Raw genomic sequence first — 230686 nt, 5'->3', positions numbered from 1 at the left:
GGCGGTGGTTACGTTCGTCAGGCCGTTAAACAGCGCATTGGTTGCCCCGGAGCGGGTATCTTTAGCGCCATACGTAAACTGCGCCGACAGGGTCGTGGCTTTGTCGGTCTGTAGCCGAATCCATTCGCCGGGAGCGTTGGCCGGAAAAACCACCTGCGTGGCGCTATGAGCACCCAGCGATACGGTTTGTAGGCGGCTCCAGTTGCCCGATCCGGTTTTGTCTACCTCAAACGTGAGCGTTACGGCGTCGTCGCCGTTGTTCTGCACCCAGGCCGAGCGGTTGGTCCAGCCCGCAAACAGGAAGGGGTCAGAGGGTTGGTTGGCCTTGACGCCTTCGTTTAGCCAAACGGCTCCCTCGGCGGTGTTGGGCCCGAGCTGGTCAGGTACGTTGAGCGGGGCAAACCACAGGTTCGAATTCGACTGGCCGGGGCCTTCAATCGCGCCTTTGGTGTTCCGCTTATTCAGGAATTCTTTCTGGGCCGAATCGTCGCAGCCGAAGACGAGTTGATTATCCCAGCGCGTGAAATCGCCAATTACTTTCAAATAGGCCGTCCGGGGTCGAATACCCGCTGTATTGGTCGCTGTGAACGTACCTGGAAACCGCCAGAACAAACCGTGCATCGTCATCAGGTAGTCGGCTTTCTGCTCGGTGCCGATGTCGCGGATACGGGGCCATTCGGTGTTCCAGCCGTGCGCACCGTCGTAGCTGTGGCTGGCTCTGGGTAGCCTGAAAAAATGCCAGCCCGTGGCCTTTTCGCGCACGCCCAGCAACACCGATTTGTGGTCCCAGCCGGTTGCCCATATCGGATCGGTGTCGGGGTTTTTGTTGCCGTAAAGGCCACCCGGCCCGGTCACTTCCACAAACTGATTCCGCCGCACGACGGTCCAGTCTCTCCCGTTCCATTCCGACAGGGAGCCCGCGTCGATATCGAACTGAACAAGCGCTTTTGGCCCTGGCTCTCCGTTGTTGGAATACACCATCACACCCTGCCCCGAGTAGAGCCCCTTGCCGTGGGCACCGGGCAGCAGCGCATTTTGCTGGTTATTCGATACGTCAGATTCTTTGTGCGTTTTCCGGTTGCCGTCTTCATAGAGCGTGGTAGGCGCCAGCGTGGCCACGTCAACTTCGTAAAATCCTTCCTCCATGGTTCCATACAGGATTTTGCCTTTCGGGTCGGTGAGGTGGCGGGCGTTGCCGGTGTGGCGGCCCGGCATGGTTTTGTAGGGAATCGTCCGCACGTGGGCGTTGGCATCGATGGCGTACGGCCCAATAAACAGCTGGTTGCTCTCCGGATGAATCATCCGGTTGGCGGGGGTGCCGCCGATGCTTTCAGAGCGGACGATCTGCTGTAAATCCGGGGTTATTTCGTACAGTTTATCTGACGATCCCTGCGGCAGGTGCGGTCCGTAGGTAATGACCCAGAGTCTGTTGGCCCAGGGCACTACGGCGCCGGTGCCGCACTCGCCTTCGTTGTTGTACATGGCCAAGTGCGGGTAAATACCGCTGTAGGATGGCCGTTTTTTAGACTGGGCAGTACTGAATGGGCTCTGGCTCAGGGTCCACGCCAGCAGGCAGGCCGAAAGAATGTATCGCTTCATTAGATGGAGTTAATCGCCGGTCTGGCCGGGCAACCAGCGCCGCAGCCAGACCGGGTATGGTTTAATAGCCTTGGTTTTGCGTCATGTTGGGGTTTACCCGGCGTTCGATGGCCGGAATGGGCCACAGATATTGCCGCGTTTTGTCGAAGCTGCGCTGGGCCACCACTTTGACATCAGCACCAAAGCCCGAGTAATCGGCAATATCGTCGTCGTCGAGGGGCGTTACGCCGGGGAACGGCCATTTCGAACGGTTCTGCACCGCCGGGTCGGGCAGGCCGATTACCGGGCGAGTCAGGGCTTTTTCGGCCAGCCGCCAGCGGATAAGGTCCATATACCGGAGCCCTTCTTTGGCAAACTCAACGCGCCGCTCGCGCCGCACAACCTGCCGAAGCTCGGCTACGCTCGTCGACGTAACGGCGGGGTAGGCCGACGTTTGCCCAACCGCCACGCCATACGCGCGAGCACGTACCTGATTGATGGCGTTCAGCACGCTGGCGTCGATCTCGTTCAGCTCAATTTTGGCTTCGGCGTAGGTGAGCAGTATTTCGGCGTACCGGACGATGATGGCGTCGCTGTCTTCGCTGCGTTTGTCGGCCCACGTCTGGTCGATGCCTTTTTTCCAGAGAAAGCCCGTAAAGCTGGCAAACGCCGCCACGGCGCGCGTGTCGAGATTCGACACGCGCCGGTTATCCTTGCTGCTGAAGGTGGTGATGCTGTCGGGGTGAGGCTGGTAATTGTAGCCGAGCCACTGCGTGCCAAACTCCACGATGGAGGCTGTCAGGCGCGGGTCGCGGTTTCTGAACGGCGCTTTGGGGTCATACAGGGGCGATTCGTCGATGGGTTTGCCGTCGCGGCATTCATACGCATCCACCATTTCGCGGGTCGGAATCTGCGCCCCGAAGCCACCCGTCAGGCGGGGGAGCTGATCCTGCACGTTGGTGCCCTGGGTAAACACTTTCTGGGCTTCGTCGCGCGGAATGCTGATGATGAGCTCGGGGCTGGTTTCGCCGGCCTTCAGAAAAAGCTGGCTGTAGTTGCTGTGGAGCGAGTAGGCCCCCGCCCCCGTAAACTGCATGATCGCCTGCGCAGCATCGCGGGCAACGGCCCAATTGCCTGCATACAAGGCCGTTCGGGCCTTCACGGCGAGCGCGGCTCCTTTCGTGAGCCGTTTGACGGCCGAGGCGGCGTAGGCCTGCGGCAGGTTGGCGATGGCAAAGTCGAGTTCGTCGAAGACAAATTTCAGCACCTCGGCCTGCGGGGTCCGGGTTACGCCATACGACTCCTCCAGCACGATGGGCTTGGTCAGCAGGGGTACGTCGCCAAAGTGCGAAATGAGCCGTGCGTATTCATAGGCCCGAATCAGGCGCATCTCGGCTTCCAGTTGCTTCAGCGTGGCGGCGGGTGTGCTGGCAGCGGCCCGGTCTTTATTGGCCAGAAAGGTATTGGCCCGGGCAATAGCCTTATAGCAGGCGGTCCAGAAGGCCTGAACGGTGGCGTCTTCGGCGTTCATAGTGCCGAACGTGACCGCGTTGCCCAGCTGCCCCCGGTGCCAGTAGTTGTCGGTAAATTGCTCGTTGTCGTTCCCCCAGAAATCGAGCCGGTACAAGTCATTGACAGCCAGTTCAAGCTCGGTCTGGTTGGCGTAAAACGTAGCCGTCGACGGTTCGGAGAGTGGGTTCAGGTCCAGGCTGTTACAGGCCGATAAGCCCGCCGCCAGTAGCAGAACAAAGATTGATTTTTTCATGATCAGCAAGATTTTATCAGTGCAGGAATCAGCGGTCGGTTAAAACTTCAGCGTGGCGCCTGCCATCAGGGTCGTGACGATGGGGTACGACGAACCACCGACTTCCGGATCCCAGTATTTAGGGAAGTTGTGAACGGCAAACACATCGTTGGCCGAGACATACACCCGCGTCGATTGCAGCCCGATTTTCTTCAGGAAATTGTTGCGGAGCGTGTAGCCCAGTGTGATGTTTTTCACCCGGAAGTAGGCCCCGCTGATGAGCCAGAAATCTGACATTTCGTAGTTGGCGGCTAGCGAGCGGGTCGACAGGCGGGGGTAGCGGGCCGCCAGATTCTGCTCGGCGGAGTTGGTTTTGCTCCAGAATCTGCCCACCATCTCTTCAGGTACGTTGCCGAAGGCCTCGGCAAAGGGCCGCACGATGTCGTCGGGCAGGCGGCTGTTTTTCTTGGCCACGCCCTGCATGACCAGCCCGACATCAAAGCCAGCGTAATCGAGCCGGATGGTGCTGCCATACAGGTAGCGGGGTAACGAACCACCCAGCAGCACTTTATCGTCGGGCGTAATCTTGCCGTCGTTGTTCAGGTCAAGGTAGCGCACGTCGCCAGCCGAGACGTTGGTGTTGAGGCGGGGCGAGTTGGCGGCTTCGTCCTGCGTCTGATACAGCCCGGCGGAGCGATAGCCAAACCATTCGTTGAACTCGCTACCCTTGAAGGTCGACTGCGCCCCCAGCACCTGCGTGCCTTTCAGGTCGACGACCGTCGATTTGGCATCCGACAGGTTGAAGGCCACCGAGTAGTTGAGTTTACCCAGCCGGTCGCGCCAGGCCGTTTCCAGTTCCCAGCCTTTCACGTCCAGAATACCTGCGTTTTGCTGCGGCCGTTCGTAGCCCAGATAAAGCGGAATATCGAGTGCCAGCAGGATGTCGTAGGTACGTTTCTGGTAATAATCTGCCGAGACGGTGAGCCGGTTTTTCAGGAAGGCCGCATCGATACCTGCGTCGACGGTGCGGGTGGTTTCCCACGAAATATTCTGCACCGCATAGTCGACCTGACCACCGCCGTTGAGCGGCACTACCACGCCATTCTGGTAGAAGAGCGCATTGCTGAAGCTGATGGTGGCCTGGTAGGGGTAGTTGCCAATCCGTTCGTTGCCCACCTCGCCATACGAGCCGCGCAGTTTCAGGAACGAAACCCAATTGCTGTTCCGCAGAAAGGCCTCTTCCGACAGGGTCCAGCCTGCCGACACCGACGGGAAGAGCGCGCCCCGGTACTGTTTGTCGAACCGCGACGATTTGTCGTAGCGCAGGTTGCCCTGGAGGTAGTATTTGTTTTTGTAGTCGTATTTCACCCGTCCGAATACCGACTGAAGCGCCACCTCGTTGGCACTGCCGGAGTTGTCGCGCAGTTCCTGCGAACCGGCGTTCAGATACGGGAAATCGGTCAGGGCAAACCCGCTGCGCGACGCGCCCAGCGATTCAAACGAGTTGTAGATTTCTTCGTAACCGCCCAGAATGTCGATGTTGTGCCCACCAGCCAGGTCTTTGTTGTAATTGGCAAGCAGTTGGCCCGTGATGGCCAGACTTTCCGTGCGGCCCTCGGTGAGGGTGGTGCGGGCCTGATTGCTGAACGAACTGGGCGTGCCATCGGGGTTGGTGAAGGCAATCCGCTTGGCAAAGGCCTTGGTTTTGTCGAGATCGATGGTGGGCGACACCAGAGCCGTCAGCGTGAGGCCGTCGACAGGTTTGTAGTTGAAGGCCAGCCGCCCCAGGAACTGGTTGAACGTACCGTTGCTGGTGCCGCCTTCGTTGAGCTGGGCAATGGGGTTGCGCCCGTCTTTAGCCAGCGCATAGCGACCATCCGTGTAAAAGTTGTCGTAGATGGGGGGCATTATCCGCGCCTCGTAGATCGGGTTGACCACCGGTGTAATCGTGTTGGTCCGTTTGTAGGCCACGTCGAGGCTGGCGCTCAGTTTTGGGTTGATTTGCAGGTCGTTGTTGACCCGAAACAGGTACCGTTCGTAGGAATAGTTGGTGTAGAAAGCGTCCTGCTTAACGTACCCAAGCGACGCTTTGGTTTTGATTTTGCCCGTTCCCATCGTGAAAACCAGGTCGTGCCGGTAGCGGGGAGCGTAAGTCTTTGTCATCACCGTTTTCTGCCAGTCGGTGTTGGCAAACGGGAAGAGATCGGGCGTATCGCGGTTGTACTTCCCGAAATTGGTGATGAAGTCCTGCGAGTAGGGGCCGGTGGCCGAGCCGTCGTTAGTGGCCTGCTCGTTAAACAGGCGCATGTAGGTCGGCGAGTCGACGTAGGCAGGCAGGGCGGTGGCTTTCTGAACGCCATATTCGCCTGTGTACTCAAAGCTGCTGAAGCCTTCTTTGGCGCGTTTGGTGGTCACGAGTACAACCCCCGCCGCCCCGCGTGAACCGTAAATGGCGGCCGACGCAGCATCTTTCAGCACCGTCACGTTCTCGACATCGCCCGGATTGACGTTGTCGATGCTGCTGACTGGCACGCCATCCACAATAATGAGCGGGCTGTTGGTGCCCAGCGTGGTGATGCCCCGAATCAGGATGCTCGAACTAGCTCCCGGCGCCCCGCTACCCCGGGTTACCGAAACGCCCGCAATGCTGCCTTGCAGCGCTTCCGAAATCTGGGTGGTCTGCCGCCCCGCCACGTCTTTGGCTTCGATGGTCGACAGCGCGCCGGTCAGGTCTTTTTTCTTCTGCGTACCGTAGCCCACAACCACCACTTCTTCAAGCGAATTGTCGTCGGGTTTAAGGCTGATGTTTAGACTGGCCTGATCCGTCACGTTGACTTCCTTACTTTGGTAGCCCACAAACGAAAAAATGAGCGTGACCGGGCCGCTATCGGGCAGGTTGAGTTTGTACTGGCCATTGGCGTCGCTGACCGTACCGCGCTGTGTGCCTTTCAGGACAATACTGACGCCGGGTAGCTCCTTGGTGCTTTCGTCGGTGACCCGGCCGCTGATGCTTCGGTTCTGCGCGAGCAGCGGAGCAAGCCAGCCCAGAAACAATGCACAACTTAGTAGAAGTTTTTGTCGCATATTTTTATCGATATTTATTGAATCATAGCCGTTGAAAGCCAGTGGTCTGTGATTCAAAAATTTGACTGTGCGAATATAAAATTGTACTATGTGGTGCATGGCGGCTCGTCCTGCCCATTTACTTGTTCAAAATTTTGGACAAGCTAACCGATTGATAGAGAGTATATTGCAAAGCGATGGTCGCGGAGAATGGACAAGAGAAAGCCACCCATTACTATCACCTGGACCGTTGTTGTCTGCTGGTGAGTGAGGCGTTTGGGAAACCAAAATGGGAAGACTGGACCAACAGCGACTTTGTCAGGCTTAGTCACACGTTGTACCGGCAGACGGGCGTGCAGATCAGCCCCAATACACTGAAGCGAATCTTCGGGAAAATCAGAACAGGGTCTCGCTATTACCCGCAAAAAGCAACCCGCGACGCGCTGGCGAAGTACAGCGGCTATACCGATTGGGAAGACCTGGTCAGCGCACCGAATCCGGTAGAACACACGCCCGAACCGATGCCAGATACCACAGGTCACCCGGTCGTTGCCGTTGCTGTTTCCCCGGAGTTGGTCAGCTTACCAGCCGAGAAGCGGTCGGTTGGCTGGCGTTGGCTGGTTGGGGTCGCCATAGTGGCGCTGCTGGTTGGGGGAGTGCTGGTATACCGGCATGTGCTTGCCCCACCGATGTCGACAGAGGCCGTTCAACTCATCTGTACGAATCCAATCGGCGAGAATCCGCACTCGGCCAATTTCCAGATCCGTGGCCTGGCCGGGCTGGCCGACGACCCGGTGCCGTATGTGATTGATTTTGGCGACGGACGCCGCAAGCACATCGAGGCCGATGATCCCACGGCTCTGTACAACCATTATTACGAAAAGCCGGGGCGTTATTTCGCCGTGCTAAAGCATGGGACGTACCTGATCGATACCGCCACCATCTACTTGCCGACGAAAGGCTGGGTAGCCACGGCCCATATGCCCCACGACACCACGCGCGTGTACCCGATCGACGTACCTGGGCTGTTTGTGGGTGGTCGGCGAAGCGTTGGTACGGTGGCCGCCGCGCGGGCAGGGATCGATACCAGCCGCACGTTTTTTATTGGATTCACAAATACGCAGGTCACCGATATCAACGCCGATAACTTTGAGCTGACAACCCAGGTCGCAACCTCACCCGACCGGGCCGGGGTGCGCTGTTCACAAGTGAGCGTTACGGTGTATGGCGAGTCGTCGCAACACACGTTTTATATTATCAAGCCGGGCTGCGTTTATTGGGCGGAGATGCAGTTTTCCGATGAACGCAAAAGTGGTTTGCGGGATGATGTCCGCTTTCTGGGCGCCGATCTGCGTTCGGGCGGCACCTTGCAGTTACGGGTAGTCGAGCAGCGGGTGCAGTTGTTCATCAACGGGCGTCGGGTATACGAAACCCGCTATAAGGCCCCGCTGAAACGCGTTTATGGGGTCACCGTCGAATTTGCAGGCGTCGGCACGGTCAATTCGGTTTCGCTCAGAGACCTGAAAACAGGGAAAGCCTTCGACGGTAATTTTTAGGTCAGACGCACCCGTTCGCGCAGTAACTGAGTCAGGCTGATGGTCATCAGAAGGCTCAATATGCCCAACACCGTCAGACCTACCACGACCAGTGGTGTCAGTGTGTAGACTTCCATCCTGTAGAAGCTGTTGAGTAGGTAGAGCAGTGCTATGGGCCACCTTCCCATTGCGTTTATGTACGACCAGGTCAGTTTTTGGCGGCTATCTCGTCGCCAGTAGTAATGGAAGGCGCTGATTAGTAAGATGATGAGAGGCGACAGGATCAGCCCACCGATCAGCCAGCATGCGGACCGATTAGGCAACTCAAGCAGCAGGCACGTTAACATGGCACCAACCAGCCCTGTTGTCAGTACGGTAGGCCACTTGAAAAATGAACAGACGATTGCCCAATGCTGCGCCTCCAGGTGTTTTTGGGTGTCCATTACGTAGCGCGTCTGTATTTTTTGAATGCCTTTTCCATCGCCCAAGGCCAGCCAGGCCATCGTGCTGGCCTCGTCAAACGAGTACCCTTCGGCCATTTTTTCGTCGGTTAAGAGGGCGTAATGATCCAGAATCTCGTTACGGAGGTGCGCGTAGTCGATCTTGACTAGGGTGTGCAGGTCGTGGCGAAGCGCGTCGAGTTGGTGGGAGGTGAGCGCCATCGGTCAGTATGTTTTTAGGCTTTGGTAGCGGCTTTTCGTTGTTGCATAACGGCTTGCAAAAAGCCGCCGATAGCCAGCTCATAAAGTACCACCGTGACAATAACCAGGACCGATAACAGCCAGTTAGCTGTTTCTGATTCGTCTTTGAGGAAAAAACGAGGCCAGATGGCTACCCAGCAAACCAGCCCATAATGGCTATACAGCATGGATAAGGTATGATTGGTCAGGCGGGGCGATAGCTTCTTCCAGCGGCGATACCACGTACCCAGCAGCAGAATGAGAAAATGCCCAACGGCCACTGCCACGGCAAAATTGGCTGCATACGCAACCTTCGAGGCCAGGATATTGGTCGAAGACAAATACACCAGCGTGGCTACCAATGCTATTGTGTAAGCAGCACGCGGCCATTGTAGGTAACTCAGTAAAATGTTGCGCATCAGGCGGCGTGGATGGCGTGCCTGCTCGCGTTCAAATTGCTCCTCCAAAGCGAGCAGTCCTTTTCGCCCGCCGAAACTGCCGTGAATGGCCCGTAGGGCGTCGTCGAACGACTCGCCAGCTGCCACACGGTCGCTGATACCCACCACGTAATGGTCGGTTAGTTCGGCGATGAGTTCCTTATTTAGCAGCCAGTTGTCGGCGCGCAGGTGCCTGTCGATCTGTTGTTGTTGGTGCGGTGTCATGGGGTCGGTGTGAGATGAAACTGCTGCTGAATGTGCCGGATATGCAGGCAGGTACGTATCATTAACGCCATACAGATCAGCCAAACCAAGCAGCAGGTAATAGACGTTGGCGAAAGATGAGGATCGGTCCATGTGGGCAGATTGCAGCATAGGGCGGCCAGGTTCTCGACATTTATTAGTTTGAGCACTAAGCTATGGGGCGTCTTAGCGCGATCACGCCAGTAGTGCCAATACTGCCGACCAGCCAGCCAGAGCATGTAGCTCCACGTGGCAACGAACAGGCTGGTAAACGTACCTAGCACAAACTGAATACGCCCAGGCCCCGGTGCTGTGGCGAGTATTTGCCACAGTAAATAGCCCAATAGAGCAACCACACTCACTACAAGTGGGTTACGCAGCCCCAATCTGAACTGCCCCCATACCCAGCGTTGGTACTGTTTTTTGATGGATTTTTTTCGATCAGCCTGTATTTGTTGCACATGCTGCGGGCCACCCAGTGCAGCGGTGGTTTGGTCGAAAGCAGTCGCAAACGAAACTCCTTGCTCCATCTGAGCCTCAATGCTACAGAGGAGGTGGTCGTAGAGTTCGTCGAAGACTTCCTGGTACACGATCCCGTTCTGTTGCAGGTATGTTACCAGTTGCTGCCGTTGGTGCGGTGTCATGGACTCAGATCGCTGGTTTTAGGTTCAGGATGGTGTTGAGGTGTTCCATAAATGCCCGCAGTTCCGATACACGCCCAACGGCCTGCTGATGTCCGTCGCGGGTGAGGGAATAATACTTGCGGGCGCGCCCATCCACTAGCTCCGTAGTGGCGGTCAGTAAGCCCTCGGCTTCGAGCTTGTGCAACGCCGGGTAGAGGGCGCCTTCCGTAATCATCATCTCCCCGGCGGTGAGGGCTTTCACCTGCTGCGTGATCTCATAGCCGTACATCCGGTCGCGCTCTTCCAGTAACCTAAGGATAATTACCGAGAGACTTCCTTTTAGTACATGTTGCGTGGTGCTATTCATGCTCGCAAATAAGTAACGAAGTTATATACCTCCAAATCTTAGGTATGCAATTTCAAGACCTTCCGTAATTTCGCGGCGTTCTGACTTTACGGCTCACTTAATTCTTCATTTATAAATTTTCATTCATACGAATGGCTTCAGCACAGTATTTGGGTATCGACGTGGGTGGCACCAACGTCAAAATGGGCGTTGTTGACGCGAAAACGGGCCAAATCACCAATTTCTACAGCCACGACACGGCCAGCTGGCGCGAATCGGGCCATTTTATGGAACGCTTCGCCGATGCCATCGCTGTCGAGCTGTATGCCAATAAGGACGTAAAAAAGGTAGGCATCGGGTTGCCGGGCATGATCAACCGCGACCGCACGGTGCCGCTCGAAATCACGGCCATTCCCGAACTGGATGGTGTGCCGATGGTCGATATTCTGGTCAAGCGCTTCCCCGACGTCGAATTTTTCCTGGAAAATGACGCCAACGCGGCCGCACTGGGTGAATTTTACTTTGTGGAGGACATGAACGATGAGAACTACATCTTCATCACGCTCGGTACGGGTGTAGGTGGGGCGGCCATCATCAACAAAAAAGTGTTTGTGGGCGGCGATGGTAACGCCATGGAGCCGGGCCACATTCCGTCGCGCAACGGAAAGGTGCTGGAGCGCAACATCGGAAAAAAAGAACTGCTCGAACTGGCCACGCTTCGCCGCTCAGAATTCAGAGGCAAAACGGTACTGTCCGACGACGGGACTATTTCAACGACGGGCTTGGTGGCCGCTGCCGCAGAAGGCGACGCGCTGGCCCTGGCGATCTGGGCCGAAGTGGGCGAGATGCTGGGCGATGCGCTTGTAACGATGGTTCGGATTCTGGATATCAAGCAGATCCTGATTGGCGGTGGCCTCTCGGCGTCGTTCGACTACATCATGCCGGCCGTCAACAAACAACTCGACTACTGGCTCACGCCCTACTACAAAAAGAGCCTGACCGTCACCAAAGCCACGCTGGGCAACGACGCCGGTCTGCTAGGTGCCGCGTCGCTCTGCTTTTAACGCCTCGTAGAGACGCATTCCCATGCGTCTCATCTGTGTGGTTTAATGATACGATACAGATGAGACGCATGGGAATGCGTCTCTACGGGACTAAATGATATTGACTTCCGGATTGATCTCGATCCCGAATGTTTCCAGCACCGATGCCCGAACTCGGTACGCCAGATCAAGAATCTCTTGGCCCGTGGCGTTACCGTAATTGACCAGTACCAGCGCCTGTTTGGCATGAACGCCCGCATCGCCGGTGCGGTAGCCTTTCCAGCCAGCCTGCTCAATAAGCCAACCCGCCGGGACTTTCACACGGCCGGAGGCCAGCGGGTAACCGGGTAAGACTGGGTACGTTGTCTTCAACTGATCGAACTGCGCCTGATCGATCTCGGGGTTTTTGAAAAAACTGCCCGCGTTGCCGATTTCGGCCGGGTCGGGGAGCTTGCTGCGACGAATCCGGATGACGGCCTCGCTGATGGCCCGGATCGTCAGTTTATCGTCGGTGATGCCCATCTCGGCCAGCGTTTCACTGATAGCCCCGTAGCCCGTATGAAATGTGGGCACCTTGTCGAGCCGGAACGTAACCGAGGCAATGATGTATTGCCCCTTCAGGGCATGTTTGAACACACTTTCGCGGTAGCCAAACTGGCAGTCAGCATGTTCGAAGCGGCGTTTTTCGCCCGTTTCGATGTGTACGGCTTCGAGGTGGTCGAACACCTGCTCGATCTCGACGCCATAGGCCCCGATGTTCTGCATCGGGGCGGCCCCCACGGTACCGGGAATGAGCGAGAGATTTTCGAGCCCGGCGTAGTTGTTGGCGACGCAGTACATCACCAGGTCATGCCAGATTACCCCGCCACCGGCTCGCACGTAGATATGGTGTTCGTCCTGGCGAATGACCTCGATGCCGCCGAGCGATAATTTCAGCACCAGCCCGTTGACATTCTGCGTAAACAGAAGATTGCTACCACCGCCCAGAATCAGCTTCGGTAAGTCGGTAAGTTCGTTGAGTTGGCGGAGGGTCTCAAAATCAGCTTCGGAGGTAAGATCAGCGAAATAATTGGCCTGAGCTTCAATGCCAAAGGTGGTATAGGGCCGCAACGAAACGCCGCGTTGCACAGTCAGCATGTATAGATGTACGATTTACAGTCGGTCCGCCGGAGCGGTACGATTTGCGAGGGAGGCCCCGCCGCTACGATCAGCCGCACGGCTTGTCGATCGGGACGGCGGCGGACCGCTCACAAATCGTAATTTATACTCGGTGGCAAAAGTAGTAAGTTTGTAGGCAGGCTGGCTCGTGTGAGTCAGCGAAATGCCAATTACGTATGAATGGTTTTAGGAAGTATGGGTTTGCGTTGAGCGGAATCTGGTTGTTGATCCAGGCTTGCGCACCCAGCCCCGCCACCACCAGTAGCCGCACCACCACCAGCAACTACAACGATTATTCGGAGGATTTATCGGCCGCCCGCCCCGTTTATACGCCACCCCGCCGCGAAGTTGTCGTGACCACATCGACGCCCCCGCCCGTGACGCGTTCCGCCGAAACCCCCAGAAAAACAAATACCCCGTCTGCTCCGGCCGAAGCGCTGCACGTAAACAAACGGCTCGATGCCCTGTTGGATACCATTGCCCTGCAAAACCGCCGGGTACGTTATGCACCGGGTTACCGGGTTCAGATTTACGTGGGCAACGAGCGGGCCGCGGCCGATGCAGCGAAACTTGAGGTGTATAAACAGTTTCCGGAACTGAGTGCCTACACTAGTTATCAACAGCCCACATACCGGCTGAAAGTAGGCGATTTTATGCGAAAAATGGATGCTGAACGCTATTTCGCCCGCTTAAAAACGCTATTTGTCGGTGCCCAAATGCAGCCTGACAAAGTGGATGTGCGCCGTAGCATTTTAATAAAATAATGCAACGATGTGGCTGTTATCTTGTAGTTTTACGGCTTGATACACAAAATCTTACAAATTCAATTTGTTCAGCGAATTATCTAATTGTTGCTTACAAATAACGTTACTTTCGTTGCGTTAGGCGTCTCAACAAATAGAAAAGTGCGCTGGGCTAAATGCAAACTTTTCTGATACACTTATGAAAAAAGCGTTGATCACTGGCATCACCGGGCAGGATGGAGCTTACCTAGCTGAATTGCTGCTCGAAAAAGGGTACGAGGTACATGGTGTCAAGCGTCGGAGTTCGTTGTTCAACACGCAGCGGATCGACCACATGTATGAAGACCCGCATGAACAGCACGTTCGCTTCAAACTGCACTACGGCGACCTGTCGGACTCAACGAACATCATCCGGTTGATTCAGGAGGTGCAACCCGACGAGATCTATAACCTCGGTGCCATGTCGCACGTGCGGGTGAGCTTCGACGAGCCTGAATACACGGCGCAGGTCGATGGTATCGGTACGCTTCGGATTCTGGAGGCCGTGCGCCTGCTGGGCCTGACCGAGAAGACGCGTATTTACCAGGCATCGACATCGGAACTGTATGGCGGGGTGCAAGGCCACGCTCAGTCAGAAACGACGCCGTTCTACCCGCGTTCGCCGTACGCCGTTGCCAAACTGTATGGTTACTGGATCACGGTCAACTACCGGGAGGCCTACAACATGTTTGCCTGCAACGGGATTCTGTTCAACCACGAATCACCCCTGCGCGGCGAGACCTTCGTAACGCGCAAGATCACCCGTGCTGTAGCCCGGATCGGTCTTGGCTTGCAGGATAAAGTGTTCATGGGCAACATCGACTCGCTGCGCGACTGGGGCCACGCCAAAGACTACGTTGAGGCGATGTACCTGATTCTGCAACAGGATACCCCCGAAGATTTCGTGATCGCTACCGGCGTAACCACGACTGTGCGTGATTTCATCAAAATGGCTTTCCAAGAGATCGGTGTCGAGCTGGAATTCCGCGGCGAAGGTGTTGAGGAGAAAGCCTACGTTGTCAGCGCCAGCAACCCCGAGTTCCCGGTTGAGGTTGGCAAAGAAGTGATGGCCATCGATCCCCGCTATTTCCGCCCGACGGAAGTAGACCTGCTGCTGGGTGATCCTACCAAAGCCATGACCAAGCTGAACTGGACACCGAAATACGACCTGCCCGCCTTGGTAAAAGACATGATGCAGGCCGATATCACCCTCTTCCAGCGCGATCAACTCCTAGCGAAGAGCGGCCATCAGGTGCTGAATTACTACGAATAGGCCTTTCTCAATAGCTTGGAAAGTCGCATAAAGAAAGAGTCCCGAGTCTGGAAAGTCATGTTATAGCAACGACTTTCTAGACTCGGGACTCTTTCTTTATGCGACTTTCCAGACTACTGAAAGCCTTACATCGGCACCGCGTAGTAGATCATGCGTGAGCTGTTGGGGTACATCCCGATCAGCAACAAGCCTTCACCTTCTTTCACGCCGCCTACGATGGTCTCGAGGTCTTTTACCGTTTTCACGTTCTTGCCATTGGCCTTCACGATGATGAAGCCTTCTTCAACGTCGGTCTCCGCCATTTTGCCATCCAGAATCTTCGTGACACGTACCCCGCCGTTGACGCCCAGTTGCTGACGTTCACGGTCGGTAAGGTTCGAGAATTCGGCGCCCAGCGACTTCATACCCGCTACGGCCATTTCTTCTTTCTTGATCACGTCGCGACCACCGTTCCGGTTACGGAGTTCAAGCTTCAGCTCTTTTTCCGTACCGCCCCGGTTAACGGTGACGTTAACGACATCGCCCGGACGACGACGACCCACGATTTCGCGCATCTGTGCGTCTGAATCGAGCGGTTGGCCTTCCATCTTCACGATCACGTCGCCTTTCTGGATACCGGCTGCTTTAGCGGCACCGTTCTCCGTTACGCTTTCAACGTAGATACCGCGACCCACTTTCGTGCCCAGTTCGGTAGCGGTTTTGCTGTCCAGCTCGCGGGGCAGAATCCCGATGTAGCCGCGTTGTACGTTGCCATATTTCAGCAGGTCGGCCGTTACTTTTTTCACCAGTGATACCGGTACAGCGAAACCATAACCGCTGTAGTAGCCTGTTGCTGAAGCAATAGCCGAGTTGATGCCGATCAACTCACCGCGCAGGTTAACCAGCGCACCGCCTGAGTTACCAGGGTTGATGGCGGCATCGGTCTGGATGAACGACTCAATCGGCGTATCCACGGCTTTGCCACCCGGCTGCTGTTGCTGCTGATTGCGGCTCAGGATACCGATACCGCGGCCTTTGGCGCTCACGATACCAGCCGTGACCGTCGATTCGAGATCGAGCGGATAACCCACCGCCAGTACCCATTCGCCCAGTTTCAAACCGTCTGAGTCACCCAGTGTAATGAAGGGCAGGTTGTTAGCCTCTACTTTCACTACGGCGAGGTCGGTGAGAGGATCGGTGCCCACCACTTTAGCTTTAAAGCTGCGTTTGTCGGTCATCACAACTTCTACTTCGTCGGCGTCCTGCACTACGTGGTTGTTCGTCACGATGTAGCCGTCTTTCGAGATGATTACCCCAGAACCTGAGGCTTGTCCCTGCTCACGGCGCGGACGGCCTTGCTGTCCCTGACCGGGGAAACCCTCGTCGCCGAAGAAATCACGGAAGATATCGGGCATCTGTTGCTGACGTACAGTACGGGTGATAGTCGTGCGTATATGCACAACCGTCGGGGTGACGGCTTCGGCGGCGTACGAGAAATCGCCGGGGGCACCCGAGGGGGCGTTGCCTGTCAGCGAAGCCAGTCGGCTCATCGGCGAGCCTGCCGACTCGGTGAAGATTACATCCCGCTTGTTAAAGCCCAGCAGGTTGTAAGCGGCCAGCGTAACGCCACTCGAAAGCAGCGCAATCAACACTAAAACTTTCCAGTTGCTTTTCATGATTATTAGGTACTAAAAACTGTTTTGTGTAGAACTAAAATGGCGGCCAAAAGGTCTGAGTTTCGCGGAATAATTGAGTTGCTCAGGGTGCCGCTTCTGTCAACATAACGATGAGCGAAGGCCCAAAAATTCGTTGTCTAACGGCCGCTTAACAACTTTTAACAGCAGCGGGCGCGTGGCCTGAGGTAGGGGGCATAGGGCCGATAAAAACGTTGTTAAACTAACCCTTCGCCCCCGGGCCCTAAGCCCCAAGGTACAAATCCCAATAAGCTTTGCCGGTTTGTTGCCAGCTAAAGCGGTTGGCCTGCCAGGTAAGCCGCTGGGCTTTGAGCGGGTCGTCGTAATAAGCCTGCATACCCGCTCGGAAGGTCTCGACGATGGCTTCGGGCTCAAACGAGTCGAAATAAAATGCCTCTTTACCGCCCACTTCAGGCAGACTGGTCAGGCGCGACAGAAAAACCGGTTTGCCATAGTGCATGGCTTCCACAACCGGGAGGCCAAATCCCTCACTCAACGACGGAAACAGAAAGGCCTCACAATGCGCATACAGCCAGGCTTTCGTGGTTTCATCTACCGGTCCTGTAAATAGCACGTTGTCGGCAATGCCCAGTTGTTCGGCCTGCTGCCGGAGATGCTGTGCGTAAGGGTGATTGTCGCGCCCGGCTAGTACCAGCGCGTAATCGGGGAACGCCTGCGCGAGGGCCAGCAGCACGTGAATGTTTTTCTTGGGGTGGATGACGCCCAGAAACAAAAAAAACGGCTTCGACAACGTACCCAGCGAGGCGGGTTGGGCAGTTGGTACGGCTGGTAATTCAGACACACCGATATACACCGTTTGCAGGGGTTTGCTGTCGGGTACGTTCAGGTGCTGCCGCACAACCTCCGCCGTGTAGTTCGAGATCGTGGTGAGCACCTGTGCCCGGTCGATGCGGCGCTGAACGGCCGCCAGCTTACGCTGCTTCTTCTCATCGGAATAATCGGGGCGCTCCAGGAAATTCAAATCGTTGATGGTCAGAATCAGCCGGTCGGGCCGGTGCGAAGGCCAATAGGCGGCGTCCTGATGCAGGTTGTGCCAGACATCGAACCGATCGGAGCCGGTTGCGCCCCCCGTTGGGCCAGGTCCGTAGAACCGTTGCCACCAACTGGCCTCCCGATACTGCAACGTACCTGACGCCTCCCCAAAAACGCCCGATTGCCCCGGCGGTACCAGAAAGGTCAGCGACGTACCTGAGGGCTGCTGCCTGACTAACTCCTGACCCACGCGCAGGCAGGTTTGCCCCAGTCCGCTGTTCAGGTCGCGCATGCGCTCGGTATCGACGAAAATATGTTTCATAAATGTCTCTCAACCAAAAACGTCCAAAGCTCAATGACTCCGCTTTTGCGCAAATAGCCATTGGACTTTGGACGTTGATAGTAAGCCGTATGGCCTGATTACTCTTCCAGTCGTTTGAACAGCACCGTGGCGTTGTGGCCGCCGAAGCCGAACGTGTTGCTCATAACCGTATTGACCTGCTTGGCCTGCGCGACATTGGGCGTCAGGTTGAGGCCCGCCGGTACGTTCTCGTCGCGGTTTTCGAGGTTGATCGTCGGCGGAATCAGGTTGTGCTGCATGGCCAGAATACCCGCTACGCCTTCAATCGCACCCGCCGCACCCAGCAGGTGACCCGTCATCGACTTGGTCGCGCTGATGTTCAGATTCGTCGGGTTTTCGCCGAATACTTTCACGATCGCTTTGGCTTCCGATACGTCGCCGATGGGCGTCGAGGTAGCGTGTACGTTCAGGTAGTCGATGTCGGCGGGTTGCAGACCGGCCTCACGCAGGGCTTCGCGCATTGCGTTGGCCGCGCCCAGACCTTCGGGGTGCGTACCCGTCATGTGGTAGGCGTCGGCCGTAGCCCCAGTGCCTACCAGTTCGCAATAGATCTTCGCACCGCGGGCTTTGGCGTGGTCGTAGTCTTCCAGGATGATACCGCCACCGCCTTCGCCCAGTACAAACCCATCGCGGTCGGCGTCGAAGGGGCGTGAGGCCCGCTGCGGTTCGTCGTTCCGTTCCGATAGGGCTTTCATATTGCTGAAACCGCCCAGCGCCGAATCGGTGATGACGTATTCAGACCCACCCGTTACGATGGCGTCGGCTTTGCCCAGCCGGATGTAGTTGAAGGCGTCAATGAGGGCGTGGGTGCTCGATGCGCAGGCCGATACAGGCGCAAAATTGACGCCCATGAACCCATGCCGGATCGAGATCAGGCCGGCGCCCATATCGGCAATCATTTTCGGAATGAAGAAGGGGCTGAAGCGGGGCACTTTGTTACCAGCTCCGTAGGCGAGTACCTCTTCCTGAAAACTATGAAGACCACCGATCCCCGATGCCCAGATGACGCCGACTCGCTCTTTGTTGATGCCTTCGCTGAGCAGCCCGGCGTCTTCGATGGCCTGGTCGGCCGTGACGATGGCGTAATGAACGTACCCGTCCATCTTGCGGGCCTCTTTCCGGTCGAAATAATTGAGCGGGTCGAAGCCTTTGACTTCACAGGCGAACCGGGTTTTAAATAACGTCGCGTCGAATTTCGTGATGGGCGCGGCTCCGCTGGTGCCCGTGCTGAGACCCTGCCAGAAATCGGCAACGGTGTTTCCGATGGGCGTAAGGGCACCTAAGCCCGTCACAACGACTCGTTTTAACTCCATAATTGCGGTATGCTTTCTATGCCCGCAAAGATGGTTGGATTCGGGGAATTAGAAAAATGATACGCTTTATCGGCGGTATGAAAGGGCGTATATGGACCAACAGACGATGTAGGCTGTTGCGCCGAAGCAATTAATTGTATTTTTACCGGTATGGGAATTCGTACAATTGTAACTGGCGCTACCGGTATGGTAGGGGAAGGCGTGCTCCACGAGTGTTTGCAACGGCCTTCGGTCGAGCGGGTACTGGTGGTAGGGCGGCGTAGCTGCGGCGTAACGCACCCTAAGCTCGATGAATTGGTGGTACCTGCTTTCGATCAGCTCGATGCCCATGCCGAAACCTTAACCGGTTATAATGCCTGCTTTTTTTGCCTGGGCGTATCGTCGGTGGGCATGAGCGAAGCCGATTATTACAAAGCTACCTACACACTGACGCTCAATACGGCAACGCTGCTGAGTCAGTTGAATCCCGATATGACGTTCTGTTATGTGTCGGGGGCGGGTACCGACAGTTCCGAAAAAGGGCGGAGCATGTGGGCACGCGTAAAAGGCAAAACCGAAAACGACCTGATGGCCCTGCCCTTCAAGCGGGTATTTAATTTCCGACCGGGTTATATCCACCCTACGCCCAGCCTGAAGAATACCTTGGGCGCCTACAAATACATTAGTTGGCTGTATCCGGTATTGCGCAAGGTGGCTACCAATTATGTGATTACCCTGGCCGAACTGGGTCAGGCTATGCTCAACGCCGTGGGCGACAGCACCCGGCGGCAGGTGCTGGAAGTACAGGATATCCGTGCGCTGGCGGCTCAGTCGGCCAGTTAGTTACGCATCCATTCGTCAGGTACGTTATCAGGAGCAGTCCCACGCGTCCGGCCTGTCTGATGCAGCCTCATCGCCGGGTGTACAGCGTTTTCTGGCCGGTTTTCTGGTCGGTCAGGAGCATGCGGCCATTTTCGACGTAATACTTCGATGTGGGTACGTCCTGCTGCTGCCCATTAACACGTACCCGCACGTAGATAACATTGCCTTTGGTGTACCAGCGCGCCCCCATGGCATTGAGCTTTGCTATGGCGCTGTTGGGATTGGAACCACCCGACGACTGCACCGATACGCCCGACCCGCTGGCATACCCCGACGACCCACCGTCGCCAAACGACCCGTCGGCGTTGAGTATCATGGCTGATGACGTGCTTCCGTAGAAACCCCCATCGGTTAGGCCACCCCCGTAGTTCGATGTCGTTTGCCACGTACCCACAAGGGCTGGGTCGCGATAAAGACCATCGGGCTTGGCAGCGGTAGCCGGGCGAGGCGCTGTGGCCACCGCTTGCCCCGACTTGGCGGTGCTTCTGACCAGTTGCCCGCTCATGAGCACCTTACCGGTCTGACCGATGGCTAACAGCAACTGCCCGTTCTGAATGGCCGCCTCAAACTGAAACACGCTACCATCGGCTGGGTACGTTGCCGTACCGGCCGCCTGACTACCCTGCACCCGTCCCTGAAGTGTATAGTTATCCGTGGTGCCATTCGCCTGTGCGGTCAGGCTACCCGTGAGAGTTGAGCCCGTCACCTGCCATACAACCGTACACTGAACAGCCTGAACTGGGTTGGCGGGCGGTGCCATTGGGCCCTGCCACGTACCGCTGAGCGATTGCCCAACGGCCTGATAGGTCAGCATGAAACACAGGCTATATATAAGACAGACGCAAAGGCGCATGGGGGTGATTGGGTGGCGTTGACATAATTATAACGGATGGGTAAGATCGGTAACAGCCGTGTGTGCCGCCTAAATCAGTTGATTCAAAGGTCTTTTTTTACAAAAACGGACTCGGACTTCTGAAAAACAAAATCTCTTCCTTTCTTTACAGCGCGATTACGCATTCAGCGAAATTTCGCTACTAGTAAAAATGACAACAGAGACGACCCCTACCGCACTGAACCGGTTTAGCCAGACGCTGACGCAAAAAATGGATAACCCTGCCGCCAAAGCCATGCTCTATGGCGTTGGGCTGACAACCGACGATATGCAGAAACCGCAGATCGGTATTGCCAGCACAGGCTACGAAGGGAATACCTGCAACATGCACCTCAACGGGCTATCGGTCTACGTAAAGCAGGGTATCCAGGCTAACGGACTGGTCGGGCTCATTTTCAATACGATCGGCGTATCCGACGGGATGACCAACGGCAACGATGGCATGCGCTATTCGCTCCCAAGCCGTGACCTGATCGCCGACAGCATTGAATCGGTGGTGATGGCGCAGTGGTACGATGGCGTCGTGACAGTGGTGGGTTGTGATAAAAATATGCCCGGCGCTATCATGGCGATGGCGCGCATAAACCGGCCCGGCATCATGGTGTACGGTGGGACGATCCGGTCGGGGCATTATAAAGGACAGAAACTCGACATCGTGTCGGCGTTTGAGGCGCTAGGTAGAAAATATGCCGGTACCATTTCCGACGAAGATTACGAAGGCGTCATTCAGAATGCCATTCCCGGCGCTGGTGCCTGCGGCGGCATGTATACCGCCAATACCATGGCGAGCAGCATCGAAGCCATGGGCCTGAGCCTGCCGTTCAGCAGCAGCTACCCGGCCACTCACGAGGGTAAGCAGGAAGAATGTAAGAAGATTGGGGCGGCCATGCGGGTATTGCTGGAACGAAACATCACGCCCGCCGACATCATCAGCCGCCAGTCGCTGGAAAATGCATTGACGGTAACCGTGGCGCTGGGGGGGTCAACCAACGCCGTGTTGCACTATCTCGCCATTGCCCGCGCCGCCGGGATCAACCTGACGCTCGACGAGATTCAGGCCATCAGCGACCGCACGCCCCTGCTGGCCGACCTGAAACCCAGTGGCAAGTATTATATGGAAGACATGCTGGCCATTGGTGGCGTGCCGGCGGTGATGAAATACCTCTATCAAAATGGGATGATTCACGGCGACTGCCTCACCGTAACGGGCAAAACCGTTGCCGAGAACCTCGCCGATGCCCCCGACCTCGATTTCGAAACGCAGAAGATCGTGTTTCCCCTCTCGCAGCCAATCAAGAAAACCGGTCACCTACAGGTGCTCTATGGCAATCTGGCCCCCACGGGCTCGGTCGCTAAGATTACGGGTAAAGAAGGCGAGCGTTTTGAAGGCGTCGCTAAAGTGTGTGAACACGAAAGCGAAGTGATCGACGCTCTGTCAAAAGGCGAAATTCTGCCCGGTCAGGTGCTCGTGATTCGCAATAGTGGTCCCAAAGGTGGGCCGGGCATGAGCGAAATGCTTAAACCTACCTCGGCCATTATGGGTGCGGGCCTGGGCGACAAAGTGGCGCTCATCACGGATGGCCGTTTTTCGGGTGGCACCCACGGCTTTGTGGTTGGCCACGTGACCCCCGAAGCTTTCGAGGGTGGCCCCATCGCTCTGGTGAAGGATGGCGACCGGATCACGCTTGATGCCGTTGGGCGCGAACTGACCCTGCACGTATCTGACGACGAATTAGCCCAACGCCGGGCGCAGTGGGTGCAGCCCGCTCCGCCGTTTACCAAAGGCGTGCTGGGTAAATACATCCGCAACGTAAAAAGCGCCAGCGAAGGCTGCGTAACCGACGAGGTATAGCCACTATGTTCAACGACAACGTCCATAACGTACCCAGCGGCTTTACCGAGATTCAGCGAGCTAGTGAGGCGATGGGTTTCTCGATGCCTTCCGACCTGCAAACCGGGGCTTTGCTCCAAACGCTGGTCGCTGCAAAACCGGGTGCCCGGGTGCTGGAAATCGGGACGGGCACGGGGCTGGCTACGGCCTGGCTGCTGGCCGGCATGGACGCCGAGTCGTCGCTGGTATCGATTGATACCGAAGCCGATTATCAGGCCGTAGCAGCGCGTGTGCTGGGGCATGACGCCCGCCTCGAACTGCACTGCGACGATGCCGGAACGTACCTGAACCACTACGATGCCGACCCATTCGACCTGATTTTTGCGGATGCGTGGCCGGGTAAATACAGTCATCTCGACACCGCGCTGGGTACGTTGGCAACGGGCGGTATGTACGTGATCGACGACATGCTTCCGCAGCCAAACTGGCCCGATGGACACGGCGACAATGTGGACCGACTGGTGGCCGACCTGGAAAGCCGCCCCGACCTGCACCTTATCCGGCTGGCCTGGTCGACGGGTATTTTGATTGCCGTTAAGAAAAAACGGTCTGAGTAAACAACACGAACCAACTGTAAACGCCCCTACGCCATGCAAGCGATCAGCGTCTTACCCGAATTAGAACCTTCTTCGATGCCAGTGGCCGAGGTGCAACCCGTTGCGTCGCTACTGAACGGCTCACAGGCGCTGATGAATGCCCTTGTGGCCGAAGGGGTCGATACCATTTTTGGCTATCCCGGCGGCGCCATCATGCCCGTATACGATGCGCTCTACGATTTTCAGGATCGGATCAACCACATTCTGGTGCGGCACGAGCAGGGGGCGGGCCATGCCGCTCAGGGCTACGCCCGCATGCAGGGCCGGGCCGGGGTGTGCCTCGTTACGTCGGGGCCGGGCGCTACCAACCTCGTTACGGCCATTGCCGATGCTCTCATCGACTCCACTCCGTTGGTCTGTGTGGTGGGGCAAGTGGGCAAAAAACTCCTTGGTACAGACGCCTTTCAGGAAGCCGACGTGATGGGCGTAACCATGCCCATTACCAAATGGAATTACCAGATTACCAGCGCCGATGAGGTGCCGGAGGTGCTGGCCAAAGCCTTCTACATTGCGCAGTCGGGGCGGCCCGGTCCCGTGCTGATCGACATCACCAAATCGGCGCAGCTGGAGATGATGACCCGGCCGTTTGTCTACGAAAAATGCCAGTCGATCATCAGCTATCGGCCACGGTTGGTGCCCAAGGCGGAGCAGATCGAAGCGGCCGCGAAGCTTATCAATGCGGCCAAGCGGCCCTATATTCTGGCGGGGCATGGCGTGCAGATTGCCAAGGCTGAAGCCGAATTACTGGCTTTCACCGAAAAAACGGGTATTCCCGTCGCCACGACGCTGCTCGGGCAATCGACCATTCCAACCGATCACCCCAACCATGTTGGCTGGCTGGGTATGCACGGCAACTACGGCCCCAACGTGCTGACCGATCAGGCCGATGTGATCATCGCCATTGGTATGCGTTTCGACGACCGCGTTACGGGCGATGCCAGCAAGTACATTAAGCAGGCGAAGGTGATTCATATTGAAATCGACCCCGCCGAAATCGACAAGATTGTGAAAGCCCACGCGCCGGTGGTTGGCGATGCCAAAGAGGCGCTGACGGCCCTGCTGCCGCTGGTTAACGCCAACGACCACACCGTGTGGCGCAACGAGTTCAGGAAATACGCCGCCATCGAACACGAAAAAATCACGGCGCCTGAACTGAACGGCGATAGCGAAAAGATCCGGATGGCCGAGGTGATCGATCTGTTGTCGCGCAAGACCAACGGAGAGGCCGTGCTCGTCACCGACGTAGGGCAGCATCAGATGATGGCCTCGCGCTATTACCAGTTCCGGCGTAAAAACAGCCTCGTTACGTCGGGCGGGATGGGCACCATGGGTTTTGCGTTGCCCGCCGCGTTTGGTGCGGCTACCGGCGCCCCCGACCGGCAGGTGGTCGCCATCATCGGCGACGGCTGCTTCCAGATGACCTTGCAGGAACTGGGGACCATCGTGCAAAACAAAGTGCCCGTCAAGATCATCATCCTGAACAACAACTTTCTGGGGATGGTCCGGCAGTGGCAGCAACTCTTCCATGAGCGACGCTACTCGTTCGTTGAGCTGCAAAATCCTGATTTCGTGACGATTGCCAAAGGATTTGGTATGGCGGGCCACACCTGCGCCGCGCGCGAAGCCTTGACCGAATCGCTCGATACACTGCTGAACTACGACGGCCCCTACCTGCTCGAAGTGATGGTCGAAAAAGAAGAGAACGTATTCCCGATGGTGCCGGCCGGTGCCGCCGTGGCCCAAATCCGATTAAGTTAAAATGTCTACCGTTGACTGTCCTCAGTTACTGGCCTGTCGGGGGGACGTACCTTAAGAGAGCAACAGAAGACAGTCAGCAGAATATATGGCTACTATTCATCGCTTTGAGGATCTTAACGCCTGGAAGAAGGCCCGGCAATTAGTTCAGGCTTTATTTGAGGTGACACAGCAGAAGCCATTTGCTGGCGATTATGATCTGGTGAGGCAGATACGGCGAGCGAGCGGCTCCGTGATGGATAATATAGCAGAAGGATTTGGTCGTGGAGGGCGCGGAGAGTTTGTGCAATTTCTTTCCATTGCTAAAGGCTCGGTCACGGAGGTGAAGTCCCAGCTATATCGTGCAAAAGACTATGGTTATCTGAATGAAGAAGACTTCGGCAAGCTATATGAGCAAGCAGATGAAACCGCAAAAATTACTGACGGCTTACTTATGTACCTGAAGGAATCGACAATGAAGGGACGTAAATACGCTAAGGAGCCTGAAGTGATTTATCAATCCTCTCCTTATCAAACAGAAGACAGCCAACAGTAAACAGTGAACAGATCATGACCACCTACACCATTTGCGTGTTCACGTCGAACACCATCGGGTTGCTCAACCGCATCACGATTATTTTCACGCGGCGACGCATCAACATTGAAAGCCTCACCGTGTCGGAAACGGAGCGTACGGGCGTGTCGCGTTTCACAATTGTGATCAAACACGAATCGCGTGAGGAAGTCGAGAAACTGGTTCGGCAGATTCGCAAGATCGTGGAAGTACTGGCCGTATTTGGCTACCTGAACGACGAAATCGTGTTTAACGAAATCGCCCTGTTCAAACTGTCGACGCCACTGGGTGCCCCACCGCTCGACGTCGAAACGATCAATAAGCAGTTTAAAGCCTGGGTTGTTTACTGGGGCCTCGACTACGTCGTGATCGAGAAAACGGGTAACGAACAGGAGATTTTTGCCTTCTTCACGTACCTGCGGCAATACGAAATACTGGAGTTCGTGCGGTCGGGGCGCGTGGCCGTCGGCAAGACGGAGAAAGGTCTGGTTGAGTACCTGCCCGAGGCCGAATGGGCCTATTACCTCTGAGCGCCACTGCGCTCGCTTACGCAAACAGCACAGTAACCACTCATTTTTTTACACCTAAATACAGTACCCTAATGGCACAGATTAACTTCGGCGGAACCGTCGAGAACGTAGTAACCCGCGAAGAGTTTCCGCTGGAAAAAGCCTTAGACACCCTCAAAAACGAAACCATCGCTGTCATCGGCTACGGTGTGCAGGGCCCCGGTCAGTCGCTCAACATGCGCGACAATGGGTTCAATGTGATTGTAGGGCAGCGCCCCGGCAAAACCTACGACAAAGCCGTTGCAGACGGTTGGGTACCGGGCGAAACGCTGTTTGAGATTGAAGAAGCCCTCGAAAAAGGCACGATCATCTGCTTCCTGCTGTCGGATGCCGCGCAGATCGAACTGTGGCCGACCGTAAAGAAATACCTCACGGCGGGTAAGTCGCTGTATTTCTCGCATGGTTTCGGCGTAACATATAAAGAGAAAACGGGCATCGTTCCGCCCGCCGATGTGGATGTGTTCCTTGTAGCACCGAAAGGCTCAGGTACGTCGCTGCGTCGGTTGTTCGTGGAAGGGAAAGGCCTGAACTCGAGCTTCGCCATTTACCAGGATGCCAGCGGTAACGCCCGCACGAAAGCCATCGCGATGGGGATCGGTGTTGGTTCTGGCTACCTGTTCGAGACCGATTTCTATAAAGAAGTAACCTCCGATCTGACCGGTGAGCGGGGTACGTTGATGGGCGCGATTCAGGGCATTTTTGCCGCGCAATACGAGGTGCTGCGGGCCAACGGCCACAGCCCGTCGGAAGCCTTCAACGAGACGGTGGAAGAACTCACCCAATCGCTGATGCCGCTGGTTGCCGAAAACGGCATGGACTGGATGTATGCCAACTGCTCGACGACCGCGCAACGCGGCGCCCTCGACTGGTGGAAACCGTTCCGCGACGCCACGAAGCCCGTTTTCGAGCAACTGTACAACTCAGTGAAAACGCAGAACGAAGCGCAGATCAGCATCACGCGCAACTCGCAGCCTGATTACCGCGAGAAACTGGAAGTTGAACTGGCTGAACTCCGTGACTCGGAAATGTGGCAGGCGGGCAACGCCGTGCGCAGCCTGCGTCCCGAGCGGAATTAGGAAACGGATTAACGTACCTGAGCAAGTAGCCACCGATCGTCTGTCAGGTCGGTGGCTACTTGGCTTCTAAGGCGTCGTATGAAGGTGTCCATCAAGTCAATACGTCACTACTTGTTGTTTCATCCAGCGCACCTGTTTTTGCTGGATGGCGTAGGGGCGCTTATCACGGGAGGGACGCTGTTCTGCGTGGCTCGTTGGTATCCGACGGCCTTGGGTCTGCCGCCCAACTTGCTGGCTATTTTGGGCCGGGTTGCGTTTGTGTACGCGGTTTACTCAATGACTTGCTATCTGGTGAGGCCCCGCAACACAAGGTTATTTCTCAGATTCATAGCGGTGGCTAATCTGGTCTATTGCCTGCTAATGTTGCTCGCCGTGATTTATCATTTTCAGCGCATGACCATTCCTGGGCTGGTCTATTTTTTTGTTGAGGATGTAGTGGTCGTCTGTCTCGTATATGTTGAACTGACGATATCTCCGATGCAGAAAAACTAGGCGTTCTGCCATTATAAAATGGATGGCCTTTTTGACCGGCCGCTCCTGGCGGCCATTAGCTGGCCGGGGCAATACCCATCCGCTTCTCGTAGTTTTATTTTTAACCCTCATCAGCAGCCGTGGTAAATACCGACCAGCACTTCGTCACCCCCGATCTTGACAACATCTACCTGGCCGCCAATCGGCTCCGGGGTGTTGCCGCTCACACGCCCTTGCAGGAAAACCTCAACCTGTCGGACCGCTACGGGGCCACCATTTTCCTGAAACGCGAAGATTTGCAGGTCGTGCGGTCGTATAAGATTCGGGGCGCTTACAACAAGATGGCCGCGCTGCCTGCCGAAGCACTGGCGAAAGGGGTGGTTTGCGCCAGCGCAGGCAACCACGCGCAGGGTGTGGCCTATGCCTGCCGCAAAATGGGGGTGAAAGGCACCATTTTCATGCCTACCACCACGCCCAACCAGAAGGTGAAACAGGTAAAGCTGTTTGGCAAAGAGTATGTCGACGTGGTGCTGACGGGCGACACCTACGACGATGCTTATTTTGCTGCTGACCAGTACGTACAAACACACGACAGCACCTTTGTGCACCCCTTCGACGACGTGCTGGTAATGGAGGGACAAGGCACCGTTGGGCTGGAAATCTTCAAAGACGCCAACTTCAAAATCGATTACCTGCTCATGGCTATTGGGGGCGGCGGGCTGGCTTCCGGCGTGTCGACGGTCTTCAAACAACTCAGCCCCAAAACGAAACTGATCGGCGTCGAACCATTGGGGTCGCCTTCCATGAAGGTGTCAATCGAAGCCGGCCACGTGGTGCCGCTCGACCATATCGATAAGTTTGTCGATGGCGCAGCCGTGAAGCGGGTGGGCGATACCACGTTTGCGATTTGCCGCCAAAACCTCGACCGGGTGGTGCTGGTGCCTGAAGGCAAGGTGTGCACGACCATCCTGCAACTCTACAACGAAGAGGCTATCGTGGCCGAACCTGCCGGGGCGCTGACCATCGCTGCCCTCGATTTTCTGAAAGACGAAATCAAAGGCAAGAATGTGGTGTGCCTGGTAGGCGGCGGCAACAACGACATCACCCGCACCGAAGAAATCAAGGAGCGGTCGTTGCTCTACGAAGGGCTCAAACACTACTTCATTATCCGATTTCCGCAACGGTCGGGTGCTTTCCGCGATTTTCTGAATGTGCTCGGCCCTAACGATGACATTACGCGTTTCGAGTATGTCAAGAAAACCAACCGCGAAACGGGCCCGGCGCTGGTGGGGATCGAACTGAAACACCGCGACGATTTCGAACCGCTCATCGACCGGATGAAGGCGCAGGGCATTGTTTTCGAACTCGTCAACGACAAACCCGACCTCTTCCAGTTTCTGATTTAAGTGATTAGTTTGCGCTATGGTAACGGCGGTTCAGAATAAACAGCAAGCGTTTGATCGTATCCGGTCGCATCAGGCCGAGCTAAAACAGTTTGGGGCGATCAAAGTAGGCTTATTCGGTTCGTTTGTTCGGGATGAACAGACTGCCGACAGCGATGTGGATCTTGTTGTCGAATTTCTACCTGGCCGGAAGAAGCTTCACAGCTTTTTGGATATAGCTGACTACCTGGAAGAATTGATGGGCCGGAAAACAGACGTGCTGACTTGGGAAGGCATGGCTGATTTTGTTCGCAAACACGTTGTCAATGAAGTGGAATTCATCCCCCTTGCTGATTGATTTTCTAAAGCATATTCAACAGGAATTAATTTTCATCATCGATGTAAGTGCGGGACTCGATCAGGAGACCCTGATGAGCGATCCGGTGAAAAGCCGGGCTGTCACGCATAGTCTGCTGATTGTCGGGGAAGCTTGTAAAAAAGTCCCGGACGACTTTCGATTAGAACATCCTGAATTTGATTGGCGTGGATTTGCTGGTTTGCGAGATCGCCTTATTCATCAATACTGGGGCATCGACCAGGCACTCTTTTGGGAAGCCGTTTCGATTGACGTACCCACCAACAAAGAATGGATCGATAGCATCATCGTCCATTTACTAAACGGGCAGTCGTCCGATTAAACGCAGTGTGTCAAGTTAGGTTGCACACCGACTAACAGCGATACATACTCACGTTATTGAAATGACCAGATACAGAGTCGACAAACTCGCCTGGCTGGGCCTTGCGTTGGCTGTGAGCGCCTACACCCTTGTTATGGCATCGTATAGATACCTGCATCGCTGGGCTGGTTGGCCCGCTTTCTTTTGGGTTCTCATTGGTACCGTCACCGTTGGCTTTGGGGTGTGTCTGGTGGCTGTAGCGAGAGGGCTACCTCTGTTGAAAACCACCGATCAGCAGCAGAGACTGCACGCCTGGACAGCTATTCTCGTCGGGACGACCGTCGTGCTTATATATGGGTTGCATGTGTATCTGGCGTGGCGTATGAGCAAAGGTGGCGGTTATTGAACCCCGTCTTTACACAAAAAGGGCCAGATACGTACCCAGCCCTTTTTGTGTGAAACGAGTACCGATTATTTTTCCTCGGCCGAAGCTTTAAACACGCCCACCTCAGCCAGTTCGACCGGACCTTTGGCGTTGGTGATCGTGATACGTACCTGGCTCGCTTTAACGGCCGGGAAACGAAGCAACCGCTTGTGACCCACCGTGGTGAATGAGCTGATCGCTGTCCAGTCGGTGCCGGTCCAGTATTCTACTTTGCCGTCGATGATCTGCTGCCCGTTGGCGATGTTTTCCTGAATCGAGATTCGGTCAAACTCGGGTTCGCCATTGAGCTTAACCACGAGTGGCTGATTGGGCTTAACCGCCAGGAACGTACCCAGCTTTTTGTCGGTCAACCGAGGCGCACCCGCTACCAGATTCGTCTTGAAGGTGTCGTTCAGAATGCGGCGAAAGGCCTTGAGGCTGGCTACGTCGGCATCCGAGAGCAGCCCATTGCGGTTGGGCGGCACGTTGAGCAGCAGCAGGCTGTTGCGCCCCACCGACTGGTAATACAGGTTGACCAGATTCGATGGCGTGCGCACCTTACTGTCTTCGGCCGGATGATAAAACCAGCCCGGCCGGATGCTCACGTCGGTTTCGGCGGGTACCCAGCTTTTGCCGTTGGCGTCGCCCCGGTTCAGATAGCCCTCGTCGGCTTTACCGGGGGCAAGGCCGTCGGTGTTGATCGTCGACCAGCAGGTTTCGCCCGCGTTGCCCGCTTCGTTACCTACCCAGCGCACGTCGGGACCGGCATCTGAAAACATGACGGCGTTGGGTTGCAACTGCCGCACCAGAGCCCAGTAACCGGCAAAATCGTAGACCATGTCTTTGGCATTTTCGCCCTTGGCCCCGTCGAACCACACCTCGGCCAGCGGGCCATAGTTGGTGAGTAGTTCGCGCAGTTGACTCTTATAAAAGTTGTTGTAAGCCGGTGTCCCATAGAGCGATTCGTGCCGGTCCCAGGGTGAGAGATAGACGCCGAATTTCAGGCCGTATTCGTGGCAGGCGTCGGCTACTTCGCGCACGACATCGCCCTTTCCGTTTTTCCAGGGGCTGTTTTTGACCGAATGCTCCGTGGTGCGGGTGGGCCAGAGACAAAAACCGTCGTGGTGTTTGGCCGTCAGGATCGCCATTTTGAAACCAGCCTCTTTCAGCGACCGAATCCATTGCCGGGCGTCAAGCTTCGTCGGGTTAAACACCGCCGGGCTCTCGGTACCGTCGCCCCACTCTTTATCGGTAAACGTATTAACGGTGAAATGCAGAAAGGCCGTGGTTTCGAGCTGTTGCCAGTTGAGCTGGCGGGGCGCCGGGCGGGGTTGGGCCAACGTGGCTGTGGCCGTAGCCAGCACCGCCAGTAGGGTATTTTTGACGGAAATGCGCATGGGAGAGAAGAACATATGGCGCAAAGATGGTCTTTCGGGCGTGTTGGTGCAATGGCTTATCTTTGAGCGAAGCCCAGAAAACGACGTATGCTGCGCATTCCCTCTTCTATCCAACCCGATCAGTTTGCGATGCTGCGTATCCGACGCTCATCGACGGATGAATCGCGGTCCGACGGCTCGGAGATGACGTTTGTCGCCTACCGAAGCGACGTTTACCCCGAACGAAACGAAGTGTTTTTTGAAGAACATGCGGTGGTGGTGGTGCTGGAAGGGGAGAAGAAGTTTACGTCGCCCACGCAGGATCTGCACGTGCACAAAGGCCAGATCCTGTTTTTTCAGCGGGGGTGTTACTCCATGAACGAGTCGATCGATGCCAACTACCGCAGCCTAGTGTTTTTCGTGAATGAGAAACTGCTGAAGGAGTTTGTGGGGCAGCACCTCGATCTGTTTGCCGACACCCATGAACCCATTCCCGAATCGCTCATTTTGTCGCTCGACTCGTCAGGTACGTTCCAGACGTTCATTCAGTCGCTGCTGCCGTATTTTGGGGAACGTACCCCGTTTCTGAATGAACTGCTACGCCTGAAATACCAGGAACTGTTGTTGCACCTGCTCGAGATCGACAGCCGGAGCAACGCACCGGGGCAACTGCGCACCTTGCTCTGGTCGATTTACCAGGGCCAGAAAACCGACCTCGATTACCTGATGAGCACGTACCTGCTCAAGCCGTTGTCGATGAACGAGTTGGCGCGGTTGTCGGGACGTAGCCTGTCGGCATTCAAGCGCGATTTTGAAAGCCATTTTCACACCTCACCCGGCCACTGGATTCGCCGAAAACGCCTCGAACACGCCCATTTCCTGCTGCGCAACACGGGCAAAAACGTGTCGGAAGTAAGCATGGAAATTGGCTATGAAAGCGTGTCGCACTTTATCAAAGCTTATAAACAGCAATACGGCGCCACGCCCAAACGGGCATAAAAACGGCCCGAGCAGCGCAGCTATCGGCATAAAACAGCCTTACCTAAAATAGCGTTTGACTGCGCCGGTGTAATGCGGGATAGCCTGCTCGGGATCGGCGATCTCGGGGTGCCAAAGTTTCTCCCACTCAAAGCTGTAATAGCCCTGATAGCCGCCCTTTTGCAGCGCGCTGAGGGCTTCCTGCAACGGCGCCTGCCCCTGTCCCAGCAATACATAGTCGTGTTTGTCGCCCGTGATCCGCGCATCTTTCACGTGCACATGCCGGATGTACGGCTTTAGGGCCTGGTACGCCGCTTTGGGTGACTCGTGCGCATCGACCCACATATTGAAAATATCCCAGATCAGCCCCACGTTCGGGTGGTTGGCTGCCTTCATGATGGGCACCAGCAGATCGGTATGCGTGAGTTCGCCGTGCGATTCGAGCAGCACCGTTACCGACGCCGCTTTGGCATACGTACCCAGATCAAGCAGGCCGTCGCTGATGAGCCGAAGCGTTTGGTCGCGGGGCTGATCGGGCGGAAGCTGATCGGGGAAAACCCGCACGAAGGGGCAGCCGAGTTCATGCGCCAGATCGATAAACCGGCGGGCGTGGTCGAGTTGCTGGGTACGTTTGGTCGGGTCGGCGTGGTGCAGTTGGGTCGAAGAACCCAGGTTGCAGATGCGCACCCCCGCATCGGCAAACCGGCGGCGGGTGTCGGCCAGTTGTGTGCTGAACTCGGGCCGTTTGGGCAAATCCAGCTCACCCAGCAGCCCCCGGAACTCGACACCCTGATACCCCGACGATACGGCCGTTTTCAAAATGGTATCCAGATCCCACTTGGGGCAACCGAGGGTCGAGAACGCCAGCTTGGGCGTCGGTTTGGCAAAGCCGGAAATGGGTAACAACGTAGCAGCTGTAAGGCCAGAGAGGACTGTGCTAACGGCTGTGCGGCGGGATATACGCTTCATGGTTATAGGGCTTTGCCTGTCATCGTTAAGTATAATCTGGTAAGGCAATTCACGTCCGGTTCTAATTAGTTGCTCAGCACCTGTATGGTCCACAAAATCGTATAGGTTTGTGCTATGAAAACACCTTTCCTTAGCCTGGCTGTCGCCATCACCGTGCTGGCCTGCCATAATGAACAGCCTAGTCAGTCAACTTCCGCGCAGCCGGCGCTGGTGGGTACGTGGCAACTGCTGCGTGGAACGCTCATCGAAAAAGGTGATACCACCGAGACAGACTATACGAATAAGCTGTCATTCATCAAGATTATCAACGACACCCATTTCGCCTTCATACAGCATGATCTGAGCAAAGGAAAAGACTCGGCGGCTGTTTTTGCGGCTGGTGGCGGCCGCTACGAACTGAATAAAGACCAGTACACCGAGCATCTAGAATACTGTAACGATCGGCAATGGGAAGGCCATGACTTCAACTTTACGGTCACCTTGAAAGGCGATACGCTGATCCAGCAGGGTGTCGAAAAAGTGGAAAGTGCGGGCATCGACCGGCTCAACATCGAAGAATACGTACGGGTGAAGCCATAAAAACCGATCAGGTCTCGAAGGGCCTTATCGGTATAGAGAAATGAACCGACTGGAAGTTGACACCGAGCGCCTGACGTTGCGTTCGCTGACGTATGCCGACAGCCCGTTTTTGATTGAATTGCTCAATTCGGAAGGCTGGCTCACCTTTATTGGCGACCGCAACGCCCGCACCGAGGCCGGAGCAATCACGTACTTGGATAACGGCCCGCTGAAAAGCTATGCCCAACATGGTTTTGGCCTAGCCCGCGTTTCGCTCAAAGCCACGAACCAACCCATCGGCTTATGCGGCCTGTTGCAACGAGACTACCTGCCGCATCCCGACATCGGCTACGCCCTGTTGCCACAATTTGCCGGGAAAGGGTATGCCCTTGAAGCCGCCCGTCATACGCTCGACGTCGCGTTCCGGCAATTGGGCCTTCCGAAAATCATGGCCACCGTGATGCCCGCCAACACCGCCTCGATTCAGGTGCTGACCCGGCTGGGTATGACCCAGGAAGGAACGATCAGACCCGACGGTGTCCCGGTAGACTTGCTGCTATTCGGCAAATCGGCGCCGGATTTGTAACGCTGCTGGTTACTACATACTTTCCCCGACTACCATCGCCCTATGTTGATCGAAACCCTCAAAAGCCTCTTCCTGCGCGACCTGAACCGTCTGAAAATCGAGTTGGAAAGTTACCAACATGAAGCCACCATCTGGACAACCGACGGGCAGATTGCCAACTCGGCGGGTAATCTGTGCCTGCACTTAGTGGGCAACCTGAATACGTATATCGGCGGCGAACTGGGCCAATCGGGCTATGTGCGCGACCGCCCCGCCGAGTTTTCACGCAAGGACGTACCCAGAGCCGAACTCATCGAGTTAGTCGAAGACACCGCGACGATGATCGAACAGACGCTCAGCAACGTACCTGAACAGCAACTGGTCGAGGAGTACCCGCTGCTGGTATTCGCCGAAAAAACATCCACTAGCTACTTTCTCGTCCACCTGACTACGCATCTGGCCTACCATTTGGGCCAAATTAACTACCACCGTCGCCTGCTCGACCAATGACCCTCCTTAACCAACTCACCGCTACCCACGCGCAGACCCTGCCGCTTTTCGACCTGCCCGCCGCCGATCTGGAACGTACCTACGCCCCCGGCAAATGGACCGTGCGGCAACTGCTGGTGCACCTGGCCGATGCCGAGAGCGTATTGCACGAGCGCATCAAACGCGTCATCGCCGAGCCTAAGCCCGTCATCTGGGCGTTCGATCAGGACCGCTGGAATACGTACCTGAACTACAGCACCTTTCCGCTACCAATCAGCAAGGCGATGTACGACGCCAACCGGCAGTCTGTCATTTATCTGGTGCAGCAGCATTACGCTACGCGGGGCACTACGCCGTTTGTGCACAGCGAAACCGGCCTGCGAACGCTGAAAGACGAAATGGACAAAGTTGCCTGGCACAACGAGCACCACCTCAACCAGATTCGGCAGGCGCTGGCGCACTAATCTGCTGTTTGGAACAGCTGCTCAGGCGACAACCTTAAAGATTGAGGTTCAACACGTCGCTAAGCCCCTGTTGGCCTGCATGGGTTAGAACCAACTCGCGCGAAAACTGCACCTTTCGAAACCATTGCCTTGCCATCATTCGATCCAGCAGAACGGCACCAAGCTGTCCCGCCAAATGCGGACGACGCTCACTCCAGTCAAGGCAGGGGCGGGCCAAAGGACGTCGGCTGGGACTGAAGTCTTCTTGATAGATTGCCAGTTTTTCAAACCATTCCCAGCCGTTCTCAGTCACCAGAAAGGCGGTGTCTGTTCGATCGATGCACTGTCTTTGTAACAGAGCGTCTACGATACGTACACTCACGTGACCCGCCAGATGATCGTAACAGGTTCGGCAGAACCTAAGACCGCTGGATGCAGAAACGGCCTGTTTTTTAGCGGGCCAGGGGCCACCTGCCAGATTCGCCAGCGATTCAATAGCATAGGCAACCTCTGGCCCTGAGAACGAATAATAACGGTGGCGCCCCTGCACCTCAACCTTGACGAGGTCTGCCTCGAGCAGTTTGGCCAGATGGTTACTGGCCGAGGTGGCCGACGTGTTGGCCGATGCCGACAACTCGGTGGCCGTATATGCCCGGCCATCGAGTAAGCTCCATAACATTCTGGCCCGCGTTGGCTCGCAGATTAAGCCGGTGATCGATACAAAGCGGTCATCTACATCCATAGTTCATTCCTGGCTGAACTGTAAATGTAGACCACCTGCTTTCTTTGGGCAAACAAACAGCACAAAATGATAGCCGTATTATTTGAAGCGTTTCCTGCTGAAGGAAAGTGGGATGAGTACCTGGATATTGCCGCCGAACTGCGGCCTGAACTCAGTAAGCTGCCCGGCTTTATCGCTATTGAGCGATTTCAAAGCTTGACAAACCCCAAAAAGGTATTATCGCTGTCGTTCTGGCAGGATGAGTCCGCCATCAGTCAATGGCGAGCTATGGAGAAACATCGGATAGCGCAGAAACAGGGGCGTGAATCAGTATTCAAGCATTACCGGCTGCGGGTGGCCAGTGTACTGCGGGATTACGGGATGACTGAACGTGAACAGGCTCCCCTGGATAGTCAGGCCATTCACAACGAACAGCACTAATGAAAGACTTAGAAATTTACTTACCCAATCAGGTTGGCTCACTGGCCCTGTTGGGCGAAACGTTGGGTGAGCATCAGATCAGCCTTGAAGGAGGTGCGGTCTTCACCGACGGGCAACAGGCTACTGCTCATTTTCTGGTTGAAGAAGCCGATAGGGCCAGGGCTGTTCTGGAAGCTGTTGGCATCGAGGTAGTTCGCATCAACGACGTGATCATTCAGAAATTAAGGCAAGATGTGCCGGGGCAGTTGGGGATGTTTTGCCGACGACTGGCAGATGCGGGTGTTTCAATTTTAACCCAGTACAGCGATCATGCCAATCAACTGATTATTGTTGTCGATGACATGGCAAAAGCCCGCCAGGTTTCTGAAGCCTGGATGCAAGAGTGGTGGTAAACTTCGTACGTAATATAGTTTTAAGTTTTGCTTAATATGATGAACTAAAATCGCTATTTCTTGGGCGAATGCCGGGATGGGGTATGTGTGGCAATTGGCCAATTTTGTAGCCATAAACTGCTACATCACTTATGAGTACCCCACAAACCCTGTTTGATAAGGTTTGGGACGCGCACGTCGTCCGGCACATCGAGGATGGCCCCGATGTGCTGTTCATCGATCGCCATTTCATCCACGAAGTCACCAGCCCGGTGGCTTTCCTGGGGTTGGAAGGCCGGGGCGCGCCGGTATTGTTTTCGCAACGTACCTACGCCACCGCCGACCACAACACGCCCACCCTGAACCAGCACCTGCCCGTTGCCGACCCGCTCTCGGCCAACCAACTGGCCGCGCTGGAGCGTAACGCCAACAAATACAACATCTCGCACTGGGGCCTGGGCCACCAAAAAAACGGGATTGTCCACGTCGTTGGGCCCGAAAACGGCATTACCCTGCCCGGCATGACCATCGTCTGCGGCGACTCGCATACCTCAACGCACGGTGCTTTCGGCGCGATTGCGTTCGGCATCGGTACGTCGGAGGTCGAGATGGTGTTGGCGACGCAGTGCATCATGCAGCCCAAGCCCAAGAAAATGCGGATTTCGGTGAATGGTACGCTGGGTAAAGGCGTGTTACCGAAAGATGTCGCCCTGTACATCATCGCGCAGATTTCGGCGAGTGGTGCCACGGGCTACTTCGTGGAGTATGCCGGCGATGTGTTCCGCAACATGAGCATGGAAGGCCGCATGACGGTCTGCAACATGAGCATCGAAATGGGCGCGCGCGGTGGCATGATCGCTCCTGACGCTACTACGCTAACGTACCTGAAGGGCCGCGATCTGGCACCGAAAGGCGAGGCCTGGGACAAGCTCGTGCCCTATTGGGAGTCGCTGGCCACCGACGAGGGCGCTACGTTCGACAACGACCTGACGTTCGACGCTGCTGACATTGAGCCGCAGATTACCTACGGCACCAACCCTGGCATGGGCACCGGCGTGACCAAGCACATTCCGCTGGCAGCCGATCAGCAGGATGGCGATGCCAGCTACCAAAAGTCGCTGAACTACATGGGCTTTTCCGAAAACGAATCCATGATTGGCAAACCCATCGACTTTGTGTTCCTCGGCAGCTGCACCAACGGCCGCATCGAAGACTTCCGGGCGTTTGCCTCGATCGTGAAAGGTCGCAAGAAAGCCGATAACGTAACGGCCTGGCTCGTGCCGGGGTCGCATATCGTAGAGGCGCAGATTAAGGAAGAAGGCATCCTCGACATCCTGACCGAAGCCGGTTTTGCGCTCCGTCAGCCGGGTTGCTCGGCTTGTCTGGCCATGAACGACGATAAGGTTCCCGCTGGCAAATACGCCGTGTCGACCTCGAACCGCAACTTCGAAGGCCGCCAGGGGCCCGGTGCCCGCACCCTGCTCGCCAGCCCGCTGGTCGCCGCCGCCGCCGCCGTAACGGGCGTTGTGACAGACCCGCGTGAATTCCTGAACTAGTTTCATTCGGCGTATACCCCCCGCCCTAAAGGGTGCCTGCTGGCGCGAATCATCTTCGCCGCAGGCCTATTTGGGCGCCAGCAGGCACCCTTTAGGGCGGGGGGTATACGCGACCTCGAACTTTTACAAAAATGGCTTACGATAAATTTACCGTGCTCCGTAGTGCGGCCGTTCCGATGCCCATCGAGAACGTCGATACGGATCAGATCATACCCGCTCGCTTCCTGAAAGCGACCGAACGCAAAGGCTTCGGTGACAACCTCTTCCGCGACTGGCGCTACAACGCCGACAATACGCCCAAAGCCGATTTCGTGCTGAACAACCCGCTTTACACGGGTGACGACGTACCCCGCAAGATTCTGGTGGGCGGCAAAAACTTCGGGAGCGGATCGAGCCGCGAACACGCCGCCTGGGCCATCTACGACTACGGGTTCCGTTGCGTGGTGTCGAGCTTTTTTGCCGATATCTTCAAGAACAACTGCCTCAACGTCGGCATTCTGCCCGTGACGGTGAGCGCCGAGTTTGCCGACAAGCTCTTCGCCGCGATCGAGGCTGATCCCGACACTGAACTGGAGGTAAATCTGCCTGCCCAAACTATCACGCTGGTGGCAACGGGCGAGCAGGAAAGCTTCACCATCAACGGTTATAAAAAGGACAACCTCATCAACGGCTACGACGACATCGACTACCTGCTGTCGATGAAGCAGGAGATCGAGCAGTTCGCCGAAACGAGACCGTTTTAAAATGTACAATGTATAATGAACGATGTACAATGATTTTGAACTGAATACGGTACCTTTTGAGCGGTAGCGAATTCATTGTACATCGTTCATTATGCATTGTACATTACCCTTCCCACCATGCGTTATATTGAAATCATGGACACGACTCTCCGCGATGGAGAGCAAACCAGCGGCGTGTCTTTTTCGGCCTCGGAGAAGCTGGCGATGGCACAGCTGCTGCTGACCGAAGTGAAGGTCGATCGGGTGGAGGTGGCGTCGGCGCGGGTGTCGGCGGGTGAGCTGGAAGCAGTGCAGCAAATTACCCGCTGGGCCGATAGCGCTGGCCTACTCGACCGGATCGAGGTGCTGACGTTTGTTGACGGGCAGGCCTCGCTCGACTGGATGCAGGCCTCGGGCGCGCGGGTGATGAACCTGCTCACCAAAGGGTCGCTCAACCACCTGACGCATCAGCTCAAGAAAACGCCGACGCAACACTTTGCCGACATCGCGCAGGTGATCGCAGGTGCTCAGGAGGCAGGTATCGCGGTCAACGTGTACCTCGAAGACTGGAGCAACGGCATGCGCAACTCGCCCGACTACGTACGGCAATACCTCGATTTTCTGCAAACGCAACCCATTCGGCGCGTGCTGCTGCCCGATACGCTGGGCGTACTGACGCCCGCTGAGTCTTACGCGTTTGTGCACGAATTGGTGAGCCGCCATCCGGCCCTGCACTTCGATTTTCACGCCCATAACGACTACGACCTGAGCGTAGCCAACGTAATGGAGGCGATCCGGGCGGGCGCACACGGCCTGCACCTGACCGTAAACGGGCTGGGCGAACGGGCCGGTAACGCCCCGATGGCGAGCACCATTGCCGTCCTGCGCGATTTCATGGCCGATCAGGTCGAACTGGGCGTCGTGGAAGGGTCGCTGTACGAAATCAGCAAGCTGGTCGAGACGTTTTCGGGCCTGCGCGTGCCCGACAATAAGCCCATCGTTGGCGACAACGTGTTTACCCAAACGGCCGGCATCCACGCCGATGGCGACAAGAAAAACAACCTGTACTTCAACGACCTGACGCCGGAGCGTTTTGGACGTACCCGCAGCTATGCGTTGGGGAAAACATCGGGGAAGGCCAACATCGAGAACAACCTGCGCGAACTGGGCATTCAACTGCCCGACGACGACCTGAAGAAGGTAACGCAGCGCGTGATCGAACTGGGCGATCAGAAAGAGCAGATTACCCGCGAAGATCTGCCCTACATCATCGCCGACGTGTTGGGTCAAACCAGTACGACGGCGCGCGTGGAGGTGTTGAACTACGCCCTGACGAAAGCCAAAGGGCTAAAGCCACAGGCGACGCTTCAGGTACGTATCGACGCCGACCAATTCGAGGAAAGCGCGCAGGGCGACGGGCAGTACGACGCGTTTATGAATGCGCTGAAGAAAATCTACGCCTTCAAAAACATGACGCTGCCAGAACTGACCGACTACGCCGTCCGTATCCCCACGGGTGGCCGCACCGACGCTCTTTGCGAAACCATTATTACCTGGAAGGTGAACAGCCGCGCTTTCAAAACCCGCGGCCTCGACTCCGACCAAACCGTGTCGGCCATTAAAGCCACACAGAAAATGTTGAACAGTTTAGAATAAAGGATGGGAACGCGGATGATGTGGATTTGATGGATTGTCGCGGATGGTTGATGTTACCAGAGGTATCATCGAGCCGATCAAATCCGCGATCATCCTCAAAATCCACGTCATCCGCGTTCCCATCAATACACCATGAAAAAACACATACTCGTAGTGCCCGGCGATGGGATCGGTGCCGAAGTAACCGCCGTTGGCAAGCAGGTGCTGGAAACCATTGCTCAGAAGTTTGGCCATGAATTCACCTACGACGAAGCCCTGATCGGCCACGTCGCCATCGAAGCCACCGGGGCCGCCCTGCCCGCCGAAACGCTCGAAAAAATGCGCGCGGCCGATGCCGTGCTGTTCGGCGCGGTAGGTCACCCTAAATACGACAACGACCCCTCGGCCAAAGTGCGGCCCGAGCAGGGGTTGTTGCAGATGCGGAAAGAGCTGGGCCTCTACGCCAACCTGCGCCCGATCAAGCTGTTCGATGAACTGCTCAGCTCGTCGAGCATCAAGCCGGAGATTCTGCAAGGGGCCGATATTCTGTTCTTCCGCGAACTGACCGGCGACGTGTATTTCGGCGAAAAAACGCGCTCGGAAGACCGCAGCACCGCGTCGGATCTGATGATCTACCACAAATACGAAGTGGAGCGGATTGTACGGAAAGCGTTTGAAGCGGCACGTACCCGGCGTAAAAAACTGATGAGCGTCGATAAGGCCAACGTGCTGGAAAGCAGCCGCCTGTGGCGCGAAGTGGTGCAGGCCCTCACGCCCGAATACCCCGACGTGGAGGTGGAGCATCAGTTCATCGACGCAGCGGCGATGCTGCTCATCAAAGATCCCAAACGCTTCGACGTGGTCGTGACGGGCAACCTCTTCGGCGACATCCTGACCGACGAAGCCTCACAAATTGCCGGGTCGATGGGCATGCTCGCATCAGCGTCGGTGGGCGACAGCACGGGCGTGTATGAACCCATTCACGGATCGGCCCACGACATCACCGGCAAGGGCGTAGCTAACCCGCTAGCCTCGGTGCTGTCGGCGGCGCTGCTGCTCGATATTTCATTCGGTATGAAAGCCGAAGCTGAAGCCGTGATTGCGGCCGTCGATGCGGTGCTGAAGGAAGGCTACCGCACCCGCGACATTGCCGATGCCGATACTCCCACTGATAAACTGCTGGGTACGTCGGCGATGGGTGAAGCCCTGCTGGCGAAGCTGTAATTGACCTGCGCGACAACGAGCAGCGGGTTCAGGAACGATTTGATTTGTCACTAATTGGGCTGAATCAAAGTTCTTCCTAGACCCGCTGCTCGTTTTATTTGCCAAAAAATCCGCACGCTCAATTTTGAAAAAATAATCACTCGCTTATTTTTGTAGCGCAATTACGCACTCAGCGAAATTTCGCCAGCAAAAACCACTGTCTGATTGTCCCCATGAGCGAACGCATTTATATCTTCGATACTACCCTGCGCGACGGCGAACAAGTGCCTGGTTGCCAGTTAACTACGGAAGAAAAGGTAACGGTTGCTAAAGAGCTTGAACTACTGGGCGTAGACATCATCGAAGCGGGCTTCCCGGTATCGAGCCCCGGCGATTTTCGGTCGGTGGTCGAAATTTCGAAGGCCGTCACCAACCCAACGGTCTGCGCGTTGTCGCGGGCTGTGATCGGCGATATCGATGCCGCAGGTGAAGCCCTGAAGCTGGCCAAGCGTGGTCGTATTCATACCGGCATCGGGGCGTCAGACATCCATATTCGCAACAAATTCAACAGCACCCGCGACGCCATTCTGGAGCAGGCCGTGCGGGCCGTGAAACACGCCCGGACGTATGTAGAGGATGTTGAATTTTACGCTGAAGATGCGGGCCGGGCCGATCTGGATTTCCTTTGCCGCCTCACTGAAGCCGTGATTGCGGCAGGTGCAACGGTGGTCAATATTCCCGACACGACGGGCTATTGCCTGCCCGACCAGTACGGCGCGAAGATCAAATACATCTACAACAACGTACCTAACGTCGATAAGGCGACGATCTCGATTCACTGCCACAACGACCTTGGCCTAGCAACGGCCAACTCGCTGGCGGGCATCATGAACGGCGCGCGGCAGATTGAGTGCACCATCAATGGCATCGGCGAACGGGCGGGCAACACCTCGCTCGAAGAAGTGGTGATGGCGATGAAAGTGCACCGCGAACTGGGCTTTGAAACGGGCGTGGATACCAAACGGCTCTACCCGGTTAGTCAACTGGTGTCGGGCATGATGCGGATGCCCGTGCAGGCTAACAAGGCGATCGTCGGGCGTAATGCCTTCGCGCACTCGTCGGGCATTCACCAGGACGGTCACCTGAAAAACTCGGAGACCTACGAGATTATGAACCCCACCGACGTGGGCGTTGATAAATCGTCGATTATCCTGACGGCGCGTTCGGGCCGGCATGCGCTCAAGCATCGCCTCGAACTGCTGGGCTACCGCTACGACAAGCCGACACTTGATGGCCTCTACAAGCAATTCCTCGATATGGCCGATGTTCGTAAAGAGGTGAACGACAAAGACTTGATGGAGTTAGTGCGTTAGGCACTGCTGCTACCAAAAATAAAGCCCCATGAGTCACGCAGGTTTATAGCCGACGTGATTCATGGGGCTTTTCGTCGTGATATAAGTAGATAAGTTACGCTACATCGCCCACGAGCACGGCTGCTTCGTGCAACAATTCGGTCGCGCGGATTTCGTCGGTGAAGGCTTCGATCGTGGCGTCAACCACGTCTAGCTCAACCGGCGGCGGGGGCGACTGCTCCTCGGCGACAAAGCCTGCCAACGCCCGGCCTACATAAAGCAGATGCAACGCTGAGAGTAGCGTCGGTAGCCGTTGGCTGTGGCGGGTTTGGGGCGGTTCGGCGTTCCGATTGTTGGCTTCCATACCGCTATAAGGTTGCACGGCCCGGATAGGTTTCCGCCGGGCAGCGGTTAAAACCAGTTTGGTCTATTCCCCCGCAAATAGGTAGCCTATGTGGTAACGGCATTTGATTTTCGTGTAGATTGAAAGCCCTAAATCGCTAGCATGAATCTATTTGTTTACGGAACGCTACGTAGCGGTAACGACAATCCGATGGCCGATCTGCTCCGGCAGCACGCGCATCTGCTGGGGCATGGCAACGTACCTGGCCGCCTTTTTGATCTTGGCTGGTATCCTGGCGCCACCTACGAACCCGACAGCACCTTCCGGGTTTGGGGCGACGTGTATGAACTCACGGATGACACTATCCTAACTCGCCTCGATGAATACGAAGGCATTCAAAACCACCCCGACGATGAATACGCCCGCCGCGAGGTGCCGGTACAGATGAGCAACGGACAGGCGCACCTTGGTCAGGTACGTTGCCAGATGTACATCTACCTCAAAACCGACGGGCAGCCCCGCCTGATCGAGTCGGGTAACTTCCTGCGTCAGTGAGGCATGGTAGCGCTCAGCACCTACCGCTCCATCAGTGCGATAGTCAGGTTGATCTTGCCGTAATCGTACTTGCCTTCGAGGTAATCGAAGACAGGCTTGGTGCGGTTTTCCTCGATGCCCACAGTGGCGATAGCGGCTTCGATTTCGCGGCGTTCAGCGGGGGTAATCAGGCTGGTCAGGTCGATAGAGTAACCCGCCTGCGCCAGTTGAATCAGGTGATTCGCGATGCTCGATGGACCTAACTGCCGTTCCTGTGCCATCTGGGCGATGCTCAGGCCGCGCTGATAAAGCTCGAGCGTTACGAGTTGGGTGGCACCTTTGAGCTTGGTGCCTTCACTTGCTTTCCCGCGCATAAAATCGCCGATCTCGGCCAGGAATGCCTCGCCAAACATCTCCAGTTTACGCTCACCTACCCCCGACACATTGCGGAACGCTTCGGGTGTGGTGGGTCGCTGCCGGGCCATGTCTTCCAGCGTCGAGTCGGTGAAGACCACGTAGGGCGGCACGTTCTGGGCATCGGCAATGCGTTTGCGCAGCGCCCGCAGCCGCTCGAACAACTCGTCGCGCGTGCCTTCGGTGCGGGTACGTGTCGCTTTCTCGACCACCGGCTTGGGTACGTCGTCGGGCCGGACGAGGCTGATGGTTTTGTTCCGAAACAGCACGTCGTCGGCCAGCAGCCCCTTCCGCAACGCGTAGTGGTTTTCGTAGGCAATCTCGATGACGCCGATGTTGATGAGCTGATGCAGGTAATTGCGCCACTCCTCAAACTTCAGGTCGGCCCCGGCGCCATACGTCTTGATCTTGTCGTACCCCTGCGACACAATAGCGTAGTTACGCGATCCCCGCAGCACGTCGATAAGCGTGTTCATCGGCACGCGCTCGCCCAGCCTGATAATGGCCGACAGGGCTTTCTGGGCAATCACGGTGGCGTCGAAGGTCACGCGCGGGTTACGGCACACGTCGCAGTTGCCGCAGGGTTCGGCGAGTTGTTCCGAGAAATAGGAGAGGAGAATCTGCCGCCGGCAAGTGTTGGCTTCGGCATACTGCTGCATTCGTTCCAGCTTGGCGAGCTGCACCTGTAGGTTGGCCGGGTTGTTTTCCGTCAGCATCTCCTTATAGGTGGCTACATCGGCGAAGCTGTAGAACAGCACCGTTTGCGAGGGGAGGCCATCGCGGCCAGCGCGGCCAATTTCCTGGTAATAGCCCTCGATATTTTTGGGCATGTTGTAGTGCATCACCCAGCGCACGTTGCTCTTGTCGATGCCCATCCCGAAGGCAATGGTGGCGCACATAATCCGCACGTCGTCGCGCAGGAAGGCTTCCTGCACGCGAGCGCGTTCGTTGGGGTCCATCCCGGCGTGGTAATACGCCGCCGAGTAGCCTTTCTCGATCAGCTTGGCCGCTACCGACTCGCACGATTTGCGGCTGAGGCAATAGATAATGCCCGACGTATCGGGTTTGAGGCTCAGCAGTTTGGCAATCTGCCCGATGCGGTTGGTGCCGGGCAGCACCTGCAAACTCAGGTTGGTGCGGTTGAACGAGTCGATGAAAACGGCCGGGTCGTGCATAGCGAGCCGGTCGGCGATGTCCTGCCGCGTAAGTCGGTCGGCAGTAGCCGTAAGCGCGATGATGGGTACGTTGGGGAACCACCGCCGCAGCGTGTTCAACTGCGTGTATTCCGGCCGGAAATCATGCCCCCAAGAGGAAATACAGTGCGCCTCGTCGATGGCGAACATCGAGAGTTTCAGGCTGTTGAGAAATGTATAGAACGACTCTGAAAGCAGTTTTTCGGGCGATACATAAAGGAGTTTTATCTGTCCTTTGCGGCAATTTTCTTCCACCGCCCGCATCTCTTTCACGCCCTGCGAACTGTTGATAAAGGCCGCCGCAATGCCGTTGAGGTGCATGGCTTCGACCTGATCTTTCATGAGCGCAATTAGCGGCGATACAACCACGCAAAGCCCCGGTAGCATCAGCGCCGGAATCTGAAAACAGACCGATTTGCCACCGCCCGTCGGCATCAGCACCACTGTATCGCGCCCGCTCAGAATCGACCGGATCACGGCCTCCTGCATGGGCCGAAAGCGGTCGTAGCCGTAGTAGCGTTTCAGGTACACAACGGGGTCTCCGAGGGAGTCCGGCGCCGTGGCTGAATGGGTTGCAGGAAGGGGTGTGGCGTCAAAAAGCATACGGCGGATAAGCTGTGGTCTACTACGTAAAGATACAAAAAAGGCGGCAAAGGCGGGTAGTCAATCGGGCACTGTCGGGCAGCGGTTCGATTGGGAAGACTGGAAAAAAATGGGCCTTCAGTCGACGTACCTGGCGACGTAAGAGTTGTCTTAAAATCTGCTTAAGTCATTGCGATCCTGCAACTTTTCATCCACCTTGCCGTCTGAGTACTTGAGTAAAAACAAGCGTACTAAACCGACAAAACCATGAAAAAATTGCTGCCCGTACTAACCCTGCTATTGGGGCTACTCACTGCTGTCAACGCGCCTGCGCAGGACGACAAACCGAAGAAAGAGAAGGTCAAGAAAGAGAAGGCCGACAAAAAGGCCGAGAAGGAAGATAAGAAGGAGGCTAAGGCGGATAAAAAAGAAGCCAAAGCCGACAAGAAAAAGGCGAAAGCCGAAGGCGACCCTGTAGCGGCTGCCGAAGCCAAGGCGGACAAGAAAGCGGCCAAAGCGGACAAAAAGGCCGAAAAAGAAGACAAGAAGACTCAGAAAGAAGATAAGAAAATGGCCAAAGAGGCCGATAAAACGGGCAAAAAAGACAAGGAGCTCGTGGCCGACAAGGCGGATAAGAAAGCGGCCAAAACAATGGCTAAGGCCGAAACCAAAGCCACGCCTGCCGACTACAAAGCCCCCGTTGATCGCTCAATGAAAGGCCCGAATGGCGAACCAGTCATGACCGGTCCGCGAGGAGGCAAATATTACATCAATAAGAACGGTAACAAGACGTACCTGAGCAGCCTGCGCGACTAAGACTTGCTGGCCTGGTAGAAAAACGGTTCAGCCGGACATTGCCCCTATTTCGGCAATGTCCGGCTGAACCGTTTCGTTTTAATCATTAGACATTGATTGGCCGCCTCTTTTGACCCAAACCCCACCGCTATGTCTGTTACGCCCACGCCACAGCTTTTCCAACGTACCCAGGCACCCGCTCGGTACGACGCCATTGTCATTGGCTCAGGCATTAGTGGTGGCTGGGCGGCGAAAGAACTGACACAGAAAGGGCTGCGCGTGTTGTTGCTCGAACGTGGGCGACCCGTCGAACACATCAACGATTACAAAACCGCGCTGACACCCAGCTGGGAAATGCCGCACCGGGGTCGCAAAACGGTGCAGGAAGCCGAGGCGTATCGACTCACCTCGCGTAACTACGGAGTCGATGAATTCAACAAAGGATTCTACGTCAGTGAAATCGACAGCCCCTACGTACAGACACAGAACGAAGACTTCGTGTGGGCGCGGGGGCATCAGGTTGGGGGGCGGTCGCTGACATGGGGGCGGCAATGCTACCGCTGGAGCGACCTTGACTTTGGTGATAACCTCCGCGACGGTCACGGCACCGATTGGCCCATCCGCTACAAAGACATCGAACCCTGGTATACCTACGTTGAAAAGTTTGTGGGCATCAGTGGGTCGAAAGAAGGACTGCCGCACCTGCCCGACAGCCCCGAATTTCTGCCGCCGATGGCCATGAATTGCGTGGAGAAACACGCCGCCATGCAGATCGCCAAAACCTACCCCGATCGTCGGCTCATCATCGGGCGCGTAGCTAACCTGACGGCCCCCAAGCTGGGGCGCGGCCCCTGCCAGTATCGGAATGCCTGCGATCGCGGTTGTCCGTTTGGTGGCTATTTCAGCAGCAACGCCGCCACCCTGCCGGTTGCTGCCGCCACCGGTCGGCTCACGCTGCGCCCCTACAGCATCGTGACGCGGCTGTTGTATGACGACACAAAAAAACGGGCAACGGGCGTGGAGGTGCTCGACGCCGAAACGGGAGCCATGCATGCCTATCAGGCCCGGTTGATCTTCGTCAACGCCAGCACGATTTCGTCTACTCTGATCCTGCAACAGTCGACCTCGCCGCGTTTTCCCAACGGTTTGGGTAACGATTCGGATCAATTGGGCCGTAACCTGGTGACGCACTCGAAAATCAGCGTGGGAGGCCGCTATGATGGTTTTCTGGATCAGTATACCTATGGCCGACGTGCCAACGGCATCTACGTACCCCGGTTTCGGAATGTCACCCAGCAGCATGCCGATTTCCGGCGGGGGTACAATTATCAGGGTGGGGGTAGCCGCCCACGTATCGACGTGAACACACCCGTCGAGGGGCAGGCCTTCGGCGCAGCCTGGAAAGACGCCCTGCCGTACCCTGCCGACCAGTGGAGCCTCGGGCTGACGGCCTTTGGCGAGATGCTGCCCGATCCGAACAACCGCGTTCGGCCTAGCGCCACAGTGCGCGACAAGTGGGGCCTGGCCGTGCCCGAAATAGACTTCAACTGGTCGGCCAACGACTATGCCATGATGGCCGATGCCGTGCGCGAAGGCCGGACCATGCTTGAACAGATCGGTTGTCAACAGATCACATCAGATCCCCCCCGCGCCATCCGCTCGACGGTGCACGAAATGGGCACGGCCCGCATGGGTCGAGACCCTAAAACGTCGGTACTGAATGCCCATAACCAGGTGCATGCCTGCAAGAATGTGTTCGTTACCGACGGAGCCAGCATGGCATCGGCTTCGTGCGTGAACCCGTCGCTCACCTACATGGCCCTCACCGCCCGCGCCGTGGATCACGCCGTTCGGGAAATGAAGCGGGGAACGCTCTGATGCTAGACCTTATAGGTTTTAGAAACCTATAAGGTTTGGTAGCGCCCACTCACCCGCCGCCACATACTGCACCTGCCCGCCAACTTGTAAATCATACGTACCTGACTCGGTGATCGAACCCGCGAGTTCCAGCAGCGACGGTCGTCCGATTTCGTAACCCTGCTCCACACGTACCTGAACGGCGCCATCCCCGTAAATGCCGTTTTTGAGCAGATAAGCCAGCAGGCAGGAGCCCGCGCTGCCCGTTGCCGGGTCTTCGCCCACCCTGCCCTGTTCCAAACAGAACATCCGAGCCGCCAGCTGATTATCAGGTGAATACGACTCCTGGCTAACCACATACAGTGATGTGTGGAGTTGGTTGGGGCTATTAGTTTTATGAAGCTGATGTTGCAACAGCCAGGCTTCGAACGTACCCACATCCAACTGCACTCGGCGCAGCGCGTCCAGCGACCGCACCGGCACCACAACGTAGTCAAGCCCCGTACTCACCCACTCAATGGGCCATTGGTCATCAACCAAGTCCGGTGGCAGGTTGAGCAGTTGAGCCACATCGGCGGGCGAATAGGTCAGGCCGAAGCGGGGTTGAGCGGCGGTCAGCCAGGGAGTAGCGCCTTCCCAACGTACCTGAATCGGGCCCACGGCCAGTTGCAACGTCAGCGGCACCGACCCGGTCTGAAACAGGCGGTTGGCGATCACCCACGACGTACCCAGCGTAGGATGCCCGGCAAAGGGAACCTCGTATTCGGGCGTGAAAATGCGCACGTCGAACCCGGCATCCAGCGAACCACCCATGACAAACGTAGTCTCCTGAAAGTTGATTTCGCGGGCCATCGCCTGCATGTGTGCGACGGTCAGGGCTGTGGCCTGACGGGCATCAAACACGGCCAACTGATTGCCTTGATAGGGTGCAGCCGCAAAGACGTCGACCAGGTAAAAGGGAAGCACAGACATAGGCTAGACAGCTCGATAATCGGTTAAAAATCCGTTCACTATCGTTTGTGAGAGTATCTTGGATGTTATCGAAAAATTATAATTAAATAATTGCATATTTATACCTTTTACCGCCAAGTACAGCCCTTTCCATCTTTACATACGTATGCAACTTACTGGTTCCCACGTCGTCAACGCGCCTGTACAAACTGTTTGGGCTATGTTGATGGATACCGACGTGCTGGCGCAGATTGTGCCCGCCGTGTCGCGCCTCGAAAAGGTCGCTGAAAATGAGTATAAAGCCATCGCCGAGATCAAGATGGGGCCTGTTAGTGGGTCATTTTCGGGCTCACTGTCGCTGGCCGACATTCGCGAAAATGAGGGCTATACGTTGCTGGTGAAACAGAACAGCAAAATCGGCAACGCCGACGCGACCGTAAACATGGCACTGAAACCCGTTGGCGATAGCCAGACCGAGGTATCGTTCGATGGCAACGCCCGGTTGTCCGGCTTGTTGGCCCGCACCGGTCAGCGCGTTATCTCCGGCGTAGCCACCACCCTGACCAAACAGTTCTTCGAGAACCTGGAAGGCGCTGTGGCGAATGGACAATGAATACTGTACAATGTACAATGGCTTCGTCTGATGCTTAGCAGGGCCATTGTACATCGTACAGTATTTATTGTCCATCATCCATTATACATTAAAATAACCCCTTATTCCTCATGAAGATAGAAGTAACCGTGAACGGTAAAGTCCGTAAAGCGGACGTCGACGACCGGACGTTGCTGGTCGATTTTCTGCGAGAACACCTACGCCTGACGGGCACACACGTTGGTTGCGATACGTCGTCGTGCGGGGCTTGTACGGTGCACCTCGACGGGGCGGCCGTGAAGAGTTGTACCCTGCTGGCGGCGCAGGCCGATGGGTGCGCCGTCACCACGATCGAAGGGCTGGCGATTCAAGATAGCCCCACCACCACGCAACTGCATCCGTTGCAGGAGGGCTTTAAGGAATGCCACGGGCTGCAATGCGGCTACTGCACGCCCGGTATGATCATGACGGCGGCGGATTTACTCAAGCGCAACCCCAATCCTTCGGAACACGAGATCCGCGAGGCACTCGAGGGGAACATCTGCCGTTGCACCGGCTACCACAACATCGTGAAGTCGATTCAGTGGGCGGCTACGCACGGGACCAAACCGGAGCCCAATCAGCAGGAAGAGCCGGTCATCGCCGACGAACATCTGTTCACCAACGACGTAACAACCGGCGAGGTTGTTGAAACGCACTAAAAAACGAGTTTAACGTTTCGTGTTTGCTGTTTAATGTTCGCCGGTACAATGGCTTAGCGGGAAGCCAGGCTGGTGCCGATCGGACAACGTTAAACGGTAAACATTAGACGTCAAACTTCCTTCAGAACCATGAGCAATAAATTTATTGGCCAGTCAGTAAAGCGGCTGGAAGACAAGCGATTCGTGACCGGTAAAGGCCGGTATACCGACGATATTGTGCTGCCGGGTATGTTGCACGCGCATTTCGTCCGGAGCCCTTACGCACACGCCCGCGTGGTGAGTATAGACAGCTCGGAAGCCGCCGCCATGGAAGGCGTAGTGGCTATTTTCACCGGCGATGACGTGAAAGACGTCAACGGGGTACCCTGCGGCTGGCAGGTCAATTTCCGCAACGGTGAAACCATGCGCGAGCCCAAGCACCCGCTGCTGGTAGGCACGGGCGACACGGTCAAACACGCGGGCGATCCGGTGGCCGTTATCATTGCCGAAAGCAAGGCCATTGCCACGGATGCCGCCGAGTCGGTGGTTGTGGAGTGGGACGAGCTGCCCGCCGTGGCCAACCCGGCCGAGGCACTCAAGCCCGACGCACCCAAAGTCCACGATCAGTTCCCCGACAACGTGGCCTTCGACTGGACGTTTGGCAACCCCATCGAAGAAGTCGATGCCGCTATGGAAACGGCTGCGCACACAACCACGCTCGAATTTGTGAACCAGCGGGTGGTGCCCAATGCGATGGAACCCCGCGCCTATATCGGGTCCTACGATGAGGTGTCAGACAAATACACGCTGTATACCTCAACCCAGAACCCGCACCTGATCCGGCTGCTGATGTGCGCTTTCGTGCTGGGCATTCCCGAACACAAAGTGCGCGTGCTGGGTCCCGACGTGGGCGGCGGCTTTGGCTCGAAAATTTACCACTATACCGAGGAAGCGCTCGTCACCTGGGCGTCGAAGCAGCTTGGCCAGCCGGTCAAATGGACATCGGATCGCTCGGAGGCGTTTCTGATGGATGCGCATGGCCGCGACCACGTAACCAAAGCCGAAATGGGTTTCGACGCCGACGGCAACATCGTGGGGCTGCGCATCAAAACCGTCGCCAACATGGGCGCGTACCTGTCGACGTTTGCGCCGGCCGTACCCACGTACCTGCACGGCACGCTGTTGCAAGGGCTGTACACTACGCCCAAGATCAACATCGACATGACCTGTGTGTTTACGCACACCGTGGCGGTGGATGCCTACCGGGGCGCGGGTCGGCCCGAGGCAACGTACCTGCTCGAACGCCTGATCGACCTGGCCGCGCTCGAAATGGGCAAAGACCCGGCGCAGCTTCGGTTCCAGAACTTCATCCCGCCTTTCGATGGCGTCGAACAGCCCGGCTATCAGACACAGGTGGCGCTCCAGTACGATTCGGGCAACTACGCGCCGGTCTTGCAACGCGGCCTCGACATGCTGGGCTACGACGATTTCCGGAAAGCGCAGAAAGAAGCGGCCAATAACGGCAAGCTGCTCGGCGTTGGATTCTCGACCTACGTGGAAGCCTGCGGCATTGCGCCCTCGGCGGTGGTGGGGGCACTGGGTGCCCGGGCCGGTCTCTACGAGTCGGCACAGGTGCGCGTGCAACCCACGGGCAAAGTGAGCGTGTTTACGGGCTCCCACTCGCACGGGCAAGGGCACGAAACCACCTTTGTGCAGGTCGTAGCCGATAAGCTCGGTATCCCGATGGAAGATGTCGATCTGGTACACGGCGACTCCGACGCACTCGCCTTTGGCATGGGTACGTATGGTTCACGCTCGCTGGCAGTGGGTGGTTCGGCCATCATGAAGAGCATCGACAAGGTGCTGGAAAAAGGCGCTAAAATCGCGGCCCACAAACTCGAATGCGCCGAGGGTGACCTTGAGTACGCCGAAGGCAAGTGGACCGTGAAAGGCACCGACAAGAGCATCGGTTTCGGCGATGTGGCCCTTACCGCCTACGTACCCCACGTGTACCCCGCCGGGCTGGAACCCGGTCTAGACTTCTCGAGCTTCTACGACCCCGCCAACTTTACGTACCCGTTTGGCTGCCACATTGCCGTTGTTGAAGTGGATAAAGAAACGGGTAAGGTCGATCTGAAACGCATGATCGCCGTCGACGACGTTGGGAACGTGATCAACCCAATGATTGTGGAAGGCCAAATCCACGGCGGTCTGGCGCAGGGTATCGGGCAGGCGCTGCTGGAAGGTACGATTTACGACGAAAACGCGCAGCTCACCAACGGCTCCTACATGGACTACTGCATGCCCCGCGCCGACGACTTGCCGATGTTTGAAACCGACCGGCAGGAAACGCCCTGCCCGCACAACCCGCTGGGCGTAAAAGGTGCCGGTGAAGCCGGGGCCATCGGGTCGACGCCCGCTGTAGTCAACGCCGTCATCGATGCCCTCTGGAGTGGTGGCCATCAGGTCAAAGACATCCTGATGCCCCTGACCCCCGAACGCGTCTGGCGGGCCATGAATTAGTTCCAGTTTCTAGTTTCCAGTTTGTCGTTTTCAGTGGTGACGTTGCTGGACCTGTTTTCAGATCAGCGGCACAACTGAAAACGACAAACTAAAAACGCTAAACTCTCTTTCCATGATAACATACCCCTTCCAATATAAACGGGCCAACAGCGTGGCCGATGCGGTGGCGCTGCTGGCCGATGGCGGTAAAGCCCTGTCGGGTGGACATAGCCTTATCCCTGCTATGAAACTCCGCCTCAACGCCCCCGATACGCTGGTCGATGTGGGGCGGCTTGAGGAGCTCAAAGGCATCTCGGTCGACGGCAACGAGCTGGTAATCGGTGCTGGTACCACGCACGGCGCCATCGCGGCTTCGGCGCTGGTGCAACAGCACGTACCCATGTTTGCAGACGGAGCAGGCCACATCGGTGATCCGGCGGTACGCAACCGGGGCACCATCGGTGGCTCACTCGCCCACGCCGACCCCTCTGCCGACTGGCCCGCCATGGTCATTGCCACTGACGCCACGCTGGTGTTGCAGGGGCCATCAGGCAGCCGGTCGGTGAAAGCCGAGCAGTTTTTTACGGGGCTGTTCAGCACGGCGTTGCACGAAAACGAACTGATCACGCAGGTACGTGTGCCCATTCAGCGGGGCGCAAAAATGACGTACCAGAAGTTTTCGCAACCCGCTTCCCGCTACGCCATTGTGGGTTGCGCCGTGGTCAAACAGGCCGACGGTAGCCTGCGCATAGCATTTTCGGGCGTGTCGGAAGCGCCTTTCCGTGACAAAGCCGCCGAAGAAAAGCTGAAAGCGGGGCAGGATGCCGACGCCGCCACTGGTGTGTCGATCATGTCAGACCATTACGCCTCTGAAGAATATCGCAAGCACCTCGCCAACGTATACCTGAAGCGAGCTATGCTGGCGGTAAACTCGTAGAGACGCAATCGCAGCGGCGGACCGCCCATTGCGTCTCACCTGCGTCAGCCTTACTTTACATCGCCTTTTAGTAACACATTACAACAGTCATTGCTGACGCAAGTGAGACGCAACGGATTGCGTCTCTACAATTATGCCGCCTATGCCGCAACACACCCGCGAATCCATCCAGACGTTACTCGAAAATCAGGGCTACCAGACCGATCCTCAGATCGTGATGTCGGTGTTTCTGGCGCTGCGGCTCAACAAACCGTTGCTGATTGAAGGGCCGGCGGGCGTGGGGAAGACCGAGATTGCCAAAGTGATGGCGCGGGCGCTGAACACCGACCTGATCCGGCTCCAGTGTTACGAGGGGCTTGACGCCAGCCACGCCCTCTACGAATGGAATTACCAGCGGCAGCTGTTGCACCTGAAACTGCTGGAACTGAATGGAGCACTGACCCCCCCGCCATCAGGCCAAACCGACCAGCCCGATAAGTTGCCAGTGCTGGAAGAAACGTTATTTTCGGATACGTTTCTGCTCAAACGGCCGCTGTTGCAGGCCATTACACACCCAAAAGCACCCGTGTTGCTGATCGACGAAGTGGACCGGGCCGACGAAGATTTTGAAAGTTTCCTGCTCGAACTCCTGTCTGACTGGCAGATCACCATTCCCGAAATCGGGACCATCGGGGCTACGCACATTCCCCATGTGGTCGTAACGGGCAACCGCGTTCGTGAGCTATCAGAGGCGTTGCGCCGCCGCTGCCTGTACCTGTACATCGACTATCCCGATTACGACAAGGAACTGAGCATTATTCTGGCCAAAGTTCCCGAGATCGACGAGGCACTAGCCCGGCCCATCACCGCGTTCATGCAGGCTGTGCGGTCACTACGACTCGAAAAAACACCCGGCATCGCCGAAACCCTCGATTGGGCCATGGCGCTGGCCGCTCTCCACATTGACCATCTCGACAAAGCCATCATCAAGCAAACCCTCGGCGTGGTACTGAAAGACTGGAAAGATATGCGGCAGGTGCAACTATCGCTCAGCGAGTTGTACGAAAAAGCCGGTATCGTCTCGAAGTGGGAAAGCTTGTAGTAGTAATTTTGGGCATTTAGCTCGCTACAACTACCTTTTATGCCCACGATTCAACCCATCACGCTGGAGGAAACGTACCCACTGCGTCATGCCGTGCTTTGGCCCGACAAACCGGTCGACTTTGTGAAGGTCGATAATGACCATGAGGGGCATCATTATGGCGCGTTTCGCGAGGGTGAGTTGGTGGCGGTAATTTCGTTGTTTATCGATGGGCCCGAAGCACGCTTTCGCAAATTTGCGACCCGGCCCGACTGCCAGCGGCAGGGCGTAGGTACGTTGCTGCTGAACCACGTAATCGCGCAGGCCCGTGCGCTCGGCGCACAGACGCTCTGGTGCGATGCCCGCCTCGACACCGCTGACTTTTACCGTCGGTTTGGCATGCAGGCCGTCAGCGATACCTTCTACAAAGGACCGATTGCTTACGCTCGCTATTCAGTCGATTTATAAGCCCGCTCATGATCACGCGCCGAACCAGTCTATCACACAACATCGTAGCTTTTTGCCGGTTTCTGCGGGCCAACGGTTTGGCGGTGGGGCCCGACGAGGCTGCTACGGCCCTGCTGGCGCTGGCGCAGGTCGACCTGGGCGAACGTACCCAGCTTTGGCTCGCCTTGCGAACGGTGCTGTGTCGGCGAGCGCAAGACCTGGAGGTCTTCGACCGGCTATTTGCGCAATACTGGAAGGAACTGGAGAAGGCTGTCGACTCGAAAACAAAAGACGGTGCCAAACCCCGGCAACGTACCCAACCGAAGCAGGGGCCCGATTTTAATCAATTGAAGGCATGGCTGTATGGTAATAAACCCACGGAAGAAACCACGCTGACGACCTATTCGACACAACAAAACCTGGCCCGGCAGGATTTCTCGGCTATCGCGCCCGACGACCTACAGGCCGTGATGCAGCACATCCGCGAACTGTCGCTGACGCTGGCCCGGCGAGCCAATCGGCGGCGGCAACGTACCCAGTCGGCGCGACAACTGAACCTGCCCCGGACGCTGCGGACGAACCTGCGCCGGGGGGGCGAGTTGCTCGACCTGATCTACCAGAAGCCGCGCAAAAATCGGTTCAACGTCGTAATTCTGGCCGACGTCAGCCAGTCGATGGATCTGTACAGCACCTTCCTGATTCAGTTCATGTACGCCTTCCAGTCGGTCTACCGGCGCATCGACACCTTCGTGTTCAGCACCGAGCTGCACCGCGTCACGCAGTCACTGAAAAACCGCCCCTTTGCCGAGGCATTGCAACACCTGGCCGACACTGTAACGGGCTGGGGCGGCGGCACCCGAATCGGCCATTCCCTCCAGCAGTTCGTCGAAAACCACCTGTCGCTGGTCAACAAACACACGCTGGTGCTGATCCTGAGCGACGGCTGGGACACCGACGAAGCCACGCTGCTCACCTATGCCCTCACCAAACTGAAAGGCAAAGCACACCGGCTGGTGTGGCTCAATCCGTTGGCCGGTAACCCCACCTTCCGCCCCGACACAGCCGCCATGCAGGCCGCTATGCCGCTGCTCGACGGCTTCCTGCCCGCCCATAACGCCAACAGCCTCCGCGCGCTGGGTAGGTGGTTGTGAAGGTGAGTTTGACGTTTGGCGTTTAAAGTTTGACGTTGGCTGACGCGTTATGCTCAGGCGTCAGCCAACGTCAAACTTTAAACGCCAAACATCAAACGATAGACATCAACCTTTCAATCCCCAACCAGCGATTGGGGTCGGGGCAGCGGGAGAGCCACAGGCCCCGTTCCGACGGTTTGCAGACGCCGGGGTAGTCGCCGCGCAGGCCCAGCATGTCGTGCATCAGTTGAAAGTGCAGGTGCGGGGGCCAGTCGCCATTTTCGGGGTAGGGGCCTAGTTCAGCCAGCTTGTCGCCTGCCCTGAACGGCTGCCCTTCCTGCAAACCCGATAACGACGCCCGCGACAGATGACCGTAGAGGCTGTAGCGCGGGAATCCTTCCGTATGGTGTTCCAGAATGATCGTCGGGCCGTAGTCGGCATATTGGGCGTTGTCGCGAAAGCTATGCACCACACCATCGACCGGCGCGAAAACAGACGTACCGGCTTCGGCCCAAAAATCGATGCCGAGGTGAATCTCACGGGCTTCGTCGGCCGTCGGCGTAAAGTGCGGGCTGTTCCGGTACACGACCCGGTGTTCATTGTATCCACCGACGCCGACCACCGCTCCGGCAGCGCGTAATTGCCCGAATACATAGTCGTTAAACACGTCGATGTCGGTCAGGTTCAGCGTAGCCAGATCGGGATTGTTGGCCGAAAAATCAAGCGTCAGGTACGTATCGCGGGAAAAGTCGAAGGGGAGCAGCGGCAGCACAGTTGACAATAGAATTTTTGTTAAAAATGTTGACAAAAGATCTATTGTCAACGGCAAAATAGGGCGACGCGGCCGCTTCGAATCAAACTACGCGGAGACTGTCGCCAGAAGTGAAAAACACCCTGCTACCCTTAATTCTGCGCGGTGTTACAGTTGTCAGGCTTCATTTCGGGCAGATTCTTCTGAGCCGTTGATTCGGTTACCTCCGACAGTTCCATTTTATTCGTGAAGAAACGCGTAATCATATCGCCCTGTACATAATAGATCTTGCCTGCCTGAAGATCGAGCGTCAACTTCTCTTTGTCGGGGATGTTCAGCCCGCCAGCTACAGTGGTAAATTCGGTTTTACCCGGCGAGGTTTTGTAGATCAAATACCGTTTGTTACTGAGGCGGCAGATTTCCTGGCCGTTGGCCCGAATCGTGAAATTAAGAGCGGCTCCCGAGAACTGTTTCTTCCGGTAAAAGACCACAACGGCCTTGTCTTTTTCGGGCTGAATCGCGAGTTCTTGGGCTAAGGCTGCCGTTAGGCTCAGGCATCCAATTAAAGTAGCGGCAATTAGTTTGTACATAGTGTTAAGTAGCTGTTTAGGCAGGCAATGTACACGACAAGTCTCTTTGTTGCATGATCGCCAACCTAAATATAAAACCCACTACGTCGATAGGTTTGTCCAAACAACCGCCTCCGGTTTTCCATTATCGTTGTCAGATACACAACCCGGCCGAGCCGGTACACAACGACTTATGGACAGCTTCATTCCACCGCAGCATCAGGAACCGCATCCCGGTTTAAACACCAAAATGCTGCCCGAGCCCCAATATATCCGACATCAGTATAAAGGCGCTGATAAACTCAAGGACAAAGTGGCGCTCATCACGGGCGGCGATTCGGGCATTGGCCGCGCTGTAGCCATTCACTTCGCCCGCGAAGGGGCCGACGTGGCGATCGTTTACACCCCCACCGAAGAAGTCGACGCGCAACGCACCAAAGACCTGGTCGAAGCTGAAGGGCGGGATTGCCTGCTGCTGAGCGGTGATCTGAAAAATCCCAAGTTCTGCGAGCAGGTAGTGGAAGACACCGTGCGCCACTTTGGTAAGCTCAACGTATTGGTCAACAACGCCGGGGTGCAATACGTCCACGATCAGTTTGAGAAGATCAAGGATGAAGACCTGGTGAAAACCTACGAGACGAATATCTATTCGTTTTTCCGGGTCACGAAAGCCGCTGTGAAGCACCTGCACGAGGGTGACGCCATTATCAACACCACGTCGATCACTGCCTATCAGGGGCGCGCCGACCTGATCGACTACTCGTCGACAAAGGGGGCGATCATGACCTTCACGCGGGCGCTGTCGAGCAATCTGGCCGAAAAGAAAATCCGGGTCAACGGCGTCGCACCCGGCCCCATCTGGACGCCGCTCATTCCGTCGTCGTTCGATGCCAAAACGGTGGCGATGTTCGGTAAGGACGTACCTATGAAACGCCCCGGCCAACCCGCCGAAGTGGCACCCGCCTACGTGTTCCTCGCTTCCGACGACTCATCTTACGTAACCGGTGCCGTGCTACACCCCAACGGCGGCACGATTGTAAACGCTTAAATCCGTTTGACGTTTGCCGTCTAGCGTTTGACGTTGCCTCAGCCAATTCATATGATGCTGTGCTGCCCGACAACGTCGAACGCCAGACTTTAAACGTCAAACACCATTCATCATGGATCAAATGGAAATCCCTACCCAGGCGCAGCACCAGGATGCCCAGCCGGGTCTTGAATATGAAATGAACCCCCGCCCCATCTACATTCGGGACGACTACAAAGGGGCCGAAAAACTGGTCAATAAAATTGCGCTCGTCACGGGTGGCGATTCGGGTATTGGCCGGGCCATCTCGGTGCATTTTGCCCGCGAAGGGGCTGATCTGGCTATTTGTTACCACCCTCGTGAAGAACAGGATGCGCAGGAAACCAAGCGGCTCGTAGAAGCCGAAGGGCGGCGCTGCCTGCTCATCCCCGGCGATCTGCGCAGTATTTCGCACATCCGCGAGGCAGTAGGCAAAGTGCTCAGCACCTACAAACGCATCAATATCCTGGTCAACAATGCGGCGAACCACGTTGAGCAGAAGGAGTTTACGGGTATCTCCGATGAGCAGATGAAAGCCACGTTCGAACTGAACATCCTGGCGATGTTCCGGCTGACCAAGAACGTGTTGCCGCACATGAACGCCAACGACTGCATCATCAATACCACGTCGGTTGTGTCGTATCGGGGCAGCGAATCGCTGATCGACTACGCCGCTACGAAAGGAGCCGTTACGGCCTTCACTCGGTCGCTGTCGCAGAACATGGTCGACCGGGGGATCCGGGTCAATGCCGTTGCACCTGGCCCCATCTGGACGCCGCTAATCGTCGCGACCAAATCGCCTGAAGAAGTGGCTGAATTCGGTAAAGATGTACCGCTGAAGCGCCCCGGCCAACCCGCCGAGCTAGCCCCGGCCTATGTGTTTCTGGCCTCAGAAGATGCCAGTTACTTCACCGGGCAGGTGATCCACGTTAACGGTGGCGAAGTGGTGAATAGCTAAAGCTTCTTTCAGGTAGTGAAAGCTCCATTGGATCAGACCGATGGAGCTTTTTTTGTGAGTATTTATGCTAGTTTTGATCAACTTGTACGTTGAAATGATTGAGAATCACTAGTTAAACTATTGATTTGAAAGATTCTAAATAACGAATACCTTTGCCTTTGAAATCACACGAACCAATTACGACCATGCGTCTTCTCTTATCAATCGTGACCGCTCTGCTGCTGGCTAGTCCGGCCTTCTGCCGTCCCGGTAATCCGCTGGTGGCCGACGATACCCGCGCCGTAGCCCTGCCCGTACTAACCCAACTGCCTGCTGGCAACGTATTGCTGTCGTGGACCGAAAAAGACCCTGCCGGCAAACTGTTTTTGTATACGGCTACGTCGGCCGATAAAGGCAAAACCTTTTCGGAGAAAAATCTGGTCTACGCCGACAATGGTATCGGGGCGAGCCGCCTGATGAAACCGCGCGTACTGGCAAAACCCAACGGCACGCTGGTGGCCGTGTTTACGCTGCGAACTGAGTCAGCACAACCCGCTGCTCCTGCTGCGCCCGCTGAGAACCACGCCGGGATGAACCACGACAACCACCAACCGGCGGCTGCCGCCCCGGCTGCTGAAAAGCCCAGAGGCCGCCGCGCCCCGGCTACGACGCAGATCGTGACCTGCACCTCGACCGACCAGGGACGTACCTGGACGGCACCCCAGCCCGTCGACGCCGACAAGACGCCCAACCTGCTGCGTGGCTTCTTCGACGCGACCGTGCTGAGCAACGGTGAGATTGCCATCGCGTACCTGAAGGATGTAGCGGGCAGCACCAAACACGAAGAGCGCAACCTGCGGCTGGTGGTTACCCAGAACGGCCAGTTTCAACCCGAGCGCATCATCGACCCCGTCGCTTGTGACTGCTGCAACATCAGCATGCTGGTGGATGCCAACGGTACGCTGAACATCTATTATCGCGATAACAACGACGACATCCGCGACATCTCGCGCCTGCAATCGACCGACAACGGCAAGACGTTTTCGGCCCCTAAAAACCTGTATGCCGATAACTGGAAAATCAACGGGTGCCCACACAGCGGCCCCAGCTCGGTGCGGCTTGGCAAATCGGCGTTGGTGGCCTGGTTCTCGGGCACAACCAACAACACGGCGGGTGTGCGCGTGGTAACGCAGGAAGGCGAGCGCCTCGCGGTGGTGGAAGACCCCTCGGCCAAAAACGCTTCGCTCATCGAAGCGCCCGATGCGGGCGTGCTGGTTTGGGAGCAGGTACGTGGTGCTGGCGAAACGCCCACGACGGCCATCGCTTACCGCGTGGTGAATGCCAAAAAAGCAGCCGATATGCAGTGGCTGGCTGGCTCGGAGCAGGGCCAGAATGCAAGCGGCTTAGTGGTGGGCGACCAACTGGTGGTAGCCTACGAACTGCGCCGCCCCGGCAAACCCAACGCCCTGCAACTAGGCTATGCGAGCGTGAAATAAGCGGCGCTGCTGGCTTGTCAATAATCGTGGTCATTGGCCGCGCCTCGATCGGTGAATTCGTTGGTGAAAAGCCATGGATAACCGTAGTTGACGCGTGGCCAATGACTATTTTTGTTTATGGACGCTCCCATTCATCCCGGCCTGCCCTTTGTTGGGAACACCCTCGAAATCGCGCGTGACCCGCTGGCTATGTTCGGTCGGCTCTCTCAGCGGTACGACCGGATCGTGAAGATCAACATCGGCGGGCGGAATCAGTACCTGGTTTTTCGACCTGAAGATGCCAAATATGTGTTGCAGGAAAACCACCGCAACTATGGCCGGTCGCCCGCTTTTCTGATTCTGAAACGGTTTTTGGGCGAAGGACTGCTCACCAGTGACGGCGACTTCTGGCGGCAACAGCGGCGGCTGGCGCAACCCGCCTTTCACCGGCAGAAAATTGCGCTGCTGGGCGAAACGATGGTGCAGGAATCGGCCGCCTGGATCGACGAACTGGCGCAGCACGACCTGACGAAGCCCGTCAACATATCGCAGACGTTTATGGACGTAACCATGCGCATTGTCTGCAAGACGCTGTTCAGCACCGACGTAACGGGCAGCGATGCGCTCGATGGCCTGTCAAACGCACTTGATACGCTTAACCGGCTCGCCAACGATTCGTTGCTGTCGCCTATCAAATGGCCTCAGCACTGGCCCACGCCACGCAACATCCGCTTCCGGCAGGCCCGCGAACGGGTCGATAAACTCATTTACGGCCTCATTGCCGACCGCCAACGGACCGGCGAACGCCACGACGACCTGCTCGACATGCTGATGTATGCCGAAGACGAAGAAAACGGGCGGATGTCGGAGCAGCAACTGCGCGACGAGTGCGTGACGCTCTTCACGGCGGGCCACGAAACCACGGCCGTCTCGATGGCCTGGACAACGTACCTGCTCGCCCGTCACCCCAACGTACTGGCTCGCCTGCGCGATGAAGTCGACGCCACGCTAGGGCCTTACGCGCCAGGTACGTTGCCGCCGATTACGGCGTTTCGAACCATGCCCTACACGTTGCAGGTAGTGCAGGAAGGCCTGCGCCTCTACCCACCCGCCTGGGCGATGAGCCGGATGGCGCTGGGCGAGGATCAGATCGGCCCGTTCCGCATTCCCAAAGGCGATACGGTGCTGGTGAGCCCCTACCTGCTCCACCGCGACCCCGCCCACTGGCCCGACCCCGCCCGCTTTGACCCCGCCCGCTTCCTGCCGGAACGAGAGAAAGAACGCCCCGCCTACGCTTATTTACCATTCGGTGGTGGGCCGCGCTTATGTATTGGCAATCAGTTTGCCCTGCTCGAAATGCAGATCCTGCTGGCGTTGCTGGTGCAGCGATTCGAGGTCCAACCGGCCAATACGCGCCTTGTCAGGCCCAAACCGTTGATTACCTTGCGCCCGAATCGCCCCATTGAGTTACAACTAACGGCCCGACCCTGAGCCGATTCGCTGGAGCGACGCTTCCTAACTATGCGCCTTAATTTGCTTATTGCCAGTGTACTGGTGGCGGCCGCCTGCCAGCCTGCGAAGAAAAAACCCGCCGAAACCACACAGACGGCGGTCGTCAGTGCGCCCATCCCGTATGCACTCGACCAGCCCACCGAAACCCACAAACTCCCCGGCGATCTGCGCGAGATTTCGGGCCTCAGCTATTACAAACCGGGCAAACTGGCCTGTGTGCAGGATGAGCTGGGCGTGGTGTTCATCTACGACACACGTACCCACGCCGTGGCCGATGAGCACATCTTTGGCAAAAACGGCGATTACGAAGGCGTCGAGTTTGTCGACGGGCAGTTGTACATCATGCGTAGTGACGGCGAACTCTACCAGATGGAGCCACGTGACGGCGTCAAAATCATCGGCGGCAGCCCACAAACGCGCCACGTAAAAATCGACCTGCCCGGCAAAAACGACATGGAAGGCCTGGGATACGACCCGCAGCTCAACGCGCTGGTGCTGGCTACCAAAGACGGGAAGGGTTCCGACAAAACGATTTACCTCTACAGCCTGCAACACAAGACGCTGTTTCAGGGAACGGTGCTGAAACAGGACGACATCCGCGCCTTTGAGCCCGGTATGGCCGAATTCAAACCGTCGGGAATTGCGGTTCACCCCAAAACGCGTGATTACTACGTGCTCTCAAGTGCCGCGCACCGGTTGCTAGTGATGACGCCCTCAGGCAAGGTGAAATCGGTGGTGCCGCTCGATGAGAAGCTGCTGCGTCAGCCCGAAGGCATCTGCTTTGCCCCCGATGGCACGCTCTATATCGCCAGCGAAGGCGACGGCAAAAAAGGCGTCGTGCTGGTGTATAAGGCGAAATAAACCGTCCAAGGTTGATTGTCCAAGGTCCAACGTAGTAGACGCATCAGCAATACGCCTGCGTCAGCTACGTTGGACTTTGGACATTGAACGCTCTGTCAAAATCGCAACGTACCCCCCACACCGACGGCATACGTACCCAGCGGGGTGGGGGAGAGGGCGGCTCCGACGCGGTACTCGGCGCGGGGCACCTGCCGGAGCATGGTGTTGTAGCGGGCCACGGCCTTGTTAACCTGCGTATTGGCGATGATTACCGTACCGAACGCCAGCACTACGCTGCCGCCGTAGACCGTCCAGTATTCGCCCGAATTGAACCCGACGGATTTGGTCCGGGTGAAGAAATAAACCAACGGCACCAGCGCCGTAAGTCGGCTCACGGTCGTCCAGGTGCGGTAGTTGCGGTAATGCCGGTTGACAAGCGGATCGTTGAGTTCAAAGAAAGGAATCTCCAGCGAGGCGGCCGACGTGAGGCGTTTGCCCCCATAGAAATACACGCTACCGATTGCCGACGAGCCGATGGCCCGTTCGATGGGTCGTAGGTGCGCCGGAACAGGCGTAGTGCGATAAAAGGACGTATCGCGTTGCGCGTAGCCCGACAGGGCGACGAAGAGCAGCAGCCAGCCAGTAAGAAGAAAAGCTTTCAACGGGAAATGGTAGGTTAATGGTCACTGCCTTGTCCAACGCGTAGCCGAGGCAGATTGTTGCTTAAGCAGCCAATTGGCTGGTAAGCCGGGCCATAATGGTACTTTTTACCCGCTTCGGTTGTTGATAAACTAGCGTCACTGCGTCCCGTTTGCTCATGCTGCACAAAACCCAGGGCATTGCCCTTAGCTACATCCGTTACCGCGAATCGTCGATTATTGCCCGCGTCTATACCGAAGCGTTTGGTCTGCAAAGCTACATCATCAACGGGGTGCGGTCGGCCAAGAGCAAAACCAACCGAATTGCTCTCTACCAGCCGCTAACGCTGCTCGACATGGTGGTGTATTACAAGGAAGACCGCGACCTGCACCGAATTTCGGAGGTAAAAACGCCTTATCCATTTCAGCACATTCCGTTCGAGGTGGCCAAGTCGAGCATCGCCCTGTTTGTGACCGAAATGCTCACCAAAACGTTGAAAGAAGAAGCCAGTAACCCGGCGTTGTTCCGGTTTTTGCTGACGTCGATCGTGTACCTCGAAGAAGCCACCGAGCAGTACGAGAATTTTCATCTCGCGTTTCTGCTGCAACTGGCGTCGTTCCTTGGGTTTGGCCCCGAAAGCGCAGATGAGTTCGAGGCGCAGCTTCGCGAGCATTCGGTGCCGTTCCTGGCCGACGACACCATGAGCGAGGCCGTTAACACTTTTCTGAGCCAGCCTATTCACACGCTGGTTCGGCTTAATCGGGCTCAGCGCGCCGACCTGCTCGATGGCCTGGTGGCGTACTACCGCATCCATTTCGATAACCTCGGCGAGGTAAAATCGCTGGCCGTGCTGCGTGAAGTCTTGGGATAACGTACCCAGCCGCCACCGTTTTATAGCGTGTCATTAATCAACCGGGGTGCTGATGTTTGTCAGCCGCTGACGCTGGCGGGTGGGGTAGTTTTGAGGCTAACGAACTGCCTCCTCTGCTAATGAACTCGTTCCTGTACGTAACCGATGGCTCGGTCGATGACGCGCTGCTGCTACGAAACTGGCTGGACAACCAGCCTCAGCCCCTGTTGCGCCTGACCGTGGTATTGCCCTACGACCTGACGCCAGATCAACCGCTGCATAAGGACGGCCTGCGCCCGGCCAAAGCCGCCGCTGATGTTCGTTTGCAACAATGGGTTACCATGCTGGGCGATGTCAAACTGGGCAATCTGACTACCGAAACGCTACTGGCCAATTCTGCCCATGCGATAACGCTGCATTTACTCATCCGGCCCTACTATGGCTGGCTCGTTGCTGACCGGGATGTAGTCGAAACGATGGCCGATGTGCTTCCCCGAACACGTACCCAGCCTGTCTGGCTCGCTCCCGGCGACACGATCAGGCTAACAACCATGCCGGTACTCAACGGCTACAACCACTGACCAAAGTCACACGGTAAATTGATAAGAGTTCGGAGCAACGTGCGGGCACTACATCGCTTTCCGCTTCAACTCGAAGTTTTGACCCAGATACAGTCGACGAACATGCTCATCATTGGCGAGGTCTTCGGCCGATCCCTGTTTGAAGATTTTTCCTTCGATCAGCAGGTACGCCCGGTCGGTAATCGATAGCGTGGCGTTTACGTCGTGGTCGGTGATCAGGATGCCGATGTTACGGTGTTTCAACTGCGCCACGATGCTCTGAATATCTTCGGTCGCGATGGGATCGACACCCGCAAACGGCTCATCAAGCAGAATAAACTTCGGATCGACGGCCAGGGCACGAGCAATTTCGGTGCGGCGGCGTTCGCCCCCCGACAACACCTTGCCCTGACTCTTCCGCACATGGCCGAGGTGAAACTCCTCGATTAGCTCTTCTACGCGCCGTTTTTGCTCGTCTTTAGGCTTTTCGGTCATTTCCAGCACCGCCAGAATATTCTCTTCCACCGTCAGGTCACGAAACACGGAGGCTTCCTGCGCCAGATAGCCCAACCCAAGCCGGGCGCGTTTGTACATGGGCAGGTCGGTAATGTCGCGGTCGTCGATATAGACCTTGCCGCTGTTGGGTTTTACCAGCCCCACGGCCATATAAAACGAGGTCGTTTTGCCGGCACCGTTCGGACCCAGCAAGCCCACAATTTCGCCCTGCGCGACCTGATACGACACGTTGCTGTTGACAAACCGGCTGCCGTACTTCTTGACTAAATTTTCAGTTCTGAGAATCATGGGAGGAAGTTGTTACGCAGAGATTCGCCGAGTAAAGAGAGATTCACAGAGAATGATGTGCAAACTCAGTTATCACTTTTGTCTCTGTGAATCTCTCTTTACTCGGCGAATCTCTGCGTAACAGCATATAATTTACAAAGGTGTGTAAGCAAGACGGCGTATGCCCTGCCGAAGCATCTTCACTTGAAAATTGATCAACAGTCCAAGCGGGAAATTGCCGAGTCGCAGGTATGTAAGAAGCTGTGCTGTATGCACATCGGTTAGCAGGTCAACTGTCTTTAATTCAATAACTAGTTCATTTTCGATTAGGAGATCCAATCGATAGCCATGATCGAGCCGAACGTCTTTGTACACAATCGGCATGGACTTCTCCTGCTCAACATGTAACCCGATTTGGCTTAGCTCATAAGCAAGGCATTGACGGTATGCCGACTCCAGTAGGCCCGGCCCCAATGCTCTGTGCACCTCTATAGCGCACCCGATGACAACAGACGACAATTGACTTTCTGCGTATCTCTCCTGCTCTCTGTGCATCTCTGCGTTATAACTTTTTACATGTCAGGCAGTCGTATATCCTTCAAATACAATTGCAACGACGACGTGCCGCCGTAGTGGTTTTCGTCGATGGAGTAGCAGATCGAGAAAGGTTCGCCCTGATGCAGGTGATCGGCCCACGGCGCCATGCCGAAACCGATAGCCGTAAACGAATGCCCCGAACGTACCTGACGGCACGTAAACTTCAGGTGTTTCTCTTTCATCACTACCGGTTCGCCCACCAGCACCACCTCGTCGGAGCGGAAAACCGGCGACATGTTGTGCGGGCCAAACGGCGACATCTGCCGCATAATCCGGTAAAACTTGCCGTTGATCTCGCTGAAATCGAGCGGAATGTCGATCTCGACGCGCGGAATCAACTGCTCATCACGAATCCTGGCCGATACCACTTCTTCAAACCGCTGCCGGAAGGCGTCGACATTCTCGATGGGGAGCGTGAGCCCCGCCGCGAAGGTGTGTCCGCCAAACTGCTCCAGCAACTCCGAGCACGCTTCGATGGCTTCGTACACGTCGAACTCCGCCACCGACCGCGCCGATCCCGCCGCTTTGCCATTCGACTCGGTCAGGATGATCGTGGGCCGGTAAAATTGTTCGATGCACCGCGATGCCACTATCCCAATAACGCCTTTATGCCATTTTTGATCGAAGAGAACCGTCGATTTAGCCTTTATTAACAGTTCGTCGTTGCGGATCATGGCCAGCGCCTGCTCGGTCATGTTTTTGTCGAGGTCCTGCCGGTCTTTGTTGTGCGTTTGCAGGCCGTAGGCTTGGTCTTCGGCTTCGTCGTGGGTGTTGCAGAGCAGCAGTTCCACCGCCGCGCGGGCGTGTTTGATGCGCCCGGCGGCGTTGATGCGTGGCCCCAGACCAAATACCACGTTGGTAATGTCGAGCGCCCGTTCGGGTGGGGGGCAGGTTTCGTGGTCTTTCACGAAGCCTGCTACGCGGAGCAGCGCGCAAAGCCCAACCCGCGGCGCTGTGTTAAGCTGTTTCAGCCCGAAATAGGCCAGCACTCGGTTTTCGCCCGTGATCGGTACAATGTCGCAGGCGATGCTCACCGCTACCAGATCGAGGTAGGGCCAAAGCGTCGACGCGGGCAGACCACGTACCTGACACAGAGCCTGCAGGAGTTTGAAGCCCACGCCGCAGCCCGTCAGTTCTTTGTAAGGATAGGCGCAACCGGTGCGTTTAGGATCGAGCACGGCCACCGCATCGGGCAGCGTGTCGCCCGGCCGGTGGTGATCGCAGATGATGAAATCGACGCCCAGCGCGTTGGCTTCGGCTACGCGGTCGATGGATTTGATGCCGCAGTCGAGCGCGATGATGAGCGTAAACCCGTTGTCGGCGGCCCATTGCACGCCCGCTTTCGAGATCCCGTATCCTTCCTTGTACCGATCGGGAATGTAATGATCGAGGCGGTCGTAAAGCGTGCGCAGGAAACCGTACATTAGCGATACCGACGTGGTACCGTCGACATCATAGTCCCCGTAAATCAGAATTTTTTCACCCGTATGCATTGCCCGTGTTAATCGCTCAACGGCCCGGTCCATGTCGCGCATCAGGAAAGGGTCGTGCAGGTGGGGCAACTCGGGCCGGAAAAACGTACGGGCCTCCTCGAAGTTGGTCACGCCGCGCTGCACCAGCAGGCTGGCCAGAAATGGGCTGATATTTAGCGTCTGCACCAACGATTCAACGGCCGTCTGTTGGTCCGGGGCATCGGGGAAGGGCTTCAGAATCCAGCGTTTTGAGGGCGGGGCGGGATGTACAATCATGCAACTTGCGTACGGGGCATCAGTACGCAAGTTAATTTCGTTTACCCAAAAACAGTTTCCACCATGCTTATTTTCCTGCTCACGCTCACCAGCCTGTTGGCCCCCCATCCCCCCATAAAAAAAACGACCCTGACCGTCGAAGCGCAGAACATCCGGGATTTGAAAGGACAGGTTCGATTTGGCCTGTTTGCCTCTGAAAATGGCTTTCCCGACAAAGCCAGACCCATGCAGGCTAAGTCGGTTGGGGCCACAGGCCGAACCGTTCAGGCCACGTTTGAGGTAGAACCCGGCACCTACGCCCTTGCCATTTATCACGACCTGAACAGCAACGATAAAATCGATAAGAAGATGTTTGGTATTCCCACCGAACCCTACGGATTCAGCAACAATGTACGTCCGCGCATGTCGGCCCCATCCTACGACGATTGCAAAGTGGTCGTTGGTGAAGCCGGAAAAACCATTTCCATCCAACTAAAGTAGAGACGCAATCCCTTGCGTCTTAACAGGCGTTAGCAACTGTGATTATTGCTGACGCTGGATGAGACGCAAGGGATTGCACGGCCCGCCGCTGCGGTCTCTACGAAAAAACGCTTATGAACTACCTCTTCTTGATAGGCTGCCTGCTGACGACCAGCGTACTGGCGCAAACCAACGTACCTGATGCGAACGTACCTGGAACGGACGCCTGTGTAGCGGGGAAAGTACGTTTTTTTGGGCAACCGGGTCGACTGAGTGGGGGATCGGCCCGGCTGATGGGGCCCGCCGTGCAGTCGGCGGGCGACGCGACCATCGACGTCACCTACTACGGACTCGATCTGCGCCTGACCCACACGCCCAACTACCTGACCGCCGCGACGACCGTAGCCCTGCGCCCCGCCAGCAGCGCCATCAGCCAGTTTTTTCTGGACCTCAACTCAGTGCTAAAAGTCGACTCCGTCAAGAGCAACGGCCAGCGCCTGACGTTCGCACACGCAAGCAATCGCCTAACGATAACCCTCCCGCAGACACTAGCCGCGGGGCAAACGGGCCGGGTTACGGTATACTACCAGGGCGTACCCCCAAACACCGACGACGCCTTCGTCTTTACGACCCACGGCACCGGCGGGACTGCTAATCCGCTGATCTACTCACTAAGCGAGCCCTACGGCGCTTCCAACTGGTTTCCCTGCAAGGATACCCCCGCCGACAAAGCCGATTCGTCGGCAGTAAACATTACGGCCGCGCCCATCTTCGTGTCGGTATCCAACGGGCTGTTGCAGGGTGTCACGACCAACGCCGACGGCACCAAAACGTACCGCTGGAAAAACAGCTACCCCATTGCCCAGTACCTGATTTCGATCGCCTGCGCCAACTACCAGCAGTACGACACGCCCTTCAGCTACAACGGCCAGACGATGCCCGTGACGCACTACCTTTTTCCTGAGGATGCCGCCACCTACAAAACGGCCGTCGACGAAACCAACAACATGATGCGCGTCTTCTCCGATCTGTTTGGGACGTACCCCTTCATACGGGAAAAATACGGCCATGCCGAATTTGGGTATGCGGGGGGGATGGAGCACCAGACAGTCAGCTCCATGGCGCCCAACGCCCTAACCCGCAATGTGATCTCACACGAGCTGATGCACCAGTGGTTTGGCGATAAAATCACCTGCCGCGACTGGCAGAACATCTGGCTCAACGAAGGGTTCGCGTCGTATGGCGAAGCCGTGTATCAGGAAGCCATCGGTGGCCGAACGGCTTACAAGGCTTACATGGATGCCTTCATGACCCAGGCCTTGCTGGCCAGTGGTACGCTCTATGTCCAGAACGTAAACAGCATCAACGAGATTTTCAGCAGCTCGCGTTCCTATGCCAAAGGGGCTACGGTACTGCACATGCTCCGGGGCGTGCTGGGCGACAGTACGTTCTACAAAGGCATGCGGGCCTACGCCACATCGCCGCTGTCGTACAGCACTGCCGTAACGGAAGATTTTCAGCGTGTGATGGAGCAGTCGTCCGGGCAGAAGCTCGACTATTTTTTCAAGGAATGGGTCTACGGCGAGCGGTACCCAACCTACCAATGGTCGATCGCCCCGGTGGCCGGTACCAGCACAGCGGTTCTGAGCCTGACCCAGACAGCGGGCAGCAACCCCACCTCGTTTACGATGCCCATTCAGGTGACGGTGCAGTCGGCGGCGGGTGATCGAACCGTCACGGTCGTCAATAATCAGCCCATTCAGTCATTTACCGTTACGGGAAGCGGCGCGGTCACCGGCGCTCTGTTCGACCCCAATAACTGGATTCTGAAACGGGCGCAGCAGGTAACGCCCCCAACTGGCGGAACGGCAGTCATACTGGCCACGCAGGAAGCTATCAACCTACGCGTGTTCCCCAATCCCACCGCCGATCAGCTCACGGTCGAGTTTGCCACGCAACAACCCGGCCCGCTGACGCTCTCGCTGGTGAACCTGTTGGGGCAAACCGTGCTCACGCAACCCGAAACCAACGTACCCAGCGGCCAGCAACGCCGTACTATCGGCCTCGGCAACGTGCCCAGCGGGCAGTATGTGCTGCGCCTGCAAACCGCCGATGGGGTTAAAAGCACGTCAGTGGTGAAGTAAGAAGTTGGTCGTTTCTGGTTTGCTAGTTGACGGTATCGGCCGGAGTATACGCGCCGGGTAACGCGAACCGTTAGCTATCAAACGCAACATAGAACATGCGCTTCCTTCTTCCTCTTCTGTTAGTAGCCCAGTTGGCCGTCGCTCAGGATAAACTGGGCGTTGTGGGCCACAATCATATGGCGATACACGTGAAGGATATAGCCGTTAGCACGGCCTTTTTCCGCGACGTGATGGGCTTTAAATCCATTCCTGTGCCCGAAAACCTGAAAGCGATCCGGTCGTGGTTCGATCTGGGCAACGGGCAGCAGCTGCACCTGATGGCGGGCCGCCCCGACACCGAACAGATTATTCATGACAAAAACGCCAGCCACTTTGCTCTGTTTGTCGATGATATCGACAAATCGGAGGCGTACCTAAAATCGAAAAACGTCACCTACCACAAGCAGGTACGTTTCGACGGCGTCACGCAAATCTATTTCCCCGACCCCGACGGCTATCTGTGGGAACTCAATCAGGGAAAGGTGACCCCCAAAGCGTATTAGCATTTGTCTGTCGGGCCTGCTTAGTACGGCCTTTCTGAACCTAAAGCCTTATGCGTGTGCTGCGCATAAGGCTTTTTAGTTAGGATGAATGTTGGGTTGCATTAACTGTGTCGCCCTAATCAGTTAGCCGTCCATTATATGTCGGCTGACTTCGGATTTGATCCGGGTTAGCTCGCCAAGCAGTTGAGTGCGTGTAGCCAGTTCGGGTTTGCCCAGCCGCCGGGCGAGCCGGGCAACTTCCAGATTCAGCGTGTCAATTTCCGTTTCGCGTCCCTGGCTGATATCAACCAGCGTGGAAATTAGCTGTCCGTCTGAACGTTGGCTGATTTGTAGTAGCCGCTGTTCAACTGCCTGCTGATCCAGCGAGATACCCGCTTCCCGTGCCACGGCTATACATTCGCTTATGACCTCACGAGCCAGGACCAGCGCCGATGCGTCCCGGTGGAAGATACCATTGTCGATATCCAGCAGGGGACATATGGCGTTGAATACGCAGTTGGTAATGACCTTCTCCCAGATGGCAACCTGAATAGCGTGTTCAGCCCGAAACGGAAAGTGAGGCGTAGTAATCTGCTCAATCAGGTCTGCCAGGACTGCTTCCGGTCCCCGAATGATACCTACGGGCGACGCTGTTACGGGTTTGTAACTGACCGTGTAAGGGGCGCGCACCTGACTGGTAGCCAGCAACACACAGCGATAGACGAGCGGGAAGTCGGCATCCAGATACGGCTGCTCGACAGTTAGCCCGTTCTGGAGAAGGACGATAGGAGAATCGGCTGTTTTTCCTCGTAGTCGCCGGGCCAGGTCAGCATTGCCGAACGATTTGTTCGTCAGCAGAATAACGCCATGCCGCAGATCGGTCTCTTCCAGTGTGCCGATGGTGAATCTGGCCGTCTGGCTGGATCCGTCGCTGCCTTCAACCGTGATAAGCACGTCAGCTTCCGGCTGACTATTGCGGCGACTGCGCAGCAAAACAACATTCTTACCGGCGCGCCGTAACAAAACGGCCAGGGTCATACCAATGGCCCCCGTTCCAACGATGTAGATCGGTGTTTGCATGGCTCAGGGGAGAAGGGTCACCTCAATAGTTGAACGGCCATAGAGCCGGTGCCGGGCCGATCGAAAATCGGTTGGCTTGGCTTTGTAGATAGTCCTGACAAATGTCTGCGGGTTGCGGTCAATCAGAGGAAACCAGCTACTCTGCACCTGCACCATCACCCGATGCCCCTTTTTGAACGTATGCAGCACGTCGGGCAGGCGAAACGTTATATCGGTGCCCTGTCGGGGAGTTAACGGTTCTGGTTTGGCGAAGCTGCGGCGAAACCGGCTGCGCTGAACATCGCCCCGTACCAACTGCTGGTAATTGGCCAACTGCGTTTTTGGGTTGGGTAGGAAAGGATGATTTGGTTCGTCGGACGGGTAGACGTCGATGAGTTTTACTATCCAGTCGGCATCTGTGCCCGTGGTGCTGACGTGCAACCGAACACTGATTTCGCCGCCCACGGTCAGGTTTTCGGTTAAGGGCCCGGTCAGAAACGTGAGCACATCCGGCCGGGTGCTGGCAAACCGCTGATCGGCCGACATATAGCTAAACAGCGCGCTGAAATCTGGCTCGGCAGTCAGAGTGGCTTCGGTGTACGGAACAGGATTGGCCGGATCGCTGACATACTCCCGAAATCCCGCCGGGTCAGTGAGCGCTCCGGTTAGCTGCCCGCTTGGGGCTAAATGCCAGCGCAAACGTCTTGAGTTGGATAAAGGCCATTGCGCGAACGTTTGCCAGCGCTTCTGTCCTGTATCGTATAGGCAGATCTTGGGTAGTCCGGTTTTTCCATCGCCCGTTCCTTTCAGGTAATGGCGGAAAAAAGGAGCTTCCAGCGTGCGCTGGTAATGGGTGGCTAGGCTATCGCCGAAATACAGGTCATTGTGGAGCGTGTGGCCGGTTTCCTGCGTCCAGCCCCGATGCCCAAACGGCCCCATCACCAGCATCGGATTGGTCTGAGACTGGGGCATAGTGAGCGTTTTGTAGATGCTCAGCGGCCCATACAGGTTTTCGGCATCGAACCAGCCGCCAATCACCAGCACGGCGGGCCGGACCCGGTGCAGATGAGGCAGTATGTTTCGTTGCTGCCAGAAGGCGTCGTAGTTGGGGTGAGCTACCGTTTGCTGCCAGAACGTATTCCGGGCCAGATACCGCTGCGCATTTGTCAAAGGCCCTAGCGACTTGTGCCAGCCAAATTCGGTTTGGGTACCAGTGTCAATGAGCGCATCGGCAAACCAGGGCTTGGTTGTTGGCTGGGGCGGGCCTTCGCCAAACAAAGGGTAAGCCAGTAATGCCAACTGAGTGAAGGCACCGTTGTGGTGCATATCTTCCCGAAAAAAGTCGGCGATGGGTGCTTGTGGCGAAGTCGCTTTTAGGGCTGGATGAGCGTTGACGGCACCGGCTATGGCATAAAAACCGGCGTAGCTTGCTCCCCAGAGCCCTACCCGCCCGTTGTGGTGTTTGAGATGCGTCAACAGCCATTCGATGGTGTCGTACGTGTCTGTGCTTTCATCAACCCGACGTTGGCCGGAGGTCGACCGTTTGTTCCCGTCGATGAGGGGTGTCATGTTGGTCCAGCGCCCCTCCGACGCCCAACGGCCCCGTACATCCTGATACACAAAGATGTACCCGTCGGCCTGTAGCGTGGGTGATGGCCCCAGGGCTGTCCTGTACTGATCGGGGCCGTAGGGAGCCAATCCAAAGCAGGTACGTTGCATCAGCAGCGGGTAGGTACGTTGGGCCGATGCATCGCGGGGTACATAAACGGCCGTGTAGAGCTTAACTCCATCGCGCATGGGTACGTTGTACTCGAACTTCTGGTACTGCTCGCGCACGGGGTTTGTATCTGCCGAGGTGGCTTGTAGCCACAGCAAACTCAGTACGAAGCTAAAAACAGCGGTTATCCGGCTCTGCTCGCCGATCAGTAGTTGCCGAGTCATCGTGCTAGTTGTTGGTGAATACAAGTGCCAATTTGATGCAGGCCCCACTCAACCCGCTCACTAAAAGGCAGGCCGTAGCTGAGCCGCATGCAGTTGGCATATTGCGGCTGAAGGCTAAACAAACGACCGGGCATGATGCTAATCTGAAGCGGAGCTAGTTTGTCGGCCAGCGCGATCGTGTCGATCCTTGGATCCACTTCAACCCACAGGGTGAAGCCGCCCTGCGGTTCGCTGATGCGAGTGCCGGGAGGGAAATAGGTCCGAATGGCCAGCTGATACCGTTGGCAGTTGTTTTTCAGCGTCTGACGCAATCGGCGGAGATGGAGTTCATAGCGATCGTTGGCCAGAAAATTAGCGACGCCCTGCTGGGTAATGCCCGGTGAAAAACCGGCCTGATACCGCTTGATCTGGAGCAGTGCGTGGCTATACTGGCCTGGCGCTACCCAGCCAACCCGATAGCCTGGTGCCAGCGTTTTGCTGAATGACCCACACCAGAGAACCCACCCCTGTTCGTCGTAGGCCTTGCAGGGACGTGGACGGTAGGGCGAAAAGTGCAGATCGCCATAGAGATCGTCTTCGATGAGGGGCAGCCGATACGTTTCCAGCAGCCGAACCAGCCGTTGCTTGTGCGTGTCGGGCATACAACTACCCAGCGGATTGCTGAAGTTGGGCACCAGCAAGCAGGACTGAACCTGCCCTGCCTGCATATGCTTTTCTAGTACATCCAGATCGATACCCGTCAGCGGGTCAGTAGGCAACTCCAGCACTTTCAGCCCCAGCGAAAGAATACTCTGGAGAATGCCGAAGTAAACGGGGCTTTCCACGGCAACGGTATCGCCCGGTTGCGTCACTGTTTTCAGGCATAGGGTCATGGCCCCCGTGCAACCCTCCGTCGTGATAATTTCTTCGTCGGTAAGCTGCCCGCCCCAGAATAGAGCATAGCGGGCGATCTGTCGCCGTAGCGCCGCGTTTCCCTCCATTAGTTCATAGCCGATACCGGCGTGAGGCATTTCGCGTTGCGCCTGCTGGAAAGCCTTAGTTAACTTCGAGACGGGCAGCAGGCTGGGGGCTGGTACACTCATGGAAAAAGGAAGCCAGTCGGGCTGCTGTTGCTGGCGCATCAGCCGCAACAGGATCGACTCCAGATCGGAAGGGCTCCCCTCCTGTGCCATGGCCTGCGGTGCTGACCGGCGCGGTACACGTTGCTGCCGTTGGCCCTGCGTTCGGGCATAATAGCCCGACTGCGGGCGGGCTTCCACTAGCCCTTCTGCTTCCAGATGGTAATAGGCTTGCTGTACCGTATTGATACTAACGCCCAGTTCCTGGCTGAGCGTGCGAACAGAAGGCAGCTTGTCACCTTCGGCCAGTAAGCCCAGCCGTAATTTATCGCCAAGCTGACGAGCTACCTGCTGGTATTTGGGAATGAAATCAACCATGAGCGCGCCCTGTTAGTTAGTGTAAAGTCTATGCCGCACAAAAGTAAAGGGCTAGGCTGTACGCGTTGCCATACACTTTCCGACGAAAAATACCATACAGTTTATGCGTGACCAGTTTCTAAACTGTATGGCCTTAAACCGGTTGAAGTGAGTCTGTTCAGGTACGTGTTGGGCGGTTTTTTTTGCCCCATGCTATCTCAACCAACCTTACCGCTCGACATCACTCACCTCCGGGACGATACGCCCGGCTGCACCGATACGCTATTTATGAACAGCGCGGGCGCCTCACTAATGCCTCAGCCCGTAGTAGCGGCCATGATGGGCTATCTTCAGCAGGAAACTCAACTTGGCGGTTATGAAGTCGAGCGGTTACGGCGGCACCATATTGAGCAACTATACGACGAAGCAGCCCGGCTCCTGAATACGAAGCCTGGCAACATTGCTTATGCCTACAGTGCCACTGACGCATACATTCAGGTGCTGTCGGCTATTCCGTTTCGGGCGGGCGATACGATTCTGACGACAACTAACGATTATGTGTCGAACCAACTTGCGTTTCTGTCTATACAGCAGCGGTTGGGCGTCCGGCTCATCCGGATAGCAAATCGTACCGATGGCGCTATCGATCTGACGCACCTGGAGGCGTTAATTCGGAAGCACCGGCCGGTGCTGGTGGCTGTTACCCACGTACCCACCAACCTAGGGCTCGTACAGCCTGCCGAGGCAATATGAGCAATTTGTCGGCAATATGGCGTCTGGTATCTGCTGGATGCGGCTCAGTCGGTGGGGCAGCTGCCGCTGGATGTAGACCGGATTCAGCCCGACTTTCTGAATGCTACGGGCCGCAAGTTTCTGCGGGGACCGCGCAACACAGGTTTCTTGTACGTGTCTGATAGGGTGCTGGCGGCTGGGCTCACGCCGCTGTTTATCGACCGCCGCGGCGCTACCTGGACAGCGCCCGACGCCTATACCGTGCAGCCGGGTGCGCGCCGCTTTGAGCCCCAAGAGATGTCTTTGTTGAGTGTTGGGCTGGCCGAAGCGCTTCGGTATGCGAATCAGGTAGGAATCGCCAACATCGCACGGCGCAACCAGCAACTTATGCACCAGCTCCAAATGGGCCTATCACAAATCGATGGCTTGCGGTTGATGGAGCGAGGGATGCCACAGAGCAATATCCTGTCGTTTTACACTGATCGTCAGTCGCTAGCCACATTGGAAGCGATTCTTCGGCGCGAACGGATCGTGTTTACTACCCAGTTCACCCAGGCTGCGCTCATTGACTTCTTAGACAAAGGCGTAGATTGGGTGATTCGGCTCTCGCCGCACTATTTCAACACACCGGAGGAAATAGAGCAGACGATCGACGTGATTAGTCGGGCTATGAATTGAGTTCATCTAAAAAACAGGGATTCCCAACGACCAAACGCGATACGGTATGCCAAATGACACCTTACCTGATCTGATCAACCAATTTGCGTATTATAAACTGCTGGGGGAGAAGGCATTGGCACAAATCCCCGACGATAAACTGAACTGGCGGTACAACCTAACCTGCAATAGTGCGGCCACCATCGTCAAACACCTGTGGGGAAATATGTTGAGCCGTTGGACGAATTTTCTGACGACCGATGGTGAAAAAGAGTGGCGTGACCGGGAGGCTGAGTTTGACAACGACGGCTGGTCGCGCGATGAGCTGCTGCACCGATGGAACGAGGGCTGGAACGTGTTGCTTGGCACCCTCCGTAACCTGAAAGAGGAGGACCTGACCAAAACGATTTACATCCGCAATCAGGGGCACTCAGTTCGCGAGGCAATTAACCGGCAGCTGGCGCATTATCCCTATCACATCGGGCAGATTGTGCTGTTGGGCAAGATGCTGGCTACAGAGTGGACGTCTCTGTCTATTCCGAAGGGGGCATCCCGGCAGTTTAACCTGGCCAAGTTTGCGCAGCCTAAACATACCGAACATTACACCGATGAATTTCTGAAAACATCGGCTCAAACCCAGATGAACGATGATGACGCATGAACAAGCCACTCACTTTGCCAATGACTGGATCAACGCGTTTAATGCGCATGACCTTGACGCCATTTTAGCGCATTACACGGAGGATGTGGTGTTTTATTCTCCCTTCATTCCGTTGCTGCGGTTTAACGAATCGGGCTGCATAACCGACAAACAGGCGTTGAAGCAGTACTTCCAAATCGGGCTGGCTACCTACCCCGATCTGCATTTTACCCTACATCACGTTTTTGTGGGCATCAATACGCTGGTTATCTACTATACATCCGTGAATGGTCGGCTGGCCTCGGAGGTCTTCCAACTGAATGAAGACGGCAAAGCCCGGCAGGTCTTTTGCCATTATACCATGCCTTAACCTATTGAAAATGAGTATGGTAATCCATCGAGTTTCAGGTTAATTATGACAATCGCTCGCCCTGATCTTACCGAATATAGCGCGTATCACATCCCTTACCTGCGTTTTGTGCCGGAAGGGACAGACCCGCTTGTCCTGCTTCAGCGACAGCCCGCCGACATAAGGGTGTTGCTCGGATCGCTGACCGATCAACAGGCGTTGGTTCGGTATGCGCCGGGTAAATGGAGCATCAAGGAATCGCTGGTGCACCTGATCGATACCGAGCGGATTTTCACCTATCGTGCGCTCCGCATAGCCCGTGGTGACCAGACGCCCCTGCCGGGATTCGAGCAAGATGACTACGTACCCAACTCCGGAGCCGATGCCCGTTTGCTCACAGACATCTGGGCCGAGTATGAGGCCGTCCGAAAGGCTACTTTGTTGCTGATCGACAGTTTTACGGAACAGGCATTGGTCCGGCTGGGTGTGGTCAATGGGAAGCCGTTGAGCGTGCGGGCATTGATTCATGTATTGGCAGGCCATGAAGCCCACCACATACAGCTTTTTAGCGATAAGTATCTGGTGTACCTCAACACGAAAAAAGCCACTGACTAGTCAGTGGCTTTTTAATTAAATATCTGTAAATAAGGATGATATAGTTTTGGTGTAGGCGATACGCTACACTACACCGCGTTGGAAAGGCTACTGAAGGTGAATTCGCGGATCTTCATCGGCGGAATCAGGTAGTTATCGTCGGCTTGTCGAATGGGTTGAGTATACTGACCTGATCATCCAGGCCAGCAAAATCACTAACGTTTCTGGTGATTAGCTGACAGCCGTGTTCGCGGGCAGTAGCTAAAATAATGGCATCCGGCAATTTGATTTTTCTAATCTTACGATAGCCCACAACCCGTTCGGCGATTGCTTGCGTAATAGGTAACGGAGCTAGTAGCGAAAAAAGCGATTTCGTAAAAGCCTCTTCGTTCGCATCGACAAAAGGGTACCCAACGACTTCCATGTACGTGATCAGCGAAACCAGTAACTCATCATTCGGGAAAGAAAAGTCACTGACTAGCAGTGACTTTTTCGACAAATAGATTACAATGTTACTGTCTAATAACAGCCTATTCCCATTCATCACGGAGCCGTTTTTGCCACTCTGCTGGCTCGTCAATATTGCTAAAGAACGATGAAGAGGCTGACTGGGCCAGGAATTGAGACAGGCGTTCCGCATTGCCGTCTGGAGCAGCAGGCAACTCGCGGACGGTTATCTCAACGTCTTTACCCAACAAGTCATCTACGTTCGATAAGCGAACCAGCGGACTATCCAGGTGGAACCGATACGTGTGAGCGATCATACCAAAGCTGTTTTTTCGACTGAATATACAAAAAACTACACGGCGTCGGAGAGGCTGCTGAAGGTGAATTCGCGGATCTTCATCGGCGGAATCAGGTAGTTGCCATCCGATTCGGTGCTGACAACGCGCTCCGGTTTGCCCAGCGTTTCGAGGTTGTTGAGCATGATCACCGGGCTTTCGTTGAACCGGAAATTCTTTACGGCGTGCTTGATCTTGCCATTTTCGATCAGGAACGTTCCGTCGCGGGTGAGGCCCGTGAGCAACAGCGTCTGCGGATCGACCGAGCGGATGTACCAGAGTTTCGTGACCAGAATGCCGCGCTGCGTGCTCTTGATCAGATCGGCCAGCGACGCCGTGCCACCCGCCATGATCAGGTTGTTGGGAAACGGTACGGGTTGCTTGCCCTGTTTTTGCGCCCAGTAGCGCGAGTAGGCCATGTTCTTCACTACACCTTTATCGATCCAGGTGTTTTTGGGCTGCGGCAGGCCGTCGCCCGACCAGGGGGCGGCAGGTAGCTCGGCGTTGGTCGGGTCGGAGTAGATCGTCACGCGTGAGTCAACGATTTTGTCGCCCAGCTTGGTTTTGCCACCCGGTTTGCTCAGGAACGAGCGCCCTTCGTCGGCCGAGCGGGCATCCATGCTGAAAAACAACTGTTCGAGCATCACGGCGGCAGCGGTCGGCTCCAGAATTACGGTATACTTGCCCGGCTCCAGCGCCTTGGCATCGGCTGAGGCAGCGGCTTTCTGCATAGCGATCCGCGTGGCAGCGGCCGTGTCGAGTTTCGAAACGTCGCTATAGCCTTTGGCAACGTACCCAGAGCCTTTGCCGTCAGCGGTGCGCACGGTGAGCGAGAAATTGACGTTGGTGCTCGGGTAGTAGGCAAACAGCCCTTTCGAGTTCATCATTGCCTGATACCCCCGGAAGTCGTCCATGAAGCCAGCGGCGGTTAGGTTGGCCGCGCGGGTCAGTTCCAGGCTTTTGGCCACGGCTTCGGCGCGGGCAGCGGGCGTCAGGTTGGCGGTGCTGGAGAAATAGCCGTTGGCTTTCAGGTACGTTTGTGGCCCCAATACACTTACGTACTCGGGATTTTCGGGGGCGAGCCGGGCCAGTTCTTCAGCTCGCTGCACCACTTTCTGGAGCGAAGCGTCGTCAAACTCGTCGATAGTGGCCGTACCCACTTTTTTGCCAAATGCCGACTGTACCACCAGGTTTTGGTTGGTTCGGCTGCCGCTGGTCGATACTTCGTTGCGGGCGTAGCGGATGTTACCGCGTTCTTCGCCCGAGATATTTACCTCGCACTCGTCGGCTTTTGAGTAGCTGAGGACTTTAGTCAGCAGCGCTTTCGCTTCTGCTTCGGAAAGAATGGTAGCCATTGAAAAAAGTGTTCAATGTCCAAGGTCTAAAGTCTAACGTGCCGCAATAGGCTTTGGCCGTTAGCTGTTGGGCCTTGAACTATATTTTTCGTGCTGTATTGATCACATTGACGCCGTTGAAGCGGGTGGTGGCTGAGCCGTGCGATACCGAACTCGACTGGCTGGGTTGCCCCTTGCCGTCGAAGAAGGAGCCGCCGAGGCGGTAGTCACGTTCATCGCAAATAGCCGAGCACGAGTTCCAGAATTCCTGCGTGTTCGACTGGTAGGCCACATCTTTCAACATCCCGGCGATCTCGCCGTTCTTGATTTCGTAGAACAACTGCCCGCCAAATTGGAAGTTATAGCGTTGCTGATCGATCGAAAACGAGCCATCCCCCACGATATAGATGCCTTTCTTCACATCCTTGATCATGTCCTGCACCGACAGCGGCGTTTTACCGGCAGCCAGTGATACGTTGGGCATGCGCTGGAATTGCACCGTACCCCACGAGTCGGCGTAGCAGCAGCCGTGCGAGGCTTTCTCGCCAATAATCGCCGCCTGATCCCGAATGGCCTGGTAGTTCACCAGTACGCCGTCTTTGACCAGGTCCCACTGCTTTGTTTTGACGCCTTCGTCGTCGTAGCCCACAGCTCCGAGCGAACCGGGTTGCAGCTTATCGGCAAAGAGGTTGACGATCTTGCTGCCGTAGTTGAAATTCTTCGACTGCCACTTGTCGAGGGTGGCGAAGGACGTACCTGCAAAATTGGCTTCGTAGCCCAGCACGCGGTCGAGTTCGAGCGGGTGACCCACCGATTCGTGGATCGTCAGCCACAGGTTACTGGGGTCGAGCACCAGATCATATTTACCCGCCTCAACCGATTTGGCCGACAGCTTTTCTTTGGTCTGCTGGGCGGCGGCAATCACGTCTTCGAGCATGTCGTACCCTTTGTTGTAGCGGGTCGTTACACCCGTTACCTTATCGGCGGGGTTGGTCTGTATGTACTCATACCCCATACCTGACGGCGCGCTCAGGGCCTGCCGCGTCTCGAATTTGCCCGACTTCTGATCGATACTGGTTACGTTGAAAATGGGCCAGATCCGGTGCACATCCTGATCGGCGTAGGTACCGTCGCTGGTGGCGATGTACTTCTGCTCATTGACCAGAAACATCACCGAATTGACGTAGTTGGCCCCGTTTTTCATCGCCGCCGCGTTTACGCCCAGTAGCAGGTCGACTTTCTCGGCAATGGGGACTTCAAACGCGTTTTTCTGGATAGGTGTTTTCCAGCTCACCTCGCCATAACCCTGCTGCGGCGCCAGCTGCACCGGCTGCTTGAGCAGGCGGGCGTTGGCTTTGGCGATGGCTACTGCCTGTTCGGCGGCGCGGGCCATGTCGGCTTCCGTTTTGGCGTCGACGATGGCCGCAAAACCCCAGCAGCCGTCGGCAATCACCCGCACCCCTACGCCGTAGCTTTCGGTATTGACAATGTTTTGCACCTTGTCTTCACGCGTGATGACAAACTGGTTGAGGTAGCGCCCGATACGCACATCGGTATAGGTGGCCCCTTTGGATTTGGCCGTGTTGAGGGCGGCGTCGGCGAGTCGTTTTTTGACGGCCACGTCGAGACCCCGTTCGAGCAGAACGGCAGCGTCGACGGGACGGCCGAGGGTAGGAGTGGCGGCGGCCAGCTGGCTGGGAAGAAACAGACCGGCTGTTCCCATGCCCATCAGATTGGCAAAATGTCGGCGATTCATTGGTTGGGTGTACTGAGGTTTGATGAGTGTTTTGCTTGAACGATGGCTAAAGCCAGAAGAGGTGAAAAAAAGCTATAAGGTTGCATGCAGGCCCATAATTCTATCTGCTTGACCTGCACTTTTGGTTCGCCTACTGTGCTGATTTATTGTCGATACAGTGTGCCTATTTTAAGAGCAGTAGAATCAAAATTAGCGGAAAGACCAGTGCTCAGGAATGGCAAAATGATGAACGGCAGACAGCGAAAGGGCTGAAACACAAGTTGTGCTTCAGCCCTTTCAATTGAGTATTAACCTTCTGTGTGAGCAGTTACCTGTTGTCTACACCGCGTCGCTCAGGCTGCTGAACGTGAAGTCCCGAATCTTCATGGGCGGGATCAGGTTGCCGTTGGCCCGGACGGGTTTGCCCAGCGCCTCCACGTTATTGAGCATGATGACGGGGCTTTCGTTGAAGCGGAAGTTTTTCACCGGAAACTTCAACTGACCATTCTCAATATAGAACGTTCCGTCGCGGGTAAGGCCCGTATACAACAGCGTTTGCGGGTCAACCGAGCGGATATACCAGAACCGCGTTACCAGAATGCCTTTCTCAGTGCTCTTGATGAGGTCGGCCAGCGACGCCGAACCGCCCGCCATGATAATGTTAGACGGGGGCGGGGTAGCCGCAACGCCTTTCTTCTCGGCCCAATAGCGCGAGTACGACATATTCTTGACCACGCCCTTCTCGACCCAGGTTGTTTTCACCTGCGGCCGACCGTCGGGACCACCACCGCCAAAGCGACCGCCGCCCCCGCCACCACCGCCCGCGCTAAAGGGCGAGCCGGGGACTTCGAGGTTTTGCGGATCGGTGTAGATCGTAACGCGCTCGTCGAACAGCTTTTCACCGAGTCGGGTGCCGCCGCCTTTTTTGCTTAGAAACGAGCGCCCTTCATCGGCGTTACGGGCGTCGAGGGCAAAGAAAAGTCCGTTGAGTAAATCAGAAGCGGCGGTTGGCTCCAGGATCACGGTGTACTTGCCTGGTTCGAGCGCCCGCGCATTGACCGACGCGGCCGCCTTTTGCATGGCAATTTCGGTGGCCTGCTTCGCGCTGAACTGACTCACGTCGTTGTAGTCCCGGATAACGTACCCAGAGCCGAGGCCATCGGCGGTGCGCACGGTTACCGAGAAATCGGCGCTGGTCGCGCGGTTGTAGCCAAACAAGCCTTTGCTGTTGGCGATGGCCGTGAAGCCCGTTGTATCTTCCAGGTAACCCGCTGCCGTGAGGTTTTTCTTGGCGCAGGGCTCGATGCTGTCGATAGCTACCTGCGCCCGGTACGTTGGGTCGATCTTGGCGGTGCTTTCGGCGTACGACTTGGTGTCCAGGTACGTTTGCGGCCCCAGCATCGGCATGTATTCCGGGTTTTCGGGCGCAAGTCGGGCGATTTCTTCGGCCCGACGGACCGTTTTCTCCAGCGACGCATCATCAAACTCGTTGATGGTGGCCGTGCCGGAACGCTGCCCGAACACCGACGTGACGGCCAGACTCATGTTATTCGACTCGCCCGAGGTCGACACCGTATTGCGGGCGTACCGGATGTTCCCCGTGCGCCCGCCGCTCAACGTCACCGCTGTTTCGTCGGCTTTGGCAAACGAGAGGACTTTGTCGGTGATGCGTTTAGCTTCTTCTTTGGTTAGTATAGCCATATAATGAGGTTCAAGGTTTAAAGTCTAAAGTTCAACGCGGTCCGCCGCTACGGTTGCGCTGTCCAATGAAACAATGACAATGGCCTCGCGATGCCAGCTTTGAACGTTGAACTTTAGACATTGAACTAGATTTTCCGTGCCGTATTGATTACGTTGACGCCGTTGAAGCGGGCGGTGGCTGAGCCGTGCGATACCGCGCTCGACTGGCTGGGTTGCCCTTTGCCATCGTTGAAAGCCCCACCAAGGCGATAGTCACGCTCGTCGCAGACCGCTACGCACGAGTTCCAGAATTCCTGGGTATTGGCCTGATAGGCCACGTCTTTGAGCATACCGACGATCTCACCGTTCTGAATCTCGTAGAACAGCTGCCCGCCAAACTGGAAGTTGTAGCGTTGCTGATCGATCGAGAACGAGCCGTCGCCGATGATGTAGATGCCTTTTTTGACGTCCTTGATCATCTGCTCGACCGACAGTGGCGTTTTGCCCGCTTCGAGCGATACGTTGGGCATGCGCTGGAACTGTACCGAACTCCAGTTGTCGGCGTAGCAGCAGCCGTGCGAGGCTTTTTCGCCGATAATCGCCGCCTGATCCCGAATAGCCTGGAAATTGACCAGCGTTCCGTCACGCACCAGATCCCATTTTTTGGTCGCTACGCCTTCATCGTCGTAGCCCACTGCGCCCAGTGAACCCGGCTGCAATTTGTCAGCGACCAGATTGACCTGCTTCGAACCGTAGTTAAAATTCTTCGATTTCAGCTTGTCGAGGGTGGCAAACGACGTACCGGCGTAGTTGGCCTCGTAGCCCAGCACGCGGTCGAGCTCAAGCGGGTGGCCCACCGATTCGTGGATCGTCAGCCAGAGGTGGCTCGGGTCGAGTACAAGGTCGTACTTGCCGGCTTCGACCGATTTGGCGTTCAGCTTTTCCTTGGCCTGTTTCGCCGCCGCCGTAATGTCTTCGAGCATGTCGTAACCCATTTTATACCGGGTCGTGATGCCGCCGACTTTATCCGCCGGGTTGACTTGCAGGTAGTCGTAGCCCATGCCCATCGGGGCGCTCAGCGAATTGCGGGTCGAGAATTTACCGTTTTTCGGATCTACGGCGGTTACCGTGAAGTTGGGCCCGATCCGGTGAATGTCCTGGTCCGAATACGTACCGTCGGTGGAAGCAAAATACTTCTGTTCATTGACCTGAAACAGGACATTGTTGACGAAGTTGGCCCCGTTCTGCATGGCAGCGGCATTGGCAGCCAGCAGCAGGTCGACTTTCTCCTTGATGGGCACCTCGAAGGCGTTCTTCTTGATAGGCGCTTTCCAGCTCACCTCGCCGTAGCCTTTCTGCGGGGCCAGCTGCACGGGCTCGGTCTGAATCCGGGCGTTGGCTTTGGCGATGGCGACGGCCGTTTGGGCGGCTTTGGCCACGGTGGCTTCATCCTTCGGGTTGGCCACGGCGGCGAAACCCCAGCAACCATCGGCAATCACGCGGATACCTACCCCGTAGGATTCGGTGTTGACGATACCCTGCACGCGGTTTTCGCGGGTGATGACAAACTGATTCAGGTACCGGCCAATGCGCACGTCGGCATAGGTGGCGCCGCGCGCTTTGGCTGCATTCAGGCCGGCGTCGGCCAGGCGTTTCTTCGTGGCCACGTCGACACCCGGCTCTAGCAGGGCTTCCGGGCTGACAGTATGCGAAAAGGCGGGTAGGGTGGGCATCAGTATGCCGGCAGTCCCCATGCCCAACAATTGGTTAAAATCTCTGCGATTCATGGAAAAGAAGTTTACCGTTTCCAGTTTGGCGTTTCCAGCGGCTTCACGCGCTAGTAGTACCCGTGCGCCAGCCAACGCCAAACTGAAAACTCAAAAACGGATTTTATACAGCGTCAGAAAGCGATGAGAAGGTGAAGTCTCTGATTTTCAACGGCGGTACCAGGCTGCCACCAACGCGGACGGGCTTGCCCATCGCTTCGAGGTTGTTGAGCATGATAACGGGGCTCTCGTTGAACCGGAAATTCTTTACTGGGAATTTGATCTGCCCGTTTTCGATGTAGAACGTTCCGTCGCGGGTGAGGCCCGTGTAGAGCAGCGTTTGCGGATCGACGGGACGGATGTACCATAGCCGGGTTACCAGGATGCCTTTCTCGGTGTTTTTGATCATGTCGGCAAGCGAAGCGGTACCCCCTTCCATGATGAAGTTGCCGCCGGGCGGAATGGCCTCGACGCCTTTCTTCTCGGCCCAGTAGCGCGAATACGACAGGTTTTTGACCACGCCTTTCTCCACCCAGGTGACCCGTTTCTGCGCCCGTCCGTCGCCCGTCCAGGCGGCTGTGGGTACGTCGGGATTCAGCGGATCGGAGTAGATGGTGACGCGCTCATCGAAGAGTTTTTCGCCGAGTCGGGTGCCGCCGCCTTTTTTGCTCAGAAACGAGCGGCCTTCGTCGGCGTTGCGAGCATCCATCGACCGCACCATCGCCGCCAGCAGCGACGCATCGGTGTTGGATACCAGCGCGGCCGGCTCCAGAATTACGGTGTACTTACCCGGTTCGAGCGCCCGTGCATTGACCGACGCCGCTGCCTTCTGCATGGCAATGTCGGTGGCTTCGCGGGTGTTCAGCTTCGATACGTCGGTTACGTCGCGGGTAGCGTACCCAGAGCCCAACCCGTCGGCGGTACGTACCGTCACCGAAAATTCGGCGGAAGTTTCGCGGTTATAGGCCGAGAGTCCTTTGCTATTGCCGATGGCGTTGAAGCCCGTCGAGTCTTCGAGGTACCCGGCGGCCGTCAGGTTCTTTTTGCGGCAGGGTTCTAGGCTGTCGAAAGCGGCCTGCGCCCGGTAGGCCGGGTCGATTTTGGCGGTGCTTTCGGCGTAGGGGTTGGTCTTCAGGTACGTTTGTGGCCCCAGCATGGGTACGTACTCAGGGTTCTCAGGCGCGAGCCGGGCGATTTCTTCGGCCCGACGAACCGTTTTTTCAATCGACGCGTCGTCGAGCTCGTTGATGGTGGCCGTACCCGACCGTTTGCCATACACCGATGTGACAGCCAGCGAAATATTGGTGCTTTCGCCGCTGGTCGACACCGAGTTACGGGCGTAACGAATGTTGCCCCGCCGCCCGCCGTTCAGGCTCACGGCCGTTTCGTCGGCCTTCGCGAAGCTCAGCGCCTTGTCAATAATTCGTTTCGCTTCTTCTTGTGAGAGAATTGCCATTTTGAAGGAGTTGTGCAGTCCTCCGTCTTCAGTCCTCAGTTGCGCTGCTAACGTACCCAACTCGTGGTATAGCAGCGCAACTGAGGACTGAAGACGGAGGACTCGTTAACTGTCTTTAGATTTTCCGTCCTGTGTTGATTACGTTGACGCCGTTGAAGCGTGTGGTGGCCGAACCGTGCGATACGGCGCTGACCTGACTGGGTTGCCCCTTGCCATCGAAGAACGAGCCGAACGTGCGGTAGTCGTCCTGATCGCAGAGTTGCGCGCATGAATTCCAGAACTCCTGCGTGTTCGACTGGTAAGCCACATCGTTGAGCATTCCGGCCAGTTGCCCGTTCTTGATTTCGTAGAAGAGCTGCCCGCCAAACTGGAAGTTATAGCGTTGCTGATCAATGGAATACGACCCCCGGCCGATGATGTAGATGCCCTTTTCGACATCCTTGATCATGTCGTTGACCGACCGTTTTTCGGTGCCGGCTTTCAACGATACGTTAGGCATGCGCTGGAACTGTACCGAACTCCAGTTGTCGGCGTAGCAGCAGCCGTGCGAGGCTTTTTCGCCGATAATTGCCGCCTGATCGCGGATCGCCTGATAGTTCACCAGCACGCCATCTTTGATGAGGTCCCATTGTTTGGCCGGAACGCCCTCGTCGTCGTAGCCGACTGTACCGAGGGTGTAAGGCTGCGTTTTGTCGGCGACGATGTTGACCAGTTTCGAGCCGTAGTTGAAGCTCTTGGTTTTCCACTTGTCGAGGGTGGCAAACGACGTACCGGCGTAGTTGGCCTCGTAGCCCAGCACGCGATCGAGTTCGGTGGGGTGGCCTACCGATTCGTGGATCGTCAGGCCGAGGTGATTCGGGTCGAGTACGAGGTCATATTTACCCGCCTGTACGGTTCGGGCCGTGAGCTTTTCCTTGGCCTGTTTGGCGGCCATGATGGCGTCTTCCACCATGTCGTAGCCGTTGCGGTAGCCAACCAACCCGTTGGGGCCGGGAATTTTCTCTGAGGCCGATCCGTCGAGGTACTCGTAGCCCATGCCCATCGGCGAGCTGATAGCGTCGCGGGTCTGGAACTTGCCCGCCTGCCGGTCGGTGGCCGTAGCGGTGAAGGTTGGCCAGATCCGGTGAATGTCCTGATCGATGTACGAGCCGTCGGTGGAGGCGAAGTACTTCTGTTCGTTGATAAAAAAGAGGTTGGACTGCATGAAGGCGGCCCCGTTTTTCATGGCCTCCCCGTTTACTTTCAGCAGCAGATCGACTTTCTCCTGCACGGGTACCTCAAAGGCGTTCCGCTTGATGGGCGTTTTCCAGCTTACATCACCCACGCCTTTCTGCGGGGCCAGCTGCACGGGTTCTTTTTGCAACCGGGCATTGGCCTTCGCGATGGCGACGGCCGTTTGGGCAGCTTTGGCAATGCCGTCGGGCGTAACGTCGGAGGTGGCCGCGAAGCCCCAGGTGCCGTTGGCAATCACGCGCACACCCACGCCGAAGCTCTCGGCATTGGTCACGCTCTGCACACGATTTTCGCGGGTAAACAGGTATTGCTGTAAGTAACGACCGATGCGTACGTCGGCGTAGGTCGCGCCTTTGCTCTTGGCGGCATTCAGCGCTACGTCGGACAGCCGTTTTTTCGTAGCCACATCAATGCCCGGTTCGAGCAGCCGTTCGGGCGAAACGGCGTAACCCATCACCGGGATGCTGGCCACAGGTACGTTAGCCAGCGACAAAGCCCCCAATCCGAGCCCTGCCTGTTGAATGAAGTGTCGTCTATTCATGCACAGTCTTTTGAGTTTCCGTTAAAAATACGGCCAAACGCCGCACACGGCAACAGATTGTGATGAATGGAGCGGATTTTACCGCCATATCCGGAAGCAAACAGACCAGAAGGCAGAAGAATCATGAAATTGTTCACGAATCTGGCACGAACCAGTCAGCCAAGGTGTGATGGCTCCTTCCTAGTTGGCCCGCATAGGCGCGAAGTAGCGGATGGTGTAGGCAAACGTGAGCATCACATACCGACGCAGTACCAGACTCTGCGTGTCTTCGACATACGTTTCGCTGGTGTTGCGCGTGATGCTGCGGTTCTGGTTCAGCAGGTCGTAGCCCGTCAGTCGCCATTCGCCCTGTTTGTTGCGGAACAGGTACTGACCCACGCTGGCATTCAGCAACACGAATTGCTGGTTGTAGCCCGCCGCCCGGCCTGCGTTGGCAATAAAATAAGCATCGGTTTGGGCAAAGAAGCGCTGACCAAACCGATGGAAACCCCGGAAATTGCCCGTGGTGGTCAGGTAGCGGGCATTTTGCTGCGGTTGGGCCGAGTAGTTGGCGATGGAATAGGTGACGTTGCCCGACAGAAACAAATCGGTTTTCTCATTCAGGTTGGTGTTCAGGCTCAGCCCCTGCCCAAGCCCCACCGTCAGCGAACGGTTCAGCAACTGGTTGACGTAGCTGATACCGCGCGAGCCGTTGACGTTGGTGGTCAGGTTAATGTTGACGCGCTGCCCGCCCCAGGTAGCCGGTTTGCCGTAGCTGATAAACCCGAAGAACGAATAAAAGCCATCGGCATTGACCGGCTGAATAATCTGCGTACCGGCCTGCGTGATGGTTGTGGCGTTAACAACGCGGTTGTACGTATTGGTGAGACTCACCGACGCCACAAAATTCTGAAAGGTACTCTGGTTGAACGTGCGGTAATTGAGATTCAGCGAGTGCGAGTATTCGGGCCGAAGTTCGGGGTTACCGCGGCGAATATACAGCGGGTTGCTGTTGTCGTCGATGGGCTGCAACTGGGTAACCGACGGCGCGTTGACGCGGGTGCGGTAATCAGCGGTAAAGTTGCGGCTGCGACCCAGGTTGTACTGGAACCGGGCGTTGGGCAGCATGTTGAAAAACGACTTGCTGATCCGGGTGTCCCTGCTAAGGTTGTCCGATTGCAGCGAGGCTTCCTGCGCGTCGAAACCCAGCGTGTATTGATATTTCACGCGCCGGAACTGGTACGAAATGCCCGCCCGGTTGGTCAGAAAGAGGTTATTGAAGCGGTTAGTCAGGTTGGTATTGACGCGGTCATACTGCCCCGTGGCTTCGTTGAAATCATCGACCCGGCGGTCCGATTCGTTGTTGCTGCTGCTGAGCGAATACCGAAACTCCAGTGTTTTGGCTAAAGATAGCGGCTCGGTATACGACAGGGTTACGTTGTTGGTGATAGCGTCGGTGAGCTGGCGGTTCTGCTGGTTGATGTTGGTGGCAAATGGCCCCGTTCCCGACGTACCTGGCGTGAGCGTACTGCTGCCAGGTACGCTCGTTAGGCTGCCTACGTCCGTTGACCGCGCAAACTCGTTTCGCGATTGATTCAGACCCGTGCTGTTCTGATCGTTGATCGTCGTGACCACGTTGGCCGAGAAGGTGCGCCCCCGCCGCTTGAACTTATGCATCCACAACAGCACGTTGGTGCCCGACAGGTTGCGCCCCTCGTTGCGGAACGTACCTACACTGCTGTTGAGCAGGTTACCGGCCGCGTCGGTGGTACGGCTGTCGCTCGCACTGTTCGACACGTTGGGCGAATAAGTCAGGTTCGGAATGACGCGCAGTGAGTTCATTGAGTCGAGGCGCCAGTTGAGCTGCACGTTGAAGCGGTGCGAGGTGTAGGTGTTGTCGCTTTCGTTCCGGCTGTTGGTCAGGTTCACCGTGGGTGTGCCCCCGTTTCGGCCCGGAATGGTTGTTTCGCGGAAGTTGGTTTGCTGGTTTCGCGTGTTGGTCTGGTTCAGGAAATAGCTGCTGCTCAGATCGACTTTGGTGCCCAGCGCATCGGAGAAATTGAGCCCGCCCGCCAGCGCCCGCGTGATGCCCGTTGGCCCCAGACCCGTGCTGCCTCCGCCACCCTGACCACCGCCACCACCAACATTCGTGACGGTCTGACGACCACCGCCTCCACCGCCGCCCTGGTTGCCACCACCGCCAAACTGCGCACCGCCCGCACCTAGACCTTCGCCCGTAAACCCCTGCTGGTTGATGTTGTTGAACTGCCCAATGGCCGATAGCTGCTGCCCATTATTGAAGCGGTTTACGCCCAAACGTACCTGGTAGCGCGGATCGCTGGACTCGTCGGCACCATAACCCGCTGCATTCTGCCCGAAGACGCCCCGCCGCCGATCGCGTTTGGTGACGATGTTGATGGTGCGGTCACGCTCGCCATCATCGACGCCCGAAAACTGCGACTGGTCCGACTGCCGGTCAAACACCTGTACCCGCTCTACCATATCGGCGGGGAGGTTGCGGGTAGCCATTTTGGGGTCATTCCCAAAAAACGGTTTGCCATCCACCAGCACGCGCTTCACATCCTGCCCTTGTGCTTTCAGGTTGCCATCGCGGTCGACTTCCATACCCGGTAGCTTCCGAATCAAATCCTCGACCTGTGCGTTGGGTTGCGTTTTGAACGAGCCGGCATTGAACTCGAGTGTATCGCCCTTCACGCTCACCGGCGCGCGTTCGGCTTTCACGGCTACCTCGCCCAAGGTTTGCGTCTGGGGCTGTAACAGCAACGTACCCAGCGTCACGTCGGGCCGGTCGGCGGTGATGGTCACGCGCAACGCCTTTGGCTCATACCCCACAAACGTTACCAGAACCCGGTACGTACCTGCGGCCACATTTTGCAGCCTGAAATCGCCGTCGCCACCCGTGCTTTGCACCTGCACAAACGACGAGTCCCGCGCCGTAAGCAGCGAGATATTGGCCTCAAGCAGCGGTTTGCGGGTGGTCGAGTCGAGCACGATACCCTGCACCGTACCGATACGCGGCTGCGCTTTTTGGGCGAATAAAGAAAGAGGAAGCAGCAGCAGAAACAGGAAAAAGTGGCGCATGGAGTGGAAGGGTGTGGCCGGCCTGAGAGCCCTCAGGCCGGATCGATTTTATTCCCGATTGGGCATCGGCATGTTCATTCCGCGCTGTTGCCGGAAATTGGCCATCGCTTTGCGACGCACCTCGCGCAGCTCATCAGCCGAAACGGTTTTGGCATCGGCGCTGGGCAGCAGCGTGGCCGCGTCGACCAGGCCTGCGTTGAGCTTGGTGGCGCGGTAGGTCAGGTCGTCGCTTTCGATGGCCAGCACCACGCCTTTATCAGGCGTAAACTGCGGGGCTGGTGAAAACGTATAGGGAAGATCGGTCGTGACCCACACCGTGCAGGGTTGCTCCTTAACCGTACAGGTGATTTTCTGGCACGTATACCCCAGCAGCTTCTTGGTTTTGTTGGTAGCCTGCCAGTCGGCGGGGCGTGTGACCGGTGTTTCGGAGCGGTACGATTCCTTGTGTAGTGAATCGGCGGTGACGGTCATAATCTGCACCGTTTTGCCCGTCGACAGGTCGGTATACTGCGTTTCCTCAAACGGTGCCCGGAAGTTGCGCATCTGCTCCATCCGGCGCATCTGCTCGGGCGTTGGGGACGGTGGCGGGGTACCATTGCCATCGCCTCCGCCGGGGCCCCGCATCATAAACGTCCGGTTACCGCCCCGAGCCATCGGGTTGCGCTTGGCCCAGCCGCCCCCAAACTGAAAGCTTTCTTCGCCTTCCATCGTTTCGGGTGGGTTGAAGGTCGCGCCGTTAGGCATGGTGCCACCGGGCCGAATCTCCTGCCCGTTGATGTTGATACGCATATTGGCCGGGTCGAACCGGCGCATGGTTTCGTAGGTGATGGTGCCCGAGGTAGGCGCTGTTTGGGCAACTACCGTCCCGACCGTCAGCAGCAGCGCCGCCAGGAGGATGTAACGAGGTGAGTTCATGTTGGTATAGACGCGGTTGGGCAACGCAGCGTTGCATCTTTGCTGTCACCAAGATATGGCCTGTTAGGTGAGGACTAAGCTGCCTGCCAGGTGCTGTGCCGACATACACCTTATCTGTGCCGACCTAGGCCCTGTGTTGACCGACGAACTGATGGATAGCCGCAAGTCAATAAAATATAATGGCGGCTATCGGGCCGTTTGGTGGGTCGCTGCGTTTACTTTGGCAAGACAACGTACCTGAGTTATGAGCCTACCGCCCCGTCAGCGGATTGTTTCGCTGGTTCCGTCGCAAACCGAACTTCTCTTTGATCTGGGTCTTGATGAAGCCGTGGTAGGCGTCACCAAATTCTGCATTCATCCCGCCGACAAAGTCCTTCAGAAGCAACAGGTTGGTGGTACAAAGAATGTGGATATTGAGCGCGTAAGGGCGTTACAACCCACGCTGATTATTGCCAACAAAGAAGAGAACACCCGAGCCGATGTCGAGGCCCTGCAAGCCATCGCTCCCGTGCACGTAACCGACGTCGTTACCCTGCCCGACGCCTACGCCATGATCCGCGAGGTGGGCCAACTCGTTGGCCGAAGCGCCGAAGCCAGCCAACTGGCCTCGCAGATCGAGGCATCGCTGGACAACCTTTGGCACAACGTACCCAGCAGTATAGCTAAATACAAGCCCACTGGGCGAAGGCCACGCATAACGTACCTGATCTGGCGGAAGCCCTGGATGGTAGCCGCCGCTGATACGTTCATCAACGCCATGCTGGCGAAAGCGGGTTGGGATAATGCCTTTGCTCATCAAACGCGGTACCCCGTTGTCTCGGCCGATGATCTGGCCGCTGCCCAGCCCGATTGGGTTTTTCTGTCGTCGGAACCCTACCCGTTCAAAGAAAAACACATCATTGAGTTAAAGGCGATTTGCCCAACGGCGCGCGTCAGGCTGGTTGATGGCGAACTTTTTAGCTGGTACGGAAGTCGACTGCTACAATCGGCAACGTACCTTTCCTCTTTCTTCCCTTACTTTACAGAATAAATCGATTGCCGACTGTATTGATCACCGCATGACTAAGTTTTCGCTAACCGTACTTACCCTATCTGCCCTTTGGTTTAACCTCGGGTGCCAGTCAAACGCCGCTAAAGACCGGACAGCCGCCGACTCCACAGCTACCGCCCCGGAAACGGCCGCCAGTACACCCGCCACCACCTCATCAGTCGCTGCCGATAGCACAACTACCCCCACTACGACCGATACCACAGCGGCCGCAGCCGGAAAAGAGCTGTCTCCCCTCGACTCATTAGGAATGATCGGCCCCAAAATCACGGAGGCCATTCTACCGAAAAAACGGATTCTGGCCTACTACGGCAATCCGCACTCGAAGAAAATGGGCATTTTGGGCGAATACCCCAAAGAAGAGATGCTGAGCCGCCTCGACAAGCAGGCGGTAGCCTGGGTAGAGCAGGATTCGGCCAAAACGCCGGTGCAGAAAGCGCTGCATTTGGTAGCCATTTCAGCGCAGGGAGCGCCCGGTAAAGATGGCAAGTACCGGATGCGTATGTCCGACAAAACCATTCGGAAGGTGATTCGCTGGGCAGCTGAGCACAACTCGATTTGTTTCCTCGATATTCAGGTGGGCCTGGCGCCGCTCGGTCCCGAAATGGAATTTCTGGAGCCGTATCTGAAGCTGCCCTATGTGCACCTGGGTATCGACCCCGAGTTTTCGATGAAAACGGGTGCCCGGCCGGGTACCAAAATTGGTACGTATGATGCCGCCGACATCAATCAGGCGGTGCAGTTTTTAAGCCGGATCGTTCGCGAGAACAAGTTATCGCCCAAGGTGCTGGTGGTTCACCGCTTCACCAACCGGATGGTGACGAACTACAAGAATATCAAGCTCGACCCCAACGTACAGATTGTGATGAACATGGATGGCTGGGGCCCGCCTTCGCTGAAACGTGATACGTACCACGACTACATTCAAACGCAGCCGGTACAGTATACTGGGTTCAAGTTGTTCTACCACAACGACTTGAAGAAAGTAGACCTCCGGTCGAAGCACAAGGTGCCGCACCTGATGGAGCCATCGGAAGTGCTGTCGCTGAACCCCAAACCGATGTACATTCAGTATCAGTAGTAGGAATGTATAGTGTATAATGTAGAATGAATAATGGGCTGGTGCGAAATCAAGGTGCGCCAGCCCATTATTCATTCTACATTATACACTATACATTCCTTTACTCCAGCTTCGTAATGACGCGGTCGTATTTCTCGCGGTGGTGTTTCCAGCGCTTGTGCGACCAGAGCCAGTCGGCGGGGTGCTTTTCCAGGGTGTTGGTAAGCGCATCGCGGTAGCGTTCGATCAGCTCGCCGGTAGCCAGTTCGCCATAGGGTGGGGTGCCAATCTGTGTGAACGTAGCCGTGTAGTAACCCCGACGTACCCGCACCATTTCGATGTAAAAAACCGGGAGTTGTTGCCCCCGCGCCAGCCGCTCAAGCCCGGGGTAGAAGGGCGTATTGCGGTTCATAAAATTGGTCCAATAGGCGTTTTCGGGTCGGTCGGGCATTTGGTCGGCTACCAGCGCGATGATGCGCGGTCGGTTGCGGTCAATCACCATTTGCCGGGGCAGTTTTCCCATTGGCACCGGCACCGGTCCAAACGTAGACCGAATCCGAAGCATGAGCTGCTCGAAAAAATCATTGTGTAACGGCTTATACACACTGTCGACGGGCATGCCATACAGCGTGGCGGCAGCCGGCAACCATTCCCAGTTACAATGGTGCGACGCCAGGCCGATAACGGGTTTGCCTGTTTCCAGGCTGGCCCGCACGAGTTCAGGATTGGTGTAATGAACCCGCCGCCGCAACTCGTCGGCCGAGAGGCCCGGCAGTTTGATGATCTCGACCAGCAGATCGCAGAAATTACGATAGAAGCCGCGCCTTAGACGGGCAATGTCGGCATCAGACCGATCGGGAAATGATTGACGTAGGTTGTCGGTAATGACCGCTCGCCGATACCGGACAACGTAGGCGATGAGCCCATAAAAAACGTCCGATAATCGATAAAGAAACCACAGCGGTAGCTTAGCCAGTAGGTTGACAATGAACATAGAACAAAGATAATAGATCGGTCTTTGTTATCTGTTTTGGCATATCTGGTAAGTTGAGCATATATACTTACTTTTCGGATAGTAATCAAGGCATATCTTTATTATTTTTCAAGGACACGATTGCTTGATAGATAGCCTATTGATACCTTTGCACTGCTTTTTTACAAAAGCATAACAGCTGGGTCATTTAAGTAATTCTATGGCCTCGCTTTAATGGTGTGGATATAGTCGGAAAGCTATTCAGGTGTCCTGAGTAGCTTTTTTCATACCGGTTAAGCGATTGAGTAAAAAATACAGCCAGCTCATTGCCTCAATACAGCATTCATTAAGGACGGTTGTTACCTTTACATGCCCGTTGGACTTAGTCTGCCCGGCTACTACCGTACTTGATATGAAACGTAATGGGAAAATGGTTATCCTCATCGCCGATGACGATGATGATGACCGTGTGTTGTTGCGTCAGGCGTTGATGAGTGCTTCGTTTGATGGCGTCATTGAGTTTGTTGAAAATGGGGAACAACTCATTCAATACCTCGATGCCTGTCAGCAGGGTGAAGCCGACGCGCCACCAACACCTGCTCTCTTACTGGTTGACCTGAATATGCCCATTGTAAACGGGCTGGAAGCGTTGAAGCAGATCAAAGCGTCGACGCATTACCGGCATTTACCCGTGGTGATCCTGACGACCTCATCCGCGGAGCAGGATATTCGGGAAAGCTACAATTTGGGGGCGGCTTCATTCGTTACTAAACCGATTACGTTCTCGCAACTGGTAGAAACCATGAACGCGTTGCAGTCATACTGGCTGGGCACTGTTCGGCTACCGAGGCAATTCTAAGCAAATTCTCATCATTTTTTAACCAGATCGATGAGCGTAGCTTTGCCAAATCAGCGTTATTGTAATAAGCAGGTATCATAGCCGCTTTCTGAACAATGTAATACACGTGGTGAGGGGCCCTAGGCCACTGCTACTTTGTATAAAGACCCTTTACAAAGGGAAGGTTGAACATCAGAGGCCGGTGCATCGCAACTTAGTTGCGGCGTTACTACCTCTGAAATGGTGTGGATAGAAGCGGAAAGCCGCCGGAGATTCTCCGACGGCTTTTTTGTTGCTTCACCGTAGGATAAATCTATTTTATTAGTAGATTAATTCATGTTTATCAAGAAACTAATTTCGATAGCCTAACCGTTTACTGCTCAGCACGGTTAAACTCATCACATGGTTCTTATCAGTAAAACCCTACTTTGCTTATTGCTTTGCCTTGTGGTCACGACGGCAGGTCAATCGACCGATGCCGGTGCTGATCGGATTCTGGGCCGTTGGCTGTTTCCCAAAAAACAGACCTGTGTTGAGATTTACCGTGAAAACGGCCGCTACTATGGCCGTATGGCCGAAGTGAGCGCGAGTGCGGCTGCCAACTATGGTAACATCCGCAATAAAATCGTTCTGACCGACTTGTCCTATGGAGACAACGAATGGAAAGGTGGCAGCATGATTCACCCGTCGTCGGGTGCCCGGTTCGACGTGGTCATGCACCTGACCGACGCCAACACGCTGGTGGCAACGGTCTATAAAGGTGTTCGGTTTATCAGCAAAGATCTGGTGCTTACCCGGCAGGCTCAGGCAGGGCAGTAGGCAATAACGTCAACAAAGAGAAAAAGCCAGGTACGTTGCGTCTTTGAACAGCGCACAACGTACCTGGCTTTTTCTCTTTGTTGGCAAACCGCTTTCCCTAAAGCAGGTCGGTCAGGCGGCGGCCTTCGCGGCCTGTAACGGCATTCTGGAATTCGCGCCGCAGCGCGGCCATCCGCCGCCGCGGGTGAGTCGACATGTATACGGCCCGCATTTTGAGAAGCGAACCAATGAGCAGGTAGGCAAAGAATGAAGCCACCAGAATAATCAGTGAGGACGTATTGGAGATGTTGCGGTGCAGGAACAGGAACAGCACCGTATTGATGAGCGATGCGCCACAAAGCACTGCCGTGGCCGCCGCGTGCGAGAGACCATTGTCGAGCAGAATGTGGTGCATGTGATTGCGGTCGGCCGAGAAGGGCGATTTGCCATTGAGCACCCGCACCATAAAGACCCGCAGGGTATCGAAAATCGGAACGATCAAGACCACGATGGCGATGATGGGCGCGTTGAAAAAGCTGCGCGGATCGAAGCGGTAGGAGGCGTTCAGGTTAACGAAGCGCACGGCGAAGAAGGCCAGAAAGAAGCCAATAAGCAGCGAGCCTGTGTTGCCCATGAAGATCTTGCTGGTGCGCGAGAAGTTGAACCGGAGGAAACCCACCAGGCCACCCGCCAGCGCAAAGGCCATCGTAGCCATGGCGTAATGCTCCGACAGCAGAAACCAGCTACCAAACGTCAGGCTGGCGATCGTAGCGATGCCACCCGCCAGGCCGTCGATGCCATCGATGAGGTTGATGGCGTTGGTGAGGGCGATAAAGACAAAGCAGGTTAGTACGATACTCACCACATCCGTAATGTGATGGAACCCCATAATACCGTAGAGGTAATCAAGTTTCAGGTTGCCCAGAAAAATGAGGCTGCTGGCACTCAGCAACTGGAAGAGGATCTTCTTATTGGGGTCGATGCCGACCAGATCATCTTTCATGCCAATAAAGAACAGGATCGCCGCACCCACGATCGATAGGTTCGTGCAGTACAGATCGGTCGGGTCACCGTTGATGGGCCAGATAAAATAGCTGATGAGTACGGCGGCGAATATGGCGACGCCGCCAAACGTGGGCGTTGGTACAGTATGCGACCGGCGCTCGCCCGGTTTTTCCATCAAGGCTTTCAGCTCCGTGATCTTGATCACGACTGGTACCGAAACGATTGCTACAAAGCAGGCCACCAGAAAGGCCATAATCGCGTAGTAGAGGCCCTGCTGGAAGACAGACTCACCTAGCTTTTGCTGAATGTAGGCAATCAGTAGATCAGGATTCATAGACAGGTCGGTTTCCCGTTTTTCAGACGGTTGAGCGTCGTGAACTTACACGTGGGTTACAAAAATTGTACTTTTATACGAAACGGCAAGACCAAATACTCATTAACTGGGTGTGCTTATTGAGCGGTAGAATTGCCCTATTTTACGTAATGGTTTGAGCCACAGAGTAAACCAGTTAGGTTTCAATTGATTCAATTGCCATGCCAACCGATCTTCCCGATTGGCACGAATGCGATTTTGAACGCTACTGTTACTAACTCCGCCCGTTCGCATCACCACCGTTACTTCTTTCAGATAGGCTACCAGTATCTGATGTTTGTGAATCAGGCGAAGCATCAATTCGTAATCGGCAGCGGAGCGTAATTCCGTAGAAAAATAACCGTACTGCCGGTACAACGCCGCCCGAACAAAGAACGTAGGGTGGGGCGGCATCCAGCCGCGCAGAAACGCGCCGGGTGTATAATCGCCAGCCTGCCAGTAGCGCGTAACCCGGTCGGGATTTGTGCGCTCGGCATAGACCAGATCGGCATAAACGGCATCGGCTCCTGACTGCTCAAACGTATCGACAACCCGGCTGATAACGTCAGGGTGCCGGTATAGATCATCGGCGTTCAGAATACCAATCACATCGCCCGTAGCCAGCCGTATCCCCTTATTCATGGCATCGTAGAGACCTTCGTCTGGTTCCGACACAAACCGGCTGATACGGTCACCGTAACCCGCTACAATGGCCTGGGTGCCGTCGGTCGAGCCTCCGTCCACGACAATGTATTCGATGGTCGGGTACGTTTGCGCCAGCACCGAGTCAATAGCTTCGGCAATGGTGTCGGCACCGTTGTAGACGACCGTGATAATGGAAACGTTCATGGTTACTGAATTTCCCGTTTCCGTACCGCCACCGCCGGGTTTCCCTGGTAGATGGTGTACGGATCGAGGTTCCGGGTGGCTACGGAGTTCACCGCCAGAATAGCGTGTGAACCGACGTGTACACCCGGGCAAACGGTTGCTTTAGCCCCGATCCAGGCGCCCGCATCCAGCGTGACGCTCCCGACGATCAGGTCAAATGTTGATACTTTGTAATTGTGGTTGCCGGTAAGCAACATGGCCCCTTGTGACAGGCAGACATGATCGCCCAGCGTGACTTGGGTGAGGTTGTCGATCCAGACGTTTTCACCAATCCAGACATGGTTGCCGATCGTCAGCAACCACGGGTATTTGATGTTAACAGCCGGTTTGATCAACACACCTTGTCCCACCGTAGCTCCAAACCAGCGCAGCAGGTTCACTTTGAACCCAGCCGGGATGGGGGCATATGAGTTAAACAACCAGGCGTTGATAAAGTGCCATACCAGAATTTTCCAGCGCGGGCCGGGCTTATACCAGCTATTGTCGTAACGCGACAGATCGGTACGGCCGCTGCTGGTGCTGGGTACGTTAGCCCCGGATGCCGGCTGTGAGATCTTTTCCATGTTCACGTTTGAAATACTCGATCAGATCGGCTTTGTCGCGGCCTGCCCGGTTATATACGTCCATCAGCTTGGCATCGACCAGAAAGCGATACCACAAGCCTTGCAGGAAATGCCAGACAAAGCCCTTTCGACCATCTAAGAAACCGAGCTGACCGATATATCGGAACAAAAAGTAGGCGATCGGTCGGGTGAAGAGTGGCAGCGAGGCATACTTCTCTTTGAGGTACCGTTTGCGCTGTTCCTGTGTGCCAAACAGCCGGGGCGTTACCCGCACGGTTTGATCGAAATTATACCGGATATTCAGCAGATCAATGACCTCGCGGGTGGCGTAATGGTTGTGCTTGTTGGTCCACCAGGTGAGGTCGTTCAGGTTATGGTCGACCAGATCGTGCACAAATTGAACCGTTTTGGCCGGCTGCTTATCAGGGCCGTCGGTAAGGCGGATGTGTTCGTCCATCCAGGTCTGTTCGCAAATGCCCTGTCCCTGACGCCAGAGCCGTAACAGCCAGATTGGGTAGTAGCCGCCGTGCCGAATCCAGCGATCCATGAACATCACGCGCCGTTTCACATACACACCGCTGACGTCGGCCGGGAGCGTGTGCAGCCGCTGATTGATTTCGTCGGCCAGTTCGGGCAACAAATACTCATCGGCATCCATCCGCATCAGCCAGGTGCCTTTGAACGGCGTGTGCGTAATGCCGTAATTGAACTGAACGGCATAGGTCGTCCAGGGATTTTGCACAACCGTAGCCCCCATCGACCGGGCAATCTCTACGGTCCGATCGGTCGAGAACGAATCGACGATGAAGATGTCGGTGGTCAGGGGGCGCAGGCTTTCGAGGCAGCGGCCGATGTGCTTTTCTTCGTTGTGGGTAAGTATGATTACGGACAAGCCGTTCATGATAGACGTGGTTTGGGAAGGAGGCGGGCGGTGAGTGTACGCATCAGCGGTTTTTCGACCCAGCGGTGAATGCCTATACTCAGCAGGGTAATGCCGACCACAAAGGAAAGACACAGCAGCGAAACCGTTGGCGTGTAGGTCGGAAACAGCCGAACAATCAGCCGACTGAAAAACAGCATAGCTGGCAAATGAACTAAGTAAATCACGTATGAGGCGTCGCCGGTGAGTACCATCCAGCGCGGTAGTCTGAGCGTAAAGGCGTGTTCGAGCGTGAGCAGCCCGGTCAGCAGCAAAAAGCTGGCGACGCCGTAATGTCCGAGCCGGAGCGACAAATATTCGTTGAGCGTATCGGGCAGTGCGAAGAGCCAAACGAGCCCTGCTACGCCCAGCAACGTACCCAGCCACCACTGTGGCGGGCGGCGCGTAAACCAGACGCCCACGATGGCCCCCAGCGCAAACTCGACATTGAGCGGGCTAAACCAGAAATAACTGAGAACGGGTGTTTCGCCCGGCACGAAGTACGACTGCGTGAAGGTAACGTAAAGGCTACCCAACAGAAAAACCACCGGCACCACCCACAGCCGACGCGACAAGATGAGGCAGGCGAAGAGCAGGTAAAAGAACAGTTCGTAGCTCAGGCTCCAGCTGACGCCGTTCAGGATTTTATGGTAAGGTGTTAGCAGAAACGTTGTGAGGTCAGGCCATTGGCTGTTGATACTGTTGCGGACCGACGGCCCACCGGCCAGATAACTAGCCACCATCAGGGCCATCATACCCAGCACCGACAGCCAGTACATGGGGTAAACGCGCACAAACCGCTTGGTAAGGTAGGTACGTAGCTGCCGGGGCCGATCGATATAATCCTGACTGGTGTAAACGATGACGAAGCCGCTGATAACGAAAAACAAGTCGACCCCGGCGAAGCCGCGCTCAAACAGGCTACCCCAAAGCGACGTTTTGGCGTATGATTCGCTCACAAACATTGTCAGGTGAAACGCCACAACCGTCAGGGCCGCCACGCCCCGTGCCGCCTGAATGGTTTGCAATTGCCGCCGATTGGTACCCACCCGAACACCCGTATGGGCTTGCGCGGGGGTAATGGGCGTCGAGGAAGAAAGGGGGGCGTTGGGCATTACTGAACTAACTGATGAAGTAGTTTATGATTTGGGCCAGGTACGTTGGCTGGGTACGTTAGGGGTTGGTCAGGTACGTTCTAGGGGCCAGAACCGATTCATAAGCGGCCAACAACTGCCTAGCAACGGTATTGATGTCATAACGCTGGCGAACCAGTTGCTGGCCATTCTGCGCGATCTGCCGCCGGTACGTCGCATCGCTCAGTACTTTGTCGAGGTTTTGAGCAACGGCCCCGGCAGTTGTGTCGGTGAGGCAGGCAGCGTTGGTTTCGCGAATGGCCTGTTCGAAGCCAACCCGGTCGGATACCAGACAGGCTACGCCCGCCGCCATTGCCTCCAGCACGGCCATCGAAAATCCTTCCGAATACGACGGCAGCACAAACAGGTCGGCATCGGCCAGTGCGGCTTTTTTGGCTTCGCCCGTCAACATCCCGACAACCTTAACCTGATTGCCCAACTGATGTTCCCGAATAAACGCCTCTGCGGTCGCCTGATAGCTATCGTCGGGGCCGGCTAGCACCAACTGCGTGTCGGGGTGTTGCCGGGCGTATTGAGCAAACCCGTCGAGCAGAATATCGAGCCCTTTCTTGACGTGCAACCGGCTCATAAACAGAATCATGGGCTGCTCGGCGGTCAGGCCAAACTGCTGACGGAACGTACCCCGGGGCGGCAACTGCGCAAAATCGGCGGTGGGGATGCCATTGGGAATCAGCACCACGCGCGGGTGGCGGTGGCCCAGGTAACGCAGCAGGTCGTCCTGCTCATCGGGGCTGATGAGGTGAATCAAGTCGGCGCGTTCGAGTAGGCGTTTCTGCATCAGCACGTCCATGATTGTCTTTTTCCACTGATTGTGCTGCACGGCCCAGCGGTCGAGCACACCGTGAATGGTGACTACCTTGGCAACGCGTTTGTCGAGCAGAAAGGGCGCAATACTGCCAAAATGCCACAGACCATGGCAATGCACCAGATCATAATCGTGCAGATGCGCTTTCAGAAACCGATACAGGTCGACCGAAAACTCCCGAAAAAACCGGCTGATAGGCGGCGTCCGGTACATGGGAAACACCCGCGCCCCATCCGGGGCGGGGTACAACGTATCGCCCGGCGAGAGTGGGCTTAAAATGTCGATCTGATGCCCCTGCGCCACCGCGACCGCCGCGTGGTCGTAGATCACGCGGGCAGGGCCGCCAATCGACCAGGTATAGGCACAGATGTGTAGAATTTTCATGCGCGATCAATCAATGGCCTACCGACCACTGACTTGTTTTAAGCCGTCATACATGGCCTTGCCGACGCGGTCGGGGTCGAAAGGCGCCACCAGCCGGACCGATTCACGGCCCATCCGGTCGCGTTCGTCGGCCGAGGCCATGAGCAGTTGCCCAAGCCGTTCGGGTAGTTGTTCAGGTACGTCCGGGGCAAAGGTATAGCCGTTTTGGCCGTCGCGCACCAGATCGACCGCGCAGCCACACCGGTCCGACACCAGCACCGGCAGGCCACAGGCCATCGCCTCGTTGACCACCAGCCCCCACGGTTCCGATAAGCTGGGCAGCACGAATACGTCGGCCAGGGCCAGATAGCGGGGTACGTCGCGCCAGTCGCAGCCGGGCAAGAATACAACGCGGTCGGCCACGCCCAATTGAGCCGCCTGTGCCTGTAAGGCCGTTTTTTGATCCCCCTCACCCAGCAAGATTAGCCCCCATTCGTTGGCTATGTTCGAGGGCGCGGCTTTGCAGGCGGCGGCAAAGGCATCGAGCAAAGCCGCCAGATTCTTGATCTCGATAAGCCGCCCCACGTAAATCAGGTTGCGGGGTTTCAGACCCAAGGCTGCTTGCTGAGCCTGTCGGTGCGGTAAACTAGCGGCATGCGTTTGGGCGAGCAGTTGATTGTCAACCACGGCATTGTTCCGAACCAGAATCCGGCGCGGGTCGGCTCCAAGTTGTACCATGTACTCAGCGGCACGGGTGCCAAAGCAAAAGATTGCATCGCAACGACGCACAAAGGCGGCTTTAAGGCGTTCGCGCCAGCCGGTGCGGGGGTTGTCGAGAGCCGTCGATTCGTTCTGCAGCACTACCCGGCAACCGCGCAGTTTCAGCAACGTACCCAGCAGGAGTTGGGCCGGATCGTAATACCCCGTCAGCAAAACCACATCGGGCCGGAAGGCAAAGGCGGCTTTGAGAAGCCGGCTGATCCGTTGGGACAGCGGTAGCTCATCAAGCGAGCCGTTGTGTAGCACCTGAAAGGGATAACCCACCGATGTGGCATCGGGCATTCCCAGTCCTTTACGGTGGCCTTCGGTAAGGGCCAACTGAATCACCAGCAGCGTATCGCCCGCCCCAAATTGCTGGGCGAGGCGGCTGAATAGCAGCGACTTATAATGGGCCCACAAAATATTATGAACGATCAGTACCCGCATGGTTGCATCAGGCCGGTTGAAGGGCCGCCGTATCGGGTTCCTCGATGGCTACGGGTGGCTGATCGGTGTAGCCGGGCATCAGTTCGGGCGGGTAGTAAATATTGACGAACCGGGCAAAAAGACATAAAGGGTGGAATACGGCCATTTCGTACGGTCGCCCCGCAAACAGGTAACTGGCAAAGAAGAGAAAAAAGCAGTAGGCCCAAAGCGATTCAACGTCGGTCTGACCGCCCCGATAGGCTACCGTCAGGCAGTCTTTCCAGAGGCGATAAAACATGAACACGTAAATCAGGAACGGCACGATCCCCTGGTTGATCAGCGCTTCGAGCATCGGTACGTCCATGTAGAACGTCTTATAGCCGAAACCCAACAGTAGTTTATAGGGTACATCCGTAATAACGTTGATCGTATAATCGACACTGAGCGCCCGGTTGGCCGACGATACATCCAACTCGGCAACCCCGCCCGCCGACTCCGATTCGAGCCCCAGTAGCGCCAGAATGTTTTCGCTGAACCGCTCGTAGATCATGTCTCCGTAAGCCAGGATGATGTCCCAAATGTCGGGGCGCATCGAGATGAACACAAAGAAACCAACGAAGGGTAACGCCAGGATAATTAGCGATGTGGGGCTCACCAGCAGTTGCATCACTTTGCGGGGATTTGTGCGATGCAGGTTAGCGCCCATGTAAATGAAGGCGGCCATGGTCGTGGCCAGAATCGCTGCCTTACTGAACGTCAACATGATAATGATCACGTTGAAGATGACCAGTCCAATACCTAGAATCTTGATAATGGCGTTTTGATTGGGTCGATACGCCCAGAGCAGCGAGCATACAATACCGATTTGGGCGTTACGGGCAAAGACGTGCGGGTTACCCGTCCGCATACCCGGTTCGCCATACTGAATGGCGGCGCGTTGACCGATGGTCCAGTCCGGGTCAACAATAAGCGAATAAACCAGCGCCAGATTAGAAACCAGCGTGAACATGGCCCCAATGAAGGCGACTTCCCGTGATACCTCGTTGGGCATGCAGATCAGCAGAAACATGTAGCCAACGATGAAGGCGTAGTAAACCATGTCTTTGTTTCGCTCGGCCAGACCTACTTCGTTGAACATGAAAGCATAGAGGATACAGGTAGCCAGAAAGGCCATAGCCGCAAAAAAGACGGGCGTGTTGACCCGGTAAAACGTTTTCAGAAACGTTTTATGTACCATCAGCACCATACCGAACAGGATGAACCCCGCCGTAAACACCTCTGATGGCAGCGGAACCTTAACGACTTCTTTGAAGAAAAAGCCCAGTGGGTAGGAGTCAAGCACGATAAACATGCCCAGCGCCATCCGCATCAGATCCAGTCGTTTCAGAAAATCATTCATAATGCTTTAGGCAGCGTAAGTCGATGATAGATATAGCCAAACTGCCCCCGCAGCAGAAACCAGGCAAGCTTGCGCAATCGGCTGTAGCGACGCCAGAACGAAGCGCTCAGACGGCTTTGCAACTGCGGTTGGTAGCGTTGGCTCACCTGCCGATGCTCGGCTTCACCAATGGCCGCGATCTGCGACGACTTGGCGTCGGGCTGAATGCGGAAACCTCCCCAAAACCCAGGTACGTGCCGAAACCGCACGCCCGGCCGCACGCCCAGCCGCGTGACCACTTCGTAGTCCATCACAAACCGGAGTGAGGCATCGAGCCAGCCGGTCTGGGCCAGTAACTCGCGCCGGATAAACAACGACTGGTTGAACACCTGCATGCCTTCGTGGATCTGGCAACCAGCGCTGAACGACGGTACCCGCAACTTTTCCAGAATAACGTCCTGTTCGTTGATGATGTACATATCACCGAAAAAAACGTCGGTCTGTGGGGCCTGTTGCCAAGCACGCGCTACCTGCCAGAGCGCGTCGGGGGCAAACACGTCGTCGGAGTTCTGGTAGGCGACATAATCGCCGGTGGCCCGTTGAAAGCCTTTGTTGATGGCGTCGGTCTGCCCGTTGTCGGGTTCGCTGACCCAGCCAGCCAGATAGGGGGCGTATTTCTCGATGATCGCCAGCGAGCCGTCGGTTGAGCCGCCGTCGATGATGATATACTCCAGATTCGGGTACTGCTGGTTCAATACGCTCAGGATCGTCCGCTCCAGGTACGTTGCCTGGTTATAGGAGGGGGTCACTACGGTCAACTTCGGGAGCGACTTACCGGTGGCCGGTGGCGTGGGGCCACTGGCCGGTCTGTAAGGTGCAATAACGAAGTCGTGCAGAGTGGGCATTTTGTATTTTTCGTAGAAAAGCGACGCAAAATAGCCAAAATTGATTGATTTATCCGACAAAAAGCCAGAAGGTGAGCATATGAACCAGCAAACGGATCAACGATGAACGGGCCGAACGGGTACCGTATCAATCCAGCGGCTTAACTGGCGCAGACGTTCGTGGGCAGTACGCCGCCAGCCACGCCGCACCGTCGGTTCGGGTTGCAGCCCATAGGCAGGAGCGACACGGGTTAGCCCCGACGAAGCCTGGTCGCGCAAGGCTTTCTGATAGAGTTCCAGTAAAGCTTTCCCGTCGGGACGCTGAGCGAGCGTGAAGCGCGTTTGCTGCTGAAACAATCCCTCATCGGGCCGTATCAGGCCCAGAAAATCGGCTGTAAGCAGGGGTGTTGTCTGACCATTGTGGCTTACTTGCCAGCCCAGCGGCGTGTGGCGGAGGCGGCGTTCGGGTAGGTTCCAGAGGGCAGCCTGCAAGCCGGGGTCCTTCAATAAGCGTACATTCGTGAAGAATGTGGGTACGTGCATGAGCCAGGTCTGATCGAGGCATTGCCCGTTACAGAAATCGAGGTGAGCATGTTCCTGTACCCGTTCGTGCCACCAGTTGAGCATCCGGCCAGTTTCGGGATGCCGTCCAAAGCCAATGAACCCACTGCTATAAAGCCCCACGTTTTGGAGGTGCTTTTCGTCGGGCAGCAACTTATCCACAGGAGCCGTCAGCCAATGCGGATTCAGTAGCAGGCTGTGCGTAGACAGGGTATTGAACAGGCTTGACAGCGGCGCCAAAACGTAGGCCGACGGATCGGCGTAGAGTATGCCCGACTGAAAAAAACGGTCGTAGGCAGCCCGAATAAAGGCTGGTTTCGTCGCTGCCCGGAATTCGGTGGGTGTATACCGGGCCGAGAGCGCGGCAATCGCTTCGGGCGCAAACCCGGCATCGGCCAGCGTAAGCAACGGAAACGGCGATTGCCAACCCGTGGGCAGGTTGTGGGCGTTGTCGGCCAGGCCAATGACAAACGGCTGGTCGGGGTGATGTTGGTGAAAACTACGGCCCAGCGTTAGGGCCTGGGGTAGTTGTGCGATGGTACTGACGGTAATGAGCATGCCACTACAAAGGTAGGGGCTTCTCTTACATCCAGCCCATCAGTTTCTGAACGGGCTTGTTGAGTAACCGGCGGACGCTCGTGTAGTACAGCACGGTAGGAGGCTTGATGTATACGCACGGATAGGACCGGTAGGCTTCATTCCCGTTGTCGATCAGCCGTTGGTGATACAGCCGGAATAACGGCAGCAAATCGGGCCGCTGGGCAAAGGTGTAACGGGTCTGGTATTTCGAAATGTCGTTGGGCTTGGTGACGCCGTAGCCGCTGTAATGGAAAAACTGTAGCTCGTCGGTACCATTGACAACCCAGGTGTTGCCTTGTTGCGCCAGGGTACGTTCGTGCACGTTCCAGTAGGCGACATTATAGCCGGTGTGCTTCTCAATCAGCACGTTATCATGGTAAATGGGTGCAAAATTGACCCAATGCTGATCGACGAACAGTCCTTCACAGAGGTCGATTCGGCACTCATATGTCAGGCGTTGCTGCCACCACATCATAAACCGGCGAGCTGTATCGTCGTTGCGCAGGCCGATAAACCCCAGATTGAAAATGCCCGTGTTCAGGTGGTCCTGTTCGTTGGGGGTTTCCCAGTCGGGCGTTGGGGCGATAGTATGCGGCGTGAGCACCATACTGTGCGTATCCAGAGCCGTCGACAGCCGGGTAAGCGGCTGAAAAACAATAATGTCCGGGTCGAAATAAATGACTTTGTCGGGCTGGGGGCGCGGGGCTGGGGGCGTGGGAATTGGCGTAGCTGCATCTGACTCCGGGCTCCGTGCCCATAGGCCCTGCATCCCGTGCTCAAAAAAGTGCGCGATGAAAAACGGCTTGACGGCGGTGTTTAGCTCGGTGATGTCGTAGCGGTCGCACATGCCCGCAAAGTCGGGGATATTCAGCGCGGCTACTTCGAGCATAGGGTAAGCGGGCACCAGCGCAGCCGGCAGATTAGCCGTGCGTAGATCATCCACCAGCCCGATCACAAACTGCCAGTCGGGGTTGGTTTGTCGGAGCGAATCGCCCAGTGTGCGGGCCTGTGCTAAATAGTTAACCGAGCAAATCGTGAAGGCAAGCGTCATGCAGTCGTCAGTTGGTTCAGCAGGCTGAGGAGCTGATCGATGCTCCGGCGGCTGTTGTGTCGTTGGTCGATTTTCTGGCTAAGGCGATGCCCCTGTTGCTGGCGGCGAGCCGGGTCGTTGGCAAGCTGGCGCAGGGCCGCTGCCATGGCGTTGAGGTCTAGGTAAGGCACAACCGCCCCGCCATCGTCTTCGATGAGTTCGGGCGCGCCCCCGGCACCGGCAAAACAAACAACCGGCAACTGGCTAGCTCCCGCCTCGAGCACAACAAGCGGATAGGGATCTTCGCGTGAGCAGAGCAGAAACACGTCGAATCGGGCCATGTAGCGCAACACGTCGGACGTCGGCTCGATGAACCGGACGTGGTCGGTGAGCCCCGCCTTTTCAACATCGTGCCAGAGGTCGTCGCGTAGGGTACTGGGCGGCATGCCCACCCAAACGAAATAAACGGGCGCGCCCGGCAACTGATTGACCATGCGGGCCAGCGCTACAAACAGGTCGTTACCTTTGCGCCATTCGGCATTACCACACCCACCGACGACGACCGCATCCGCAGGTACGTCGAGCAGCGGGCGGCCATGGCTATTGGGTTGGCTGGCCTCAGCTACGCGTTGCCGAATCGTGTCGACGTCGATCAGCGTAAACAGCGAAATTCGATCAGCAGGCACCTGAAAGCGGCTTTCGTAGAACTGAGCGGTTGCTTCCGAAACCGTCAGCAGGTGCTGGGCGCGGCTGAAGAGGTAGCGCAGGTCGTCGGGACGGGTGTAGAGTTGCACCGACATCGTCAGTTCGTGCAGGTACGCGATCACAGGTACGTTGTCGGCGAGGGGAAGCTGCCGCAACCATTGAGCCCCCGACACCGTGTTGACCAGGACCGCATCGACCTGGCCGAGTTTTAGTTCCTGCGCAATCGTGCGCTGATGCCGCCGGTCGCGCCGGTTGGCCTGCCGATGCCACAGCCCTAGTTTTCCCAACACCTTGTCGGCATTGGGGCTTACCAGATGGCCGTTGGTCTGGGGCCAGATGGTAACCGGCGCCAGTGCCCGGTAATCGGCTTCGAGCGGGCCGCCTTCGCCCAACAGCAGGTGCATAGCAATTCCGTCCGCCTTTAGCAGGCGCATCAGATACAGCAGCACCAACTGAGCCCCCGCCCGGTTGGCATCATGACCAATAAGCAACAACCGCATCAGTACGTCTCGTAGCTAGGCTTGGGCCCTTTTTTGGGCGGATTACCGATGTAGACGCCCCAGGCTTCCGAGTCTTTATACAGCGCCGCCGACATGGCCAACAGGGTGCCTTCGGCTACTGTGAGGTAATCGCGGATGGTGCTGTTGACACCAAAGAAGCAGTACGAATGAATGTGGCAATGGCCCGACATTACCACGTGGGAGGTGAAAAAGACGTGGTCGTCGATACGACCGTGGTGGCCGATGTGGTTACCGCTCCACAGTACCACGTTGTTACCGATGGTCGTAAACGGCTGGATGGTGTTATCTTCGAGAATGAAGCAGTTTTCGCCGATTTCGTTGCCGAACGTAGTGGCTTTCGAACTGATGTACGAAATAAACTTGTAGCCTTTGGCTTTGGCTTCGTTGTAGACTTTCTCGCGGTTCCGGTTCATGTTGCGACCGGTCATCGGCGCGAAAAACTGGTAATCGCTGGGTGGGAAGAGCGTTTCAACGTCTTCAAACGCTACAACCGGCAGGCCTTTAAACGACTCATCCTTCAGGTATTCGCGATTGACGGTGAAAGCCACTACCTCGTGGTCGGAGTCGTGCGTCAGGTAAAAATGGGCCAGCTCTGCCGTGTCGAGGACCCCGAAAATGATGATTTTAGCCATGCGTGAGAATGAGTGAATGAGCGGGTGAGTGAATGAGTGAATGTTTGGAATTTATTGTGCAAAGCCGCACCTCGTATTAGTCCAACGATTCACTCATTTACTCATTCACTCATTCACTCATTGGTTATAAGGTCAAACTCGGTCAGCATCGGCCGGATGGCGTCTGCGGTGTTGTTCATCAGAATGTCCAGAATCGACAGCCAGGGGACAAACTCGGTCGCACCGTGCTGTGGGTACGTTACCCGCCGCGCCTGCATAAACGCCAGTTCGCAGCCGATCGAATCGAATCCCGGTTGCGAATATAACTCTGTACCGCCAATCGGGTTAATGTAGCGGTCGGCACCTTCCTGCCGGCAAATGTCGATAATCCGTTCCTGCGCTTTCAGGTGGCTGTTCTGGTAAATGGACGAACTGGCCACCAGCCGGGTGGTAATGCTCAGGTACGTGGTTAGCTCCGTGAAGCTGTGAAAGATATAGTCGGCCACCGAGACATCGGTCTGGCTATCGGCCTGGAAGTTGATGATCCGCTCGGTGATGGGCATCACTTCGGCGAAGAGTGGTGCTTTCCGATAACTCTGCTCGATGGTCCGGAGCAACTTGCCCCGCCATTTCGGGTCGTTGGCCAGCGCAATGTCGCGGATGGCTTTGTTCTGACTCGCTTCTTTCAGCGGTATCGTAAACAGCAATTCCTTACCCCCCACCAGTACCCGATTCCGGTTGACCCAACCGCGATTAATGAAGGCGACATCGTCGTAAAAAACGAAGGTATCGACGGCATTGAGCAACTGCATATAGCCGATGTACGGCAGAAAATACGGTTGCATGATGGCGAGCGTCATAGACAGGCGGGAGAGACGAATTATGAAATATGAATTAGGAAATAGTAGTCACTAGCTGGCAGGTTCTTTCCTATTTCCTAATCCATGATTCATTCCTCTTATTTCAGTTTACGTAAATAATAGTCTTCGCCAGGTACAACCACGTATGGGCTGGTGCGGAGGCTGGTATCGGTGCCGAGGCGAATGTCGCCGGGGCGGGGTTTGATCACGCTCTTGTCGAAGAACAGGTACGTTGCTTCTTTGGGAATGGGCTGCACACCCTGCTCGAACGGATTGATCTGGATAAGCCGACGCGACAGGTGTTTGCCGTAGAGCGGGTACTCGTAGTCGTCGTTGATCGTGCCCAGCGCGACGGTGGCGGTGTCGGGCACCATATCGTCGAAGCGTTTGTAGGGCGCATAGGTATCGGGTCGGCCGATGGTCATCACGCGCACGCGGTCGGCTTCGAATACCGAGGGAAAGGGGTAACCATCGGGCGTTGTCCAGGCGAAGGGTAGGGCGCGAATGTTCAGGAAAACGCTGAACAGCGCCGATAAAGCGCCCACAGCCAGCACCAGCCCGACGTAGCTTTTCAGCACGACATGAGCCGGTTTCAGGATGTTGAGGCGCGGGATGAAGACCAGCAACGCCACAAATTGAACGGCGATCATGCCCGTTTCGGTAAAATAACGGCCTTTGAACGGGTCATAAGGAGCCGAGTAGGCAAGGGCCAGCCAGTGCAGCCCGACGGCAACAGCCAGAAAGAAATGGGCAGGCGACCGCAGCACAAACAGCACGACCAGCACCAGCAGGGGGAGCATCAACCCAAAACCGATAATGCCCCAGTAGGGGTTGGCGTTGGTGAAGACAAACCGCCGCTCGAAAGTGAACGGGACGATCGAAAAGTCGGTCTCGTCATCAAGGCGCATGTGGAGCCGGTCTTCGAGCCAGACGAGCGGCTTGCGCATGGTCCGGTTGAGTTCGGCCCCCACAGGTACGTTCCGCAGGCCGTCGAGGTTGACCAGATCATAGCCGTAGCGAACAACGTTGCGCGAACCTTGCTCCAGCAGGTTTCGTAGCGACCCCGCCCGCTCTACCGACTGATGGCGCAGGGCCGTCGGAGGGCCGATGGGGTGGCCAAAAACCTCGATGTTTTTCAGGTAACCCGTGGGTAGCATCCAGAGGCAGGCGCCGACAACGATAGCCGCCCCAAGCCGCCAGGTACGTTGCCAAGTCGTAAAGAACGAATCGGCCGAAGGTGGCCCCGACCAGAACACGGTATAGACCATGATCATGAAAACCGACGGCAGCAGCAGCGTGAAGGTGACTTTGTGGCCGTAGGCTACCCCAAAAGCCACGCCAGCCAGGTAGAGATAGCGGTACTCCCGTCCAACGCGGTAGCTGAAGAGCAGGTAGATCAACAGGCTCAGGTAGGCCGTCAGCACAATGTCGGTCTCGGTCGTAACGGCCTGCATCAGAAAATCGGGTAGCAGGGCCATACACAACGCCGTCAGGAAACTGGCCGACAGGGTGGTGCGGGCGCTGGCTCCGCGTAGCTGCCCAATACGCTGGGTGATGCCAAACGTGGCGATCAACACCATCCAGTAGGAAAGGTGATGAATCAGTTTGAAGCCATTTTCGAAGCGCCCCGTCATTAAGTAGCCGTAGATCTGAAGCGTGCAGACGCTCTTCGGGTACGTGTCGATGTTCCAGTTGGTGCCGCCGAAATGGCGCATGCTGCCGCGCTGCATGTACTGCACCACCCTGTTGAGGTGGCCGGTCATGCTGTCCCACTCGTTCGGCACGGTAAACACGACGATAGCCAGATTGGTAACCGCCAGAATAGCCAGGGTGAGCAACAGCCCACCATATATCGCTTTGCCAAACAGAGGTAGCTCGCCGAACCAGGCTGCCGCTTCATGCCGCCGGTTTTGCAGCAACGCACCTACGTTTACCGGAGTGGGTTTGCCCGCCAGCCAGCGGAGGCTGAATCCGACGAGGGTTGCGGTGATGAAGACCGCGAAAGCCCAAACCCACTCGTGGTTGGTCTGATAGAGCGCCGACAGGATGAAGCCCGTCAGGATAACGCTACTGGCAAAGAGTAGGAAGGCGGTGAGCAACCAGTCGACAAGCGATGGGCGAGCCACCCGCGCCGCCAGCCAGCCTACGTAGGTTAGAAAGAGAAGGAGAAAGAAGAGCATAACTAGTAATGAATAATGGAGAATAAATACTGTATAATGACTTACTAGTCAGATCAATCTTCGGGCAGGGGAGGATCGTTATACATTACTAATTCTTCATTACACATTCAGTTTATACGCCTACTTCAACGATGGCTTCGTTGACCAGTTGGCAAATCCGATCTACGTCTTCATCGGGCAGGCCGGGGTACAGCGGCAGACACAATACGCGGCGGGCAACATCCTCCGAAATGGGGCACGACTCGGCGTTGGTCAGGAATGACAGCGTGTTGAGCGACGGGTAGAAATAGCGACGCGGCGCAATACCTTGTGCGTTAAGTGCGTCAACCACGTTGAGCAACGCCTGTTCCGACGCGAATACGACTGGATAGTAGGCGTAGTTGTAGCGGGTCATGCCAGCCGTCAGCGTGGGGCGTTGCAGCCGCGAAAAATCAAGCTGACTGTCGTAACGTTCCGATGTAGCCTGCCGGGCATCGATCAGTTCATCCACTTTGGGCAGCACACACAAACCCATGGCGGCGTGCAGTTCCGAGTTTTTGGCGTTGATCCCCATGCTGTAGTACTCGTCGAACTTATGGCCGAAGGTGCGGTAATGCTGCACGGTCGTGGCCAGTTCAACGTCGTCGTCGGGCGTGATCAGGCAACCGCCTTCCACGGTATGAAACACCTTGGTCGCGTGGAAGCTACAGGTGCTGGCATCGCCGTAGCTCAACAGCGAACGACCGTTGTATTCTGCCCCAAAGGCATGGGCGCCGTCATAAATAACCTTGAGGTTGTGTTTGTGCGCGATAGCTTCGATCTGCTCAATCTGGCAGGCGTTGCCATAGACGTGCGTGGCCAGAATGGCCTGGGTACGTTCCGTGATGAGGGGTTCGATCAGATCGGGATCGATGGTGAAGTCATCGGCCCGGATATCGGCAAAAACGGGCGTGCAACCTTCCCACAACAATACGTTAGTAGTAGCGCAGTATGAGAAGGGCGTCGTGATTACTTCTCCCGTAATACCCATAGCCTTGAGCGCAATCTGCATGACGATAGTGCCATTGGAGCAAAAGCGCAGGTTACGAACACCCAGATAGGCTCGCATCTGATCTTCCAACTCTCGAACCAGCGGTCCGTCGTTGGTCAGATGAACCCGCTCCCAGACACCTTCCAGCAGACGGGTGTATTCGGCTAGGTCGGGCAGGTATGATTTCGTAACGTTAATCATGGCTTGATGGGTCGGTCGGCATTCGGCTATGCCATTGTGGTTTGAAGATGCCCTGCAAAGTTACCCGAAGGTAGGTTAGCAACGCTACGCACGGCCAATGACGAATGACAGGCGGTTAACTGACAAAGGTACTAGACCTCTTTGAGCGATTCGAGCGCCTCGACCCGGAACGGGAATTGAGGCCGCACGTAGCCCGGCCATTTGCCATACCAGGCCACGCCTTCGCGGTAGTCTTCGACATCGAACGTAATGCCTTCGTCCATATTGAACAAGGGCGTTACCGTGTCTTTCACGATCATCATCGAGATGGTGTACGTGCCATCGTTCAGAAAATAGCCCGGAATGACGCACTCGCCCTGAATTAACCCCTTGCCATAGGCCTGCGACTGACTGCCAATGTTAAAAATACATTCGCCCGTGAGCGAGTATACGTGCAAACTCAGGTTCAGATTGGCCCGGTCCATCATGTTCCAGAACTCAAACTGAATCCGCATGGGCGTTCTGACGTCGATATGCGTGGCACCCTCTGGGTACTCGGGCACCAGTTCCATCCGCCGGATACGCACGAGGTCATTGCCGGGGGCTTCTTCGGGGGTAGCCCACTCGCGGCGAAGCCGGGTACGTGCTACCTTGCTCAGGTAAGAGGCCACCACCTGGTTGGTTTCGCCCTGCTCGATCAGTTGCCCTTTCTCGAAATACAGCGTTTTGTTGCAAAGCGCCTGCACAGCCGTCAGGTTGTGGCTGACAAACAGAATGGTGCGGCCACTTGCTGAGTTATCGCGCATTTTACCGAGGCTTTTCTTCTGAAAATCGGCATCACCAACGGCCAGTACTTCGTCGACGATCATGATTTCGGGGTTGAGGTGGGCCGAAATGGCGAAGCCCAACCGCACGTACATCCCCGACGAATACCGTTTTACGGGCGTATCCAGAAAACGCTCAACGCCCGCAAAGGCCACAATCTCATCAAACGATGCCTTGATCTCTTCGCGCTTCATGCCCAGCAGCGAGCCGTTGAGGTAAATATTTTCGCGGCCCGTCAACTCGGGGTGGAAACCCGTACCGACTTCGAGCAGACTGGCTACCCGGCCGCGGATACGTACCTGACCGGTTGTGGGTTCCACAATCTTACTCAGAATCTTTAGCAGTGTCGATTTGCCCGCGCCGTTGTGGCCCACGATGCCTACCCGGTCTCCCTGTTCAACTGAAAAATTGACATCGCGCAGCGCCCAGAACTCTTCCTGTGTTACCTCATCATCGGCCTCTTTCTTACCGAACAAGCCTTTCACCGAATGGGTGATGGCATCGCGCAGACTATTGCCGCCCTTGCCCTTCTTATGGTCAATGATGTAGTGCTTGCTTAAATTTTCGACCGAAATAACCGACATAGTGAGGCAGTTTACTGTTCACTGTCTTCTGTTTCCTGTTGGGTTACTCACCAAGTGCATGCACCAAGCGACAAACAGAGGACAGTGAACAGTAGACAGATTTTTTAAATATCGTCTACAAATGAGTTTTCCCGCTTTCGGAAAAACACAATTGACAAACTTAGAAAAATCAGCACGATGGCCGTTGAATATACTAAACTCTGCGGATTCAAGTGGGTCTGCCCGCGGAGTACTGACCATTTGAACCCATCGATGATACCGACCGCTGGATTCAGAATGTAGAACTTTTCGTACGGATGCCCCGCCACCAGGCTACTGCTGTAGGCGATGGGACACAAGTAGAAGCCCACCTGAATCATAAAGGGAATCAGTTGGCCTACGTCGCGGAACCGCACATTAATGGCTGCGAAAAACAGGCCAAACGCAAAAGCTCCCAACATCGCCAGCAATAAAAATAGTGGCAGGAACAAAATGTGCCAATCGGGTACGTATTGATAATAAATCGAGATGCCGATAAACAACCCAAAGGCAATCAGAAAGTCAACAAAGCTAACGGCAACCGCGCTCAGGGGCATGACCAAGCGGGGAAAGTACACCTTCGTGACCAAGTTGGCGTTGGTTGTGATGCTGGTGCTGATCTGCTGAAAAGCGTTTGAAAAAAACGTCCAGATGGTAATGCCAGCCAGCACCATCAGCGCGTACGGCACGCCCGGATCGGGGGGGAGTTTGGCCACGAAGCTGAACACGAACGTCTGCACCAGCATGGTGAGCAACGGGCGGATCAGGCTCCACGACATGCCCAGTGCCGTTTGCTTATACCGAACCGAAATATCGCGCATTGACAGGATATACAGCAGTTCGCGACTGCGCCACAGATCCCGCCAATAGAAGCGCTCAGGACGCCCGGCTTGAATAACAACCTCGTGTGTTTTCATACTATACTAGACGGTCGGTTTAGGGGATCGAAACGATTCCCGCAGGAAAATGGCCACTAAACCTAAGACCAGACCAATGGCTAAACCAGCCTGCATACCCGCTTTGGCAGGTATTTTCCGATACAGTGGCAGAATGACTGGCTCAATGGTGGTAAACAGCGGTTGCTCCCGAATCAGCGACAGCTTCATGTTATCGAGGCTGGTAACGGCGGCGAAGTACTGCTGCTGTAGAAAGGTGCTATTGCGCGTCAGGCGGTTTTCCTGAAGGCGGCCCTCAGCTACCACAACCTGCTGGTTCTGGTTCATGTAGCTGGCCAGCTTGTTTTCAGTACCCGTCAGACGGCGCGAGAGCGAATCGACCCGATTTTCAAGCAGAGTGAGCATCTCACGGGTCTTTTTGGTTTGTTTCTTCTTGTAATCGTCTTCGATTGTCAGCAAGTGGTTCTCGACAAACGCTTTCGACAGAGGGCCATCTTCAGTGGTGGCAACCAGACTCAGGAACGACGATTTCCGGTCAACGGGCTTGATCTCCATTTCACCCGACAGTCGTTCGTAGATGTCATACATCGCCTGTTGTTCGGTAGGTGTGAAGTCTTCCCGTTTTTTTGGACCGGTAAACATGAATTTCTTCAGGGTCTCGTCTTCCTCCCACTCCTTATCACGGATGCCGCTATGCGCCATGTAATAATTGACCAGCAGCGTATCGACGCCGTTGATCTTCACAGTTTTCATCAGCGTGGTTTCCAAAACGGGTTTCGACCGTACGTAGAGCGTGAAGTTTTCGCCGGAGAAAATGCTCGCATCTGGTGTCGCCTGACCAAGGCCAAAAGCGCCTGCCAGAGCACCCAGTTCTCCCATCTGCCCGGTTGACCCTGACCCACCGCCCAGATTAAAGACGATACGGGCAATGTAGGTTGGTTTCTTTTTCGACGTCAGGTCTGTAACGTAGCCGATGACACCACCAATGATCATAATAATCAGCAGTACGTACCAGTTACGGCGGGCTACACCCTTCAATTTGGCTGCCCGCGCCAGCACTTCCTTGGGCGAAATCTGATCGGGTGGCAACGGTGCCGTCACGATCGGTGTGCTTTTAGTTTGAGGCGTGTTCATGTGCGTTGTTGTCTACGTATCTTAATTGCCAAGTAACCGGAATGCAAGGACAGCCGAAACAAGTCCCATCAGGCCCGTAGCAATGCCCGTTGCACTACCAATGATCTGCTGCGGCGTCAGCGGGTTAGTGCGCCGTTGCGGCACAATCACCTCCGCACCCGGCTCTACGCGGGGATAAATGTTGAAAAACATAAACCGGCGTGTACGGTCAACCGAGCCGTTGGCATAGACGATGAACGCCCGCTTACGCTGCGATTGTTCGGTGAAGCCGCCAGCCTGTGAGATGTAATCCTGGAAGGTTTGCCCACCCCGGAACTTAACCGTTGTCGGCAGCAATACTTCACCCTGAATCCGAACAGTTTCGAGTTGCTTCGGAATCCGCAGCAGATCACCCTCTTGCAGCAGGATGTCTTCTGACGAACCCGGGCGAGCCAAAATGCGCTTCAGGTCAATTCCGATTGACTCTTGTTTGTTAGGCTCTACTGACTCAATGTTGACGGCAGTTTTCCGGTTATCGTCAGATAATTCGGTCACCGACCGCTGCCGCTGGGCCAGTTCCTCGGGGCTTAACTTAACGGTACGGATCAGTGTGGCTCCCTGTACGTAGGCCTGCGGGGTCAGGCCACCAGCCATCGACACCAGATCGGATACTTTCTGATCTTTGGTTTTGATGGGGTAAGAGCCGGGCAGGATCACTTCGCCTTCCACCTGTGCGAAGGTTTGCACCTGATAGTTGGGCGAACGCCGTACAATAACCTGATCGTAGGGTTGCAGGAAGAACTTGTTGTCGTTGGTCAACTCCAGGTTGCGGTCGATGCTAAACCGGAATACTTCGGCGATTTGAGCATTGGCTGAACTGGGGTCAACGTCTTTCTTACGCCGGACGACTTCTACCTGTGCAGCAGCGGCTGATTCGCGAAGCCCACCGACTTGCAGGAAGGCATCTTCAAGTGTCATATTCGACTGGAAGCCCAACTGACCGGGGCGGTTAACTTCGCCCTGAATCGACACTGTACCATACTCCGCCAGCTCAAATTTCGACGTAACGTTAACTATGTCTTCACGCTGGAGGGGTAGATCTGGTTCAGTGCCCGCCAGAATTTTGCCCAGATCAACGGTAATGTTCTCCGACGACATGTCCTCCCGGATACGCAGGATGTTTACCCGGCCCAGCAGGGCTTCGCCCCGCACCCCTTCGGCACTGGCGACCAGTTCTTTCAGGGTTTTGTTCTGGTCGAGTGAATACGTACCGGCCCGGTATACGGCGCCACCAATCGTGACTTGGTTTTCGAAGCGATCGAGCAATTGCTCAACCCGCGCAATATCGCCGTCCTGCATGGCAAAGCTCTTGAACTGATCGGCCAAGACGTCAATTACTTTAAGCTCTCGGTTGGTCAGACGGGTTACTTTCACGCGGCTTTTGTAGGCCGTTGCCGAAAAACCACCACCATAGAACAGCAGCCGTTCCATCGTTTCGCCGGGCAACATTTCGAAGATGTTGTTGCGGCGCGTGTTGCCCTGAAGCTCCACGTGAGAGACGTACCCAGGGATGCGAATGTTGTCGTTGTCTTGGAGACGGACGTTGTTGCGCAACACACCGGTCAGCAGCAGATCATACAGATCGAGGGTGGCAACCACACGGTTATTGCGAATCACCTGCACGTTCCGGAACGAACCCAGCTCACTGGGCCCACCCGATGCGTAGATCACATTCATAGCCGACGACAGCGACGAGACCGAATACGTACCCGGCTTGATCGCTTCACCCAGCACCGACACCCGAATGGTGCGAATACCGCCCAGCGTAACCTCCAGGTACGTATTGCGCGGGCCATACGAACTGTTCTTGAGGCCCACGTAGATCTTCGCGAGTCGCTCAGTGATACGCGCTTTGGCCGCTTCGACCGTCAGGCCGGCTACGTGCACCGGGCCTATCCCGCTAGGTAGGTAGATATTGCCTTCGGGTGTAACGGTTTGCCGGATTACGTCCTGCGAAAAACCGTAGATATTAATATTGAGCTGGTCGCCGGTACCCAATACATAGCTGACGGGCGTGGCAATATTCAGATTAGGCTGGAACGTGGTGGCCAGATCGGGGTTATTGAACAGCTCGTAACCGAAAAGTTTCCGGCGTAGCGCAGCCCGTTCGCGAGCTCGTAGGGCTTCCTCGGGTGAGAGGTCGTTATAGCCCTGTTCGTTAACCTGTGTATTGATGTTAGAGGCATTGTCTCCCTCAGCTGGAGCTTCCGTTGGGTTGCCATTGGCATCGACACCGGCCTGACCTGTCTGTCCGTTCTGTCCAGTTTGGGTGGCCTGACCGTTACGGCCCGTTTGCCCGGTTTGTCCTTGAGTAGCCTGTCCGTTGGCACCGGTTGTCTGCCGGGTGCCGGTGTTTCCTTGTTGCACCTGTCCGGCGCGCTGGTTCGGATTCGTGTTGGCACCCTGCTGCGAGGTACGTCCCTGCTGGCTTTGCGAGGGAGTCGGAATGCCATTAGGAAGGCGGGTTCCGGCTGGTAACTGACTGGGAACACCCGATGAAGAAGGAGCCGAAGGAGCGCCACTACTCGGGGCCGGCGTGATCTGACCAAACGTAGCGGGCAGGGTTCCGAGAAGGAGGCCAACAAGGGCTAATGTTTTGGCTGCTGTGCGCTTAGACTGGTCGGAAATAGTGGCAAACAAAGAAACCCGAGAATGTTGGAATTCTGGTAGTTTTTGCATATTTTTAAGATGTCAACCTACTAGAAGTAGGCTGATAAAGACGGTAATGTGTAAACGAAGTTTCTTGTTTTTATGATATTTCAGCACAATCAGCGGGCAAAGTAAACGAACTTTTGCCGGAAATTAAACAGTTTTCTACTGAGTGGGTCAAGGTGGTGGTCGGCTCATTTCGGTATAATTTTTCCAATGTTTAGTAGAGTCCTTCTTAAACCAGAAGACACACCAGCCACCCCTATCCTGATTCAATTTGACATGGCAGAACAAGTAAAGTCACCCGTACAGTACAACGAAGACAGTATTCGATCGCTCGATTGGCGCGAACACATCCGGCTCCGTCCCGGCATGTATATCGGCAAACTGGGAGATGGGTCAGCGGCCGACGACGGGATTTATGTGTTGCTCAAAGAAATTATCGACAATTCCATCGACGAACACGTGATGGGCAATGGGAAAATCATCGACATTAAAGTGACCGACCACCGTATCGAGGTCCGCGACTATGGCCGGGGTATTCCGCTGGGTAAGGTGGTCGAGGTGGTGTCGAAAATTAATACAGGTGGTAAGTACGACTCCGGTGCTTTCCAGAAATCGGTGGGCCTCAACGGAGTCGGTACCAAAGCGGTAAATGCCTTGTCGGGCTTTTTCCGTATCCAGTCGTTCCGCGATGGCCGCACCGTCTGGGCCGAATTTGACCGGGGTGTGCTGGTACGCGAGGGCGACGAAGAAACCAATCAGCGCAACGGAACCCTGTCGGTGTTTGAACCCGACGACACCGTTTTCAAAAATTACCATTACCGGGGGCAGTTCGTGTCCGACATGCTCTGGAACTACTGCTACCTTAATGCAGGGCTGATCATGAACTTTAACGGGCAGAAGTTCGTGTCGCAGAATGGCCTGCTCGACCTGTTGCGCAGTAAGCATAAGGAAGAGGAACTGCGTTACCCGATTATCCACCTGAAAGGGGCCGACATCGAAGTAGCGCTGAGTCACGGCAGCCAATACGGTGAAGAATACCATTCTTTCGTCAACGGGCAGTACACCACGCAGGGCGGCACGCACCAGAATGCGCTGAAAGAAGCCTTCGTCAAGACCATTCGCGACCATTTCGGAAAAGATTACGACGCGTCGGATATCCGGGCCAGTATCGTGGCGGCCATCAGCGTGCGGGTACAGGAGCCGGTGTTTGAATCGCAGACCAAAACCAAGCTCGGTTCGGTCAATATGGCCCCCGACGAAAGCGCCCCCTCGGTGCGGTCGTTTGTGATGGATTTCCTGAAAGACCGCCTCGATGATTTTCTGCACATGAACCCGACAGTGAAAGACGCCCTGAAACGGCGGATTGAACAGTCGGAACGGGAGCGGAAAGAACTGGCCGGTATCAAGAAACTCGCCAACGAACGAGCTAAAAAAGCCAGCCTGCACAACAAGAAACTGCGCGATTGTCGCGTGCATTTGCCCGACCTGAAAGCCGAAGAACGCCTCAACACGACCTTGTTCATTACAGAAGGCGATTCGGCGAGTGGGTCGATCACCAAGAGCCGCAATGTGCAGACGCAAGCCGTATTCAGCCTGCGCGGTAAGCCCCTCAACTGCTTTGGCCTGACCAAGAAAGTAGTTTACGAAAACGAAGAGTTTAACCTGCTGCAACACGCGCTTGATATTGAAGAAGGGCTGGAAAATCTGCGCTATAACCGGATCGTCATTGCTACCGACGCCGACGTGGATGGGATGCACATCCGGCTATTGATGCTGACGTTTTTCCTGCAATTTTTTCCCGATCTGGTACGTAACGGTCACCTCTATATTCTGGAAACGCCGCTGTTCCGGGTACGTAACCCCAAGAACCATAAGGAGACAGCCTATTGCTATTCGGAAGAAGAGAAACAGACGGCCATCGACAAGCTAACCAAAGGCGGCAAGAAGGTTGAGATCACGCGCTTCAAAGGCCTGGGTGAAATCTCGCCCGACGAGTTTGGGCTTTTCATTGGCGAAGACATGCGCCTCGAGCCGGTCATTATGGAGAAAGATGCCTCGGTAACGAAGCTATTGAGCTACTATATGGGTAAAAACACGCCCGACCGGCAACGCTTTATCATCGACAACCTCCGCATCGAGAAAGATATAGAGGACGTGGCGCTGGTGTAGTGGTAAGTGGATAATGTAAAATGTACAATGAATAATGGCTTTGTCTGAGCATCGACTTGGCTCAGACAAAGCCATTATTCATTGTACATTTTACATTATTCATTCAAATTTGCCCCATGACTCTCGAATCGCTCCGTAACGACATTGATACCCTCGACGACCAGATTCTTGCGCTGATGAATCAGCGGATGGAACTGGTCCGACATGTAGGGGAACTGAAACGATCAACGAATGCTGTTATCTACCGCCCCGAACGTGAACGGCAGATCATCGACCGACTTACGGCGCAAAACAAGGGCCCACTAACGCAGGCCGCGATCGAGGCTATTTTTCTGGAAGTATTTGCCGTGGCCCGCAACATGGAACTGCCCGAGCGGGTCGCGTACCTGGGGCCGGAAGGCAGCTTCACGCATCAGGCTGCCGAGGGGCGGTTCGGGGGGCTTAGCGCCTACACCGCCCTGCCAACCATCCGGTCGGTGTTTGAAAGCGTGGAAACGGGCCGGTCGCGGTTTGGGGTGGTACCGATTGAGAATAATCAGGAGGGCGTCGTAAACGAAACCATCGACCTGCTCAATGAGCGCGACATCAGTATTGCCGCCGAGGCGCAGATTCCGGTACATTTTACCTTCGCTACGAAGACAGAAGACCTGTCTACGCTGAAGTACGTCTATTCCAAAGACATCGCCTTCCGGCAGTGCAGCCGCTTCCTATACGATACGTTCGATGGCCTAGAGGTCGAATTCGTTCCGGTAGAATCAACGTCCAAAGCCGCTAAACTGGCTGCTCAGCAGCCCAATTCGGCGGCAATCTGCTCGCATATTGCCGCCAAGCTGTTTGGCGTGCCAGTGTTGTTTGACAACATCGAAGACAACGATCTCAACCGAACGCGCTTCCTGATTCTGGCGAAAAACTTCCAGAACCAGCCCAGCGGTCAGGACAAAACGACCCTGATTGCCCGCCTGCCCAACACCGAAAAGCCCGGTATTCTGGCGGCCTTCCTGCAGGAATTCAGCTCTCGTGATATCAACATCAGCAAGATCGAAAGCCGCCCTCTACGCAGCGGCGCGGCGTTTCTGTCGTGGTTCCTGATCGAGTGCGAAGGGCATGTGTCGGAACCCGCCCTACAAGAGATCCTGACCACCCACGCAACGTACCTGAAAAACCTGGGCAGTTATGTAAGGGTGCAATAAAAGTGGTTTGACGTTTCGAGTTTAACGTTTGATGTTGGCGGACACAACCTGCGTCAAACGTTAAACTCGAAACGTCAAACTATTAAAGTACCAGTGCAGGGAGCCAGAAAACGGCGTCGCCGAAAAAGCGGTAGCGGTTGTACTTCTGGAAATAAGTCGGGTAGCGCTGAATGGCGTAGAGCGTGAGGCTCATGATGGCCAGGATAAGGCTGGCTCGTTGCGAAAACCGGGCACCTCCGCCAGAGTCGTCGGCAAAAAAACAGACCGCAAGCGCCCCACCTACCAGCAAAAAGGTCAGCCAGCGAAGTACCAGATCGCAGGTACGTTGTCCCCAGATGGTTGCCAGCGATACCGTATTGCGCTGTACGTTGGGTTCGCGCTGTTCATACACCGAAAAGAGCAGTAAATTCTGGAAGGCGATGCCCAGAAAAAGCAGGGCCTGCACCTTGAACGGCCAGCCAACGAGCGGGCGCTGCACCCACACACTACCCCAGATGCCCGCCGTAAAGAAAATGGCGACCAGAGGCTCCTTGGCAACTAGCACCGGATGCTTCTCGGGCAGTTGGGATACGCCTAATACGTAGAGTCCGCAGAGAATGCCGAGCCCGGCCCCAAACCGGATAACGTTGCCCGGCAAAAAAAAGACCAATATGGCCGAGATGGCCACCAGACCGCCTACCAGACCCCACAACAGATCCGCATTAGCCGCATGAAAACGGTGCCGGGCCGTGTTGGGCAGTGGCCCTTTCCGGATGTCGAATAATCGATCGGCCGTGTACACAATCCAGACCGAAAGCGCCAACAGGGGTGTTGTTGCCCAATGGACGGGGTCCACGTCGGACAGGCGGATGGCCATTCGATTCGAGAAAACGGCGCCCAGTACAACGGGCAGACTCAGGTAGACAAACGGGCGGAGCATGGAGCGCAAAGTTACAGCCCCATCCCCTGGATTTTACGGCTATTTTAGCCTGCTTTTTGCTGTAAAATCGATTGACGACCATTGACGGGTCGGCGCTAGCCCTATGTCACTTAATATCATCTTTCAGACCGGAGATCTCGTGGCGATCAACAAACCGCACGGGTTGCTGGTGCACCGCTCGCCCATCGCTGCCGATGCCAGCGAGTTTGCCGTACAAACGCTGCGCGACCAGTTGGGGCAGCACGTGTGGCCTGCTCACCGCCTCGACCGCAAAACGAGCGGCGTGCTGCTGTTTGCCCTGACCGAGTCGATGAATACAGCCATGCAACGGCAATTTATGAACGGCGAGGTGAAAAAAACGTACATCGCCATTGTGCGCGGCCACACCCCCGACGAACTGACGATCGATTACCCGCTCCGTCGCGAAGATGGCGTATCGCAGGACGCCGTAACCCACCTGAAAACCCTGCGGCAGGCCGAGCTGCCCATTCCGCACGGCAAACACGACACGTCGCGCTATTCGTTGGTTGAACTAACGCCCGAAACGGGCCGAATGCACCAGTTACGCAAACATATGGCGCATATCTTCCACCCGATCATCGGCGATCGGCCACATGGCTGCAACAAACAGAATAAGCTGTTTCTGGAACGATTTCAGATGAATACTATGCTGCTGCACGCCCGGCGGCTGGAATTCAAGCATCCAGAAACAGGTGAGGCGCTGAGCATCGTAGCACCCCTGCAAAGCGAGTTTTCGCGAATGCTGGCCACCCTGTTTCTGGATTTGGATTGAGGCTAATTAGCCAACTACTTTTTTAAAGGCATCCACAAACGTCTTCATCTCGTCCATAGTCCCGATGCTGACGCGGCAGTAGGGTTGCCGGTCGATGTCGCGGGTCTGGATGCCGACGCCCTGCCCAAACATTTGCCCTTCAAACAGCTTCGTTTTCATCTTGATGGGGAAAAGAATGAAATTGGCATATGACGTAATGGGTTCGTAACCTATCTCTTTCAGGGCTTTGGTCGTATAGTCGCGGGCTTTGGCGTTTTCGGTGCGGCAGTACGTCTGCCAGGCCTGGTCCTGATACGAGGCGATACCGGCCATCAGCGTGGTGATGCTGACCGCAAATTCGCCATTCGTGTAGGGCTTGATCTGCGCCAGCATGTTGGGCTGCGCCATAACGTACCCAAGCCGTAGGCCCGCAAAACCGTGGATTTTCGAGAACGTGCGGGCCAACATGATGTTCAGCCCTTCACCCACCAGTTTACCCAGCATGGGGCGGTCGGTGGGTTCCAGGAAATCAATGTAGGCTTCGTCGATCAGAATGGGTACCGTGGGGGCCACGTCGCGGCAGAACTGCGCCAGTTCAGCTGGTGGGACAATCGTGCCCGTCGGGTTGTTGGGATTCACGATATACACCAGACTCAGGCCCGGCGTACTGAGTGCTTTTGCTTTCAGCGCCGCCAGATCATAACCCATATCGGCCGTCGACGGCACGGTGAGAATTTGCCCTTTGGCGGCCGTAGCGCGTTCCAGCAGGTCATCGTAGGTAGGGCGGCAGGTCAGGATGGGGCCACGTTGCGAGAAGGCCGCTGCCGCCGCCATCAGTACGTCCGACGAGCCGGGCGACATCATAATCTGCTTGGGCGTGACGCCTTCGGCATCGGCGATCAGCTTCTTCAACTGGGCAAATTCCATCCAGGCGTAGCGGTTACTCAGCGTAGTCGCTTTTTCGAGGGCCACTTTGGCGCTGGAGGCAATGCCGTGCGGGTTTTCGTTGGCAAACAGGCGGGCTTTCAGCGCCGGCATAGTGTCGGGCGGCAATTGCTGAAGCTGCGCAAACTCACTAAAAAGCCGCTGTTCGGCCAGTACCGATTCGGGGACAAAACTGGCGCGGGCCTCCTGCCAGCGGCTCAGGCCAAGCCCGGCGGTGAGCAGACCTGCATTGCGCAGCCAGGTACGTCGGTTCGATGAAGTACTATCGTTCATGATGCATCAAGGTTGTTGATTGGAAAGGCTCGTGGCTATCTGCCAGCGAACACCAACAAGATACGAATTAACGCACTCGTTGGTATGGTTAACTAACTGAAAGGCAATGCAAAAGGTCGTTGTTTGCGTTTAGCGCAGATTGGGCACGGGCAGAATGGGCATACTCTCGTTGCCGTCTTCCGAAACAGCCTGTACCGCGAAGAAATAATTGTCTTTCGAGTAGGGGAGCGTCATGCCGAGTTTGGTGGTGAAGAACTTCTTCTGCCAAAACGGCATGTGCGTTTCGCGCATCAGCACATAGTACCCGCGCGCTTTGCGGCCGCTATCGGTTTTGGGAGCCTGCCAGTACAGGGCCGTACCGTTCGTCAGGTTACGAACTTCAATCGTGACGTTTTGCGGCGGGGTGGGGGCTTTGGCCAGATTCGCCAGCGTCGCCAGGTTTACGGCGGTGTTTTTCCGCAGGTACTCGAAGTCCATAAACTTAGCGTAGTCGCCGTACTCGATCGCCTTGGCGCCGGTGCCTTCCGTGCGCAGGTCTTGGTGCTGATGCTCGTAGTTTTCATTCATCTCGGTCAGGCGCACCGCCGCAAACCCTCGCTGTACGTAAGGTGTATGGTCGCCGCCGCGCAGGTAACGGTCGTTGCGGTAGATAGTCACAATCTCCAGATTCTCGACGTAGCGCTCGCCCAGCTCTTTAACGTACCTGGCGAGCGTGCGAGCCTTGCCGTCGTTTTCGTTGCCAAACTGCCGGATGTTAACGGCCCGGTCGGTGGTCTGGTAAAGGGGCAGCCCTTCGCTGAACACCCGCAGCCGCGTATTGTCGATGATGCGGGTTTCGCTGCTGTTGTTGCTGCCCATGATGTCGTTGTTCAGCACGGCCTCCACGTTCCATTTCTCCTGCACCGCCCGTTCGCTGAGGTGTTCGGCGCCCAACAGGCCTTGTTCTTCGCCCGTCAGCGTAACGAACACGATCGTGGCCGGAAACTGCGACTTGCTCAGTACCCGACACAACTCGATCACGGCCGCCGTGCCCGAGCCGTCGTCATTGGCGCCGGGGGCGTCGCTTTCGCGGTTCATCACGTTAGTCACGCGGCTGTCCATGTGGCCCTGTACAATGAATACGCGGTCGTCGTTGGGGTCGGTGCCTTTTAGCGTGGCCATCACGTTGCCCATATCGGCGGGCTTATCGATGCGGCGGCCATCAGCGGGCAGCGTCCAGGTATCGAGGGCGGCGGTCATTCGGCCACCCGACTGTTTGGCGTATTGCTGAAACTTGCCCAGAATCCACTGCCGGGCGGCACCAATGCCCTTCTTAGGGTCACTGGTTGTGCTGAGCGTGTGGCGTGTTCCGAAGCGAACCAGCCCGTCGACGTGTGCCCGCAGGCTGTCGGGCGATACCTGTGCCACCAGGTCGGCTATTTGCGGGTCGCGCTGAATGGTTGTCTGGGCAAAAAGAGAGGTAGAAAGTAAGGTGAAACAGAGGGAAGTAGCTGGTAACAGGAGGCGCATGGGCGTTTGTTGATTTGGCGAACGAAACTAACGAAAAAAGCGCAAGCTCATGGAGCCTGCGCTGGATAAGATTGGGGTAAAATCGCTGGAATTTCAGCCAATAGCGAGATAGTATACTGCGTTCGGCTTAAAATCCAAAATAGGCTTTGGCGTTGCGGTAGCAGATGTCCTGCACGATGCCGCCCAGCCACTCAAGGTCGTTGGGCAGCTCGCCGTTGACTACGTCGGTACCGATCAGGTTGCAGAGGATGCGCCGGAAATATTCGTGGCGGGGAAACGACAGGAAGCTGCGCGAATCGGTCAGCATCCCCACGAACCGGCTCAGCAGACCCATGTTCGACAGGGAGTTGATCTGTTGTTCCATGCCGTTTTTCTGATCCAGAAACCACCAGCCTGAGCCAAACTGAAGCTTGCCGGGCGTGCTACCATCCTGGAAATTACCGATCATCGTCGCGAACAGGTCGTTATCGGCCGGATTCAGGTTGTACAGAATCGTTTTGGCCAGCTGATTGGTGTTGTCGAGGCGGTCGAGGTGGCGCGAGAGTGCGCGGGCCTGGCTGAAATCGCCGATGCTGTCCCAGCCCGTATCGGGGCCAAGCTCGCGGAGTTGTCGGGTGTTGTTGTTGCGCAACGCGCCCAGGTGAAACTGCTGCACCCAGCCTTTGCTATGGACGAGCTGCCCAAAAAACAGCAGCATGGCCGATTTGAACGTACCCAGCTCACTCGCCGACAAGCTTTCGCCGTTCATAACGCGTTCAAACGACTGCGCCACCGATGCCCGGTCGAATGTGTCTGAAGAGACGGTTTCCAGCCCGTGATCGGAGGCCCGGCACCCGTGTTGTACAAACCAGTCGGCCCGGCTTTCCAGTGCCGACAACAGGCCGTCGAAGTTCTGAATCGGTTGGCCGGCAGCGCTGCTCAGTTTGGCGATATAAGCCTGAAAGGTGGCCGGGTCGTCGGGCGTCATGGCCTTGTCGGGCCGGAAGGTCGGCACCATCTGGAAACCCGGCTCGGTCGCGGGCAGGGCGGCGTGGTGTTCCAGCGAATCGGCGGGGTCATCGGTCGTTCCGACAGCCGCTACCCTCATGCGTCGCAGCAGACCTTGCGTGCTGAATTCCGGCGATTGCAACTGCTCTGAACACTGATCATAGATGCGGCGGGCCGTGGCGGGCGTCAGCAACTCGGTGATGCCAAAGTAGCGTTGCAGTTCGAGGTGTGTCCAGTGATAGAGCGGGTTACGGAGCGTATAAGGAACGGTTTGTGCCCATTTTTCAAACTTCTCCCAGTCTGACGCGCCGCCGGTGATGTAGTGTTCGGCAATGCCGTTGGCGCGCATGGCCCGCCATTTGTAATGGTCGCCATAAAGCCAGATCTGCGTGATGTTCTCGAATTGATGGTTCGAGACGATCTGATCGGGTGGCAGGTGGTTGTGGTAATCAACAATGGGCATCTGCGCGGCGTAGTCGTGGTAGAGCCGCCGGGCCGGTTCGCTTTGCAGCAGAAAATCGTCGGTCAGAAAGGTTTGCATAGGGTTTTAAACGCAAAGGCGCGAAGGATTTCGCAAAGGCCGCAAAGGGTGAAATAGGTCGCAGCAAAAAAGCGTTGCGCTCTTTGCGAAGCCCTTCGCGACCTTTGCGTTTAAAGCGTTTGATTAAGGCCCAGCATGAGGCCGCGGATTTCGGCTAGACCGCGCAGGCGACCGATGGCCGTGTAGCCGGGGTTGGATCGTTTGGTCGAGCGCAGGTCGTCGAGCATCCGGTGGCCATGATCGGGCCGGAACGGCATTCGCAGGTCCTGGCGACCTTCGGCTTCGCGGCGGCGCTGCTCGGCCAGTAGGGCTTTCACCACGCCATACATATCCACGTCGCCCGTGAGGTGATCGGCTTCGTAGAAACTACCGTCGGCTTCGCGGCGGGTGGCGCGCAGGTGGATGAAATGGATGCGGTCGGCGAGGCGCGTGGCCATGCCGACGAGGTCGTTGTCGGGCCGGACGCCGAAGCTACCCGTGCAGAAACACAGCCCATTGGCCGGTACGTCCACGGCGTCGAGCAGGGCGCGGGCGTCGGCTTCCGTGCTCATCACGCGGGGCAAGCCCAGCATCGGAAACGGCGGATCGTCGGGGTGAATCGACAGGCGAATACCCAGTTCCTGCGCGACGGGGGCAATTTCACGCACAAAATCAATCAGATTTCGGCGCAACTGATTGGCGTCGATGTGGGCGTAGGAGGCCAGCACCTCGCGCAGGGCTTCGATGGTAAAGCCTTCTTCGGCGCCGGGCAGCCCGGCAATGAGGTTGCTCGTGAGCTTGGCCACGTCGGCGTCGGTGGCGCGGTCGAGCCAGGTACGTGCCGCAGCCAGCACTTCAGGTACGTATTCGGCTTCGGCACCGGCGCGTTGCAGAATCAACACGTCGAAGGCACAAAACTCCGTCATGTCGAAGCGCAGGGCCGTGGAGCGGTCGGGCAGTTGGTAATCGAGGTCGGTGCGGGTCCAGTCCAAGACGGGCATGAAGTTGTAACAGACTGTATCGATGCCGCAGGCGGCTACGTTGTGCAGCGTCTCCTTGTAATTGGCAATGTAGTCGCGCCAGTTGCCCTGCTGCTTCTTGATGTCTTCGTGGACGGGAATGCTTTCGATCACCGACCAAATCAGGCCGTGGGCGTCGATAGTTTGGCGGCGGGCGTCGATCTCAGCTTTCGACCAGACGGTGCCGTTAGGTAGGTGGTGGAGGGCGGTGACGATGCCCGTAGCACCCGCCTGCCGAACATCCCATAAACTTACGGGATCGACAGGGCCGGTGGGGTAATCGCCAAACCAACGCCAGGTTTGCTCTAGTGCCATTTCGTAATGCTAATGCGAATCAAGAAGAAGCCGACGGGATGTTTCTTACTATCAGGCGCAAAAAAAGCTGACCCATCTGGATCAGCTTTCGCTATTGTCATCCTGCTTTTTTGCCATCCCGACGACAGGAGGGATGACAGAAAATAGTAATCCCCAAGGCACTAGATCACGTTCATGGTTTGCTCCTTGATTTTCTCCAACTCGTCTTTCATCTGCACCACGTAGCGCTGAATGACCGAATCGTTGGCTTTGGAGCCGATGGTGTTGATCTCGCGGCCAATTTCCTGGGCGATGAAGTTTAGTTTCTTACCGTTGGCTTCCTCGGTGGCGAGGACTTCCATGAAATACACCAGGTGGTTTTTCAGGCGCACTTTTTCTTCTGAAATGTCGAATTTCTCCACGTAGTAAACCAGCTCCTGCTCGAAGCGATTCCGGTCAAACTCCTCGTTGCCCAGCAGGTCGGTGATGTTGCCGCGCAGGCGTTCACGTACGGCCGGTATGCGCAGCACATCCTGCGTTTCCACGTCGGCCAGCCGGTCGGTGATGGTCTGGATGTATTCGCGGAACTTACCTTCGAGCGAGGCTCCTTCCTGCGTGCGGAATTCGTTGCAGCGGCTGATCGCCTCCAATACTGCCTGTTGAATCAGGCTCCAATCTTCCTGCGCCGTATCGACGTTACTGGCCGATTCGGTCAGGTAAACGTTGGGCATGCTCATCGCCAGCCGGAACAGTTCGTCGTCCGACGTGCTGAGGAGCATGGAATTGGCCGTTTCGCGAAGGTCGCTGATGTAGGCCGTCACGAGCGGGCGGTTGACGGTCACGGTAGGGCGCAGATCGGCCGTGCGGGTGATCGACAGGTTGAATTCGACTTTGCCCCGTTCGAGTTGCTGCGTCAGGATATTCCGCACTTCGATTTCGCGGTCAGAGAAGCCCCGTGGCAGTCGGCAAAAAATGTCTAAGAATTTAGAATTCAGTGTTTTGACTTCCGCCGTTGCCGAGAGGCCATTTGCTTCGACGGTGGCAGTGCCGAAGCCGGTCATTGATTTAAGCATGTGTGGAACTCGTAGAGACGCAACCCCTTGCGTCTTTCAGGCGTCAGCAACAGACCTTGGCAAGGGCCAAGCTTATAGTGCTGGTGCCTGGAAGGCAGAAAGGTTACTGTGAAAATGAAGATGGTTGACAAGGTGCTGACGCCTAAGGAGACGCAAAGGATTGCGTCTCTACTTTTTTAATGCATTTGCTTCTAATTCCTGGTAGTCGATGCGGCGGCGGGCGACGTCGCAGGCGGTGTAAATGGCCTGAATCATCGAGGTTTCGTCGGCAAGGCCTTTACCGGCGATGTCGTAGGCCGTACCGTGGTCGGGCGAGGTCCGGACGGCGGGCATCCCGGCGGTGAAGTTGACGCCTTCGTCGAAAGCGATCGACTTGAACGGAATCAGGCCCTGATCGTGGTACATCGCCAGCACGGCGTCGTATTTCCGGTAGGCACGGGTACCGAAGAAGCCATCGGCCGGGAAGGGGCCGTAGACCAACTGCCCTTTTTGCCGCAACTCATTGATAAGCGGCGTGATGATCTCTTTTTCTTCGTTGCCCAGCAGCCCGTTTTCGCCCGCGTGGGGGTTTAGGCCCAGCACGGCGATTTTGGGCCGACGGATACCGAAATCCTGTTTCAGCGATTTGGTCATCAGGTCGATCTTTTGCAGAATCGCCCCTTTGTGAATACCCTGCCGGACGCGCCCCAGCGGTACGTGCCCCGTGACCACGCCCACTTTCAACGTGTCGCTGACCATGAACATGAGGTTATCGGCTACACCGAAGGCACTGGCGAGGTATTCGGTATGACCCGGAAACTTGAACGCTTCCGACTGAATATTGTGCTTGTTGATTGGGGCCGTCACGAGCGCGTGAATCTTCCCGGCCTTAAGGTCCTCAACACCGCGACTCAGGCAGGCAAAGGCCGCGATGCCAGCTTCAGGCGTTACTTTCCCCGGCTGAATATCAACGGGTAGCGGAGCCGGTTTCTCGGCAACGGGGGCGGGTGTTTCTGTCTCGCCTTCGCCCGTCGGTTCGACGTCGGCTAGGGTTGGTTGCGGTATCGGCGGGGGCGAATTTTCGCTGAAACAGGTAATGACGTTGGTCATTTTATGGCTCGCCTGCTCGACTTGCTGAATCCCGTTGAGGTTCCAGTCTTTCAGGTTCAGCAGGTTGCGGTACCGGTTCAGCACGCGCATGGAACCATAAATCACCGGCGTGCAGATCTTCTGCAACTGGTTGTATTGCAAGGCTTTCAGGATTACCTCAGGCCCGACACCGTTATAGTCGCCGAGGGTAATGCCAATGATCAGCCGTTCTTTCTGCGCGGTTTCCGAAATGGGCGCGCGGTCGCCTGAGCGGTGGCCGCCATCCAGTTCATCGTCGGCTTCGAAGACCGAAGCGCCCGCGAACCGGTCAACTGCCATCGGTTCGTAGCGTTCCTGTCGCTCGGGCTGGGGAGGCTGCACGGTGGGTTGCGCCTGACGCAATTCCACAGGCCTCGAGCCAGACCGATCAAAGGCGGGCCGCTCGGGCTGGGTACGTTCCGATTGGGTACCCCGCCCTTGCGGGGCAGGCTGTTCGGGCCGCTCGCCCCGTTCCGGCCGATTCCGCTCGCGCTCGGGGCGGGGTTGCCGTTCGGGTCGTTCGCTCCGGTCGCTGGGTTGGCGCTGGTTGTTACGCTCATTCCGGTCGCCCCGGGTACGTTCTTGGCGGGGTGGCCGCTGCCCGTTGGTTTCGGGCGGCGTACCGGCCGACTCGGGTACGTTGCTGCTCTCGTCGGTATCGTCTTCGGCACCGATAAATGAGGTGTCAATTTCTTCAAACTCCAGATCGTCGTCGAGGGCCGGGGCCTGTTCACCACGGGGCTGGCCGTTTCTGTCGCGGTTCCGATTGCGATTCCGATTGCGATTCCGGTTTCGGCTGCGCCGTTCCTGTCCGTTGTTCGACTCGCCCGATGCCGGATTTTCGCGGCCTTCTGTATTGGCTGGCTGTTGTTCCATTCCAGAAAAACAGGTTAGGGGTTTGCGGCTACAGTTGGCTGTTGGAAGCCGGTTGCCGGGCTATTGGCAACCCTTCACTCGTAAACGCGCAACCTCAACCTATTTTTATTAATTGATAATTACGTTTGCAAGTTACAAACTTCCCCTCATGTCGACACCCCAAGCGGCGATTCTGATTGCCGATGAAATGCACCCCTCGCTGTTTGCCATGCTTGACGAAGCCGGGTTCAGCTACGATTACCAACCAACCATTAGCCGAGGCGACCTGCTTGCCCGGATCGGGCCGTTCGAAGGGCTGATCATTCGCAGTAAAACCACCGTCGATTCCGAGATGCTGGCCGCCGCCCCACACCTGCGTTACATTGGCCGGGCCGGGGCCGGTCTGGACCTGATCGACGTGGCCGCCACCGAGGCGCGGGGTATCCAGGTGTTTCATGCCGGTACCGGCAACCGCGACGCCGTAGCCGAACACGTGCTGGGCATGCTGCTGGCCTTGTTCAACAACATCCTGAAAGCCGACCGGGAGGTGCGGCAGGGCACCTGGGACCGTGAAGGCAACCGGGGTATCGAACTGATGGGCAAAACCGTGGGCCTGTTTGGCTACGGCAACAACGGGCAGGCTACCGCTCGCCGCCTCAGCGGCTTCGGCTGTCGCGTGCTGGCCTACGATAAGTACCGCACCGACTACGGCGACGCCTATGCCGAAGCCGCTACGGTGGAGCAGATTATGGCCGAAGCTGACGTGCTGAGCCTGCACGTACCACTGACCGCCGACACGCGCCAATGGATCAACGATGCCTTTGTCGGGCAGTTCAGCAAGCCGTTTTTCCTCGTCAATGCGTCGCGCGGCGAGGTGGCTTCGCTGACGGCGGTGGTGGCGGGGCTGCAATCGGGCAAAGTGCGCGGGGCCTGCCTCGACGTGCTGGAAAACGAAAAGCTGAAGACCCTGACCCCCGCGCAGCAGGTGGCGTTCGACTACCTCCGCCAGTCGGACCGGGTGGTGCTGACGCCCCACATTGCAGGCTGGACTCACGAAAGCTATGTCCGCATCAATCAGGTGCTGGTGGATCAGCTGGTAGCTATGAAAAAAGCCTGAAGCTACGTCAGGAAAGGGGTGGTGGCGGTGGGCTGCCTACGGGTTTCGATTTATCGTCGGGTAGGGGAATGAACGCCGTGTTGTCGGTGGGAGGGAGGGCAATCCGGCCTGCCTGCCAGTCGGCTTTGGCTTGCTCGATTCGGTCGAGGCGCGACGACACGAAGTTCCACCAGATGTAGCGCTCGCCCAGTGGTTCGCCGCCCAGTAGCATTAGTGTGCAGGCTTCGTGGGCCACCAGCACCGGATCGATACCTTTCGTGAACACGAGCAGTTGACCAGCTTCGTAGGTACGTCCGTTTACCTCCACGCGTCCTTTTGCTACGTAGGCACCTCGTTCGCTGTAACCCAGCGGCAGGCCGAAGCGTGTTCCCGGTTGTAGCACCACGTGGGCGTAAAAGAGCGGTGAGTGGGTTTTGACAGCATTGGTGAGGCCAAACACATCGCCCGCAATAAGCCGTAGCCAAACGCCGGTGTCGGTAAACACGGGCAACTGGTCGATCGTGTAATTTGTGAACGTGGGGTCGCTTTCTTCGTCGGCTTCGGGCAGGGCTACCCACGTCTGTATCATTTCGAGGCTATTCCCGACGAGCAGGTTGGGGTCTTCGAACCGCTCTGAATGGGCAATGCCCCGGCCTGCCGTCATCCAGTTGACGTCGCCGGGCCGGATTACCTGCTCGACACCCAGGCTATCGCGGTGGGTAAGCTGCCCGTCGAACAGATAGCTCACCGTCGACAGGCCGATGTGCGGATGCGGCAACACGTCCATGCTTGTGACGGGCTGCGGGGGGAGCGCCACCGGGCCGCCGTGATCCATGAAGATAAACGGCCCCAACATACGCCGGAGCCGGAAGGGTAGAATCCGCCTGACGGTGAAACCGTTGCCCAAGGAGGCCGGGCGGGCGTCGATAATTTGATCCAGCATAGCAAACGAAAAGAGATAGGCGATTTTATTCCCAGTCGACCTCGCCCAGCCCGAGCCGGATCACGTCGAAGTCGTCGGTGGTGGCGTCGACGATGGTTGAGGGAACGTACCCACCGATCCCCCCGTCGATGACGATGTCGACATCGTTGCGGTATTTCTCGAAGATCAGTTCGGGGTCGGTGCTGTACTCGACCGTGCCGGGCTCTTCGTCGCGCAGGGTCGTGGTGATGATCGGGTTGCCCAGTTCATGGACGAGCTGCCGGGGAATGTCGTTATCAGGTACGCGGATACCGACGGTCTTTTTGCTGCTGTTCAGCAATTTGGGTACCTGGTTGTTGGCTTCGAGAATGACTGTGTAGGGGCCGGGCAGCAGCCTTTTCATCAGCTTGAACGCCGAATTACTTACCCGGGCATAATCGGCGATATGGCTGAGGTCGTAACAGATAAACGAGAAGTCGTTTTTCTGCGGTTTAATTCCTTTGATACGGGCCACCCGTTCTACCGCCCGTGCGTTGTGAATGTCGCAGCCCAATCCGTAGATGGTATCGGTCGGGTAGATAACCACCGCCCCATCGCGCAGGGCGCTCGCCACCTGCCGGATGCGGTTCATGTCGGGATTTTTGGGATATATTTTTACGAAATCGGCAGGCATAAAAAGGAGTTTAAGGTTTGGTGTCCAAGGTTTACGGTTAGCAACAACGTACCCAGCTAAATTACCGGATCAACATTGGATTTGGACCCGTAAACCTTGAGCGCTCTTGCCATAACTTCGTGCTTTAACAATTAGTTGTTTGGCTGTACCTGAATCGCTTCGTTCTATGAATCGCTACGTTCCACTGTTTACGCTGGCCCTGCTGGCAACCCTCACGGCGGCAACAAGCCCCGGTAAAAAAATCGCCGGCCCCACCAGGCCAGGTACGTCGACCATCAAACCCGACGATGATAATGGCGGGCTGAAACTGGCGCCGGGTTTCTCGGCACTCGTCTATGCCGATAACCTGGGCCGCGCGCGCCACGCCGCCGTCGACCCCACCACAGGTACGTTGTTTGTGAAACTCGAGCGCCTGAAAGATGGCAAAGGTATCGTGCAGTTGAACGACACCAATGGCGATGGCCGCGCCGATCAGACGGTGTTGTTTGGCAACTACCCCGGCACGGGAGCCGCCGTGGTGAATGGCTATCTCTACGCCTCGTCGGACACGTCGGTGTATCGGTATAAACTGACCAACGGTAAAGTGATGGCCGATGCACAACCCGAACCCATTGTGGTGGGCCTGACGCTGCAACGGCAGCACGCCAGTAAATCGCTGGCCGTTTCGCCCGATGGAAAGCTGTTTGTCAATTTCGGGGCACCGTCGAACGCCTGTCAGGAAAAAGACCGTCAGCCGGGTTCTAAGGGACAGACGCCCTGCCCACTGCTGGAGAACTACGCGGGTATCTGGGTGTTCGATGCCAACAAAACCAATCAGCGGCAAAGCGATGGTCGGCGGTACGCAACCGGTATCCGCAACGCCGTGGCTCTCGACTGGAACACGGCTACTAATACGCTCTACGCGCTGCAACACGGTCGTGATAACCTCAACAACTGGGGTGGTGCCTTTACCGATGAGGTGAGCGCCGAACTGCCCTCCGAAGAATTTCTGATGGTGAAAGACGGCGCCGATTTCGGCTGGCCGTATTGCTACAACGACCATTACCAGAACAAAAAAATGCTGGCGCCCGAATACGGCGGCGATGGCAAAACGCAGGATCAGTGCGCGGGCAAAGACAAGCCGATCATGGCTTTTCCTGGCCACTGGGCACCCAACGATGTGCTGTTCTATACAGGCAACATGTTCCCGGCCCGCTACAAAAACGGCGCGTTTGTCTGCTTTCACGGCTCGTGGAACCGCGCACCGCTGAAACAGGGTGGTTACTTCGTTGCCTTCATTCCGTTTGGCAAAGACGGTCGTCCATCGGGTAAGTATGAGGTGTTTGCCGAAAACTTTGCGGGTGTCGCCGAGCAGGGTGTACCGGGCCAGAATGCCAACGCTGGTAAACTCGAACTGGCCAGCCCCGGCGATGCCAAACACCGCCCGATGGGTCTGGCACAAGGGCCCGACGGCTCGCTTTACATCACCGATTCGGTGAAGGGCACTGTCTGGCGCGTGCTGGCGAAGAAATAAGTAAAGCTGAGTCCAACAGAAAAGGCGGCGATCCAACCGGATCGCCGCCTTTTCTGTTGGACGGTCGTTGGTTACGCTGCTTCGATAAATAGTTCTTCCGCCGACCGACGCACTTTGGGCGCGGTAGCCAGGAAGTCTTTTTCGGCGTCGCGGTAGCCCAGTACCAGAATAGACGTGCTACGCAGGCCTTTGGCGGGCAGATCGAGCAGTTTGTCGAGGGCGTCGGCGTTGAATCCTTCCATCGGCGTGGCATCTACCTCTTCCGTGGCGGCGGCGATCAGGCCGGTGCCTAGGGCGATGTAGGCCTGCCGGGCTGCCCATTCGGCGCGCGCTTCGGGCGTGCGGGTCAACAGCGACCCTTTGATCGAGTCGGCAAAGGGAGTCAACGACTCAACGGGCGTTTGGCGCGTGTCGGCAATCAGTTGCATATAGGCATCAATCTGCGGCGCTTCGACGGCTGTCCAACTGGCAAACACCAACACGTGGGAGCCTTCGACAATCTGCGGCTGTGGGCAGGCCTGTTCGTGGATCTTGCCGCGCAATTCGTGACTGTCAATTACGATCACGTTATAGGGCTGAATACCGACTGACGAGGCCGACAGCCGGATGGCTTCCAGAATCGTGTTTACTTTTTCGGTGGGAACGGGCTGTCCGTTCATTTTTTTAGCGGCATACCGCCAGTTCAGGGCCTCAATGAGTTCCATACGATGAATTTGTTCAGGTTGTATTCTATTGATTGGTACTTAATCGCAATTGCCGTCGATGTCGCAGGCGGGGGCGTCGGCCGAGAGGTCGGTGAGGGCAGGCTGGGTTTGACGCCATTCGGTCCAGGCAGTGTCTAGAGCGCCAAGAAACGTCTCGGGGGCCTGTGCACCCGACACGGCGTAACGCTGATTCAGCACGAAGAAGGGCACCCCCCGCACACCTACCTGTTGCGACTCATAGATGTCTTGCCGGACGGCATTGGCAAATTGATCGCTGCTGAGCACCTGCGAAACAGCCTCCGCCGACAGGCCCACCTCTGTGCCCAGCCGAAGCAGCGTGGCGTGGTCGGCGGTGTTGAGACCTTCGGTGAAATAGGCCAGAAACAGGCGCTCTTCCATGGCGTCGCCCAGACCCTGAGTCTTGGCCAGCTGAATCAGCCGGTGGGCGTCAAACGAATTGGCCACGACAGCCCGGTCGAGGTCGTAGCTCAGGCCGACTTCGCTCGCCATGTCGGTCACGCGTTCGTTCATGGCCTTGGCCTGCTCCAGACTCCAGCCTTTCACATCGGCCAGGTAGTCGTTGAGCGACCGGTTCGGCTCGGTTTTCTGGTTGGGGTTCAACTGAAAGCTTTTCCAGACCACCTGCACCTGATCGCGCTGCGGAAACTGAGCCAGCGCCTGCTCGAATTTTCGTTTGCCGATATAGCAGAAAGGGCACATCACGTCGCTCCATATTTCGACTTGCATGGTGGACGGAGTAAGTGTTTGTGTTGTCATGATTACACTAGTAGAAAATATAACAGTGTTAGGGTTCAGGCAAAAAAATATCAGTGCGTCAATGATTTAATAAAGCCTGAGATGGCGTCCTGCAAGATCAGTTGACTATACTTGTCTTTCTCCGACGATTGCCCATCAATCATCTGAATCGACACCAGACCGTGCAGAATAGACCAAAACGTGCGAAACTTTAGGTAAGGGTCGGCATCAACGTTGTTGCCGGTTGTTAGCAACTGTTCAATGGTTACGCGAACGATGTCGGAGAAGTGCCGCATTTCGGCGATATGATTCGCCGTTTCGCAGGTAGGGATACCCAGGCCAAACATGAGTTGATAGTACTCCCGGTTTTCGAAGGCAAATCGCCAGTAGGTCTGCGCAATGCCTTGCAGTCGTTCGGCGGGTGGGTGATCACAAAGGGCCTGTTGCCGAATCTGATCGATCAGGCGCTCAAATCCTTGCCGGGTAAACTCCAGTAAAATGGCATCTTTACTGGCAAAATGGCTGTAGATGACGGGCACGCTGTATTCGATGGCGTCGGCAATTTTCCGGATCGAGAGAGAAGCCCAGCCTTCGGCCAGCACCTGTTGCCAGGCGGCCGTCAGAATGCTGTTTCTGACTTCTTCTTTCTGTCGTTGCCGTCGTTCGAGTACGCCCACTTGATACAGTGTTTGCTTTTATAACAGTGTTAACTTTTTGAATTTTGAATTAGTTCATAGCGGTTCAATTTTGGTAAAAAATCGCGTTGCTGACCGTCTGCGAGGCGGGCAAGCGCGTCCGTAATCGGAACTTCTGACGGATTGGCGAGCCTTATCAACTAGAAACAAGCGACCTTAGAACAACATACATGAACACCACTCAACCTACCTCAACGCCCGCATCCGGCAGCCTGCGCGATGTATTCTGGCCCCGGCCTGGGTACGTTGCCACGCCCATTCTGATGGCTATCAACATCCTTGTTTTCGTGGGAATGGTGCTGACGGGCGTGAACATCATGTCGCCGACGGGGCAAGACCTCGTAAACTGGGGCGCCAACTATACCCCCTTGACCTACGGCGGGCAACCCTGGCGACTGCTGACGGCCTGTTTTCTACACATCGGCCTGATCCACATCGTTGTCAACATGATGTCGTTGCGCGTGCTGGGCAGTCAGGTGGAGCCGTTGCTGGGTACGTCGCGCTTTGCCATTGGGTACGTGGTTACGGGCCTGACGGGCAGTCTGGTGAGCTTGTGGTGGCACGACATGGTGGTAAGCGCGGGTGCCTCGGGCGCGATTTTTGGCATTGAGGGCATGCTGGTCGGGCTGTTGCTTACCAATCTGTTCGACGTCGACGCCCGAAAGGCGTTGCTCAAAAACAGCCTGTACGTAGTGGGGATCAACCTGCTGATTGGGGCGGGTATCGGGGCCGATAATGCCGCGCACCTGGGTGGCTTTCTGGGTGGCCTGCTGGTTGGGCTGAGCTATTACTATGTGATTCGCGCCGAGTTGGGCTGGCCCGCGCCGCGCCTGCTGGCCCGCAACGCCGTGGCTTTCGGGCTGTCGGCGCTGGTAGTGGTTATACTGGCGCTCTTTGTTTTTTCGCGATCGCCCTTCTGACGTTTGATACGTACCCAATAGGCGTCAGCCATAAACGTAAAAAGCCCCGACCAGACAGGCCGGGGCTTTTTGTTTCGCAGTTGTATGGTAAACGACCTACGTGTGCTTTTAGTTTATGGTTTGAAAAATTGATCGATAATTTTTCAGAAAAGAACCACTTTTCAACGGCGAGTCCCAATTGTCGCAAAAAGTGGGTCACTCCGTCGCGGAAAGGGGCTGCGGTCCTGGGTGTGAATGTTGGTAAACAGGTCGGTTTGCTGGTAGTATGTCTCAACCAACTGGGCGTGGCCAACATCGTCCAGCGCCTGCCAAACGGCCACTGCTTTGGTCGGGAACATCCGATTGGAAAAGACCGTGATAAAGGGCGCCCCCGGTTTCAGCACTCGGCCTATTTCCCGAAATACCGCCACCGGCTGCGTCAGGTATTGCACCGATACAGTCAACACGCACCCATCAAACTCGGCATCGGTATAGGGGAGGGTTGGCTGCTCGTTCAGGTTTTGAACGAGATAATCGGTGAGTTGCGGGTTCTGGCTCAATTCCGTCGCATTCATACCCAATCCCGCCACGCGCTGGTAGGTAGCATCAGTCGGCAAATGACTGCGCCAACTGCTCATCAGATCGAGGATGGCACCGTCGGGCGGCAACAGCTCACCGAATAGCTGGGTAGTCGCGGCAATGGCCGGTTCGTCGATGTGCACGACCAGCCGGGGCGACTGGTAAAACTGGCCGTCGTCGGTTTCGTCATAGCGGCGAAAATAGGTGGGGGGTAATGCGTCGTCTGGTTGTTCAGGCTGCCTCATAGCCGTTAAACGGGTGAGTGAGCCGTTTCGTTATCGACGTTGGCGGGCGGTTGTGGGTTTATTCGGTACTTTTGCACCCTCAACGCTGAACGGCGAACGTACGTATGATTACCGAATCGACCTCCCACTACGAACATCTTGAGCAGATGTCGGTCCACGACCTGCTGACCAATATCAACCGCGAAGACCAAACCGTGCCGCTGGCCGTGGCGAAAGCGATTCCACAGCTCGAAGCGCTCGTGACGCAGGTGGTAGCCCGGATGCGCGAAGGCGGGCGGCTGTTTTACATCGGCGCGGGTACCAGCGGCCGGTTGGGGGTAGTTGATGCGTCGGAGTGCCCGCCGACCTATGGTGTGCCGCACGATCTGGTGGTGGGCTTGATTGCAGGCGGGGACGGGGCCATTCGGAAGGCCGTTGAGTTTGCCGAAGACGACCCGAATCAGGCCTGGATCGACTTGAGCGCTTACAAAATTGAACCTGTCGACACGGTGGTAGGTATTGCCGCATCGGGTCGAACGCCCTACGTGATCGGCGGCTTGAATCAGGCGCGGGCGGCGGGTTGCCTCACGGGCTGTATTGTCTGCAACCCCGGCTCGGCGGTGGCGCAGGCGGCGGAGTTTCCCGTTGAAGTTGTGGTTGGCCCCGAATTCGTGACGGGCAGCACCCGCATGAAAGCCGGTACCGCCCAGAAACTCGCCCTGAACATGCTGTCGACCAGCGTGATGATTCAGCTAGGTCGGGTGAAGGGCAACAAGATGGTCGACATGCAGCTCTCCAACATCAAACTGCAACAACGCGCTGCCCGGATGGTGATGGATGAACTGAACGTGACAGAAGAGGTTGCTAACGACCTGCTGGCTCGTTTCGGCAATGTTCGTGGCGCCATTGAGAATTACTAAAAAGCGTTTAACGTTTGATGTGATGTTGGTCAACGTTAAACTTTAGACTTCAAACGCCAAACGATACCTCCCCATGACGTTCAACGACCTCAATCTTAACAAGCCGCTGCTGAATGCACTGGCCGACCTGGGCTACACCCAGCCCACGACGATTCAGGAAAAGGTATTCTCGGTGGCCATGTCGGGGCGCGATGTGTGTGGCATAGCTCAGACGGGTACGGGTAAAACCATCGCTTACCTGCTGCCGGCTTTACGACAATATCAATTTTCGCCTGTACATACGCCGCAGTTGCTGGTGCTGGTGCCCACGCGCGAACTGGTGGTGCAGGTAGTGGAAACCATCACCGCCTTGACCAAGTACATGAACGTGCTGACGGTGGGTGTCTACGGCGGCGTGAACCTCAAACCGCAGGCCGCGCAGGTACAGGCCGGGGCCGACATACTGGTGGCAACACCGGGCCGCGCGGTTGATCTGCTGGCGAGTGGTGTATTGAAAACCAAGCAGTTAAAGCGGCTGGTGATCGATGAATTCGACGAAATGCTGAACCTCGGTTTTCGGGCGCAGCTCACTGCCATTCTCGACCTGTTGCCCGCCAAACGGCAGAACCTGCTGTTCTCGGCTACCCTCACCGACGACGTGGAGCAATTGCTGGGTGTGTCGACGCCGGGTACGTTCTTCAATGACCCTGTGCGCGTGGAAGCCGCCCCGGCCGGTACGCCGCTGAAAGGCATTCTGCAATCGGCCTACAACGTACCTAACTACAACACTAAGCTGAACCTGCTGGAGCGGCTGTTGCAGGAAGACGACGCTATGACGAAAGTGCTGGTGTTCGTGGCTACGAAGGCAATGGCCGATCAGCTCTTCGATGACCTCGACGGCCGGTTTATCGACTCAATAGGCGTAATCCATGCCGACAAAGCGCAGACCTACCGCTTCGAGGCGGTGCGGCGGTTTGGGGCGGGCGAGCTGCGCGTGCTTATCGCCACCGATCTGGTATCGCGCGGTATCGATCTGCTGGGCGTGTCGCACGTGATCAATTTTGATCTGCCCGACGAGCCTGAGAGCTACATTCACCGGATCGGGCGCACGGGCCGGGCCGACCAGAAAGGCATCGCGATTGCCTTCATCACTGAGGCCGATGCCGAGCGGCAGGCCGCCATTGAAGCGCTGATGAAGATGGCGATCCCGGTGAAGTCCCTACCCGACAACCTGCCGATCTCGACGGTGCTGACGGAGGCCGAGAAGCCGGAGATAAAGATGAAAATCGTGCAGCCGAAAGCGCCTAAACGGGAGGATGTCGGTCCGGCGTTTCACGAAAAAGCGGCTCATAATCAGAAAGTCAACGTGCGGCGCGATTACGAAGCCGAGAAAAAGGCAAAGTATGGCCGCTCCTATAAGCCCGGCCGCCGGAAATAGACGGCCCGCTTAGGCCGGAAAACCAGCGCTGGCTTTAATCTCTTCGATCTGTTTGCGGTGCCGTTCGCCGTGGGAAGCAATGACCAGCAGGGTCTGGTAGGCATCCAACGTACCCAACATGGGGTGCTCGAAAAAATGAAGCCGCATGTCGGCAGCGGCTGTCTCGGCGAATGCGAGGGTAGCGGCGCGCTGCTGTGCGAACGCATCCATAGCACTGGGTACGTTGGCGAAACGGCCCTTGGGGACGAATGGCGTTGGGGATGAAGTGGTTACGCCCCGGCTGCGCACCGCCTTAATCACGAACAGGTCTGAAACCTTGATGGCCGTGCGCCGGTCTGGCTCGGCAAGGGTAAGCATGGCGGCTTGTGTAGCGTTGAAAATACCCCGCTCAACCAGATAGATGTGTTCAACACACTCGGTGATCGACCAGCGGTCAGGAGTAGTTTTGTACTGTTGTTGGACATCCGACAAGTCCGCTATGGCCTGTTGCAGGGCGTCGCGGGTGGTGTGTAGGATATCGATGACGTAGGTACGTTCCTCGGGGGTGATGGGGCCGTTAGTAGTGGCCGGGTCGCGTTCTTCCATAGGGGCGAAGCTACTGAAAGTAAACCGCAACGCGATGGACCGTGTTACTAGCTAGGTACGTTGCGGGAATCGGCCGCTTCACCTCCTGCCATCACAATTAGCTACTCATTTATTATGCCCGCGTACTCCCGGCCTTTAGCCGCTCTGCTCCTTTTTTTATCGACTCAGGTATCTGCCATTTCGTTTACGAGCAAACGTATCAAAGACATTCCGTACAAGGCTACGACTAACTCTGATTTCAACCCGGAAAAGAACGTGCTCGACGTATATCGGCCTAACGGCAAAGCTGGTAAATCGGCGCCCGTCGTTGTGTTTTTCCACGGAGGTAACTGGGATAGCGGCAGCAAAAATATTTACTGGTTCATCGGGCGGCGGCTGGCCAAACAGGGCGTGGTGGCCGTGATTCCAAGTTACCGGCTCTCGCCCGACGTACAGGTGCCCGCCATGGCCGACGACTGTGCCCAGGCCGTTCTTTGGGTCAAAAACCACATTGCTGAGTTTGGCGGCGACCCCAGCCGAATCTACGTTATGGGCCATTCGGCGGGTGGCGGACTGGCGGCATTGCTGGCCGTTCAGGATGCGTATTTTACCAAACTGGGCCTGGCGCAGAACCCCATCAAAGGGGCCATTCTCGACGATCCGGCGGGAATCAACATGTATGATTACCTGAAGGAAATGAAATACCCGTCCGACAAGCAATACCTGGCCTCGTTCGGTAACAAACCCGAAGGCTGGCGGGCAGTCTCACCGTTTTATCAGGTATCCCGCCCCAGCGGGACAGGCTCCCCCGCCCCGCCGACGCTGTTGTTTGTGGGCGGCAACACGTACCCCAGCATCATCGACGGCTCGAAAAATTTTCACGAAAAACTGCTGGCCTTGGGCGCAAAGAGCCAGTACACAACGTTGCCCGGCAAGAAGCACGTACCCATGGTGTCGCAACTCTTCTGGAAACGCAACGTAATTTACCGCGAAACCCTGAAGCTGATCAACGGAACACAAGCTGGCTAACGTCTGCCGCCGAGTTGAACGGTGTATCCTATGTACGGATAGGCCTTATAGGTGAGATAAAAGGAGTAGTAGGAGGGACCGTACATGTAGTAATTGTAGAAGGCATTCGATATGACGTGTGATGTTATTCCCAAATCAAACGCGTGGAAATTGCCTTTGATGCGTAACGCCGCCGACAGGCGGGCAATCGGCCCGGAAAAATCACGTCTTACGGCGATAGCGTTATCACTAACCAACGCTAGTCTGGGGCTAAGGCGCTGAATCGTGCCAATGGTGATCCGGCCTGCCTGTTGAACGCGTATCGATGAATCGTCGAGCCGGAAAGCATACCCCAACGTGACGTTGCTCTGCGGTTTGCCAAACGATGCCAGCACCTGCCCTAGTAGAGAGCCTTTGGTTTCATTGTCAAAGGTTTGCAATCTGGCAATGTAAACTGGCACGCTCTGCAACTGAGCCGTAAGCACGGCACCCAGCCGGACGCTGTTACCGATGGGCACGCCGATGCGGGTGTAGACCTGCGTGCCGAAGTCGGTATTGGTATAAATAGCTTCACTTAGATAAGACGATGTTTCATACACGAAGTCCCAGGACGGATTGGTGATAATCCCGGCGCTCCAACCGTTGGTGATGCCCACTTCGGCTTCGTTGCGGATCAGGTACGTGTTGCGGTAATAGACCGTGCCCGCGCCGGGCGTGTAGGCGGTTCGGCCACTTAACAGATAGGGCGCCCCGATGGCTTCGGAAGCAATCGCTTTGGGGCCACTGATGGCTACTTCCGTCGCCATTGTCGAGGTGCTGAGGATGTCGGCTGGGTCGATATAGCTTTGGGTACCATTGGCCTGCCGGACCACCACCGCTACGGGTGTCTGGCGAACAACCTGCCCACTGACCGTGGCGCCATCGCGCAGGCTGAATGACGTGATCTTTGTCGGGTTGGCCTGTCTGGCAGGACGGGCTGTGGTGGTGCGGACGATCTGGTTGGGTTGCAGGTACGTTACGTAGTTGCCCGGTCGCTGCACGGCTATGGTGGCGCTGTCTTGCCGGATGATCTTACCCGAAACGACGGTGCTGTCTGTCAGCGTAAAATAAACCGTGGGTGTGCCTTTAGGCGCTTTGAGCGATTGCGCACAGAGGCTGGTAGCCAGTGCCCAGAAAATCAGGAAACCGTAAATTCGTTTCATAAGTGAGCTGTGTAGTACTTACCGATCAGGATTCCAATAGTTACATAACCGTTGGAATGGTAGTCAAAGAAATCGGCAATTTGGTACTACTCATACACACGTGAAACTTACGAAACCGCCACCTGCTTGCGTTGCCGCCGGTGATAGACCGTCATCAGGAAAGCCGGTAGCAGAATCAGGTTCGAGGTCATGCCCATCAGCAGTGTGATCGACACCAGAATCCCCAACGATACGGTGCCCTGAAAGGTGGAAGCCGTGAAAATGGCGAAGCCCGCAAATAGAATAAAGGCCGTATAGACCATGCTGACGCCTGTTTGCCGGATCGTCCGTGATATCGCCTCGGCCACGTCGACGCTTTTGTCGCGCAGTTCGTCTCGGTATTTGGTGATGAAATAAATGGTACCGTCGGATGAAAGGCCGAACGCAATGCTAAAGATGAGGATGGTCGACGGCTTGAGGTTGATGTGGAAATAGCCCATCAGCCCCGCCGTAACGATCAGCGGCACGATACTCGGTACAATGGCAGTGAGGCTCAACCGCAGGTCGCGCAGCAGAATGACGAGGATCACCGATACCAGCCCAATGGCCAGCAGCGTGCTTTCGGCGAGGTTACGCAGCAGGTATTCGTTGCCCCGTGTAAACGTGACGCTGTTGCCGGTGATGTTCACGGCGTAGCGATCGGCGGGAGCGACCCACTGGCCCGTTTCGCGGTCGAAATTAAAGATTGAGTCGGCGCGGGGCTGGAGTTGGTCGATCAGCGCGCGCAGCCGGGTCGAGCCGATGTCGGCTACCTGAAAACTCACCCGCGTGTACCGGCGGCTAGTGTCGACATACGACGCCAGACTCACCGAGCCGGTTCGTTTGGTACCGGTGCCTAGCTGACTGGTATATCGCTGCAGTTTAGCCATTTCGAGCGCCGGGGGCAGCAGGTAATAGCGCGGGTCGCCACCCCGGTAGGCCTGATAGAAGAACTTTACGGCCTCGACCACCGACAACGGCCGGGCCAGTTCGGCATGTTGCCCAAACTCGCGCTGCAACTGCCTGATTTTGTTAAGGGTGGGCGGTGTCAGGACGCGCCCCGGTCGGCCAGCGTCGATGCTGACTTCAAAAGGCAAGACGCCTTTGTACGTCTTCTCGAAATATTTCAGGTCGGTATAGATGGGATCGTTTTTGGGCAGGTCGTCGACCATGTAGCCTGTGGCCCGGATCAGGCTCATACCCACCAGCCCAGCCACGACGCACACGCCGACGAACAGGTATACCGCGGCCCGCCGCCGATGAACCAGCCCATCCACCCACGCCAGGAATCGCGTAACGAGCGGGCTGTCGAGGTGACTGCGGTGCTTTTCGCTGGGTACGTTCAGGTAGCTGAACACCACCGGAATCAGGATCAGCGATGTGGCGAAGGTGGTCATGATGCCGAGGGCGGCAACCAGGCCAAATTCGAGTAGAAACGGGCTGGCCGTGAAGTAGAAAACAAAAAAGCCGATGGAGGTAGTGACGTTGGCGAAGAAGGTGGTTTCACCCACTTTGGCAATGGCTACGCTCAGGGCATCGCGCTGCGATAGCCCTTTGTTGAGCTCGTCGTGGTAGCGATTGAGCAGGAAAATGGCGTTGGGTACGCCAATGACGATCAGGATGGGCGGAATCAGTCCCGACAGGATGGTGATATTGTAGCCCAACAAAACCAGATAGCCCACGGCCCACACCACACCGACCGCCACCACGGCCATGCTGATGCCCACCACAGACACCGAGCGGAAGAAGATAAACAGAATGGAGGCCGTAACCAGAAAGGCAAGGCCCATAAACAGCCCCATCTCGCGGCTCACTTTGGCCGAAAACTCCGTGCGGATGTAGGGAAGCCCTGACAAGTGCACCGTTGTATGATGCCGCTCCCCAAACGCATCGACTAGGTGCTCCACCTGCCGCACCGTAGCGATTCGCCCCTTGGTATTCAGCTTCTTCTGATCGAACGAGACGGCCATCAAATGCGCCCGGCCCGATGAGTCGGTAACCAATCCCTGATAGAAGGGCAGGCGACCCAATGTAGCGCGCAGGCTGTCGGCTTCGGCTTGGGTTTTGGGTAGCTCTTTGGCGACGGGCTGAAGCTGAAACCGGTCGGTGCTGTCGTTAAGCGTGATGGTATACAGCCCCGTGTTCGACACCACATCGCGGATGCCGTCGATCTGTTTGATTTGCCGGTTTAGCTGTTGCCAGTCGCGCAGGAAGGGCAACTGGTACATCGAATCGGTTTCGACGCCCACGACCATGATATTGCCATCTTCGCCAAACCGGTCTTTAAACGCCTGATACTGCTTAGAATCGGGATCGGTTACGGGCAGAATTCGGGCAAACTCGTAGGACAGCTTCACCTGGGCGGCATGGTAGCCCATGAACACAGTGCCTAGCGCCACCAGGATGAGCAATACCAGCCGATTCGATAAGATAAACGCAGCTATTCGGGACCAAATCATGCGGCAAGTTAGCCAAAAGTGACCGGCCCGCCTTATTTGTCCAGCACAACCGTGCCATCCACGACATAGCCACCTGGCTGGGTGCGTAGGTTGTAAAGGCGCTCAACGGCCTGCCCCGTCGTACCGACCCGAACCACCTGATAGGGCACGAGCCGGTCGTTTTCATAGCGGTATAGCGTGTCACCTGCCGAAACGTCACCCAGTATTTTGCGGCCGGTGGCGGTCAGCACGGGATGGGTTGCGGTGGCTTCCAGCAGCACGGGCTGGGCCGGGTACGTGGCGCGGCTGGCGGTTAGCTCCTGCGTCGGTACGAGCCACACGCCTACAAGCCGGAACGTACCTGCGTGCGTGTCGACGGCCGTTACCGGGGTAGGAGTCATGGCTTTCGTGGTCGCATCATAGCCCAGAATCACATCGCCGGTACGTACCTGACTGATGGCTTTCGTGTCGCCGTTGGGCAGCGTTACGCGGGCGGTGGGACCGAAGCAGAAGTTGTATTCTTCCTTCTTCTTAACGCCGTCGTCGGTTTTGTTCGAACCGCCGCCACCCATCAGGGCACTTAGTTCGCGGCTCAGTACAAACGTCAGTGTCGACATTAGGCCCGGCTCTTTTTCGCCAACGTATTTCAGGTCGTCGATATAGGCATCCCAGGCTTTGCGGTCACCGCCTGCGCCGGGGATCACAAACGATTTTACCTCGTTGGTTTTACCATTCTGGTAAATGGCCAGCAAGCCAAGCTCTTTGGTATCGGCGGCGCTATAGACTTTGTAGAGATAGATTTTCCGTGTGATGCCATCGCTATAGGTAAACACGTAGGCGGGGCGGTCTTCGTAACGCTCCAGAATGAAGCCACCCGATTTGAAATAGGTGTCTTTGTCGAGGTTGGCGATGCGGATGGCTTTCACCGCCGTAGCCTGATCGGCCGTCAGTACGCCGGGCGACGATTGGGCCATCACCCGTTGAGCAAAAAAGTTGGTAATCAACGCCGTCAGCAGCGTGAAGAGGGAAGTAATGAGGGTGCGCTTCATAAAATACTAGTTTTCAGTCTTCAGTTTACAGTTTTCAGTGGCTATGTCTACAGACCTGCCCGCCTTTTGCCAGGCTACTGGAAACTGTACACTGAAGACTGAAAACTGATTGGTTTATCCCACCCGGGCGTGGATGGCTTCGACGGCGCGGCGGGCCGAGGTCAGGGCACCGGCCATCCAGGCTGTCAGGTACGTAGTATGTTCACCGGCAAAGTAAATGGCCCCGTCGGGTTCGAGCAAGGCGGGATATTGTTTGCGGCGGACGGTGTCGTCGTATAGTGCCCAGCCTCCCTCCGAGTAGGGGATGCGGTGCCAGGCCAGCGAAAAGGCGTTGTCGAACTCGGTGGCGTATTGGGGGTGAATCTTCTGCCCCTGCGCCAGGGCTATTTGCTGGCGTTCGGCTACGGGCAAGGCGCCAACGGCTTCGGCCCGGCTGTAGAAATTGTAATAGCCGATAAGCACGCCCTTGGATTTCTGGAAGCCAAACGACGGATACCAGATCTGGTTGATGTCCATGTTGGTGCGCGAGATGCCCCCGTAAATGCCATCGTCCTCTTCCCAGAACCGGCGTTTGAATTGCAGCCCAATTTTGCCAGTTTTGATGTACGGCACAAAATCGGCGGCGCGTTTGACCGTCCCCGACAGATCCGATTCGAGATTTTTGAGCACGGGCAGCGGCAACGTACAGACGCAGAAATCGGCCAGTAGTTCGGTGGGCTTGCCGCCTTTCTGATATACCACCCGCACCCCGTTTTCGGTTTTGCGGAGCTCAGTCACGGGGGCGTTGAACAGGATTTTACCAGCCAGCCGTTTCTCGAAGGCTTTAGGAATGGCATCCATGCCGCCAACGGGCTGAAGCAGGGTCGTTTGCTGTTCGTAGATGTAATCGCCGACGTTGTAGAAAACGGGCTGCATGAACCCCGACCGCAGGATGTCGGTGAGGCCGTAGGGGTCGGTGGTGATGCCCGCTGTGGCGCCCGCACCGGGTTCGGTTTTGTAACCGCGTCGGTTGGTGCCTTTGTAGAGATGCGCCGTGTTGAGGTCGCCTTCGTTCTTCAGAAAATCGACGAGCTTTTCGATGTCTTCCTTGGTCAACTCTTTGTCGAGCGCGCCCTGATCGAGCGCTTTGGTGAGCAGTTCGGCCGTGTAGCCGCGCATGTCGTTGTGGTATTCCTTCACCCGGATGCGCCGGTTGGCAAACTGATTTGTACCGGCAGCGCCCTCAGCCTGATCATTATACAGATAGGCGGCCTCGTTCCCTCCGTTGAAAATTTCGAGTGGTACACCCAGTTCGCGACAATACTGGAGCGTGAGCTGATGATGGTGCGGAATGCGGGCAGCCCCGCCGTTGAAATAATACCCGTCGTCGAAGCGGCAGGTCTGCGCCGTGCCACCCAGTTCAGTCTCCGAAGTACCACCCCGGACTGTCCAGACGCGCCCCCCCGACCGGCTGCGGGCTTCGAGCACAGTGCATTCGTAGCCGAGTTTACCCAATTCCCAGGCCGAAGCCAGCCCCGCCAGCCCGGCGCCCAGGATAACCACCCGGCGGGCTTTGCCATTAGGGCCAACCCCATTGGGGGTCAGCGTAAAGGCCGAAGCAGGGGCCGGTGCCAGCAAACCCCAGGCGAGCAGCGATGCATATCCCGCCGAAGTCGAATGAATAAAATCGCGTCGTGTCATGGGTAGAGGTCAGCACAAACAGTTCTGAGCCTGTGAAAATACACATACGCATGATTAGAAGCGTGGCTGATCAAAAGATGTTTAAAACGTACAGATTTTGCTTGTGATTATGCAAAATTGCCAAACATCATTTGGCGAACGGGGTAACGCGTAATCAATTATTGGGAAGATGTGGCAGCGATGGCCTAAGCAGGTACGTTGAGGTAGCTGGTTGGAAAAGTCTGGCCAAGCGTTCATTGAACGGGAGCCACGCGCAGCAGCACGGCGTCGTGGGCGGCCAACTGATGCGTAAACGTTTTTTTGAATTGCCCTTTATAGGCTTTGCCCCACACGTCGCGGATGTTGGCTTTTTTGGGAATACCTACATCGCTCAGCGTCAGGGTAACGGGGCGGCTTTCGTCGGAAAGGTTAAAGATGGCCACGTTTTTGGTCTGCCCGTCGGCGGCGTCGGAGATCCAGATCGCGATATCGTCGGTGCGGCTCAACGGTCGGGCGTTGGTTGCTTCCTGATTCACGGCTAAGCCTTCATCGTTGGTGAGCAGGCTGGCCGTAAAGGGGGTGCAATCGGGCAGGTTACCGTCGATCAGTAGCGGCGATTTCAGCATGCACCAGAGGGTCATACGGGTACGTTGCTCGGCGTCGGTGAAGGTTTCGCTGGGTACGTTGTCGGCCCCGTTTCGCTTCGGTCGCCAGCCTAGTGGCAGGCGGCCGGCGTCGGGCCAATGGCCGGCACTGGCTACCATGGCCCACTGGGCGCCAGCATCGAACTGTTTTTTCAGTTGTTCCCAGTTGGAAAGGGCGTCGTTGCTGATGCGAAACAAGTTGGCCTGTTCGCGCAGGTGAGCGCTACTATCGAATGGTTGCGCAGGGGCGACACTGAAGATGATGGGCCGCCGTAACTCGTCGATGGCTTTCCGCACGGCTTCGACTTCGTCTTTGTGATAGACCGGCTGGTTTCCCGGCAGCCCCATGTCATCGAACTTGAGGTAATCGACATTCCATTGGCCATACAGTTCGAGCAGGGAATTATAGTATTCCTGAGCGCCGGGTTTCCGCATGTCGACCCCATACATGTGGTTGAGCCACGGGCACACATTGACGGTATCGGCGATCTGATCGGCGGTGATGCCGTCGGTACCCAGAATGGGCGTTTTGGCCCAAACCGCCTGGCGGGGAATACCGCGCATCACGTGCAGGCCAAATTTAAGGCCCAGGCCGTGGAGGTAGGAGGCCAGCGGACGCAGCCCTTGCCCGTCTTTCGACGACGGAAATTTGCGCGGATCGGGCAGGAGCCGGCCGTGCGCATCCATATTGAGGAGTGGTACGTAGGTGCCGTTGGCCAGCCGCGACTGATTGGGATTGCCGCCGTTATCTTCCGGTGGATTCGGATAAGCCCAGCTATAATCGACAAGCACGTATTGCCAGCCATGATTGCTGAGGTTCTGGGCCATGTAGTCGGCGTTGAGGCGAACCTCGCTCTCCAGCGCCTGAGGCTGCAACGCCATATGGCTGGTCCACCCCATCGGCGGCGTTTGCGCAACGGGCGCGGGCTGGGCCAACCCCAGCGTGGCCGTGAAGAGGCCCACTATGAGCAGCGGAAATTTCATACGATACAACGAAGACTATGAGGAAAACACCAATGTATCTCAGCACCTAGCAAAATGCGGGCCTATTGTTACAAAGAGGCAAAAATTGGTGGGGTCTCGTTGTCCGTGGGCTTCGTTAGGAAGGCAGCGCCGAGAGGTTAACGGCCTCAACGCGAGTAATTTCGGGTACGGCGCGAAGGATCGCGTCTTCCAGGCCTCCTTTGAACGTCATGGCCGACATGGGGCAACTGCCGCACGAACCCATCAGTTCAAGCCGCGCGACACCCTCTGTCGTTACGTCGAGTACCCGTACATTGCCGCCATCGGCCGCCAGATAAGGCCGCATGCTATCGAGAGCTTTCTCAACGCGGTCAATCAGGGGGTTGGTTGCTGTTTCAGCCTGCATAAATCGTTGTCCTGTTTCTGTAAAAATACGAAGTAACCGTCAAAGTTTGATGGCTGTCATCGATCGTTTCGGCGCAAAGCGGGCCTGTTTTCAAACCCCGAGCCCCTTGACCTATCCCTGACAGCCATCCGCGTTGACCCAACTAAACGCGGGTGAATTCGACCCGCTTGGTCTGATCCTGCGTAGCGTTGCGGATGGCGACCCGACGAGCCAGCGCCTCGGCGGCTTCGCGGAAGGCTTCCGTAGCCGGGCCTTCGTCGGAGACCAGCGCGGGTTTCCCTTCGTCGCCCGCCTCACGAACACTCTGCACCAGTGGCACCTGACCCAGCACGGGTACGTCGAATTTCTCGGCCAGTTGAGCCGCTCCGCCACTGCCGAAAATATAGTACTTGTTACCGGGGAGTTCGGCGGGTGTGAACCAAGCCATATTTTCCACGATACCCAGCACCGGTACGTTGATCTGCGGCTGCCGGAACATCGCCAACCCTTTGATGGCGTCGGCGATGGCTACCTTCTGCGGCGTCGTCACGATGATGGCGCCGGTAACCGGCACCGTCTGCACCAGCGAAAGGTGAATGTCGCCGGTGCCGGGGGGCAGGTCGATCAGCAGGTAGTCGAGTTCACCCCACTCGGTATCCGAGAAAAACTGCTGCAACGCCCGGCTCGCGACCGGACCGCGCCAGAGCATGGCCTGATCGGGTGGCACCAGAAATCCGATCGACATGAGCTTGATGCCAAATTGCCGGATGGGTTGGAGCCGGTTCTGCCCGTCGATCTGAACGATCTGCGGCTGCATCTCTTCAGCACCAAACATGACCGGAATCGAGGGGCCGTAGATGTCGGCGTCGATGATCCCCACTTTCGCGCCCGACTTGTGCAGGGCCACCGCCAGGTTAGCCGTGACGGTCGATTTCCCTACGCCGCCTTTGCCCGAGGCCACGGCGATGATGTTTTTCACGCCGGGTAGCAGAGGCGCATCGCTACGGGTCGAGGTAACGTTGGCCGTCATGTCGACCTGCACGGCCACTTCCGGCCCAATATGCGTGTGGATGGCATCTTCGCACCGCTGCCGGATAAGCTCTTTCAAGGGGCAGGCGGGGGTGGTAAGCACCACCGTAAAGCGCACCGAATCAACACCCAGCACTACGTCTTTGACCATGCCCAGCGAGATGATATCGCGCTTCAGGTCTGGTTCTTCTACGTTGGACAGGGCGGCCAGTACCGTCTGTTCGGTGAGTTTATAACTTGACATAATTTCTCTGGAGGATGGTGAAATAGGGATTATGAATTATGGAGTAGCGGAGCTACCAGCCAGTATTCGTTGTACAGACCAATTCATAGCTCATATGCCTAGTTCATAATCCTGTTAAGCGTTGTTCAATGTCGGCTCGTTCGGCCGTGGTATCTATCGTAACGGGTAGGGTATCGAAGCGGTTCAGCAGGGTTTGCAGGAACTGCCGATGGGCGTCGGTGGGGCCGTGCAGGGGCCGGTGCGCCATCGCGCGCCGGATCTGACTCCAGGCCGTAACGAAGGCGCAAAGGTCGGGCGAAAATGCGCTGTCGGCAAATTTGGCGAAGACATAGTCGTGCGCCTGCGCATTGGGGTGAATCAGGTCGGCTTCGTAGAACCGGTAATCGCGCAGATCGTCCTGCACGAGTTCATAGGCCGGAAAGTAGTGCGTTTGTGGGTGCCAGACGGGCAGTTCGGCGCAGAGCGTTCGCAGCAGCGCTTTGCTCGCTCCATTGAGCGCCAGCCCATCCCGCACGTGCCGTACCGGACTGACGGTGAGTACGATTTGTAGCTGAGGATTCTGCCGACGGACCAGTCGCAGCAGGCGTGTCAGGTCGTCGCGAACGTGGTCGATCTGGCATAAATATTTCTCGAATAACGTACCCGGCATCTTATGGCAGTTGGCCACGACGCGCCCCGTTTCGCGGTGCCGGTATACCACTGCCGAACCCAGCGTGAGCAAGAGCCAGTTGGCCTGCCGCAACGCGTGGCCTACTTGTTGAAGGCGTTCGTGCAGTAACGCCGCCAGCGCTTCCTGCGAAGTGGCCCAGAGCGACGAGTGAAAATCATAGTGAAACCAGAGACCATCGCGCTGCACGTAGCCCTCGGGGGCGGGAGCCTGTTCCGTGAGTGCCAAGGTAAGGACCTGACTGATCGACGCCGGGCTGAACAACGTACCCAGCGGATTCACCAGTACGTTGAGCTTATGGTCGGCGAGGCGTTGCCCCATTACCTCCGCAAAACACGAGCCAACCGTAACAATCCGGTCGGTCAGTTGAAGCGAAACAGGAAGTTTGTCGGGCGTTAGTTCGGTACGAAACTGCATACCTGGAAAACAAAAAAACGGACCTTTTGAGTCCGTTTTTTCTTAAACCTGTACGGTTTGCAATTACTCGCCTACAACCTCGACGGTTACGGTTTTCTTCACCTCTTTGTGCAGATCGATCGTCGCCTGGTATTCGCCCAGCGTTTTCACGTCTTCGATGGTGATTTTCTTCCGGTCGATGTCGATGCCTTGCTCACGAAGGGCGTCGGCGATCTGCGTGTTGGTCACGCGGCCGAAGATTTTGCCCGTTTCGCCAGCTTTAGCCGCGATGGTCAGTTTCATATCGCCAATCTGATCGGCCAGGGCCACGGCGTCGTTCTTGATTTTCTCGACTTTGTGGGCAGCCTGACGGATGTTTTCGGCTACGATTTTCTTGTTTGAGGGCGTTGCCATCATAGCAAACCCCTGCGGGATCAGGTAGTTACGACCATAGCCGGGTTTCACCGTAACAATGTCGTTCTTATACCCCAACCCAGTGATATCGGTCTTGAGAATGATTTCCATTTCAAAAAAGGTTTGATGTCTAACGTCTGAAGTCTGACGTTTGGAGGCGGAGCCAACATCAAACGAAAAACTTCAAACCTCAAACGCTATTTCAGTGAGTCGGCTACGAAGGGGAGTAAGGCAAGGTGACGCGCCCGTTTAACGGCCTGTGCCACTTTACGTTGGTATTTAAGGCTGGTGCCCGTGATCCGGCGGGGCAGAATACGACCCTGATCGTTCAACAACTTCAGCAGGAAGTTGGGATCTTTATAGTCGATGTATTTGATGCCGGCTTTCTTGAAGCGGCAGTATTTCTTGCGGACTTCGCCGCTGTTCAGCGATTCGTTCTGGAGGCTCATGGTTATTTTGCTTCTGCCGTTTCTTTTTTCTTCCCAATCTGACCGTTCCGCTTGCGGGCGTTGTAGTCAATAGCGTGCTTGTCGAGAACGATCGTCAGATCGCGCAGGATGCGCTCATCACGGAGGTACTCAACGTTCAGTTTGTCGATCAGTGACGGTTCGCACTGGAACTCGAACACCTGATAGAAGCCCGTATTCTTGTTTTTGATCGGGTAGGCCAGCTTCCGCAAACCCATGCTGTACTCGTGGACAATCTCGGCCCCGGCGCTGGTCAGCAGGGTACGATACTTGTCAACGGCGTCCTTTACCTGAGATTCAGATAAAACGGGAGTCAAAATGAACACCGTTTCGTAGTTCTTTTGGAACATGATAGAAGTAAGTTATTTAAAATGAGGCCGCAAAGGTAAGAAATAGATTGTATGCGTGCAAGCGACTTCTGATTCGTGTTGTCTTATATACGTACTCACTTAATAGTTTAAGGTTAACTTCTTATGTCACAGTGTAAACTATTTGTGTGTTGTGCGTGCGAAAGTGGACATTGGTGGCATATGTTTTGCGTACTCTTAGCGCATACACCTACCTTGTCATTTAACTAAATGGTGAATCGTTTACCAAAAAATCGCTTATCCAAATTCAGTCTTAAACTTACAAGTAGCAATATCCGATTTATTGGTGCATTGCTGCTACTGCTTTGGGTTGTGGGCAAAGGAACAGAAGCGAATGCCCAGATATGTACAAATGCCAAACTGTTGGTGGCTAACTATTCGACCAGCAACGTAACCACGTATACCAACATAACGACGACCCCTACCTTTTCGGGTTCGCTGGTTGCTAGTGGTGCCGGGCTAAATAACCCTAACTCGATTTTGTTGTATCGGGATACACTGTATGTCGCCAATGGAGCGGGGGGAACTGCTGGGGCTGGTTTCATCCGAAAGTATAATCCCATAACGGGCGCTCAATACGGCACGGGCAACTTCACCTCTGGTTTAAGCTTCCCCGAGCGGATGGTCATTGGGCCTGATGGTAACATGTATGTAGCCGACTACAACAGCAACTCCATCAAGCGAATAAATATTAATAATGGTGTCGTACTGAACACGTTCACCTTGGTTACGCTCACTGGCCAAAACGTGCTTGGTATTGAGTTTGTAGGAACGGATATGTACGTGACACGTGGCACCATATCGAATGCCGCCGGGCAGTTGGGTCGTATCGAACGATACACGTTCTCGAATAACTACACGACCCTAAGCCTGCCTACGCTTATAACGTCGTATACAGGAGCAACGCCGCGCGGTATTACGCTTGGTCCTGATGGATTAATCTATGTTGTTGTGTTTGTCGGTAACGCAACAGCGGCTAGTTATGCTGCTCGAATTGAGCGATTTGCGCCAGGTCTCGTGACAGTTCCCACCACGTTCGTCAATATGGATGCCGGCTCTAACCCCTATCAGGGCCTGAACTGGAGCCCGGACGGATTTCTGTATGTGGCCGACTTTGGAGAAAATATAATACAGGTTTATAATTCGTCGGGAACAGAAATAACCTCTCGAAATGTCAGCGGGTTGAGCGGTCCACACTTCGTGCAATTTTATTGCCCTTGTGCCGCTACTACCGTCTTTACACCCTCGAGCCTGACGGCCTGCTCGGGGGCTACCAGCGTGGTGCAAATCACGACGACGAACGCCAACCCGCAAATCACATACCGGTATGCGTCGAGTTCGCCCAATACAACGATCTCCGGACCAACGACCACCACGGCAAGTTCGACCAGCATTACCATTAACTCGACGACAACGAGCACTTTCTCGGTAACGATCACCGACCGTATCGGCTGCTCGGCGGTGGCTGGTGGCACACTGACGGTTAACGCGCTGCCCACGGCTGCGCTCAACAGCACGGCGATCTGTGCGGGCCAGACGGCCACGCTGACCGCCACGGGGGGCTCGAGCTATACGCTGGCCAACACCGGGGCGGTGAACACCACGGGTACCTTCTCGGTCACGCCCGCGGCTACGACTACTTACACGGTAATCGTTAGCAACACCAGCGGGTGTACGGCCACGGCCAACGGTACAGTCACGGTCAATGCCCTGCCCACGGCCAGTGTGACTCCCAGCACGACGGCGATCTGTGCCGGGCAAACCGCCACGCTCACGGCGGGCGGAGGAACAAGTTATCGCTGGTCGACGGGCGCCACCACGACCAGTATTCCGGTAACCACGGCCGGGACGTATTCGGTGACGGTAACTAACGCCAGTGGGTGTACGGCCACGGCTTCAGGCACGGTTACGGTCAATGCCCTGCCCACGGCCAGTGTGACTCCCAGCACGACGGCGATCTGTGCCGGGCAAACCGCCACGCTCACTGCGGGCGGGGGGGGGACATACCTGTGGTCAACCGGTGCGACCACGGCCAGTATTCCGGTGACGACCGCCGGGACGTATTCGGTGACGGTGACCAACGCCAGTGGCTGCACGGCTTCCGCCAGCGGCACCGTCACGGTCAATGCCCTGCCTACGGCGAGCGTGACGCCCAGCACGACGGCGATCTGTGCCGGGCAAACCGCCACACTCACGGCGGGCGGGGGAACAAGTTACCGGTGGTCAACGGGCGCGACCACGACCAGTATTCCGGTAACCACGGCCGGTACGTATTCGGTAACAGTAACCAACGCCAGCGGCTGTACGGCCGTGGCTTCAGGCACCGTCACGGTTAATGCCCTCCCTACACCGACACTTAGCAGCACGGCTATCTGCGTGGGCCAGACCGCTACGTTGACTGCCACGAGTGGATCGAGCTATACGCTGGTCAACACTGGGGCGGTGAACACCACGGGTACGTTCTCTGTCACGCCCGCGGCCACTACTACCTACACGGTCGTGGTCAGCAATGCCAGCGGGTGTACGGCCACCGCCAACGGTACGATCACCGTCAATGACTTGCCCACGGCGAGCGTGACGCCCAGCACCACGGCAATCTGTGCCGGGCAGACGGCCACGCTCACGGCGGGCGGAGGAACGAGTTATCGATGGTCAACAGGCGCGACCACAACCAGTATTCCGGTAACCACGGCCGGTACGTATTCGGTAACAGTAACCAACGCCAGCGGCTGTACGGCCACGGCCAGCGGCACCGTGACGGTCAACCCGGTTCCGGTGGCCACTGCGGCAAGCACCACGGCGACCTGCGCCAACCCGGCGACCGTATCAGGTACGTCCAGCCTGACGGCATCAACATACAGCTGGACGGGTCCCAGTGGCTTCGTCAGCAGTGCTCAGAGCTTTACCACCAACACACCCGGTACGTATACGCTGGTAGTGACGGCCAATGGCTGTAGCAGCAACGCCGTGACGACCACTGTGGTGCAGGATATTGTCGCTCCCCAAAATGTAGCCGCCACTAACAACGGGCCCATCACGTGTGCACAGCCTACCGCCACGGTGTCGGCGTCGAGCAGCACGGCGGGCGTCACGTATCGGTGGAGTGGACCTAACAGCTTTACCAGTAGTGCCCAAAGCTTTGCTATCGCGGTGGCCGGTACGTATTCAGTGACGGTGACCAGTACCGCCAATGGTTGTACAGCGGTTACCACCACGACCGTGACCAGCAACACGGCTCCACCAGCGGTTACGTTGTCGTCGGCTACGGTCTGCGCTGGCCAAACGGCTACGCTGACTGCCACATCGGGGCTTACTACCTATGCTTTCTCGGCAGGCCTGACGCAAGTTGGGGGCTCAACAGGAAACACCGCTACGATCGTAGGCAGCGGAACCGGTACGACTGTATATAGCGTAACGGCTACCAATGCGGTAGGTTGTACGGCGGTTGCCTCGGGCAGCGTGACGGTGAACCCCAACCCGGTAGGTACGGCCACAACCAGTGGAACAATCACGTGCGCCACTGCGGCTACGGTGTCGGGTAGCTCAAGCCTGACGGGTTCGAGCTACAGCTGGACAGGCCCCAGTGGGTTTGTCAGCAGCGCTCAGAGCTTTACCACCAATACACCCGGTACGTATACGCTGGTAGTGACGGCCAACGGGTGTAGCAGCAGCGCTGTAACGACCACTGTAACCAGCAATACCGTCGCCCCCACGGCCACGTTATCATCGACGGCTATCTGCGCAGGCCAAACCGCTACACTGACGGCGGGTAGCGGCGTAAGCTACGTGCTGAATCCCGGTAACCTGAGTAACAACACCGGTACGTTTACGGTGACGCCGGGTGGCACCACCACCTACACAGTTGTCGTCACAGGAGCGAATGGCTGTACGGCCACCGCCAACGGTACGGTCACCGTCAACGCCTTACCCACCGCCAGCGTGACACCCAGCACCACGGCGATCTGCGCGGGGCAAACCGCCACGCTCACGGCGGGCGGAGGAACGAGTTATCGATGGTCAACCGGCGCCACCACGGCCAGCCTGCCAGTGACGACCGCCGGGACGTATTCGGTGACGGTAACTAACGCCAGCGGGTGTACGGCCGCGGCTTCAGGCACGGTTACGGTCAATGCCCTGCCCACGGCCAGTGTGACTCCCAGCACGACGGCGATCTGTGCCGGGCAAACCGCCACGCTCACCGCGGGCGGGGGGGGGACGTACCTGTGGTCAACCGGTGCGACCACAGCCAGTATTCCGGTGACGACCGCCGGTACGTATTCGGTGACGGTGACTAACGCCAGTGGCTGCACGGCTTCCGCCAGTGGCACCGTCACGGTCAACGCCCTGCCTGCACCGACACTTAGCAGCACCGTTATTTGCGCTGGTCAGACGGCTACACTGACTGCTTCAGGAGGGGCTAGCTATACCTTGACGCCCGGCAACTTAAGCAACACCACAGGTACGTTCGCGGTCACGCCTGGTAGCACCACCACTTACACAGTGACCGCTAGTAATGCCAGCGGCTGTACGGCTACGGCCAGCGGCACCGTGACGGTCAACCCGGTTCCGGTGGCCACTGCGGCAAGCACCACGGCGACCTGCGCCAACCCGGCGACCGTATCAGGTACGTCCAGCCTGACGGCATCAACTTATAGCTGGACGGGGCCCAGTGGCTTCGTCAGCAGTGCTCAGAGTTTCACCACCAACACACCCGGTACGTACACGCTGGTAGTGACGGCCAATGGCTGTAGCAGCAGCGCCGTGACGACCACTGTGGTGCAGGACATTGTCGCTCCCCAGAACGTGGCGGCTACTAACACGGGTCCGCTGAACTGTACGAACCTCACTGCTACGATATCCGTATCGAGCAGCACGGCGGGGGTAACCTACCGGTGGAGTGGCCCCGCAGGCTTCACATCAACGGCGCAAAGCTTCACGACCGCTACCTCTGGTCTATACTCAGTGACGGTTACTAACCCGATTAACGGCTGTACCACGATCACGTCGACTTCGCTGAGTCAGGACATAACTGTGCCGGTAGTTTCGGCTACGGGCGGACAGATTGCCTGTCAGGCTAGCACCATTCAGTTAGCGGTCACGTCGACACCATCATCGGGGGTTAGTTACCGTTGGACGGGCCCCGGCAGCTTTACCAGTGCCGTCCAGAATCCAGCCGTATCGATCATCGGGACGTATACGGTTACGGTCACGAATACGACCAATGGCTGTGCCGCAGCAGATACGGCGATCGTTAGCAAGCAGGCCTGCGCCAGCCTGGGTGATTTTGTCTTCGAAGACACCAATGCAAACGGTATTCAGGATGGCGGTGAGCCAGGCATTGCCGGTGTCCTGGTGCAATTGTACCTCAACGGCAATGCAACACCGATTGCCACCACGACAACCAACGCCAGTGGCCTCTACAGCTTCACGGGCCTGACGCCGGGTAATGGCTTCTCGTATGTGGTTGGTTTTGGTACGCCTTCTGGCTACATACCGACTACGGCTAACCAGAACGCTAATGCCAACGATGCCCTTGATTCAGATGCCGACATCGCCACTGGCCGCACGGGTAGCTACACGCTCTCGGCCGGTGAAAACAACCTGACGGTCGATGCGGGTTTCTACCGTCCGGCCAGTCTGGGTGATCGCGTTTTTGCCGATGCGAACCGCAACGGCATCCAGGATGGCGACGAAGTGGGTATTGGTGGCGTGACTGTGCAACTGTACACGGCTACGAATACGCTGATCGCTACCACGACGACCAACGCCAGCGGACTGTATAGCTTTACCGGCCTGACGCCGGGGGTGGCTTATCAGGTTCAGTTCACAACGCCGACGGGTTACTCGGCGACGAGTGCCGATCAGGGGGGCAATGATGCGCTTGATTCAGACGCCAATCCCGCCACCGGCCGCACGGGCAGCTACACGCTGGCTTCCAACGAAACCAACAACACGGTCGATGCCGGCTTCTATTGCATCCCGCCGGTTGTGTCGGCGACGGGTGGTGTGCTAACCTGCGCCAACCCGAGTGTTCAGCTACAAGCTACGTCGAATCTGGCGCCATCGACCTATAGCTGGACGGGCCCGGGTGGGTTTACCAGTAGTGTGCAGAATCCATCAGCAACGCTACCAGGTACGTATACGGTCGTGGTGACCAGCAATGCGGGTTGCTCGGCTACGGCTGTAGCCACGGCTACGGTTACGCAGGATGTTAGCCTTCCGCAAAATGTGACGGCCAGCAACGACGGACCGCTCACCTGCGCCAGACCAACGGCTACGGTGTCCGCAGCAACCAGCACGACTGGCGTAACGTACCGCTGGAGCAATGGGGCAACCACGGCTTCGTTCAGTACGTCGATTGCCGGTACGTACTCGGTAACCGTAACATCAGGCAACGGTTGCTTTGTCACGGCATCGACAACGCTCATCGACAACACAGCCCCACCAGTAGCCACCATCACGGCGAGCAACACGGTGGTGTGCGCGGGTGAAGTGGTGTCGCTTACGGCGAGCGGCGGTACAAGCTACCGCTGGTCGACGGCTGCAACGACAGCTACCATCTCGGTAACCAGCACAGGTACGTATTCGGTGACGGTAACCAATGCCAACGGTTGTACAGCGGTTGTCAGCCAGGCCATTACCGTTAACCCGCTGCCGCAACTGACGGTCAACTCGGCAACGGTCTGCGCCGGTACGTCGGTTTCACTGACGCTGAGCGGTTGCGAGGGAGGCACCGTTCGCTGGTCGACGGGCAGCGCCAGCGCTACGTTGCTCGTAGCCCCGCTCACGACGACGACCTACTCGGTTACCTGTACCCTCCCAACGAGTTGTTTCTCGACAACAGCCGCCACGGTGACCGTGACGGGTGCGCCGACATACACGACCAACCCGACCCTTACGCTGGCTACCTGTACGGGCAATACACCGAACAACAATGCCCGAATCGACTTTACCGCTCTGCAAAATACTGTGCGGGCCGACATCGTGCTGGGTAGTAGCTATGGGGCGGGACCTGCGTTTGGCGCGCCCAGCAACAAGATCGTGGCTGGTAATACGGTTAGCTTCACCAACCTGCCCAACCCAACGCAGCCGCAGGATTATACCGTCCGCCTGTTCAGCAACGACGGAAGCTGCATTACCGACGTGGTGGTCACGGTTGCGCCTGCTGACTGCCCCTGCCAGACCAAGTGTGTTTCACCGATCGTGGTACGGATCGTGAAGCCGTAAGGCCTCAACGGGAATACTACCAACGCAAAAGACCCGACCGATATGGCCGGGTCTTTTGCTTAAAAACTAGCTGGGTAAACTACCGAAAAGAGTGCCTATTTCACGGTAAATTCGCCCTGACCGATGCGGAAGCCTTCCGAATAGATTTCGATGATATGGCGGCCTTCGTTGAAACGCTGCCCACCCCGGCCATACACAAACGATATCTGCTGTCCCGTGTTGTCGTAGTCGATCCGTTGCATGGCCGTATAGATCATGTCTTTGTTGGCATACGTAAATTCGCCCGAGCCCGTAGCCATGTCGGAAATAACGGCACCGGCCGGGTCGAGAATACGCAGGTAAATGTCTTTGGCGTTTTTCTCGGTCAGCGGGTTCTGCGACAGCCGGAACGATACCTTCACTTTGTCGAGCCGCTTGGCTTTGTAGGTGCCGCCGTCTTTTTCCTTGCCGCGATCGTTGAGGGCCGTCACCATAATATCGTCGGCGTGTAGGGCGGCGGCCACGGTTACCTTATCGCTCAACTCTCGATTCTGCGCCTGCACGGCTCTCGTTTTGGAGGCATAACTCGCTACCGTGTCGACCAGCGTTTGCCTGTCTTGTCGGAGTGTGTTGTTCTGAGCCGACAGCGTCTGATTCTCTTCGTTCAGAATTCCGTTTTCTTCGCGTAATCGGGCAATCTCTTCATCCTTGGCGGCCAGCAGGCTCTGGTACTGCGCAATTTTCTGCTGATACTTACGGGCGTCGAAATTTTGAACGTCGCGGATGCGCATTTTATCGGCTTCGACCTGCTCTTTAACTTTCAACAACGAGTCGACGCTGCCGCCCAACTGTTGAATTTCGGCGATTTTTGCATCCAGTTGCGCCGAAATCGAATCGAGCTTCATCTTCGTGACCAGTACCTCCTCGGTCTTGGCGGCGATGGTGGCATCTTTGGTTTTGTTATTTTCTTTCTCCTGAATCCAGAAATAAAGCAGCAATACGTTCAGTGCGGCTAAAGCTAAGAGGGCGATTAACAGGATGTTACGGCTGCTGTTTCGTTTTTCGGTTCTTTGTTCCATAACAGGATACGAGGTGATGCGGTTAGATTTACAGTGTACAGAATAGGAGGTGTATACCAGCAATTACTACTCAACGCAGGAAGCCTACGCCTTTGGTATAGCCTACACCTCGTCAGTCAAACGGCGTAAATCACTTCTTCTGAGGCCAAAAACTACAGCATTCTTTACTAAACTCAAATGCAGGGCACACATTCTTCCCAAACGGCGATGAGCGAAAGGCCTGATTTTGACCGTTGGGACTGCTCAATCGGTACTTATATCGGTTGCCTTTCGTAGTGAAGGGGTGACAAAAAATAAAAAATTGTAAAACCGCGTCCAATGTCTATTGCCACCGCTATTCAACAAATTGACGCTCAGCTAGCCGGTCGCGCTACGCTGATTGCCGTCACGAAAACAAAGCCTGTGCCTATGTTGCAGGAAGCCTACGACGCCGGGTGCCGTCATTTTGGCGAAAACCGCGTGCAGGAACTGGTCGAAAAGCAGCCGCTGCTCCCGGCCGATGTGCGCTGGCATCAGATCGGGCATCTGCAAACCAACAAAGTCAAATACATCGCGCCCTTCATCAGCCTGATCGAGTCGGTCGATAGTGAAAAGCTGCTGATCGAGATCGACAAACAGGCCCGCCGCCATGACCGCGTCATCGACTGTCTGCTGCAAATCTTTATTGCCGACGAAGAAACGAAGTTTGGGTTTGCCCCGTCTGAGGCGATCGACCTCCTGCAAGCCCCCGCCCTCGACGAACTAACCCACGTTCGGATTATAGGCCTCATGGGCATCGCGACCAACACCGACGACGACGCCCAGGTACGTGAGGAATTTCGAGAACTGAAGCAACTCTTCGATGCCCTGCGCCCGATTCAACGCCCCAACGTTGCCCTGACGGAACTCTCGATGGGCATGAGCAGCGATTACCTCATCGCTATCGAAGAAGGCAGCACCATGGTCCGCGTCGGCAGTGCTATTTTTGGGGAACGAAACTGAAAAAGTTGTTTGACGTTTATCGTTTAAGGTTTGCCTGCGCCTATGCTAACGTGGTATCAGGCGACATCAAACCTTAAACGATAAACGTCAAACTCGCCTCATGTATAAATTCTTTCTTCAGACCGGGGCCGTATTGGGCATACTGGGCGTTTCGATCGGTGCCTTCGGCGCCCACGGACTGCGGGCCAAACTGGAAGCCGCTGGCCGCTTCGACACTTTCGAAACGGCGGTGCGCTACCACTTTTACCACACCTTCGCCCTTGTGCTGGTGGGCGTGCTGATGCAGCAAATGGCCAGTAACCCGGCGGCGGTAAAGTGGCTGGGCTACTCAGGCTATAGCTTCCTGATTGGCGTACTCATCTTCTCCGGATCGCTCTACATACTGTGCCTGTCGGGCATTACCTGGCTGGGGGCCATTACACCCATCGGCGGGCTGTTTATGATCGCTGGCTGGGCACTGCTCTGGTGGGCCGTGCGGTGATTACAGCGTGGCAACCCCGGCGACCTTGCTGAAATCGTCCCAAAACGAGGGGTACGATTTCGCCACCACGCCGGGTTCTTCGATGATAACCGGGTAGCGGGCCGCAATGGGTGCAAAAGCCATCGCCATCCGGTGGTCGTCGTACGTATCGATACGTACGGGCGATGCACCGGGCTGGGGTACGTTGGCGGCCCGCACGTCGTAGCGGTGGTTGGCCTCCACTTCTACAAGGTCGGCGCCGAATTTGCGCAGCTCGGTCTGGAGCGCAAGTACCCGGTCTGTCTCTTTGATTTTCAGGCTTTCGATGCCCGTAAACGTGGCCGGAATCCCTTTGATGGCGGCACAGACAGCCACCGTTTGGGCCAGATCGGGGCAGTTGGTGAAATCGACGGTGATGTGGCTGGCGGCGGCTTTCTTCGTCAGCCGGTATCCTGTGCCCGTGTACGTTGCCTGTACACCCAGCTGATCCATAATCCCGACAATGGCGCTGTCGCCCTGAAGTGATTGGTCTTTCAGCCCTAGCAGTTCGATGTCGGCTTCGTCGGCCAGTGCGACTACACTAAACCAGTAACTCGCCCCCGACCAGTCCGACTCGATCGTGTAGTCGGTAGGCTGATACGTACCTGCCGGAATATGAATGCGCTGTGCCTGCCAGTCGGCTTCGGGCTGAACACCAAACGCAGCCATTTGCTGCAACGTCATGGTGATGTAGGGCACCGAACCCAACGTACCTGTCAGATTCAGCGTCAGTCCGTTGGGCAGGTAGGGGGCCAGCATAGCCAGCGCCGAGATATACTGGCTGCTGACGTCGCCCCGAATGCTCAATTCCTGTAGGCCCGTCGACTGAAAGCCCCGTGTCTGCAACGGCGGGTAGCCCTCTTTGCCCAGATAGGCGATATCAGCCCCCAAGGCGCGCAAAGCTTCTACCAACAACCCAATGGGCCGCTCGCACATGCGGGCCGTGCCAGTCATGGTTTTGGTTTGTCCCGTCAAGGCAAAGTAGGCCGTCAGAAACCGCATCGTGGTGCCAGCGTCGAGCACGTCGGCGATGGCATCATCGGCGCGGAGCAGGCGAATCATGGTCTGCGTATCGCGGGCCGACGACAGGTTATGCAGGTGGCAGCGGAAGTTGGTGAGGGCGTCGAGAATCAGGGCGCGGTTGCTTTCGCTTTTCGACGAGGTAAGGGCGATGGTGGCCTGAATCGGTTGGCCAGTGGGCGTTACAGTAACGGCATTCATGCTGCAAAGCAACGAAAAAAACGCCGGTTCCGGGCCAATTAGCCGATAGCGGGTTGAGGATTGGCCGGGGGAATCTGCGCCAGATTCAGCCAGAATTGTTGCAGATGCTGTACTGTCTTTACCAAATCAACGTACTGGTTGGGCTTTGTAATAAAGGAGTTGGCACCCAGCGAATACGCCCGCATGACATCATCGCGCTGGCTGGAGGTGGTTAATACCACAACGGGTAGGGTGCGGTAAGCATCTTGTTGCCGGAGATACTGCAAGGTCTGAAACCCATCCATCACGGGCATATTCAGATCGAGCAACACCAGAGCGGGCCGTGGACCGGTTTCCCGAAGTTGATTGAGCAGTTGCTCACCGTTGGTGAAGAAAACCAGCTCACACGCCTTGCTTGCCGACGCGAAGGCGGTGCGAAGCAGGAACTGATCATCCTCGTCGTCTTCGGCAATATAGATGGTATGCTGGCTCATAGGGTTAACGAAACCGTTAATGCGTATAAAGGTAGGCGTTCAAATTGGTAGTTATGTTATTTTGTTCAACATCGCAGAATTAAATTCTAAACATTTTTTAGTGGGAAGTATGCTTAAACGACACTGAAACGGAATCCGATCTGGAAGTAGATAGCCGGCGTCAACGGCCTGTTCTTAAAAAAACTACCAACGGCTACGGATAGGGTTTTTCAAGTTTATTGAGCGGCCCCTTTGGGCAACAGATCAACAAACAGACTAGAGCGACAGTCAATCTACTAAGCACCCAATAGTCTTTACTATGAACTGTAAGTAAATGTTGATCAGTTAATTGTAAATTAATATGCCTTGCAGAAAACCGGACTGCACTAGCCACTTGACTGACGAAGTTTTCGATTAAAAACAGACAGTAACATGGCCGATTAATACCTACTGCAAGGAATCGTTGGCGCTTATCCGTGTCGAGTATAGAGAATAAATAGACTTCCAGTTCAGCCTACCGACGGAAAATTGCGACTGTGTCAACCTGCCTGTTGAATTATTGTTCCACAAATTTTTTGTCAAAAAACCAGCCTGCGGGTTGGGATTTTAGCCGCCTCTAAAGCGTCCACAGTACTTTCAACCGGTTCCGGGTATTGATCGGGTATTTTCGATACGATAGTTTGTAACAGATGCCTCCCCCCAGGATGAGCAAACCGGCAGGAATCAACGCTTTCTTATCGAAAACATACCGACCGCCCCCATCCAGCGCCCGCGGGTTCACAAAATCGGCGACCAGAAAGATTATCCCCGCGGCGGGCAGCAGGTAAGCCGCCTGATTGACGAACGGGATCTGCCGCCGCAAATAGACCTTCCGTACATCGGCGAGCGGGAAACCAAGGGGCTGTGCCTGATCGTAGAGTTCGTTCTGAAAAGCAATGGTAAATGCTGTGTCGCTTACGCTCATCAACGGGTAGCGGTACTTCTGCCCGTCGGACCAGGTGCGGAAGGCCATGGTTTCGCCGGGGAAAATCCGGTACCGCCGAAACTTACCGAAAAGGCCCGTGCGGTCGACCGCCAGGTAGCGGGTGTGGGGAGCGGGACGTTTGGTCGAGTCGGCCGCCAGAAAAGCGGGCAGCGTATCGGTAGATGGAGGGTAAGCAACCGGCGCGGTTGTGCTGCGGAGGGGTGGTTCCTGCATACGCACGCCCGGCACACTGCCCGGTTGAGCACGCGCTACCAGCGACAGTAACCAAAGACTTAACAGTAGAAAGGCGGGTTTCATGGGATCAACGGTTCACGTGTTCATAACCCCACGAATCCGGTAAAGGTTGGAAAGGACGAGGCAGCGCCCCGGTTTTGGGTCATTTACTACTAACGCCACCCGATACAATCAGCTTCATGGCGTCGGCCGATGCCATGTTGAGTAGCTTGACGTTGGCGGTAGGCACCACGTACAGTTCACCCGAAAAGGCGTAGGAGTGAGGCATATACACCATCACGCTGTCGACCAGATCGAGGTGGCTCAAATCGGTCTGCGTCAGGAACCCCACTTTGCACAGGCCTGCTTCCCGATTGATGGTAACGAGCACCGGCTGATTGAACTTCTTCTTGTCGCCCACAAAGGCCGAGATGAGGTCTTTGACGGAAAAATAGATAAGGCTAACCAGCGGCAGATGCCGGATGGACCCTTCAAACAAACCGCCCAGCGATTGCGGAATGACGGTGGAAATCAGCACACCCGACCCCAGGATCAGCAGGGTAACGATCAGAAACCCAATGCCGGGGATGTCGATATGCACCAGCCCATCGACCCAGATAAAAACGCTGTAGATGATGTAGATGGTCAGCCCCAGCGGGACGATGGCCAATAAGCCCCGACCAAAGTACGTGATGAGCCGACTTGTGAATGGATGTCTCATGGGGGTAAAGATAACAGGGAATGGTGGGGGTGGCAGGGGGAGCAAGTGGGTTGAATACAATCCCTGTGCCGAAGCCGCTCTGCCAACCCCGCCATTCCCTGTTATCTTTACCCCTATGATTCAAGCCAATACGCTTCGCTCGTTTACCGAGCAGATTTTTGGGGCCATCGGTTGTTCGGAAGCCGACGCCCGTTTAGCCGCTGATGTGCTGGTTTCTGCCGATTTACGCGGCGTCGATTCGCACGGGGTGGCACGCCTGCCTGGGTACGTTCGGCTCTACGACAACGGCCGGCTCAACCCCACGCCCGACATCAAAATCGTCCACGAAACCCCATCGACTGCCGTGGTCGACGGCGACCGCGGGCTGGGCCTGGTGGTGGGGCCCTGGGCCATGCAGGTGGCAATCGAGAAGGCACGCGTGGCCGGCACGGGCTGGGTGGCCGTGCGCAACTCCAACCATTTCGGCATTGCCGGTTACCACGCCCTGCTGGCCACCGACCACGACATGATCGGGCAGGCCATGACTCATGCCGCGCCACTGGTAGCTCCCACGTTTTCGCTCGACAAACTGCTGGGCACCAATCCTATTGCCGTGGCGATTCCGGCTGCTACCGAGCCGCCCTTCCTGGCTGATTTTGCCTCGACGGCCGTTGCCTACGGGAAGCTGGAGATTCTGCAACGCAAGGGTCAACCCGCCCCGCTGGGCTGGGCGCAGGATGCCGACGGGCAGCCCACGACCGACTCAAACGCGGTAAAGAATGGCGGAGCGCTGCTGCCGCTGGGCTCCGATCGCGAGCACGGTAGCCACAAAGGCTATGGGTTGGGAGCCATCGTCGATATTTTTTCGGGTGTGCTGTCGGGCGCCAACTACGGCCCTTGGGTACCTCCTTTCGCGACGGCTGGCTTCATGAGCGCCAACGAAGGTGTGGGCGTGGGTACGGGCCATTTTTTCGGAGCTATGCGCGTCGATGCGTTCCGACCCGCCGCCGATTTCAAAAACCACATGGATACCTGGATTCAGCGGTTCCGGTCGGCCAAGGCGGTGGAAGGGAAACAGGTGCTGGTGCCCGGCGATCCCGAACGGCTGATGGAAGCCGAACGCCTGCAATCGGGCATTCCCGTGCATGAAACGGTGGTGCAGCAACTGGAACAATTGGGCGAGCGGTTTGGGCTGAAACTGTAACGCCCCCTGCCTACACCCTAGATTTCTGCCCGTCACAGGGCAATTTTTTGCCGTTCATGTCTTTACGTCATGAACGGCTTTTTTGTTGCCTGCTAAACGCCTCCTTTCCAATGAAAACGTACCTGATTGCGCTGTTGCTAACGTACCTGACAACGCTGACGGCCCTTGCCCAGCCGACCTTTACCAATCCGCTGAAGCCATCGGGCCCCGATCCGTGGGTGTTGCAGAAAAACGGCTGGTATTACTACATGAACACCACTGGTCGCGACCTCACGCTCTGGCGTACCCAAAACCTGGCCGACCTGGGGCAGGCCGAACGCAAGGTGATCTTCACGCCCCCCGCCGGTACGGGTTATTCCAAAGAACTGTGGGCACCCGAAATTCATCACCTCGACGATCGCTGGTACGTTTATTTCTCCGCCGACTCGCTCAATAACCTGAGCCACCGCGTGTGGGTGATCGAGAACCCCGCCGCTGATCCCTTCACAGGTACGTGGACGGTGAAAGGCAAAATCGGGGACGCCGACGACCATTGGGCCATCGACATGAGTGTGTTCGATTTTCGCGGTAAACGCTACGCCGTCTGGTCGGGGTGGGAAGGCCGGAAAAACGGGCGTCAGGATATTTTCATTGGCGAAATGACCAACCCCTGGACGCTGAAAAAAGGACGGCGTCACAAGATCAGTCAGCCGGAATATGACTGGGAAAAACACGGCGACGTACCGGCCGACTGGCAGAAAAATGGCGAAGTGCCGCAAATCTGGGTCAACGAAGGCCCCGAGGCCCTGCAACACGATGGTCGCCTGTTCCTGGCCTATTCGGCCAACGCCTGCTGGCTCGACTACTGCCTCGGCCTGCTCACTTACAAGGGCAAAGGAAGCCTGCTGAACCCGAAAAACTGGACCAAGAACCCCCAACCCGCTTTTGTGCAGGCACCCGAAAACGGCGTCTATGCACCGGGTCATGGTGGCTTTTTTACGGATGGTGCCGGGCAAAACTGGATGATCTACCACGCCAACGCCAACCCTAACGATGGCTGTGGCAACAAACGGGCGCCCCACATTCAGGCCTTTACCTGGAACGCCGACGGAACCCCCAACTTCGGCAAGCCCATTCCGAAGGTGCCTACGGCTGCCCCAACGCGCTGATTGCGTGCGCTCTGGCACGTACCTGCGGCGTCAGTAGGCTAAGTCCTGACAACATTTTTGGCCTGTGGTGCGTCTTTACTATATGACTCAACGCAGAAACTGGATACAACTGGGTCGGCTGGGAACGCTGCTGCTGGCCCTGACCTTCATCCGCTGTTCCGACAAAAAGCCGACTGGCCCCAACTGGCCCGCACAGTTGCAGGCTACCCGCCGCTATGCCGATTCGCTCGGTATCGACAGCACGCGCTTTGCCAACAGCAACCCCGCCGAAGCCCGCCAAACGCTCGAAAAGCTGATTACCGAAATCCGGTATGGGCATGAACCCGACGATCAGTCGTTTGCCAAGTTGACCGAGACGGTCGACACGGCGGTGGTGGGCAAAGCCCTGCGGGCTGGCAATGTGGCGGCTGCGCTAAAAACCGAGGGCCCCCGGTTCGCTCCCTACAAAGCCCTGCTGGCGCAGTATCAGCAGGCGCGGCAAACGGCTACGCCCGAGCAGCGGAAGGCGATCGAACGAACGCTCAATTATTACCGCTACCTCAGCCGCTTTAGCAACGAGCAGTTTATTCTGGTGAATATTCCGGCGGCGCGGCTGGTGGTGTATAACCAAGCCGGACAGCGCACCCTCCCGATGGATGTTATTGTGGGGAAGGCCGACAAAGCCACGCCCCGCTTCAACTGCAACCTGACCGAGATTGTGGCTTACCCGTACTGGAACGTACCTGAGAGCATTGCCAAGAAGGAGATCCTGCCGAAAGTGAAGGCCAGTGCCAGCTACCTCGACAGCCAGAATATGCAGATACTGGATGCCCGCAACGAGCCGGTCGATCCGGAGTCGATTGATTGGGAGAATGTGTCGGCCAGCGATTTTCCGTACCGGTTTCGGCAAACGTCGGGCTGCCACAATTCGCTGGGCCTGATCAAATTCGTGCTCAACGGACCGCCCGCCATCTACCTGCACGATACCAACGCCCGCGAACTCTTCGACCAGACCACCAATCACTGGCGCAGCCACGGTTGTGTGCGGGTGCAACAGCCGGTGGAGCTAGCCAACTTCGTGCTGGGCGCTACCAAATTTGACGAAGGATTCTACAATCGTTGCCTCGTCGACCAGACCCCGAAATCGTTCAAGCTGCCGAAGCCGTTCCCGGTGTTTGTCACGTACCTACTGGCCGACGTCGACGATCAGGGCAAGCTGGTGTATTACAAAGACGTGTACCGCCTCGAAAAGAAAATGGATCTGGCCGCCCGGTAAATACTGGTCCCGTTATTCTTGCCCATCCTGTTTTTTGTCATCCCGACGTAGGAGGGATCTTAAAGCATCCTTACTCCCAAGTTGGGAAACCTTAAGATCTCTCCTGCGTCGGGATGACAAAAAATGGGATGGCTGAAAACGTACCTAAATTGACTTACCCTTTCAGAAAGGTCGACTCTTTCAGGTATGTTTCGTTGGGCGAATAGATAAACAGGCACGAACCACCCGCGATGGTTTTCACGATTGAGGCACACTCGGTGGGCGAGACAGCGGGGCAACCCTGACTGCGGCCCAATCGGCCGGTGCGCTTGATGAAATCTTCGCAAACATAATCGGCGCCATGCATCACGATCGCCCGCGAGAAGGCGTTGTCGTTCCAGCCCCGTTCCAGCCCTTTCAACTGCATCGACAGGCCATGTTTGCCCTGATACAGCCCCATTGTCTGGTAAAAACCAAGGCTCGACTGGTATGACGAATTAGTATTGGAAAACTTGGTTGGTAGTAGCTCTCCCGAGTTGCGCCCGTGCGCTACGTAGGTGTTGAACAGCAACTTATGTTTAGCCAAGTCGATGATATACAGGCGCTTCTTACTCGACGGCTGGCTCATGTCGACGATTGACAGCAGCGGCCGGGCAGCGGCCATACGTTGCATGCCTTTCAGCGCCAATGCATAGACATCACGGCTGAGTCCACTGGCGGCAAGGCCTAGCTCATCATAAAGAACGAGGGCTTCGTTGGTATGGGTTGAGGGTGCTACGGTGAAAGCTGACGTGGCCTTTTCGGCGGTTACAGTCAGCGGAGTTGAAGACGTGTTGGGCTTTTCAGAGCCTGTCATCGAAAGACAAAAAAACGACAGGGCAATCAGCAATGGTTTAGTCATGCAGTCAGCAGCGTGTTCGTTAACGTCGGTGAGTATAGATAACGACTACTCTACCGATTTAATTCGCTAAACGACACGATTTGACTCCGCTACTTCCCGGCCACCACTTTCAGAATGCGGCCATCACCATGATCGCAGAGGTACACTTCGCCCGCACGATCTTCACCAAACGCCGAAATCGTGCCCGCCCGATCAAGCACCTGCTGCGTGGTGGCGCTGTTGCGTCCGGTGGGCGTTAGGGCCCATACCCGGCCGCTCGCATAGTCGGCAAAGAGGTATTTGTTGGCCAATGCCGGGATCGCCTTCCCTTCGTATACGACGCCACCTGTCACCGACACGTCACCGTTGTTGTGGGTGTACTCGTAAATGGGATCGATCAGCGGGTCGGTGGCCTGCTCGCCGTTTTTGTACGGGGCGTTGGCCTCGCGGATACGCCAGCCATAATTACCGCCTTTGGTGACGACATCGATCTCCTCAATCTTGTTCTGCCCCACGTCGCCAACCCAAAGGCGGTTTTGCTTGTCGAAACTAAAACGCCACGGATTCCGCAGCCCGTAGGCATAGATCTCCTCGCGCCAGCCGGTTTTGTTACCAACGTACGGATTGTCTTTCGGAATACCATAGTGCCCTTTTTCGGTACTATTCACATCGATACGCAGCATTTTGCCCAGCAGGCTGGCTTTGTTCTGCGCGTTGTTCTGAGGATCGCCGCCACTGCCACCATCGCCTGCGCCAATGTATAGGTAGCCGTCGGGGCCGAAAGCAATCTTGCCCCCATTGTGGTTGGCGTAAGGTTGCCGATAGGTCAGAAGAACGACCTCTGAAGCCGGGTCGATCTGCCGGGCGTCTTTGCTACTGGCTTTGAACCGGCTGATGACCGTTTCGCGCGGATTGTCTTTGGTGTAGTTGACGAAGAAAAAGCCGTTTTTGGCAAAGTCAGGGTGAAAGGCGAGGCCCAGCAAACCCATTTCGCCGCCATAGGCTACGCGTTTCTGAATGTCGAGGTAAGTGTCCGCGACGGGCGCATTACTGGCCTGATCGACCACCTTGATTCGGCCAGCCTGCTCAACCACAAACATGCGGTTGGTGCCGTCGCTGGCGAAAGTGTATTCAACGGGTGAATCGAAGCGGAGTTTGGGGTGTGCATTGACTGTACGTACCTCTGTCGCGCTGGCGCTGGTTTTTGGTTTTTCGCCGGCTTCGCAGAAACGGGCTACCAAAAACGAGAACCCACTCGTAGCGGCTAGTGAGGCAAGCAAAATATAGATGGTTTTGTACAGCATACCTGGGTACGTGTCAAATCAGAGGCCAAACCGCGCTGCCGAACTATTTATAGGGGTAATTGTTCGGCAATCAACGGTTTTGCCCTATTTTCCCATCATCATATACCGCCTCCTTGATTCGGTTGTGTTGGGCCATCGCCCCAGTTTGGGGAAGCTTAGCCACTATGTGTTTATGTCTACTTCTTTAACGACGTTTCTGGGCCGACTGGCTGCTCAGGGCAAGCAATACCAGTATCGGCTGCCCTCGCGCCCCGATGCCGGTCGATTTATCGACCAACTCATGCGAATGCTGTTCCCGGTTACGCAGGATTGCCAGTCGGTAACGGCCAACGTGGGCGAAACGTACCTACGCCTCAACGAGCAGTTGTTATGCCTGCTGCAACCCATACGCCCGAATCTGGCTACGTTGCCCGAGGCCGTAGCGCATCGCTTTTTCGATGAACTGCCCGACATTCACGAACATCTGTTACTGGATGCGCAAGCCATTGCCGACAACGACCCGGCGGCGGTTAGCATCGAAGAGGTGATTGCCGTGTACCCAGGTTTTTACGCCATCGCCGTTTACCGGATTGCTCATGCGCTGCTCAACGCGGGCGTGCCGCTGCTACCCCGGATGCTGACGGAATATGCACACGGCCAAACGGGTATCGATATTCACCCCGGTGCGACGATTGGTCCCTCGTTTTTCATCGACCACGGTACGGGCGTCGTTATTGGCGAAACGACCATCATCGGCGCGAATGTGCGGGTGTATCAGGGCGTAACGCTCGGGGCGACGCACATTGCCAAATCGCTGGCGCAGAAAAAGCGCCACCCGACCATCGAAGACAATGTGGTGATCTATGCCAATGCGACGATTCTGGGAGGCAACACCATCGTTGGGCACGACTCGGTCATCGGCGGGAACGTCTGGCTTACCGAGAGTGTCCTGCCTTTCTCACGGGTATACCACCGCAGCCAGATCGACGTACGAACCATTGAACAGGATGTGTAACTGAAGAATGAATAATGTACGATGTATAATGCATAATGAGTGCGCGTTAGCCATGCGCCACTCGAGCCATTGTACATTGTGAATTGTACATTATACATTCATTTTTTCCATGATTGCCGTTTTACAACGTGTTTCTGAGGCGGCTGTCCGCATTGATGGGCAGGTCGCCGGGCAGATCGGGCGGGGCTTTCTGGTCTTGCTGGGCATCACCCACACCGATACCACCGACGATATTACCTGGCTCTCGAAGAAGATTGCCGGTATGCGCGTTTTCAACGATCCCGACGGTAAGATGAACCTCGATCTGGCCGCCGTGCAGGGGAGTATTCTGCTGATTAGTCAGTTTACGCTCCACGCCAGCACCAAAAAAGGCAACCGTCCCAGCTTTATCGAAGCCGCCCGCCCCGAGGTAGCCATTCCGCTCTACGAGCAGCTAATCGCCCAACTGAGCGCCGACATGGGCCATCCCATTCAGACGGGCCGGTTTGGGGCCGACATGCAGGTATCGCTCCTCAACGACGGCCCCGTCACGATTATCATCGATACCAAAAACCGGCTCTAGCCCTTCTTACTTTCCGTACTCGGCTGGCCCGACCGGGATGCGCATGACAAACTCGCCCGTGCGGTCGCGGTACAGGTACGTCATCGTGACACTGTGGTCGCGTAATTCAGCCATCGCCGGGTTGGTTTTTACCGACTCGATCAGCATCGGTTTGGTTTGGGCTTCGAGCTGCGCCACGTCCACGGTCATATCGGCCCGCACAAGCGCCGTGAGCGTATAGAAATACTGCAATTCCGTCGTCGAGGCGGCGTGGGCGCTATCGAGGCGCGTACCGGCGTCGACCTGAATCGGGCATTGCCGGTTGATTTCGGTCGCCGCCTGTTTAAGCTGATCTGTAATGGCCGCCGACTCGGCTGCTACCTGATCGTAGATCGCCGTCGAGACCGAGTCGGTGGGCGGTTGGGCGGTCGACTCGGCCTTTTTGCCATCCGAACAGGCCAGTATAAGCAGCAGGAGCGGGGCCGCAACAAGTAGGGAACTGCGCATAAATTGCTGGGTGTACCTCACAACATGGCCGCGCCGAATACGCCTGCGCTGTCGCCGAGTTTCGGGCGGAGGATGGGCGTGTGCACAACGCCACTGTTGAAAATGTATTTTTTGATGCGCTCTACGCCCTCGGTGTAGAGTTCGTCGATGCTGCTCACGCCGCCGCCCAGCACGATTGCGTCCGGGTCGAGCACGTTGGTAATGGTCGAGATGGCCCGGCCGAAGTACTCCAGCATACGGTCGATGGTCAGGCTGGCAATGGGGTCGATACCGGCACGGTGGCGCTCAACGATCTCTTTCAGTTTCCGTTTTTCGCCACTCTGTTCGTAGTAGAACCGTTGCAGTGCCGTTCCCGATAGCACCTGTTCATTGCAGCCGCGTTTGCCGCAGTAGCAGTCGTAACCATGCTCTTCCAGGATGTTATGGCCCCACTCGCCCCCGATGCCGTGCAACCCGTTGATGACGAACGGCCGCCCGTCGAGACCACGAATGACCACGCCGCCGCCTACGCCCGTACCCATGATCACGCCAAACACGCTCTGGAAATTGGGCACTACTTCGGGCACCGCACCTAGTGTTGCCTCGGCCAGCGCAAAGCAGTTGGCGTCGTTGGCCAGTTCGACCGACGTACCCAGCCGCTCAAGCAGGGCCTGCTTCAACGGCTGTCCGTTCAGGCAGGTCGTGTTGCAGTTTTTCATGGTCTGCGTGGCCGGATCGAGCGTGCCGGGCGTAGCGAAGCCGATGCGGTCAGGTACGTAGCCGGTTTCGGCTTTGAGCTGATCAATCAGTAGTACAATCCGGTCTACGATATGCTGGTAACCCAGATGCGCTTCGGTGTCAATGCGTTGCCGAATCACCACCGCGTCGGGCGAAGGAGCCGACAGAATGACGCCTTCAATTTTGGTACCGCCCAGGTCGATACCCCAATAGGTTTGCATGAAAGAGGGTTTGACGTTTAATGTTTGATGTTTGACGTTGCTTTTTGGACTTTTGCAGGCTGATGCCAACGAACTGCTTACAGAATCAATGAGGCTCGGTCACGAACCGTCAAAATTCTGAAAAGCAACGTCAAACATCAAACATTAAACGTCAAACTAACTATGGCTTTAACTGTAGGACAACAAGCCCCCGCTTTTACCCTATTCTCATCCGATAAAAAAGAAGTAGCGCTGGCCGATTATGCCGGGCGCAATGTGGTGCTGCTGTTCTTCCCGATGGCGTTCACCAGCGTGTGCACCGCTGAACTCTGCGAAATGCGCGACAACCTGCATGTCTACCAGAAGCTGAATGCCGACGTGCTGGCTATTTCGGTCGACTCACCGTTCACGCTCGACAAATTCAAAGCCGAGCAGGAACTCCCTTTCCCGTTGTTGTCAGACTTCAACAAGGAGGTATCGGCGGCCTACGGTGCCCTTTACGACACCTTCGTGATGAACATGCACGGTGTCAGCAAACGGGCCGCTTTCGTGATCGGCCCCGATGGCTCGCTCAAATACACCGAAGTCCTCGACAACGCCGGTAACGTACCCAACTTTACCGCCATACAGGCAGCACTGAATTAATGAGTGATTGAGCGAATGAGTGATTGAGTGACTAGGCTAGCGCAAGCAAAATAGACGCGCTGGCTTATTCACTCAATCACTCAATCACTCATTTGCTCAATCACTCAATGTCTTATGTGGTATACAGATTTCTTTCACGGGTTGCCGCAACGTACCTGGAAGGCCGCTCAGACCGACGAGCAAACGCAGCTGGAGCTGGAGCGGGTAATCGAGTCGATGGAGTTTGGCCCCGGCGACCGCGTGCTCGACGTGTTCTGTGGGTATGGCCGCCACGCCCTGCCCCTGGCCCGCATGGGGGCCGAGGTAACGGGTATTGATATTTCGGCCGAATCGATTGCTGAGTTGCAGGCCGATGCCCAGCGTGAAAATGTACCGCTGCGGGCCATTCAGGCTGATTTTCTGGTGACCCCCCTCGATGCCCTGGGTGGACCGGGCTCGTTTCAGGCCGTGTATTGCCTGGGCAATAGCTTTTGCTTTTTCGAGCATCAGGCCATGCAGGCGTTCGTGGACCGGCTGGCGACCCTACTGGAACCCGGCGGGCGGCTACTGGTGCAGTCGAGTATGGTGGCCGAAAGCCTGTTTCCTGATTTTCAGGAACGTACCTGGATGCCCGTGGGTGACGATGTGCAGGTGCTGATGGAGGCAGAGTATGACCCCCTCACGGCCCGCCTGACGCAGCAGCTGACTTACTTCCAGCATACGCCCGCTGGCGTCGAAACGGCGCAGCGAACAGCCGAATACACGATCTACACGGTTGCCGAATTGGTCGGGTTTTTGCGGCGGGCCGGCCTCGTGGTACTGGCTGTATACGGTTCGGTCGAAGGTGATGATTACCGCATTGGTGACGAGGGCGTTTGGCTACTGGCCGAGCGCATAAGTCACTAACTATTTATCTGAAAACCACTAATGGATTATTCTATTAAACCTGTTGCTTAACATATTGTATAATGATTGTGATTTTTTCCTGAAAACGGTATGCCGTTTGATAGTTTGTTAAGATAATGGGCTAACTTTCAGCCAGATTAACGCCGTTAACTTACCAAGCTTTACTTACATGGAAGTAGTCGAGCGCAAGCAGCGCACCCGCGAACAGACGCGGACGGGTATTCTCCAGACCGCCAAAGACATTGCCCGCCGTGAAGGCTGGCAGGCCGTCTCGATTCGGAAAATAGCCGACGCTATCGAGTATAGTGCGCCGGTTGTTTATGATTACTTCGATAGTAAGGACCGTCTGCTCGATGAGGTTCGCAACGAAGGCTTCCGTCACCTGCGCCAGGAATATGAGCGGCTGGTGAAACTCTACCGCGACCCCGAAAAACTGCTCTACGAAATCTCACTGGTTCAGTGGCATTTTGCCGTTCAGCAGCCCGAACTGTATCAGGTGATGTATAACCTGAATGGAGCCAATTGCCAGGTATCGCTCGACGAGTCGGATGAAATGAAGGCTGTCAACGAAATCGTCTGCCGGATCATTTTCTCCTTCATTCCGAAGTCGGCTGAGAGCATTCGTCGGCTTTATTTCGAATGGTGGGCGACCTCGCACGGCCTCATCACGCTGGGGCTCCTGTTGCGCGGCCAGCAACCCATCGATACTTCTGAGCAGATTTACCGAGAAACACTCCGCCGGTTCATCCGCAACCTGCGTTAGACGAGTTGTAGAATGGTGGCTTGTGAGTGATGAAATGGCTTCTTTAGAGGCTCCTTATTTCATCACTCACAAGCCACCATTCATCATTTCGGTAAGGTTGCGCGTCTGGGTAAAAACCATAGGGGTTTAAGATACCGCCGTGTATCTTGCTGCATGATCCGCCCGTACGTACTCCTGACGCTACTTTTTCTGACCGGTGTGGCCTGTTTTGGGCAGTCGGCCCGGTCGCAACCGCCTGCAACCGATTCGGTTTCCTCATCCAAAACGTTTATTGATGGCGTAAGCGATGGCTTTAAGGCGTCTGCAAAAGCAGATACGGGTACGGTAAACGTGGGCAAAAACGGCGGTATGTCGGGTGCCTACTGGCGCTTCAAAACGGGCGACGACATCCGATGGGCCAACCCCGCCTACAACGATCGGGCCTGGCAACCAAAGGTATCGCCCGCCGATCCCCTCAACGGTAATAAGTTGCTGTGGCAGTCGGGGAAGGGCTGGTTTCGCCTCCGATTTCGATTGCACCCGAAGCTACTGGCCAACGAACCGACGCTGGTTGTTGATCAAACGGGTCGGTCTGAAGTGTATCTGGACGGAAAGCGGCTGGCCGTGTTGGGTACGACGGAGATGGATACGATTGGCATGCAACGGCTAATCCGGTTCATTGCGCTGCCCATCACTGATACCACCGCCCATGTACTGGCCGTACGTTACTCACTACGGCGCGACGCTGTCGTCAAAGCTGATTTCGACGAAGGGGCCTTTTCGATGAAAATACAATCGGCTGATCTGGCGCCGGTAGCGCTGCTGGTTACGCAGTTGGTGCAGACGGGCTCGGCATTTTTGCTGACCGGTATTTTCGGTACGTTGGCCTTACTTCATTTTCTGTTTTACCGAGCCAACAAAACCCAGAAGGTTAATAAGTTGCTGGGCTGGGAGATGCTGGCCTTTTCGGTATCATATGCCACCCGCCGGCTCGATGATTTCACGGCCACGCTCACGACCAATTCGGTCATCGATACCATTAGCGAATTGATGATGCATGTTGGGCTAGCTTTTCTGCTGACGGCCATTTATCGCTACCTCAACCTTAAATACAACTGGTGGTATTATACGGTGGTTGGCTTATTGGGGCTGACGCCGCTGTATCGGTTCTTTGTTGGGATTGTGCCCTACGAACTGGATTCACTCGTCTATTTGGTGCTGGGTATTGAATACCTGCGCGTAAGCTGGATTGGCCGCAGGCGCAAAGATGCTTACTCCCGCCTGCCTTGGGTATCGATCCGGACCGCCCTCTATTGTCTCCTGACCCTGCTGGTGGTCATGATCGTGATTGCGCTCATTGAAGTGGTGAAGACGGGTTCTGGCGATATAAATATTAACCTGGGCTGGCTTTCGGGTGTCTTGTTCGTGACCACCATGTTTGGGCTGCTCAGCTTCCCGGTGGGGTTGTCGCTCTCGCTGGTGCAGGACTACGGCCGTACGTACCGCTCGCTGGGTGATAAATTAAAAGAGGTGGAGGCCCTCTCGGCCCGTACCCTGATGCAGGAGCAGGAGAAGCAAGCCTTGCTGGCGCAACAGAACGAAACGCTGGAACGGCTGGTGCTGGAACGGACCGCGGCCCTCGATCAGTCGCTGACCGACCTGCGCGCCACGCAGGATCAACTGATTCAGCGCGAAAAGCTGGCTTCGCTGGGCGAACTGACGGCCGGCGTGGCCCACGAGATCCAGAACCCGCTCAACTTCGTCAATAATTTCTCGGAAGTATCAGTCGAGCTGATTACGGAGCTGGAAGAAGAGCAGGCCCGCGCCGTCACTGACCGCGACGAAGGGCTGGAACGGGAGATCATGGCCGATATCAAGCAGAATGTCAGCAAGATCAACGAACATGGGAAACGGGCCGCCAGCATTGTGCGCGGCATGCTGCAGCACAGCCGCGCCAGCACCGGCCAACGTGAAGCAACCAACCTGAACGCGCTGGCCGACGAATACCTCAAACTAGCGTATCACGGGCTGCGGGCCAACGACAAGTCGTTTGATGTGTCGCTGGTGACGCACTACGATCCGGCCCTGCCTACGGTATCGGTTGTGCCGTCCGATATTGGGCGGGTGCTGATGAATTTGCTGACCAACGCGTTTCATGCTGTGCGCGACCGGTCGGCGCAGGCGCGTCAGCAGGGTATCGACTACAAACCCACGGTCACGCTGACGACGGAGCACGAGGCAGGCCAGGTACGTATCCGCGTGCACGACAACGGGCTGGGCATCCCCGACTCGGTGCGGAGTAAAATCTTCCAGCCTTTTTTCACGACCAAACCCACCGGGCAGGGCACGGGCCTTGGCCTGTCGATCAGCTACGACATCGTGACCAAAGGGCATGGCGGCACGATCGGGCTTGAATCGGAGCCGAATAACTTCACGGAGTTTGTGGTTGAATTGCCCGCGTAACCACTCACCTTCGAGTACGCCACCATAACTACCAGTACTCATGAAAATTGCTATTATCGGCGCGACCGGCATGCTGGGTAAGCCCGTAACGCAGGCGCTTATCCAGGCAGGGCTTCCGGTTCGGATCATCGCCCGCAACGTACCTGCCGCACAAGCCCTGTTTCCAAAAAGCGAGGTTGTTTTCGGTGATCTGCAACAGCCCGATTCGCTGGTGGCGGCGCTGGCGGGCTGCACCGTAACGTACCTGAGCCTGTCGGTCAAACAAACCGAACGACCAACGGATTTCCATACTGAATCAGAGGGCCTTCGCCACCTGCTGTTAGCGGCCAAAACGGCGGGCGTGAAACGAATTGCCTATATATCGTCGATTGTGATGCGCTATCAGGGCATGAACGGGTTCGACTGGTGGGTATTTCGGCTCAAGCAGGAAGCGGTGGCGCTCATCAAAGCATCGGGGCTGGACTACAGCATTTTCTATCCGTCCAATTTCATGGAAACCATGCTGACCACCCAACGCATAGGGTCGTTGGTACTGGTGGTGGGTACGTCGCCGGTGAAGCCCTGGTTTATCGCCGCCCACGACTATGGCCGACAGGTGGCACGGGCGCTGCAACGGGTGCAGGCGGGTGAACCGCAGGAGTATGTGATTCAGGGACCCGAGCCCGTTACACAACTCGATGCCGCCCGCCGGTTGGCTAGCAGCTACAGAAAAGCGAACCTACAAGTCGTAGCGGTGATCCCGGCGATGCTTCGGTTGGGACGTCTGTTCTCGCAGCAGGCCGACTATGGCTGGCACATCGGCGAAGCCCTGAATCGCTACCCGGAGACCTTCGAGGCCCAACGTACCTGGGAAGAACTCGGTAAGCCAGCTACGACCATTGAGCTGTTTGCCGAAACCGCCAGCTGACGGAGCGGCACCCCTTACGTTTTAACGGCTGCCCCGATACAGTACCGTCGCTTCTTCCAGCTGTTTTGGCCTCCGGGCGACACAATCCACAATTTGTTTCGCCTCCTCTTTTCTCCCGTCTTCATGCAGCCAACTTTACCTGCTTTCCGGGTGGCCTTCGTGGGCCTGCTGGTAAGCCTTTGCTCGATTCACACCCAGGCCCAGCAAGCCGCTCCAATTCCCGTCGTCAAATTTGGGCAGGTAACCGCCGCCGACTTCACCGTGAAACCAACACCCGTCGACACCACGGCCGAGGCGGTCGTGCTTTACGAATCGGCCAATACGCGCTTCAGCCTCCGCAACCAACGAATTCTGCGCCAGACCGACTACTACAGTAAAATCAGGATCAATAAAAAGTCGGCCTACGACCGGGCAACCATTGAGATGGCGCTGCATGGCGACGGACCAACGCGCGAGTATGTCCAGAACATTGAAGGGGCAACCTACACCTTGCAAAATGGGCAGGTGACTAAGCAAAAGATGGATAAAGCGGCCGTGGTAAACGAACGTGTATCCAACACCCTGACGGTCCAGAAACTGACGTTGCCTGGCGTGCAGGAAGGCTGCATCATCGAATACCGTTACACCCGGTTCTCGCCAGATGAAGAAACGCCCCCGTCGTGGGCCTTTCAGCAGGATATTCCCGTCATCTGGAGCGACTATAAATCCACCCTCTCCAACTACTATCACGTCAAAGTGATCATGATGGGGTATCTGCCCCTGACGGTCCACAAAAGCACGCCGGTATCGGGTGGGCTGGTGCCGGGTATTGCCGATGAAGGGGCGGTGGAATCGCATTACGCGGTAGCCAATGCGCCCGCCTTCAAAAACGAGGCGTACATCACCACGCCCAGAGATTACCTCTCCCGCATTGATTTCGAACTGGCGAGCATAAATATTCCGGGCTATCTTCAGAAAGCTTATTCGCTCAGTTGGTCCGATATGGATCAGACGCTGCTCGGGCTGGAGTCGTTTGCGAATCAGTACCAGAAAGCGCCGTATCTGCGGAGCGTGGCTGATGGGATTAAGGCCAAATACCCAGTAGCCGATACCCTTGGGCGGGTGACGGCCGCCTACGACTACCTGCGGAATGCCATGACCTGGAACGGGCAGGGCAACGTACAGAGCGACCGCCTCAAGAAAGTACTGGAACAAAAGAAAGGCGATGCGGCAGATCTGAATTTTATGCTGATTGGCCTGTTGCGTGAGTTGGGTCTGAATGCCAACCCCGTCATCCTGAGTACCCGGGATCACGGGCAGATCAACGAAAGCTACGGGATGTTGCGCCAGTTTAACTACGTGGTGAGCCACCTCACCCTCGGCGGCAAAGATTTTCTGCTCGATGCCACCGATCGGTTCGTCCGGCCCGGCGTGCTGCCCTACCGGGCCCTGAATAAGCTCGGTCGGCTCATCTTGCCCAACGGGAACAGCCGATTTGTTCCCCTGACCACAACCGAACGGGATACCGAAGCCAAGATCGGTGCCTTTACGGTATCGGAAGATGGCGAGCTGAAAGGTACGCTTTCTCATTCATACAGCGGCTACGGGGCCATCGATGCCCGCGAGTCATACAAATCGCGGGGCGAAAAGCAGTTTGTCGATGACGTGAAGCAGAAGAAACCCGACTGGCAAGTCGAGCAGGTATCGTTTACCAACGTGTCGGAACTGGATCGGCCACTGACGGTCAACTATACCCTGACGGTCGCCGAGGTGGCTCAGGTAGTTGGCGACCGTATGTACCTGCGCCCGATGCTCACGGAGGGCCAACAGGAAAATCCGTTCAAGCAGCCGGAGCGGCAGTATCCGGTCGACTTTGCCCACGGTATGGAGACCATCTTTACGACCACCTACACGCTGCCCGCCGGTTACACGGTCGAAGAAATGCCCAAGCCGGTGATCATCAGCCTGCCCGACAAAGGCGGTCGGTTTGCTTATCAGGTTCAGTCGTTGGAAAACCGGATCACCGTGGTGAGCCGAGTGCTGATCAGTAAGCCGTTGTTCATGGCCGATGAGTATGGTGTTCTGAAAGAGTTCTACGAGAAAATCTTGCAGAAACACGGGGAGCAGATTGTGTTGAAAAAGAGTGGTTCCGCACCGATTGCTGAGCAGACGAACGTACCCACCGCCAACCCGAAAAGCGGCAGCGGTGTAACCCCCCGAAAGAAATAATGGCAACAACACGTGTGCCGCGCATATGGGCAGCCTTGTGCGCGTGCAGTATCGGGGGGCTTACCGGCCAACAGGCGCTGGCTCAAACCGACAATTGGGCCGTCAGTAGCATTCCTGCCTCTATGACCGTCAACGCCGACGCCGTGCTTCGGTACGACGAATCGACGTTTATCGTGAAGTCGCCGGGTGAGGCGGTTCGGCGCGTTCGGCAGGTCATTACGATCCTGAATGAAAAAGCCGAGGCCAAGGCGAAACTGGATGTGCCCTACGACAAATTCTCGAAGGTAACCGATATCGAAGGAACGCTTTTCGACGCAGCGGGCAAGCCGGTCAAACGACTTAAACGGGCTGAGATCAGCGATATGGCCTATGTTGACGATAATTACCAGGACGACACTCGCCGGAAAGTGGCCATTTTTTCGCGGCAGCTGGCTTACCCCTACACCGTCGAGTTTCGGTATGAATACGTCACCCGCAACATGATGGACTACCCGGTTTGGGCGCCGCAGGACGACGAACGGTTGTCGGTCGTCCAGAGCCGGTTTCGGGTAGAGTTGCCCGCCGATTTGCCGTTTCGCTACAAAGAGGTCAACCAGCCCCGGCCGCCTGTATTGTCGAAAAGCGTAGCGGGCAGCAGCGAAGTCGTCGGCTACAGCTGGCAGGCCGACACGTTGCGGGCCGTTGAAAGCGAGCCACTTAGTCCGTCGTTTGAAGAAAGCGTTCCTGTGGTCTACACGGCGCCCAGCCGGTTTGAGGTACAGGCCTATTCAGGTACGTTCAGTTCATGGAAAGACGTGGGTACGTTCTACTACACCCTCAACAAAGGCCGCGATCAGTTGCCCGAGGGCGTCAGGAAAGAAGTGCAACAACTGGTAGCCGGTGAAAAAACGGCGGCGGGGAAGGTCGCCAAAATCTACGCGTACCTGCAACGGCAGGCGCGGTATATCAGCATTCAGTTGGGTATTGGGGGCTGGCAAACTATCGAAGCAAGCCGCGTGGTGCAAACCCACTACGGCGATTGTAAGGCCCTGACTAACTACACCAAAGCCATGCTGGCGGCGGTGGGAATTCCGTCGTTTGAAGCGCTGGTACGGGCGGGTAGCAATCGGTCGGATATTCGAGTCGATTTGCCGGGCTTTCAGTTTAACCACGTGTTCCTGTGTGTACCTAATGCCGGGCAGACGCCAACCGATACGCTGTGGCTCGAATGTACCAGTCAGCACAGCCCGGCGGGTTATCTGGGCGATTTCACGGGTGGACGCACGGTGTTGCTGGTAACGCCTGAAGGTGGCAAACTGGCCCGAACCCCGGCCTACAGTCCCGAGCAAAACCAGCAACAGCGCCACATAGCCGTCACGTTGGCTCCGGATGGTGGTGCAACGGCGCAGGTACGTACCCGGTACACGGGCCTGCAACAAGAACCCTATAGTGCTGTTGTGCACAGTCTGAACCATGAACAACAACGTGACTGGCTGATTCATCACAGCGATTTGCCGTCACTCGATCTGAAGCAGTTTACCCTGACTGAAACCCCCGGCCGTATTCCGGCCGTGATCGAGACCCTCACGCTAACTACCCGGCGCTGGGCGTCGCCCAGTGGGACGCGGCTGTTCCTGCCGCTCAACCTGTTGTCGACAGTTAATACGGCTCCTGTGTTGTCTAGTCCCCGCCGCCAGCCGCTGGTGCTCTCGCACCACTATAATTACGAAGATTCGGATACAGTCACGTATACGCTCCCGGATGGCTATGCGCCCGAATTTGCCCTTACGCCGATGCGCGTCGACTCGAAGTTCGGCAGCTACACGGCCCGTACAGAGGTGAGTGGCAATCAGTTGGTGTACGTGCGCCGACTGCGCATGCATCAGGGGCGGTATCCGGCCGAAGCCTACGCCGAATACGCTGATTTTCGGAAGAAAATCGCCAAAGCTGACCGCGCTCAGCTAGTGTTAGTGAAAAAGGAAATCGCCACCACTACACCGCCGAAATAGGCGCGTAGTGGTGGCGATTCGACCCACCCAGTAGAGGGGTTTATTGCCGTGGCCGACGGTTGCCGCCACCACCACCCGAAGGCGTAGTGCCACCGGCGGGTGCCTGCTGTTGCGGCTGGCCACCGTTGTCGCCGCCACCGCCGTCTTTCACGTCGTCGTTGTTGACCGAACGCTTACGGCGGTTGCCACCATCGAAGCTGAGTTTACCAAACCGGTAGCTAAACGTGGCCCGGATACCCGCGTTGAAGAGGTTCTGAACGCTCTCCTGTGAGAATACCGCCGAACTTGTGGCCGACCGCTGGGTGAAGGGATGGTTGAAGAAGTTCTCGCCAGCTACCCCAAAGCTGCCGCGTTTCTCGTCGAACTCGTGCCGGATACCCACGCTGTAGAACATAAAGCCGCCTTGGTAGCCCTGGAGCAGAATCTGACGACCCCGGGCAAACATGTTGGCCTGAACGCCCCAGTTGTTTTTCAGTTGCAGACTGGCAAAAAGCCGTCCCGAAACCACAAATCCGGAGTTGCTGGCCCGCAGTGCCAGATTCGGGCTATTGTTGGTCAACGTCGAGTAATAGACGTCGCCGCCGCCGCCCAGTTGCAGTTTCGAGAACAGCGTGGCATTACCGAAGAGATTAAGACCGTATGAGTTCTGCTGACCGATGTTCGCGTAAGACGTCCGCAGGACTTGTTGGTAAACCGGGTTGGTCACGTCGCCAAAATTCTGGCGGAGTGTGTCACGAACGCTCTCGATCGAGTTGTTGGTAAAGCGCGAGAACAGCGAGATATTCAGGTAGACCGATTTGATGTTGGTGCTGGTGCTGAACTCGAAGTTATCGGTCAGTTCGGGGCTCAGCGACGGGTTACCCACCACGATGTTCAGCGGGTTGGCGGCGTTGACGTTGGGGTTCAGGAACTGAATACCCGGCCGCTGTAGTCGGCGGTTATACGCCAGCTTGATCGTCTTGCCGCTTTTGAGCTGCCGCGAGATGTTGATGCTCGGCACCAGATTGCTGTAGTTCGGAATCGAGTCCAGCCGACGGTTCAGCAGCGCATCTTCACCCGTGGTGGTGCGTAGGCGGGCATTGATGGCCGTGTGCTCATACCGAGTGCCAATTTTCAGTGTGTACTTGCTGAGCGTCGTCATCGTATACGAAATGTAACCAGCTACTACGTCCTGATCGTAATCGAGTCCGTTGGGCTGCCGGTTGGGGCTATTGGTATAGGCACCGTTTTCGCCACTGGCCACCAGATAAGCGTAGTCGCTACGTACCTGGCGCAAAATCCCTTTACCACCCATTTCCAGCAACTGGTTAGTCTTAAGCGGCGTTTGGTAATCCACCTGGAACGTCGACTCCTGGTTGCGGCTTGTGTTGTCGTTGCGCTCGCGGCTCAGAATGCTTTGCCCGGCAATGGGATCAAGAATATTGGCGACGAAATTGTTGGTCCGGTTATTCTGGCTGAACAACGTCAGGATGCTCAATTCCTGCTGTGGCTTGAAGGTCTTGGTAAAATCAAGGTTCACATCGACAGTACCCGACAAATCTTTGACATCGACATCGCGCACGCCTGTGTTAACGACCGAGTTCGACAGGACATTCGTGCTGATGGTTGTCAGGTTGTTCTGAAAGTTCATCTGATTCCGCGCACCATACCGAACGCTGGCCGTCAGGGCTGTCGTTTTATTGATGTCATAATCCCAACCCAACTGATACTGGCCAAACAGGCCCTCGTTTAGTGTGTTGGCCGTTTGAGTGGTCAGCGTGTTGCCAGTTCGCTGGCGGTTCTCGAAGCTACCCCGCACGTTGTAGTTGGCTCGGCCAAAACCGTTGAGCGAGAAGCCCATTTTACCGGTACGAAGATTACCCTGCAAACCGAGATTGGCCCCGCGGTTACCCACGCCCGAATCGAGGTTCAGCGTAAAGCCCTGGAGGTTATTTTTCTTCGTAATGATGTTGATGATCCCGGCTGAGCCTTCGGCGTCGTACTTGGCCGAGGGGCTGGTAATCACCTCTACCGTTTTGATCATGTCGGCCGGGATCTGCTTGAGAGCGTCGGCCACGCTGCTGGCCACGATGGTGCTGGGCTTGTTGTTGATCAGCACGCGCACGTTACTGCTACCGCGCAGGCTCACGTTGCCGTCGAGGTCAACCGTTAGCAGCGGCACTTTGCGCATAATATCCGTGGCATCGCCGCCTTTCGAGGTCAGATCGCGTTCGGCGTTGTAGACGAGCCGGTCTACTTTTTCTTCGACAATGGCGGCTTGCCCGGTCACGACCACCTCCTTGAGGTTACGTACCTCGGGTGCGAGCAGGATGTTGCCGAGGTTGATACCGTCGTTACTGCGCTGGAGCTTCACGCTCGACAGCACCGCGTTGCGATAGCCTACGAAGGAAACCAGTACCCGGAAGTTACCCGCGGGCAGGCGGTTCATGGTAAATTTGCCTTTATCGTCGGCTACAGCTCCGTCGATGGGGCGGTTGGTTTCGGGGTTGATCAGCGCAATGCTAGCAAATTCAACCGGCTTGCCGGTGAGCGAATCAACCACTACCCCAATGATCTTGCCACTACCCCGGGGGGCATCACCTGCGCCGCCGAGGGTTGGCGCTGTAGTACCCGTTGGTGTGGTAGCTCCGGTTGGCTGGCCAGCTGGTAATTGGGCCGGGTTATTGGGTTGGTTTGTTGCTGGTGCCGTTGACGGAAGCCCTATCTGGGCAGGCGTGGTGGTTGTGGCAGGTTGTGTGGTATCCGATTGGGTTGCCGGGTTGATGGGTTGCCGGGTGGCGTTCTGGCTCCCGCTGCTATCAGGTCTTGTCTGGCGATTGCTTGTGTCGGGTAAAGCGGTTGCTGGCTGGCGGCGGCTGGTATCGGGCAGAGTCGTGGCAGGGCGGCGGCCACTGCTGTCGGGCAGCGACGGAACCTGCGCCCAGGCTGCGCCAGACGACAAGGCTAGCAGGAGGCCCGCCAGCACGTAAGAAGGTAATTTATGTGACATGAAATCAGGTTGTTTCGTTGAGTTTATCCGCACACTACGGAAACAAAATAGAAACCATTGCGGCTAGCTATGTTGCATTAAATCGCAAAAAGCCGCGCAATATTACCTGTAGTAACCGACTATGGACAACTTAGTTGACGAAGGTTACGATTCTGCCGATGAATGGTAAAAATGTGTAGAGCAACCGGCCCGATTGGGCCACTGTTAAGCGAAGAGCGCGGATTTGCCTTCCAGCGCTGGGTACGTTACCGGGGTTAACACGTCAGGTACGTTGCTGTCGTCGGTGCGCGACGTTATTCGTTTGCTGATCGCGTAGCTGTGCATGTGGCTGGCCGGGTACGCATCAGTCAGCAGCTTGATCGCCTCGGTCTCGGTCAGGTTTTCGTGTAGCCAGGCCTGTTCGTGATCGCGGGTGAGCAGGCAGGGCTGCCGCTTTTTGGTGTTATGAATGGCAGCCAGCAAGGGGTTCGCGTCGGTCGTCAGCAGCGAGAAGGTCGTCACGACTTCGCCCGTATCGGGGTCGGCCCATTCGTCCCAGAGCCCGGCAATGCTGGCAATGGGTTGATCGGTGGCCGATAGGTAAAACGGATATTTCTCCTTGCCCTCGGTATACCACTCGAAGAAGCCCGTCACCGGAATCAGGCAGCGTTGGCCCCGCTGCGCCGCCTGGCGGAAGGAGGGTTTTTCATAGATCGTTTCAGAACGGGCATTGATGGTCTGGGCTCGCAGCTTATCGGCATCGGGCTTTGCCTTTACCCAGTGCGGAATCAGTCCCCAGCGAATAGCCTGAAACTGATTGGGCTGCTGACGCGTCAGGATGGGGTAGCGCGGAAACGCATACGCATTGACGTGGTACTGCGGCCCGCTGTGCACATCGGCCGGTACGGTGGCGTCGTAGTGTTTTTCCAGTTCGGCCCGATCAACGGCAAGGGAGGTATGATAGCACATAAACACACAACGCGGTCGGCCCCCTCGGTGTTATGAGTCGGCCGACCGCGTTGGTCAATACTGAGCGTCTGGCTAAACGAGCAGGCTATTTATTTCGCGGGTTTCTTGAAAATCGATTCGTCGACGGGGGCGTTGAAGTTGATTTTCTCCGTCGTCATCGTGATCGAGCCCATTGCGCCAGCGATCGACATGGTTTTGGGTACTTTGATACCCTGAACGTCCTGGTAATCGTCGAGACCGATTTCGCCCGTTTGGCCGTTCATCGTCCGTTTGATTTTTGCTACCAGGTACGTATTGGCGTCGAGCCATTCGTCAAACGCATTGCCGTCCTTGTCTGTAATTTTCAGGTGGTAGCCATCGTGCTTCTTGTCGAGCGGTTCTTTGCCAACCAGTTCAACCTTGTAGCCTTTGTCTTTATAGCCAACCAGCGCGCCAAACGGATCGAGCTGCCCGGCCATCTGCTTCATTTCTTCGGCGGTCATGTCCTGCGGTTCGCCGGTGCCACCCATCATGGCAGGCATCACTTTCCAGCCCGTTGTACCATCGACCACCTGAATCATGGAATTGCCCATAACCGTCGACTCAGAGCGCATCGATTTTCCTCTGACAATGACCGATTTGCTCGGAATCTCCATGCCTTGTACGGCCAGGGAGCTTTCAGAAACAATCGTTTTGACACCGTTCAGTTTATCGAGGCCGCCCAGCGCGGCAATGTGTTTGTCGACCAGTTCATCGACGGTTTGGGCCTGCGCCGCCACCGACAGCAGTATGGCCACCGTAGCAGCCCATAGTTTAGTTGTTTTCATTGGTATTGGTTAAGTGAAATGATAAAGACTTGGTTAGTTGCCTTCGGCGTCATTGATAGTCAGTTGCTGCGCGTCATTGGTAGTTGTTCGTTGGACGAATTTCCAAAGAAAAACAATGAATGACTAGTAATGACGCCGAAGGCTAATGACCATCAATGACGCTTAATTTACCTTGGCCGACCACCACCGGTTGCCGGTTGCTGCTGCCCGCCGCCGTCAGTGCCGTCGCTCTTCACGTCGTCGTTGTTAACGCCTTTGGCTTTTTTACGCGGTGCGTCGGCCGTCATTTTGCCCAATTTGAGGCTGAAGGTCAACCGAACCCCCCGGTTGTATAAGTAGATGTTGTTTACCTGATCGAACTGGGGTGAGGTCAACGTGTTGCGGATGTTGAAGCGATCCGACAGGAAGTTCTCGCCCGCCAGACCGAGGCTGTACTTCTTGTTGGCCGATTCTTTCCGGACGCCGATGGTGTAGAAGCCAAACGCACCTGAGCGACCCTGTAGCTGCAATTGCGCGCCAAATAGGCCCCCGAAACCCTGCACGCCCCAGCCATTCTTGAATGTGGCGTTGACAAATGTACCACCGCCCGGTACAAACCCTTCGTTGGTGATGGTGGTTGAGGTGCGGTCGAGGTTCAGCGTTTGACCCGACAGGCTGGCGTAGAAGATATTGGCAAACACCCCGATGTTGATCTTCGACGTGGCCGCTACGTTGGCAAACAGGTTGACACCGTAGGTACGTTGCCGACCGATGTTTTCGAAACGCGTGACGATGGCCCCCTTCAGCGAATCGGAAGGCTGGCTCACCTGCACAATGGCGTTGTCGGTGAAACGGGCAAAGAAGGTCGCGTTGATAAACGTTTTCTTGATGGTCCGGCTCAGACCCAGCTCCAGGTTGTCGGTCAGCTCGGGGCGCAACTGGGGGTTCCCCTGCGTAATCACCTGCGGGTTGGCCGCGTTCTGGTTGGGGTTCAGCTGTTGCAGACCCGGCCGCTGAATCCGGCGGTTGGCGCCCAGTTTGATGGTCGTGCCCTTGACGGTCTTCGACGCGTTGATGCTCGGCACCAGCACGCCGTAGTCGGCTACCCCCAGGTTACCACCCTCGCGGGTCCGGGCGTCGATAAACGTGTGTTCGTAGCGCATACCGCCTTTGAAGGTGTAACGGCTTTTGGTCGTGTAGGTATACGACACGTAGGTGGCGGCGATGTTCTGGTTGTAGGTCAGTGCCCCCGCCGTACCGTTGTTAATTGTCGAGAACTCACCCGTAGGCCCTGCCAGCAGGTAGCGGTAATCACTGTCGACGCGCCGCATAATTCCTTTCGCCCCCACTTCGAGCAACTGGTTTTTCTGAATGGGCGTCTGGTAGTCGGTCTGAAGCGTGAATTCCTGGTTCAGGTTATTGTTCAGGTTCTGCTGACGCCCTGTCAGTTCACCCGTTCCACCCAGCAGGTTCGCAAAAAAGTTGTTGGTCAGGTCGTTGCGGCTGTAAAGCGTCGAGATGCTGAACTCCTGCTGCGGCTTGAACGTGTGCAGGTAATCAACGTTCATATCGACCGTGCCCGAGAGGTTCTTCACGTCTACGTCGCGGCGGCTTGAACTGGTCGGTGTGCCGCCCGTGAAGAGCTGTGTGAGGTAATCCTGCGAGTTGACCATGTTCTGGGCGCTGTATTTCACGCCCGCCGTGATGCTTTGTTTCTCCGTGAAATCGTAGTCGAAACCAAGCCGGTATTGCCCGAAGCTACCCGACGTGGTGCCGCTGCCGGTTTGCCGGGTCTGCGTCGTGTTGTTGGGGGTACGGCTCGTCTGTTGCAGGTCGGTGAGGGTTTTCACGTTGTACATGGCCCGGCCGAAGCCTCCGAGCGTGAAACCCGCTTTGCCTTTGCGGTAGTTGCCGTTGAGCGACAACTGCGAGCCCCGGTTACCCACGCCGCCGTCTACGTTCAGGTTCAGGCCCTGAAGGCTGTTCTTTTTGGTGATGATATTGATGATCCCGCCCGATCCTTCGGCGTCGTACTTGGCCGAAGGGCTGGTGATCACCTCCACCGTTTTGATCTGGTCGGCGGGGATTTGCTTAAGGGCGTCGGCCACGCTGCTGGCCACGATGGTGCTGGGTTTGTTGTTGATCAATACCCGGATGTTGCTGCTACCGCGCAGGCTCACGTTGCCGTCGAGGTCAACCGTCAGCAGCGGCACTTTGCGAAGGATGTCGGTGGCATCACCGCCTTTGGCGGCAATGTCTTTATCGGCGTTATATACCAGCCGGTCCACTTTCTCTTCGATGACGGCCGCCTGACCAACCACGGTTACCTCGTTGAGTTGCTTGACGTTGGTGCTGAGCAGAACGTTGCCCAATTCGAGCGATTGGCCATTGGTAAGTGTCAGGTTGTCAATGGTTTGGTTGCGGTAACCCACAAACGAGACCAGCAGACGGTAATTACCCGCCACCAGTTTCGACAGAGTAAACTTGCCTTTGTCGTCGGCAATGGTGCCATCGACAGCTTTCCCGCTCGTGCGGTCGTAAAGGGCCACTGAAGCGTAGTCGACGGGTTTGCCCTGCGTTGAGTCGATGATGAAGCCAGTAATTTTGGCCGAACCTTTGGGGCTCTGATCGCCTGCCGTGCCCGGCAACGCTTTGGGTTGTGCCGCCCCCCCCATACTGGGAAACTGTGCCAGTGCCGGTGTTGCCAGCGTAGCGATCAGCAGCATGGCCCAGATGAGTAAAAAATTCCGTTTCATAAAAACAGGTTGTTAACGCTACGAAGTTGGCAACGGCACGGACTTGAGTAAACGAAAAGCGGATGAAAGGACAATCCGGCGGGATGGAAGTGGCAACGGGCCGTATGAAAGTGACTGGCACCATTTTTTGATTATGCTGTTATTTTGATGTGAGGTAACCTGTTCTGTACCTCTGTAGTCTATGCCATCAACCGTCCGAGACCTGACTCCCCGGCAGATCGTTGCCGAACTCGATCAATATATTATCGGCCAACACGAGGCCAAGCGCAACGTGGCCATTGCCCTGCGAAACCGTTGGCGGCGTATGAACGCCCCGGCCGACATGCAGCGCGAAATCACGCCCAACAACATCCTGATGATTGGCGCCACCGGCGTGGGGAAAACCGAGATTGCCCGCCGCCTCGCAAAACTGGCCGATGCCCCGTTTATTAAGGTAGAGGCGTCCAAGTTCACCGAAGTTGGGTACGTTGGTCGCGATGTGGAAAGTATGGTCCGCGACCTTGCCGAACAGGCTGTCAATATGGTACGGGCTGCCAAAAAAGAAGCCGTCAAGATCCGGGCGCAGCAGATTGTTGAAGACCTGATTCTGGACATCCTGATTCCGCCCGTCAAAGGAGCGGCGGCTGCCGGGCAACTTGGCTTCGGGCACAGCAACGGCTCCGACCAGAATGGCGACGGCATCCCCGACGCCGATGCTGAACTGAACGAACGTACCCGTGAGCGCTTCCGGCAGAAAATTCAGGCGGGCGAACTCGACGACCGCAAAATTGACATCGATGTGCAGCAGAGCGCCGCGCCCAGCATTGGGGTGATGGGTGGCTCCATCGACGAGCTGTCTATGATGAATATTCAGGAGATGATCGGCGGTATTATGCCCAAGAAGGGTAAAAAGCGCAAGGTGACCATCGCCGAGGCCCGCAAGATCATGCTCGAGGAAGAAGCCGCCAAGCTCATCGACATGGATGAGGTGAAGGAAGAAGCGATTCGAAAAACGCAGGATGCCGGCATCATCTTCATCGACGAAATCGACAAGATTGCTACCAACCGGTCGGGTGGGGGCGGTGGCCCCGATGTCAGCCGTGAGGGCGTGCAGCGCGATCTGCTACCCATCGTGGAAGGCTCGTCGGTGAATACCAAATATGGCGTGGTCCAGACCGACCACATTCTGTTTGTGGCGGCTGGTGCGTTCCACGTTTCGAAACCGTCGGATCTGATTCCGGAGCTGCAGGGCCGTTTCCCGATCCGGGTGGAATTGCAGAGTCTGTCGGAAGACGACTTCTACCAGATTCTGCGCGAGCCCAAAAATGCCTTGACGAAGCAGTATGAAGCGATGATGGCCGCCGAAGGGGTGTCGCTGACCTTTGCCGACGATGCCCTGCGCGAACTCGCCCGCATTGCCTTCGAAGTCAACGCCGAAGTGGAGAACATTGGCGCCAGGCGGCTACAAACCGTACTGAGCCAGCTCCTCAACGAGTTTATGTTCGACATCCCCGATACCATCACCGCCGGTTCGACCGTCGAGGTCACGCGCGAACTGGTGCAGGAACGTCTGACTGGCCTGGTCAAAAACCGCGACCTGAGCCAGTACATTTTGTAAAGAAAGGTATTCACCACAAAGCCACGGCGTACGCAGAGACTTTCAATTGCTTCTCTGCGTACGCCGTGGCTCTGTGGTGAACACCTTATTTCCCGCTACGTACCTGACGGTAGATGCGGATACCAGCCAGCAGGAGCCCGATGAAGGCAATGAGGCCGAGTATTCCCCACAGCATACTGAGCGCATCTTTCAGCACAACCAGAAAGACGATGCTGACGAGGAAGATCGTGGCCACTTCGTTCCAGATACGTAATTGCATGGACGTGTAGCGCAACTCGCCCCGCTGTTGCTGCCTGAAAATGACATGGCAGTAGAGGTGGTAGGCATAGAGAAGCACCACAAAGCCCAGCTTGTAGATCAGCCAGGTGGGCGTAGCCCCGTAATTGTACCAGGTACTCAGGCCCATGATGAGCGTTACGACCGCCGAGGGCCAGGTAATGCCATACCACAGCCGACGCTGCATCAGGCTCAACTGGGCCTGCAAGGCCTGCCGCGCCGGCTCGGGCTGCTCGGCGGCCTCGGTGTAATAGATGAATAGCCGGGGCATGTAGAACAACCCGGCAAACCACGTCACGACGAAAATGATGTGAATGGCTTTAATATACAGGAACGACATAGGTAAACGCGTTTGTGGCCTGCCCATGCTGGCAGACGTACCCACAAGGCGGCGGGTTGGCACGGCGTAAAGCAGATTACCAGACCTGCGCCTGCATCTGCTTCACTACCTCGTGGATTGCTTCGTCAAAGCTACTAACGAGTGCGCGCAACTCATCAGAATCGTCGCCGATTTGCGCCAGTTCCTCAATCCGGCGTACCACATTGACCTGTGCCGCCACGCCCATGTTGTCGACAGACGGTTTGATGCGGTGCGCCAGGTACTTCACCCGTTTGAAATCACCGGCAGCGTAGGCTTCGCGTATCTGCGTAGCGGTGGCGGGGGTTTCGGTACAAAACAGCTGTACCATCTGCCGAATAAAATCCTGGCTGCCCCGGCTGATCAGTTCCAGCTTGTCCAGATTGTAGAGCGGGGCGGCAGGCGCAGCTGCGGGTTGGGGTGGATTCAGCCACTTGGTAAGCTGGGCAATCAGGTCTTTTTCGTCGAACGGTTTGCCCAGGAAGTCATTCATCCCGGCCTGAAAACACTCTTCCTGCTCGCTACGGATCACACTAGCGGTAAGGGCAACGATGGGAAGTGTGGTGCTGATCTCCCGGCGGATCAGCCGGGTGGCTTCCAGTCCGTCCATGACGGGCATCTGCACATCCATCAGCACCAGATCAAACGGTTCGGTGCGTAGCAAGTCGACGGCTTTCTGGCCGTTGACGGCCTCTACGATCGTTGGTCCATACGATTCCAGAATCATCTGGACCACCATCCGGTTCATCTCGTTGTCTTCAACCAGCAGAATACGCTTTTTACGCAGAAAATCGTCGGGGGGCGCCACTTCGTCGGGGGGCGTCAGGCTGGCGGGCTGGCCAATGGCAAAGCTAATCAGTACCTGAACCGTTGTGCCTTTGCCCGGCTGACTGTCTACGCTGATGGTGCCACCCATCATTTCGACAAGCTGCTTGGTGATGCTCATGCCCAGCCCCGTACCGCCGTAGCGGCGGCCAATGCTGCCATCTTCCTGGGTGAACTTGTTGAAGATTTTTTCCTGAAAGGCGGGTTCGATGCCGATGCCCGTATCGATCACCTTGATGTTGACAAACTGCCGGTTTCCCTGCTGGTAGCCCTGGCAATCGAGGGTTACGCTGCCCGTTTCGGTAAACTTAATGGCGTTGCCCAGCAGGTTGAACAGAATCTGGTTGAGCCGGTAGGGGTCGCCGAGCAACACCGGCGCAATGTCGGCGTCGGTGCGGGTGTTCAGGCGCAGCCCTTTTTCGTCGGCCTGCCCGGCCAGCACCTGAGTTGCAGCCTGAAGCAGATTGGGTAAGTTGAATCCGATCTGCTCCAGCGAAAGCTGCCCCGCCTCAATCTTGGAGAAGTCGAGAATGTCGTTCAAAATGACTAGCAAGTTGCTGGCGGCCGAGTTGATCATGCTGAGCAGAAACTGCTGCTTGTCGGAGAGCGTCGTTTTGGTGAGCTGCTGCCCCAGGCTCAGAATGGCATTCATGGGCGTACGAATCTCGTGGCTCATGTTGGCCAGAAACAGCACTTTTGCCCGCGACGAGTCTTCCGCCGCTTCTTTGGCCACGCGCAGGTCAGACTCAAGTTGTTTCTGCTTCGTAATGTCGAGGTGAATGCCCGTCGACCCAATCACCGCCCCGTCGTCGGAGTAAATCGGCGCCCCGCTGATGAGCCACCACATGGCCTCGCCGCGTTTGTTCTTGATGGCCACTTCGTAGGTATCTACGTGGCCGTCGAGTCGGCTGGCGTTTTTCTCCTTCATCACCTGAACATGCTGCCCGCGCAACAGCATGTCGGTCGCAATCTGCCCAATCAGTTCGTCGGCGTCGTAGCCGCTCATGGCGCAGAAACTCTGGTTGGTATACACGATACGCTCGTCCAGATCCACCTCGATCAGGCCCAGGTTCATGTTTTCGATAATGCGCTGGTACTTTTCTTTCTGGCGCAGGGCGGCGTCTTCGGCTCGTTTCCGGCGGGTGATATCGGCATATTTCCAGAGGTGGCCCGTATACTCTCCCTCGTTGAAGAGCGGGATGTAATCGCGCTCAAAAATGCGACCATCGGCCAGCGTCAGTTCTTCGCCCAGCACCGGCTGCCGGTCGTGCAGCAGTTGAGCCACCTGCGCCACAAAGGCGTCTGGATCGCTGAAGAGCGATTTGCTTTGGTCGGCCATCCCCGAGCAGTCGATACCGGTGAGTTGCTGCGGAGACATAGGAACGGCAAACAGGTCGCAGAAATACTGGTTGACCAGCACGATGTGGCGGTGTTCGTCTTCCAGCAGGAGCCCGTCCTGCAATTGGCTCATCAGGTTGGTGAGTCGGCTAGCCATCCGGCTCAGCGGTTGCTGCGACTGAACCGGCACCGTGAGCGACCCCGAAACACCCCGAAGGCTGCGGGTATTGGCCGACGACGTGAAGACGTACCCAAGGTCAAACCGGTAGGCATACGTACCGTCGTGGGCACGGATGCGGTACGTTACGCTGAAGTGGGCCTGATGCCCCTGACGGATCGCGGCTAGCTCATACGACCAGGTGGGCCTGTCCTGCGGGTGTAGCAGCGCGAGCCAGTCGGGAGACTCGTCGAGGTAGCCAAGTTGCTGGTAATAGGCCGGTGAACGGGTGAGTACGTCGGTTTGCAAATCATACGACCAACTGGCATCGCCCAGCCCCGCCAGCAGGGTCTGCCAATGCTCGTTGAGCCGGGTGTTTTCGGCCTGTAGCGTGCAAACGGTTTGTTCGAGCCGTTGCTGCTCAGCCCGCAACCGCTCAATCTCGTCGAGCAACTGCTGATGAGATTGAGCGGTTGCGGACTCACCCGATGGCCTAACCGATACCTGTTCCATACCCACACGACGTCACCAATGAACCCGCGCCGGCTACGCCAGCGTCAGCTCATTGTTCTGAATCATTTTATAGATGGTAGACTTGCCAACGTCTAGTTTTTCGGCGACGAGTACAACGTTATTGTCATATTTACTCAGATATGATTTGATGATCTGGATGGTGTACTGGCGAAGCGTTTTGCCTTCGGCCCCCACGACCGATTCGTCAGACTCCGAGGTCAGCATCAGGTCGTCGGGCCGGATTTCCTGCCCGTCGCACATAACGGCAGCCATCTGCATGACGGCCTTTAGCTCGCGCACGTTACCCGGAAAACCGTATTGCAACAACTTATCGGTGGCCGTCGGTGAGATCGCGGGCGAGGTGAGGCGGTTGTCTTTGCAGAATTCATCCAGAAAGTGCCGCGCCAGCAACAGCACGTCGGTGGCCCGGTCGCGTAGCGGCGGCAGCACGATGGGCAGGCCCATGAGCCGGTAATAAAGGTCTTCGCGGAAACGCCCCTGCCGAACTTCATCTAGCAGGTTTTTGTGCGACGCGACCACCAGCCGGATATCGAGCTGAATCCGCTCGTTGCCGCCCACCCGCACCAGTTCGCGCTCCTGCAATACCCGCAACAGCTTGCTTTGCAGGGTCAGGTCCATTTCGGCGACCTCATCCAGAAAGAGCGTGCCTTTGTTCGCTTCTTCAAACCGCCCGATTTTTCGGCTGACGGCCCCTGTAAAGGCGCCTTTCTCGTGGCCAAAAAGTTCGCTTTCGGTCAACTCACGTGGAATCGCCGCCATGTTGACGGCCACGAAAGGCTTCTTCCGCCGGTCGGAATGGTAATGAATCGATTTAGCCACCAGTTCTTTACCCGTGCCTGTCTCGCCTGATATCGACACATTAATGTTGGTGCGAACGGCTTTCTGAATCAGCGTGAAGACGTGGCGAATAGCCGGGCTGTTGCCGATCAGCAGATTGCCGAAATCATATTTCTGCCCCAACGCCTCACGCAACTGCTCGATTTCGCGCTTCAGGTTCTGATTTTCCCTGATTTTCAGGATGGCATTCCAGAGCAGGTCTTTTGTGCGATCGTCCTTAACGAAATAGTCGTGCACCCCTGCCTGTAACAACCCGACGGCCGTTTCGACGTCCTGCTGTCCGCTGATAACAATCACGGGCGTATCGGGCAACTGCTCCCGAATCTGCCGCAACAAGTCGGAGCCGTTGATATCCGGCAATGAGTAGTCCATTGTAATCAGGTGCGGCGGTGTCAGGCGTACATGCTTCAGACAGGCCTCACCAGTTACAAACCGGTGTAGCTCATAATCCGGGTTCATTGACAGGTGATACTTGAGCACTTCTCCGTACCAAGGGTCGTCTTCGACGATAAAAATACGGTAGGGACTAGCAGGCGTCATGGTGTCATTTGGACGATCTTACAGACTCTGAAGTATATAATAATTATGCCAGTATCAAGCCAGAATCGCGGTTTATGAGGCTAGAACCGGCCATCCAGGATGATCTTTCTCATGTAAATAGTCTCATATTTACTAAGTTAGCTAAAACGGCGTATAGAATTCAAAGCGCCTCCAGTTTTTTGACGAGTCGGTAACTTTTAAGAAAGGAGTGGCTGAGTTGAATAAACGTGGTGTAGGCAATAATGAGGCCGACCTGTAGCAGGAAGACACTGGAAATGCTTAGAAAAAAAGAACCAAGCCAGGAAATCGCCATTACCAGCGCATGAACACCCACCAGCCGGATCGTAATCTGCGAGTGCGCAAATCGGTGCTTCAGCAACCAGTGATGCATGTGGTTGCGATCGGGCGTAAAGGGAGAAACTCCTTTGAGGATACGGCTGCCAAATACCCGCAGCGCATCGATAATCGGGATCAGGCAACTGGCCGTAATCAGGATGACCGCCTGCGGGGCGTAGGTGTTGCCTTGCTGGTAGGCTCCTTCCAGCAGCGCTATGCCCAGTGCGGCCGTCAGAAACCCCAGCACTACTGATCCGCCGTCGCCCATAAACAGCCGGGCAGGGCGCCAGTTGAACCGCAGGAAAGCCAGCAGCGCGCCGGTCAGGGGGCCGAGCAACAGTAGCCAATGGGGTTGACCGAGAAGCGCCGCCAACGTACCCAGCAGTACCATGTTGATGAGCGCCAGGCTACCCGCCAGCCCATCGACGCCGTCGATCAGGTTGAACGCGTTGGCCATGCCCGTCAGGATCAGCACTGTCAGCCCGTATTGTATGGTCAGGGGCAGGGCCGTGATACCAAACAAACCATGCAGCGAGGTGAGCCGGATGCCGTAGTGCGCCACCAGCAGCGCGCAACCGATCTGGATCAGTAGCCGGACAGTGGCCTGCAGGTTGAGCCGGTCGTCGAGCACGCCGGTTACCAGTAGCACCAGCAGCACCAGCGCGAGGGCAGCATTGGCACTAAAGAGCTGTTGCAGTGGCCAGTAAATCAGGGTGGTAATCAGCAGTGTCAGGCCGATCGCCAGCCCGCCAATGGCCGGAATAAGCTGCTGATGTACTTTGCGGCTGTTGGGTCGGTCGACCAGCCCAACCGCCGGGCTCAGCCGGATCAGGAGCGGAAGTAGCAGCCAGCAGAGGCCCAGACCGATTGCGAAACCGGTGAGCAGTGTTATGAAAGTGGGTACGTTCAGGTGCATGAGGCGAATGGGAAAGAAAATAATAGTTGGAAAAGCGTGTTGGATTAGCTGGACAAGCGTAATAAGCTCTTATTCGTAGAAGTAAGCCGGGGTGCTGAGGTGCGCCAGTTCTGATTCGACCAGCCAGTGGGAAGGCAACTGCCGACCCGCTTTCGAGATAAGCGTGCTTTTGGCCGACGTCTGCATGACGGTACGGACCAGAAACGCGTACTTCTGGGCAATCACCGACCAGGTGTAGCGCCGATGGGCAATGGTTTTCATAACGGCTGCCTGGTATTTCAGGTCGGCGATAGACGTACGCTGGATATGCCGCACCAGCTCGTTGGCCGTTTTGAAGAACAGCGCCCGATTTTCGGTGGTTGTTCGATTGTAGGTTACGTCGAACGCGATGACGGGCAGGCCGAGGTACATGGCTTCGACCAGCGACGGGTTGGTGCCCCCCGCACTATGGCCGTGAATGTAGACGAGGCAGTTGCTACGGAGCAGATCGAGTTGCCGCTGATCATAGATCGGGTCGAGCAGCAACAGGTTGTCTGTACCACGATACTGCTCACGCAACTGAGCCCCGTAGTCGCTGTTAGTCCAGTTGCCCACCATCACCAGGCGATGACGCGGTAACTGGGCAAACGCTTCTAGCACTAGGTGGATGTTGTTTTCTGGTTCGATGCGGCAAACCGTAAACGCATAGGGGTTGGCCAGGAACGGATAGTACTCCCTGTCGGCGTTGGTGGGTTTCACGGCCAGGGTATGGTCGGCCCCGTATTCGATAATGTGGCTCAGCGTTTTGTACCGAATGGCCGTGTAGTTCTGGATCGACTCATTATCCGAAATGTCGGCGTGAGAATACCGCACGGCCAGCCACTCGGCCGCCCACAGATACCAACGGGCGAGTTTGCGCCATTTGTTGCGCTTCCATTCGATACCGTCAATCGATATGATGATCTTCTTGCGGGTGAACCACCGCACAAATGGCAGCATGATCCCCCCGCTTACGCCCAGAATCAGCAGTACGTCGGCATAAAGCAGTGCGTGGAGAATGCTGATGCAATCGTAGAGAATGCTTTGCAGCCCGTTGGCATCAAGCGGCAGGTAAATCAGGCGGGCCCCTTTGTAGTGGGTTTGTCGCTGAGCCGCACCATATTTCTTCGTGGTGCAGTAGACCGATATGTCCAGCTCGTTGCCCAACTGATCCACCAGATGCTCGGCCAGTGTTTCAAAACCGCCGTATTTGGCCGGAATGCCAACGGTACCGATAATGGCTACAGTAGTCTTACTCATGGGTTTTTCCTTTTGTTGCTACCGAATAGCTTAAGGCGTGCCAAACTCGAAAAAAGCCGTTAGGGAGCCGTTTTTGCCTGTTTTCGCCAGCTTCTGTTCCAGATTCTGGAAAACCATTCCACAATGGAAAAGAAGAAGGACAGGCCGTCACCCGGGCGGAACCGGCGTAGCCAACCCAGGTACGTTCCCTGTCGATGGCTAGCCTGCTGCGGTACGTACCTGGCCGCGTATCGCCCCTGTTCGGCGGTCGGCAAGACATGTCAACGGCGTATTGGCATTCAAAAAAGGGGGTAACCGGGTCGGCACATAGTTCCGAATTCCGGAATGATTTCCAGAATCTGGAAAGGGCCGTGACGCTTTTGCCCGTAAATGAGCTGGTTGAGGGGACAGAGCGGGTTGGCGTTGATTTTGCAGCGCTTTTGCCACCTACCTCTTATCTCCTGCCCCTCACATTATGCACGTGTCAATTGCTCAGTATGCCGATGACCAATGGTCGACGCACGCTATCAGTAAATCAGCTACCGATCAGGCGGCTCAATTGGTGTTGTGTTTTGCATCGAAGGAGTTACTGGAGTCGCCTACTATCTACGATACTGTGCGAGCCCGCTTCCCGACAGCCGAGATTGCTCTGTGCAGCACCGCCGGTGAGATTTACCACGACCGGGTGCAGGACGATACGCTGGTGGCGGTGGCAATGTCGTTTGGGGATACCCACGTCCGAACGGCTTCTGTGAACATCGGTGATTTTGCTACCAGCCTCGACGCGGCCCGCCAGCTAGCCAGTCTGCTGCCTGCCGACGAACTCGCCTATGTGTTGATATTGGCCGACGGAGCGCTGGTAAATGGCAGCGAACTAGTGAAAGGGCTCTGCATCGACGATCAGCAAATTCTGATCACGGGTGGGCTGGCGGGCGATGCGGCCAAGTTTCAGTCTACGCTGGTTGGGCTCAACGGCCCGCCCATAGCCGGGCAGGTAACGGCGATCGGCTTCTACGGGCAGAAACTATTGGTGGGCCACGGGTCGGCGGGCGGCTGGACCATGTTCGGGCTGGAAAAGGAAATCACGCGCGCCACGGGCAACGTGCTGTATGAGATCGACCACGAAAACGCGCTCGATCTGTATAAAAAATACCTGGGCCCAGACGTGGAGCAACTGCCGGGGGCTGCGCTGTACTTCCCGCTGTCGGTAACGATTCCGGGCGAAGACAAGCCCGTGGTGCGGACTATCCTGTCGATCGACGAAGCGCAGAAAAGCATGACGTTTGCCGGCGACGTACCGGTGGGCGCGCGGGTACGTTTCATGAAAGCCAGTTTCGACCGGCTGACGGCGGCGGCGGCCACCGCTGCCCAGCAGACCGCCCTGCCCGGTGGGGTCGAGCCCGCATTGGCGTTATTGGTCAGTTGTGTCGGGCGCAAGCTTATTTATGGCCCACGTATTGATGAGGAAGTAGAAGCCGTGAGCGAGACACTGGGTCAACAGGTGCCGCTCATTGGTTTTTATGCCAACGGTGAGCTGTCGCCCGTCAATGAGGGAGGCAGTTGCCAACTGCACAACCAGACCATGACGATCACCGCTTTTTATGAGCTACCATAAGCTGTTGCAGAAGCAGATTGCCCGCTACCTGCCCGACAGCCTGCAGGCCGACCCGGCGATGGCCCGCTTGCTGGAGGTCGTCAGTGAATCGTACCGCGCTCTGGAACGCGACCGGGAGCTGGCCGAGCGTGCGTTCACGATCAGCGAAGACGAATATGTACAACTGAACAAACGGCTTCAGCACGAGCTGGACGTCAAGAAGTTATCGGTCGAAAAACTAACCGAGGCTGTCAGCACTGTATCCGGCACGGATCCCCAGCATGACAGCGACGATCTGCTGGGAATTGCCCGCCTGCTCAATCAGCAGGTATCTAAACGCAAAAACGCCGAAGAGGTCTTTACCTCGCTCATTGCCAATATGCAAAGCGGGGTACTGCTGGAAGACGAACAACAGCAGGTCGTTTTTATCAATCAGGTGTTTTGCGACCTGTTTGACATCGACACGCCACCGCAGCAACTGCCAGGTACGTCTTGCCAGGGCCTGATGGAACGCATCTGCCAACAGGCGAAAGAACCCCACCTGGTGCGCCGCGATCTGGCCAACACGCTGGCCAATCGCTGGCTCCTACAAGGCTACATGCTGGAGCTGGCCAACGGCAGAACCTACCAGCGCGACTATATTCCGATCTACATCGATAATGCCTATAAAGGGCACTTGTGGAGCTACACCGACATCACCGAGCGCAAGGCTAACCAGGACGCGCTCGTGCAGAGCGAGCTGAAAAACCGGCTGATCATGAACGCCGCGCTGGATGCGATCATCACGATCGACCCCGGCGGATTGATTACGTTCTGGAACCCGCAGGCCGAAAAAATCTTCGGCTGGGTTGCCGCCGAAGTCATTGGCAAGCCGATCGCGGAGGTCGTTATTCCGCCAACGCATCGGGCGGCGCACGAGGCGGGCATGGCCAATTACCGAATCACGGGTATGGGCGAGGTATTGGGCAAACAGATTGAGTTGCCCGCCATCAATCGTGCGGGTAATGTGTTTCCCATCGAACTCTACATCATCCCGGTCAAACAGGGCGACGATGCCTTCTTCTGCTCGTTTATCCGGGATATTTCGGTGCGAAAAAAGACGGAACAGGAACTGGAACGGCTGTCGCTGGTAGCGAGTGCCAACAAAAATGGGGTGGTACTGGTGGGGCGCGACGGCCGCATTTTCTGGTCGAACGAAGGCTTTTGTCAACTCACAGCCTACGCCAACGACGAAGTTATTGGCCGGACCCCCATGGAGTTATGCCGGGGGCCTTTTTCAGATCGGGAATCGCTTAGAACGATGGTCGAGTCGTTTGAAAAAGGCATCCCGTTCGATATCGAAGGGATTCACTACCGCAAAGATGGCAGTTGGTTCTGGGGCCGTACCGAAGGACAACCGGTGGCCAACGAAGCAGGCACCGTCACCCACTATTTCTCGATCATCGAGGATATTTCGGCCGAAAAAGTAACGCAGCGCAAGCTGAAAGAATACGAAGAGCGCCTACGCATGGCCCTGGCCAACGTAGGCGATAACTATTGGGAGCACGATTTCAGAACGGGGAAAACTTATTTTTCAAACCCGTCGAATAACCTGCTGGGCTATCAGCTCGACAAGCATATCGACGTTGCCGACCTGTGGTGGAGCCGGGTACACCCCGACGACCGCCACATGCTCGAAGAGAACGACCGGCAGTATAAGCTGGGGCTGATCACGCAGCACCACAACGAATACCGGATCATCCACCGCGATGAGTCGGTACACTGGGTGCTCGATCGGGGTGTGGTTACGGAGCGGGATGGCGACCAGAGGCCGCTGACAATCATTGGCACTCATATCGATATCACCCGGCAGAAAGAGCTGGAGTTGGAACTCACCAAAGCCAAAGAAGCGGCCGAAGAGCTGGCCCGGGTTAAAGAACTGTTTCTGGCCAATATGAGCCACGAAATCCGCACGCCCATGAACGCCATCATGGGTATGGCCAACCGGCTGTCGAAGACCAGCCTGCACCCCGATCAGCAGTATTACCTGTCCATCATTCAGTCGGCTACCGATAACCTGCTGATCATCATCAACGATATTCTGGACTTGTCGAAAATCGAGGCGGGTAAACTCACGCTCGAACAGATCGGGTTTGAACCGAAACAGGTTGTCGACCGGGCCATGCAGGTAATGATGCACAAAGCGGAAGAAAAAGGGCTGCTGTTTACCAATTCGTTTTTCGACCCACGCATTGCTCCGGTATTGCTTGGCGACCCTTATCGGCTCAACCAGATTTTGCTCAACCTGCTGTCGAACGCCATCAAATTCACCCAAAAAGGGCACGTCAATATTAGTTGTCACCTGCTGAAAGGCAGCCGGAACCGGCAGTTGATCGAGCTGACAGTGAGCGACTCGGGCATCGGGATGGACGAGGCCTTTACGAAACGTATTTTTCAGACGTTCAGGCAGGAAGATGAATCGGTGACACGCCGGTTTGGGGGCACGGGCCTCGGCCTGAGTATCAGCCGTAATCTGGTTGAGCTAATGGGCGGCACCATGCAGGTGAAAAGCAAAAAGGGCGTGGGTACGTCGGTGTCGTTTCAGATTCCGTTTCAGAAAGGCGACCCCGGCAAACTGCCCGTCAAAGAAACCGGCGAGACCAACACCGATCAGTTGCCGGGCAAACGCATTCTGGTAACCGACGACAACGAGATGAACCGACTCGTGGCTTCGACCATACTGGCGAGTTACGGCGCCATTATTGAGGAAGCGCAAAATGGTCTTGAGGCCATCGAGAAACTAAAGCAGCAGCCTTTTGATTTGGTGCTGATGGATATTCAGATGCCGGTGATGGATGGCGTAGAAGCCACCCGAATCATCCGGGCCGACATCAGTGCGCAACTACCGGTGATCGCCCTGACGGCCTTTGCTGTGAAAGGCGATAGCACCAAGTTTATCGGGGCGGGTCTGAGCGATTACCTCGCCAAGCCGTTCGGCGAAGAACAGCTACTGGCGATGGTGGTGCGGTGGCTGGAAAAAACCGAACAGGCCGCGCCGCCCGTTGCCGCGCCTGAGCCGCCGCTGTATGACTTATCGACGGTGATGAATCTGGCAAAAGGTAATCAGTCGTTTGTTGATCGGATGGTTGAGTTGTTCATGCGCTATGGGCCCGAATCGGTGCAGGAAATCAAGACCGCTTACGCCGCCGGGCACTTTGAACAGGTCCGCAAGGTCGCGCACCGCGTTAAGCCTTCCATCGACAATATGGGTATCAGCGCCCTCACGGCCGACATCCGGGCGATCGAAGCCAACGCCGAAACCTGGCAGACCTCGCCCGAACTGGAAGCCCTGATCGATAAGCTCGACGGGGTAATCAACCGGGTTGTCGAACAACTGAAAAATCGCGCCTGATGGGCTACTCTCAGGCTGCCTCAGCCGGGCTGGGGTAGCGCTGAGGTACGTTCCCTGGCATTGTCGACGGGTCGAGCGAGGCGAATGCCTGGAGCAGCCGTATCTGGAAAGTAGTGGTCGAAAACTGGTCGGCTCGCTGGCGGGCGGCCTCGGCCAACTGCCGGTACAGGACCACGTCGGACGAGAGCCGCCGGAGGGTTTGCACCAGCATCGGCAACTGCCTCACGTCGATCTGAAAGCCCTCTTTGCCGTTCTCGATCAGTTCGCAGATACCCCCCACGGTGGGCGTGATCACGGGCCGCCCGCAGGCCATCGCTTCCAGAATCGTCAGGCCGAACGTTTCGACCCAGGCGGTGGGATGCGACAGGTTGAGCACCACATGCGCCTGCTGGTAGAACGGGATGGTATCGGCCTGCGCCGGGTACACGAAGCAGTTGGATGGTGGCGAAGCGGTCTGCACAAAGGCGTCGACCTCGGCCTCGCCCGCGTTCAGCACCAGCATAAACTGAATGTGCGGCAGGCTGCGCGCGCACCCCACAAATTCATGGATGCCTTTGTAGGCTTTGTTGGAACACAACATTAGCGCCGTAAAAGGCGACACCATGTTGGGTGAGCTGATTGGCCGTGCCTGTTGCAGGAACGAATCGGGCAGGGCGTTATAGATGAGCTGGCTGGTGGGGCGGCGCAGGCCCGTTTGCTGTTGCGTGTAGGCCGATACAAACAACACCCGCCGCGCCGTATAGTTGGCAACGGCCCGAAGCCACGCCTTCAGCAGGCGGGGTTTGAGACTCACCTCGTGCACGTGATAAACCACCGCACAACCCCGCAGCCAACCCGCCAGCGCGGCTCCAAACGGCAACAGCGTATTGATGTACACCCGATCTGTCGAGCGTAGAAAAAATAGCAATTTGACGAACAGCCGCGCCTGCACGAGCAGGTAGTTCAACAGGGTCACCAGCTTGACCGGCGACCAGCGGTAGGGCAGGGCGTGGAGCGTAACGCCCGGCAGGTCGCTGAGAAAGCCGCAGCCGCCCGGCGTGGCCGTAAACAGGTCGACGGTATGACCATCTTGCCGGAGGGCGTCGAGGGCCTGCCGAAAAACGAGCGGGCTACCGCTCCAGTCGTTCAACAAGTGAATGGCAATAATCCGGTTGGTTTTCATGCACGGGTGGCGTGACGGAAGGGGTTATGGATAAAACGGTTTGGTAAATCTGCCGCAGTTGCTCGCCCCGCACCGACCAGTCGAAGGCCGTTTCGAAGCGTTGCCGGGCCAGCCTGCGTTCGTGCTGGTAATGGGTGGGTTGCCGCAGCAGCGCACAGAGGTGGTTGGCCATCTGGATGGCGCCGGCTCCCAGATCGTGATCGGACACACGCAGCGCCGTGTCGGGGTGGACAAAGCGACCGGGGCCTTCGTTGTCCCAGCAGATAACGGGCAGGCCGTAGCTCATGGCCTCGGCCACGACCATACCCGCCCCTTCGTGCGACGGAAACAGAAACACCGAGGCCGAGCGATAGCAGGCTGCGACCTCGTCTTTAGGCAACCAATTGATGAGGTCGGTACACTGCCCGATCTGTTCCTGTTCGATCAGCTGCCGGATCAGCGGCTCGGCGGGGCCGCTGCCTACCAGGGTGAGGCGGGCGCGGCCTTGTTCGGTGGGGGTGAGCTGATGGTAAAACTGGGCAAAAGCCCGAATCGTCGTGGTAAACCCTTTCAAGGCCACAAAGCGACCCACCGATAACACCCGGAAGCGGTCGGTCGGGGTCGGTGCAGGATCGACGGGGGGGGAGGCTACCGACGGCACGATGCTGTAGCGGTGGGCGGGCAGGTGCAGGGCTGTTGACGCGGCTTCATTCATGCAGAGCACGTGCGCGGCGCGGCGTTTGCTCAGACGCAGCCACGGGTCGAACGTCCAGAAGGCGCGTTTCAGGGTCCACAGCAGCCGGTCCTGAAGCCAGGCTTTGCGGCCGTGGGTACGTAGTTCGGCAGTCGGGATAGGCGGATGATGCCCCACCGGCCCCCAGATAAGCGGTTTGCCCAGCAGCCACAGAAAGGTGGGCGTCCAGTCGTTGTGAAAATTGACGTTATGGACCAGATCGACGGGGAGGCGTTTACGCCGCAACCAGAGCGCCAGGCTTAGCTGCCAGCCGTAATAATAAATCATCGACAGCAGCGGCCCTTTTTTCCAGAAGCGCAACCAGGCGGGCCAGTCGAAATACAGAAACTGAATCCGCTGCCGGAGTGGGGCCAGGTCGGGGTGCTCGTCCCAGTACCGGTCGATGGCGGGCTGGTTATTGGCCCTTGTAACGGCGATAACGCGCTGGTAACGGGCAATCTGGAGAATGAAATGCCAGCCCATGCCGTCTTCCGATCCCTTGTACGGATTGACTGCATAGGTAGTCACCAATACGGTGGGTAGGTTAGTAGTCGGCATGGATCGGCTGAGGGCTGGGTACGTTTGTATGGTCCGAATCTGCAGGTACGTCCATACGACCCGAATCGGCGGGTACGTTATCAGGTACGTGGGTGCGCAGGCGCAGCAGCCGGGCGGGGACACCACCGATCAGGCTGTTGGGCGGAAAGCTCTGCGTGACGACGGCCCCGGCGGCCACGACACTACCCGCACCGATGGTGACTCCGCTGAGTACGGTGACCTTGCTACCAATCCAGCAATTCGCTCCAATCAGGATGGGTTGCCGCTCAACACCCTGTAGGCGGATGGGTACGTCGGGGTCGCTGAAGTGGTGGTTTTCGGGGTGGCAGCTGAAATACTGCCCGATGATGCAGTCGTCGCCAATGATAAGGCCCCCTGCCCCGCCAAGATAGGCGAACTCCCCGATGCCCACGCGGTCGCCCAGGTGAATGAACTGGCCGGGGTTGTCGAGCGTGGTAGAGACAACGAGGCGGCTGAACGCGCCCAGACTGACGTGGTCGCCCAGGTGGATGCCGCCCGTGCTGATGGCCGAGCAATAGACGTGGTCACCCAGTTTGAGAAAACGGCCCCAGCGAATCTGCGGGAGGTTGAAAAACCGAACGCCCCGGCCGCGCAGCATCGCTTTGGGGTTGCGCCCCTGCAACAGCACCCGGCTACCCCGCAGCAAGGCCAGCCCCTGCTGCCAGCTAAACGCCCATATGAGCGACATACTCAGCGTCGGCGCCAGCCGAAACTGAGGGTTACGAAGCCGGATGATTCGTTCGAGCAGCGCTTTCATAGCGAATAGGTCTGGATACGGTCAAGAATCTGGTTGAGGGTGCGGGGCAGGTGCTGGTTGAGCACCGGCAGGTAGTCCGACGACGGGTATCGTTTCTGGAGGCGTTCAAACAGGCGCAGGTATTGGCCCGTCAGTTCGGTGATGGTAGCGGCGTCGAGTTCCTGTTTGCGGCGCAGGATGTCGTCGGCGGGGGCATACAGAAACACGTTGAGCCGGGGTTTCAGCAGCAGCGCATAGAGGCCTGCAACCAGCCCCGTCGGGAGGTTGATGTTGCTGCGGCGCCCGTCGTTGATAAAGTCGAAATAGTAGCGGTCGTAGAGGACGATGTAGCCCCGCCAGACGTATTTGACCTGCACGTAAAACTGACCAAACAGGTAGTCGGCATAGTAATAGGCGAAGCGCAATAACGAAGAGACGCCGCTCTGGTTGGTACCCTGACGTGGCAATGTGCTGGCGGCCCGCTGTTCGGCCTGCGCTTTGCCGTATTTCCAGGCGCTCAGAATAGGTAGCAGTGAGGGCCGGTGCCGCAACACTACTACCCGCTGTCGCAGTCGCTTCTCGATCTGGTAGCGTGTTTGCTCGATCACCGTCGATTTGCCCGCTCCATCGACTCCACTGAACGTGACGATAAGGCCGCGCCGGAAGCCAAACGAGCGAAGCGTATCCAGGCCGTAAGCCAGCCGATTTTGCAGGCCCTGCCATCCTCGATTAGCTGCCTGTTGCCGCACGGAGCGGGTTAGCTCGGCCGGGTTAGGTACGTCGGGTTGGGTAGCAAACAGGGAGCGGTAGCGGTCGGGCAGGGGCGCGTTGTTGAGGCCGTAGAATAGGCGGAGGTAGGTCTGCGTGTGCGTCAGGCTGGGTACGTTCAGGCCGTGCGTGGCGCGCGTCGCTTCCTGCCAAAGCGGTTCGGCAGGCATAAAATCGAGCTGTTTGCGTTTGAACTGCCAGATCAGGTCGACGTGTAGGCAGGAGCCGTCGGCACCAAACAGATGCAGCTGATTCATGAACGAACGCGGCTCGGCTACGAGATGGCGCGTCAGCGGGTGCTGGCGGAGGTAGGCCGCGAGTTGGGTAGCTACCGGGCGCGGCAGACAAAGGTCCAGGTCTGAGGTGTCGGGCAGGTTGGCCAGTTGGTCGCACTGAAGCTTGAGGGCCGCATGAGGGCGATCGTGCAGCCAGAAAGCCAGGTCCTGGAGCAGCAGCTGCCGGTCGGTGGCTACCTGCCGCCGGTGAAGCCAGTAAGTCAGGGCGTCGTTCCAGGTAGCCAGCAGCCAGTGGATCTGCCGATGCCAGTCGGGCTGTCGGCTGTAAACCGAGCCGTAATAAGTCAGCGTATGCGTGAGGTAGAACAATTCGGCCAGCTCGGTGTCGACGCCGTGCTGCTCACAGAAAAGCTGCCATTCCGGTTCATTGAGCGTGCTGTCGATCGTCTGCCGAATGGCCCGGTAGCCCCGATTGCCAATGAGGATATGCGACTGGTAGATGAAATGAAACAGATCATACAACCCCGGCAGCGCGTCGTGCTGCAATTCCCAGTCGATCACACAGAGTCGGTTGTGGCGCAGCATGAGGTTCCAGGGTGTAAAGTCGCCGTGGGCTGCTGCCAGCGCCACCGACGGCTGGCTATCGAGGTGCTGCATGAGCCGTTCGGCCTTGTCGAGCAGACTCACCGGCAGCCGAGGGTCGTTGGTGGCGCGGAGGTCGGCCAGGGTTTGCTGGGCCTGTTGCCAGAAGGCGGCCTGCCGCAGCGGTTGCCGGTGCCAGTGTCGGCCCGCCAGTTCCCGCAACACCCCGGTGGGCAGGTCGGTCAGCTGGTTGACGGGCTGAATTCCCACAGTACCCAGATCTTCCTGTAGCAGCACGCCCTTGCTGTGGGCATACACGGCCGGTACGTCGACCAGTCTGAACGGCTGTGCCTGCACCTGCAGCAAAGCCAGGGTTTCGCGTTGTATATTCTGAACGGCGGGTTCAGCGAGGGCAACTTTCAGGAAACAGCTTTTTCCCGCCATCGTATCGAACCAGATGACCAGCTTGCGATTTGGACCGACCGTGCCCGTAAACAGCGCCCAGCGGTTAACCTGGGTACGTTGCAGCAGGGCCACCCCCGTTTCGGTGGTATAAACCGTCAGTGAGTCGTGGGCCAGCCAGCGGCCTAGTTTCAGCCGAAACAATACTTGTACTACCCACACAAACAGCCGCGCCCGCCAGTTGCTGCGGTGGTAAAAGCGCAGAAAATCGGGTTGGGTAGCGTGGCTGGGCCACAACCAGCGAATGCTCCCGTCCGGGTTGCGGTACAGGTGGCAGGGCAGGGGGTGATCAAAGGTGGCCGAGGGAGCGAAGGCCAGTGGCAGACCAACGGTTTTCAGCCCTGCTTTGATCATCCGGCTATCGGCAGCGTAGCGGTGAGTTCTCATGCCAGCGCGTTGTACCAGTTCTGTGCCAGTTGCCAAAAAAGGCGTAAACAAGCGGAATAAGGACCTTGGGCGCCAGGTACGTTCCGCCGACAGGAAAGTCATTCCAAAATCTGGAATGGAGGAAAGTTAGACGCCAACCAGTTCGGGGCGTCGCCGACGCAGATACAGCCGTTCGCCGGGCGTCAGGCGGGGGTTGACCGACAGGCTGATGTAGAAAATCAGGAGCTGGTAGAACAGGATGCCGTAGTTGGTTTCGCCGAAAATGCCAAACTCGGTGAAGGAGTTGATCATGATGGGAATAAGGACGCCCACGCAGATAAGGCTCCTTTCGCGTTCGGCCACCTGCAAAAAGCCCCGAATCGTGAACAGCAACTGGAAGAAAACGATGGTGAAACCCACGAAGCCCAGGTTCATCAGCACCTGAATGAAGGTGTTGTGCGTCATTTTGGCGGCGTAGGTGAACACATGTTCGCCCTGGAAATAGTCGGTTTTGGCAATACGCATAAACCCAAAGCCGAAAAAAGGCGCTCGGGGCAACCCCTCGGTGATCAGCGCCGTCCAGAACGGGAGCCGGCCGGTCATGCTCATGACCTCGTCGAGACCTCCGCCGTTTTCCTTGATCAACAGTTTTTCGACGGCGACCGGCACGGCGAGCACGGCCCCGGCATACATCATCAGTTTGAGGCGGGTGTTGGACGACTGCCGGATGTGGAAAAAGGCGATCAGCAGGCACCCGATGGTCGACGAGCGCGAACCCGTCAGGACGATGGCCCACATCAGTAGCCCGATTTTGACGATCGTCCAGACCACGCGGTGCTGCCGGTAAAAGTTAAAAATAAAGCAGGAAACGCCCACCGCGCACAGCATACCCAGTTCGTTGGGGTTCATGATGAACCCGCCGAGCCGGGCTTCTTCGCCGCCGTGTGTGAGCCGGTAAAAGGTGTCGGGGTCGACGTACATGCCCACCAGGAAGATAGAGATCATCATCATGACGGCGTTGCCGATGACCTGATACATCTTGACCATGCTGCCCGCAAAGAAATGATCGAGCAGGATGAAGCAGGCGATGAAGTAATAGCAGAACACCAGCCCCTCGAAATCCATGAACCACTGCAAACCCGAATAGCCGGGGTCGGTCGACCAGGTGATGGAAACAAAACCCAGCAGCAGGTAGGCCGAATACAGCAGCGGCGAGAGGCTATGCTGCCAGCCAAACGACGCCACCGCCCCGCGTTTGATGATGACCCGATACAACCACCAGATGGAGCTGGTCATGGCAATCCGGCTGATCACTTTGATGACCCGCGTGATGGCGATGTTGTTGCTCCACGTAAAGAAGCCGCCCAGTTTGATGAACAGAATGACGGTGAGCCAGAAACTGACCATCCGCAGGAAACGGCTGTGATCGATGTCGGTGGTGCGTTGGAGCGTCATGGGAAGAGGCGGGCGTTAGGCCAGGGGGTGGTGGCTGATGAGCCGGTACAACTGATCGAACAGGTCGAGCTGACGGGGCCAGTTGAAGGCTTCGTCGACCATACGCCGGGCGTTTTGTTGCAGGCTCGTGAGCCCGTCGGTCTGCCACTGCTGGTAAAGGTGCGCGAGGCCATCGGCTACGTCGGCAGCGGTGCCCTGCCCCGCCACGTACCCAGCCCCAAACGACCGTACGGCATCGCCCACGTTGGTGGCCTCCGATACCAGGCAGGGAATGCCCAGCGAGGCGGCTTCGAGCACCGCCACCGGCAGGCCTTCATAGCGTGAAGCATGGACAAACACGCTGCACTGCTGGAGCAGACGCAGCTTATCGTTGCCAAACTGACTGCCCCAGAACGTGACCGACTCGCCCAGACCGAGCGCGTTGGCCTGGCTGGTCAGCTGGGCGCGGTGGGGGCCGTCGCCGAGCAACCACAGTTGAGCGCCGGGTACTGCCTGGCGGAACTGCGCAAAGCCATCCAGCAGCCGGTCGAGCCCCTTATGATCGCTATCCAGCCGGCCGCAGAAGCCCACGACAAAGTCAGACGACACGCGTGGTGCCGGGGGCGTGGTAGCCGAAAAGCCGTAGGGAATAAGCACCGATTTCTGGTTCGGGAAAATCCGTTGCAGGCCGTCGATTTCACTTTGACCCAGCGCATGAATGGCGCTGGCACCGACCAGCAATGGGCGTTCGAACAGGTTGAAATAAAGTCGTTTGCGCAGGCGGCTGCGTTGCAGGGCGTGCCAGTTGTAGTTGCCGTGGGGCGTGATCAGGTACGGAATCTGATGCTGTTGCAGAAACCGCGCGGCGGCGTAGAACCGGGGTACAAACCCGCCGTGCAACTGCACCACGGTGGGTTTGTGGTGCAGGATGGCCCGTTTCCAGACGGCATCAATCCCAAACGGATTGCGGCTCGCGTTGAACAGGCGCGTGGTGTAGGTACGTTCCGGGTAGTCGTGCACGGGGTTGGCCGAGAACCCCCAGACCTCCACGGCAAACCCGGCCTGCTGCTGTTGCGTAGCCAGCTCATGCACGACCTTGTTGACCCCGTTCATTCGGGCCGGATTGGCCTTGCCGAGAATAAGGTGAATGATTTCCATGGGAATAAACCGTTGTGTTGTAAGACCAGCAGCCAATAGGCCAGCAGGATAAATTGGGTGAGAAACAGGCCCGCCAGCACACCCCCGAGCCCGTAGTGGCCGATAAGCCACGAGGCCGTACCGAGGCTGCCGAGGGTAGCCAGCGCGTAGCCCACGAAGTAGTGCCGGTTGAGCTGCCGCACCCGTAGCAGGAGCCGGATGGGGTAGCTGCACACCACCAGCACGTAGACCGCCGCGAGCCCGTACATGACGTAGGCGAAGGCCCGGTAGTCGGCCCCGCCCGCGAAGGCGAGCAGCGGCTCGGCCCCGAGCGTGAGTAACAGCAGGATCGGCCCAACGCCCAGCAGGCTTTTGAGCATGACCCCGCGCAGGTACGTGGTCAGCGCGGCGGGGGTGTGAGCCAGTTGGGCTGCACGGGGGAGCACGTAGCTTTCCAGCGCCTGCAACAACACATTGAGCAGCCCGAAGATGTACTGCGCCAGTCGCAACGCGCCCAGCGCCGCCGCGCCCAGCCACCAACCCGCTGCCAGCACAAAGAAATTGCCCGCCAGCCACTGCGTCAGGGCCGAGAGGAGCATCCAGCCGCCCTGCTGCCGGTGGTGTTGCCCCACCAGCGCGAGGTCCGCCAGCCGTAATCGGCCGGGCCGCAGCCAGACCAGCCCCAGCCCAACAGAAGGCAGAAAGGTCAGCCCCACGATCCAGAGGGCCGACGTCAGCGACAACGTACCCAGCCGATGGCTTCCCAGCAGCAACAGCAGTTGGCTGGCGTTGGTGAGGCTGTCCAGCCCCAGCGCGCGATCGGCCCGCTGTTGCGTCAGCAGCAGTTTTCGTAAAAAATCCTGTAACAGGTAGAGGCCCGTGGCACCACCGGCGGCCACCAGCAGGCGCGCGTCGTAGCCGGTAAAAAAGAAGGGCAATTGTGACGCCAACGTACCCAGCCCACCTAAACCCAGCAGCCAGCCCAGTTGGGCGTAGAGCAGCCCGTCGGTGTAGCGTTTGCGAAGGGGCTGGGCGAGGGTTGCCCACACGATGGGGTAAATGCCGCTGCCCACCGCCTGCTGCACCGACAGCAGAAAGAGCTGGCACAAGACCACCGCCGAAAACTGACCGTAGGCCACCGCCCCCAGCGACCGGGCCAGCAGCAGGTTGGTCAGGAAAGCCGAACCGCTAACGACGACCTGATCGGCCAGCACCAGTCCTTTTTCCGAGGCCAGTTCGTGTCTGATACGTTGCGCGATCATGCAGGTAGGGCTTTGGGGATCGATTGGGTGGGGCGGCGTCGGCCCAGCTTCCGTAAAAACTGGAACGCCTCGCGGAAAATCGACGGGGTATAACCCGCCCGGTTGAGCACAAACTCCATGGGGGGCAGGTGCAGGTTTTCCTTCAGCAGGTCGGCTTCCAGAATGCGGTTTTGCCGGGTACGTCGGCTGTCGAGCAACAGCAGGTTCAGCGTGGCTGAAGCCATCAGCATCGCCGCCGCCGATTCCTGCGTGAGGGGCGCATTTTTGATGATGACCACATCGAAGCGGTTGCGCCAGTTGCTGATCAGCGGGTCCCAGCTGATGGGCCGCTGCCAGTGTTCGTCGACGAGCGGCAGGTCTACGTAAGCCACATCGGGCTGGTCGATGCCCGCCGTCATGGTGCCGTCGGCGTCGACTACCAGCACCGATTTGCCCAGGTTGGCCATAGCCTGCACCAGCCCACGGGTAACGGTGCGCTTACCTTCGTGGGTATCAAACGACGACACCACCACTACCGCACCCGGTTCGAGGCGCTGCTTCAGGTCCATATGCAGCGCCCACTGGCGGAAGAGCAACTGCGCCTGCGTGGGTTTGGCCAGAAACGGGACAGCAGCGGCAACGGGCGTCTCGGAATTTTTCTGAATGAGAGTTACGGAGCTTACCCGCGCTTTCATGAAATGCACGCCGTAGATGATGAGCACACTGAACAGCAGGCTCAGGAAACCCGCCAGCACTTTGGTAAGCATGGGGTTGGGCGAGATGGGCTTCGTGGCCACTTTCCCTTCCGTGATCACCCGGTGAAACGAGATCGTAGCCGCGCGGGCAATGTCGGCTTCGGTGCGTTTCTGGTGCAGAAACCGGTAGATCTGTTCGTCGAGGCTGAAGTTACGTTCCAGCACCGTCATGGTTTTTTCCTTGGTAGGCAACCCCACAAACGTGGCCTCGGCCTCGCTGATGGTTTCGCTGAGGTCGCGGTGTTTGATTCTCAGGTTGGTCAGCGTGTTGTTGATGCTCTCCCGCATGTAATCGGCAAGGTCGTTCATCTGCGTATCCAGGAGCCGCACCTTCTCGTGGTCGGGTGTGTAGCGCACCAGCAACTCGCGGCGGTCGCCCTGCAACTGCTTCATTTTCTTGATGATCTCGGTCGACAGCAGATCCGTGAAGGCTTCGAAGTTGGGCGCGGTTTTAAGGAAATCGGGATGCTGCCGGATCGAGCGGCTCAGGCTGTCGATCGCCAGCATATTCATGTGGACGCTCGATAGCTGTTTTTTCAGGTCCGAGATCTTGCGCAGGTCGGTTTCGGTTTCCTGCCGGATGTTGATGATGTTCTTGTTGTTCCGGTAGGCTTCGATGGCCCGTTCGCTCGCCGACAGCCGATCCTGATAGGCTTTCAGCTCTTTGGCCAGAAAGCCAGACGTAGTGTCGGCGGCCCGGTATCGGTCGTTGACGCCATCGGCAATGTAGGCCGCGGCAATGCCATTGACCACGTCGGCGGCTTTCTGGGGCACCGGGCTTTTGTAGCTGATGCGCAGCACCGGAATGTCTTTGTCCACGGCCATCACGTCGAGGTCGCCCACCACCGACTCCACCACGTTTTCCTGACTGCGGACGATGAACTCGAACCGGTCGTTGATGACCAGGTTCGGCCGTTTGGCCAACAGAGCATCGTTTCGCCCGATAAAGAGCGTGCCGTCGTCGAAGGTGAGAATTTGGTTGAGTTTACCCTGAAGGGTTTTCCCGCCCGGCAGCGTGATCGTCAGCAGCGTGTCGCGCCGGATCGCCAGCCCAAACGGCTGATTATAAAGTTTGGGGTTGGTGAGCACCGCCGTGATGCGAACGGGCGATTGCCCATACAGATCGGTTTTGCGCAGGCTGCCGACCCGGTAGATGCTCACGGCCAGATCGAGGTTCGACAGGGCTTTGGTCAGCAGCACGTTCGACTTCAGCAACTCGACCTCCGCCAGAATCTTGTTGGCATTGACAAACACGTCAAAATCCTTGTAAAGGTTGGCGCTGGGCGCTCCCTCATTGACGTCGGCCAGCTTGATCTTCGCCATGCTGTCGTACATGGGCGTGGCGTATTGCAAATACCGCCCCGCCAGAAACAGCGCAATGGCCATAACCAGGATGGTGAAGGGGAGGCCTCGCACAAACGGCCCCAGCAGCCCCAGCGTTTTTGATAGCTCCGACATACGTTTTTGAGTTTACTGTCTTCTGTTCACTGTCTTCTGTTCACTGTTTTCTGTTGGCTGTCCTCTGTTGGCTGACGCCCGAGTACGCTTGCGCAAGCCAACAGAGGACAGCCAACAGAAGACAGTGAACTGTATTTTAGAAGAACGTTTTGAAGAGTACCGCGAGGGTGGTGATGGCACTGGCGATGGGCAGCACACTCGGCCCGGCCCGCTTGTCCCAGAACTTGCCTTTGCGGGCAGGTACGTAGATGATATCCCCGGGCAGGATAGCGATATTCCGCCGGTCGAACTGATCGATGTGCGTCAGGTCGATGGTAATGGTATGCGGTTGTTCGTTAATGGTACGGATCACTTTCACGGCCTGCCGGTCGGCATACATATCGAAGTCGCCCGCCCGACCCACCAGCTCGACCAGCGAGTTGGTTTCTTTTTCGATGAGGAATTTGCCGGGGCTTTTCAGTTCACCCAGCACGGTTACTTCGCGGTTCAGCACGCGCACGTCGATGATGGGGTCGACGAGCCACTTTTTAAAATCCGTCAGCAGGCGGTCGCGGGCTTCCAGCAAGGTAAGGCCGGCCAGGTGCACCCGCCCGATTTTCGGCACGGCCACGTCGCCGTTGGGATCGACCAGCACCCACTTGCCGTAGACTTCGTTGGCGCTGTAGATGCTGTAGAGCGAGCCTACGCTCAGGTCGTCGTGGTTCCAGATGCTGATGCTGACCTTGTCGTCTTTGCGGATGCGGTACTGCGTATTTTGCTGACCAAAAAACGAAGAATCGACCAGCGTGGCGCTCGGGGCGGCAGGGGCCTGGAAGAGATTCCGTGGGGCGCAGCCCGACAGCCAGCCCGTCAGGGCCATCAGCAGAACAACGATCAGCGGTCGTAGCATCGGTTTCATATGGCCCCCAGCATCGTCAGGAATTTCTGCCAGCGACCCCGCGGACGTTGCTGCAACAGCGCCATCACCTGCCGGATTTTTTTGAGCACCAACTCGATCTTCTCGAAGTCGTTCTGGCCTTTGATGATGTAATCGAAGGCACCGTATTTCAGCGCATCGACGGCCACCTGAAGGTCGTCCTGTCCGGAGATGACCACCAGGTAAATGTCGGGGTTGAACCGTTTGATCTTCCGCAGCACGTCGAGGCCGTCGAGTGGCTCCATACGGTAGTCCAAGAAGATGACGTCGGGCTGATCGGTGAGGTGGTTGAGGCACTCCTGCCCGTCGCTAAACAACGTGATGTTGTTGTAGCCCAGGTTGCGGATAAATTGCTCGTAAAGGTTCTGGCAAAAGAGGTCGTCGTCGACGATGAAGATGGAAAGAGACTCGTTGCTGTCCATAGCTGATAGGTTTGATCAGCCATGAGTCGAAATTTGTGCCAGTACTATAAATTCACTGATAATCAGTTATTTAGTATATGTGAGCTTCGCCTGAATTCCCGCCGTTGGAAACCTGTTCCATTTTGTGGAACGGGCAATCAGGTCGTGTGTTGGGCCGTTTTCAAACGACCTACGGCTGCAACAGGGGCAGCGTGACGGAGAAAAAAAGGCCATCGTCGTCGACGCGCATCGTGCCGCCGCCCAACAGCCGGAACTGCGTTGCGATGTTGACCAGCCCAATCTGGTTCGACAGCACCCGGCTGTTTTTACGTTGCAGGTTGTTGCGCACAACAAGGTGCCCATCCGGCTGGCTCTGAATCTGAATCGTCAGCGGCTGTTCGGGCAGAATTACGTTGTGTTTGACCGTGTTTTCGAGCAGGAGTTGCAGCGTCAGCGGCGGGAGCAGCCGCTCATAAAACTGGATGTCTACATCCTGGTCGAGATGGATGTGCTCGCCATAGCGGGTACGTAGCAAATGAAAATACGACTGGGCAAAATCCAGCTCGGCGGCCAGCGTAGCCAGTTGGGTCTCGTTGCTGCGAAGCAGGTAGCGGTACACGCTCGCCATTTCTTCCAAAAACAGCTCGGCCTGCTGCGGGTCTTCTTCGATCAGCGATGAGAGCGTGTTGAGGCTGTTGAAGAGAAAGTGTGGGTTGATCTGGCTCTTCAGGCTTTCAAACTGGCTTTGCAGGTTGGCTTTCTTGAGTTCTTCGGTTTCGCGCAGCTTCTGTTCCCAGCGTTCGAACGCCCGGACGCCCTCGTAGAGTGTAATGACCAGGATCACCACCAGCAGTTCGTAGACCATCGCCCAGCCCAGCCGCCCCGGCTGCAACGGAAGCAGCAGGCCATCGGCCCAGACGTATATGCTGTAGATAAGCACTACGGCAACGTTACCCGAACACAAACACCAGCCTATCAACCACAGCAGCCGGGTAGGAATCTGGCTGAGGTGTGGAAAGAGCCGGTTGACATATAATCCCGCTATGTTGTTGACCAGCCAGGTGGCAAAGGCAGGCACCAGCGCCACCACCGTGGCAAATACCAGCGTACGCCAGTCCTGCCAGTAGCGATTTCCCAGTAAAATCGTGTTCAGAATGACCACGTAGAGGGGAATGATCACCAACTGCAAGAGTTCATCCTGATTGGAATAGCGCGTAGCTTTCATTTCATGGGCGCATTCGTTAGCGAAAGGGTTTCCAGTACCTGCTCTTTCCGCGCCAGCGGCAGGCGCACCACAAACTGCTGACCGTTGTCGGTAATGAGGGGTTTCGGTAAACGGAGCGCTTCGAAGCGGACAGCCAGGAGGCTGAGGCCCCCCTGCTGAGTGAGCACAACGGCCCGTTTGCGCTGAATGCTGTTGCCAACTACCAGCGATCCGTCGGCCTGCGTCGACAGGTGCAGGGTCAGCGGCTGGTCGGGTAACAGCACGTTGTGGCGGAGGGCGTTTTCGATCAACGTCTGTAACGACAGCGGCGGTAACCATTGGTCGAGGTACTGATCGCCGATGTTGATCTCCCAGCGCAACGAGTCGCCGAAGCGGGTATCGAGCAGGTAGCGGTAAGCTTGTAGAAACGTCAGTTCTTCGTCCAGCGTGACTAACGGCCGCTGCCCCGCCTGCAACAGGTAGCGATACACGCTCGACAGTTCATCGAGAAACAGGCCAGCCCGGCTGCGATCTTCGGTAATCAGCGCCGATAGCGAGTTCAGGCTATTAAACAGAAAATGCGGATTGACCTGATTTTTGAGGTTGTCGTATTGGCGTTGCAGGCCAACTTTCTTGATCGCCTCCGATTCCTGTACGGCTTCGCGGTATTTCTGAATGTAATAAGTGAGTTCGTAGAACGTACCTACAAACAGCACGCAGACCAGCCCCACGGTGATGAGGCGGGCATAGACGGTCCAGGTGATGGGAATGGTGGCTACGTTCGTGACGTCGGACAGCCAGATGATCAGGGCCTGTAACGATGAGGTAATCACGAAGTATCCCCCGAAGGTGATCAGTACCCGCCGCCGGGTTTGCCCGATGCTGGTGTAGCGCCGCCGCACAAACAGCAGCCAGCGCATGGTTATTTCCCACATCAGTAACGCGTAGCCAATCCCCACCGCCGACCAGATGGCGTAGGCAACCAGGTCGTAGTGGCTGTCTTCCAGATACAGCAGGTTCGTCATCAGAATGACGAGCGGTATGCAGATGGCCCGGAGCCAGACATCATTGGGGCGTTCCAACGGAATAAGGTAGAGGGGATTACAAACGTACCAATTCTACAAGCTATCTCACAGCGCCGAACCCCGCAACCTGGCGTGGTTTTGGCCAGAAAACCCGTTCCGCGCCGGGCTGGGTACGTTCCGGCAGGCCGGGGCTCGGCCAGCGGCTATCCAACTTACCGGAGGCGTAGTGGCGGGCTATACTCCACGGCATTCGATTGATGAGCGGGTTTTGTGCGCTTACAGGGAGCCTGGTCAATTGGCTGTTGACCAAAACTAATCTGTTGATCGTCTCGACTCAATCGGCAGACGGGCGAAACAACAAAAGTGACTGATGAAGCGGAACAAACCCGTCAGCAATTGGCCTGACCAGCTTCGGGCTGCTGAAAGCGCATAACCTGTGCCAATTGGGTACAGAGCCGGTAAGTCCCTGATCGTAAGCACCAGCCGGGAGAGGAACGCGCTTTGGCTGCGAAACCAGAACGAATTATCTCCATAAAAAAGCCCGCCATGCCGGATGGCATAGCGGGCTGGTAACGTACCTGACGCGCTCAGAACCCGGCAGCCTGCCCGTCTTTGCGCGACTCGGTGGCGCCGTGGTAAATCTTGTTTTTGGCGTCGTACATAATGGCCTGATAGCCGCCGTAACTCCCTAGCCCATAGCCCACGTTATGCCCCTTGATCATCAGGGCGCGGATGGTTTCGTAAGGGTAACCCGATTCGAGCGTGATGGTGCCGACGCCCGTGCCGCGCTCGCCGGTCGGTTCCGACGAACCCGCGTGGTCGATCCGGGGGGCGTCGCCGGCTTCCTGCGGGTTCATGCCGAAATCGATCATGTTCATCACAATCTGCACGTGCCCCAGCGGCTGAAAACTGCCGCCCATCACGCCGAAGCTCATAAACGGCTGCCCGTCTTTGGTGATGAACGCCGGAATGATGGTGTGAAAAGGCCGTTTGTGGGGCGCGTAGGTGTTGTTTTGCCCGTCCGTCAGGCTGTATAGCTCGCCCCGGTTTTGCAACGTAAAGCCCAGGCCGTCGGGCACCATGCCGGAACCAAATCCGCGGTAGTTGCTCTGAATCAGCGAGACCATATTGCCGTCACTGTCGGCTACGGTCAGGTAGATGGTGTCGCCGTCTTTCAGGGCCGGATTGCCTGCTTCCACGCTCGCTGCCGCCCGGTCGTTGTTGATCAGTGCCCGGCGTTTGGCGGCGTAGGGTTTGGCAATCAATTCCTGCACAGGTACG

Annotated in this window: 196 protein-coding genes and 1 pseudogene (2 of these 197 running past the window's edge); 83 read left to right on the top strand and 114 right to left on the bottom strand. The window is 56.6% G+C overall.

Translation table 11 applies throughout. From position 1 onward, the window contains the following. The 3 genes from ACAW74_RS12270 to ACAW74_RS12260 form a co-directional block, all read right to left on the bottom strand. On the bottom strand, window positions 1–1599 hold the 5' portion of the coding sequence (locus tag ACAW74_RS12270) for a hypothetical protein (protein WP_370698495.1). Its footprint begins 882 nt before the window's first position; the window shows 1599 of its 2481 coding nt (coding positions 1–1599); its start codon is at window positions 1597–1599; its stop codon lies off the left edge, out of view. Between the two features lie 61 nt (window positions 1600–1660). After that, window positions 1661–3343 (bottom strand): RagB/SusD family nutrient uptake outer membrane protein, encoded by a 1683-nt coding sequence (locus tag ACAW74_RS12265; protein WP_370698494.1) that lies wholly within the window; start codon window positions 3341–3343, stop codon window positions 1661–1663. A 39-nt stretch (window positions 3344–3382) separates the two neighbouring features. Further along, entirely contained in the window at window positions 3383–6406 is a 3024-nt protein-coding gene (locus ACAW74_RS12260; protein ID WP_370698493.1) for a SusC/RagA family TonB-linked outer membrane protein, read from the bottom strand. Between the two features lie 176 nt (window positions 6407–6582). Here ACAW74_RS12260 and ACAW74_RS12255 point away from each other — a divergent pair, with 176 nt between their 5' ends. Next, a complete protein-coding gene (locus tag ACAW74_RS12255) occupies window positions 6583–7941 on the top strand; it encodes a hypothetical protein (RefSeq protein WP_370698492.1) in 1359 nt (452 codons plus the stop codon). Here ACAW74_RS12255 and ACAW74_RS12250 read toward each other — a convergent pair. The 4 genes from ACAW74_RS12250 to ACAW74_RS12235 are packed head-to-tail and all read right to left on the bottom strand — an operon-like array spanning window position 7938 to window position 10270. After that, window positions 7938–8582, bottom strand: a complete 645-nt coding sequence (locus tag ACAW74_RS12250) for a hypothetical protein (protein ID WP_370698491.1) — start codon at window positions 8580–8582, stop codon at window positions 7938–7940. The genes ACAW74_RS12255 and ACAW74_RS12250 overlap by 4 nt on opposite strands. A gap of 14 nt (window positions 8583–8596) precedes the next feature. Then, window positions 8597–9262, bottom strand: a complete 666-nt coding sequence (locus tag ACAW74_RS12245; RefSeq protein WP_370698490.1) for a hypothetical protein — start codon at window positions 9260–9262, stop codon at window positions 8597–8599. Next, window positions 9259–9924, bottom strand: a complete 666-nt coding sequence (locus tag ACAW74_RS12240) for a hypothetical protein (RefSeq protein WP_370698489.1) — start codon at window positions 9922–9924, stop codon at window positions 9259–9261. Before ACAW74_RS12240 ends, ACAW74_RS12245 begins: the two co-directional genes overlap by 4 nt. Before the next feature lie 4 nt (window positions 9925–9928). Further along, a complete protein-coding gene (locus ACAW74_RS12235) occupies window positions 9929–10270 on the bottom strand; it encodes a PadR family transcriptional regulator (protein ID WP_370698488.1) in 342 nt (113 codons plus the stop codon). A gap of 131 nt (window positions 10271–10401) precedes the next feature. Here ACAW74_RS12235 and ACAW74_RS12230 point away from each other — a divergent pair, with 131 nt between their 5' ends. Next, window positions 10402–11313 (top strand): ROK family protein, encoded by a 912-nt coding sequence (locus ACAW74_RS12230; RefSeq protein ID WP_370698487.1) that lies wholly within the window; start codon window positions 10402–10404, stop codon window positions 11311–11313. 90 nt (window positions 11314–11403) lie between these two features. Here ACAW74_RS12230 and murB read toward each other — a convergent pair whose 3' ends face one another. Then, window positions 11404–12429 (bottom strand): UDP-N-acetylmuramate dehydrogenase, encoded by a 1026-nt coding sequence (gene murB, locus ACAW74_RS12225; RefSeq protein ID WP_370698486.1) that lies wholly within the window; start codon window positions 12427–12429, stop codon window positions 11404–11406. A 197-nt stretch (window positions 12430–12626) separates the two neighbouring features. Here murB and ACAW74_RS12220 point away from each other — a divergent pair, with 197 nt between their 5' ends. Together ACAW74_RS12220 and gmd are read left to right on the top strand one after the other, a co-directional pair. Then, on the top strand, window positions 12627–13214 hold the full coding sequence (locus ACAW74_RS12220; protein WP_370698485.1) for an SPOR domain-containing protein: 588 nt from the start codon (window positions 12627–12629) through the stop codon (window positions 13212–13214). Window positions 13215–13392: 178 nt separating this feature from the next. Further along, window positions 13393–14505: a GDP-mannose 4,6-dehydratase gene (gmd, locus tag ACAW74_RS12215; protein ID WP_015334032.1), complete on the top strand. Its 1113-nt coding sequence runs from the start codon at window positions 13393–13395 to the stop codon at window positions 14503–14505. A gap of 125 nt (window positions 14506–14630) precedes the next feature. Here the strand turns inward: gmd and ACAW74_RS12210 are convergent, their stop codons facing one another. The 3 genes from ACAW74_RS12210 to fabF all read right to left on the bottom strand — a co-directional run bounded on the left by ACAW74_RS12210 (window position 14631) and on the right by fabF (window position 18845). Then, window positions 14631–16160: a Do family serine endopeptidase gene (locus ACAW74_RS12210; protein ID WP_370698484.1), complete on the bottom strand. Its 1530-nt coding sequence runs from the start codon at window positions 16158–16160 to the stop codon at window positions 14631–14633. 241 nt (window positions 16161–16401) lie between these two features. Next, window positions 16402–17493 carry a glycosyltransferase family 4 protein gene (locus ACAW74_RS12205; protein ID WP_370698483.1) on the bottom strand — a complete coding sequence of 364 codons (1092 nt, stop codon included), beginning with the start codon at window positions 17491–17493 and terminating at the stop codon, window positions 16402–16404. 98 nt (window positions 17494–17591) lie between these two features. Next, window positions 17592–18845 carry a beta-ketoacyl-ACP synthase II gene (gene fabF, locus ACAW74_RS12200; protein WP_370698482.1) on the bottom strand — a complete coding sequence of 418 codons (1254 nt, stop codon included), beginning with the start codon at window positions 18843–18845 and terminating at the stop codon, window positions 17592–17594. Between the two features lie 150 nt (window positions 18846–18995). On the opposite strand from fabF, the gene ACAW74_RS12195 reads away from it, so the two are divergent. Further along, window positions 18996–19667, top strand: coding sequence for an NAD-dependent epimerase/dehydratase family protein (locus ACAW74_RS12195; RefSeq protein WP_370698481.1), 672 nt, complete (start codon window positions 18996–18998; stop codon window positions 19665–19667). 67 nt (window positions 19668–19734) lie between these two features. On the opposite strand, the gene ACAW74_RS12190 is transcribed toward ACAW74_RS12195, so the two are convergent. Continuing rightward, on the bottom strand, window positions 19735–20520 hold the full coding sequence (locus ACAW74_RS12190) for a hypothetical protein (RefSeq protein WP_370698480.1): 786 nt from the start codon (window positions 20518–20520) through the stop codon (window positions 19735–19737). Window positions 20521–20749: 229 nt separating this feature from the next. Here ACAW74_RS12190 and ilvD point away from each other — a divergent pair, with 229 nt between their 5' ends. The 11 genes from ilvD (at window position 20750) to ACAW74_RS12135 (ending at window position 29974) form a co-directional block, all read left to right on the top strand. Continuing rightward, entirely contained in the window at window positions 20750–22450 is a 1701-nt protein-coding gene (gene ilvD, locus ACAW74_RS12185) for a dihydroxy-acid dehydratase (protein WP_370698479.1), read from the top strand. A 5-nt stretch (window positions 22451–22455) separates the two neighbouring features. After that, the gene (locus ACAW74_RS12180) at window positions 22456–23046 is read left to right on the top strand and encodes an O-methyltransferase (RefSeq protein WP_370698478.1); all 591 of its coding nucleotides are present in this window, start codon (window positions 22456–22458) and stop codon (window positions 23044–23046) included. Window positions 23047–23079: 33 nt separating this feature from the next. Beyond that, window positions 23080–24843 carry a biosynthetic-type acetolactate synthase large subunit gene (gene ilvB, locus ACAW74_RS12175; protein WP_370698477.1) on the top strand — a complete coding sequence of 588 codons (1764 nt, stop codon included), beginning with the start codon at window positions 23080–23082 and terminating at the stop codon, window positions 24841–24843. Between the two features lie 85 nt (window positions 24844–24928). Continuing rightward, window positions 24929–25375 carry a four helix bundle protein gene (locus ACAW74_RS12170; protein WP_370698476.1) on the top strand — a complete coding sequence of 149 codons (447 nt, stop codon included), beginning with the start codon at window positions 24929–24931 and terminating at the stop codon, window positions 25373–25375. A 14-nt stretch (window positions 25376–25389) separates the two neighbouring features. Then, the gene (gene ilvN / locus ACAW74_RS12165) at window positions 25390–25923 is read left to right on the top strand and encodes an acetolactate synthase small subunit (protein ID WP_370698475.1); all 534 of its coding nucleotides are present in this window, start codon (window positions 25390–25392) and stop codon (window positions 25921–25923) included. A 71-nt stretch (window positions 25924–25994) separates the two neighbouring features. Next, window positions 25995–27038 (top strand): ketol-acid reductoisomerase, encoded by a 1044-nt coding sequence (ilvC, locus tag ACAW74_RS12160; protein WP_370698474.1) that lies wholly within the window; start codon window positions 25995–25997, stop codon window positions 27036–27038. Window positions 27039–27116: 78 nt separating this feature from the next. Beyond that, a complete protein-coding gene (locus ACAW74_RS12155) occupies window positions 27117–27530 on the top strand; it encodes a hypothetical protein (RefSeq protein ID WP_370698473.1) in 414 nt (137 codons plus the stop codon). A gap of 119 nt (window positions 27531–27649) precedes the next feature. After that, window positions 27650–28915, top strand: a complete 1266-nt coding sequence (gene ilvA, locus ACAW74_RS12150) for a threonine ammonia-lyase (protein ID WP_370698472.1) — start codon at window positions 27650–27652, stop codon at window positions 28913–28915. 16 nt (window positions 28916–28931) lie between these two features. After that, window positions 28932–29249, top strand: a complete 318-nt coding sequence (locus ACAW74_RS12145; protein ID WP_370698471.1) for a nucleotidyltransferase family protein — start codon at window positions 28932–28934, stop codon at window positions 29247–29249. Continuing rightward, window positions 29218–29589: a HepT-like ribonuclease domain-containing protein gene (locus ACAW74_RS12140; RefSeq protein WP_370698470.1), complete on the top strand. Its 372-nt coding sequence runs from the start codon at window positions 29218–29220 to the stop codon at window positions 29587–29589. Before ACAW74_RS12145 ends, ACAW74_RS12140 begins: the two co-directional genes overlap by 32 nt. A gap of 61 nt (window positions 29590–29650) precedes the next feature. Further along, on the top strand, window positions 29651–29974 hold the full coding sequence (locus ACAW74_RS12135) for a hypothetical protein (RefSeq protein ID WP_370698469.1): 324 nt from the start codon (window positions 29651–29653) through the stop codon (window positions 29972–29974). Between the two features lie 65 nt (window positions 29975–30039). On the opposite strand, the gene ACAW74_RS12130 is transcribed toward ACAW74_RS12135, so the two are convergent. Next, the gene (locus ACAW74_RS12130; protein WP_370698468.1) at window positions 30040–31389 is read right to left on the bottom strand and encodes an alpha-L-fucosidase; all 1350 of its coding nucleotides are present in this window, start codon (window positions 31387–31389) and stop codon (window positions 30040–30042) included. An 87-nt stretch (window positions 31390–31476) separates the two neighbouring features. On the opposite strand from ACAW74_RS12130, the gene ACAW74_RS12125 reads away from it, so the two are divergent. Continuing rightward, window positions 31477–32367, top strand: a complete 891-nt coding sequence (locus ACAW74_RS12125; protein WP_370698467.1) for a helix-turn-helix transcriptional regulator — start codon at window positions 31477–31479, stop codon at window positions 32365–32367. A gap of 39 nt (window positions 32368–32406) precedes the next feature. Here the strand turns inward: ACAW74_RS12125 and ACAW74_RS12120 are convergent, their stop codons facing one another. Then, window positions 32407–33315 carry a sugar phosphate isomerase/epimerase family protein gene (locus ACAW74_RS12120; protein WP_370698466.1) on the bottom strand — a complete coding sequence of 303 codons (909 nt, stop codon included), beginning with the start codon at window positions 33313–33315 and terminating at the stop codon, window positions 32407–32409. A 114-nt stretch (window positions 33316–33429) separates the two neighbouring features. On the opposite strand from ACAW74_RS12120, the gene ACAW74_RS12115 reads away from it, so the two are divergent. The 4 genes from ACAW74_RS12115 to ACAW74_RS12100 are packed head-to-tail and all read left to right on the top strand — an operon-like array spanning window position 33430 to window position 35391. Beyond that, on the top strand, window positions 33430–33894 hold the full coding sequence (locus ACAW74_RS12115) for a hypothetical protein (RefSeq protein WP_370698465.1): 465 nt from the start codon (window positions 33430–33432) through the stop codon (window positions 33892–33894). A gap of 40 nt (window positions 33895–33934) precedes the next feature. Beyond that, window positions 33935–34459 carry a GNAT family N-acetyltransferase gene (locus tag ACAW74_RS12110; protein WP_370698464.1) on the top strand — a complete coding sequence of 175 codons (525 nt, stop codon included), beginning with the start codon at window positions 33935–33937 and terminating at the stop codon, window positions 34457–34459. A gap of 42 nt (window positions 34460–34501) precedes the next feature. Next, complete coding sequence (locus ACAW74_RS12105) at window positions 34502–34948, top strand: DUF1572 family protein (protein WP_370698463.1); 447 nt, start codon at window positions 34502–34504, stop codon at window positions 34946–34948. Beyond that, window positions 34945–35391 carry a DinB family protein gene (locus ACAW74_RS12100; protein WP_370698462.1) on the top strand — a complete coding sequence of 149 codons (447 nt, stop codon included), beginning with the start codon at window positions 34945–34947 and terminating at the stop codon, window positions 35389–35391. The genes ACAW74_RS12105 and ACAW74_RS12100 overlap by 4 nt, the downstream gene beginning before the upstream one ends. 34 nt (window positions 35392–35425) lie before the next feature. On the opposite strand, the gene ACAW74_RS12095 is transcribed toward ACAW74_RS12100, so the two are convergent. Beyond that, window positions 35426–36112, bottom strand: a complete 687-nt coding sequence (locus tag ACAW74_RS12095) for an ArsR/SmtB family transcription factor (protein WP_370698461.1) — start codon at window positions 36110–36112, stop codon at window positions 35426–35428. A 66-nt stretch (window positions 36113–36178) separates the two neighbouring features. On the opposite strand from ACAW74_RS12095, the gene ACAW74_RS12090 reads away from it, so the two are divergent. The 7 genes from ACAW74_RS12090 (at window position 36179) to ACAW74_RS12060 (ending at window position 43392) form a co-directional block, all read left to right on the top strand. After that, entirely contained in the window at window positions 36179–36532 is a 354-nt protein-coding gene (locus tag ACAW74_RS12090; RefSeq protein ID WP_370698460.1) for an antibiotic biosynthesis monooxygenase family protein, read from the top strand. Then, window positions 36532–36924 carry an amino acid-binding ACT domain-containing protein gene (locus tag ACAW74_RS12085; RefSeq protein WP_370698459.1) on the top strand — a complete coding sequence of 131 codons (393 nt, stop codon included), beginning with the start codon at window positions 36532–36534 and terminating at the stop codon, window positions 36922–36924. The genes ACAW74_RS12090 and ACAW74_RS12085 overlap by 1 nt, the downstream gene beginning before the upstream one ends. Before the next feature lie 131 nt (window positions 36925–37055). Beyond that, window positions 37056–38459: a 3-isopropylmalate dehydratase large subunit gene (leuC, locus tag ACAW74_RS12080; RefSeq protein WP_370698458.1), complete on the top strand. Its 1404-nt coding sequence runs from the start codon at window positions 37056–37058 to the stop codon at window positions 38457–38459. 131 nt (window positions 38460–38590) lie between these two features. Continuing rightward, the gene (leuD, locus tag ACAW74_RS12075; RefSeq protein WP_370698457.1) at window positions 38591–39202 is read left to right on the top strand and encodes a 3-isopropylmalate dehydratase small subunit; all 612 of its coding nucleotides are present in this window, start codon (window positions 38591–38593) and stop codon (window positions 39200–39202) included. Window positions 39203–39319: 117 nt separating this feature from the next. After that, entirely contained in the window at window positions 39320–40837 is a 1518-nt protein-coding gene (locus ACAW74_RS12070) for a hydroxymethylglutaryl-CoA lyase-like TIM-barrel protein (protein ID WP_370698456.1), read from the top strand. Window positions 40838–40969: 132 nt separating this feature from the next. Further along, window positions 40970–42040, top strand: coding sequence for a 3-isopropylmalate dehydrogenase (gene leuB / locus ACAW74_RS12065; RefSeq protein WP_370698455.1), 1071 nt, complete (start codon window positions 40970–40972; stop codon window positions 42038–42040). 212 nt (window positions 42041–42252) lie between these two features. Beyond that, complete coding sequence (locus tag ACAW74_RS12060) at window positions 42253–43392, top strand: 2-isopropylmalate synthase (RefSeq protein ID WP_370698454.1); 1140 nt, start codon at window positions 42253–42255, stop codon at window positions 43390–43392. Window positions 43393–43486: 94 nt separating this feature from the next. Here ACAW74_RS12060 and ACAW74_RS12055 read toward each other — a convergent pair whose 3' ends face one another. Further along, window positions 43487–43735, bottom strand: a complete 249-nt coding sequence (locus ACAW74_RS12055; protein ID WP_370698453.1) for a hypothetical protein — start codon at window positions 43733–43735, stop codon at window positions 43487–43489. A gap of 141 nt (window positions 43736–43876) precedes the next feature. Here ACAW74_RS12055 and ACAW74_RS12050 point away from each other — a divergent pair, with 141 nt between their 5' ends. Continuing rightward, window positions 43877–44269: a gamma-glutamylcyclotransferase family protein gene (locus ACAW74_RS12050; protein WP_370698452.1), complete on the top strand. Its 393-nt coding sequence runs from the start codon at window positions 43877–43879 to the stop codon at window positions 44267–44269. Window positions 44270–44289: 20 nt separating this feature from the next. Here the strand turns inward: ACAW74_RS12050 and recQ are convergent, their stop codons facing one another. Next, on the bottom strand, window positions 44290–46458 hold the full coding sequence (gene recQ / locus ACAW74_RS12045) for a DNA helicase RecQ (RefSeq protein WP_370698451.1): 2169 nt from the start codon (window positions 46456–46458) through the stop codon (window positions 44290–44292). 246 nt (window positions 46459–46704) lie between these two features. Here recQ and ACAW74_RS12040 point away from each other — a divergent pair, with 246 nt between their 5' ends. Together ACAW74_RS12040 and ACAW74_RS12035 are read left to right on the top strand one after the other, a co-directional pair. Beyond that, entirely contained in the window at window positions 46705–47253 is a 549-nt protein-coding gene (locus tag ACAW74_RS12040; protein ID WP_370698450.1) for a hypothetical protein, read from the top strand. A gap of 129 nt (window positions 47254–47382) precedes the next feature. Then, entirely contained in the window at window positions 47383–49110 is a 1728-nt protein-coding gene (locus ACAW74_RS12035; RefSeq protein ID WP_370698449.1) for a GMC oxidoreductase, read from the top strand. Between the two features lie 18 nt (window positions 49111–49128). Here ACAW74_RS12035 and ACAW74_RS12030 read toward each other — a convergent pair whose 3' ends face one another. Next, the gene (locus ACAW74_RS12030; protein WP_370698448.1) at window positions 49129–50061 is read right to left on the bottom strand and encodes a PhzF family phenazine biosynthesis protein; all 933 of its coding nucleotides are present in this window, start codon (window positions 50059–50061) and stop codon (window positions 49129–49131) included. A 145-nt stretch (window positions 50062–50206) separates the two neighbouring features. On the opposite strand from ACAW74_RS12030, the gene ACAW74_RS12025 reads away from it, so the two are divergent. From ACAW74_RS12025 to ACAW74_RS11995, 7 genes are all read left to right on the top strand, one after another. Then, window positions 50207–50653: an SRPBCC family protein gene (locus ACAW74_RS12025; protein ID WP_370698447.1), complete on the top strand. Its 447-nt coding sequence runs from the start codon at window positions 50207–50209 to the stop codon at window positions 50651–50653. A gap of 110 nt (window positions 50654–50763) precedes the next feature. Next, complete coding sequence (locus tag ACAW74_RS12020) at window positions 50764–51333, top strand: (2Fe-2S)-binding protein (protein WP_370698446.1); 570 nt, start codon at window positions 50764–50766, stop codon at window positions 51331–51333. Window positions 51334–51462: 129 nt separating this feature from the next. Next, complete coding sequence (locus ACAW74_RS12015) at window positions 51463–53835, top strand: xanthine dehydrogenase family protein molybdopterin-binding subunit (RefSeq protein WP_370698445.1); 2373 nt, start codon at window positions 51463–51465, stop codon at window positions 53833–53835. 112 nt (window positions 53836–53947) lie between these two features. Continuing rightward, window positions 53948–54751 carry an FAD binding domain-containing protein gene (locus ACAW74_RS12010; RefSeq protein WP_370698444.1) on the top strand — a complete coding sequence of 268 codons (804 nt, stop codon included), beginning with the start codon at window positions 53948–53950 and terminating at the stop codon, window positions 54749–54751. 142 nt (window positions 54752–54893) lie between these two features. Then, window positions 54894–55832, top strand: coding sequence for an AAA family ATPase (locus ACAW74_RS12005; RefSeq protein ID WP_370698443.1), 939 nt, complete (start codon window positions 54894–54896; stop codon window positions 55830–55832). A 39-nt stretch (window positions 55833–55871) separates the two neighbouring features. Beyond that, complete coding sequence (locus tag ACAW74_RS12000) at window positions 55872–56279, top strand: GNAT family N-acetyltransferase (RefSeq protein ID WP_370698442.1); 408 nt, start codon at window positions 55872–55874, stop codon at window positions 56277–56279. An 8-nt stretch (window positions 56280–56287) separates the two neighbouring features. Continuing rightward, on the top strand, window positions 56288–57409 hold the full coding sequence (locus tag ACAW74_RS11995; RefSeq protein WP_370698441.1) for a vWA domain-containing protein: 1122 nt from the start codon (window positions 56288–56290) through the stop codon (window positions 57407–57409). A gap of 91 nt (window positions 57410–57500) precedes the next feature. Here ACAW74_RS11995 and ACAW74_RS11990 read toward each other — a convergent pair whose 3' ends face one another. Further along, complete coding sequence (locus ACAW74_RS11990; protein WP_370698440.1) at window positions 57501–58160, bottom strand: peptidoglycan DD-metalloendopeptidase family protein; 660 nt, start codon at window positions 58158–58160, stop codon at window positions 57501–57503. A 131-nt stretch (window positions 58161–58291) separates the two neighbouring features. After that, complete coding sequence (locus ACAW74_RS11985; RefSeq protein WP_370698439.1) at window positions 58292–58729, bottom strand: DUF2846 domain-containing protein; 438 nt, start codon at window positions 58727–58729, stop codon at window positions 58292–58294. Window positions 58730–58901: 172 nt separating this feature from the next. Here ACAW74_RS11985 and ACAW74_RS11980 point away from each other — a divergent pair, with 172 nt between their 5' ends. The 5 genes from ACAW74_RS11980 to ACAW74_RS11960 all read left to right on the top strand — a co-directional run bounded on the left by ACAW74_RS11980 (window position 58902) and on the right by ACAW74_RS11960 (window position 64559). Then, window positions 58902–59756, top strand: coding sequence for an SDR family oxidoreductase (locus tag ACAW74_RS11980; RefSeq protein WP_370698438.1), 855 nt, complete (start codon window positions 58902–58904; stop codon window positions 59754–59756). A 112-nt stretch (window positions 59757–59868) separates the two neighbouring features. Beyond that, a complete protein-coding gene (locus tag ACAW74_RS11975) occupies window positions 59869–60732 on the top strand; it encodes an SDR family oxidoreductase (protein WP_370698437.1) in 864 nt (287 codons plus the stop codon). A gap of 185 nt (window positions 60733–60917) precedes the next feature. Continuing rightward, on the top strand, window positions 60918–62207 hold the full coding sequence (locus ACAW74_RS11970) for a sialidase family protein (RefSeq protein WP_370698436.1): 1290 nt from the start codon (window positions 60918–60920) through the stop codon (window positions 62205–62207). A 117-nt stretch (window positions 62208–62324) separates the two neighbouring features. After that, entirely contained in the window at window positions 62325–63677 is a 1353-nt protein-coding gene (locus ACAW74_RS11965) for a cytochrome P450 (RefSeq protein WP_370698435.1), read from the top strand. A gap of 30 nt (window positions 63678–63707) precedes the next feature. Further along, the gene (locus ACAW74_RS11960) at window positions 63708–64559 is read left to right on the top strand and encodes an SdiA-regulated domain-containing protein (RefSeq protein ID WP_370698434.1); all 852 of its coding nucleotides are present in this window, start codon (window positions 63708–63710) and stop codon (window positions 64557–64559) included. Between the two features lie 95 nt (window positions 64560–64654). Here the strand turns inward: ACAW74_RS11960 and ACAW74_RS11955 are convergent, their stop codons facing one another. Further along, the gene (locus tag ACAW74_RS11955; protein WP_370698433.1) at window positions 64655–65200 is read right to left on the bottom strand and encodes a hypothetical protein; all 546 of its coding nucleotides are present in this window, start codon (window positions 65198–65200) and stop codon (window positions 64655–64657) included. Between the two features lie 155 nt (window positions 65201–65355). Here ACAW74_RS11955 and recO point away from each other — a divergent pair, with 155 nt between their 5' ends. Both recO and ACAW74_RS11945 read left to right on the top strand, forming a co-directional pair. Then, the gene (gene recO / locus ACAW74_RS11950; protein ID WP_370698432.1) at window positions 65356–66048 is read left to right on the top strand and encodes a DNA repair protein RecO; all 693 of its coding nucleotides are present in this window, start codon (window positions 65356–65358) and stop codon (window positions 66046–66048) included. Between the two features lie 119 nt (window positions 66049–66167). Beyond that, window positions 66168–66608, top strand: a complete 441-nt coding sequence (locus ACAW74_RS11945) for a hypothetical protein (RefSeq protein WP_370698431.1) — start codon at window positions 66168–66170, stop codon at window positions 66606–66608. 48 nt (window positions 66609–66656) lie between these two features. Here the strand turns inward: ACAW74_RS11945 and lptB are convergent, their stop codons facing one another. From lptB to recJ, 3 genes are all read right to left on the bottom strand, one after another. Further along, window positions 66657–67391 (bottom strand): LPS export ABC transporter ATP-binding protein, encoded by a 735-nt coding sequence (lptB, locus tag ACAW74_RS11940; protein WP_370698430.1) that lies wholly within the window; start codon window positions 67389–67391, stop codon window positions 66657–66659. A 132-nt stretch (window positions 67392–67523) separates the two neighbouring features. Beyond that, window positions 67524–67925 (bottom strand): GxxExxY protein, encoded by a 402-nt coding sequence (locus tag ACAW74_RS11935; protein ID WP_370698429.1) that lies wholly within the window; start codon window positions 67923–67925, stop codon window positions 67524–67526. 17 nt (window positions 67926–67942) lie between these two features. Continuing rightward, window positions 67943–69715 carry a single-stranded-DNA-specific exonuclease RecJ gene (recJ, locus tag ACAW74_RS11930; protein WP_370698428.1) on the bottom strand — a complete coding sequence of 591 codons (1773 nt, stop codon included), beginning with the start codon at window positions 69713–69715 and terminating at the stop codon, window positions 67943–67945. Between the two features lie 63 nt (window positions 69716–69778). Here recJ and ACAW74_RS11925 point away from each other — a divergent pair, with 63 nt between their 5' ends. The 3 genes from ACAW74_RS11925 (at window position 69779) to ACAW74_RS11915 (ending at window position 72860) form a co-directional block, all read left to right on the top strand. After that, the gene (locus ACAW74_RS11925; RefSeq protein WP_370698427.1) at window positions 69779–70195 is read left to right on the top strand and encodes a DUF2141 domain-containing protein; all 417 of its coding nucleotides are present in this window, start codon (window positions 69779–69781) and stop codon (window positions 70193–70195) included. Window positions 70196–70308: 113 nt separating this feature from the next. Continuing rightward, the gene (locus ACAW74_RS11920) at window positions 70309–72318 is read left to right on the top strand and encodes a M1 family metallopeptidase (protein WP_370698426.1); all 2010 of its coding nucleotides are present in this window, start codon (window positions 70309–70311) and stop codon (window positions 72316–72318) included. Window positions 72319–72413: 95 nt separating this feature from the next. After that, window positions 72414–72860 (top strand): VOC family protein, encoded by a 447-nt coding sequence (locus tag ACAW74_RS11915; RefSeq protein WP_370698425.1) that lies wholly within the window; start codon window positions 72414–72416, stop codon window positions 72858–72860. A gap of 123 nt (window positions 72861–72983) precedes the next feature. Here ACAW74_RS11915 and ACAW74_RS11910 read toward each other — a convergent pair whose 3' ends face one another. Genes ACAW74_RS11910 through ACAW74_RS11900 form a run of 3 tightly spaced genes read right to left on the bottom strand, consistent with a single transcriptional unit; the run spans window position 72984 to window position 77275 of the window. Beyond that, window positions 72984–73919 carry a ketopantoate reductase family protein gene (locus ACAW74_RS11910; RefSeq protein ID WP_370698424.1) on the bottom strand — a complete coding sequence of 312 codons (936 nt, stop codon included), beginning with the start codon at window positions 73917–73919 and terminating at the stop codon, window positions 72984–72986. A 3-nt stretch (window positions 73920–73922) separates the two neighbouring features. Further along, window positions 73923–75839 carry a CocE/NonD family hydrolase gene (locus tag ACAW74_RS11905; RefSeq protein ID WP_370698423.1) on the bottom strand — a complete coding sequence of 639 codons (1917 nt, stop codon included), beginning with the start codon at window positions 75837–75839 and terminating at the stop codon, window positions 73923–73925. Next, window positions 75836–77275 (bottom strand): aminotransferase-like domain-containing protein, encoded by a 1440-nt coding sequence (locus ACAW74_RS11900; protein ID WP_370698422.1) that lies wholly within the window; start codon window positions 77273–77275, stop codon window positions 75836–75838. Before ACAW74_RS11900 ends, ACAW74_RS11905 begins: the two co-directional genes overlap by 4 nt. 189 nt (window positions 77276–77464) lie before the next feature. Here ACAW74_RS11900 and ACAW74_RS11895 point away from each other — a divergent pair. The 4 genes and pseudogenes from ACAW74_RS11895 (at window position 77465) to ACAW74_RS11880 (ending at window position 80247) form a co-directional block, all read left to right on the top strand. Beyond that, window positions 77465–78664: pseudogene (locus ACAW74_RS11895) on the top strand (aminotransferase class V-fold PLP-dependent enzyme). 46 nt (window positions 78665–78710) lie between these two features. Then, window positions 78711–79304: a DUF1572 family protein gene (locus ACAW74_RS11890; RefSeq protein WP_370698421.1), complete on the top strand. Its 594-nt coding sequence runs from the start codon at window positions 78711–78713 to the stop codon at window positions 79302–79304. Beyond that, window positions 79291–79653: a YybH family protein gene (locus ACAW74_RS11885; RefSeq protein WP_370698420.1), complete on the top strand. Its 363-nt coding sequence runs from the start codon at window positions 79291–79293 to the stop codon at window positions 79651–79653. The genes ACAW74_RS11890 and ACAW74_RS11885 overlap by 14 nt, the downstream gene beginning before the upstream one ends. Window positions 79654–79698: 45 nt before the next feature. Further along, entirely contained in the window at window positions 79699–80247 is a 549-nt protein-coding gene (locus ACAW74_RS11880) for a DinB family protein (protein WP_370698419.1), read from the top strand. A 124-nt stretch (window positions 80248–80371) separates the two neighbouring features. Here ACAW74_RS11880 and ACAW74_RS11875 read toward each other — a convergent pair whose 3' ends face one another. The 10 genes from ACAW74_RS11875 to ACAW74_RS11830 all read right to left on the bottom strand — a co-directional run bounded on the left by ACAW74_RS11875 (window position 80372) and on the right by ACAW74_RS11830 (window position 94749). Next, window positions 80372–80770, bottom strand: a complete 399-nt coding sequence (locus ACAW74_RS11875; protein WP_370698659.1) for a type II toxin-antitoxin system VapC family toxin — start codon at window positions 80768–80770, stop codon at window positions 80372–80374. Further along, window positions 80757–80990, bottom strand: coding sequence for a hypothetical protein (locus tag ACAW74_RS11870; protein WP_370698666.1), 234 nt, complete (start codon window positions 80988–80990; stop codon window positions 80757–80759). The genes ACAW74_RS11875 and ACAW74_RS11870 overlap by 14 nt, the downstream gene beginning before the upstream one ends. Before the next feature lie 35 nt (window positions 80991–81025). Next, window positions 81026–82363 (bottom strand): TldD/PmbA family protein, encoded by a 1338-nt coding sequence (locus tag ACAW74_RS11865; protein WP_370698418.1) that lies wholly within the window; start codon window positions 82361–82363, stop codon window positions 81026–81028. 79 nt (window positions 82364–82442) lie between these two features. Next, window positions 82443–84098 (bottom strand): TldD/PmbA family protein, encoded by a 1656-nt coding sequence (locus tag ACAW74_RS11860; protein WP_370698417.1) that lies wholly within the window; start codon window positions 84096–84098, stop codon window positions 82443–82445. Window positions 84099–84416: 318 nt separating this feature from the next. After that, on the bottom strand, window positions 84417–85778 hold the full coding sequence (locus ACAW74_RS11855; protein ID WP_370698416.1) for a TldD/PmbA family protein: 1362 nt from the start codon (window positions 85776–85778) through the stop codon (window positions 84417–84419). Window positions 85779–85903: 125 nt separating this feature from the next. Then, the gene (locus tag ACAW74_RS11850) at window positions 85904–87544 is read right to left on the bottom strand and encodes a TldD/PmbA family protein (RefSeq protein WP_370698415.1); all 1641 of its coding nucleotides are present in this window, start codon (window positions 87542–87544) and stop codon (window positions 85904–85906) included. A 103-nt stretch (window positions 87545–87647) separates the two neighbouring features. Continuing rightward, the gene (locus ACAW74_RS11845; RefSeq protein WP_370698414.1) at window positions 87648–88979 is read right to left on the bottom strand and encodes a TldD/PmbA family protein; all 1332 of its coding nucleotides are present in this window, start codon (window positions 88977–88979) and stop codon (window positions 87648–87650) included. A 115-nt stretch (window positions 88980–89094) separates the two neighbouring features. Continuing rightward, the gene (locus tag ACAW74_RS11840) at window positions 89095–90753 is read right to left on the bottom strand and encodes a TldD/PmbA family protein (protein WP_370698413.1); all 1659 of its coding nucleotides are present in this window, start codon (window positions 90751–90753) and stop codon (window positions 89095–89097) included. A 180-nt stretch (window positions 90754–90933) separates the two neighbouring features. Next, entirely contained in the window at window positions 90934–93834 is a 2901-nt protein-coding gene (locus ACAW74_RS11835) for an outer membrane beta-barrel protein (RefSeq protein ID WP_370698412.1), read from the bottom strand. Between the two features lie 48 nt (window positions 93835–93882). Then, complete coding sequence (locus tag ACAW74_RS11830; RefSeq protein ID WP_370698411.1) at window positions 93883–94749, bottom strand: GLPGLI family protein; 867 nt, start codon at window positions 94747–94749, stop codon at window positions 93883–93885. Between the two features lie 244 nt (window positions 94750–94993). On the opposite strand from ACAW74_RS11830, the gene ACAW74_RS11825 reads away from it, so the two are divergent. Together ACAW74_RS11825 and ACAW74_RS11820 are read left to right on the top strand one after the other, a co-directional pair. Further along, window positions 94994–95779 carry an ABC transporter substrate-binding protein gene (locus ACAW74_RS11825; RefSeq protein WP_370698410.1) on the top strand — a complete coding sequence of 262 codons (786 nt, stop codon included), beginning with the start codon at window positions 94994–94996 and terminating at the stop codon, window positions 95777–95779. Between the two features lie 28 nt (window positions 95780–95807). Next, on the top strand, window positions 95808–96878 hold the full coding sequence (locus tag ACAW74_RS11820) for a hypothetical protein (RefSeq protein ID WP_370698409.1): 1071 nt from the start codon (window positions 95808–95810) through the stop codon (window positions 96876–96878). Window positions 96879–96978: 100 nt separating this feature from the next. Here ACAW74_RS11820 and ACAW74_RS11815 read toward each other — a convergent pair whose 3' ends face one another. Then, window positions 96979–97851, bottom strand: a complete 873-nt coding sequence (locus ACAW74_RS11815) for a lysophospholipid acyltransferase family protein (RefSeq protein WP_370698408.1) — start codon at window positions 97849–97851, stop codon at window positions 96979–96981. Between the two features lie 409 nt (window positions 97852–98260). Here ACAW74_RS11815 and ACAW74_RS11810 point away from each other — a divergent pair, with 409 nt between their 5' ends. Together ACAW74_RS11810 and ACAW74_RS11805 are read left to right on the top strand one after the other, a co-directional pair. Next, a complete protein-coding gene (locus tag ACAW74_RS11810; protein WP_370698407.1) occupies window positions 98261–98689 on the top strand; it encodes a response regulator in 429 nt (142 codons plus the stop codon). Window positions 98690–99070: 381 nt separating this feature from the next. After that, a complete protein-coding gene (locus ACAW74_RS11805; RefSeq protein ID WP_370698406.1) occupies window positions 99071–99487 on the top strand; it encodes a DUF2147 domain-containing protein in 417 nt (138 codons plus the stop codon). A gap of 97 nt (window positions 99488–99584) precedes the next feature. Here ACAW74_RS11805 and ACAW74_RS11800 read toward each other — a convergent pair whose 3' ends face one another. The 20 genes from ACAW74_RS11800 to ACAW74_RS11705 all read right to left on the bottom strand — a co-directional run bounded on the left by ACAW74_RS11800 (window position 99585) and on the right by ACAW74_RS11705 (window position 123334). After that, the gene (locus ACAW74_RS11800; protein WP_370698405.1) at window positions 99585–100805 is read right to left on the bottom strand and encodes a glycosyltransferase family 4 protein; all 1221 of its coding nucleotides are present in this window, start codon (window positions 100803–100805) and stop codon (window positions 99585–99587) included. A 102-nt stretch (window positions 100806–100907) separates the two neighbouring features. Next, window positions 100908–101672 carry a glycosyltransferase family 2 protein gene (locus tag ACAW74_RS11795; protein WP_370698404.1) on the bottom strand — a complete coding sequence of 255 codons (765 nt, stop codon included), beginning with the start codon at window positions 101670–101672 and terminating at the stop codon, window positions 100908–100910. Window positions 101673–101674: 2 nt separating this feature from the next. Next, a complete protein-coding gene (locus ACAW74_RS11790) occupies window positions 101675–102274 on the bottom strand; it encodes a WcaF family extracellular polysaccharide biosynthesis acetyltransferase (protein ID WP_370698403.1) in 600 nt (199 codons plus the stop codon). Then, window positions 102240–103175 carry a glycosyltransferase family 2 protein gene (locus ACAW74_RS11785; protein WP_370698402.1) on the bottom strand — a complete coding sequence of 312 codons (936 nt, stop codon included), beginning with the start codon at window positions 103173–103175 and terminating at the stop codon, window positions 102240–102242. Before ACAW74_RS11785 ends, ACAW74_RS11790 begins: the two co-directional genes overlap by 35 nt. Beyond that, window positions 103172–104308, bottom strand: a complete 1137-nt coding sequence (locus tag ACAW74_RS11780; RefSeq protein ID WP_370698401.1) for an acyltransferase family protein — start codon at window positions 104306–104308, stop codon at window positions 103172–103174. The genes ACAW74_RS11785 and ACAW74_RS11780 overlap by 4 nt, the downstream gene beginning before the upstream one ends. Before the next feature lie 58 nt (window positions 104309–104366). Further along, window positions 104367–105536, bottom strand: coding sequence for a glycosyltransferase (locus ACAW74_RS11775; protein WP_370698400.1), 1170 nt, complete (start codon window positions 105534–105536; stop codon window positions 104367–104369). A gap of 18 nt (window positions 105537–105554) precedes the next feature. Then, window positions 105555–106721, bottom strand: coding sequence for a glycosyltransferase family 4 protein (locus ACAW74_RS11770; protein WP_370698399.1), 1167 nt, complete (start codon window positions 106719–106721; stop codon window positions 105555–105557). A 7-nt stretch (window positions 106722–106728) separates the two neighbouring features. Continuing rightward, entirely contained in the window at window positions 106729–108099 is a 1371-nt protein-coding gene (locus tag ACAW74_RS11765; RefSeq protein ID WP_370698398.1) for a hypothetical protein, read from the bottom strand. Beyond that, the gene (locus ACAW74_RS11760; protein ID WP_370698397.1) at window positions 108096–109043 is read right to left on the bottom strand and encodes a glycosyltransferase family 2 protein; all 948 of its coding nucleotides are present in this window, start codon (window positions 109041–109043) and stop codon (window positions 108096–108098) included. The genes ACAW74_RS11765 and ACAW74_RS11760 overlap by 4 nt, the downstream gene beginning before the upstream one ends. Before the next feature lie 36 nt (window positions 109044–109079). Continuing rightward, window positions 109080–110081: a hypothetical protein gene (locus tag ACAW74_RS11755; RefSeq protein ID WP_370698396.1), complete on the bottom strand. Its 1002-nt coding sequence runs from the start codon at window positions 110079–110081 to the stop codon at window positions 109080–109082. Between the two features lie 25 nt (window positions 110082–110106). Beyond that, on the bottom strand, window positions 110107–111153 hold the full coding sequence (locus tag ACAW74_RS11750) for a glycosyl transferase (RefSeq protein ID WP_370698395.1): 1047 nt from the start codon (window positions 111151–111153) through the stop codon (window positions 110107–110109). Continuing rightward, window positions 111150–112337 carry a glycosyltransferase family 4 protein gene (locus tag ACAW74_RS11745; RefSeq protein WP_370698394.1) on the bottom strand — a complete coding sequence of 396 codons (1188 nt, stop codon included), beginning with the start codon at window positions 112335–112337 and terminating at the stop codon, window positions 111150–111152. Before ACAW74_RS11745 ends, ACAW74_RS11750 begins: the two co-directional genes overlap by 4 nt. Then, window positions 112337–112990, bottom strand: coding sequence for an acetyltransferase (locus tag ACAW74_RS11740; RefSeq protein ID WP_370698393.1), 654 nt, complete (start codon window positions 112988–112990; stop codon window positions 112337–112339). The genes ACAW74_RS11745 and ACAW74_RS11740 overlap by 1 nt, the downstream gene beginning before the upstream one ends. A 113-nt stretch (window positions 112991–113103) precedes the next feature. Then, window positions 113104–113829 carry a WbqC family protein gene (locus tag ACAW74_RS11735; protein ID WP_370698392.1) on the bottom strand — a complete coding sequence of 242 codons (726 nt, stop codon included), beginning with the start codon at window positions 113827–113829 and terminating at the stop codon, window positions 113104–113106. 98 nt (window positions 113830–113927) lie between these two features. Then, window positions 113928–116009, bottom strand: coding sequence for a glycosyltransferase family 39 protein (locus ACAW74_RS11730; protein ID WP_370698391.1), 2082 nt, complete (start codon window positions 116007–116009; stop codon window positions 113928–113930). Window positions 116010–116121: 112 nt separating this feature from the next. Next, complete coding sequence (locus ACAW74_RS11725) at window positions 116122–117219, bottom strand: DegT/DnrJ/EryC1/StrS family aminotransferase (RefSeq protein ID WP_370698390.1); 1098 nt, start codon at window positions 117217–117219, stop codon at window positions 116122–116124. Window positions 117220–117350: 131 nt separating this feature from the next. Continuing rightward, window positions 117351–118607, bottom strand: a complete 1257-nt coding sequence (locus ACAW74_RS11720) for an ABC transporter ATP-binding protein (protein WP_370698389.1) — start codon at window positions 118605–118607, stop codon at window positions 117351–117353. 104 nt (window positions 118608–118711) lie between these two features. Then, the gene (locus tag ACAW74_RS11715) at window positions 118712–119542 is read right to left on the bottom strand and encodes an ABC transporter permease (protein WP_370698388.1); all 831 of its coding nucleotides are present in this window, start codon (window positions 119540–119542) and stop codon (window positions 118712–118714) included. Window positions 119543–119548: 6 nt separating this feature from the next. Continuing rightward, window positions 119549–120655 carry a GumC domain-containing protein gene (locus ACAW74_RS11710; RefSeq protein WP_370698387.1) on the bottom strand — a complete coding sequence of 369 codons (1107 nt, stop codon included), beginning with the start codon at window positions 120653–120655 and terminating at the stop codon, window positions 119549–119551. Between the two features lie 21 nt (window positions 120656–120676). Next, window positions 120677–123334: a polysaccharide biosynthesis/export family protein gene (locus ACAW74_RS11705; RefSeq protein ID WP_370698386.1), complete on the bottom strand. Its 2658-nt coding sequence runs from the start codon at window positions 123332–123334 to the stop codon at window positions 120677–120679. Between the two features lie 291 nt (window positions 123335–123625). On the opposite strand from ACAW74_RS11705, the gene ACAW74_RS11700 reads away from it, so the two are divergent. Both ACAW74_RS11700 and pheA read left to right on the top strand, forming a co-directional pair. Beyond that, entirely contained in the window at window positions 123626–125518 is a 1893-nt protein-coding gene (locus ACAW74_RS11700; protein WP_370698385.1) for a DNA topoisomerase IV subunit B, read from the top strand. A 116-nt stretch (window positions 125519–125634) separates the two neighbouring features. Next, complete coding sequence (gene pheA / locus ACAW74_RS11695) at window positions 125635–126708, top strand: chorismate mutase (RefSeq protein ID WP_370698384.1); 1074 nt, start codon at window positions 125635–125637, stop codon at window positions 126706–126708. An 82-nt stretch (window positions 126709–126790) separates the two neighbouring features. On the opposite strand, the gene ACAW74_RS11690 is transcribed toward pheA, so the two are convergent. After that, complete coding sequence (locus ACAW74_RS11690; protein WP_370698383.1) at window positions 126791–127627, bottom strand: hypothetical protein; 837 nt, start codon at window positions 127625–127627, stop codon at window positions 126791–126793. A 103-nt stretch (window positions 127628–127730) separates the two neighbouring features. On the opposite strand from ACAW74_RS11690, the gene ACAW74_RS11685 reads away from it, so the two are divergent. After that, complete coding sequence (locus ACAW74_RS11685; protein WP_370698382.1) at window positions 127731–128420, top strand: pseudouridine synthase; 690 nt, start codon at window positions 127731–127733, stop codon at window positions 128418–128420. Between the two features lie 6 nt (window positions 128421–128426). Here ACAW74_RS11685 and ACAW74_RS11680 read toward each other — a convergent pair whose 3' ends face one another. From ACAW74_RS11680 to pdxA, 6 genes are all read right to left on the bottom strand, one after another. Then, window positions 128427–129617 (bottom strand): pyridoxal phosphate-dependent aminotransferase, encoded by a 1191-nt coding sequence (locus ACAW74_RS11680; protein ID WP_370698381.1) that lies wholly within the window; start codon window positions 129615–129617, stop codon window positions 128427–128429. Between the two features lie 129 nt (window positions 129618–129746). Then, complete coding sequence (locus tag ACAW74_RS11675) at window positions 129747–131126, bottom strand: M28 family metallopeptidase (protein WP_370698380.1); 1380 nt, start codon at window positions 131124–131126, stop codon at window positions 129747–129749. Between the two features lie 127 nt (window positions 131127–131253). Then, the gene (gene uxaC, locus ACAW74_RS11670) at window positions 131254–132654 is read right to left on the bottom strand and encodes a glucuronate isomerase (RefSeq protein ID WP_370698379.1); all 1401 of its coding nucleotides are present in this window, start codon (window positions 132652–132654) and stop codon (window positions 131254–131256) included. 110 nt (window positions 132655–132764) lie between these two features. Continuing rightward, window positions 132765–133967, bottom strand: coding sequence for a mannonate dehydratase (uxuA, locus tag ACAW74_RS11665; protein WP_370698378.1), 1203 nt, complete (start codon window positions 133965–133967; stop codon window positions 132765–132767). A 161-nt stretch (window positions 133968–134128) separates the two neighbouring features. Beyond that, window positions 134129–135019, bottom strand: a complete 891-nt coding sequence (locus ACAW74_RS11660) for a YicC/YloC family endoribonuclease (RefSeq protein ID WP_370698377.1) — start codon at window positions 135017–135019, stop codon at window positions 134129–134131. A gap of 168 nt (window positions 135020–135187) precedes the next feature. After that, the gene (gene pdxA / locus ACAW74_RS11655; protein WP_370698376.1) at window positions 135188–137002 is read right to left on the bottom strand and encodes a 4-hydroxythreonine-4-phosphate dehydrogenase PdxA; all 1815 of its coding nucleotides are present in this window, start codon (window positions 137000–137002) and stop codon (window positions 135188–135190) included. A gap of 148 nt (window positions 137003–137150) precedes the next feature. Between pdxA and ACAW74_RS11650 the strand changes: the two genes are divergently transcribed. Continuing rightward, window positions 137151–138098, top strand: a complete 948-nt coding sequence (locus tag ACAW74_RS11650) for a 2-hydroxyacid dehydrogenase (protein WP_370698375.1) — start codon at window positions 137151–137153, stop codon at window positions 138096–138098. 7 nt (window positions 138099–138105) lie between these two features. Here ACAW74_RS11650 and ACAW74_RS11645 read toward each other — a convergent pair whose 3' ends face one another. Together ACAW74_RS11645 and ACAW74_RS11640 are read right to left on the bottom strand one after the other, a co-directional pair. Continuing rightward, a complete protein-coding gene (locus tag ACAW74_RS11645; RefSeq protein WP_370698374.1) occupies window positions 138106–139020 on the bottom strand; it encodes a pirin family protein in 915 nt (304 codons plus the stop codon). Window positions 139021–139045: 25 nt separating this feature from the next. After that, window positions 139046–139672, bottom strand: coding sequence for an L-threonylcarbamoyladenylate synthase (locus tag ACAW74_RS11640; protein ID WP_370698373.1), 627 nt, complete (start codon window positions 139670–139672; stop codon window positions 139046–139048). A 166-nt stretch (window positions 139673–139838) separates the two neighbouring features. Here ACAW74_RS11640 and ACAW74_RS11635 point away from each other — a divergent pair, with 166 nt between their 5' ends. Beyond that, window positions 139839–141185: a PQQ-dependent sugar dehydrogenase gene (locus tag ACAW74_RS11635; RefSeq protein WP_370698372.1), complete on the top strand. Its 1347-nt coding sequence runs from the start codon at window positions 139839–139841 to the stop codon at window positions 141183–141185. 71 nt (window positions 141186–141256) lie between these two features. Here the strand turns inward: ACAW74_RS11635 and ACAW74_RS11630 are convergent, their stop codons facing one another. From ACAW74_RS11630 to ACAW74_RS11620, 3 genes are all read right to left on the bottom strand, one after another. Further along, window positions 141257–141889 carry a nitroreductase family protein gene (locus tag ACAW74_RS11630; RefSeq protein ID WP_370698371.1) on the bottom strand — a complete coding sequence of 211 codons (633 nt, stop codon included), beginning with the start codon at window positions 141887–141889 and terminating at the stop codon, window positions 141257–141259. Between the two features lie 39 nt (window positions 141890–141928). After that, a complete protein-coding gene (locus ACAW74_RS11625) occupies window positions 141929–142636 on the bottom strand; it encodes a DsbA family oxidoreductase (RefSeq protein WP_370698369.1) in 708 nt (235 codons plus the stop codon). Window positions 142637–142716: 80 nt separating this feature from the next. Continuing rightward, window positions 142717–143322 carry a TetR/AcrR family transcriptional regulator gene (locus ACAW74_RS11620; protein WP_370698368.1) on the bottom strand — a complete coding sequence of 202 codons (606 nt, stop codon included), beginning with the start codon at window positions 143320–143322 and terminating at the stop codon, window positions 142717–142719. 188 nt (window positions 143323–143510) lie between these two features. On the opposite strand from ACAW74_RS11620, the gene ACAW74_RS11615 reads away from it, so the two are divergent. Beyond that, window positions 143511–144260 (top strand): rhomboid family intramembrane serine protease, encoded by a 750-nt coding sequence (locus ACAW74_RS11615; protein WP_370698367.1) that lies wholly within the window; start codon window positions 143511–143513, stop codon window positions 144258–144260. A gap of 161 nt (window positions 144261–144421) precedes the next feature. Here ACAW74_RS11615 and ACAW74_RS11610 read toward each other — a convergent pair whose 3' ends face one another. Continuing rightward, the gene (locus tag ACAW74_RS11610) at window positions 144422–145063 is read right to left on the bottom strand and encodes a class I SAM-dependent methyltransferase (protein ID WP_370698366.1); all 642 of its coding nucleotides are present in this window, start codon (window positions 145061–145063) and stop codon (window positions 144422–144424) included. Window positions 145064–145167: 104 nt separating this feature from the next. On the opposite strand from ACAW74_RS11610, the gene murQ reads away from it, so the two are divergent. Beyond that, window positions 145168–145962, top strand: coding sequence for an N-acetylmuramic acid 6-phosphate etherase (murQ, locus tag ACAW74_RS11605; RefSeq protein ID WP_370698365.1), 795 nt, complete (start codon window positions 145168–145170; stop codon window positions 145960–145962). A gap of 73 nt (window positions 145963–146035) precedes the next feature. Beyond that, window positions 146036–147379 carry a DEAD/DEAH box helicase gene (locus ACAW74_RS11600; RefSeq protein ID WP_370698364.1) on the top strand — a complete coding sequence of 448 codons (1344 nt, stop codon included), beginning with the start codon at window positions 146036–146038 and terminating at the stop codon, window positions 147377–147379. 9 nt (window positions 147380–147388) lie between these two features. Here ACAW74_RS11600 and ACAW74_RS11595 read toward each other — a convergent pair whose 3' ends face one another. Beyond that, the gene (locus ACAW74_RS11595) at window positions 147389–147964 is read right to left on the bottom strand and encodes a DinB family protein (protein WP_370698363.1); all 576 of its coding nucleotides are present in this window, start codon (window positions 147962–147964) and stop codon (window positions 147389–147391) included. A gap of 114 nt (window positions 147965–148078) precedes the next feature. Here ACAW74_RS11595 and ACAW74_RS11590 point away from each other — a divergent pair, with 114 nt between their 5' ends. Continuing rightward, entirely contained in the window at window positions 148079–148972 is an 894-nt protein-coding gene (locus ACAW74_RS11590) for an alpha/beta hydrolase (protein WP_370698362.1), read from the top strand. Here the strand turns inward: ACAW74_RS11590 and ACAW74_RS11585 are convergent. From ACAW74_RS11585 to rpsF, 11 genes are all read right to left on the bottom strand, one after another. Then, window positions 148969–150153, bottom strand: coding sequence for a hypothetical protein (locus ACAW74_RS11585; protein ID WP_370698361.1), 1185 nt, complete (start codon window positions 150151–150153; stop codon window positions 148969–148971). The genes ACAW74_RS11590 and ACAW74_RS11585 overlap by 4 nt on opposite strands. Window positions 150154–150260: 107 nt before the next feature. Continuing rightward, window positions 150261–152630, bottom strand: coding sequence for an efflux RND transporter permease subunit (locus ACAW74_RS11580; RefSeq protein ID WP_370698360.1), 2370 nt, complete (start codon window positions 152628–152630; stop codon window positions 150261–150263). A 32-nt stretch (window positions 152631–152662) separates the two neighbouring features. Further along, the gene (locus ACAW74_RS11575) at window positions 152663–153658 is read right to left on the bottom strand and encodes a Hint domain-containing protein (RefSeq protein WP_370698359.1); all 996 of its coding nucleotides are present in this window, start codon (window positions 153656–153658) and stop codon (window positions 152663–152665) included. Between the two features lie 114 nt (window positions 153659–153772). Next, the gene (locus ACAW74_RS11570) at window positions 153773–155338 is read right to left on the bottom strand and encodes a flavin monoamine oxidase family protein (RefSeq protein ID WP_370698358.1); all 1566 of its coding nucleotides are present in this window, start codon (window positions 155336–155338) and stop codon (window positions 153773–153775) included. Window positions 155339–155571: 233 nt separating this feature from the next. Further along, window positions 155572–156945, bottom strand: coding sequence for a glycoside hydrolase family 27 protein (locus tag ACAW74_RS11565; protein WP_370698357.1), 1374 nt, complete (start codon window positions 156943–156945; stop codon window positions 155572–155574). A gap of 115 nt (window positions 156946–157060) precedes the next feature. After that, window positions 157061–157330, bottom strand: a complete 270-nt coding sequence (locus tag ACAW74_RS11560; RefSeq protein WP_370698356.1) for a NifU family protein — start codon at window positions 157328–157330, stop codon at window positions 157061–157063. A gap of 142 nt (window positions 157331–157472) precedes the next feature. Beyond that, complete coding sequence (locus ACAW74_RS11555) at window positions 157473–158582, bottom strand: Mrp/NBP35 family ATP-binding protein (protein ID WP_370698355.1); 1110 nt, start codon at window positions 158580–158582, stop codon at window positions 157473–157475. A gap of 103 nt (window positions 158583–158685) precedes the next feature. Beyond that, a complete protein-coding gene (locus ACAW74_RS11550) occupies window positions 158686–159666 on the bottom strand; it encodes a GSCFA domain-containing protein (RefSeq protein WP_370698354.1) in 981 nt (326 codons plus the stop codon). Window positions 159667–159729: 63 nt separating this feature from the next. Beyond that, on the bottom strand, window positions 159730–160170 hold the full coding sequence (gene rplI / locus ACAW74_RS11545; protein ID WP_015333895.1) for a 50S ribosomal protein L9: 441 nt from the start codon (window positions 160168–160170) through the stop codon (window positions 159730–159732). 86 nt (window positions 160171–160256) lie between these two features. Beyond that, the gene (gene rpsR, locus ACAW74_RS11540) at window positions 160257–160508 is read right to left on the bottom strand and encodes a 30S ribosomal protein S18 (protein WP_015333894.1); all 252 of its coding nucleotides are present in this window, start codon (window positions 160506–160508) and stop codon (window positions 160257–160259) included. A 2-nt stretch (window positions 160509–160510) separates the two neighbouring features. After that, on the bottom strand, window positions 160511–160876 hold the full coding sequence (gene rpsF, locus ACAW74_RS11535) for a 30S ribosomal protein S6 (protein ID WP_015333893.1): 366 nt from the start codon (window positions 160874–160876) through the stop codon (window positions 160511–160513). 384 nt (window positions 160877–161260) lie between these two features. Between rpsF and ACAW74_RS11530 the strand changes: the two genes are divergently transcribed. Beyond that, on the top strand, window positions 161261–168121 hold the full coding sequence (locus ACAW74_RS11530) for an SdrD B-like domain-containing protein (protein WP_370698353.1): 6861 nt from the start codon (window positions 161261–161263) through the stop codon (window positions 168119–168121). Between the two features lie 95 nt (window positions 168122–168216). Here ACAW74_RS11530 and ACAW74_RS11525 read toward each other — a convergent pair whose 3' ends face one another. Continuing rightward, window positions 168217–169179 (bottom strand): DUF8428 domain-containing protein, encoded by a 963-nt coding sequence (locus tag ACAW74_RS11525; RefSeq protein ID WP_370698352.1) that lies wholly within the window; start codon window positions 169177–169179, stop codon window positions 168217–168219. 318 nt (window positions 169180–169497) lie between these two features. On the opposite strand from ACAW74_RS11525, the gene ACAW74_RS11520 reads away from it, so the two are divergent. Then, window positions 169498–170160 carry a YggS family pyridoxal phosphate-dependent enzyme gene (locus ACAW74_RS11520; protein ID WP_370698351.1) on the top strand — a complete coding sequence of 221 codons (663 nt, stop codon included), beginning with the start codon at window positions 169498–169500 and terminating at the stop codon, window positions 170158–170160. A 100-nt stretch (window positions 170161–170260) separates the two neighbouring features. Further along, on the top strand, window positions 170261–170641 hold the full coding sequence (locus tag ACAW74_RS11515) for a DUF423 domain-containing protein (RefSeq protein ID WP_370698350.1): 381 nt from the start codon (window positions 170261–170263) through the stop codon (window positions 170639–170641). On the opposite strand, the gene ACAW74_RS11510 is transcribed toward ACAW74_RS11515, so the two are convergent. The 4 genes from ACAW74_RS11510 to ACAW74_RS11495 form a co-directional block, all read right to left on the bottom strand. Further along, window positions 170642–171880, bottom strand: coding sequence for a 3-phosphoshikimate 1-carboxyvinyltransferase (locus ACAW74_RS11510; protein WP_370698349.1), 1239 nt, complete (start codon window positions 171878–171880; stop codon window positions 170642–170644). Window positions 171881–171918: 38 nt separating this feature from the next. After that, window positions 171919–172353 (bottom strand): response regulator, encoded by a 435-nt coding sequence (locus ACAW74_RS11505; RefSeq protein ID WP_370698348.1) that lies wholly within the window; start codon window positions 172351–172353, stop codon window positions 171919–171921. A gap of 595 nt (window positions 172354–172948) precedes the next feature. Continuing rightward, window positions 172949–173614, bottom strand: a complete 666-nt coding sequence (locus tag ACAW74_RS11500; protein WP_370698347.1) for a hypothetical protein — start codon at window positions 173612–173614, stop codon at window positions 172949–172951. 79 nt (window positions 173615–173693) lie between these two features. Next, complete coding sequence (locus tag ACAW74_RS11495) at window positions 173694–174251, bottom strand: DUF502 domain-containing protein (RefSeq protein ID WP_370698346.1); 558 nt, start codon at window positions 174249–174251, stop codon at window positions 173694–173696. 115 nt (window positions 174252–174366) lie between these two features. On the opposite strand from ACAW74_RS11495, the gene ACAW74_RS11490 reads away from it, so the two are divergent. The 3 genes from ACAW74_RS11490 to ACAW74_RS11480 all read left to right on the top strand — a co-directional run bounded on the left by ACAW74_RS11490 (window position 174367) and on the right by ACAW74_RS11480 (window position 177837). After that, window positions 174367–175434: an Ldh family oxidoreductase gene (locus ACAW74_RS11490; RefSeq protein ID WP_370698345.1), complete on the top strand. Its 1068-nt coding sequence runs from the start codon at window positions 174367–174369 to the stop codon at window positions 175432–175434. Window positions 175435–175544: 110 nt separating this feature from the next. Continuing rightward, window positions 175545–176582 (top strand): glycoside hydrolase family 43 protein, encoded by a 1038-nt coding sequence (locus ACAW74_RS11485; protein WP_370698344.1) that lies wholly within the window; start codon window positions 175545–175547, stop codon window positions 176580–176582. An 82-nt stretch (window positions 176583–176664) separates the two neighbouring features. Then, window positions 176665–177837 (top strand): L,D-transpeptidase family protein, encoded by a 1173-nt coding sequence (locus tag ACAW74_RS11480; protein WP_370698343.1) that lies wholly within the window; start codon window positions 176665–176667, stop codon window positions 177835–177837. Between the two features lie 154 nt (window positions 177838–177991). On the opposite strand, the gene ACAW74_RS11475 is transcribed toward ACAW74_RS11480, so the two are convergent. After that, entirely contained in the window at window positions 177992–178717 is a 726-nt protein-coding gene (locus ACAW74_RS11475) for a murein L,D-transpeptidase catalytic domain family protein (protein ID WP_370698342.1), read from the bottom strand. An 89-nt stretch (window positions 178718–178806) separates the two neighbouring features. Further along, the gene (locus ACAW74_RS11470) at window positions 178807–180000 is read right to left on the bottom strand and encodes a PQQ-dependent sugar dehydrogenase (protein WP_370698341.1); all 1194 of its coding nucleotides are present in this window, start codon (window positions 179998–180000) and stop codon (window positions 178807–178809) included. 172 nt (window positions 180001–180172) lie between these two features. Here ACAW74_RS11470 and ACAW74_RS11465 point away from each other — a divergent pair, with 172 nt between their 5' ends. Together ACAW74_RS11465 and dtd are read left to right on the top strand one after the other, a co-directional pair. Beyond that, on the top strand, window positions 180173–180994 hold the full coding sequence (locus ACAW74_RS11465; protein WP_370698340.1) for a serine O-acetyltransferase: 822 nt from the start codon (window positions 180173–180175) through the stop codon (window positions 180992–180994). Window positions 180995–181103: 109 nt separating this feature from the next. Further along, window positions 181104–181556: a D-aminoacyl-tRNA deacylase gene (gene dtd / locus ACAW74_RS11460; protein ID WP_370698339.1), complete on the top strand. Its 453-nt coding sequence runs from the start codon at window positions 181104–181106 to the stop codon at window positions 181554–181556. A 6-nt stretch (window positions 181557–181562) separates the two neighbouring features. Here dtd and ACAW74_RS11455 read toward each other — a convergent pair whose 3' ends face one another. Both ACAW74_RS11455 and ACAW74_RS11450 read right to left on the bottom strand, forming a co-directional pair. Then, window positions 181563–182042: a DUF8479 domain-containing protein gene (locus tag ACAW74_RS11455; protein ID WP_370698338.1), complete on the bottom strand. Its 480-nt coding sequence runs from the start codon at window positions 182040–182042 to the stop codon at window positions 181563–181565. Window positions 182043–182059: 17 nt separating this feature from the next. Further along, window positions 182060–182980: an ROK family protein gene (locus ACAW74_RS11450; protein WP_370698337.1), complete on the bottom strand. Its 921-nt coding sequence runs from the start codon at window positions 182978–182980 to the stop codon at window positions 182060–182062. Between the two features lie 162 nt (window positions 182981–183142). Here ACAW74_RS11450 and ACAW74_RS11445 point away from each other — a divergent pair, with 162 nt between their 5' ends. The 7 genes from ACAW74_RS11445 to ACAW74_RS11415 all read left to right on the top strand — a co-directional run bounded on the left by ACAW74_RS11445 (window position 183143) and on the right by ACAW74_RS11415 (window position 192797). Continuing rightward, entirely contained in the window at window positions 183143–183604 is a 462-nt protein-coding gene (locus tag ACAW74_RS11445; RefSeq protein WP_370698336.1) for a redoxin domain-containing protein, read from the top strand. A gap of 114 nt (window positions 183605–183718) precedes the next feature. Further along, a complete protein-coding gene (locus ACAW74_RS11440; RefSeq protein ID WP_370698335.1) occupies window positions 183719–184489 on the top strand; it encodes an SAM-dependent methyltransferase in 771 nt (256 codons plus the stop codon). 169 nt (window positions 184490–184658) lie between these two features. Then, complete coding sequence (locus ACAW74_RS11435) at window positions 184659–185252, top strand: TetR/AcrR family transcriptional regulator (protein WP_370698334.1); 594 nt, start codon at window positions 184659–184661, stop codon at window positions 185250–185252. A gap of 153 nt (window positions 185253–185405) precedes the next feature. Continuing rightward, entirely contained in the window at window positions 185406–187694 is a 2289-nt protein-coding gene (locus ACAW74_RS11430; RefSeq protein WP_370698333.1) for an ATP-binding protein, read from the top strand. Window positions 187695–187734: 40 nt separating this feature from the next. Next, on the top strand, window positions 187735–188601 hold the full coding sequence (locus ACAW74_RS11425) for an SDR family oxidoreductase (protein ID WP_370698332.1): 867 nt from the start codon (window positions 187735–187737) through the stop codon (window positions 188599–188601). A gap of 123 nt (window positions 188602–188724) precedes the next feature. After that, a complete protein-coding gene (locus tag ACAW74_RS11420; protein ID WP_370698331.1) occupies window positions 188725–190809 on the top strand; it encodes a DUF3858 domain-containing protein in 2085 nt (694 codons plus the stop codon). After that, the gene (locus ACAW74_RS11415) at window positions 190809–192797 is read left to right on the top strand and encodes a DUF3857 domain-containing protein (RefSeq protein WP_370698330.1); all 1989 of its coding nucleotides are present in this window, start codon (window positions 190809–190811) and stop codon (window positions 192795–192797) included. Before ACAW74_RS11420 ends, ACAW74_RS11415 begins: the two co-directional genes overlap by 1 nt. Before the next feature lie 40 nt (window positions 192798–192837). On the opposite strand, the gene ACAW74_RS11410 is transcribed toward ACAW74_RS11415, so the two are convergent. The 4 genes from ACAW74_RS11410 to ACAW74_RS11395 form a co-directional block, all read right to left on the bottom strand. Continuing rightward, the gene (locus tag ACAW74_RS11410; RefSeq protein WP_370698328.1) at window positions 192838–195786 is read right to left on the bottom strand and encodes a TonB-dependent receptor; all 2949 of its coding nucleotides are present in this window, start codon (window positions 195784–195786) and stop codon (window positions 192838–192840) included. Window positions 195787–195990: 204 nt separating this feature from the next. Beyond that, window positions 195991–196734 (bottom strand): SOS response-associated peptidase, encoded by a 744-nt coding sequence (locus ACAW74_RS11405; protein WP_370698327.1) that lies wholly within the window; start codon window positions 196732–196734, stop codon window positions 195991–195993. Between the two features lie 89 nt (window positions 196735–196823). After that, window positions 196824–197540: an outer membrane lipoprotein-sorting protein gene (locus ACAW74_RS11400; RefSeq protein WP_370698326.1), complete on the bottom strand. Its 717-nt coding sequence runs from the start codon at window positions 197538–197540 to the stop codon at window positions 196824–196826. Window positions 197541–197707: 167 nt separating this feature from the next. After that, a complete protein-coding gene (locus ACAW74_RS11395) occupies window positions 197708–200275 on the bottom strand; it encodes a TonB-dependent receptor (RefSeq protein ID WP_370698325.1) in 2568 nt (855 codons plus the stop codon). A 181-nt stretch (window positions 200276–200456) separates the two neighbouring features. On the opposite strand from ACAW74_RS11395, the gene hslU reads away from it, so the two are divergent. Next, window positions 200457–201872, top strand: coding sequence for an ATP-dependent protease ATPase subunit HslU (gene hslU / locus ACAW74_RS11390; RefSeq protein ID WP_370698324.1), 1416 nt, complete (start codon window positions 200457–200459; stop codon window positions 201870–201872). A gap of 85 nt (window positions 201873–201957) precedes the next feature. Here the strand turns inward: hslU and ACAW74_RS11385 are convergent, their stop codons facing one another. From ACAW74_RS11385 to ACAW74_RS11365, 5 genes are all read right to left on the bottom strand, one after another. Continuing rightward, window positions 201958–202488: a CopD family protein gene (locus ACAW74_RS11385; protein WP_370698323.1), complete on the bottom strand. Its 531-nt coding sequence runs from the start codon at window positions 202486–202488 to the stop codon at window positions 201958–201960. Between the two features lie 76 nt (window positions 202489–202564). After that, window positions 202565–205339, bottom strand: a complete 2775-nt coding sequence (locus tag ACAW74_RS11380) for a PAS domain S-box protein (RefSeq protein ID WP_370698322.1) — start codon at window positions 205337–205339, stop codon at window positions 202565–202567. Between the two features lie 33 nt (window positions 205340–205372). Continuing rightward, on the bottom strand, window positions 205373–206737 hold the full coding sequence (locus ACAW74_RS11375; protein WP_370698321.1) for a sigma-54-dependent transcriptional regulator: 1365 nt from the start codon (window positions 206735–206737) through the stop codon (window positions 205373–205375). A gap of 160 nt (window positions 206738–206897) precedes the next feature. Further along, entirely contained in the window at window positions 206898–207989 is a 1092-nt protein-coding gene (locus tag ACAW74_RS11370) for a glycosyltransferase family 4 protein (RefSeq protein WP_370698320.1), read from the bottom strand. Window positions 207990–208058: 69 nt separating this feature from the next. Next, window positions 208059–209267 carry a DUF1972 domain-containing protein gene (locus tag ACAW74_RS11365; RefSeq protein WP_370698319.1) on the bottom strand — a complete coding sequence of 403 codons (1209 nt, stop codon included), beginning with the start codon at window positions 209265–209267 and terminating at the stop codon, window positions 208059–208061. Window positions 209268–209721: 454 nt separating this feature from the next. On the opposite strand from ACAW74_RS11365, the gene ACAW74_RS11360 reads away from it, so the two are divergent. After that, window positions 209722–210861 carry an FIST signal transduction protein gene (locus ACAW74_RS11360; protein WP_370698318.1) on the top strand — a complete coding sequence of 380 codons (1140 nt, stop codon included), beginning with the start codon at window positions 209722–209724 and terminating at the stop codon, window positions 210859–210861. Continuing rightward, complete coding sequence (locus ACAW74_RS11355; protein ID WP_370698317.1) at window positions 210848–214231, top strand: PAS domain S-box protein; 3384 nt, start codon at window positions 210848–210850, stop codon at window positions 214229–214231. Before ACAW74_RS11360 ends, ACAW74_RS11355 begins: the two co-directional genes overlap by 14 nt. A gap of 10 nt (window positions 214232–214241) precedes the next feature. On the opposite strand, the gene ACAW74_RS11350 is transcribed toward ACAW74_RS11355, so the two are convergent. The 13 genes from ACAW74_RS11350 to ggt all read right to left on the bottom strand — a co-directional run. Then, window positions 214242–215393, bottom strand: coding sequence for a glycosyltransferase family 4 protein (locus ACAW74_RS11350; RefSeq protein WP_370698316.1), 1152 nt, complete (start codon window positions 215391–215393; stop codon window positions 214242–214244). Further along, window positions 215341–216663 carry a glycosyltransferase gene (locus ACAW74_RS11345; RefSeq protein WP_370698315.1) on the bottom strand — a complete coding sequence of 441 codons (1323 nt, stop codon included), beginning with the start codon at window positions 216661–216663 and terminating at the stop codon, window positions 215341–215343. The genes ACAW74_RS11350 and ACAW74_RS11345 overlap by 53 nt, the downstream gene beginning before the upstream one ends. Continuing rightward, window positions 216650–217441 carry an acyltransferase gene (locus tag ACAW74_RS11340; RefSeq protein ID WP_370698314.1) on the bottom strand — a complete coding sequence of 264 codons (792 nt, stop codon included), beginning with the start codon at window positions 217439–217441 and terminating at the stop codon, window positions 216650–216652. Before ACAW74_RS11340 ends, ACAW74_RS11345 begins: the two co-directional genes overlap by 14 nt. Continuing rightward, on the bottom strand, window positions 217438–219855 hold the full coding sequence (locus ACAW74_RS11335; protein ID WP_370698313.1) for a hypothetical protein: 2418 nt from the start codon (window positions 219853–219855) through the stop codon (window positions 217438–217440). Before ACAW74_RS11335 ends, ACAW74_RS11340 begins: the two co-directional genes overlap by 4 nt. 126 nt (window positions 219856–219981) lie before the next feature. Beyond that, window positions 219982–221289: an O-antigen ligase family protein gene (locus tag ACAW74_RS11330; RefSeq protein WP_370698312.1), complete on the bottom strand. Its 1308-nt coding sequence runs from the start codon at window positions 221287–221289 to the stop codon at window positions 219982–219984. 15 nt (window positions 221290–221304) lie between these two features. After that, the gene (locus tag ACAW74_RS11325; RefSeq protein ID WP_370698311.1) at window positions 221305–222426 is read right to left on the bottom strand and encodes a glycosyltransferase family 4 protein; all 1122 of its coding nucleotides are present in this window, start codon (window positions 222424–222426) and stop codon (window positions 221305–221307) included. Further along, entirely contained in the window at window positions 222378–223667 is a 1290-nt protein-coding gene (locus tag ACAW74_RS11320) for a lipopolysaccharide biosynthesis protein (protein ID WP_370698310.1), read from the bottom strand. Before ACAW74_RS11320 ends, ACAW74_RS11325 begins: the two co-directional genes overlap by 49 nt. After that, a complete protein-coding gene (locus ACAW74_RS11315; protein WP_370698309.1) occupies window positions 223664–225859 on the bottom strand; it encodes a GNVR domain-containing protein in 2196 nt (731 codons plus the stop codon). The genes ACAW74_RS11320 and ACAW74_RS11315 overlap by 4 nt, the downstream gene beginning before the upstream one ends. Window positions 225860–225995: 136 nt before the next feature. Then, window positions 225996–226757 (bottom strand): polysaccharide biosynthesis/export family protein, encoded by a 762-nt coding sequence (locus ACAW74_RS11310; protein ID WP_370698308.1) that lies wholly within the window; start codon window positions 226755–226757, stop codon window positions 225996–225998. Next, the gene (locus tag ACAW74_RS11305; protein WP_370698307.1) at window positions 226754–227197 is read right to left on the bottom strand and encodes a response regulator; all 444 of its coding nucleotides are present in this window, start codon (window positions 227195–227197) and stop codon (window positions 226754–226756) included. Before ACAW74_RS11305 ends, ACAW74_RS11310 begins: the two co-directional genes overlap by 4 nt. Before the next feature lie 169 nt (window positions 227198–227366). Continuing rightward, entirely contained in the window at window positions 227367–228401 is a 1035-nt protein-coding gene (locus tag ACAW74_RS11300) for a sensor histidine kinase (RefSeq protein ID WP_370698306.1), read from the bottom strand. Continuing rightward, on the bottom strand, window positions 228398–229462 hold the full coding sequence (locus tag ACAW74_RS11295) for a sensor histidine kinase (RefSeq protein WP_370698305.1): 1065 nt from the start codon (window positions 229460–229462) through the stop codon (window positions 228398–228400). The genes ACAW74_RS11300 and ACAW74_RS11295 overlap by 4 nt, the downstream gene beginning before the upstream one ends. Window positions 229463–229992: 530 nt before the next feature. Beyond that, on the bottom strand, window positions 229993–230686 hold the 3' end of the coding sequence (gene ggt, locus ACAW74_RS11290) for a gamma-glutamyltransferase (RefSeq protein WP_370698658.1). The gene runs 998 nt beyond the window's last position; 694 of the gene's 1692 nt are visible here — the last part of the coding sequence; its start codon lies beyond the right edge, outside the window; its stop codon occupies window positions 229993–229995.

This window comes from Fibrella musci (assembly GCF_041321105.1).
Classification (GTDB): Bacteria; Bacteroidota; Bacteroidia; order Cytophagales; family Spirosomataceae; genus Fibrella; species Fibrella musci.
The sequence above is the reverse complement of the archived record's forward strand: the minus strand, read 5'-3'. Positions and strand labels throughout refer to the sequence as shown.

Bases quoted from the DNA above. Each gene is read 5' to 3' on its own strand.
- ACAW74_RS11900 (WP_370698422.1), bottom strand. From the start codon at position 77,275: ATGGTTGATTTCATTCCCAAATACCAGCAGGTAGCTCGTCAGCTTGGC.
- ACAW74_RS11730 (WP_370698391.1), bottom strand. From the start codon at position 116,009: ATGCTCTTCTTTCTCCTTCTCTTTCTAACCTACGTAGGCTGGCTGGCG.
- dtd (WP_370698339.1), top strand. From the start codon at position 181,104: ATGATTGCCGTTTTACAACGTGTTTCTGAGGCGGCTGTCCGCATTGAT.
- rplI (WP_015333895.1), bottom strand. From the start codon at position 160,170: ATGGAAATCATTCTCAAGACCGATATCACTGGGTTGGGGTATAAGAAC.
- ACAW74_RS12230 (WP_370698487.1), top strand. From the start codon at position 10,402: ATGGCTTCAGCACAGTATTTGGGTATCGACGTGGGTGGCACCAACGTC.
- ACAW74_RS12190 (WP_370698480.1), bottom strand. From the start codon at position 20,520: ATGCTGACCTATCAGGCCGTTGGGCAATCGCTCAGCGGTACGTGGCAG.
- ACAW74_RS11860 (WP_370698417.1), bottom strand. From the start codon at position 84,098: ATGAATCGCCGACATTTTGCCAATCTGATGGGCATGGGAACAGCCGGT.
- ACAW74_RS11840 (WP_370698413.1), bottom strand. From the start codon at position 90,753: ATGAATAGACGACACTTCATTCAACAGGCAGGGCTCGGATTGGGGGCT.
- ACAW74_RS11805 (WP_370698406.1), top strand. From the start codon at position 99,071: ATGGTTCTTATCAGTAAAACCCTACTTTGCTTATTGCTTTGCCTTGTG.
- ACAW74_RS11850 (WP_370698415.1), bottom strand. From the start codon at position 87,544: ATGAATCGCAGAGATTTTAACCAATTGTTGGGCATGGGGACTGCCGGC.
- ACAW74_RS11625 (WP_370698369.1), bottom strand. From the start codon at position 142,636: ATGCAAGTCGAAATATGGAGCGACGTGATGTGCCCTTTCTGCTATATC.
- ACAW74_RS11615 (WP_370698367.1), top strand. From the start codon at position 143,511: ATGAACACCACTCAACCTACCTCAACGCCCGCATCCGGCAGCCTGCGC.
- ACAW74_RS11875 (WP_370698659.1), bottom strand. From the start codon at position 80,770: ATGAATGGGAATAGGCTGTTATTAGACAGTAACATTGTAATCTATTTG.
- ACAW74_RS12125 (WP_370698467.1), top strand. From the start codon at position 31,477: ATGCTGCGCATTCCCTCTTCTATCCAACCCGATCAGTTTGCGATGCTG.
- ACAW74_RS11975 (WP_370698437.1), top strand. From the start codon at position 59,869: ATGGATCAAATGGAAATCCCTACCCAGGCGCAGCACCAGGATGCCCAG.
- ACAW74_RS11750 (WP_370698395.1), bottom strand. From the start codon at position 111,153: ATGACGCTTGCCTTCACGATTTGCTCGGTTAACTATTTAGCACAGGCC.
- ACAW74_RS12170 (WP_370698476.1), top strand. From the start codon at position 24,929: ATGGCTACTATTCATCGCTTTGAGGATCTTAACGCCTGGAAGAAGGCC.
- ACAW74_RS11970 (WP_370698436.1), top strand. From the start codon at position 60,918: ATGCGTCTTCTCTTATCAATCGTGACCGCTCTGCTGCTGGCTAGTCCG.
- ACAW74_RS11810 (WP_370698407.1), top strand. From the start codon at position 98,261: ATGGTTATCCTCATCGCCGATGACGATGATGATGACCGTGTGTTGTTG.
- ACAW74_RS11435 (WP_370698334.1), top strand. From the start codon at position 184,659: ATGGAAGTAGTCGAGCGCAAGCAGCGCACCCGCGAACAGACGCGGACG.
- ACAW74_RS11495 (WP_370698346.1), bottom strand. From the start codon at position 174,251: ATGAGACATCCATTCACAAGTCGGCTCATCACGTACTTTGGTCGGGGC.
- ACAW74_RS11815 (WP_370698408.1), bottom strand. From the start codon at position 97,851: ATGTTCATTGTCAACCTACTGGCTAAGCTACCGCTGTGGTTTCTTTAT.
- pdxA (WP_370698376.1), bottom strand. From the start codon at position 137,002: ATGGAACAACAGCCAGCCAATACAGAAGGCCGCGAAAATCCGGCATCG.
- ACAW74_RS11470 (WP_370698341.1), bottom strand. From the start codon at position 180,000: ATGCTGTACAAAACCATCTATATTTTGCTTGCCTCACTAGCCGCTACG.
- ACAW74_RS11785 (WP_370698402.1), bottom strand. From the start codon at position 103,175: ATGAACGGCTTGTCCGTAATCATACTTACCCACAACGAAGAAAAGCAC.
- ACAW74_RS11300 (WP_370698306.1), bottom strand. From the start codon at position 228,401: ATGAAAGCTACGCGCTATTCCAATCAGGATGAACTCTTGCAGTTGGTG.
- ACAW74_RS12205 (WP_370698483.1), bottom strand. From the start codon at position 17,493: ATGAAACATATTTTCGTCGATACCGAGCGCATGCGCGACCTGAACAGC.
- ACAW74_RS11985 (WP_370698439.1), bottom strand. From the start codon at position 58,729: ATGTACAAACTAATTGCCGCTACTTTAATTGGATGCCTGAGCCTAACG.
- ACAW74_RS11405 (WP_370698327.1), bottom strand. From the start codon at position 196,734: ATGTGCTATCATACCTCCCTTGCCGTTGATCGGGCCGAACTGGAAAAA.
- ACAW74_RS12195 (WP_370698481.1), top strand. From the start codon at position 18,996: ATGGGAATTCGTACAATTGTAACTGGCGCTACCGGTATGGTAGGGGAA.
- ACAW74_RS11680 (WP_370698381.1), bottom strand. From the start codon at position 129,617: ATGAACGATAGTACTTCATCGAACCGACGTACCTGGCTGCGCAATGCA.
- ilvB (WP_370698477.1), top strand. From the start codon at position 23,080: ATGCAAGCGATCAGCGTCTTACCCGAATTAGAACCTTCTTCGATGCCA.
- ACAW74_RS12115 (WP_370698465.1), top strand. From the start codon at position 33,430: ATGAAAACACCTTTCCTTAGCCTGGCTGTCGCCATCACCGTGCTGGCC.
- recJ (WP_370698428.1), bottom strand. From the start codon at position 69,715: ATGATTGTACATCCCGCCCCGCCCTCAAAACGCTGGATTCTGAAGCCC.
- ACAW74_RS11855 (WP_370698416.1), bottom strand. From the start codon at position 85,778: ATGGCTATACTAACCAAAGAAGAAGCTAAACGCATCACCGACAAAGTC.
- ACAW74_RS12060 (WP_370698454.1), top strand. From the start codon at position 42,253: ATGAGCGAACGCATTTATATCTTCGATACTACCCTGCGCGACGGCGAA.
- ACAW74_RS12090 (WP_370698460.1), top strand. From the start codon at position 36,179: ATGATAGCCGTATTATTTGAAGCGTTTCCTGCTGAAGGAAAGTGGGAT.
- ACAW74_RS11770 (WP_370698399.1), bottom strand. From the start codon at position 106,721: ATGCGGGTACTGATCGTTCATAATATTTTGTGGGCCCATTATAAGTCG.
- ACAW74_RS11565 (WP_370698357.1), bottom strand. From the start codon at position 156,945: ATGAAATTTCCGCTGCTCATAGTGGGCCTCTTCACGGCCACGCTGGGG.
- ACAW74_RS12265 (WP_370698494.1), bottom strand. From the start codon at position 3,343: ATGAAAAAATCAATCTTTGTTCTGCTACTGGCGGCGGGCTTATCGGCC.
- leuC (WP_370698458.1), top strand. From the start codon at position 37,056: ATGAGTACCCCACAAACCCTGTTTGATAAGGTTTGGGACGCGCACGTC.
- ACAW74_RS12140 (WP_370698470.1), top strand. From the start codon at position 29,218: ATGAAGTGGAATTCATCCCCCTTGCTGATTGATTTTCTAAAGCATATT.
- fabF (WP_370698482.1), bottom strand. From the start codon at position 18,845: ATGGAGTTAAAACGAGTCGTTGTGACGGGCTTAGGTGCCCTTACGCCC.
- ACAW74_RS11415 (WP_370698330.1), top strand. From the start codon at position 190,809: ATGGCAACAACACGTGTGCCGCGCATATGGGCAGCCTTGTGCGCGTGC.
- ACAW74_RS11450 (WP_370698337.1), bottom strand. From the start codon at position 182,980: ATGCAAACCTATTGGGGTATCGACCTGGGCGGTACCAAAATTGAAGGC.
- ACAW74_RS12240 (WP_370698489.1), bottom strand. From the start codon at position 9,924: ATGACACCGCACCAACGGCAGCAACTGGTAACATACCTGCAACAGAAC.
- ACAW74_RS11370 (WP_370698320.1), bottom strand. From the start codon at position 207,989: ATGCACCTGAACGTACCCACTTTCATAACACTGCTCACCGGTTTCGCA.
- murB (WP_370698486.1), bottom strand. From the start codon at position 12,429: ATGCTGACTGTGCAACGCGGCGTTTCGTTGCGGCCCTATACCACCTTT.
- recO (WP_370698432.1), top strand. From the start codon at position 65,356: ATGCTGCACAAAACCCAGGGCATTGCCCTTAGCTACATCCGTTACCGC.
- ACAW74_RS12100 (WP_370698462.1), top strand. From the start codon at position 34,945: ATGACCCTCCTTAACCAACTCACCGCTACCCACGCGCAGACCCTGCCG.
- lptB (WP_370698430.1), bottom strand. From the start codon at position 67,391: ATGATTCTCAGAACTGAAAATTTAGTCAAGAAGTACGGCAGCCGGTTT.
- ACAW74_RS11925 (WP_370698427.1), top strand. From the start codon at position 69,779: ATGCTTATTTTCCTGCTCACGCTCACCAGCCTGTTGGCCCCCCATCCC.
- ACAW74_RS11360 (WP_370698318.1), top strand. From the start codon at position 209,722: ATGCACGTGTCAATTGCTCAGTATGCCGATGACCAATGGTCGACGCAC.
- ACAW74_RS11920 (WP_370698426.1), top strand. From the start codon at position 70,309: ATGAACTACCTCTTCTTGATAGGCTGCCTGCTGACGACCAGCGTACTG.
- ACAW74_RS12055 (WP_370698453.1), bottom strand. From the start codon at position 43,735: ATGGAAGCCAACAATCGGAACGCCGAACCGCCCCAAACCCGCCACAGC.
- ACAW74_RS11830 (WP_370698411.1), bottom strand. From the start codon at position 94,749: ATGAACTCACCTCGTTACATCCTCCTGGCGGCGCTGCTGCTGACGGTC.
- ACAW74_RS11420 (WP_370698331.1), top strand. From the start codon at position 188,725: ATGCAGCCAACTTTACCTGCTTTCCGGGTGGCCTTCGTGGGCCTGCTG.
- ACAW74_RS11910 (WP_370698424.1), bottom strand. From the start codon at position 73,919: ATGCAAACACCGATCTACATCGTTGGAACGGGGGCCATTGGTATGACC.
- ACAW74_RS11345 (WP_370698315.1), bottom strand. From the start codon at position 216,663: ATGCCGACTACTAACCTACCCACCGTATTGGTGACTACCTATGCAGTC.
- recQ (WP_370698451.1), bottom strand. From the start codon at position 46,458: ATGCTTTTTGACGCCACACCCCTTCCTGCAACCCATTCAGCCACGGCG.
- ACAW74_RS12000 (WP_370698442.1), top strand. From the start codon at position 55,872: ATGCCCACGATTCAACCCATCACGCTGGAGGAAACGTACCCACTGCGT.
- ACAW74_RS11960 (WP_370698434.1), top strand. From the start codon at position 63,708: ATGCGCCTTAATTTGCTTATTGCCAGTGTACTGGTGGCGGCCGCCTGC.
- ACAW74_RS12040 (WP_370698450.1), top strand. From the start codon at position 46,705: ATGAAAAAATTGCTGCCCGTACTAACCCTGCTATTGGGGCTACTCACT.
- hslU (WP_370698324.1), top strand. From the start codon at position 200,457: ATGCCATCAACCGTCCGAGACCTGACTCCCCGGCAGATCGTTGCCGAA.
- ACAW74_RS11555 (WP_370698355.1), bottom strand. From the start codon at position 158,582: ATGTCAAGTTATAAACTCACCGAACAGACGGTACTGGCCGCCCTGTCC.
- ACAW74_RS11935 (WP_370698429.1), bottom strand. From the start codon at position 67,925: ATGCACAGAGAGCAGGAGAGATACGCAGAAAGTCAATTGTCGTCTGTT.
- ilvD (WP_370698479.1), top strand. From the start codon at position 20,750: ATGACAACAGAGACGACCCCTACCGCACTGAACCGGTTTAGCCAGACG.
- ACAW74_RS11480 (WP_370698343.1), top strand. From the start codon at position 176,665: ATGACTCAACGCAGAAACTGGATACAACTGGGTCGGCTGGGAACGCTG.
- ACAW74_RS12035 (WP_370698449.1), top strand. From the start codon at position 47,383: ATGTCTGTTACGCCCACGCCACAGCTTTTCCAACGTACCCAGGCACCC.
- ACAW74_RS11700 (WP_370698385.1), top strand. From the start codon at position 123,626: ATGGCAGAACAAGTAAAGTCACCCGTACAGTACAACGAAGACAGTATT.
- ACAW74_RS11385 (WP_370698323.1), bottom strand. From the start codon at position 202,488: ATGTCGTTCCTGTATATTAAAGCCATTCACATCATTTTCGTCGTGACG.
- ACAW74_RS11775 (WP_370698400.1), bottom strand. From the start codon at position 105,536: ATGAAAATTCTACACATCTGTGCCTATACCTGGTCGATTGGCGGCCCT.
- ACAW74_RS11740 (WP_370698393.1), bottom strand. From the start codon at position 112,990: ATGGCTAAAATCATCATTTTCGGGGTCCTCGACACGGCAGAGCTGGCC.
- ACAW74_RS11865 (WP_370698418.1), bottom strand. From the start codon at position 82,363: ATGGCTACCATTCTTTCCGAAGCAGAAGCGAAAGCGCTGCTGACTAAA.
- ACAW74_RS12145 (WP_370698471.1), top strand. From the start codon at position 28,932: ATGGTAACGGCGGTTCAGAATAAACAGCAAGCGTTTGATCGTATCCGG.
- ACAW74_RS11710 (WP_370698387.1), bottom strand. From the start codon at position 120,655: ATGAACACGCCTCAAACTAAAAGCACACCGATCGTGACGGCACCGTTG.
- ACAW74_RS12010 (WP_370698444.1), top strand. From the start codon at position 53,948: ATGATAACATACCCCTTCCAATATAAACGGGCCAACAGCGTGGCCGAT.
- rpsF (WP_015333893.1), bottom strand. From the start codon at position 160,876: ATGTTCCAAAAGAACTACGAAACGGTGTTCATTTTGACTCCCGTTTTA.
- ACAW74_RS11880 (WP_370698419.1), top strand. From the start codon at position 79,699: ATGACAATCGCTCGCCCTGATCTTACCGAATATAGCGCGTATCACATC.
- ACAW74_RS12015 (WP_370698445.1), top strand. From the start codon at position 51,463: ATGAGCAATAAATTTATTGGCCAGTCAGTAAAGCGGCTGGAAGACAAG.
- ACAW74_RS11355 (WP_370698317.1), top strand. From the start codon at position 210,848: ATGAGCTACCATAAGCTGTTGCAGAAGCAGATTGCCCGCTACCTGCCC.
- ACAW74_RS11305 (WP_370698307.1), bottom strand. From the start codon at position 227,197: ATGGACAGCAACGAGTCTCTTTCCATCTTCATCGTCGACGACGACCTC.
- ACAW74_RS11995 (WP_370698441.1), top strand. From the start codon at position 56,288: ATGATCACGCGCCGAACCAGTCTATCACACAACATCGTAGCTTTTTGC.
- ACAW74_RS12020 (WP_370698446.1), top strand. From the start codon at position 50,764: ATGAAGATAGAAGTAACCGTGAACGGTAAAGTCCGTAAAGCGGACGTC.
- ACAW74_RS12135 (WP_370698469.1), top strand. From the start codon at position 29,651: ATGACCAGATACAGAGTCGACAAACTCGCCTGGCTGGGCCTTGCGTTG.
- ACAW74_RS11560 (WP_370698356.1), bottom strand. From the start codon at position 157,330: ATGCAGGCTGAAACAGCAACCAACCCCCTGATTGACCGCGTTGAGAAA.
- ACAW74_RS12245 (WP_370698490.1), bottom strand. From the start codon at position 9,262: ATGACACCGCACCAACAACAACAGATCGACAGGCACCTGCGCGCCGAC.
- ACAW74_RS11820 (WP_370698409.1), top strand. From the start codon at position 95,808: ATGACTAAGTTTTCGCTAACCGTACTTACCCTATCTGCCCTTTGGTTT.
- ACAW74_RS11395 (WP_370698325.1), bottom strand. From the start codon at position 200,275: ATGAAACGGAATTTTTTACTCATCTGGGCCATGCTGCTGATCGCTACG.
- ACAW74_RS12235 (WP_370698488.1), bottom strand. From the start codon at position 10,270: ATGAATAGCACCACGCAACATGTACTAAAAGGAAGTCTCTCGGTAATT.
- ACAW74_RS11845 (WP_370698414.1), bottom strand. From the start codon at position 88,979: ATGGCAATTCTCTCACAAGAAGAAGCGAAACGAATTATTGACAAGGCG.
- ACAW74_RS12130 (WP_370698468.1), bottom strand. From the start codon at position 31,389: ATGCGCATTTCCGTCAAAAATACCCTACTGGCGGTGCTGGCTACGGCC.
- ACAW74_RS12255 (WP_370698492.1), top strand. From the start codon at position 6,583: ATGGTCGCGGAGAATGGACAAGAGAAAGCCACCCATTACTATCACCTG.
- ACAW74_RS11365 (WP_370698319.1), bottom strand. From the start codon at position 209,267: ATGAGTAAGACTACTGTAGCCATTATCGGTACCGTTGGCATTCCGGCC.
- murQ (WP_370698365.1), top strand. From the start codon at position 145,168: ATGATTACCGAATCGACCTCCCACTACGAACATCTTGAGCAGATGTCG.
- ACAW74_RS11400 (WP_370698326.1), bottom strand. From the start codon at position 197,540: ATGAAAACAACTAAACTATGGGCTGCTACGGTGGCCATACTGCTGTCG.
- ACAW74_RS11685 (WP_370698382.1), top strand. From the start codon at position 127,731: ATGTCACTTAATATCATCTTTCAGACCGGAGATCTCGTGGCGATCAAC.
- ACAW74_RS12210 (WP_370698484.1), bottom strand. From the start codon at position 16,160: ATGAAAAGCAACTGGAAAGTTTTAGTGTTGATTGCGCTGCTTTCGAGT.
- ACAW74_RS12260 (WP_370698493.1), bottom strand. From the start codon at position 6,406: ATGCGACAAAAACTTCTACTAAGTTGTGCATTGTTTCTGGGCTGGCTT.
- ACAW74_RS12025 (WP_370698447.1), top strand. From the start codon at position 50,207: ATGCAACTTACTGGTTCCCACGTCGTCAACGCGCCTGTACAAACTGTT.
- ACAW74_RS11790 (WP_370698403.1), bottom strand. From the start codon at position 102,274: ATGGAAAAGATCTCACAGCCGGCATCCGGGGCTAACGTACCCAGCACC.
- ACAW74_RS12180 (WP_370698478.1), top strand. From the start codon at position 22,456: ATGTTCAACGACAACGTCCATAACGTACCCAGCGGCTTTACCGAGATT.
- ACAW74_RS11475 (WP_370698342.1), bottom strand. From the start codon at position 178,717: ATGACTAAACCATTGCTGATTGCCCTGTCGTTTTTTTGTCTTTCGATG.
- ACAW74_RS11980 (WP_370698438.1), top strand. From the start codon at position 58,902: ATGGACAGCTTCATTCCACCGCAGCATCAGGAACCGCATCCCGGTTTA.
- ACAW74_RS11525 (WP_370698352.1), bottom strand. From the start codon at position 169,179: ATGGAACAAAGAACCGAAAAACGAAACAGCAGCCGTAACATCCTGTTA.
- ACAW74_RS12120 (WP_370698466.1), bottom strand. From the start codon at position 33,315: ATGAAGCGTATATCCCGCCGCACAGCCGTTAGCACAGTCCTCTCTGGC.
- ACAW74_RS12095 (WP_370698461.1), bottom strand. From the start codon at position 36,112: ATGGATGTAGATGACCGCTTTGTATCGATCACCGGCTTAATCTGCGAG.
- ilvN (WP_370698475.1), top strand. From the start codon at position 25,390: ATGACCACCTACACCATTTGCGTGTTCACGTCGAACACCATCGGGTTG.
- ACAW74_RS11745 (WP_370698394.1), bottom strand. From the start codon at position 112,337: ATGCGGTTGTTGCTTATTGGTCATGATGCCAACCGGGCGGGGGCTCAG.
- ACAW74_RS11635 (WP_370698372.1), top strand. From the start codon at position 139,839: ATGAATCGCTACGTTCCACTGTTTACGCTGGCCCTGCTGGCAACCCTC.
- ACAW74_RS11500 (WP_370698347.1), bottom strand. From the start codon at position 173,614: ATGAAACCCGCCTTTCTACTGTTAAGTCTTTGGTTACTGTCGCTGGTA.
- ACAW74_RS11590 (WP_370698362.1), top strand. From the start codon at position 148,079: ATGCCCGCGTACTCCCGGCCTTTAGCCGCTCTGCTCCTTTTTTTATCG.
- ACAW74_RS11510 (WP_370698349.1), bottom strand. From the start codon at position 171,880: ATGAATGCCGTTACTGTAACGCCCACTGGCCAACCGATTCAGGCCACC.
- ACAW74_RS11325 (WP_370698311.1), bottom strand. From the start codon at position 222,426: ATGGAAATCATTCACCTTATTCTCGGCAAGGCCAATCCGGCCCGAATG.
- ACAW74_RS11350 (WP_370698316.1), bottom strand. From the start codon at position 215,393: ATGAAAACCAACCGGATTATTGCCATTCACTTGTTGAACGACTGGAGC.
- ACAW74_RS12220 (WP_370698485.1), top strand. From the start codon at position 12,627: ATGAATGGTTTTAGGAAGTATGGGTTTGCGTTGAGCGGAATCTGGTTG.
- ACAW74_RS11870 (WP_370698666.1), bottom strand. From the start codon at position 80,990: ATGATCGCTCACACGTATCGGTTCCACCTGGATAGTCCGCTGGTTCGC.
- ACAW74_RS11630 (WP_370698371.1), bottom strand. From the start codon at position 141,889: ATGGAACTCATTGAGGCCCTGAACTGGCGGTATGCCGCTAAAAAAATG.
- ACAW74_RS11800 (WP_370698405.1), bottom strand. From the start codon at position 100,805: ATGAATCCTGATCTACTGATTGCCTACATTCAGCAAAAGCTAGGTGAG.
- ACAW74_RS11835 (WP_370698412.1), bottom strand. From the start codon at position 93,834: ATGCGCCACTTTTTCCTGTTTCTGCTGCTGCTTCCTCTTTCTTTATTC.
- ACAW74_RS11885 (WP_370698420.1), top strand. From the start codon at position 79,291: ATGATGACGCATGAACAAGCCACTCACTTTGCCAATGACTGGATCAAC.
- ACAW74_RS11425 (WP_370698332.1), top strand. From the start codon at position 187,735: ATGAAAATTGCTATTATCGGCGCGACCGGCATGCTGGGTAAGCCCGTA.
- ACAW74_RS11520 (WP_370698351.1), top strand. From the start codon at position 169,498: ATGTCTATTGCCACCGCTATTCAACAAATTGACGCTCAGCTAGCCGGT.
- ACAW74_RS11430 (WP_370698333.1), top strand. From the start codon at position 185,406: ATGATCCGCCCGTACGTACTCCTGACGCTACTTTTTCTGACCGGTGTG.
- ACAW74_RS11795 (WP_370698404.1), bottom strand. From the start codon at position 101,672: ATGAACGTTTCCATTATCACGGTCGTCTACAACGGTGCCGACACCATT.
- ACAW74_RS11825 (WP_370698410.1), top strand. From the start codon at position 94,994: ATGAGCCTACCGCCCCGTCAGCGGATTGTTTCGCTGGTTCCGTCGCAA.
- ACAW74_RS11380 (WP_370698322.1), bottom strand. From the start codon at position 205,339: ATGGAACAGGTATCGGTTAGGCCATCGGGTGAGTCCGCAACCGCTCAA.
- ACAW74_RS11915 (WP_370698425.1), top strand. From the start codon at position 72,414: ATGCGCTTCCTTCTTCCTCTTCTGTTAGTAGCCCAGTTGGCCGTCGCT.
- ACAW74_RS11755 (WP_370698396.1), bottom strand. From the start codon at position 110,081: ATGCTCATTACCGTCAGTACCATCGCACAACTACCCCAGGCCCTAACG.
- ACAW74_RS12070 (WP_370698456.1), top strand. From the start codon at position 39,320: ATGCGTTATATTGAAATCATGGACACGACTCTCCGCGATGGAGAGCAA.
- ACAW74_RS12005 (WP_370698443.1), top strand. From the start codon at position 54,894: ATGCCGCAACACACCCGCGAATCCATCCAGACGTTACTCGAAAATCAG.
- ACAW74_RS12110 (WP_370698464.1), top strand. From the start codon at position 33,935: ATGAACCGACTGGAAGTTGACACCGAGCGCCTGACGTTGCGTTCGCTG.
- rpsR (WP_015333894.1), bottom strand. From the start codon at position 160,508: ATGAGCCTCCAGAACGAATCGCTGAACAGCGGCGAAGTCCGCAAGAAA.
- ACAW74_RS12050 (WP_370698452.1), top strand. From the start codon at position 43,877: ATGAATCTATTTGTTTACGGAACGCTACGTAGCGGTAACGACAATCCG.
- ACAW74_RS11905 (WP_370698423.1), bottom strand. From the start codon at position 75,839: ATGACTCGGCAACTACTGATCGGCGAGCAGAGCCGGATAACCGCTGTT.
- ilvC (WP_370698474.1), top strand. From the start codon at position 25,995: ATGGCACAGATTAACTTCGGCGGAACCGTCGAGAACGTAGTAACCCGC.
- ACAW74_RS11505 (WP_370698348.1), bottom strand. From the start codon at position 172,353: ATGAGCCAGCATACCATCTATATTGCCGAAGACGACGAGGATGATCAG.
- ACAW74_RS11715 (WP_370698388.1), bottom strand. From the start codon at position 119,542: ATGAAAACACACGAGGTTGTTATTCAAGCCGGGCGTCCTGAGCGCTTC.
- ACAW74_RS11585 (WP_370698361.1), bottom strand. From the start codon at position 150,153: ATGAAACGAATTTACGGTTTCCTGATTTTCTGGGCACTGGCTACCAGC.
- ACAW74_RS11645 (WP_370698374.1), bottom strand. From the start codon at position 139,020: ATGCTGGATCAAATTATCGACGCCCGCCCGGCCTCCTTGGGCAACGGT.
- ACAW74_RS11610 (WP_370698366.1), bottom strand. From the start codon at position 145,063: ATGAGGCAGCCTGAACAACCAGACGACGCATTACCCCCCACCTATTTT.
- ACAW74_RS11965 (WP_370698435.1), top strand. From the start codon at position 62,325: ATGGACGCTCCCATTCATCCCGGCCTGCCCTTTGTTGGGAACACCCTC.
- ACAW74_RS11675 (WP_370698380.1), bottom strand. From the start codon at position 131,126: ATGCGCCTCCTGTTACCAGCTACTTCCCTCTGTTTCACCTTACTTTCT.
- ACAW74_RS11650 (WP_370698375.1), top strand. From the start codon at position 137,151: ATGTCGACACCCCAAGCGGCGATTCTGATTGCCGATGAAATGCACCCC.
- ACAW74_RS11550 (WP_370698354.1), bottom strand. From the start codon at position 159,666: ATGCAGTTTCGTACCGAACTAACGCCCGACAAACTTCCTGTTTCGCTT.
- ACAW74_RS11765 (WP_370698398.1), bottom strand. From the start codon at position 108,099: ATGAATGATTTTCTGAAACGACTGGATCTGATGCGGATGGCGCTGGGC.
- ACAW74_RS11410 (WP_370698328.1), bottom strand. From the start codon at position 195,786: ATGTCACATAAATTACCTTCTTACGTGCTGGCGGGCCTCCTGCTAGCC.
- uxaC (WP_370698379.1), bottom strand. From the start codon at position 132,654: ATGCAAACCTTTCTGACCGACGATTTTCTGCTGCAAAGCGAACCGGCC.
- ACAW74_RS12155 (WP_370698473.1), top strand. From the start codon at position 27,117: ATGAAGGTGTCCATCAAGTCAATACGTCACTACTTGTTGTTTCATCCA.
- ACAW74_RS11580 (WP_370698360.1), bottom strand. From the start codon at position 152,630: ATGATTTGGTCCCGAATAGCTGCGTTTATCTTATCGAATCGGCTGGTA.
- ACAW74_RS12250 (WP_370698491.1), bottom strand. From the start codon at position 8,582: ATGGCGCTCACCTCCCACCAACTCGACGCGCTTCGCCACGACCTGCAC.
- ACAW74_RS11570 (WP_370698358.1), bottom strand. From the start codon at position 155,338: ATGACACGACGCGATTTTATTCATTCGACTTCGGCGGGATATGCATCG.
- ACAW74_RS11720 (WP_370698389.1), bottom strand. From the start codon at position 118,607: ATGTCGGTTATTTCGGTCGAAAATTTAAGCAAGCACTACATCATTGAC.
- ACAW74_RS11490 (WP_370698345.1), top strand. From the start codon at position 174,367: ATGATTCAAGCCAATACGCTTCGCTCGTTTACCGAGCAGATTTTTGGG.
- ACAW74_RS11485 (WP_370698344.1), top strand. From the start codon at position 175,545: ATGAAAACGTACCTGATTGCGCTGTTGCTAACGTACCTGACAACGCTG.
- ACAW74_RS11515 (WP_370698350.1), top strand. From the start codon at position 170,261: ATGTATAAATTCTTTCTTCAGACCGGGGCCGTATTGGGCATACTGGGC.
- ACAW74_RS11600 (WP_370698364.1), top strand. From the start codon at position 146,036: ATGACGTTCAACGACCTCAATCTTAACAAGCCGCTGCTGAATGCACTG.
- ACAW74_RS11595 (WP_370698363.1), bottom strand. From the start codon at position 147,964: ATGGAAGAACGCGACCCGGCCACTACTAACGGCCCCATCACCCCCGAG.
- leuB (WP_370698455.1), top strand. From the start codon at position 40,970: ATGAAAAAACACATACTCGTAGTGCCCGGCGATGGGATCGGTGCCGAA.
- ACAW74_RS12085 (WP_370698459.1), top strand. From the start codon at position 36,532: ATGAAAGACTTAGAAATTTACTTACCCAATCAGGTTGGCTCACTGGCC.
- ACAW74_RS11340 (WP_370698314.1), bottom strand. From the start codon at position 217,441: ATGAAAGCGCTGCTCGAACGAATCATCCGGCTTCGTAACCCTCAGTTT.
- ACAW74_RS12030 (WP_370698448.1), bottom strand. From the start codon at position 50,061: ATGTCTGTGCTTCCCTTTTACCTGGTCGACGTCTTTGCGGCTGCACCC.
- ACAW74_RS11375 (WP_370698321.1), bottom strand. From the start codon at position 206,737: ATGACGCCTGCTAGTCCCTACCGTATTTTTATCGTCGAAGACGACCCT.
- ACAW74_RS11575 (WP_370698359.1), bottom strand. From the start codon at position 153,658: ATGAAGCGCACCCTCATTACTTCCCTCTTCACGCTGCTGACGGCGTTG.
- ACAW74_RS11330 (WP_370698312.1), bottom strand. From the start codon at position 221,289: ATGACGCTCCAACGCACCACCGACATCGATCACAGCCGTTTCCTGCGG.
- ACAW74_RS11445 (WP_370698336.1), top strand. From the start codon at position 183,143: ATGGCTTTAACTGTAGGACAACAAGCCCCCGCTTTTACCCTATTCTCA.
- ACAW74_RS11315 (WP_370698309.1), bottom strand. From the start codon at position 225,859: ATGTCGGAGCTATCAAAAACGCTGGGGCTGCTGGGGCCGTTTGTGCGA.
- ACAW74_RS11690 (WP_370698383.1), bottom strand. From the start codon at position 127,627: ATGCTCCGCCCGTTTGTCTACCTGAGTCTGCCCGTTGTACTGGGCGCC.
- ACAW74_RS11335 (WP_370698313.1), bottom strand. From the start codon at position 219,855: ATGAGAACTCACCGCTACGCTGCCGATAGCCGGATGATCAAAGCAGGG.
- ACAW74_RS11310 (WP_370698308.1), bottom strand. From the start codon at position 226,757: ATGAAACCGATGCTACGACCGCTGATCGTTGTTCTGCTGATGGCCCTG.
- ACAW74_RS11465 (WP_370698340.1), top strand. From the start codon at position 180,173: ATGTCTACTTCTTTAACGACGTTTCTGGGCCGACTGGCTGCTCAGGGC.
- ACAW74_RS11780 (WP_370698401.1), bottom strand. From the start codon at position 104,308: ATGCCCAACGCCCCCCTTTCTTCCTCGACGCCCATTACCCCCGCGCAA.
- pheA (WP_370698384.1), top strand. From the start codon at position 125,635: ATGACTCTCGAATCGCTCCGTAACGACATTGATACCCTCGACGACCAG.
- ACAW74_RS11455 (WP_370698338.1), bottom strand. From the start codon at position 182,042: ATGCGCAGTTCCCTACTTGTTGCGGCCCCGCTCCTGCTGCTTATACTG.
- ACAW74_RS11735 (WP_370698392.1), bottom strand. From the start codon at position 113,829: ATGACGCTCGCCATCATGCAACCGTATTTTCTGCCGTACATCGGCTAT.
- ACAW74_RS12105 (WP_370698463.1), top strand. From the start codon at position 34,502: ATGTTGATCGAAACCCTCAAAAGCCTCTTCCTGCGCGACCTGAACCGT.
- ACAW74_RS11440 (WP_370698335.1), top strand. From the start codon at position 183,719: ATGTGGTATACAGATTTCTTTCACGGGTTGCCGCAACGTACCTGGAAG.
- ACAW74_RS11945 (WP_370698431.1), top strand. From the start codon at position 66,168: ATGAACTCGTTCCTGTACGTAACCGATGGCTCGGTCGATGACGCGCTG.
- ACAW74_RS11320 (WP_370698310.1), bottom strand. From the start codon at position 223,667: ATGATCGCGCAACGTATCAGACACGAACTGGCCTCGGAAAAAGGACTG.
- ACAW74_RS11640 (WP_370698373.1), bottom strand. From the start codon at position 139,672: ATGCCTGCCGATTTCGTAAAAATATATCCCAAAAATCCCGACATGAAC.
- ACAW74_RS11890 (WP_370698421.1), top strand. From the start codon at position 78,711: ATGCCAAATGACACCTTACCTGATCTGATCAACCAATTTGCGTATTAT.
- uxuA (WP_370698378.1), bottom strand. From the start codon at position 133,967: ATGGCACTAGAGCAAACCTGGCGTTGGTTTGGCGATTACCCCACCGGC.
- gmd (WP_015334032.1), top strand. From the start codon at position 13,393: ATGAAAAAAGCGTTGATCACTGGCATCACCGGGCAGGATGGAGCTTAC.
- ACAW74_RS11725 (WP_370698390.1), bottom strand. From the start codon at position 117,219: ATGATTAACGTTACGAAATCATACCTGCCCGACCTAGCCGAATACACC.
- ACAW74_RS11660 (WP_370698377.1), bottom strand. From the start codon at position 135,019: ATGCTTAAATCAATGACCGGCTTCGGCACTGCCACCGTCGAAGCAAAT.
- leuD (WP_370698457.1), top strand. From the start codon at position 38,591: ATGGCTTACGATAAATTTACCGTGCTCCGTAGTGCGGCCGTTCCGATG.